Raw genomic sequence first — 230,686 nt, 5'->3', positions numbered from 1 at the left:
TCGACGAAGCGCACCGTGCCGCCTATCGCGCCTTCCTCGCCCATCACGTGCCACGGTTCGAGTGCATTGCGCAGCGTCAGTTCGATGCCATTGGTGTCGTAGGCGCCGACGAGCGGGAAACGGAATTCAAAATGCGGATCGAACCAGCTCTTCTCGAATGCGAAGCCGGCTTCGCGCAAGTCGGCCAGCACGTCCTCGAAATCCATTTCCACGAAACTGCCGAGCATGAAGCGGTCGTGCAGCTCCGTGCCCCAGCGCGTAAGGCGCGCGGTGTAGGGCTTTTCCCAGAAGCGGGCGACCAGCGCGCGCAGCAGAAGCTGCTGCACGAGGCTCATGCGCGCGTGCGGCGGCATTTCGAAGCCGCGCAGTTCGAGCAGGCCGAGGCGGCCGGTCGGACCATCGGGCGAATACAGTTTGTCGATGCAGAATTCCGCGCGGTGCGTGTTGCCGGTCACATCGATCAGGATATTGCGCAGAATGCGGTCGATGAGCCAAGGCGGCACGGTGGCGCTGTCGCGACCGCCCAGCAGATCGAGCTGGCGTTGCAGTTCCTTGAATGCAATTTCAAGCTCGTAGACCTGATCGTTGCGCGCCTCGTCGACACGCGGCGCCTGGCTCGTCGGACCGATAAAGAGACCCGAGAACAGTGTGGATAGCGACGGATGGTTGAGCCAATAGGCAATCAGGCTCGCGAGCAGATCGGGCCGTCGCAGGAACGGGCTGTCGGGCGGAGTCGCACCGCCAAGGACGAAGTGGTTGCCGCCGCCCGTGCCGGTATGACGGCCGTCGAGCATGAATTTCTCCGGGCTCAGATACGTCTCGTGCGCCGCGTTATAGAGAAATTCGGTGTGCTCGACGAGCTGTTTCCAGTTAGATGCCGGATGAATGTTCACCTCGATCACACCAGGATCGGGCGTGACTTGCAGCACCTTCAGACGCGTGTCGCGCGGCGGCGGATAGCCTTCGACGATCACCGGGATACGCAGGTCGGCGGCCGTGGCTTCGACGGCGGCGAGCAAGTCGAGATACGCGTCGAGCGAGGTCAGCGGCGGCATGAACACATGCATGAGCTTATTGCCGTTGCCGTGTTTCTTGAGCGCATCGGCTTCGGCTTTCGGACCTGCGGCGCGCGCCGGATTGCGTGCTTCGACGCACACGGCGGTACGCGCGATCCACTTCGCGGATTCGCCTCGTTCGGGCATGCGAGTGCTTGCCGAATACGCCGATGCATCGCCCAAGGCTGACGATCCGGTCAATGCTTTCCCCGGACCTGCCGCATCGCTGCCGAGAACATCTGCGCCCGGCTCGGCATTTTGCACACCGGATTCAAAATCCAGGTCGGCGGCATATTGCATACGAAATTCAGCCGCCCGCCGCAACGGCATGGACGGCGCAAACGGGTCGTGCTCGTGCTGATACGGATAGTCGCTCTTGGCCACCCACGGCAGCGAATCGAGCGGCATGCGGTAGCCCATCGGCGAATCGCCCGGAATCAGATACATGCGCTCGTCGCGGAAGAACCACGGGCCGCTCGCCCAGTGCGCCGGACGCGTGCCGTCGGCGGCTTCGCGGGCAATCGGCAGCGCGTAGCCGGTCACCGAGGGCAAGCCGGAATCGAACACACGGAAGAGCCGTGCGCGCTCCAGTTCGTCGTCGAGACGCGAGTCGAACGGGTCCACGTTGACCGGCAGGCGACGCTCGCGCCACAGGTAGTACCAACTGTCTTCGTAGCCCGCCTGAACGTATTTTGCATCCAAGGAAAGCTTGCCCGCGAGATGGCGAATGAAGCGCTCGGCATCTTCGGCGGTGTAGTTGGCGGGCTCGCGTTCGTCCGCGAAGAGCGTGGGATCGCTCCAGCACGGCTCGCCGTCCGCACGCCAGAATAGCGACAGCGCCCAGCGCGGCAACTGCTCGCCGGGATACCACTTGCCCTGGCCGATATGAAGGAAGCCGTTCACGCCGTACTCCGCGCGCAGCTTGTCCATTAGCGTGACCGCGTAGGCGCGTTTGGTCGGACCGAGGGCGTCGGTGTTCCATTCGGGCGCATCGCGGTCGCGCACGGCGACATAGGTCGGCTCGCCGCCCATCGTCAGGCGCACGTCGGAAGCATTCAATTGCGCATCGACCTGATCGCCCATGCGCAGCACGTCACTCCAGTCTTCCTCGCTGTACGGCTTCGTCACACGCGGCGTTTCCAGCACGCGCGTGATGGTCATGGTGTGAGTGAATTCGACTTCGCTCTCATCGACTGCACCTGAAACGGGCGCCGCGCTGTCCGGTTCCGGCGTGCACGCCACCGGAATGTGGCCTTCTCCCGCGAGCAGGCCCGAGGTCGGATCGAAACCGATCCAGCCCGCGCCCGGCAGAAACACTTCGCACCATGCATGCAGATCCGTGAAGTCGACTTCCGTGCCGCTCGGACCGTCGAGCGATTTCGTATCCGGCGCGAGCTGCAGCAGATAGCCCGAGACGAAGCGCGCTGCAAGTCCCAGATGGCGCAGCGTTTCGACGAGCAGCCAGCCTGAATCGCGGCACGAACCGGCAGCGCTGACGAGCGTTTCCTCCGGCGTCTGCACGCCCGGTTCCATGCGGATCAGGTAGCGAATCTCATCGGCGAGACGTTGATTCAATCCGACCATGAAGTCGATGGTCGGCGTCTCCGTACGGTCGATGCTCGCGATGAACTCCGCAAAGCGCGGCGTCAGTTCGCGCTTGATCATGTAGGGTGCGAGGTCGTGGCGCAAATCCGGCGCGTAAGCGAACGGGAATTTTTCGGCGGACGGTTCGAGAAAGAAATCGAACGGGTTATAGACCGCCATCTCGGCGACGAGATCGACCGTCACCTTGAACTCGCGCGTTTTCTCCGGGAAAACAAGGCGCGCCTGATAATTGGCGAACGCGTCCTGCTGCCAGTTGATGAAGTGTTCCTCGGGCTCGACGTTCAACGAGTACGACAGAATCGGCGTGCGGCAATGCGGCGCCGGGCGCAAGCGCACCACTTGCGGCGACAGCCCGACGAGCCGGTCATAACGGTAATGCGTGACATGGTTCAACGCGACGCGAATGGACACACCGGACTCCTTTTATTCAAATGACGCCGCACACGGACAGTGCATCGTGCGCGTCTTATCTGTTGCTTAAGCGTTGCTGTAACGCCAGGCGGGAAGAGCGCTTAACGCGGCACGATGATTGCGTGGACTGCGCGCATCCACGAACACCGCGTCGGTTCCGACGCGAACTCCACCCCTTCCGGCTATCACGATGAAGACTTTTCACTGCAACCGCTGCGATCAGCTCGTGTTCTTCGAGAACACACACTGCGAAAATTGCGGCGCGCGGCTTGGCTACGTGCCCGAACTCAATCAGATCAGCGCATTCGAGGAAACCGGCGACGGCCAATGGAAAAGCCTGCATCCCCTCGCGAAAGACATGTTGTACCGCCCGTGTCATAACTACGAGGTCGAGAACGTCTGCAACTGGGTGGTTTCCGCCGATTCGCCGGAAACGCTCTGCTGCTCCTGCAAGCTCACGAGCGTCATTCCCAACCTCGACAATCCCGACAACCGCACCTACTGGTATCGGATCGAGGCGGCCAAGCGGCGCTTGCTCTATACGCTTTCCGAGCTCGGCCTGCCGGTGATCTCGCGGCAGGAAGACCCGGAACGCGGCCTCGAATTCCGCTTTCTCGAAGGCGATTCGCAAGGCCACGGCGTGATGACGGGTCACGACAACGGCATCATCACGCTCAACATCGCGGAAGCCGACGATGCGCATCGCGAGAAAACGCGCGCCGATCTGCATGAGCCGTATCGCACCTTGCTCGGTCATTTCCGCCATGAAACAGGGCACTATTTCTTCGATCGCCTGATTGGCGACACCGCGCGAATCGCGCCATATCGCACTGCATTCGGCGACGAGCAGCAGGACTACAACGCCGCGCTTCAGCGCCATTACAACGAGGGACCGCCTCCCAATTGGGAAGAGAACTTCGTGAGCAGCTATGCCACGATGCATCCGTGGGAGGACTGGGCCGAGACCTGGGCGCATTACCTGCATATCGTCGATACGCTCGATACCGCCGTGTCCTGCGGCCTCGCGCTCGTCCCCGACAGTCCGCATGAACCGACGCTTACCGACCAGACGCCTGTCGAGGAAACCACCTTCGATAACCTGATGAAACGCTGGTTTCCGTTGACCTATGTGCTCAACAGCCTGAACCGCAGCCTGGGCATGCCCGATGGTTATCCGTTCACGCTCGCCCCGGCGGTGATCGACAAGCTGCGCTTCGTGCATCGCGTCGTCGCGGCGGCGTCGAAACGCTAGGGACGCGTTCAAGCGGAGCCTTGCGACTGGCTCTGCGACTGACCCGTCCCCTGCGTTTGCGTCTGCGTTTGCGAGGGCTCCTGAGTCGCTTCCGGCGTCTCGGGAGCGATAGGCAAGAGAAACTCGCGGCTGATACGGCCTGCAAGATCGTTCACGCGCGCGAGGAAGCTCACAAGATACGCGTGCAGCCCCGCTTGCAGAATCTCGCTGATGCGTCCCGTTCTAAGCTCGGCGCTCAACTGCGCCGCCAGGCGCGACGCCTCGGTCTCGCGACCCTTGGTGACATGACGGATGAGCAGCTCCGCTTCGGCAATACTCGCCGCAAGCGAGCGCGGCCATTCGCCATAGAGAATCAGGAGGCCGGCAACGCGCTCGGGCGTGATGACATCGCGATACACCCGGCGATACACCTCGAAGCCCGATACCGAGCCCAGCACGGCGGTCCAGTGGTGATAATCGAACGGCTGCGCGGAGGTATCGGCGCGCTGCTCCATCATCTCGAACTTCACATCGAGAATGCGAGCCGTATTATCCGCACGTTCGATGAAGGTTCCGAGACGCATGAAGTAAAACGCATCGTCCTTGACGAGCGTGCCGAGCTGAACCCCGCGCGAGAGATGCGAACGAAACTTCACCCACTCGAAGAAGGTATAGGGCTCGCGCTCGAGAATGCCATCGGCCAGCATGCGCTGACAGTCGAGCCACGTCGTATTGAGCGATTCCCACAACTCGCTGTTCGTCGAACTGCGTACAGCGCGTGCATTCTCGCGAGCAGCCCGCAGACAACTCACGATGGACGAGGGATTCGACATGTCCCGCGCCATGAAGTCGACGACCTCGTGGCTCTTCATGCCGTGGTGCGCGGCGGAATAGATGCCGCTTAGTTCGGAGATGGAAAGCATCGCGCGCCAGCCCAGTTCCGCATATTCGTCGGACTGCGGCAAGAGCGAAAGCTGATAGTTCGCGTCGAGCATGCGCGCGGTGTTTTCGGCGCGTTCGGTATAGCGCGCCATCCAGAAGAGATGATCCGCGGTACGGCTCAGCATGGGTTTTCCCGGTTGTTGATATGGAGGTTCGCGTCTCGATTCTCGAGCCGGGGCTCTTAGCGTTCAAGCACCCACGTGTCCTTGGTTCCGCCTCCTTGCGATGAATTCACGACAAGAGAACCTTCACGTAACGCGACCCGAGTGAGGCCGCCCGGCACCATGCGCACCTCGTTGCCCGACAGCACGAACGGACGCAGATCGATATGGCGAGGCGCGATGCCTGCCTCCACATACGTCGGGCATGTCGATAGCGCGAGCGTAGGCTGCGCGATGTATTTGTCCGGATGCGCTTCGAGCACCTTGCGAAACTCGGCGATCTGCGCGGTCGTCGATGCCGGGCCGACCAGCATGCCGTAGCCGCCCGCGCCATGCGTTTCCTTCACGACGAGTTCGGGCAAGTGATCGAGCACATACTTGAAGTCGTCTGGCTTGCGGCACATCCATGTCGGCACGTTGTTGAGTATCGGCTCTTCGCCGAGATAGAAGCGCACCATGTCCGGCACATACGGGTAGATCGATTTGTCGTCGGCAATGCCTGTTCCTACCGCATTGCAGAGTGACACGTTGCCCGCGCGATATGCCGAGATGAGGCCCGGAACGCCGAGCGACGAATCTTCGCGGAACACGAGCGGATCGAGGAAGTCGTCATCCACGCGGCGATAGATCACATCGACGCGCTGCGGCCCTTGCGTCGTGCGCATATACACGAAGTCGTGGTCGACGAAGAGATCCTGTCCTTCGACCAACTCGACGCCCATTTGCTGCGCGAGGAACGTGTGTTCGAAATACGCCGAGTTATACATGCCGGGCGTCATCACGACGATCGTCGGATTTTCAACGCCTGCGGGTGCCGCCGCGCGCAATGTATCGAGCAGCAAATCGGGGTAATGCGCAACCGGCGCCACGCGGTTACGCGCGAACAGATCGGGAAAGAGCCGCATCATCATCTTGCGGTTTTCAAGCATGTAGGACACGCCCGACGGCACACGCAGATTGTCTTCGAGTACGTAGAACTCGCCTTGGCCGGCACGAACGATGTCGATACCCGCGATATGCGCATAGATGTCGCGCGTCACCTTAACGCCGCGCATCTCCGGCCGATACTGCGAGTTGTTGAGAATCTGCGCCTCGGGAATGATGCCCGCGCGAATGATGTTCTGCTCGTGATAGATGTCGTGAATGAACCGATTGAGCGCATTGACGCGTTGCCGCAAACCGCGCTCCAGCGCTTTCCATTCGTCTGCGGGAAAGATGCGCGGAATGACATCGAAGGGAATGGTGCGCTCGGGAATGCTGCCGGATGTATCGCTCGTTCCATAGACTGCGAACGTAATGCCGACGCGGCGGAAGTTGAGATCGGCTTCGGCGCGCTTGATGCTGATTTGCTGTTCGCTCTGCGCGATGAGCCAGGTCATGAAATCGCGGTAATGCTTGCGCGGATCGCCCACGTCATTGAAGGCTGCCGCTGGCACACCGCGCGCCTCCAGCATGCTTTGCTCGAACATCTCGTTGAAGAATGCTTGCGTCATAACCGGTCTTCCATATGAAGTGCATGCTGGGGCGGCGCCCCTTCGCTCGTAATTCTGGTTGCACTCGCAAACGCTCGAAAGCCTGAACGACGCGGCCGACCGGACTCAACCGGTATGTCGTGTTGTTTCTTAGGCGACCTCTAAGCGCGATGCCAACGATAGCCACGATTTTCGTCTGCATCGATTGCGCGGGCAGCCCAGTGCCGTTCAATCAAAAAGCAACTTCAATGCCAATGGTACAAGCCGGAATTAAACACCTTTATATTGCGCCGATGCCAACATCCATGCACCATAAAAGCGCATCGGTCCGAACGAGTGCACAGTCTCAGGAAGCCAGACGGCCGCACGGCGGTGCGCGTACGCATGAATCGTTGCGCTCCACCGGTATCATAAGCGTCTCACCGCCAGTCTCCGAACGTTTATGAATACGCCCTCTTCTCCCGCTTCGCGCCCTGCCTTGCGCGAACTCACGCCACTCGAAGCACGCGTCCTCGGCGTGCTCGTCGAAAAGCAGCATACCGTGCCGGACACTTATCCTTTATCGCTCAACTCCCTCACCTCGGGATGCAACCAGAAGACCGCACGGGCTCCAGTCATGAACGTGAGCGAGGACGAAGTCCTCACGACCATCGACGGATTGAAGCGCCTCTCGCTCGTGATGGAAGGCAGCAGCAGCCGCGTGCCGCGTTTCGAACATAACGTCAATCGTGTGCTTGGTGTGCCGAGCCAATCGGTTGCCTTGCTCGCTACGTTGTTCTTGCGCGGCCCGCAAACCGCTGCAGAATTGCGTTCGAACAGCGCGCGTCTGCATGGCTTCGCGGACATCTCCTCCGTGGAGAGCTTTCTCGATGAGCTCGCTTCCAACGACCCGCCGCGCGTGATGAAACTGCCGCGCGTGCCGGGCGAGCGCGAAAGCCGCTGGGTGCATTTGCTATGCGGCGAAGTGAGCATGAGCGATTTCCCCGTGCGCGATGTCGCTGAACGCGAGTCTTGGTCGCCATCGGAAGTCGAATCGCTCAAGGCCGAGCAAAAGCGCCTGACACTTGAAGTCAACCAGCTAAGAGCGATGGTTCAGCGCATGGCGGCTGAATTGGGTATCGACCTCGAAGGATCGTCGGACGAAGCATGAGTGTGTCGATCGATCCCGCGGGCTTTAGCGTCGAGCGCGCAATGCTGGTCGTCTTCAAAGCGGTTCAGCTTTAGCGCATCGTGCCAAGACCAACCAAAGGCGATGGTTTAGCTAATGCTTGACGTAACCGGAAAGGAACACGTAAGCATTAAACGAAGATAGCGTGACATGCGCGCATCAATTACAAATATCTTGGATAATTCGCTCGCAGCGCCAGGCGCAGACAAAAGACGATACTGTGCCGCGCCTCGAACCCGCAACGACGTATGAGGAGAACCAGCGTTGGAACCCGACACGAGCGACCAAAACAAGAACCGTCCATGGCTCTGGGCGACTCTTTTGATTCCCTATATTGCCCTGCTCTGGCTGCCGTTTTATAACGACACGCATCCATCGTTCGCAGGCTTTCCCTTCTTCTACTGGTATCAGTTTCTTTGGGTGCCGCTCACGTCGCTTTTGCTTTATGTCGTGTATCGGGGCATCAAATGAACGATCTCAATCCAGTCAATCCGGTTGCGATGACCATCTTCATCGCGTTCTTTCTATTGGTCACCGTCGTCGGCTTCTTTGCGGCGCGCTGGAAGCGTGGCGATCTTACGCAACTCCATGAATGGGGCTTGGGCGGCCGGCAGTTCGGCGTATTGATTTCGTGGTTCCTGGTCGGTGGCGATTTCTATACCGCCTATACGGTGATCGCGGTTCCCGCACTGGTCTATTCGGTCGGCGCGTACGGCTTTTTCGCGCTGCCTTATACGATCATCGTGTACCCGTTCGTGTTCGCGGTAATGCCCAAGCTCTGGAAAATCGCGCACGCCAAGAATCACATCACCGCTGCGGACTATGTGCACGGCGAGTACGGCGGCAAGTGGTTCCCTGCTGCCATCGCGTTGACGGGCATCGTCGCGACCATGCCTTATATCGCGCTGCAACTGGTCGGCATGCAGGTGGTCATCAAGGGACTTGGCGTGACGGGCGAATTGCCATTGATCGTCGCGTTCGTGATCCTCGCGCTCTACACCTACACGAGCGGCCTGCGCGCGCCCGCGATGATCGCGTTCGTCAAGGACATCATGATCTATATCGTCGTGATCGCGGCCGTGTGGGTCATTCCGTCGAAGCTCGGTGGCTATGCGCATGTGTTCGATACCGCCGATCAGTTCTTCAAGGCCAAGGGCGGCGCAACGGGCATCACGCTCAAGCCCGCGCAATTCACGGCGTATGCTTCGCTTGCGCTTGGATCGGCGCTTGCGGCATTCATGTACCCGCATACCATGACCGCCGTGCTGTCTTCGTCGTCCGCGACCACGGTGCGCAAGAACGCAATCTTTCTGCCTGCTTATACCTTGCTGCTGGGCCTGATCGCATTGCTCGGCTATATGGCGATCGCGGCGGGCATTCATGTGAAATCGGCGTCGGATGTCGTGCCCGCGCTCTTCAACACGCTGTTTCCCTCGTGGTTCGTTGGCTTCGCGGCGGCGGCCATTGCCATTAGTGCGCTCGTGCCGGCCGCGATCATGTCGATCGGCGCGGCGAATCTTTTCACACGCAACTTGTGGGGACCGCTGATCTCGCCGGACATGACGCCCGCTTCGGAAGCCGCGACGGCCAAGGTGGTATCGCTCGTCGTGAAGTTCGGCGCGCTGCTGTTCATCGTCTTCCTGCCGACGCAATATGCCATCGACCTGCAATTGCTCGGCGGCGTGTGGATTCTGCAAATATTCCCCGCTATCGTGTTCAGTCTCTACACGCGCCGCATGACCATGCCCGGCCTCTTTCTCGGCTGGCTCGTCGGTATCGTGCTCGGCACTGGACTTGCCATCTCGCAAGGGCTCAAGCCGGTGTATGTCCTGCATGTAGGCGCGGGATCGTGGCCGCTTTATATCGGCCTGATTGCGCTGGCGGTGAATATCGTCGTGACGTTCGCGGTATCGCTCGTAACGCATCGCCGCGTGGTGCCCGCGGTTTAACGCCATGAAAAGCCCGGCGCTTGACGGCGTCGGGCTTCTTTGCCGAGTGATAGTATCGATGGAGCATGCCCTTCTCATCTTCCGTGGAGTGCCATGTCCGCCTCTTCCATCGCGAACACGCTGTTCGCACCCGGCAAGCTCTCCATCGGCCTTACGCTTCCCTTGGTAACGTCGGGCCGGACCGTAGTGGACTTTAGCGAGCAGCTAGAACTCGCGCGTCTTGCAGATCAACTCGGCTTTCGTGCGCTATGGGTGCGCGATGTCCCGCTCAATAGCATCGACTATCCCGATCCCGTCGGACACCTCGATCCGTGGGTGCTGCTCGGCGCGCTTGCATCGAATACGCAGCGTATAGCGCTTGCAAGCGGAGCAATCGTGCTCACGTTGAGACACCCGCTTCATATCGCCAAGGGCGCCGTTTCCGTCAATACGCTTTCGCGTGGACGCTTCATTCTCGGTGTCGGCTCCGGTGACAGGCCGCCCGAATATGCGGCCTTCGGGCGCGATCCTGAAGAACGCCGCGACTTATACAAACGGCATTGGGAGACGCTCGCTGCGGCCATCGAGGTGCCCTCGCGCGTCATTCCGGACCGCGAGCCCGAAGGTGCGCCCGCGTTCTTTCTGCTGCCTGAGCAGGACGCTTCGATTCCCCTGATCGCAGTCGGCTCCGGCGGTCAAAGCGTCGACTGGATTGCGCGTCACTCGCTTGGCTGGATGACTTATCACCGCGAACCGCAAGCGCAGCGCGGCCGCTATAGCATGTGGCGCGCAGCGGTCGAGCGCGTGTCGCCCGGCGAATTTCGCGCATTCGGCGTGGCCATGCGTCTCGACTTGAGCGAAGATCCCGACGAACCCGCCAGCGATATTTCTCTTGGCTATCGCACGGGTTATCGCGCGTTGATCGACCTGCTGCGCGCCATGCGGAATAACGGCACGCATCATGTCACGCTGAACGTTTCTTCTGAGCGGCGCGAGGCACGCGCGGTCATCGAGGAAGTCGCGAGATACGTGTTACCCGAATTTAATCGCTAAACGCATATGACCAGGCTTGCTTCCTTGCCCACCAACGATATCGTTGCACTCGACGCCATTGCGCTATCCCAAGCTATCCATGCACGAGAAGTATCTTGCGTCGAAGTGATGAGCGCGTATCTGGCGCAAGTGGATCGCCTCAACCCGCAAGTCAACGCGATTGTCGCGATGCAGGATCACGAGAGTCTTTTAAAGCTCGCAAGCGAGCGCGACACGCAGTTGGCGCGTAACGGAAGTCTTGGCGTGTTGCATGGTTTTCCTCAAGCGCCCAAGGACATTTTGCCCGTCGCCGGCATGGTGACGACCAAAGGCTCGCCCCTCTTCGCCAAGCAAATCACGCAAACCGATGCGTTCATTTTCGAACGCACGCGTCGCGCAGGCGCGGTCTTCATTGGCCGCACCAACTCTCCCGAGTTCGGCCTTGGCGGACATACCTATAACCCCGTTTATGGTTTGACGCGCAACGCATTCGATCCATCTCGGTCGGCTGGCGGAAGCAGTGGCGGCGCAGCCGTTGCGGTCGCGTTGCGCATGCTTCCCGTGGCCGATGGATCGGACATGATGGGCTCGCTGCGCACGCCTGCGGCATTCAACAACGTGTTCGGATTTCGCAGTACACCGGGATGCGTGCCGTATGGCCCCGCCGACGAAGTGTTCTATCAGCAATTCAGCGTCGCCGGTCCAATGGCGCGCACGGTCCCCGAACTCGGCTTCCTGCTTTCGGTGCAAGCGGGATTCGATGCGCGCGCCCCACTCTCGCGCCGCGGCGATTCACCGGCGGCATTTGCCAGTGCCTTGGAGCGCGATATGCGTGGCACGCGAATCGGCTGGCTTGGCGATCTGAACGGATATCTGCCTACCGAGACGTCCTTGCTCGATACCTGTAGCGCCGCCTTGCGTCACTTTGAAACGGCAGGTTGCACGGTTGAAGCGGCAGAGTTGAAATTCGATTTTAATCGCTTGTGGCAAGCGTGGATCGATTTACGCAGCTTCGCCATCGCGGGCGCTAATGCGCCGCTTTATCGCGATGCCGCTAAGCGCGCATTGCTAAAGCCCGAAGCCGTATGGGAAATCGAGCGCGGACTGGGTCTTTCGGGAGAAGACGTCTACCGCGCCGCACTGGACCGTTCGGCGTGGTACCAAACGCTCAACGCGCTATTCGAACGTTATGATTTTCTTGTGCTGCCTGCGGCACAAGTCTTCCCCTTCGATGCCACGCTCAACTGGCCTCATTCCATAGGCGCACGAACAATGGATACCTATCACCGATGGATGGAAACCGTGGTGCCCGCAACCATGGCGTCCTTACCCGCGTTGTCCGCGCCAGCCGGTTTCGGTCCTGCGGGTTTGCCAGCCGGAATACAAATAATCGGGCCGGCGCAAATGGATCTTGCCGTGTTGCAAGTCGGGCTTGCCTACGATCGCGCAAGCGGCTATTCCGGCATGCGCAGTCCATTGCTTGCTTAGCGGGATTAAACCGCGCTAAGCGCATTTTCAAGTACTTGCTTCTTGCACGCTTGCCGCTTTCTTTCCTGCCGGACGAGCTTTGCTCTTGGCGCCCGCTGCCTTAGACGATCCTGCCGGACTGTCACGACGCGCGCCCGTTTTGCCGTTCGATGCGCCGTCGATCAAATACACGCTACGGTCTACTACATCCTTGATCCAGGCCGGTGGACGCGCGTGCCCACTCCAAGTCAGACCGCTCGCGGGATCACGATACTTGGGCGGCATCTTCGATTTCTTGACGGCCTTCCTGGACGAAGCCACATTCTTCGACCCCACCGGACGCCCGCGCTTCTTGACGCCAGGCGAACTGTCGCTCTTGTCGAGATCCGCCGTAGTCAGGCCATATTCCTGCATCAGCGCGCGAATGTTTGCGATGACCTCGCTCGATTTACGTTCACGCAATGCATCTGCACGGCGCTGCAATTTTTGAATCTGAGTTTCCAACTGAGCCAATGTAACCATTCTTCCCCCGTTTGATATCCTGCATAGGTCTAGGGAATGAGCGTACGAGAATTGATAAAGGCTTAAACAATGAAGCATTAATCTCGACGCGCACACTCACCCGTCGAGACATCTTAAAGCGATACCATTGTTATAGCGGCAATCGCTCAAAAGATTACTTTTTATTGCTTTCGGCCTAATTGCGTTCGATGCGCTTGACGTGCTTTAACCGCGCACGGCGCAATGGCTTGATGAATATGGCGTTGGCGAAACAATCAAAAAGCGGTGTGGCGAGGCGTGCATTGCACACGCCCTCTTGACGACTTCTCAGCTTTCCTGCGCCATCTCGGCAGGCTCGTGCACATCCGTCACGAGCGCGCCCGCAAGAATCATCGCGCCGCTATTGAGCGGCACGGAACTGCCCACGCGCCTTGGCCGATACACCGGCTGCCCGCGCCTGATCACCTGCCCGCTTAGCACGCACGTTCCGCCCTTGCGCGCCGTGCAAAGCGCCCACACCTGCTCTGAATAATTGAATGAAGTGGGATCGTGCCATGAAAGCGCCAGTGTCGATTCGCTCAAGCGCTCCAACACGCGAATGTTCACGCTTTCCGCGCCCGCCGCCCGCGCTAATGCGTTCGATGGCTCGCGCGTGAAGGCACGCGGCATCAGCCCATGGGTCTCGCCAGACTGCGATCGTCGGCTTGACCGGCTATCGAGCAATGCCAGGGTACGGCTCCAGGGATCCATCGTCGATGGAAGCTTCATGTTCCGCTCCTGCTGGCGGCAACAGACGTCCGCGAAGCAAGCCGGACCGCTGCCTGGTGAACTTTCGGGAATGCACGACGCGCCATCTTTGACACCGGGGCGAGCCGCGCCAGGTCGAACCGTTATCGACTCCTGCTCTTGGTGGAGACACTGCTCTGGACATTCGATCTAGAGTAGTACACCTGAGCATGCATTGTTTTTATTTTTCTTTCCATTCTTTTGTCGAAAATGACAAGCGTCGGTAGCTCGTGCGGGCCGTCCGGCCCGCCATTTGAGACGCGGCGGGGAAAGCGAACGCGTAATGCATTAGCGAACGAACGTTCGGCAAACCCTTTAGAATACTTTAGCGGCTTCCCACGTCACCGTAATGAAGGAAGTCGTTTGCCTGCTTGCGCACGTTTGCCGAACGATGAAGCATGCGCGGAGCGGCGAATTTCTGACAAAATAAAAACCGCGAACCGGACAACCCTGTCGAATCATGACAAGCAAGATGAACGTCAATGCCAGCGTCTCGGCGGACCGCGCGTCCGTCAGTTTCGTTGCCTTCTCGCGCGAGCAGGCCATTCAGTGCAACATCACGCGCAAGGCATTGGAGCAATATTTCTGGGCGCCCGTCGGTGCTACCGACGAGCGTCTGCTCAAAGCGTTAAGCGATGGCTACGAGCGCATCAGCGCTCGCGTTCATCGTAAATTCCTTGCTCATCCGTCGAGTTCGGTCACGCTCGACGTGGTCGATTTTTCCACTTGACGCGGCTCAACGCGCCGCCTGCGTCGACTTGCGCATTTTGGTGACGTCCTCGACGTTGACGGCGGGCGTGTTGTTGTTCCATGCGCCGCGAACGAACGTTAGTACGTCCGCTATCTGCTGATCGCTCAGTACCGGCGCATAGCGAGGCATGGGATAAGGCGCCGGCACGCCTTGAATGACGAGGTCGCCAGTGCCGTTCAGCGTCACGTTAATGAGCGACGACGCATCCTTTTCCAGCACGTTGGGATTGCCCGCCAAAGGCGCGAGCATCGGCGCAAAGCCACGACCGTCCACGCCGTGGCAATGCATGCAGTACGCCGTGTAGACACGCGCGCCCGAATCCGATGCAGCTGGACGCGCCAGGGACACCTTCGTGGCCTTGGCATCATACGAATACGGCGTGTTGCCGTTACCGCCCGCTGCCGGCAGCGACTTCAGATAACTCGCCATGGCCGCCACATCGCTGTCGTTCATGGCTTGCGTGCTGTTGTTGATCACGCTCGTCATTGCGCCGAATGCGGACGCGTGCCCGTTCGCGCCGGTTTTGAGGAACGTCGCGATATCCTGCTCGCTCCATCGGCCAAGACCGGTGTTGTGTTCGGCGGTGAGGTTCGATGCAAACCAGTTGTCGAGCAAACCCCCGGTTAAATAGACGCTGCTCGTTTCGTCGAGTCCTTTTTCCTGGAACGCGATACCCCGTGGCGTATGACACGAGCCGCAATGGCCCAAGCCTTGAATGAGATAGGCGCCACGGTTCCAGGCGACATCCTTGCCGGCTTTATCGCGGTACACGCCCTTCTCGAGAAATACCATATTCCAAAGCTTGAGCGGCCAGCGCATGGTGAGCGGCCATTTGAAGTCTGGTTCGCGATTAGCCTGCTTGATCGGCGCGACGCCATGCATGAAATACGCATAAAGCGCATGCATGTCCTCATCGTTGATCTTTGCATAAGACGGATAAGGCATGGCCGGATAAAGATTATGGCCATCCTTGGCAACGCCCTCGCGCAAGGCTTTAGCAAAATCCTCTTCCGTATAGCGGCCAATGCCTGTGTCGGGGTCGGGCGTGATATTGGTCGTATAGATGGCGCCTAACGGCGTCATCATCGGCAAGCCGCCGGTCATGGGTTTGCCGCGCGGAGCGGAATGGCAGGCCACGCAATCGCCGGCTTTGGCAAGGTAAGCGCCGCGTGCGACGAGTGCATCGGCGGATGCATCCGCTGCATGCGCGAGTGTCGACGTCACGGCATACGCTGCAAAACAGGCAGCCACGAGAGGCTTGAATACGTTTTTCATGTCGGCCTCCGTCAAGCGCTTTGCAACTGGTTGCCGACTGGTAATTGCCTCAGTCGCTTGCCGGTGGCGGCATAAATCGCATTGGTGATGGCGGGGGCGAGTGCCGCCGTGCCCGGTTCGCCGATTCCTCCCGGCGCTTCGCTGCTCTTGACGATATGCACTTCCACCGGCGGCGTTTCGTGAATACGCAGTATCCGGTAGTCGGTGAAATTGCTCTGCTCGACGCGGCCGTCCTTGATCGTGATCTCGCTATAAAGCGCCGCCGTAATGCCGAATATGATGCCGCCTTGCACCTGCGCCTCGACCGTATTCGGATTGACGACCATGCCGCAATCCACCGCGCATACGATTCGACTGACCTTCACCGCGCCGGCTTTATCGACCGCGACGTCCGCCACGATTGCGAAGTAGCTGCCGAACGCATGCATGACCGACACGCCGCGCCCCTGACCTTGCGGCATGGTTTGCTTGCCCCATTCCGCCGCCTGCGTGGCGACATCGAGCACATTGCGCGCGCGCGGCGACTTGCCGAGCAGATCGCGTCGATACTGCACGGAATCGATCTTCGCCTGCGCCGCGAGTTCGTCGATGAAACTCTCCACGACGAACGTGCCACGCGTCGGTCCCACGCCGCGCCAGAATGCGGTCGGCACCTCGCGTGGCTCCTGGCGCACGTAGTCCACGAGTTGATTCGGCAGATCGTAGGGAAGATCGGCGGAGACTTCCACCGCATCCGGGTCGATGCCATTCTTCACCGCCGGCGGCGCAAAACGCGCAAGCACCGACGAACCGACGATGCGATGCGTCCACGCCACGGGCTTGCCGTTCGCATCGAGACCGGCCGACAGCGTGTCGTGATAGCAAGGACGAAACATGTCGTGCTGAATGTCTTCCTCGCGCGACCATGTGACCTTGACCGGCACGCCAAGCTGCTTGCCTATCTTGAGCGCTTGCGTGGCCATGTCGAATTCGAGCCGGCGGCCGAAGCCGCCGCCGAGCAGATGGTTATGCACGACGATCTTTTCGGGCGGCAAGCCCGTGGCTTTGACGCCTGCATCGACGACGCGCGTGGGCACTTGAGTGCCTAGCCAGACATCGCAACCATCGGCGCGCACGTGCACCGTGCAGTTGATCGGCTCCATCGTCGCGTGTGCGAGCAACGGCTGCACGTAGACGGCATCGACACGCGTCTTGGCATTGGCGAACGCCTTGTCGACATCGCCGTCCTTGCGCGCCACGGCGCCCGAGCGTCGTGATGCGCTCGCCATTTCATCGACAAGCTGTTTCGTCGATGTGTTCGCGCCCGCGCCTTCGTTCCATTCGATCACGAGCGCGGCCGCGCCACGTTTGGCGGCCCACGTATGATCGCCGATGACCGCCACGCCGTTGTCGAACTTGATGACCTGCTTCACGCCCGGGATTTTTTTGGCGTGACTGTCGTCGACTGAAACGAGCGTGCCGCCGAACACCGGGCAGTTCACGATGGCCGCATAGACCATGTCGGGCAAGCGCACGTCGAGACCGAATACCGCCGTGCCATCCACTTTTTCGGGAGAATCCAAACGCTTGGCGGGCGTGCCGATCAGCTTGAAGTCCTTGGGGTCTTTAAGCTTGATGTCTTTGGGAACCGGCAATTTGGCGGCTGCTTCGACGAGTTCGCCATAACTTGCGCTGCGCCCGCTGGATGCCTGCGTGACCTTGCCGCCTGCGGCGCTGCATGTCGATGCATCGCATTGCCATTGCTGCGCGGCAGCCGCTATGAGCGTCATGCGTGCGGCGGCGCCTGCCTTGCGCATCGGTTCCCATGCATAACGAATCGACGTTGAACCGCCGGTGAGTTGACCGCCCAGCAACGGGTCCATGAAAAGCTTTTCGTTGGGCGGCGCATGCGCAATCGCTACGCTGTCGAGCGGCACTTCCAGCTCTTCGGCGATCAACATGGGCAGCGCCGTATAAACGCCCTGTCCCATCTCGACCTTCGGCATGATGAGCGTGACCTTGCCGTTCTTGTCGATCTGCACGAAGGCGTTGGGCGCGAATACGCCGTCTTGCGGCGTTTCGACACCATCGCCGGCAATAACGGACTTGCCGCTCTTCTGATCCTGGCTCGCGGCCGGCAGACTAAAGCCGATCAATAAGCCGCCGCTGGCAGCCGCGCCTATCGTTACGCCGAACTTGAGAAACGCACGGCGCGAGAATGTCCCGCGCGACGCATGACGTCCCGCCTCGATTAAGCCTTGCGACATCTCAGGCCTCCTTCGCGGCTTGCTTGATCGCCGCGCGGATGCGGTGATACGTCCCGCAGCGGCAGATGTTGCCCGCCATCGCGGCGTCGATGTCGTCGTCGGTCGGGTTGGGAACGGTCGTGAGCAATGCGGTCGCTGACATGACTTGTCCGGACTGGCAGTAGCCGCACTGCACCACATCCAGTTGACGCCATGCGGTTTGCACCTTCTTGCCAGCGGGTGTGTCGCCGACGGCTTCGATCGTCGTCACCTTGCGCTCACCGACAGCCGCCACAGGCAGCACGCATGAACGCACGGCGACGCCGTCGAGATGAACGGTGCAGGCGCCGCATTGTGCGATGCCACAGCCGAACTTGGTGCCCGTCAGGCCCACAAGATCGCGCAGCACCCAAAGCAAGGGCATGTCGGGCGGCGCATCGACGGTATGCGTCTGGCCGTTGATGGAAAGCGTGGTCATTGGGCGGCTCCGGCTTATTAATGGTTATCGGATATCGCATGAGCTGAAGGCTTGGGGCGGCCGTCAGTCTTTGAATTCATCGCGTCTCGAATGCAAGGCGACTAAGCACGAGGCAAGCGGATTGTAGCGCCGCATTAAAAAAGGAGCATGGATGGCGACGCCTTTAGCTCAGACGGCTTTAGCACCATGTTGCTTTGCAGGCTTAAGGAATGAGGCATTTGCTTTAAGGCGTCAACATAAAGTATCGAGCGCGATCGACAGTTAGTTGCATGATAAGAGCTAAGGCGAGTTGCTTCGCGGCCCTCTCGCCTATTGGCAAGCTAGCGAATCATTTCCCAGTTTGCATAGAACACACGTCGCATGGACATGACGCCAAGACGCACCGCCGCGACCATGACGTCAAGCACGCGCGCAAAATGCGAAGGCCTCAAGACATCGAGAAAAATGCAGTAGCGCAAGCGATCCGATTCGTTGACCGACCGATGCACGAGCGTATCGTCGAAAATGAATAGCGGATCGTCGTGCCAATAATGACGACGCCCCGCTACTTCGATAAAGACATTTTCGTCGTCGATAGGACGGAGGTTGTAAAGACAACGCAAGGTAAGACGCAGCGGTCCGTAATGCACTGACGTACTCTGCCGCTCATTGAAAACCGATATGCCGATGGTCTTGACGTATTTGAAGTCGCGCGCCATTTCCGGTAGGTCAAGCGAACTATCGACAGGCATGCCGTACCAGCGCACGAAACACATGCCGCGGCGCTTGCTTGCCATTTGCCCTCCGAGGCGCGCGTTCACTAGCGGAAGATGGTCGTTGAAAGCGGCGATGATCGAGCGAATCTCGTCTTGATGCGCGGCCGGTAACTGCGAGAGATCGTAGACGCCGTGATTCCGTTCGCAGATGAGATCGACCAGCAAATTGAAGGGAGAAAGCACCCACGTAAGCAGGCCATTGCCAAGAAAATAACGCCGCCAGTTGGCTGCATCGAACTGGCGGCTGCGTTGAAAATCCGCTAAGCCGCTTGCCAGGAAAAAGAGCGCAAGGACAGGCAAGAACCTTAGAAGAGCGCCAGAATCGCAAGATAGAGCAGATCCTTTCGTCTCACATTCGGCCTCGGCGAGCGTCGTCGTTGACCGTTACATCTTAGTACGGGTTATGTCAGCGAGAAAACGCCTGCTTAAGAAAATGCGGCGCGCTTGCAACACCTGCTTCAAGCGCTCTTAGGCTTGAGCAAAACCTTGATTGAGTCGAGTGAATTGGCGGTCTTGATCGCTTCGTCCCATTCTTCCAGGGAAAAGTCGTGCGTGACGATGCCCTTGGAAGTCACGAGCCCGCGCGCCAGCAAGTCGATAGCGATGGGATAGCAATAAGGACCGAGATGCGCGCCGCGCACGTCGAGTTCTTTGCGGTCGCCGATGATCGACCAGTCGACCGTCGTATCCGCACCGAACACGGAGAACTCCACGAAGCGTCCGAGCTTGCGAATCAATTCCAGCCCTTGCGACACGCCGGCAGGCACGCCCGTGGTTTCGATATAGACATCGCAACCGTATTGGTCCGTGATCGAGCGGATGATGTCGAGCGCGTTATCGCTCTTGGGATTGATGGTGATATCCGCACCGTATTCGCGCGCGAGTTCCAGCCGCTCATCCACGAGATCGATCACGACCAGCTTCCTAGGCGTCTTGAGATGCGCGACTTGCGTCATCATCAAGCCGAGCGGTCCCGCGCCTGCGATCACGACGACATCGCTTAGCTGAATATCGCCGCGATTCACCGTATGAATGGCACACGCGAGCGGTTCGATGATCGCGGCATCTTCGAGCGAGATGCCGTCCGGAATCTTGTGAACGATGGCTGTCGGCGGGAAGCGCATGTATTCGGCCATGCCGCCATCCGCCACTTCACGCTGAAAGCCGAAGATGTTATGCACTTCGCACATCCAGTATTGCCCGGACTTGCAATAGCGGCACTTCGCGCACGGCACGATCTGTTCGGCGATCACGCGGTCACCCTCGTTCACGCCGAAGTGCTCGGCCGCCCCCTCGCCCAGTTCTTCCACGTAGCCGAAGAATTCATGGCCTGGAATGACCGGCGCCTTGACCCAAGGGTTCGGGCCGCCCCAGAACATCTTTGCGCCCGACCAGCATTTGCAGTCGCTCGCGCAGATTCCGCATGCGGCAATGCGAATGACGATCTCGTTTCTGCCCGGCGTCGGGCGCGCGACGCGCTCCACGCGATAGTCCTTCGGCGCGCGGCACACAATGGCCGTCATATCCGTCATGTTCGTGTCTCCGGTTATCGTTTTGGCGATCGTTATTCTTCGAGCACGATCTGCACTTTCACATCCGTAGGCAGGCCGCTCGATGCTTCCTCGAACGCCTTGATACCATCGGCGAAGGGGAATGTGCGCGAGATGAACGGCTTCACATCGAGCTTGCCGGATGCGATCAGCTGGATCGCACGCGGGAAAATATTCGCGTAGCGGAATACGGATTCGATGCGCGCTTCCTTGATCTGCACGGCGACCACATCAAGGGCAATGGCGCGCTGCGGCATGCCGACCAGCACGAGGCAGCCACTGGGACACAACAGATCGACAATGCCCTCGAAGGCCTTTTCATTACCGCTCGCCTCGATCACGATATCCGCGCCCCAGCCGTCGGTCAGTTCGGCGATCACGTCCTTCGCATTGCGTTCGCGGATATTCACGGCCGTCACGCCCTGCACCGCGCCAATGAGATCGAGCTTCTCCTGCACGAGATCGCAGACGATGGCGCGGCTGCATCCACCTGCGAGCGCCGCCAGCGCGCACATCATGCCGATGGTGCCCGCACCCAGCACGACGGCGACATCGCCCGGCTTGATCGCGGCTTTCTTCGCGGCCTGCAAGCCGATGGAGAGCGGCTCGACGATCGCGCCTTCGGCAAAGCTCACGTTGTCCGGCAACTTGTACGTGAAGGCCGCGGGATGCACGACGAACGGCGCGAGACAGCCATGCACGGGCGGCGTGGCCCAGAAGCGCACCTTGGGGTCCAGGTTATAAAGCCCTTCACGCGATGCACGCGACTCCATGTCCGGCACGCCGGGTTCCATGCACACGCGGTCGCCCGCCTTGAGATTGCTCACTTCATCGCCGACCTCGATGACCGTGCCCGACGCTTCATGCCCGAGCACCATTGGCTCATTGACGACGAACGGTCCTATGCGGCCATGCTGGTAATAGTGAATGTCGCTGCCGCAAATGCCCACCGTGTGAATGCGGATACGCACGTCGCGCGGTCCGACCACCTGCGGCAAGCTGAACGGCCGCAAGCTGATACGCCGTGCTTCTTCGAGAACCAGTGCTTCCATCGTCGTTCCTTCCTTGAAATGTTTATTGTTGGCTAGCCCGCCTGAAAGCCGCCGTCGATGGCGAGGCTCACGCCGCTGACCATGCTGGAATCGTCGCTTAGCAGATAGGCGATGGAGCGCGCCACTTCCACGGGCTGCACGAAGCGGTTCAGCGGAATGCGCGCGAGCATCGGGCCGGATTTGACGGGGTCGCTCCAGGCTCGCTCGGCCATGGGCGTCATCGTGACGACTGGGTTCACGGCGTTGACGCGGATGCCGTGCGGTCCGAGTTCGACGGCCATCACGCGCGTCAGTGCATCGAGTCCGCCCTTGGACGCGCAATACGCCGCATGCAACGGCAAGCCGACGGTCGCCGACAAGCTCGACACGTTGACGATGGCCCCGCCCACATTGCGCGCGATCATGCTCTTCGCGCACTCCTGCGCGACGATCATCGCGGCGCGCACGTTGACGTTCATGGTGAGATCGAACGCTTCGGCGGTCGTCTCGAGAAACGGCTGCAATTGCGCGATGCCCGCGCAGTTCACGAGCAGATCGACCGGTTGCGCGCCGCGCGCGGCTTCGCGGGTGGCATCGGCATTTGCGAGATCGACGGCAATGGTTTCGCAGCCGGTCTCTTCCTTGAGTTGCACGAGGTCGGCAGCGCTGCGGCTCAAGGCAACGACCCGCGCGCCGCGTTCGATCAGGAGATTCACGGTCGCGTGGCCGATGCCCTTGCCCGCGCCAGTGACGAGCACGGTCTTGCCTGCAAACTCGCGGTTACGGTCGATGGTGTCGGTCATGTTCTCTTCAAGGTTCGTCGCAGAGTCGCCGCGCCGTGTCTTCATCGGTCACGAGCACCGACGGATAGCGTCCGCGCAACGCCGCACGCGTGACATGAAACTTCTTCGCCCCGCCACTGACGAGAACCACGCGACGCAGCTTGCGCAAGTCTTCGAGCGTGATCGCAACGGTGCGGCGATTCAGCGGATGATCGATCAGCTCGCCGTCTTCATCCATGAAATGCCCGAGCATGTCGCCGACCGCGCCTGCTTTTTCGAGCGTGCGCAATTGCTCCGGATTGTCGATGCCATAGGTTACGACGAGAGATTCCGTCAGATCGCCGCAAGTCAGCAGGGCAAGGTCGGAGTTGCGCGCGAGTTCGTAGGTCTCGCGCACGGTGCCTTCCTGCAGGATCACATCGCGCGCCTTCTGGCTGCTGACGTAGATGGGCGCGGCGAACAGATATCCGTCCGCTCGGCAGATATCCGCGAAGTCGGAAACGATATCGAACGTGTTGATGCTCGGGCAATGCGAGAGGCCGCCTTGCAGCGACACCGCCGACACCGCGCCATAACTGCGTTGCGGCATGGCGCGCAGCACGGCGCGGATCGTGCGTCCCCAGCCAAGCCCGATAGTTTGCCCTGCAACTATCTGCCTCGAAAAGTAGCTCGCCGCGCCGATACCGAGCGCCGCGTTGTTCGCTTCGGTGTTCGCACCGGTCGGCACGACCACCGCGCATTCAAGACCGAAGCGTTTGCTGAGCGCTTCTTCCAGCGCGACGCATGGCGCTATCTTGCTGTTGATGGTGATCTGCACGAGACCCGACTCGCGGCTTGCCGCGAGCAGCCGGTTCACGCGCACGCGGTTGCTGCCTATACGTTCCGCGATCTCCTGCTGCGTCAGGTTGCCGACGTAGTAGTGCCACGCGACGCGCGCCTGCAATTCCTCTTCCGAGTCGATGGATTCGTCGGTTTCGGCGAAGGCTAGGGGTGGTACTGTCTTGCTCATATCGAGTGTCTGGTCACAATGGAAGGCCGAAGGAGTCTACTTCACCGCGCCCATCGTGAGACCTTGCACCAGCCGCCCGGACACGAGCAGCGCGAAGACGACCATCGGCAGGACGATCAGCGTACCCGTGGCCATGATCTCGCCCCAGGGCAATTCGTAACCGCTCATGTAGCTCGTCGCGGCGACCGGCGATGTAATGGCATCGGTGCGTGTCAGCACGAGCGCATAGAGCAGATCGTTCCACGAGAAGATGAAAGCGAAGATGGCGGATACGACGATGCCCGGCATCGCGAGCGGCAAGTTGATGCGCCAGAACACGCGCCACGGCGACGCGCCATCGAGCCGCGCGGCCTCGTCGAGTTCCACGGGAATATTGCGGAACTGGTCGGTGCAGATCCATACGACAATCGGCAACGAGAACGTCAGATAAAGAAGAATCAGCACGATGTGCGTATCGACGAGATCGAGCTTGGTCGCAATCAGAAAGAACGGCACCGCGAGCACCACGGGGCTCACCATGCGATTCGAGATGAACCAGAACCACAGATCTTCCTTGCCACGAAATTCGAAGCGTGCGAGCGCATAGGCAGCGGGCGCGCCGAGCAGAATGGCAAGCACCGTCGTGCTGCTCGCGATGATGAGCGAGTTGAGCAGACTGCCCGCCACGTCATGCTCGAAAAGCGCCGCCGAATAGTGATGAAACGTGGGACTGAACAGCCACTTCGGCGGATACGCGAGCGCGTCGGACTGGCTCTTCAGGCTCGTCGTCACCATCCAGTAGAACGGAAACACGGACGACAGGAAGACGATCGCCAGACCGAAAAAGTGCCATACGGTGGTGCGTTTGCGTGCGGCACGCGCACGCAAGGCACGCTTGGTCATGCCGCCATTCGCGGCTTGCAGAGTCGGAGAACTCACGCGGCCTCCCGGTACACGAAGCGGATATAAAGACGCGACAGCACGATAGTCAGGATCAAGAGAATGATGGCCTGAGCGGACGCCATACCCTGATCGAAGAGACGAAAGCCCACGCGCTGGATATAGATGCTGATGAACTCCGTCGCGGTGCCGGGGCCGCCGCGCGTCATGGTGAAGACGGCATCGAACATCTTCAGCATGTCGGCCGAGCGCAGAATGAGAATGGCCGTCAAACCCGGCAGCAGATACGGCCGCTGTAAGTGCCAAAGAATCATGCTCCACTTCGGCGTTTCGAGGCGCGCCGCTTCCTCGGCTTCCTTCGGCACCATGGAAAGCCCGGCCAGCAGAATCAGCGCGCAAAACGGCGTCCACTGCCAGATATCCATGATCATCACGGAGACGAACGCCAGCGTCGGATCGGCAAGCCAGTCTTGCGGCGGAATGCCGAAGAGGCCCGCCAGATAGTTCGCCACGCCGAACTGCCGGTTGAAGATCAGGCGGCCAATCAGGCCCACGACCGCATAAGTTGTCGCCATTGGAATGACGAGGCTCACGCGAGCGGCGGCGCGCATCCATCGCAAGTCGATACGGTGCAGCATCAACGCCGCAAAGAGCCCGAGTGCGACCTCGATCGGCAAGGTAAGACAAAGGAACAACGCAGTGCGGCCGAGCGCGCCCCAGAACGAGGGATCGGTGAGCGTCGCCACGTAATTGTCGATGCCCACGAACGGCGTGCCCGACGCGAGATCGGCGAGCTTGTACTGATGAAACGAGTTATAGAGCGCCAGCAGCAGCGGGTAAATGCCGATGACCGCCAGCGCGAATATCGCCGGAATCAGGAACCAGAAGGCAGGCGTTCGCGGCACCACGCCAAAGTAACGCGTCCGCTTTCCGAGCCTTGGAGAAGTTGCCACGCCTGCCATTCGATCGCCTCCGGTTCCTGATGTTTAGCGTTCAGCCGATTACTTGAGCAAAGGCTTCTTGCCGTCGTAATAGCCGGCTTTCTTCAGGATGTCCTCGGTCTTCTGACCGATGGTCTGCGCGCCATCCTTCACCGTCACCTGACCGAGCATGATCTTGCTGCCCCATTCGCCGATGACTTCCGACACCGCCGGCCACTCGGGGAAACGCGGACGATAATCCGGCACGCCGCCTTGCCAGGATTCGACCATCGGCTTCACGAACGGATACTTGTCCTGCACCGCCTTGTCCTGATAGACCGCCGTGCGTGCCGGCACGCCGCCCGCCTCGAGATAAGGCTTCGCCATGGCCTCGGACGTGATCCATTGGATGAAGAGCCACGATGCCGCTTGCTTCTTCGCGCTGGCCTTTGCATTCACGGCAAGCGAGAAGCCGCCGAGCGCGGGCTTGAGTCCCGCCGGCCCCTTCGGTTCGGTGGTGATCGCAAGACAGTTGCCGAGCTTCGACTTGCTCGGGTCGGTGAGCGTCGGATAGAAAGCGGACCATTCGGTGATCATCGCGACCTGCCCTTGCGCAAGCGCGTTGACGGCTTCGGCGTGATCGAAATCGACGATACCCGGCGGCATGTACTTCATCAGCTTTTGCCGGTATTCGAGGCCCGCTTGCGATTGCGGCGACATCAGGTTCGACTTGAACTTAGCATCGAGAAGCGATCCGCCATTGGGCCACAACACGCGCATGAAGCTATCCGCCGATTGCGTCTCGCCGCGCCGCGACTGCAACGCGAAAGCGAACTTGTCGCCCTTCGTGAGCTTCGGCGCGTAGGTTGTCAGCAACTCGTCCCAGGTCTTCGGCGGCTCGTCGAAACCCGCGTCCTTCAACGTGCACTTGTTGTAGAACATGAGGCCCGAGTAATTATCGAACGGCAGGCCATACGTGACCTTGTCCCATGTGCCGAACGAGTCGAGCAGGATGGGGAAGAAGCCCTTCAGATTGAGGTTCGGGTCCGCGAGCTTGGGGTCGTCCGTGAACTTCTTGATGGGCACGAGCCACTTGTTGCTCGCGAATTCGCCGATCCACACGACGTCCACGAGCACGATGTCCTGATCGCCGCCGCCCACGAAGTTGAGCACTTCCTTCTCACGCGTGTTCTCGTACGGAATCACTTCCCAGCGCACCTTGATGCCCGTCTCTTTCTCGAACTGCGGTATCAGGGTTTGTGCTGCCTTGTAACCGGGACGATCCAGAAAGATGGCCTTGATGGTGGTGCCAGAATACGGCTCCGCGGCTTCCTTGAGCGTCCACGCCTGTGCGTTCGATGCGGCGAAAGCCGCGCTGGCCGCAAGTAGCGCGACAGCCGCTACGTGCTTGACGGGACCAAGTTGTCTCACCTGGTTGAAGCGCTTCTTCATGCCTGTCTCCTTTGATTTTTTTAGAGCAGTGATGGCTTGCGGATTCGTTCGTAGCGTCTTTCGGTTCCTGCGAGTGCGAAGGGAAACGGGTGGAAAACACGGCGTATGCGGCGAAGACCGTCTGTGTCGTTTCACTTGTAATTTCCGTTTTACAATTGTATATTTTGGCCCGAACAGGTTGTCAAGAACTAAATCGACGAAGCCATTCGATGCTGCGCTGCGATGAACATACTCGTGGCTCGGCCATAGACGGAGACAGGCATGAGCGCCGTTCATCTACAGCAGATCCGCAAGTCCTTTGCAGGCACCGATGTGCTCAAGGGCGTCGACATTCAGGTGAAGGACCGCGAGTTCATGGTCTTCGTCGGACCATCGGGATGTGGCAAGTCCACCTTGCTGCGAAGCATCGCCGGGCTCGAACGCAGCGATTCAGGGCAAATACTGATAGGCGGTGAAGACGTCACCGAACTCGAACCATCGCAGCGTGGCGTGGCGATGGTGTTTCAGTCGTATGCGCTCTATCCGCACATGACGGTGTACGAGAACATCGCGTTCGGACTGCGCATGCTGAAGCTGCCCGAAGCGCAGATCAAGGAACGCGTGCAGCGCGCAGCCGAGATCCTGCAGATCGGTCAACTGCTCGAACGCCGGCCGCGCGCGTTGTCGGGCGGACAGCGTCAGCGCGTTGCCATCGGGCGATCGATCGTGCGCGAACCGCAAGTGTTTCTCTTCGACGAACCGCTCTCGAATCTCGATGCCGCCTTGCGCGTGCAGATGCGCCTCGAACTCATCAAGCTGCACAAGCAACTCAACGCGACGATGATTTACGTCACGCACGATCAGACCGAAGCGATGACCATGGCCGATCGAATCGTCGTGCTGAATCATGGGCGCGTGGAGCAGATCGGCACGCCGCTGGAGCTTTATCGCACGCCGCATAATCGCTTCGTCGCGGGCTTCATCGGCTCGCCGAAGATGAACTTCATGGACGTGCGCGTGCAACATGTCGATGCCGCCGGCGTCAGCATCGAACTGCCCGGTGGCGAGGCGCTCACGCTGCCCTTCAAGGCTTCGTCGGTAAAGGCGGGCGAGACGCTCACGCTCGGCATTCGCCCGGAACATTTCGTCGAGGAATGCGGCGGCGATATCGATAGCGGTCTTGCCGGCGAAGTGATGGTGATCGAGCATCTCGGTGGCGAGACGCTCTTGCATCTGCGATTGCCGAACGACCTCGTGATTCAAGTGAAGGGCTCGGGCGAGTCCACTGCGTTCGAAGGACAACGCCTGAACGCGGGCTTCAGCATTCGCCATGTGCATCTGTTCAACCAGGACGGCAGTGCGCTCGAACGTCTTCGGCCCGTGACGGAGACTGCTGCCGCTTGAGGCTGGGTCGCTCGATCAAGTTTCCTCAGCGGATGCCGTAAACGAAAAGAGGCGCCGAAGTAGCGGCGCTCGCGGCCGCGCCGTCGGCTGCATCCGTCACCGCTGTTCATCGTGAAATTCATGGCATCCAGCATCCGTTCGCTGACGGCATGGTCCGTCGTGGTGACGTTCGCGCTCAGCGCGGCACCTTCCGCTTTCGCAGGCACCGGCAACGCAGAGTTGCCCGTGACGCTGACCGTCTACGATATCTGTACGCTCGATACGGGCGCCACGCAGCCAAGCGTGGCCTGTTCCGCAGGCGGCCAGTACCGCATCCTCGCGGGCGAATATTTCGCGGATGTCCGCATCGCCGAGATCAAGGCCGCGCAACGACCGCAAATGCGGGTCGTCGAGATCGCGTTCTGAAACGTCGAAGCCATGGCGATGCATTGTTACAATCGCTTACGCTTTAACGTCTGAGGAATGCACATAATCAGGGCGTCACGACGCGCCAAAAATCTGAGAGAGCAGCACAAACGTTTGGCGCGCGGAAGACACTTCCAGAGAAGAGGTGAACAATGCGTCGCCGTAACCTTGCCGTTTCCGTGCTTTGCATCGCGTTGGCATCGGGGCCGCTCGTTCCGTTCGGAGCGAACGCAGCCACGCGAACCACTACCTTCACCGTATCCCTCACGCTGCAGAACGATTGCCAGATCGCGGCCAATCCGCTCAATTTCGGCAACTCGGGTGTTATCGCGGCGAACATCGATCAGACCACCACGTTGAGCGTCACCTGCTCGAACGGCGCGTCGTATAACGTCGGGCTGGATGCGGGTTCGGTGTCGGGTTCCACGGTGCCGAACCGGCTGCTCGCGGGCACGGGCACGCCTCTGCCGACGGTCGCCTATCAGCTCTATCGCGATGCCGCGCGCACGCTCGTCTGGGGCCAGACGGTCGGCACCGACACGGTCTCCGGCACCGGCACGGGCGCGGCGCAGACGGTCACGGTCTATGGCCGCGTCGCGCCGCAGACCACGCCGGCCGCGGGCACGTATTCATCCGTCGTCACGGCTACCGTCACGTTCTAGCATGCGCTCATCGCAGTGTTACCGGGCCGCGCGGCCCGGCAGGCGGGCGCTCGCGTGTGCGCTGGCGGGCTTCTCGTGGTGGTGCCTTCCGCACGCGGCGAACGTATCGGCGGCGGCCTTGCAAGTGTCGCCTATCCGGCTCGATCTCTCCGCCGAAAGGCCCGCCACCGCGCTCACGCTGCATAACGACGGCAGTGCGCCGCTCAATGCTCAGGTACGCGTGTTCGCATGGACGCAGTCGCTCGACGAAGACCATCTGGAGCGCACGGCCGCCATCGTCGCGAGTCCGCCGATCGTGCAGATCGCGCCGAAGGGCGATCAGACCATCCGCATTCTGCGAGTGGGAAGCGAGCCGCTTGCGCGCGAGGAGACGTATCGTCTGCTGATCGATGAAATTCCGAACGCACAAAGCGCACAGAACACGGGCGTGCGCATGCAGTTGCGCTATTCGGTGCCGGTCTTCGTGGGCGCGGACGAAGCGCGCTTGCCCGCGTTGAAGTTCGCGCTGGAACGCAAGAGCCAGGCAAGCAACGAAGCCGACGTCATGCTGCGCGTGTCGAACGGCGCGCAAACGCATGCGCAACTGAGCCGCGTTCATCTTGACTGGTCCGATGGTCAGAGCACGCAAGTCTCGGCGGGACTGCTCGGCTATGCGTTGCCCGGCGCCGCGCGCCGCTGGCCCGTGCAGGGCGCGCCTGCGAATGGCACGTGGGCGACCTTGCACGCCGTCATCAACGGCGAGCCCGTGACCATGCGTGTGAACGTCGAGCCGGGACCGCCGGGCTCCGACCGCTAGGCCGTGGATGCCATCGCCGCGCCCGCGTGCGAGCCGGTCACGCGCTCATGTGCTTCGTCTCGTGCCGATCATCGTGTGGTCCGCCATGCCCGCGTGGTCGCACGCGAACGACTCGACACCGGCGACAGCGCCCATGCAGATGCAAGGCGCCCTTCCCCATGAACGCGGCGAGCTATATCTCGAAGTGTCGATCAACGGAACATCGACGCAAAAGATCGCGCAATTCTTCGTGACCGACGAGACGATCTACACGACGCCCGGCGAATTGCGCGAACTCGGCTTGCGCACCGACGACCTGCAAGCGCAAGCGGACGGCCGCATCGCGCTGGGTGTCGTGCCGGGCCTGCGTTATCGATACATCGAGCAACAGCAACGCATCGACCTCGAAGCCGCCGATGCGCGCCGCGTGCCTTCCGCGCTTTCCAACATTCCGGCACGCGCGCCGGTGGCCGCAACCGGCACGGGCCTCGTCATCAACTACGAAGCGAGCGTGCAGACCAACTCGCCGGCGCAATACGGCTTCTATGGCGAGGAACGTTTCTTCTATCCGGGCGGCCTCTTCGACAACACCGGCACGGCGTACTGGTACGCGGACAGCCGCCGCTACGTGCGGCTCGATACGTCGTGGAGCCATTCGGACACCGCTTCACTCATGACCACGCGCATCGGCGACACGATTTCCTCATCGCTCACATGGACGCGCCCGGTGCGCATGGGGGGCGCGCAACTATCGCGCGATTTCGGCTTGCGGCCCGATCTCGTCACGTATCCCGTGCCCGCGCTCGGCGGTTCGGCCGCCGTGCCGAGCGCCGTCGATCTCTACGTCAACAATGTGCGCCAGTTCAGCGGCGCGGCGCCCTCGGGACCGTTCGTCATCAATGCGGTGCCGGCCATCAACGGCGCGGGCGAAGCGGTGATCGTGAGCCGCGATGTGCTCGGCCGCAGCGTGATGACGACGGTGCCGCTCTATATCGACGCGCGTCTGCTCGCAAGCGGCCTCACGGACTTCTCCGTCGAAGCGGGCTTCGTGCGCCGCGCGTATGCGCTGCGCTCGTTCGACTATGCGGGCGACCCGTCGGCATCGGCGTCGATCAGGCGCGGCATAACCGATACCATCACGCTCGAAGCACACGGCGAAGCCACGCGCGGCGTCTACAACGCGGGCGCCGGCGTATTGTTCGGCATCGGACAAGCGGGCGTCTTCAATGTGTCGCTGGCGGGCAGCGCGGGCAACGGCGGCTCGAATCCCGCGCCCCTTTATATCTATCCGGCAAGCTTCTACAACGGCTTCGATAGCAGTTCGCCGCCTTATGTTCCGCAAGCGCCGCATGGCGGCAGCGGCATGCAGGTTTCGGTGGGATGGCAATGGCGCACACCCGCGCTTTCCGTCGATCTGCAAGCGCAGAAAGCGACGCCTCACTACAGCGATCTGGCGTCCGCCGAAGGCACGCCCGTGCCGCGTTCGACGTATCGCGCGACCCTTGCCGCGCCCGTGCGCGTGCTGGGTTCTTCGAGCACGGCAAGCGCGAGTTACGTGGGTCTTGCCGATCCCTACTACGGCGACTCGCGCATCGGTTCGCTGGCGTACACGGTGACGTTGCCGCGCGGCACGTCGCTATCGGCGAGCGTGTATCACGACTTCGGCGATACGCGTAACACCGGCGTCTTCGTGGCGCTCGCCTTCGCGCTCGGCGGCGCCCTCAACGCGAGCGTCGATGCAGGCAGCGATCACGGCAAACCGCTCTTCGGCGCATCGGTGACGAAGACGGCCGACTACGGCGGCGGCTTCGGCTGGCAAGCGCAGACGGCGCATCAGAACGGCGTGCAACAGTCGCTTGCGCAAGGCGCGTATCGCACTCGCTATGGCGATTTGCTCGGCACCGTGGCGAGCGTGCAGTCGCGCGTGTATGGCGAGCTGGACGCATCGGGCTCCATCGTGATGATGGAAGGCGATGTGCTCGCGGGCCGCCGTATCGACGACGCCTTCGCGCTCGTCTCCACCGATGGCGTAGCGAACGTGCCCGTGCTGCACGAGAACCGCGAGATCGGCAAGACCAATGGCGCGGGGCATTTGCTGGTGCCGGATCTGATTGCGTATCAGGCGAATCATCTCGGCATCGACCCGCTCGATCTTCCCGCCAATACCTCCATCGCCACCACGCAGCTCAATCTCGCGCCGCAATCGCGGGCGGGCGTCGTCGCGCGTTTTCCGTTACGGGGTTTCAGCGGCGCACAACTGCAGCTCGTCGATGCCGCAAGCGCTCCCTTGCCGCCGGGCACGACGCTTACGCACCGCGAGACCGGCAAGCGCTACGTCGTCGGCTACGACGGACTCGCCTTCATCGACGATCTCGCCGCGACCAATACGCTCGACGCCACGTTATCCGGCACGCCCTGCGAAGCGCACGTTGACTTCACGGCGCAAGCACACGCCTTGCCGACGCTCGGCCCATTCACCTGCAAGAGCGCGTCGCCATGAAGCGCGCATGGTTCTTGGCTATCGCGCTGTTCGTCTTCATGACGACGCCGGTGCGTGCGCAAGTGTGCACGGCGTCGATATCGAGCATCAACTTCGGATCGATCGCGCCCGCGACGGATTCGTCCGCGAACGTCTCGGGCTCGGTGACGGTGTCTTGCACGGGCTTCGTGCTGACCTTGCCGGTGCGGGCGTGCATCAGCATCGGGACGGGCAGCGCAGGTGCGTCCTACGCGCCGCGCCTGGCGGCCAACGGCGCCAGCACGCTGCAATACAACCTCTATGCCGATTCGACCGGCGGCACGATCTGGGGCTCGCGGCGCTCCGCGAGTTACGGCGCGGTGGCGCTCGACATACCGCTTACCCTCGCGCTCGGCACGGCATCCGGCAGCCGTACCTTGCCGTTTTATGGACGCATCGCGGCGGGTCAGAACACGCTCGTCGCGGGAACGTATCTATCGACATTCTCGGGCGCGACGCAGGCCGAAATGACGTATCAGCAATACGTCGTTTCGCCGCCCAACTGCTCGACCGTGACCGCCAATTCGAACGCCCTTTCCTTTACCGTGAGCGCGACCGTCATCAACGATTGCACGCTTGCCGCGACCAACATCAATTTCGGCACGGCCGGACTACTCGATGGCGCCTTGACGGCAACGGGCACACTGAGCGTGGCATGCACCAACAACGACCCTTACTCGATAACGTTATCGGCCGGCGGCGGCAGCGGCGCAAGCGTCGCGGACCGGCGCATGACGCGCGGCGGCGGCAGCGAACAGGTGCGATATCAGCTCTATCAGAACGCGGCTTACTCGACTCCGTGGGGCGATGGCACGAATTCCGCGCCGGCTCTCGCAGGCACCGGCACCGGTTCGAGTCAGGCGATCACGGTCTATGCGCGCGTGCTGCCGCAAGCCACACCCACCGCCGGAACTTATAGCGATACCATCCTTGCGACCATCACTTACTGAGCCGCGAACGTGCGCTCTCCACTAGTCAGCATTGCAAAAGTTATTACACACAGGCTCGAAACTACAAGGCGCCGTGCACGGTGACGACGCATGCGGGCGTAACGCTTGCCTCGACGTAACGTTACCTTTGACCGATACGCTATTCCCGATCATTCCGAGGATCGCTCAACACCGGCAAAAATTCGGGTTTTCCCTTTCTGAAGTCCGCATCCGAACGCCGAACCGCCGCGTATATCCAAACTGGCACGACTCCTGCAAACCTTCTCTTGAACACTAAGGGAGGGCGGCAAAGCATGAGTACAACGACATCCCGCTCGCAGGTCGAGAACGTCGTGCGCGACTCCGGTCAGGCATTGAGGCGTCGCGTACTTCAGGGTCTCGCGGCTGGCGAGTTTTGTATCGCCTATCAGGGAATCTACCGAGTCGACAGCGGCGAGCTTGCGCGCATGGAAGCGCTCATCCGCTGGCGTCATCCAGACTACGGCGTGCTCTTGCCTGGCGCGTTCTGCGAGGCGTTGCAGGACCCGGACGTCATGGTGAAGATCACCTGGTTCGTCATGGATGCCGTCGCAGGCGATATCGCCGCGTGGCTCGCGCGCGGCGGCAAGCGTTATCCCGTCGCGGTCAACGTGCCGCCTTCGGTCGCCGCCATGCCGGGCTTCGCAAAACGCATGGAAGCGATCTGCGTGGCGCATGGCATCGCGTCGAGCTATATCGAACTCGAACTCTCGGAAAGCGAGGATCTTGCGCTCTTTCCGTCGATTCAACAGGTCGTCCAGCGCTTCCGTAATAAAGGCGTCAACATTGCGATGGATGATTTCGGTACCGGCTACGCGTGCCTCGCCGCGCTCGGGCCGATCGACTTCGGCACCGTGAAGATCGCCAAGGAGCTGCTCGCGGAAGCGCCGCGCTGCCCGAATGCGTGCATGGTGTTTTCCTCGGTGCTCGCGCTGCTCACGCGGCTCAAGGTATCGATCGTCGTCGAAGGCGTGGAGACGCCCGCGCAGGCGCAATGGCTCGCGCAGTGGCCGCATGTGCTCGCGCAAGGCTTCCTGATCGCGCGGCCCACGTTCGGCATGGACAACGTGCCGGGCGTGGATGCTCACGCGGACATGCAAGGCATGCAGGGAGCCCATGCAATCACGCGGCAAACCAGCCGGCGCTCGGCGATGCGTATCGCGGACGCGGCATGAAGGCGCGCACCGCCTGTATGGAAAGTTGAAAGGACATAAGGCCGGACCCACTGATTTCATCCGGCCGCCCAGAGCTTCTGGCAGCCCTCGAAACGCCAGAACTTCGCCGACGTAGGCATGCGTCGGCGTTTTTTTTTGGACGCCCGGAATCGATACCCGAGCGCGGCACTCAGAGCGGGCGCGTCTCCGGTTCCTCATCGAAGATCTGGAACTTGCGCATCTTCTCCCACAGCACCTTGCGGCTGATGCCCAGATGCAACGCCGTGTCCTGCCGGCGCCAGCCGTTCGCTTCGAGCGCCGCGATCACGCGATTTCGTTCGTTCATGTCCCACTTGCTGCGGTCGACGAGCAGCTCAGTGGCGTTATCCACGGGTTGCGCATTGCGCGCGAGCACGAGGAGCCGCTTGACGCGCCCTTCGTCCCACGAGCCGAGTTGCCGCACCGTCACACCCACGCGCTCCGCCAGATTGCGCAACTCGCGCACGTTGCCGGGAAAATAGACATCGGCGACGGCGTCCGCCAGCCAGTACGGTAACTCGGGCAAGGACTCGAGCTTCTCCTTGCCCACCACTTCGTTGATGAACGACTTGAAGAGCGCAATCTTGTCGGCCGCGCCGCGTTCTTCCAGCGTCGGAATCTTGAGTTCGATGACTGCGAGCCGGTAATAGAGGTCCGCGCGAAACGTGCCGTCCTTCACGAGCTGCGGCAGGCTCTTGTTGCTTGCCGCGATAAGCCGGAATTCGAGCCGCACGGGCGTCGCGGAACCGAGCCGCGTGACCGCCTGATCTTCCAGCACGCGCAGCAGCTTGACTTGCTGATAGAGCGGCAAATCGCCGATTTCATCGAGAAAAAGCGTGCCGCCGTTGGCCTGCTCGAAGTAGCCTTTATGCGCGAGCACGGCGCCCGTGAACGATCCCTTCGCATGCCCGAAGAACAGCGACTCGAAGAGACCATCGGGAATCGCGCCGCAGTTCACCGGCACGAACGGACCTTCGCCATAGCGGCGATGCTTCTCGTGCAGCAATTGCGCAATGCGCTCCTTGCCGACGCCGGTCTCGCCGTGCAGAAGCACGGGCGTATCGCAATCGGCGAAGGTATCGACTTCGTGCAAGAGCGCCTGCATGCATTCGGCATGCGCGATCAACGCATGCGACGCCTGCGCTTCCTCGCCATGCGCGCGCAATTGCTGTGCGAGTTTCGAGACCATCGCGCGCAATTCGGCGCCGGTGAAATCGAGCGGCAGGATGTGCGAATAATCGGCGGGAAACATGGACGGATCGCGTTCGCGCGGCGCCGCGCCGACCCAGACCACGGGCATCGAATGACGCGCTTCCCAGTCGCGCAGCACGAACGCGCCGCTGTCTATCACGCTTACGCTGATGATCGCGATTGCCGGGCGCGACGAATCGCGCGGCGCGCTGATGGACGTGCCGTCCGCGCGTAATACATCCACTTCGTGACTGGACATGCAGCGCACCACGCGCTCGACGATGTCGGACTTGCCCTCCCACACGTGGATGTCGAGGCCATCGATTTTGGTGATCTGTCTCATGTCGTTCAGTACGCCAGTTGCGATTCGCCGCAGGTAAGCGACAAGTCGTGAATCGTGCTCGTGCCGATCTGCGCGCCGAGGAGTTGCAGGACGGGGACGAGGACCTGGTCCAGTCCGGCGAGTATCGTGGTCAATGCGGGCGTGAGCAGGGCAAGCAGCAGCGGTGCAATGCTATTGAGCAGCGCGGACGGAAGCAGCGGCGACGCGAGTATCAAACCGCCAGGCGCCGAGAGACTCGTGTTGAGCGAGGACAACGCGTTGGCGAGCGTCTTCCCCGGCAGCGATGCAAGTGTCTGATAGTCGTCACTGTTGCCGCTCTGGCCATCGAACGTGAGCGTGCCCGATGCCGAAGGCACGGAGCCGGTGGTCACCTTGGCGGTGACCGTCAGCAGTCCGAGCACGTTGACGAGCGTCGCCGGTTGCGAGCAGGCGGCGGCGCCCGCGGGGGTGTCGCCGACACACACGTTCGCCACCGTGCTGTTAACGCCGATGACCGAGCGCCGCGCGAGCGGCGGCCCCTTGCATTGCGTCGACGCAAGGTACGCGGAGCCCGCCACGGCCTCCACGACCACGGGCAGATGCACGGTCGGCGCGATGTTGCCGAAGAGCGGACCGAGCACGAGCGACAGCGTGCCGACCGTGACATCGAGCGATGCGCGCACTTGCGCGGTCTGCGCCTGCGTGCGCCAGTTGCCGTTGGCATCCTGGCCCGCTTCGCCGATGGCGAGCACCGGCGGCTGAACGACCTGCACGGTCAGCCCGGCGGCAATCCCGAGCAGATTCAACCCGCCCGCCACGTTCACCGCCGACTTCCCGGCCTGCGCGATCTCGGCCATGACGAAGAGCGCGTCCAACGGGCTGATGGTCGCGTTGAGCGCGGATTGCGTGTTGGCGAGCGCCACCGAAAGCAGCCCCGGCGCCGTCGATGTCTTGCCGAGCGAGATCGTTTGATTGCCCGGGATATTGGCGCTCGCGATGGTCTGCATCGCGCCAAGCGCCGTCGAGAGATTGGCGTTGGCCACGCTCGTCGTTTGCAGCGCGTTCACCATCAGGCGCGCGATCTGCGCGGCCGTGAGACTCGTGGCGAGCAGTTGATCGACCGTGCCCACGCCCGCCGCCGTCACCAGATCGGCGATTTTCACGCGGGTATCGGCGAGTCCCTGATACGACGCGAGCGAGAGATTGAGGCTCGTGCCGAGCAGCGCGTTGAGCAGGCCGTTGATCGGTCCCGGGCCGATGCTCGCGAGCGTCGTGCCGATGCTGAACGCGCCGATATCCGTGACCTTGGCGACGGCCGTCGCCGTCACCGTGCGTGCCGGCCCCACGAAGAAGTACGGCACGGTGCGCGTCGCGACGACTTTCACCGCGTTGATCGGCGTGCCGCCCGCCGCGAAGTAGTCGGGCGCGGCGTTCGCTTGCGTGTCCCAGCGGCCGCACGCGGTCGTCATGCCGTTGCCCGACGCGGTGGCATCGAAGCCGTTGACCGCCGCGCTGCCCGTCGCGGCGGCGGTGGCGCGCGTGCACGCGGCATCGGCGACTTGCGAGCCTGCGGTTGCCGCTAGATCGGCCGCGCTTTGCAGGCTGCGGCGCGCGAAAAAGAAATTGCCGACGTCGATCGCGCCGAGCGCCGCCACCGCCACGATCAGCCAGATGGCCGCGAGCGTGCCCGCCACGCCGCGTTGCGCGCGCCGCGCTGGTCGATGGCGAAAAGGCCGTGTCATGGGCCGGTCAGTCCGCGTCGTGATAGTTGACATCGAGCGCCGGACGTCCCGCCTGTTCCAGCGACGAGCCGTAGCGCTCGGGAATAGCCGTCTCGAACGACTTCATGTAGCGCGCGTAGCCAAGACTCGCTTGCGCGCCGGGCATCGGGCGCGCGGGACCGGCTGCGGCATTGCTCGACTGCAACGTGAGCCAGGCTTCGGTTGCGTGACCGACTTCGCTTACTGCCGGTGCGCCTTCCTCGGCCCGCGCTGCGGATACGAGCGCCATCGCGCTCAACCAGATCGCTGCCATTGACGATGCTTTCATCGACTGCTTCCTCGCTCGATTCGATTTCAACGTGACGCGATACGGCTACCGCCGCCTTCGTCCTGCACTTGCGCGCGATACGTGCGCGCCGCCTGCTGCACGCGCTTTGCATCGCCCTGAATGGCCTGCTGCACGTCCGGCGCGAACTTCTGTTGCGTCATCAATCCCTGCGCGTTAGCGGCCTGCCCGCTCGAAAGCAGAAAGAGCGCGACGTTGCTCATGATCTTCGCGTTGTCCGGCGCGAGTTCGGCGGCCTTCATCAATGGCACGCGCGCGCCCGCTATGTCGCCTTCGCGCAGCTTCGCGTACCCAAGGTCGGACAGCGTCGCGGCATCGGTCGGCGCGCGCTGCGCGGCGGCTTCGAAGCGCATTGCCGCCAGCCGGAAGTCGCCCGCCTGGCCGGCCAGCAAACCCAGTCCACGCAGACCGCGCGCGGCGAACGGGGTATCGGCGAGACGCGCATAAGCTGCTTCGGCGGGCTGTGTCTGGCCGGTCTGACGCAGCGCATCGGCGCGCAAGAGAATGGTGTCGGGCGACTCGCCATACTGCTGCTCGTAAGCGTCGATATGCGCGAGCGACGCGAAGTACAACCCTTGCGACTGCATCCGGTCGATGAGCGCCAGATACATGCCGGGCGTGTCGGGCGCGGCATCGCGATGCATCGCCTGATCGAGCGCGGCCTGACGTTCGGCCTGAATGCCGACGCCGTAGCCGCTTTCCATCTTGCTCGCGCATCCGCCTAACAGCATGCATGCTCCGATAGCGGCAAGCGTGACGAGTCGCGTCCGGTTGATTGAAGATTGCGTCATCGATGAAGCCCCGAAAGCGAATGCAATACCGCGAGAAACCCCGGCCCCGCGGTGACGATGAGCAGCGCAGGCAACAGCGTCAGCACCATCACGCCCGTCATCTTCACGGTGACTTTGCCGATGCGCTCACGCAGCGCCGCACGTCGCGCCTCGCGCAGACGGTCGCCGAACTGCCTGAGCGGCTCCTGCACCGCGCCGCCGTATTTCTCCACCTGAATCACGAGCCGCACGACCGCCGCGAGGTCTTCGTTCTCGTAGCTGCTGGAAAGGCGCTTGAGCGACTGCTCGCGCGTGCGGCCCGTCGCAAACTGCGCCTGCGCCGCCGCCAGTTCCTTCGACAAGATCGGCAGCACCGTTTTGAAGTCGTGGATCATCACTTGCAGGCTCTGATCCAGCGATAACCCCACGCCCTGCAACAGCCGCAACAGATCGACGAACATCGGCAGCTCGTTGCCGACCGCGCGCTGACGCGCGTTCGCCCGGCTCTGCACGAACCACTTCGGCGCCATGAAGCCGCCCGACAGCGCGACGAACAGCAGCAGCATGAAGCGCGCGCCGTGCGGCGTGCCACGCGCGAGCAACATCAGCGCGACCGGCGCGAGCGCCGCGCCCGCGATGCGCGCCAGCATGAAAGCGCCGCGAGCGCGCGCGTCGAGATAGCCGCAGCGATCGAGCAGGCGGCGGTCTTCGTCGGCCACGGCGATGCGCCCGAACGAGGTATCGAGCCACGCGATGCTCGCGCGACCGATGGCGGCGAACAGGCCCGTCGGCGGCGTTTCGCCGCGCGCAGGCCCGCTATCCGTCGATACCGGCGCGCCTGCCGCGACACGTTGCGTGAGCGCACCTTCCAGCGTGCGCGCCGAGCGTTGCATGCGCGCGTAGCGGCTCAACGCGAGCGCGCCGATCAGGGCGGCGGCGCATGCGAGCGCGAGCACGGCGAACGCGGCCACGAGGTTGGGCGTCAGATGCATCGCGTCCTCTTAACGTTTACGGCGCGCGCGCTCATGTCCTGAGCCTCGCCATGCGAAACAGCAGCCACACGCCGAGCATTTGCAGGCCGAGCGCCGCGTACACGAGCCGCTGGCCGAGCGGATCGGTCCACATCGCATCGAAATATTGAGGGTTGGTGACGATCACCGCCGCGCCGAGCAGAACGGGCAGGAGACCGAGCACCCACGATGAGAGGCGCGTTTCCGTCGACAGCGCGACGAGTTCGCGGTCGGCCTGTTCCAGATCGCGCATGAGCGCCGACATGCGGTCGAGCATCACGTCCGAGCGCCCGCCGTATTTCACCGATACGCGCAGCACCGCGCCCACCAGTTCGAGCTCGCGCACGCGATACATCCGCGCCACCGCGCCGAGCGCGTGATCGATCTCCATGCCGGTACGCAGCATCGGCAACACGCGGTCGAGGCAATCGGCGAGCGGCGGCTCCGTGCTTCCGAGCGCGGTCTGAAACGCCGCCGGCACGCTATGACCGATGACGATGAGCCGCACGATGCCATCCATGAACGAGGGCAACTGCCGCACGATACGCTGACGTCTTTTCTGCGCGCGCCAAAAAAGCGCTGCCGCCGTCACGGCAAGCACGAGCGCGCCGGCCGCAAGCCCGAGCAATGCGTTCGTGCGCGCTGTCATCCAGAATGCGGCCAGCGCCGCGGCGACGAGCGTGACGAAAAAGAAAGCGCGCGGCCGTTCGATTCCCGCACGCCGCATTAGATGTCCATAAGCGGCACGCGCCCGCACGATGTCTCGCGCAATCTCGACACTCACGCCCGAGTGCGTGTTCACCGATGCCCGCGACTGCTCGGGCTGCCGTACAGTGCGCGGCCGCGGCGTTGCGTGCGACGCCATGACCTGCCGCTCAACGAAGCGCGCGGCGAGCATGCGTTCGCGCTTTTGCGCGCCGCGCCGCCACAAGGCGAGCGCGGCGGCCGCGAACAACAGCGCGAGCATCGCGACGAGCGCCGTGCCTCTAGACACGGAAGCCTCCGCCGAAGCCGCCGAAACCGCCGCCGCCGCTTTTGCCGAACCCTTCTGCAAGCGACGCGCCCAACGCCTGCCGATACTTCGCGAGCTTGGGCGAGCTCGGATGAATGCCGAGCGAGGTCCAGCGGTCGGTCTCCTCGCCGTTCGCATCGGCGACGGGGTCGTAGCGATACAACTCCTGCATCGCGATGATGTTGTCCGACAGCCCGGTGACTTCCGTCACGGAAAGAATGCGCCGCTTGCCGTTCGAGAGCCGCCCGATCTGCACGATGAAGTCGATGGCGTTCGCAATCTGCCGCCGCAAACTTGCCTCGGTGCCCTGAAAGCCCGCGAAGCCCGCGAGCATTTCCAGCCGGTAAAGGCACTCGCGCGGTGAACTCGCGTGCACGGTCCCCATCGAGCCGTCGTGGCCGGTGTTCATCGCCTGCAGCATTTCCAGCACTTCGCCACCGCGCACTTCGCCGACGATGATCCGGTCGGGCCGCATCCGCAACGTGTTGCGCAAGAGGTCGCGAATCGACACGACGCCCGCGCCGTCGAAGCCGCCCGGACGGCTTTCGAGCCGCACCACATGCGGATGATTGAGCGACAACTCGGCCGTATCCTCGATCGTCACGACGCGTTCGTGCTTCGGAATGAAGAACGCGAGCGCGTTGAGCAGCGACGTCTTGCCCGAACTCGTGCCGCCCGAGACGAGCACGTTGCAGCGCGCCTCCACCGCCGCTTCGAGCAGCGAGCTGATCTCCTGATTGAACGTGGAGTTCGCGAGCAGATCGTCGGGGCGCAGCGGATCGCGGCGAAACTTGCGGATCGACACCACCGGCCCGTCGATCGACAACGGTTCGATGACCACGTTCAGGCGGCCGCCGTCTGGCAGGCGCGCATCGACCATCGGGTTCGACTCGTCAAGCCGTCGGCCGATGGGCGCGAGAATCCGCCGCACGATGCGCAAGAGGTGCGCGTTGTCCACAAAGCGCACGGGAATCTTTTCGAGCATGCCGTGACGCGACACGTAGACATCGCTATAGCCGTTGATGAGGATGTCTTCCACGGCGGCATCGGCGAGCAAGTCCTCGATCGGACCGAAGCCCGCGAGCTCCTTCGTGAGCGCGGCCGCGACGAGGCGTACCTCGCTCTCGTTGAGCGGGATGCGTCGCAGGCGCACGAAACTGTCCATCTCCAGATCGACGAATTGCTGGATGGCCTGGCGCGACCATCGGCCGAATTCGGCGCCGAGTTCCTCGATACGCGTGAGCAGATGTTCATGCGCCGCGCTCGCCACGTCCTGGAACTGCTGCGAGTGCGCGAACGCGACGGCATCCTCGGCCAGATCGTTGGAAAACGCGATGTCCTTGCTGAAGTCCTGAACCATCGTCATGACCGCCTGAGAAAGGTGGGAAGAAGTTGCGCGAGTCCGGCGGCCGGGCTTTCAGTAGCCTTGGGCAGTGCATGGCGGCCGGCGGGCGCGGGTTCATCCGCGAGACGCGCGACGAGAGGTAAAAGCGCGCGCACGTAAGGGTCGCGCGGCGCGGTTTCCGCGAGCAAGCTTCCCTGATTCACCGCGCGCCCGAGCGCCTGCGCACGTTCCGGCAAGATGCCGATGAGCGGTAGCCCGAGCCGCGCGGCCAGTTGATCCGCGCCGAAGTTGAGCGCCGCATCGAACTTGTTGACGACCAGACCGAGCGAAATCTTCCGCGCTGCGGTTTCGGTTTGCTCGCCGCCGCGCACATGCTCGACGAGCGTGACGGCCGAGACCGCCGAGACCACGTTCGGATCGCATACGAGCCAGGTTTCGTCGGCGGCCTGCACGACTTGCGCGACAAAGTCGGGATTCGAAAAACCGCCGAGATCGACGATCTGGTGGTCGAAGTATGCGCGCAGCCGGTTGAGCGTGCTGACGGCCGTGGCAAAGGAAATCGCGCGCATTTCGGCAAGATCGGCGGGCAGCGCGGTAAGCGCGAGGCCGCTCGCATGACGCGCGAAGGCGGTGTGCACGAAGGTTTCGTCGAATCGGCGCAGGTTGCGCACGGCATCGACGAAATGCAGTTCGCTGCGCGTGTCGAGCAAAAGCGCGCTGTCGGCGGCGGGCAGGCCGAGATCGAGCAGCGCGGTGGCGCGGCGCGCGCTCTGACCGCGCCGTTGCAGACTCACGGCGAGATTGGCGGCGAGCGTGCTCACGCCCACGCCGATGCGCGCGCCGAGCAGCACCGTCAGCTTGCCGCGCTTGGGCACATGTTCGGGACGCTCGTCGATGAGCCGCCGCGCCACCGTGAGCACGCTGCCGGGATGTCCACCGGTATCGATGAAATCACGCACGCCCGCGCGCAAAGCGGCGAGCGCGGGTGCGGGCGTCGCAAGCGTGCCGAGCGCCACGACCGGCACGTTTGGAAAAGCGTCGCGGGCCGCTTCGGCGAGTGCGGCCGCGTGGTAATCGGCGCGCTCGGTGAAGTCGATGAACACGATGGCCGGCGCGCATTCCGCGATGCGCGTGACCAGCGCGACGGCATCGCACGGCGCGATTTCCACCGCGCCCGTGCTGGTCAGCGCCTGCTGCAGCCACGCTTGCCTCGACGGTTCGGGACTCGCCAGCAGAAAGCGCGCGGTGAGCGGCTCGCCCGCTGCCGCCGCCGCTGCTGCCTTGCCGGGTCCGAATCCTTGGGTGTTCATCGCGAAAATCCTGGCGCGGTGTCGGAAGAAAGCGCTCCGCCGACGAAGCTCTTCCACACTGGTCCGTCGCGCTGTTCGGACTGCTGGCCGGGCGTCATCGGCAAGGCGGCGCCCCGGGCGATAGGCGCGACCAGGTGCGGCGTCACGATGATCACCAGCTCGCGGTCCGTCTGCGAGTACTGCAAAGTCTTGAAGAACGCGCCGATGATCGGCAAGTCGCCGAGCAAGGGCACCTTGTTCACGTTCGACGCCGTTTCGCGATCCACCAGCCCGCCGATCATGAAGCTCTCGCCGTCGCCGAGTTCGACCGCCGTTTCCGCGCGGCGCGTGGTGAGCGCGGGCACCGAAACACCGTCGATGGTGATGGCGTGCGCGAAGTCGAGCTGGCTCGCTTCGGGCGCGACCTTCAGCGCAATGCGGTCGGCGCCGAGCACGGTCGGCGTGAGCGAAAGGCCTATGCCATACGGCTTATAAACGATGGTCGTGCTGCCGAGCGCCTGCGGCACCGGAATCGGAATTTCGCCGCCCGCGAGAAAGCTCGCGCTCTGGCCCGAGAGCGCGACGAGCGTCGGCTGCGCGAGCACGCGCGCGAGGTTGTTCCCTTCGAGCAGGCTCAGGTTGGCGAACAAACCGCGCGAGCCCGAGTTGAGCAGCAGGTTGAACGCGGCGCCGATTGGCGAGGTGGACGTCACCTGCAACGCGGTCGTCGCGCCGCCGGAATAGGAACCCAGCGAACTGGGCGCGAAACTGCCGAACGCGAAGCCCGCGTGATTCTGCGAGAACAGATTGAAGCCGGCTTCCTTCAGCACGGCCTTGCTGAACTCGACCACTTTCACGTCCACCTGCACGACGCTCTTGCTCTGTACCGTCGATGTATCGACGAGCGCGCCGTCCTTGCCGATAGCCGCGCGCGCCGCCGCTGCCGCGCGCTGATGCTTGGCCATCGACGGCGTGCTGCCGCTGAGCACGGCCGTCTTGCCGAGCACGCGCACTTGCGGCGCGTCGTGGTCGAGCAGCGCGGCGTTCGCACTGGCGGCGACATCGACGGTATAGGACGCCGGCGTGTCGCGGCCCTGTTCCCAGACGAGCAGATTGGTCGTGCCTGCCGACTTGCCGACCAGCAGCACGCCGCCATTCTTGAGCACGAGAACATCAGCGATGGCGGGATCGGCGACGGCCACGCGCGACACCGTGCGGCCATGCGCGAGAACCCGCTGCGCACTGGTCGCAAGCGCGATCACGGGAGCGTCTTGCGCGCTGCCCGTCGATGCACGCTCGATGTCATCCGCGTGCGGCGTCGGGACGGCATGCGCCAGGTTCACGTTGAGGCCGAGCAAAACCGCGCAGCACGCCATGAGCGCGCGCGTGTGGAACCGCAAGATCGTTGGCCGGGTTATCGTCATCGTCATGGCTTGCTTCGTTTCGAATTCATCGGGATAGCCGGCATCGGCGCGCTCAATATGCGGTTCGCTCGACACGGCCACCCCGGATCACTTCCACTTCGTTGCTACGCGGCGCACGCGTCACGCCCGCCGCACGCGGCTGCGTCACCGGTTCGCGGCCGGCGCGCGCGCCCGACAGCGCACCGAGCGATACCCCGGCGGCCGCGCGTGCGGCGCCATCCGCGTCGGCATGCAAGGCAGCGGCATGCAGGGGCAGCCATGACTGCGGCGGCGGCATTTCGGCGTCGTTGGTGTTGCGCAGCGCCAGCACGAGGCGGCCCGAGCTTTCGGCGAGCGTGAGCGCATCGACGTCGGCGGTGCGCACGGCGAGCACGGCGGTCTGTGCGTTCAAATTGCGAGTCGCCTGGTTCGTGTCGCCCCCGGCCTTGCCATCGACACCCTCCACCGACGCGCCGCCCACGCTCAGCACGCGCACTTTCGACAATAAAAGGCGCGCCTGTGTCGCCTCTACTTCGGCGCCGCTGCTGCCGCCGCCTTCGCGCTTGAGCGTGAAAAACACATCGACGAAATTGCCCGGGCGCACGAGATTGCCGACCGCATTGGTTTCGTCGACGCGCACCGCGACCGCGCGTTCGCCCGGCTCGACGACATCGGCAAGTCCGCTCGACAGCGTCTCGACCGTGAGCGGCGTGCCTTGGGGCACCGCGACGCGCGTGGTGCGGCCGGTGAGCGCGGCGGTATCGCCGAACACGCCGGACGCGGGTTCGGCCTGCATGCGCACCGTGAGCGACGCGGCATCGAGCGGCTTGCCGGGCTGCAAATCGCGTGCGGCGATCACCACCGGCGCGAGCTTGCGATCCACCGCGAGCGCGGGACCGGGCGCGCCGCCGTTGGCGCTTGCCGGCAGCGGCGCCGGGGCGCGCGCCAGCGTGAACGCGAAGATGCCCAGCGCGATGGCCAGCATGAAAAACAGGACCGCGAGCGTTCGTGTGACGTTGGCCATGTGAGATCAATCGTGAAAGTTCGGGCGGACGCTCATAACACGTTGTCCGGATTGAGTTGGACCATCGCGCGCGCCACCAGCGAATCGGGCAGCGCGAGGCCGATCAACGGCAGCGTCGGCACCAGCGGCTTTTGCGCATAGGCATAAGCGAGCGTCACCTGAATGCAGCGCAGGGTCCCGTCGTAGGTACACGGCGCGGGCGTGGCGGTGCATTGCGCGAGTCCCGCAAGCCAGTTCGACAAGCCTTGCGCGGTCTGGCAGGCGGCACTACCACGGCGCGCGAGGGCGTCGTCGATGCTCGTCGCGTTGGCCTGATAGCGCAGCGCGGCGCGTGCGCCCTCTTCCGCTGCGAGCGTCAGCGACTGCTGCGCGACGAACACGAGGCTGTAGGTGACGATGGCGTAGAAGATCAGGAAGAACAGCGGAAACACGATGGCGAACTCGACCGCCACGTTGCCGCGCTGGTTTCGTCGTGGGCGTGGCCGTTGGATTGATGGCGCGGACTTCATGCTGGCCGCCCCGTTGCGTTCAGCAGATGCAGCGCCAGCTGACCGATCCCAGCCGCCGCGAGCAATGCGCCGTAGGGCGTGCTGTTGCGCCTGCGTTCGGCCACGCTCGCATCCGCGGCAAGACTGCGCAGCGACAGCACCACGCGGTCCTCACGGCGCGCGAGCAACACGAGCGCATGCACCGCGGCCGCAAGGCTCGCCGCGACCCAGACGCCGACGAGTTCGCGCGGGCCGCACCACGCGCCGAGCACGGCGAACGCCTTGACGTCGGCGGCGCCCATCATGCCGAGCAGGTAGAACGGCAAGAGCGCGACGAAACCCGCCAACGCGCCGAGCAATGCGAAGCCGATCGCCGTCTGAAAAGGCGAAATGCCGAGCGCGGCGAACGCAAGCGCGAACACGCCTCCGGCCGCGACCAACGAATTCGGAATGGACCTGCGCTGCCAGTCAAATAAGACGACCGCCAGCGCCCAGCCGATAAATATCGCGGATTCAAAATAAATCATGGCAGCGTAAATCGGAAGGCAATAAGACAGCGCCCTCCGCAGTAATACGGAGGTTTAATCGAAACTCGAAAGATGTATTCGGTCCGCGCGCCGGATTGCTCCGGCGCGCGAATCGGCATCTCGTCAGCGAATAAAGATGGGATTAGCTCGACGTTTTAGCGAGCTCCGCCTTTATCGCGTTGAAAGTGGACGTGAGCTGAGTGGAGACGCCGCCCACGGCCGTCATGATGCCGAGCGCAAGCACGCCGGCAATCAGCCCATATTCGATGGCGGTGATCCCACGCCTGTCGCGGATGAATTGAAGCAAGGTAGATGTCATTCTTGTTGCCCTCGGATGGTGTACTGCCTGGCCGCGGATTCGCCTCTTCGTGCGAGGCTCCAGGCGGCAGACCACCACGCGAACGCGATGTCGTGACCCCGGGCCCATGCATCGGAGCGGCGCTCCAACTCTCTCGATATTTTTGGTTTTTCTTGCTGATCGCTACCCTCCCACAACGTTTGCCGAAAGAAGAGGACTGCGTTGGCGAATTTATATCGCATGCACATCTCAAAATCAATTACGTCAGAACATTTTGTATCGTGCAGTGCATCAATAGTTGCATCGGGTAAATAAACTCTGGCATATCAGTAAAATCAACTTGATGCGAACGCAGCGACTCGTATTGATTTCCTGCCCCGCTCTTTTTCATTGACTGGCTCTTTATGGCGGGCCCGCGTAACGCGTCGCGTCGTAACGCGGCTCGATGTTCGTTACGTTACGAACGTCCGCATTGCCGTTTGCCGATACGCGGTAAGACACGGCCGCAATCTCCCGCCGAACCCCGAATTCATTTGGAAAGCGTCCTTTCGCGAGCGCTTCTCGCAGGGCGAGGAACGCCTGCGAGCCCCGTCGTCCGTACGTTGGCACACCTTTCGCAGTTACTGGCCCGCGGTTCAACCAAAACAAAGTAACGAGGGCCATCATGAATACGAGGAACGTCGGACAGGAATTCTTGCGCAAGTCTATCGTCGCGGCAGCGGTCGCGAGCGTACTCACGCTGGCGGCGTGTGGCGGCTCGGGCACGATGAGCAAGTCGGCAGGCGCGAGCGGTAGCGGCTCTGGAACGATCACGACCGGCGACAGCGGCACGGGCTCGGGCAGCAGCGGCGGTACCGGAACGGGTAGCGGCGGGGGTAGTGGTAGTGGCAGCGGTAGTGGCGGGGGGACCAGCGGGGGCTCCGGTGGCAGCACGGGCGGCACAAGCGGCGGCGGCACCGGAGGCGGTAGCACGGGCGGTGGCGGTACGGGTGGTGGCAGCACCGGCGGTGGCAGCACCGGAGGCGGTAGCACGGGTGGTGGCGGTACGGGTGGTGGCAGCACCGGCGGTGGCAGCACGGGCGGTGGCAGCACGGGCGGCGGGGGCACTGGCGGTGGGGGAACCGGCGGTGGCACCACGGGCAGCACGACGCCTCAGCCTGTCGCGGCCGTCGTAGGCAAAACAGGCAACGTGGTGTCCGCGATTGGCGCGACGGTATCGGGAATCGGGTCGGCAATCGGCGCGACGACCACACCGCTCGTCAGCGCGGGCACCACGAAAGCCACGGGCGATGTCGTCACGAACGCAGGCGCGGCTGTCACGACGCTCGGCGATGGCGTGTCGGCCGGGCTCGGAACCATCGGCTCGAGCACGAATCCGGTCGGCACGACGGTGGCGAGTCTTGGCGGTGTCGTCGAAAAAACCGGCGATACGGTCAGCAGCGCCGGGACGCTCGTATCGAGCCTCGGCACCGGTACGCTTTCGCCGCTCGCACCTGTTACGACGCCGGTCGGGAGCATCGTCGGAATCGTGGGTAACGCGGTGACGCAGACGGGCGGCGTCCTCGATCAGACGCTGACCGGCGCACCGGTTCAGCAACTCACGCAGCAAGTCAGCCAGGCCATCACGCCGATCACGTCTGTCGTCAGTTCGACGACGCAGACCGTCGGCGCGGCAACGGGCCTCGGCACGCCGGTCAACAACCTCCTCACAACGCTCGGCGGCGCGCTCGGTCAGGCGGGTCAGGGCATCGCAGGCACGGGCGCCAATCCGGTCACGGCGGGCGTGGGCAATCTGGTGTCGACCACGGGAACGACGGTGGCATCCGCGGGCGGCCTCGTCAGCGGCACGCCAGCGTCCAATCCGCTCGCACCGATCACCGGAATTCTCGGCGGCGCTACCGGCGCAGGCTCGGGCGTACTTGCGCCGGTCACGGGTCTGGTCGGCGGCGTCACGGGCGCACTGACGGGCGCAACGGGCGGCACTGGAACGACGGCAGGCTTGCTTGCGCCGGTCACCGGTCTCGTCGGCGGCGTGACGGGTGCGCTCACGAGCGCGACGGGCGGCGGTACGGGCTCGACGGCGAGCTTGCTCGCACCGGTCACGGGGCTTGTCGGCGGCGTCACGGGTGCGTTGACGGGCGCAACCGGCAGCGGTACGAGCGTGCTCGCGCCGGTCACGAGCGTGGTCAGCGGCGTGACGGGTGCGTTGACAGGCGCGACGAGCGGTACAGGCGCCGGTGCGGGCGTGCTTGCTCCGGTCACGGGCGTGGTCGGCGGCGTGACCGGCGCGCTTACAGGCGCCACGGGATCGGCCGGTGGCGTGCTTGCTCCGGTGACAGGCATCGTTGGCGCGGTCACTGGTGCGCCGGGCGGCACGACCGGCTCGTCCGGTTCGGGCGGCGGCGTGCTCGGCACGGTGACCACGATCACGGGCGCGGTCGGCGTGACGGTTGCCACGACGCACGGCACGACCAGCGCAGGCGCGGGTACGGGCGTGGGTATCGCGACGACGACAGGCGGCACGGGTAGCACCGCCAGCACCGCAAACGGCTCTGGCACGGGCTTGCTCGGCGCGGTGGGTTCGATCGTCGGCGGCGTGCTCGGAGGACCGCGACGCTAACGCATGAAGCCAGGCGTCACCGTTTCCGGATCGCGGCGTATCGCGGTTCGGAAACAGCGTGACGCCAGGCGAACGTCGACGCGCATGCCAGCAACACAACCCGCGTCCGATCGAAGCCACGAATCGCATCACCAAACGACAACACACGACGAAGAACGCGGCGCTGCCCGTGCAGGATGTTGGAAGAAGCACGCACCGCACGACGTTCTCGCGACAACCTTCGAGGATTCATCGTGGAGATCCGCGACTGGAAACGGGTGCTCTTGCTCGCCGCAATCGGCGCACCATTCACGGCGCAACTCGCGCTCGCTCAAACTGCTCCGGCGGCGCCGCGCGTGAGCATCGGCGGCAATCCGCTCGATGCCCTGCCGCAAGTGAACACGCCGCCCAAGCCGGCGGTATCGGTGAACGTGCAGCCGCCCGCTCCCGCGCTCGACGCGCTCCTCGCACAGCATCTCACGCCGCGCAAATTCGAAATCGAGGGCGTCAAAGCCCTGCCCTTCGACGATGTCGCGCAACGCTTCGCGCCGCTCGTCGGCACGGACGTGACCATCGGCAAGCTGATCGAAACCGCCAACGGCATCACCGCGCTTTACAAGGAGCGCGGCTATGCGCTCTCGTTCGCCTTCATTCCGGCGCAAACGTTTCGGGAAGGCGTGGTGCGGATAACGGTGGTCGAAGGGTATATCGCGCAGGTCGTCGTGAAGGGCAACGCGGGCGCGGCCGAGAAGCGCATTCGCGCGGTGGCCGACCGCATGCGTCAGGACCGGCCGCTCACGCAAGCGAATTTCGAGCGTTATATCAACGTGCTCGGCATGATTCCGGGCGTGAAGACGCGTGCGACCGTCGCACCGCCGCAGGATACGGACGGCGCCGCCACGCTCGAACTCGATGTCGAGCGCAAGCCTTTCAACGTGAGCACGGGCATCGACTTCAATCATCCGGGCGTGCAGGGCATTCTGAGCGCGACCGAGAACGGCATGCTCGGCTTCGGCGAATCGCTGTCGGCGTCCGCTCTGTTGCCCAAGGGACGCGACGATCAAACCTATTACGCGCTCAACGGCTCGCTGCCTATCGGCACGGATGGCTTCACCGCGAAAGTCGATGCATCGCATTATCACGGGCATCCGGTCGACAATCCGGGGCTGCCGTCTTATATCGAGCGCACCGTCGTGAACGACAAGCTCGCGTTTTCCGCCGTCTATCCGTTCCTGCTGAGTAACGCGCGTAGTCTCGCCGGCACGGGAAGCGTCTATGCATCGCACGATGAAGACCGGCTGAAGAACACCATCGTCGCGGGCAATCCGCAGTTGTCGCAGCGCTCGCAGATTCGCGTCGCGCAATTGCAGCTCGATTACACCGGCATTGCGACAGGCGTCGTGCGGCGCGCGAGCGTGAACGTGGCGAAGGCGTTCGACGTGCTCGGCGCCTCGAAGAGCGCGGACACCAACATTGCCGGCTACGCGCCCGTCAATCCTGTCTCGCTCACCTTCGTGCGGACCGGCGCGAGCTACACGCAGAGCAACGAATGGCCGATGAAAATCGGCACGGCGCTTTCGCTGACGGGGCAGTATTCGCCCGACTCCCTGCCGACATCCGAGCAGGTTTCGTTCGGCGCGCAGCGTTTCGCGCTGGGCTATCAGCCGGGCGAAGTTTCGGGCGATTCGGGCTTCGGCGCGTCATTCGAAGTGAACCGGCCGCTCGATATCGGCATGACGTATCTGAAGACCTTCACGCCTTACGTCATGGTCGATGCCGCGCGCGTTTTTCTCCACGGCGGCACGGCGAGTCCACGGCGTTTGTCGTCGTTCGGGATAGGTTTTCGAGTGTCGGATTCGAAGCACTACAGCATCGATCTCTCCGTCGCCAAGGCAACGGGCGATGCACCCGTCGAGAGCGCATCGCGCAGTCCGCGTGTGAACGCTTCGTTGTCGTATCAGCTGGACTGAAGCTTCACTTAACTGAGCGTCCGGTTCACGGCGTCGAAGCGGGCGCCGGTTGTCCGGCCTTCTTTGCGTTGACCTTGGCCTGCGCGTTCTGCAGATTCTGCGGATAGTCGTTCTGCTCGCCGCCGGGGTTATAGCCGTTCTTTTCGAGCTCGCCGAGTTCGGCGTTTTTCTTTGCGCGCGCTTCCTTGCGCTGCGCTTTCTTAACCTGCTTGGGCGTGGACGCGCCGGCGTCTTGCGCGTGTGCGGGCGTCGCGGGCAGCGTGACGAGCGCCGCGACGGACAGCGCGATGACGACGAGCGGTGCGGTGCGTAGGTTAAGCATAATTCTTCTCCCCAGGAAGTGAATAAAGCGCCTGTCGCGGCAGCAAGAACCGATCCAAACCTTATCTGTCGACGATCCGGCTGAGGTTCGCCCGCACCCGCTGCAGGAGCCCGATCAACTGCTCGCTTTCCTGGCGGCTCAGGCCCGCGAGCGCCTCGGAAGTGATTTCGTCGCCGACGCGCCGCGCCCGGTCGAGCGCCTTCTCGGCTTTCGCGGTCATGCTCACTTGCCGCTCGCGGCGGTCGTCGGGATTGAGCCGTCGTTCGATCCAGCCACCCTCCTCCATGCGATCCAGCAGCCGCCCGGCGGAAATCGGCGCGACCTCGAGCAGCCCGGCGAGCCGCGCCTGATTCACCTCGCCGTAATGCGACAGATAGGCGAGCACGCGGCATTGCGCGCGGGTCAGATTCAGCGATGACTTGGCAAGCTCGTCGAAGCGGTTGCCGCACAGGCGGTCCACATCGGCGACCAGAAAGCCGAAGCGTTTGTCGAGTTGAGTTTCCATCGGGCGATTATAGGGAAGACGCCGCCCGGTGTTCCGGAGGCGACGGGCAGGCAAACCACGATGATCGTGATCTCAACGACTTCATGCTGATGTGCGTTGTCGGTGTGATGCGCCCAGCGATGAATTGAGTCGCTAATCATTCGACGCACGCCACGGCGAAAAGTCCATGCCTATTTTTGCCGAAGAGATGACTCGACTTCTTGAAGTTAATCGTTATGTTTCGGTATCCGAATATCTCTGAATGCTTTGCCGATGGCGCGGTCGATTCGAATCATGGATGTATCAGTTCGCATATTCGAATTTAGTCACGGGTCAACGTCTGCCACAACGGCCGATAAAGGCTCGACCGTACTAAATTATTTAGTCTCTGCACACAGGATGACGCGCGCGTTAGTTGGGCAGGATTTAGTTGCACAGCGCCCGGTAAATATCGTTCCAATTGCTTTATGTTTTACCGATTTACAGCCGCATGCGTGTTAAGCTTCACAGCATGCCTCCTGAAGCAAGCCACGCGGCACGCACCATTCGCCGCTTGTGAGTTGCTCCCTCCGATCGATCGTGCCCGTATCGTCCAAGGGGCTTCAACAATCCATGCTCCCTTCAACGAGAAAGCGCCCTTTTCGCACGACTCGCTTTATTAGTAATTAGCGCATTATTGATCTGACGATCCTTTTCAATACTCGCTTCGTTAGTTCTAACTTCGTGTAAGTGCAGCGACGGGTTGCACGATCTCCTCGGTTGCAGGCGCGTTCGAACGCAAGCCTTGCCCGCTTCTAATCCGCCAAGAGTCGCCATTCTCTGCGACTAATGTCTTGCGTGCGTCACGATCGCATCGGCGATCGATTCGCGAAAAATAGTCTTTGCCACCTTGGCCGGCGCGTCCAGGCCACCGACCATCAGCGTGAAATATCCAGCCGGCTGTTTTCCGGCTCAACAAGACTAAATGCCTACTACGTATGTGTAAATAGCTGGTTCAGGCCGGTCTACGGAGCAAACGGTGTTTACTACCGAGTGGTACCTGCCCATGAAAGCCGATTCCCTCCCTCATCCACGAGAACAAATACCGGAGAACCCCGGCTTCACGCCTGTCGCGCTACTGCTCCGTGCTCTCTCGATGCTTCCATATCGATGGGTTGCCAGAATTGGCAGCATACTTGGCGCGCTGCTGTACGAGATCCCGAGCCGTCGCAAGCACATCGTTCTCGTCAATCTGCGCCTTTGCTTTCCCGGCAATTCCGAAGCGCACTATCAAGAGCTTGCCAAAAAGCACTTTCGTCATGTAATCCGCAGCTATCTCGAGCGCGGTATTCAGTGGTACGGCAGCGCGAAGTCGATACGTTCGATAGTGCAGATAGACAGCGAAATCGATCTCGATGATAAAAACGCCCCGCCAACCATTTTCATGGGCTTTCACTTCGTTGCCATCGAGGTCGGCTGTCTGGTCCATTCGACGACTTCGCCGGTGGCTGCGCTCTACACCCGCATGTCGAACAAGCGCCTGTGCGCGCTCGCCAAACGGCAGCGCGGCAGGTTCGGCGCCGAGCTGATAGAGCGGTCGACGAGCGCCAGAAAGGTGGTTGCGCTGCTTCGCTCGGGCACGCCGGTGATGCTGGCGGCCGATATGGATCACGGCATCGACAATTCGGTTTTTGTGCCGTTTTTCGGCGTGCCGGCCTGCACGTTGACTGCCGTCTCTCGGCTTGCAAAGCTGGGACATGCGCGTGTGGTACCGTTCGTCACCGAAGTGTTGCCCGATTATCGAGGATACCGGCTTAAGGTCTTTAAACCCTTGATCGATTTTCCGTCCGCCAGCGACACGGTCGATGCGACCCGCATGAATGCATTTCTGGAAGAACAGATTCGCCTGATGCCCGAGCAGTATTATTGGGTGCACAGGCGCTTCAAGCATCGGCCGGACGGCTTGCCATCGGTATATTGAGGTTGAAATGGACGTTGTGTGCCCGAAAGGCAGGAAATCCGGCGTTTCGCGAACCGGAGTTTGACGCAGAAGTAATTTTGCGCACAACACCAGTTGCCTTTCAGACGTAGGCAGTTCACTATAGGCGCCTTAGCGCAATCGCGATAGGAAACCGCCGCTACGCGGCAAAATTCAGGAAGAAGATATGGCAACCGGTACGGTCAAGTGGTTCAACGATGCAAAGGGTTTTGGTTTCATCACGCCTGATGGCGGTGGCGAGGACCTGTTTGCACATTTCTCGGAAATCCGCGCTGACGGCTTCAAGAGCCTGGCGGAAGGCCAGAAAGTGAGCTACGAAGAAAAGATGGGCCCGAAGGGCAAGCAAGCTTCGAACATCAAGCCTGTGTAAGGCGAACGCGCCGCAGCAGCTTTCGGGTTTGCTGCGGCGCGTCATATTTGACCTTCTGTTTAGGCACGGCGACGCGCATCGGTTTTGCGCTGCTCGGCTGCTGCTATCTAATACCGCTTAGTCTACCTGGGGCTTGATGCGCTCGTGCTTCGGCGCAGCATGTTAAAGCCGAAGATCGCGTGGGCACGATATGTTGTGCCGATGCTTTTGTACATGGGTCGTTTAGGCGCGTCGATCTAACTCGTCTTCCAACACCGTCCTTCCCGTTTTTCCCGGTTCGCGTCCATTCGGCCTCTGGTCTTCTTTGGAGCGTCAGCAAAGAGAGCCTTTTCTCAAAGCGCGTCTGTGTAAGTTGCGCGGCTTTCGATCGTTGCCTTCCCCATGACTTTCGTCTTGCTTCACCAGGCGAGGTGTCTCTGCCGCACTGCAGCGCCGCTACAGGCCGCTTTCACCTAACGCACTACGCATGCAACCGCCGCGTGACGAAAAGCCGTCCCAAGTTTATAAGCTGCCTGGCGTCAAGCACTGGTCCATGCTGCTTGCGAACTGAAAACCTCACCTCGTGTTCGGACGCTTTCCGGCTGCGTTATCAATCCGGCGAGCAGGGATATTCAAAAGCGCATCTTCGGTTCCGCATCTGATCGACTCGCTTCAGACCCTTCTTGCAGTGATATTTTAGGCAGGCGCCAGGACGCATACGACGCCCCAGGCGCAGCAATAAGCCGGCTCACCTGCTGCCTTAAAGCAACTTCCCTCTCACCTCTCTTGGCATCTCTCAATCAAAGATTCGATTTCCTAAACATAAGCAACAATGCCAATGAAAATATAAGACCAATCTCGTTGAAGCTTAGATAAGGATACCGGATCATTCAAACACGCTTTGTAGAGAGCGACTCGGATGACTTTAGTCGCACTGACTCTGTCGTCTGATGAAGCTGACTGTCTGGACTGACGCGCACCTTTTCGGCGCCAATCCAGGCTCGACGCTTCACATACTTAGCGGCGATTTAACTTTAAAACAAACATTCGCAAATCTAACTGTCTGGAATCTCGTATGAAGACTTTTGCTATTTCGACCCTCGTTGCTGGCTTGCTTGGCTTGACTGCCGCCAGTGCATTCGCCTCGGACGGAACCATCACGTTCAACGGCGCATTGACTGCCTCGACTTGTACCATCAACGGCAACGACACGTCGTCTAAAGATTTCACCGTCAACTTGCCTAACGTTATGACCAGCCAACTCACGGCTTCAGGCCAGACAGCCGGCACGACGTCCTACCACATAGCACTGACGGCCTGCTCGCCGGTTACCGCCAGCAGCAAGGCGGCGGTGTTCTATGAAGCGGGCTCAACCGTCGACCCGAGCGATGGTCGTCTGATGGTCGCAAGCGGCGGCGCCGGAAACGTCAAGCTGCAACTGTTGAACTCCGACTCCTCGCCTATCAAGGCAGGTTTTTCGCGCGATTTGCAGAACTCCATCGCGGCCAACATCTCCTCAGGCTCGGCTTTGCTGAACTATCAAGTCCAGTACTACGCAACCGGCGCAACGTCCGCTGGCGCGGCAAACTCGTCAGTCGTGTATAGCATCGACTACCAATAAGCCGAGCTTTTGGCAGCGGTTGAGTTCGCATAAGTAAGAGGTCATGCGAGGGTGAGCGCGAGCCCACCCTCGCGTTGGGTCAAAGCATTTGGTTGAGATTTTAGTTCCCATGAGACTGGCAAGCAGGCTACTCACAATCACAGCGCTGTGCATTGGGCATCTCACGGCGGCGCCACAAGCGTACGCCTCCGTGGTGATTGCCGGCACGCGCGTCGTCTATAACCAGAGCGATTCCGAAGTCACCGTGAAGCTCACGAACAATGGAAAGCTCCCGGGGCTGACCAAGGTGTGGCTGGATAAGGGCGACCCGGACGCCAAGCCGGACAGCATCGACGTCCCGTTCACGATCACCCCTCCCATCATGCGCATCGATCCGGGCAAGTCTCAGACGTTGCGCATCATGTCGACCGGCGAGGCGCTGCCTGCCGACAAGGAATCAATTCTCTACCTGAACGTGCTGGAAGTCCCGCCAAAGCCATCCGGCGATGACGCTTCCGCCAACCAGCTGCAATTGGCGTTCCGTACACGCATCAAGTTCTTCTTCCGGCCGACTGGACTGAAAGGACAAGCATCGGACGCGCCCGGCGCTGTCGTGTGGCACATCAAGCGTGATGGCTCGACGAATGCGATCGAAGCGTCCAATAGCTCTCAGTATCACGTTTCTTTCGACCGCATCGAACTTACGGGGGACGGGCATACCGCGGCATTCGATCAAGGTGGAATGGTCGGGCCGGGAGAATCAAAATCGTTTCCGCTCAAGGGTGAAGTGCCTTCATCGGGCGGAAAGGTCAAATACACGGCCATTAACGACTACGGCGGCCCCCAGTCTGGCGAAGCGAGTCTGGCTCCCTGACTAAGAGACAACCCCGGTTCGACCGCGTGGCCAACTAACCACGAGTTTGCAAACGCGCCGGATTTCCTCCAAAAGACGCGCAGGCTGGCATGCACGCCTTTAATGGCTGCATGGCTATGCACGCCCGTAATTTTCGTATGCGTCAGGGAACATGAAATACCGCAGCATTAAGTTGGCAGGCACGCACCTGAAACCGGTAAGTATTCTGGTCATTCAAGCTATCGCGGCAGTGGGTACCAGTTGCCGTGCCTGGGCGGATGCACCGCAACACTTTGCCGCCGTCGAGTTTAACGAGCAATTCCTCGATTCCAGCGATTCCGAGAAGTTAGATGTATCTCGATTCAATAAGGGCCAAGAAGTGCTTCCGGGCACGTATCGGTCCGACATATATGTCAACGACGCCTGGAAAGGAAAGCTGAATATCGAGGTTCGAGAGCTGGGAGGGGACTCTCACGAGGTGGTCCCTTGCATGAATGCCGATCTGCTCGAACGGCTTGGCGTCGACCGGAGAAAGCTCTCGGCAGAGTCGACCGCCAAGCTCGAAACAGCAGATAAGGTCTGCCTGACTTTGCCAGATCTGATTCCGAGCGCGGTCGCGTCGTTTGACAGTGGCGAGCAACGGCTGGACGTCTCAATCCCCCAGATCGTGATGAATAGCCGTGCCCGAGGCTATGTCGATCCGAAGTACTGGGAGGATGGCGTGCCTGCGGCCATGCTGCAATACAACGCCAACGCTTATCACAGTTCATCGCCCCAATTCAATAACGACTCCCAGTATCTCGGACTGATCGGCGGGGTCAACGCGGGTGCCTGGCGCTTTCGCTATCAGGGCAACCTGACGAACACCAGTAACGGTGGTTCGCATTTCCAAAGCGTGCAGACCTATGTTCAGCGCGGGTTCAAGGGAATCAAGAGCCAGTTAACCGCCGGTGACACTTTCACCGACGGCGCGCTATTCGACAGTTATGGCGTTCGAGGCGTCACACTGGGCACCGATGACCGGATGTATCCGGAATCGCAGCGTGGCTATGCGCCGGTCATCCATGGCATAGCGAATAGCAACGCCAAGGTTCAGATCCGGCAGAACGGCAACATCATTTACGAAACGACCGTCGCACCCGGTGCTTTCGAGATCGACGACCTGTATCCGACTGGCTACGGCGGCAATCTCGATGTCATCGTCACCGAAGCAGACGGGTCTCAGCACGTCTCCACTGTGCCGTACGCCGCAGCCGTCAATGCGCTGCGTCCGGGAGTGACGCGCTATAGCGCGACGATCGGTGAGTATCGTGATGCCACGCTCAACATTCATCCCTTCGTCTCGCAGTTCACGATACAGCACGGCATAAGCAACCTGCTGACGCTCTACGGCGGGATCACCGCTGCGGATCTGTATTTCGCGGGCATGGTGGGCACGGCGCTAAACACGAGCGTTGGTGCATTCGGCGTGGACGTAACCAGCGCGACCGCGAGTTTCAAGCGACTCGGCACGCGTAACGGGGCGAGCGTACGCCTGAGTTACTCGCAGCTAATTGCACCAACCGACACGAATATCGCGATCGCAGCGTACCGCTATTCCACGAGCGGTTTCTTCAGCTTGCCTGATGCCATGACCATGCGTCAATTGAACGACGACGGTCAGCTAGCGGCCATGTCGGCGCTACAGAAATCGCGTGTTCAGTTCGTGCTGAATCAGAGCATCGGATCGAGCGGCCGTTTTGGGTCAGTGTACGCAATGGGTTCGGTCACATCCTACTGGAACCGCTCCGGTCACGACACGCAGTATCAAATTGGCTATAACAACAGTTGGAAGCGTCTGACCTATGGCGCGTCGCTTGTGCGCCAGTATCAGGTCGATGCGGACCGCTGGGACAACCGAATCATGCTGAATCTCACGGTTCCGTTGGGTTTGGGTTCGCATGCGCCGCAATCGTCAACATACTTCCAGCGCGACACGAACAATAGCAGTTCCAGTATTCAACAGTCGATCACCGGCACCTTGGGTGAGGACAACGCCATCACATATGGCCTGAATGGAAACTTCAACGACGGCGGCCACGCACGCAGTTCGTTCAATGCAGGCGCCAATGTGGGCTATATGTCGCCATTCGCGCTCCTGACGGCCAACGCCAGCACGGGACGTCAATACTCTCAGGTGGGCGCGAGCGTTTCAGGCGGTGTGGTGGCCTGGGGCGATGGCGTGGCGTTCACGCCGAACATGGGCGAAACGGTTGCCGTGGTGGAAGCCAAGGATGCGGCTGGAGCGAAGCTTGCGAACGGCTCGGGCCTTCGCGTGGATCCTTGGGGCCACGCAGTGGTGTCGGGCATACAGCCGTATTCGAATAACGACGTTGAGATCGATCCCAAGGGCTTGCCTTTGAATATCGGCCTGAAATCAACCGTTCAGCGAACAGCGCCGACGGCAGGCGCAGTCGTGAAGCTCAAGTTCGAAACCGAGGACAAGGGCAAATCCGCAGTAATGCGTGTCTTGCAGGCCAACGGCAAGCCGCTTCCGTTTGGCGCCACAGTTTCGGACGACGCACAGAACACCGTCGGTACCGTTGCTCAGGGCAGCCGCATTATCGCGGTGGGACTGAAGCTCGATAGCGGCAAATTGAATGTCAAGTGGGGCGACGCATCTGATCAAACCTGCTCCGTGCCTTATCAGTTGCCAGAAAAGACAAACTCGGTGACGCCGATCTTGCTAAAGATCGCGGACGGCGTATGCCAGTAATGCAAGGCACGAGCTAACCATTTTGGAGTTATACATGAATTACGTTAAGAGGATAGTGCTGACATTCGCGCGGCTCGCGGTGTGCTCGGTGTTAGCTGTCACTATGCTCCCTAACAATGCTAAAGCCGATGTCTCATGCCGCTCGAACTATACGAGTTTTACTATCACGATGCCGGGCACGGTTGCGGTTCCTCGCGACCTGGCCAATGGTTCCATGCTGACATCCTGGTCAATGATGCCGAACACGACCAACATGTACACATGTACATCGACTAACCTTACTTATTCAGGAATAGACTTCGAACTCGCAGGCATGAGCTCGACCATGACGAGCTATGCGGCCTCGTATAACGGCACCGCTTTCCCTGTCTATCAGACGACCCTTCCTGGCGTGGGAATCGCGATGGGAGGCAATCTGAATGCTCACGGACGCACGGCCGGTCCTGTCGGCTTTAACGGCATGGGCTTTCACTGGAACAGTAACGGCACTAATGACAATGGGGGTCAACTGATCGTTGCCTTGGTGAAGATCGGTGATATTACTCCGGGCACGCTTTCAGGTTTGATTGCGCAAGGCTTTTCATGGGAAGGCGCTGTTAGCCCACCCGCCGGAGATAATCCTGCGTCAGGAGTTATAAGCTTCAACATTTCGCCTGTCGTCGTGACCGTGTTGACTTGTCAGACACCAAACAAGACGATCCCCATGGGCATACACGGCCCAAGTGACTTACCTACTGTTGGGTCGACGTCGAGCAATCCGGCATCGTTTACGCTCGACTTGAATAACTGCCCCGGTGGTGCGCCCGTAGCAGGCCTTTCGGTTGGGCAAATTAACAGCATTCAATACCGAATCGATCCATCGAATGGAGCAGTGGCCGGCTTTACCAACGTCGCGGCGTTGAGCGGAAGCCCATCTGCCGGCGGCGTCGGAATCCAGCTCTATGACAGCACCGGTGCAGTCTTTCCGCTTAGCGTGTACAAAACTTTAAGCAACTTCAATAGCGCCACAGGTGGTAGCTACAACATTCCGCTCACGGCACGCTACTACAGAACAGGAACCCTTACTCCGGGACCGGCGAACTCGACCATGACAATGACTGTGCTGTACCAATAGAAGCGTAAAAAACGTGTTTGCACCATTCAAGTTTATAAACATTTCCGGGAAGCAAGATGAACAAACTTAAGCTCATTCTAGTAGTCTCAGCATTGGCCGCCGCGAAGTCGGTGTTTGCAGTAGACGCGACGCTCAACTTCACAGGCACAATCATTCTGCCAACCTGCACGGTCGATTCGAGTAGTGCGAACCAGACGATCTCGCTCGACACGGCGAAGACGACCGATTTCGCGGCTGTGGGGTCCACTCAAAATCCTCGACCTTTCAACGTAAAGTTGGCCGCTTGTGCTACGAATACCAACGTGACAATGACCGTGAATGGTACGAATGACACGTTGACCAGCGTGTTGAAAAACACCGGTTCGGCGGCGCAGGTGGGTGTGCAGTTGCTGAAGGCAACGAACGTTGGCGACACGACTGGATCGCCTATTACGCTTGGAAGCGCTGAATCGCTCGGTGCTGTCGATCAGACGAATGAGATGACCATCCCGATGGTTGCGCAATTCTACCGACTTGGAGCAATGACGGGTGGTACGGTGACGGCAGTAGCTACAGTCAACTTCGCTTATAATTAACTGGTCTAAGGTTCGTTTTCCGAACTAACGATATGTGAACCAATCTTAAGGATTTAGCGCGCTCTAAAGGCTCCCAGATTGACTGGTCGAATAGTCACCGCGCTATCCGTCAAACATCCGCGTGTCGTTGCATCGATACCCATACATGACGACCTCGGAAAACCCATTCTCGTCAACAGGTTCGAGAATTTTTTATCAACGCTTTTACTTTAAATAGGTTAAAAAATGAGTATGCAGAAAATCACGCGAAGCGCACTCGCACAAGTCGATATCGCGGGCGCCGGTTCGACGTCATCTTCCTCATATACGAGCGTTACAATCAACATCAACCGAGCCGATACAACTGGTGGCCTCAAGTCCGGAATCGCGATATCTGTTCAGTAAGATAATCAGCTAGCGACTATGATTCGCGGAGCCATCACCGATGGCTCCGCGTTTTCTTAAAGCAGGGCTGCGACCTCTACGCCATGTCTGTCGCATCGGCGAACTTGCGCAGGAATGTACCCAAAGAATATGCCATTCGACATGAACATTATTCGTTGATTGCCACCGCTGTCCTAATTGTGCGAGCGATAGGCGGGCCGCTACAAATGGCCCCTCATCGTTCTGAAGGACTACCGCTTTCTATTTTCCCAGAACCCACGCGTTGGCGTCAGACGTCCATACCATCTGACGATCCGCCAATGTCCCGCGACTCGCGCCCAATAAACGCCGCACCTCGGTTCCTCCTGGCCTCCAGCGCATCGGCGATAAACTCTGCCAGCCTTCCGACATCTCTCCATCGCGAAGCCCTTCGCGCCGCATCCATATCTTCGCGCCGAATGATCGCCCTAAGCGTCTCCACCGCGAGTGAACGCAGCCATATGCGCAAGCCTTCATCGCCGAGCTTGGCAAACTCCTTATGCACATCGGGCAAGGCGATTTTCGGCGAGCGCGCACGCAAAGTCGGAACCGCATCCGCATCCGCATCCGCAGCCGCAGCATAGGCAGGAACCGCAGACGCAACCTCGGCTGCAACCTGAATCGGACTTGGAACCGCCGCAGGAACCTGCACTGCAGTCGGAGCCGCAGCCGCCTCCACCTCCTGCCCTACCGAAACCAACACCGCCCCTAGTCTCACCGCAAACCCAGGATAAACCGCCTCCTCCTCCACCACCACCCGGGCAAGCCGCATCAACAACTTCCTCAATGGCATCGTGCTTCGCATAGCGCCCATATCTCCAAAGTAAGCTCGTGCAAAGCCTCATAGGCTTCGATGCCATACTTGCTTTTCAGCGTGCGCAGCCCCGCGTCCGCATCACCGCCTCGCGCGACGTCTACCGCCAGCGGAATTCTGCTCTTGAAAAAGCGCGGCTGCGGCACGCCCTCTTCCGAGAACTTGCCCAGTCGTCCATGGAACAAGTCCTCCATCACGCGCGCGTGCAGGTTGTTCCTCTGCACCTTGGTCGCGACGATCCCAAGCGGCTCGAGCACGCGCCCAAACCGCGCACCAAAGCTCCGCACGTTCTGCACGATCTGATAAATGCCCCAAGTCGAAACGATGTCCGGTATCGTCGGAATCACATAGCCCGTGGAAATGCGCAAGCCGTTCTTCGTGACGGAACCAAGACTCGGCGGACAATCGATAATCACATACTCGTAACGCTCAAGCACCGGCTCCAGCGCCTGACGCAAGACATCGAGCGGACTAATCAGAAAACCGGGGTTGTACGAGATCATCGCAATGCGCTCTTCGAAGTCGATCAACCGGATGCTCGAAGGCAAGAGATCGAGCCGCGCAATGCCGCCATCGACCGTGGAAACGCCGCGCACGATCGCTTTCTCTATATCGAATTTCGGCTTGCAATGCAGGTTGATCTTGTCTTCGAACAAATGTGCGATGGTTTGCCCTTCGCGATCGAGTTCGTCCCAGCGCTTTTTGGAGATGAGATTGATGGTTGCGTTCGTCTGCGGATCGAGGTCGATAAGCAACACGCGCTTGCGCAACTCGTGCGCAAGCATTTCGGCGACGGCCACCGCCGTCGTGGTCTTTCCCACGCCGCCCTTGAGATTGATAAAGTTCAATACATGCGGCAAATTACTTCTGTACATCGACATCTCGCTCCAGGACTAGCTTCGTTCGGGAGGGAGATTGTATGGATTGCTATGAAACGTCCGGCGCGCTTATCCCGTAATTAAGCCAGACGCCGATGCGCCACTTACCGCATCATCGGTCCTCGCGTTCGAGGGAGCCAGCAACTCGCCAAACGCATCCGCCGAAAGCGGTCGCGCCAGCAAGAAGCCTTGCATTTCATCGCACATCAAGTCTTGCAGGCGATTCAATTGCGATCCCGTCTCGACGCCTTCCGCGACCACATCCATGTCCAGCGAATGCGCGAGCGCAATGATCGCCGATACGATCGCGCGCCCTTCGTGGCCGTTCTCGTCCAGCCCGTTGGTAAAAAACCGTCGATCTTCAATTGCTTCGCGCGAAACCGCTGCAGATACGCGAGACTCGAATAACCCGTGCCGAAATCGTCGATGGCGATTTCGAAGCCATTGTCCTGAAACGCGCGAATCATCTCGATGGTGCGCGGCGCGTCCTGCATGGCGACGGTCTCGGTGATCTCGAACATGATCTGGTCGCTCGGCACGCTCTCTTCACGCACGATTCGCATCACGTTCGCCACGAGGTCCACTTCGTTCATCTGACGCGGCGACAAGTTGATGGCCACCTTCACCGCCGGCCGCCCCTCGGCACGCCAGCGCGCGATATGTCGGCAAGTCTCGCGCACGACCCAGTAGCCGATCTGCACGATCTGCCCCGAGCGCTCCGCAATCGGAATGAATTCGAGCGGCGTCAGTACGCCGATCACGGGATGATCCAGCCGGATGAGCGCTTCCGCGCCCGCCAGCGTACCGTTGGCGCCGCGAAACTTCGGCTGGAACAGCAAATAGAAGTGTCCCGCGTTCAATGCCTCGTGCAACGCCTGCTGAATCTGCAAGGTCCGCACGGCGGCTTCGTTCATGCTCGCCTCGAAGAAGCGATAGGTGCTGCGCCCGCCGCGTTTCGCTTCGTACATGGCGATATCCGCGTGCTTGAGCAAGGCATCGACCGTGTCGCCGTCCTGCGGATAAAGCGCAATGCCGATGCTCGGCATTACCTGCAAGGTATGTTTCGCGACCATCAGCCCCTGACGCATGGATTCGAGCACGCGCTCGGCCATCTTTTCGGCATCGGCGGGCTCGGGAAGATTTTCCAGCATCACGACGAATTCGTCGCCGCCGATGCGCGCCACCGTATCGCCACCACGCACGCATTGTTGCAGACGCCGCCCGAACGCCTTCAGCACTTCATCGCCGATGGAGTGGCCGAGCGAATCGTTGATCGTCTTGAAGCCGTCGAGGTCCATGAAGAGAATGGCGAAGCCGTTGCCGCCCGACTGCGCGCTCTTGATTGCGCGCTCGATGCGCTCGGTGATCGTGCTGCGATTCGGCAAATCGGTCAGCGTGTCGAAGGTCGCCATGCGCACGATCTGTCCGTTCAGCCGCGAGACGGAGCCGGCGAGGAACGCGGTGCGCGCATCGAGGCGCGACAGCACCAGCGTGATGATCAGAATGGTGAGCGTAAAGAGCACGACGGTAGTCGCGAGCCAGTGTGTATCGACATCGTTGGCCGCGCCGCAGATCGAACCCGGCGCGAATTCGGCCGCCGCGTTGCCGGTGTAATGCATGCCCGTGATGGCGATTCCCATCACCAGCGCCGCCGCCGCGCGCTTGGTCAGCACGTGCGACTTGTTCGCGTCAGACAAGGTCCGCGCAATCCACAACGCCGCGCCCGAAGCCACGATGGCGATCACGATCGACGCCGCGAACAGCGTTGGGTCGTAGACGATCGCGGGCAGCATGCGCATGGCGGCATCGCCCGTATAGTGCATGGCCGCGATGCCCGCGCCCATCATCACGCTGCTGACCACGAGCCGTCGCGCCGTGAGCTTTGCGCCGGTGATCACGTAGAGCGCGAAGAAAGACGTCAGGACGGCGATGACCAGCGATCCCGTGGTGATCCAGAAGTCGTAGCCGAGCGGAATCGGCAACTGGAACGCCAGCACGCCGATGAAATGCATCGACCAGATGCCGAGGCCCATGGACGCCGCGCCGCCTGCGAGCCAGACGTGGCGCAGGCGCGACTGCCCAAGCATGGCGAGGCGGCCCGAAATGTCGAGCGCGGTGAAGGAGGCAAGCGTCGCGACGATCAAGGATGCCGCGACCAGCCATAAGTTATAGGTGCCGTGCATGTCCGGGCCGATGTCGAAGACTCAATAGTGTGAGCGTCTTATCGGCGCGGTATCGCGCTTCTTTAGTGTGCGACTGCAATTAGTTCCGCACGCAACTTTTGTCCAGGTAAGAAGCGCTTCACAGTTGCGAATCGAGAAGCGCGGCCACGCGTTCGAGCACGCGTTCACGCAAGGACCGATGTTGCCAGTCTTCCAGCGTGATGCGTTTGGCTCGGGTCACGTCGTCGTCGAAGATAGCGGTCTGCTGGGCCGCGAAGTCGCGGTCGTAGATGTTGAGATTGGCTTCGTCGTTGAGCTTGAAAGACCGGCTGTCGAAGTTGGTCGACCCGACCGACACGAGATATTCGTCGACCACGATCAGCTTGCAGTGGAACATGGTCGGCTGATATTCGTACATCTCCACGCCCGCCGCGAGCAGGTCGCCCCAGCAGGCGCGCGAGGCTTCGCGCACCGTGTGTGTATCGATCCGCTTGCCCGGCGTGATGATACGCACGCGCACGCCGCGCTTCGCCGCTTCCACGATGGCGTTGATCGTCAGCTTGTCCGGCACGAAATACGCGCTCGACAGATGGATCGACGTCGTGGCGGCGGTGATGGCCATGAGATACATGAGTTGCATGTCGTCGCTGCCGCCCGAGGGCGATGAGCTGAACATGTGCGCGAGGCCGTCGCCCGCGGGCGCGATCTCGGGAAAGTAGTCGCCGCCGTGCAGCACGTTGCCCGTGGCCTTGACCCAATTGTCCATGAAGACCGCCTGCATCTGTCCCACCGCCGGGCCGGTTATCCTGAAGTGCGTGTCGCGCCAATGCTTCTCGTCCTGAGCGTGTCCGGTCCATTCCTCGGCAATGCCGACGCCGCCCGTGTAGCCCGTATGACCGTCGATCACGAGCAACTTGCGGTGCGTACGGTCGTTCATGCGGCCAAGACCGGTCCAGTGCGGCTTGTGATACTGAATGACCTCCGCGCCCGCGTCCTTGAGCATCTGCAAGTAGCGCTTGTCCATCTTCGAGGAGCCGACCCAGTCGAGCAGCACGTGTACCGCGACGCCGGAGCGCGCTTTCTCCGCGAGCGCGGCGGCCACCTCTTCGCCTATCTTGCCCGACCAGTAGATGAACGTTTCGAAGGTAATGGTTTTCTTCGCCCCGCGAATGCCCGCGAGCATAGACGGGAAAATCTGATCGCCGTTGACGAGCATCTCGAAGCAGTTGCCATCCACGACGGGCGGGCCGAGCAACAGTCCCATCGAGCGGAGGAATTGCGGGTCGGCGCTCGCGTAGAGCCGCTCGATCTTGTGTTCGATCTTCTTTTCGCCGCTCGTCAGATTCGCGATCAGCAGCACGATGACCACGGTCACGACGACGGTCAGGACAATCACAGCAATCAGGGCAAGCGCCGGCATGCGGGGGTCTCGGTGAAGGAACTGGCGTCCGGGACCCACAGTGTATTGGGTTTTTGTTCAACCGCTAAATGCCGTCCAGCCTGCTTCCCGGCTCACCTTGGCGATTTCCTTGGCGATGGCGTCGCCCAGGCGCTTTTCATCGGACGATACATCCGCGTGCTTCGTCTCCGATACCGCGTGCATGCCGCCCGATACCGCGAGCGAACTCGCCACATGGCCCGCCGCCGCGCCGACGCCCGCCATTTCCGCGACGCCCGGTGCGTGGCCGCTGTCGCCCTTTGCATCGAACTGTTCGATGACTTGCGGCGCGCCGTGCGCCGGCTTGAAGACAAGTTGCACGTTCGCGCCTACCTTGCTTTCGCCCGCGCCGAGTCCGATCAGGACGCGACGGCGGCGATTGCCCGCATCGATCGTGCTGAAGTCGCCGACCACGGCGAGCACGTTCTGATCGTCCGGCGGCGCGACGTCTGCGCGAATGGCGCGCAGACCCTGCGCTTGCAGCTTCGCGACGATTTCGTTGGCCACTTCCTCACGCGCGGCCGTGGCGTCCTGCGCTTGCTGTGCGGCGGAAGTATCGCCCGAGAACGCGCGGGAAAGCTTCGACGCGAGGCCATGTTGATCGAGCTTGACGTGGGACGCGTCGCTATCGAATGCGTAGACGTAGATCACGTCGGGGCGTGCGACGGTCTGCGCGTTTGCGTTCGCACAACCGGCCATGAGCGCCGCTCCGGCAAACAGGCTTGCCACCGTCACGCGGCGAGCCAGCTTCAGCAGCGAGTGGAGCGAAGGGGTCTTGATCGAGTCGAACATGATGTGCACCTTGTATGCCGGCAGCGCCGGAAAGCAAAAATTCGGGGATATCGGACCGTATAACCGCGATCCTGGCTGTGCGTGATACGGCGCTTGGGTTCACTCGTTACCGCGATGTCTGCGTCACGCTGGTCGCCACTATGGACGATGCCCGCCGCGTGCGCCATCGAGCATTTATGTCGCGAGGTTTCACGTCTTTGGCGGCCTTCGCGGCCCGCGCCGGCGCACCGCTTGTGCAGAGGTGCACCACTTCTGGTTACCATGACCGCCAGGCGTCGCGCGAAGGGGCGCGCCGCATCCACGAATCGTTTTCAAGGAGCGCATATGGACCTCAAGATCGCCGGCAAGCTGGCATTCGTATCCGGATCGACCAAGGGCATCGGGCACGCCATCGCGGTGGGACTCGCGCGCGAAGGCGTGCAGGTGATCCTCAATGGCCGCTCGCAGGCTTCCGTCGATGCCGCCCTCGCCAAGCTCAAGGAGCAGGCGCCGGGCGCACAGGCCGAGGGTTTCGCGGGCGACGTATCGGATGCCGCTCAGGTCGCGGAACTCGTGAAGCGCTTCCCGAGTGTCGATATTCTCGTGAACAACATGGGCATCTTCGATCCCAAACCCTTCGAAGAAATTTCCGATGAAGAATGGCTGCGCTTCTTCAACGCCAACGTGATGTCGGGCGTGCGGCTTTCGCGCGCCTATCTGCCGAAGATGAAGGAGAAAAACTGGGGCCGCGTGGTGTTCATCAGCAGCGAGAGCGGTATTCAGATTCCCGTCGAGATGATTCACTACGGGTTGACCAAGACCGCGCAACTGGCGCTGTCACGCGGTCTCGCCGAGACGTGTTCGGGCACGAACGTGACGGTCAATTCGGTCTTGCCCGGTCCGACGAGTTCGGAAGGCGTCACGGAATTCGCGGAGAAGCTCTCGGGCGGCAAGAGCCTGAAGGACTTCGAAAAGCAGTTCTTCGAGGAAGCCCGGCCGACCTCGATTCTCAAGCGCTTCATCACGCCCGAGGAGATTGCGAACACGGTCGTGTATGTGTGCTCGGAACTGTCTTCGGCGACCAACGGAGCGGCGGTTCGCGCGGATGGCGGCGTCGTGAAGTCGGCGTTTTAGCGCGACGCGTTCACTTCGGCGGCCTTTTCGAGCGCACTGACGATAGCCGCGACGGTTTTCTCGCGCGCGGCTTCGTCGTTCTGCCGCAGCGCATACGAAGGGTGATACGTGGCGACGATGAACTTGTCGCCATACGGCACCACACGGCCGATATGCGCCTGCAAGGTCGCCCGCTTGCCGAGCAAGGCAGTCAGCGCCGTGGCCCCGAGCGTGACGATCACGCGCGCGCCGGTCTCCTGAAGCTCCTTGTCGAGCCAGTACGAACACGCTTCGATTTCCTGCTGCCCGGGCGTCTTGTGCAAGCGCCGCTTGCCGCGCGGCTCCCATTTGAAATGCTTGACCGCATTCGTGAGATAGACCTGCTCGCGCGGAAGCTGCGCGCGGCGCATGGCGTCGTCGAGTAACTGCCCTGCCGGGCCGACGAATGGTTCGCCCTTCAAATCTTCCTGATCGCCCGGTTGCTCGCCGAGCAGCATGATGCGCGCGTCGGCCGGGCCGCTGCCGGGTACGGCTTGCGTCGCGTGCTTCCACAGCGAACAGCGGCGGCATTCATCGAGCGATGTAGGCGCGTCGCGTTCGGGTTGCGCGGCGTCGGCTTCGACCTGCACCGCCTTGCCGCCGAGTGCGCCGACGCTGCGCGCCTGGCCGACACGCCGCGCGCCGCCGCGCGCATCGCTCACGAGCTTGGGAATGAGCGCGCCTTCGGGCAAACCTTTCCAGAACCGCACCGGCATATGCTGTTCGAGCGAGTTCTCGTTCAGCCGCGCCGGGTTGAAGATGCTGCGGTAGTAGGTCATCCAGAGCGCCTCGGCGGCGTCGGCGGCGTCGTTCGCGTGATCGGCGGCGAGCGCGCGGCGGCGCTCGAGTTGCACGCGCTCGCCGTTGAAGAGCGCGGCGCCGTCGGGCGTGGTGATGAGCCATGACGAGCGTCCCATGCGCGCCGCGAAGTGTTCGGCGGCCCAAGCGAGCACGTCGTGATCCGGCTCGTACCATGCGACGTACTCGGGCGCGCCGAGCGCCTCGTCGCGCTGCCGGAAACGCACGTAGGCGATCATGTCGTGCTGCGCGCGCCGCACGGCCTTGGCCATCCTATAAAGCCGCGCGCCGTCTTCATCCGCGGGCGATGCCACCGAACGGTCGCCATGCGACCAGCGCCATAGCACGAGATAGAGGAAGCTCCAGCGGCGTTCGTCGCGAAAGCAGGCTGCGTCTTTCAGCAACGCCGCCAGTTCCTTCGAAACGCGGATCTGTGCGGGCTTCACCTCGGAGGCGGCGGCGTCTTCAACGACGTCGCCGAACAGCGCAGGCGCTTGCGCCGCGCCTTCGGCCGTGCGCCATTCGATCGATTCGGGCGCGCGCTCTTTTGCCAGCGCGATGAGCGCCGCGCTCCGCCAGGAGTCGAAGTCGTCGTCTATCTCGATGACGTGCATGATCCGCTCAGATGAGCGACAACTGCACGGGCTCGGTCGCGAGCGAACGCCGCAACTGCTCCGTCGACGCCTCGCGCAACGGCGGCCGATAATCGTCCGTCACGATGAACGGTTTCACCTTGTCCATTGCGCAACGCAGCCGCGCGACATCGTGATACCGCACGCGCCGCGAACGGCGCAACTCGACGATACGCTTGGCATTACGCATGCCGATGCCCGGCACTCGCGAGATCATGCGCACGGGCGCGGCGTTCAGATCCACCGGAAAGCGTTCGCGATGGGACAGCGCCCAGGCGAGCTTAGGATCGATATCGAGCGAGAGGTTACCGGCCGTTCCGAGCAATTCCTGCGCTTCGAAGCCGTAGCCGCGCATCAGAAAATCCGCCTGATACAGTCGATGCTCACGCAACAATGGCGGCGCCTGCGACGGCACACCCGACGGGCTGTCGGGGATAGGGCTAAAGGCCGAGTAATAGACGCGCTTGAGCTGATAAGAACCGTACAGCGTTTCCGCCGTGCCGAGGATGGTGCGGTCATCGGTCTCGTCCGCGCCAACGATCATCTGCGTGCTTTGCCCGGCGGGCGCGAAACGCGGCGCGCGCGGCTCCGCTTCCGACTCTTCGCGCGCCACGCGAATGTTGCCCATCGCGAGTTTGATGGTGCGGCCGCTCTTCTCCGGCGCAAGACGTTCGAGGCTGATTTCGGTCGGCAGCTCGATGTTGACGCTCAAGCGGTCCGCATAACGCCCCGCCAGTTCGATGAGTTCCGGGTCGGCATCCGGTATGGTCTTCAGATGGATATAGCCGCGAAAGCGATGCTTTTCACGCAGCGATCGTGCTACTTGCACGAGCTGATCCATCGTGTAGTTCGACGAACGGATCACGCCTGAACTGAGAAACAAGCCGTCGATGTAATTGCGGCGATAAAAGTCCAGCGTGAGCTTGACGACTTCGTCCGGCGTGAAGCGGGCGCGCGGCACGTTACTCGACCGGCGGTTGATGCAGTAGCGGCAATCGTAGAGACAAAAGTTGGTCAACAAAATCTTGAGCAGCGACACACAGCGGCCGTCCGGCGTGAAGCTATGGCAAATGCCTGAGCCCGTGCTCGCGCCAAGCCCGTCGATGCCGCGCGATTCCCGTTTCGGCGCGCCGCCGCTGGCGCACGACGCGTCGTACTTGGCGGCGTCAGCAAGAATTTCGAGCTTTTCGGACAGATCCATCTTGGCTTTTATACTGTATATACGTACAGTATTCTATGTGTGTGGGTAGCGGAAAGCAATCGACCGTTTTGGCGGCTTATTTGAGAGGATCATGGCCCCAGTTCATCAGCGAATAGCGCCAGTGCGAGTGCTCGACATCATTCGGTCGTTGCGCGAGGTGTCGCTTGATATAGCCGACCACTTTGCGCATATGCGCGTAGTCGTCATCGCTCAGGTCGGCCTTCTTCTTGCCAAGTATGTCGATAATGTGCCGCCCCGACTTGTGTCCCACGGACTCGCTGTTGCCGTCTTTCTGGCCAACTTCGCGGGATTGATCCGTCGCGAGCCACTTTTCTATCTGGTGCGGCGTCATGTTCACGAGGTCCTTGAAAGCCCCGTAGATTTGGGCTTCATCTTCGTCCGCAGGGTGTCCATGCTGCGCGTGTCGAGTGGTCATGAGCGTTCATCCGTTAAGTTTCTCGTCACGAAAGAGCAAGCCATGCACCCGGCAAGACGCCGCAAGCGTGCTAGCCTTTGTCCACTCACCTACGGAGAAATCAATGCGCTTTGATTACCGGTCCTTTCACATCGACTGCACCGCGCCACACGACGAAGACGGGAACTACCAGGCTCACGCGCGAATTACGCGCGCCTCGGAGGACGACACCGCGCATGTGGAAGTTTTCGATTCAGGCGATCTCGACTCCTTCCAGAGCCAGGCGGATGCGCTGCATTGCGCGCGCTCGTGGGCTATTGAGTGGTGTGACGAAGTGCTTGCCTAACCGCTAACCCGGTGTTCTTTCTTTTAGACGTCGACGGCTGAAAGCTGCTCGCTCGCAACGCGGCACGCCGATTGCGGTATGTAAGCAGCGACGTCGCTCCGGACACGAGGCGGCGCGCATCGAAATTCCACTCGGGAGGACATCATGAAGATTGCACAAAAAAGCTTGCTGGTATCGGCGCTGGTTCTGAGCTTGTCGGGCGCGGCATTCGCGCAGGGCGCGGGCGGTGGAGCAGGCGGCGGTGGCGGCACGGCAGGCGGTAACGGCGCGGGTCAAGGTGGCACGGGCATGAGCACACCGAACGCAAACGGCACGACGGGTTCGACCTCGGGCGCCACCGGTGGCGACACTTCCGGTTCGAACAGCAGCGGCTCGCACAAGATGGGCAAGATGAAAAAGGGCAGCTCGGGCATGTCGAACAACGGCATGTCGAACAACAGCACTGGCGGCCAGTCCAACTAAGTCGTCAACAGTTGAAAGCGCCCGGGCCTTGGTCCGGGCGTTTTCGTTTGTGCTTCAGCGAATCGATGAATCAGCGCACGTTGGTCGTAAGCGAAAACGATGCCGTGATCGACTCGCCCGCTTGCAGCACGCCTCCTCCCTTCAGCGCCGGCTCGACATTCAAATTGACCCAGTCCGCGACATTGCTCACCGGCTCCACGCAAAGCAGTGAAGGAAACACGGCCGGCGCGTAGATCACCATGAAGTCCAGCGGTGCATCGGCGTGCAGCGTGACCGAGCGGCCTTCGTTCGGCCAGTCGATTGTCGCCGTGTGCTTCCAACCCGTGAAGTGGTTATCCAGATCGAAGCCGTTTGCAGACATACCTTGCGTCGAAGTCAGTGCATCGACGCTAGCATGCGGACCGGCGTGCAGCGGCAGCGGATCGGGACTTGCATGCCACATCGAATCGACATTTGCGTGAACGAAAGTCGCTTCGGTGCGCGGAAAGTACGGGTGATGTCCCATGCCGAAGGGCATCGCTCTTGGCGAGAGATTGCGCATCTTGATCGTCACATTGAGCGCATGTGCGTCGAGCGTGATGCGCTGTTCGGCTTCGTAAGCGAACGGCCAGTGATGCGCGGCTTCTTGCGAAGGCTCGTGCCGCAAACTCAACGTCGCCTGCGCCTCCGATAACGCGCTCACTTGCCAGGGCAGCCGCCACGCATTGCCATGCAGCGCGTGCGCAAAACCGTTGCCGTCGCCGGACAGATCGATCTCCACGCCATCGAAGGCAAAGCGCGCATCGCGAATGCGGTTGCAATACGGCAGCAACGGAAAACTGCCCATGCCGAGCGGATTCCTTGAAGCGAGCGCATCCGGCGTGGCGGGCCGCAGCCAGTGAACCACGCCGTCATCGCGCGTTTCGAAGAACGCCGCTATCGCGCCGCCAATATGAGGAGCGAGCACAACACGCCGCGCGCCATGACGCAGTTCGACGAGCGCTTCATTCCCGCGGGCGTTGGAGTCTAGAGCGGCGTTCAATATGCAAACTGCCGGTAGCTTTCGTCGAAGGTGCGCGCCGTGCTTTCGACTTGCGGGTTGTAACGCAGCAAACGCTTCGCGCGAGCGGGCAAGCTGGCGAAGACATCGCGCGGCACGTCGATCCACACTTCGGGCCGGAAATACCACGCCCGGCTGTAGCCGACCACGACCATAGGCCGGGGCGCACCGGAAAGATTCGGTGTGCCGCGATGCAAGCCGCGTACATCGCGAATCATCACGTCGCCAACTCGCATTGGCACGCGTTCGGCGGGGAAGCGGCCATCGGCGAGACCGGCGAGCGCTTCTTCGCGCGACATGCGATGCGTGCCGCGCGTGGTTTCGAGCGGACCGTTGCTGTCGTCGACATCGACGAGCGGGAAGTTCACCGCTAGCTGGAACGAAGGCGTTTCCGGCGCGTCGTCGAAGAGCGCGGGCGTATCGCGATGCCAGTCCTGAAAGTCAGAACCGCGCACGGGCGTATCAGTTGCGAGCTGGCACATGACCGGATCGGCGCCGGCTACGCGCTCGACGATGGCCACGATGTCCTCGTCGCAAAAAATCGATGGATCGGCAAATGCGCCTTCGAAGGGCAAGGTCACGTAATAGCGGCCTGGCCCGCGATTGCCGTCCGCTGCTTCTCTATGCGGCGCGAGCAAAGGCATGAACGCATCGCGCCAAGCTTCGATGGTTGCGCGTGGAAAGTGTGCCCGCAACAAAACGAAGCCATCGCGCTCGAAGTCCTGCGCGAGCGCATCTCTTGCGCTCTCGTCGTATCGGCCCATGCGTGTCGTCTCCTTGTTATGTTTGCCGAAGTGAAACCAAGAATGGCATGGGCGTAATCCGTCCGTCAATATTATTAGTAATTTTCCACGCAAAACCAGTGAAAACCCCGAGCGGCATTTCGCGGAATCATCATTAATATTAGCGGCACGCTCACGGATGAATCGCCGCCGTTACGACGGCGCGCCAGATGAAGAAAACCACCCAACGCCGCCCGACGATGACCGACATCGCGAAACTCACCGGAGTCTCGCAATCGACGGTATCGCTCGTGCTGAACAACGCGTCCGGCGCGAAGTTTTCCGACGCCACGCGCGACAAGGTGCTGCGCGCCGCGCACGAACTCGGCTATCGCATGACGCAGCGCGAGCCGCTTTCGTTTGCGCCGCTGGATACGGCGGAGCGCAATCTGATCGTCTATCTGGCCGATGAAATCTCGACCAGTCCGCATCCGGTGGTGAGCATCGACGGCGCGCGCGATGCCGCCTTCGCCCACGGCCGCATGCTCGCGGTTTATTCGACGCACGGCAACGCGGAAATCGAGGCGCGCGTGCTCGACGCGACGCTCGGCAATCCGGACGTGCTCGGCGTGATCTACGCGACGGTCTACACGCGCCGCGTCACCGTGCCCGCCGCGCTCGAACAGGTGCCGACCGTGCTGCTCAATTGCTATGCGAGCGAAGCGAACGTGTCTTCGGTCGTGCCGGCGGAGGTCGCGGGCGGCCACACGGCGACGGATCATTTGCTGGCGTTGGGGCATCGGCGAATTGGTTATATCAACGGCGAACCGTGGCAAGACGCGGCGCGCGACCGGCTCAAGGGTTATCGCACGGCATTGGCGACGGCGGACCTGCCGTTTGCGCCGGAACTGGTCCGCGAAGGCGACTGGGGACCGGCCACTGGATTCGAGCAGACGCTTTCATTGATGCGCGAGGCGAATCCGCCGACGGCCATCTTCTGCGCCAACGACCTGATGGCGCTCGGTGCAATCGAAGCGCTCAAGCAACTCGGACTGCGCGTGCCCGACGATGTCTCCGTGCTCGGCTACGACGATCAGGAGATCGCGCGCCATACGCATCCGCCGCTGTCGAGCGTGGTCTTGCCCAACTACGACCTGGGTCGCTGGGCCGTGGAAACGCTACTGCAGGAAGAACACAATCGCGCGGCCGGCGCACCGGTGCGACGCCGCACCGTGAAGCTGGACGGCCCGCTCATCGAACGCGGTTCCGTCAGGGAAATTACCGAAGCAAAGCAACTCGCAATTAATAATATTAGCGATGACGAGTCATAAACCGACTACGCTCTCGCCGGAAATCAACTCTCGCAGCAGCAGACCGGGCAACACATAAGCATCGGCATCAATAGAAGAAGGCACCCATCCCTATCGGAGGAAGACATGCTGTCGCTAGAAAAGAACACTCGCCTGGGCTTGCGCCCGCTCGCCGCCACGCTTGCCGCCCTGACGCTCGCCATGGGTTTCAGCGCGGCCCATGCCGCCGATGACGGCTTGCCGAAGATCGCCAACAAGAAGCCGCTCAAGGTCGGTTTTGCGCAGACCGAGAGCAACAATCCGTGGCGGCTCGCGGAAACCAAGAGTTTCAAGGATGTCGCCGCGAAATGCGGCTGGCAGGTGGTCATGACCGACGCGAACAGTTCGGCCGCGAAGCAGGTATCGGACATTCAAAGCATGATCGCGCAGCACGTCGATCTGCTCGTGTTCCCGCCGCGCGAAGAGAAGCCGCTCGTGCCGGTCATCCTGCAGGCCAAGAAAGCCGGCATTCCGGTGATACTCGTCGACCGCAACGTCGATCAATCGACGGTGAAGGCCGGCCGCGACTACATCACGTTCATCGGTTCGGACTTCATCGATCAGGGTCAGCGCGCCGCCGACTGGCTCGTTAAGGCGACCAACGGCAAGGCGACGATCATCGAACTGGAAGGCTCGACGGGCGCCTCCGCTGCAAACGACCGCAAGAAAGGTTTCGACGATGTCATCGCGAAGAACTCGGGCATGAAGATCGTCGCGTCGCAAAGCGGCGATTTCGCGCGCGACAAGGGTCGTCAAGTCATGGAAACGCTGTTGCAGGCGCATCCGGACGTGACCGCCGTCTACGCGCATAACGACGAAATGGCGCTCGGCGCGATCGCGGCGATCAAGGCGGCCGGCAAGCAGCCGGGCAAGGACATCGTGCTCGTGACCATCGACGGCACCAAGGGCGGACTCGAAGCCATTCAGGCGGGCGAACTAGGCGCAAGCGTGCAGTCGAGTCCGTTCTTCGGCCCGCTCGCGTGCGACGTCGCGCAGAAGTTCGCGAAGGGCGAAACCATCCCGCCGTGGGTCAAGGTCTCGGACCGCTTCTACGACAAGAGCAACGTCAAGGAAAGCATGCAGTACGGGTATTGAGCGCAGTTGGCTGGTTCGCGGGCGTCTATCCACGGACGCCCGCTCTTTTCTCCGGACGAACACCGACGCCATGCCCAACGCTCCCCTCCTCGACATGCAGGACATCGACATCGCTTTCGGCGGTGTGCCCGCATTGAAGCGCGCCCGCCTCACCGTGACGGCGGGCGAAGTGCACGCGCTCATCGGCCAGAATGGCGCAGGAAAGTCCACGCTCATCAAGATTCTCACGGGCGCGTATAGAAAGACCGCGGGCACGATTCGCTTCGATGGCCGCGAAACCGATTTCCGCACGCCCAAGGAAGCGCGTGAAGCGGGCATCAGCACGATCTATCAGGAGATCAATCTGGTGCCGTTCCGGTCGGTGGCCGAGAACATCTTTCTCGGACGCGAACCGCGCCGCTTCGGACTCATCGACTGGAAAACCGTGCAGCGGCGCGCGCATGAATTGCTCGAATCGTTCGGCCTTCACATCGACGTCAAAAAACCCGTACGGGAATATTCCACCGCCATTCAGCAGATGGTCGCGCTGGCGCGCGCGGTATCGTCGGATGCGAAGATGGTGATCATGGACGAATCGACTTCCTCGCTCGACGAGCGCGAAGTCGAATTGCTGTTCACGGTCGTGCGCCGCTTGCGTGACGACGGCCGCGCGGTCATCTTCGTGTCGCACCGGCTGGATGAACTCTATGCACTGTGCGACCGCGTCACGGTGATGCGCGACGGCCAGACCGTCGCCGAAAGCAGCATGCAGGAGATGGACAAGCTCAAGCTCGTCACGACCATGCTCGGCCGCACGCTTGCCGCCGTCGTGCACGAAGACGATGCCGTTAAGGAAGCGAATCTCGCCAAGCGCGGCGCGGTGGCGTTGCGCGCGCAGGGTCTCGCGGCGGGCGCGAAAGTCACCGACGTCACGCTCGATGTCCACGCGGGCGAAGCCGTCGGACTCGCCGGATTGCTCGGCTCGGGCCGCACGGAAACCATGCGCCTGTTGTTTGGCGCGGACCGTCCGTCCAACGGCACGCTCGCGGTCGACGGCGCGGAGATCGCATTCAAGTCACCGAAAGACGCCATCGCGCGCGGCATCGCTTATCTCACCGAGGATCGCAAAGCCGAAGGCATCGTGCCGGAGCTTTCCGTGCGCGACAACCTCACGCTCGTGTGCCTGCCGGCGCTGACCAGACGCGGCGTGATCGACGTGGCCAAACAGCGCGAAATCGTCGATGGCTTCATCACCTCGCTCGGCATCAAGCTGCGCTCGCCGGATCAGCCGATCCGCGAGCTATCGGGCGGCAATCAGCAGAAGGTGCTGCTCGCGCGCTGGCTCGCGACCAACCCGCGTCTCTTGCTGCTCGACGAACCCACGCGCGGTATCGACGTCGGCGCGAAAGCCGATGTCGCGAAAATCGTGCGTGAGTTACGCGATGCGGGGCTTGCGGTGCTGCTGTCGGCATCGGAACTGGAAGAGTTGACGGCGGTGGCCGATCGCGCGGTCGTGATCCGCGACGGCGAAACTGTCGCGCAACTGGACGGCGCGCAGATGACCGAGACCTCGATCATGGATGCGATCGCTTACGGCACGGGCGAGGAATCGACCTTGGCTTCGGCCGCTCAAGGAACCGAGTCGTGATAGAGAAAACCGGCGCACCTATCGTCGCGGAAACCGCGCCCGCGCGGAAGAAAAAACGCGGCATGGCGATTCAACGCGAGATCGTCGTGCTCGTCGCGATGATCCTCTTCAACCTGCTCTTTACCGATCACTTCTGGTCGCTGCAGACCTTCAACGTCAACCTCACGCAGGTGGTGACGATCGTGATCGTCGGCATCGGCATGACGCTCGTGGTGGCGACAGGCGGCATCGACCTGTCCGTGGGCGCTTCGATGGCCATCTCCGGTGCGCTCGCGCCGATGCTCTTCATGAACATCGACGGGCCGGGCGGCTTGCTGCTCGCATTCACCTTGCCGATCGTGGCGGCGGCACTATGCGGCGTCTTCAACGGCTTTCTCGTGACGCGGCTGAATGTGCAGCCTATCGTCGCGACGCTCGTGCTGTTCATCGCGGGACGCGGCATTGCGCAGGTCGTCACCGATGGCAGCCTGCAGGCCTTCAACAATCCCGCGTTTCAGTGGATTGCGCTGGGCCGCGTGGCGGGCGTGCCGTTTCAGATCCTGCTCATGCTCGCGCTCGTCGCCATCTTTACGTGGATCGTGCGTAAGACGCTCTTCGGCAAATATCTGCTCGTGACGGGCGGCAACGAGGAAGCGGCGTATCTTTCCGGCATTCCGACCGCGCGCGTGAAGATGATCGCGTACACGGCGTGCGCGGCGCTCGCGGGTCTGGCCGGACTGATTTCGATCTCGGTGAATTCGTCGTCGGATGCGAACGTGGTCGGCCTCGGCGTGGAACTCGATGCCATCGCGGCCGTGGCCGTCGGCGGCACCGCGCTCACGGGCGGCAAGGCGTATATCACGGGCACGCTGATCGGCGCGCTCATCATCCAGTTGCTGCGCTATACGCTGCTTGCACACGGCATTCCGGATGCCGCCGCGCTGGTGCTGAAAGCCGCGATCATCATCGCCGCCGTGTACGTGCAGAGAAAGCGAGGCTGACGACGACATGAAGAAGAACCTCCCGATTCTCATCGCGCTCGCGGCGCTGCTCGTGCTTGGCGTCGTGCGGTACGAGCACTTTGCATCCGAATACAACGTGACGTCGTTCTGGCGCTACAACTCCATGTTCGCGCTGATTTCCATCGGCATGGCGTTCGTCATCATCACGGGCGGCATCGATTTGTCCGTGGGCGCGGTGGCCGCGCTCGCAAGCGTGGTCGCGGCGCTCGCGAGTCCGCATGGCGGCGTGGCGGCGGTGCTCGCGGGCTCGGCTGCCGGTCTCGCGGTGGGCCTGCTCAACGGGCTCGTGATCACGCATCTGCGGATACTGCCCTTCATCGTTACGCTGGCGACGAGTCTCGGCGCGCATGGCCTCGCGCTTCTGCTCGGCCATAACGATGCCGTCGCCATCTCGTCGGACACCAGCTTCGCCAACTTCGGCCAAGGCGATCTCTTCGGCTTGCCAATTCCGGGGCTCGTCGCGGCCGCGGCGGCGATTGTCGGCTGGATCGCGCTGCGCAGCTCGCGCTTCGGGCGGCATGCGCTGGCTATCGGCGGGAGCGAGGAAGCATCGCGTCTGATGGGACTGAATGTGGATCGCACGCTCGTCGCCGTGTATGCCGTGAGCGGCTTGCTCGCGGGCATCGCCGGCGCGATTCTCGCGGCGCAATTCGGCGCGGGACAGCCGAACGAAGGCATCGGCTGGGAACTGTTCGCGATCTCGGCGGTGGTGCTCGGCGGCACGCGTCTGACAGGCGGCGACGGCTCTATCGCGATGACCATTGCGGGCGTCGCACTGCTCGGCCTCGTCTTCAATCTGCTCAACTTCGAGAACGGCCTGGGCTATATCTCGTTATCGGCTTACTGGCAGTCGGTGATTCGCGGGTTGTTCCTGCTGCTCGTGATCGTGCTGCAGGCGCGGGTGCTGAACAGGAAAGCGATGGTGGCCAAGGTGGCGCGGTAGAGTTTGGATGTTGCACGAGCGTTGAAGCTTGATGAAGTCTATCGCGACGAAACGCCGCTTTAGCAAGCAGCGCCGCGCTTTGCGATCGATGCAAACGGCAAAGTGCGGACCCTTCCCCGCGAACGCGTGAAGGGTCCGGTCATGCCTGGGGCACTCTGCTCGCTGCATCGCCATGGAAAGTGGCACGGAGCAGCGAGAGGTGTTGTGGTCGGCATGCTCCTCGCAGGAACAATCGCCCGGCTTACCCAAGCGTTAGGGCGACGTCTTTTGGTTCGGCGGAGTTGCAAACAGCGTTCCCGGCACAAGCGGGGCCGGTTTGAGTTGACGCGTAAGAACGAAGTTGAGCGCATCCTTCGCGCGCATGTCGTCGGGGCGAATGGCCAGCGCCTGACGCAGCGCACCTTCCGCCTCGGCGAATCGGCCGAGATTGAGCATGGCCATGCCTAAACCGATGCTCGCCTCGAAAAACGGCTGACGCCGTGCCAAAGCTTCCTTGAAGTGCGCCTCGGCCTCGGCCGGATTGAAGCGTCGTTCCGACACATTGCCCAGACCGCAACAGGCTTCCGCCGATTTGGGATCGATGTCCAGTGCACGATGGAATGCAGTGTCGGCTTCGGTTAGACGAACGGCGGCGCAAAGGACATCACCGAGCGCAAGATAGCCGGAGACCGACTGCGGCTGCGCCTCGATGGCAGCATGCGCTGCAGCCTCGGCTTCCGGCAGACGCTGCCGACGGCGCAGCAGATCAGACAGCGCGCAATGCGCCTGAAGCATGTCCGGCTGATGATGGATAGCCTGGCGAAAAGCGTCCTCGGCTTCCGACTCGCGCTTTTCGTCGCTGAGGATGCAGCCGAGCATCCAGTGCGCGAGTGAAGAATCCGGCCTGATAGCCAGCGCTTCACGGCAAAAGGCTGCGGCGTCGGCGAAACGCTTTTGATCTGCCATGACAAGCGCCAGATTGACGACAATCTCGGCGGACGTGGGCTGCAAAGTCCGCGCCTCGTTCAACAACGTCTCTGCTTCGGCGAAGCGGCCAAGCTGGCGCAACACCAGCGCAAGATTGTTTTTTGCTGCAACCGAGGAAGGATTGGCCTCGATGTCTTGACGAAACTTCGCTTCGGCTTCAGCAAATGTCATCGTTACGTTTCGATCATTGCCTTCAAGCATGGTGATTATTTCTCTTGCGTAGGAAACCAAACTAATTCGATCTCAGGTAGATCTCTGTTATTTCGTCTTGCGGACGGGAGATGAGGCGTTCGCTTGATCCCTCTTCGCGAATCAAGTCGCGGCGTTGTTTCCACATTCGTACCGGTGCCCGCAAAAACGAAGGCCGAACGATAACGCATCGATTTCAGTATAGTGCAAAAAGTTATGACCAAATCCAACCTGGCCCAGCCATTGAACCACCAAACAAGCCGCCTATGAAACCACTCTCCTCAAGACTCGCCGCATTCGTGTTTATCGCTTTCGGCGCCATTGCCGCGCCTGTTTCCTCGCAAGCCGAGGAGCTTCATGTCATGAGTTCAGGAGGCTTCACCGCCGCCTATAAAATCCTCGGCCCGAAGTTCACGGCCGCAACCAGCAATACGCTCGATACCCAACTCGGCCCGTCGATGGGCAAGGCGCCCGAAGCCATCCCCAATCGACTCGCGCGCGGCGAACCCGCCGATGTCGTCATCATGGTGGGCTACGCGCTCGACGATCTCATCAAGGAAGGCAAGGTCATGCCGGACTCGCGTGTCGAACTCGCCGATTCGCGCATCGGCGTATCGGTGAAAGCGGGTGCGCCGAAACCCGACATCGGCAATGTCGATGCATTGAAGGAAACGCTGCTGCACGCAAAATCGATCGCGTATTCGGACAGCGCGAGCGGCGTCTATATCCAGAACGAGATGTTCAAGAAACTCGGCATCGAAGATCAGGTGAAACCCAAGGCGAAGATGATCCCGAAGATTCCCGTGGCCTCGGTCGTCGCGGACGGTCAGTACGAACTCGGCTTCCAGCAAGTGAGCGAACTGTTACCGGTACAAGGCGCGGATTTCGTCGGGAGGATTCCGGACTCCGTGCAGTCCGTCACGCGTTTCGCAGCGGGCATTCCGGTTGGCTCGAAGCACCCGGAGGAGGCGCGCGCCTTGCTTCGCTACCTCGCTTCGCCGCAGGCACAAGACACCGTGCGCGCCACCGGACTCGACCCGATCGCCGCGCATTGAAGCGCAGGCAGGTGCCACGCGCCGGTTCACCTTGCGTTTCATGCGTATTTGCGAAGCGAAAACGGCGTTCCGTGCGAAAATCGAGATGCTCGCGCAAGCGCCTCCACAGGCAGGATTGGTCCGCTCAATAGTTGAAAAGCCGTTCGCTGGGCCAAGCCGGGTTGAGCCGATCCACACGCGAAACGACACGCAAAAAAGACATGCAGCGAGGAGAACCTGCGTCAATGGAAGCTGACAAGCTGATACCGGACACGCGCACCGACGCGCCCGAGCCGAGCTTTCTGCTCGGCGGCGGCGAGATGGGCGCGCTCATCCGCGCTTTCGACTGGACGCAAACCTCGCTCGGCTCGCCCGAACAATGGCCGCAGAGTCTCAAGACGGCCGTGCGCATCATGCTCACCTCGCGGCAGCCGATCTGGGTCGGCTGGGGTCCCGACCTCCTGTTCTTCTACAACGATCCTTACAAGTCGATCATCGGCGGCAAGCATCCGCAAGCGCTCGGTCAGCCGACGTCGGTGGTGTGGCGCGAAATCTGGAACGAGATCGGCCCGCTGCTCGACACCGCGCTTGCCGGCATCGAAGGAACCTTCGTCGAGCAGAAGCTGCTCATCATGGAACGCAACGGCTTCCCGGAGGAAACGTACTACACGTTCTCCTATAGCCCGATTCCGGACGATCGCGGCGGCGCGGGCGGCATCATCTGCGCCAATAGCGACGATACCCAACGCGTGCTTGGCGAACGCCAGTTGCTCGTACTGCGCGAACTGGCTGCGTCGGCCGCGAACGCGCGTTCGTGGCGCGAGGCCTGCGAACGTTCGATGAACGTGCTCGCGAACGCCGCGCGCGACATGCCTTTCGCGTTGCTCTATACAGCCGAGCCCGGCGACGAAAGCGCCACGCTCACCGGCGCATGCGGCATCGCGCCGGGCAGTGCGGCCGCGCTGGAAGTGCTGCACGCGGCGCATGCGGGCGCGTGGCCCGTTCACGAAGTGCTGCGCGACAACCAAGCGCGGCTCGTGACCAATCTGAAGGGTTTCATCGACGGACCGCTGCCCACCGGCTCGTGGAACGCCGCGCCGACGCACGCGGTGCTGCTGCCTATCGCGCCGTCGGGCGAGACCGGGCGCGCGGGCGTGCTGATCGCCGCGCTCAATCCATACCGTCTCTTCGACGAAGGCTATCGCGCGTTCCTGAACCTCGTGGGCGGCCAGATTGGCGCGGCCATCGGCGCCGCGCATGCCTATGAAGAAGAACGCCGCCGCGCCGAGGCGCTCGCCGAAATCGACCGCGCCAAGACCACCTTCTTCTCGAATATCAGCCACGAGTTCAGAACCCCGCTCACGCTGATGCTCGGCCCGCTCGAAGACCTGCTGACGAAGCCGGAGCGCGCGGGCGACGAAGTGCGTCTGCTCGAAATCACGCATCGCAATGGCTTGCGCCTGCTCAAGCTCGTCAACGCGCTGCTCGACTTTTCGCGCATCGAGGCCGGGCGTATCGAGATTCATCGGCAGACCACCGACATCGGCGCGTTCACGGCGGAGCTGGCTTCGTTGTTTCGCTCGGCCATCGAATCGGCGGGGCTGCGCTTTTACATCGACATTCCCTCGACGCCGGTGCTCGCCGACATCGATCGCGACATGTGGGAAAAAGTCGTGATGAACCTGCTGTCGAACGCGTTCAAGTTCACGTTTCGCGGCACGATCGAAGTGACGCTGCGCACGACCGCCGCGCAGCGCGTGGAGATGAGCGTGCGCGATACCGGCATCGGCATCGCGGAGGCGGAACTGGCGCGCGTGTTCGAGCGCTTTCATCGCGTGGCGGGCGCGACCGGGCGCTCGGTGGAAGGCAGCGGTATCGGCCTTGCAATGGTTCAGGAGCTCGTCAAGCTGCACGACGGCGCCATCAGCGTGCAAAGCAGTCCCGGCGAGGGCACGTGCTTTACCGTGACGCTGCCCGCCGCGCATGAACGAGTCGACGCGCAACATGCCGATACGCCGCGCGCGCAAGCCAGCAGCGGCGCGCGCAGTTATGTCGATGCCGCCTTGCGCTGGATTCCCGACGCAAGCGAACCGGCGCTCGCCCTCGACGACGAAACGCCGCTCGGCGCGGGCGCGAACGCCAGCGCATCCGCCGATGAAATCCGCGGCCGCGTGCTGGTGGTCGACGACAACGCCGACCTGCGCGAATACATGCGTCGCATGCTGGTCGCGGCGGGCCACGAAGTGAGCGTCGCGGCCGACGGCGAGAGCGCGCTCGAAGCGGCGCGCACCGGGCATCCCGAAGTGATCGTGTCGGACGTGATGATGCCGCGCCTCGACGGCTTCGGCCTCTTGAACGCGGTGCGCGCCGACGAAGCGCTGCGCGAGACACCGGTCGTGCTGCTGTCCGCGCGCGCGGGCGAGGAAGCGCGCCTGGGCGGTCTCGAAGCCGGCGCGCACGACTATCTGACCAAGCCCTTCGCCGCGCGAGAATTGCTTGCGCGAGTCGCGAGCAATCTGCGCATCGCGCGGCTGCGGCGCGCGTCCGAGGAGAACCTGCGCGAAGAGTCGCGCATGCTGGAGATTCTGAACGACGTCGGCACCACGGTCGCGGGCGAGCTCGATCTGTCGCGCGCCGTGCAGGTCGTCGTGGATGCCGCCACCGAGCTCACCGGCGCGGCCTTCGGCTCGTTCTTCTACAACCTGCTCGACGACAAAGGCGAGAGCTACACGCTCTATTCCATCTCCGGCGTGCCGAAAGACGCGTTTTCGCGCTTTCCCATGCCGCGCAACACCGCGCTCTTCGGCCCGACTTTCGCGGGCGAAGGCGTGGTGCGTTCCGACGACATCACGAAAGACCCGCGCTACGGCCAGAGCGCGCCGCATTACGGCATGCCGGAAGGTCATCTCAGCGTATGCAGCTATCTCGCCGCGCCCGTCATCTCGCGCACGGGCGAAGTGCTGGGCGGGCTGTTCTTCGGTCATCCCGAACCGGCGATGTTCAACCTGCGCGCGGAGCGGATCGTGGTGGGGATCGCCGCGCAGGCGGCTATCGCCATCGACAACGCGCGGCTCTTTCAGGCGGCACAGGACGAGATCGCCGAGCGCACCAAGGCGCAGGCCGCGCTGCACGATCTCAACGATACGCTCGAACGCCGCGTCGCCGACGCCATCGCGGACCGCGACCGGCTGTGGGAACTGACCGAAGACCTGTTCGTCGTGACGAGCTTCGAAGGCGCGCTGTTGCGCGTGAGCCCGTCGTGGTCGACCGTGCTCGGCGTCGATCTGCAGCGCGTGCATGCGCGAACCATGCTCGACCTCGTCCATCCCGACGACGTCGAAGCGGTCGCGAGCGCGATGGAAAGTCTGCGCCAAAGCGGCGCGTCCGTGCGTTACGAGTGCCGGCACGGCTTCGTGGAAGGCGGCTGGCGCTGGATCGCGTGGACCTTGTCGATCGACCCGGCCACGCGCCGCATACACGGCGTGGGGCGCGACGTCACCGCGGACCGCGAAACCGCCGACGCGCTGCGGCACGCCGAGGAAGCGCTGCGCATGGCGCAGAAGATGGAAGCCATCGGCAAGTTGACGGGCGGCGTCGCGCACGACTTCAACAATCTGCTGCAGGTGATCGGCGGGAATCTGCAATTGCTGGCAAAGGACGTCGCGGGCCAGGAACGCCCCGAGCAGCGCGTGAAGAGCGCACTCGCGGGCGTGGCGCGCGGCGCGAACCTCGCCTCGCAGCTGCTTGCATTCGGCAGACGCCAGCCGCTCGCGCCGAAGGTCGTCAATCTGGGCCGCTTCGTGCGCGGTCTCGACGACATGTTCCGCCGCGCGCTGGGCGACGGCATCGAGATCGAGACGATCGTATCGGGCGGCTTGTGGAACACGCTCGTCGATCCGTTCCAGGTCGAAAACGCGCTGCTCAATCTGGCGATCAACGCGCGCGACGCGATGAACGCGCACGGCAAGCTGACCATCGAAGCGGGCAATGCATCGCTCGATGAAAACTACGCCAAGCGCCACGCCGACCTGTTGCCCGGCCAATACGTCATGGTCGCTGTTACCGATACCGGCTCGGGCATGTCGCCCGAAGTGCAGGAACGCGCGTTCGAACCGTTCTTCACCACCAAGCGCGAGGGCCAGGGCACGGGTCTCGGACTCTCGATGGTGTACGGCTTCGTGAAGCAGTCCGGCGGCCACGTGAAGGTGTACAGCGAGGAAGGACACGGCACGACGATACGCATTTATCTGCCGCGCGCACGCCAGGAAGAAGACCTCGAAACCACGATCGACGCCGGCCCCGCGCACGGCGGCGACGAAACCATTCTCGTGGTCGAGGACGACGAAGAAGTGCGCGCAACCGTCGTCGCCATGCTTGGCGACCTCGGTTATCGCGTGCTTCGTGCAAAGGATGCGCAAAGCGCGCTGGCTATCGTCGAGAGCGGCGTGCCCGTGGACCTGCTCTTCACCGATGTCGTGATGCCCGGTCCGCTACGCAGCCCCGAACTGGCGCGAAAGGCGCGCGAACGCGTGCCGGGTATCGCGGTGCTGTTCACGTCGGGCTACACGGACAACGCCATCGTGCATGCGGGACGGCTCGATGAAGGCATCGATCTGCTGAGCAAGCCTTATATGCATGAGGCGCTCGCCCGCAAGGTGCGTCAGGTGCTCGCGGCTAGCGGCAAGGGCGCGAGTTCCAGCGCACCGCCCGCGACGGTCACCGGCAACACGGTTTCCGATGCCGCGCCCGCCGACGCCCTCTCGCACATGCGCGTGCTGTTCGTCGAAGACAACGAACTCGTGCGCGTAAGCAGCGCCGAGTTGCTACGCACGTTCGGGCTCGATCTCGTGGAAGCCGGCAGCGTCGCCGAGGCGCTCGCCCTGCTGCGCGAAGAGCGCTTCGAACTCTTGCTGACCGATGTGGATCTGGCGGGCGAATCGGGCATCGAGCTGGCCCTTGCGGCTAGCCGTGAGGCGCCCGGAATCGGCGTGGTGTTCGTCACCGGATACGACCTCGTCCTGAGCGCCGACGAACGCAAGGCCTTGCCGCGCGCGACGCAGTTGCGCAAGCCTTACGACCCGCTGGCGTTGATCGAAGCGTTAAACGCAGCGGTGATTCGTTGATCCGCTAGCCGTCTCCGAAAGCGGAGACGGCTAGGAACGCACGCCTAGCCGCGACGGCGCTGTCTCACCGCATCGGCAAGCAGGTCGAGCACCGGCCCGGTCTGGCTCCAGCCGAGACACGCATCCGTGATCGAGACGCCGTGCTTGAGCGGCACGCCCGGCTTGAGGTCCTGCCGCCCTTCGTCCAGATGACTTTCGATCATCACGCCGGTGATGCGGCTTTCGCCCGCGATCAGTTGCCGCGCGATGTCTTCGGCCACATCCACCTGCCGCAGATGCGACTTGTTCGAGTTGGCATGCGAGCAATCGATCATCACCTGCTCGCGCTGTCCGAGCGCCGCCAACGCCGCGCAACTCGCCGCGACGCTGGCCGCATCGTAATTCGGTGCTTTTTTGCCGCCGCGCAGGATAACGTGGCAGTCGTCGTTGCCGCGCGTTTCGAAGATGGCGGCAAGGCCCATCTTCGTCATGCCCATGAAGGCATGGCTCGCGCGCGCCGCGACGATCGCGTCCGCCGCGACTTGCACGCCGCCGTCCGTGCCGTTCTTGAAGCCGATCGGGCAACTCAGCCCCGACGCCAGTTGCCGATGGCTCTGACTCTCCGTCGTGCGTGCGCCGATTGCGCCCCACGCGATCAGGTCCGCGATGTACTGCGGACTCAGCAGGTCGAGAAACTCGGTGCCCGTTGGCAGACCAAGCTCGCTGATTTCCAGCAGAAGCTCACGCGCGCGGCGCAGACCTTCGTTGATACGGAAACTGCCGTCCAAACGCGGGTCGTTGATATAGCCCTTCCAGCCGACCGTCGTGCGCGGCTTTTCGAAGTACACGCGCATGACGATCAGCAAATCGTCGCCGAGACGATCCGCGACGGTCTTCAGATGGTGCGCGTATTCGATCGCTTGGTCGTGATCGTGAATGGAACACGGTCCGACCACGACCACGAGGCGGTCATCGCGGCCATGCAGAACGTCCGCGATGCGTGCACGGCTCGTTTCCACGAGCGCCTGCACGCCGGGCGTGACCGGCAGTTCGTCGAGCAAAAGCGCTGGCGAGATCAGCGGGCGCACCGCGCCGATGCGCGTATCGTCGATACGGGTCGTGTCTTGCGTGGAGTCGGCCACGCCGGCCTCCTGATCGCGGGAGGGATTGTCGATGCGGCTCAAGGTCAGCTCCGTCGGGCGTAATGAATGCGTAAAGAGTGCATGTTGCGGCTATTCGATGCGAGAAAACCGCGCACTTTTGGCCGCGCGGTGCAAACATCGATTATCGCATTTGAAGCGCATGCGTCGCGCATTTCCGAAAGCGGACGAGGATCGTGCGTATCATGAAAGGAACCGGAACACGCCATTCATCAAGGGAGCAGACCATGCGAATCGAAACATCCTTTCTCTTCGATCTCGACGGAACGCTGGTCGACAGCGTCTATCAGCACGTGCTCGCGTGGAAAGAAGCGCTGGATAGCGAGGGCATCGAACTGTCGGTGTGGCGCATTCATCGCAAAATCGGCATGAGCGGCGGCCTCTTCACCGATCAATTGCTGCGCGAAACGCATGGGGAGATCAACGCGGATCGCGTGGAACGTCTGCGGCGCCTTCATGCCGACGCTTATCAACGTCTGCGCGCACAGGTCTGCCCATTGCCGGGCGCGCGCGAATTGCTCGACGCGCTGACCCAAGCGGGCACGCGCTGGGCGATCGCCACGAGCGGCCGCATGGAAACGGCGGCGTTCAATCTCGAAGCATTGGGCGTGGACCCAGGCAAGCAAGTGGTCGTCACGCGCGATCAGGTGAAATACGCCAAGCCCGATCCCGACTTGTTCCTTGCGGCGGCCGCGCGTCTGAACGTGCCGATCGAGCATACCGTGGTGGTTGGCGACAGCATCTGGGACATGCTCGCGGCGCGTCGCTGCCGATCGCTCGGCGTCGGCCTGCTCTCGGGCGGTTATGGCAGCGACGAACTGGAACGCTCGGGCGCGCTGCGCGTCTACGAAGACCCCGCCGACCTGCTGTTCCATCTCGACGAAGTGGCCGCGCGCCCTTGAATCATGCTAAAACGCGTGCCGCAAGCCGACAGTGACGCCGACTTGCGTACCTGTCGATGACGGCGACAACGTATTGAGCATCGCCTGCCCGAGCACGGAATCGGGCGGCGCCCCCTTTACGTGCTGATAGACGCCTTCGAGATAGACATCCGTGCGTTTCGAGAGCGAATAGTCGGTCTGCAACATGACCGTATGCCACGACGGATAAGCGATGGATGCAGCGTTGCCGTAAGCGCCGTCCGTGAACGTGTAAGCCGCCGATACGCTCAACACGGGCGTGAGCGCGTAATGCACGTTCGCTTCGTAATTGTCGAGACGCAGGGTGCCATCGAGCGGAATATAGTTGCCGAGCCCGATGGAAAGCACGCTGTTCATGTTGTCGAGTTGCGTGTGCGACCAGACGAGACCGACCGTCGCCGGCCCGAAGGTGGCGTTGGCGCCCGCGCCCCAGATGCGCTGCCGTTGCGCGACGAAGTTCGCGCTGCCATCCCCTTGCGACACCGCGCCATTCAAATTCGTCCCCGCAATGCCGCCGCCCGCGTTGTTCAATTGCAGATAGCCGCCCGCGACCGTGAACGGCCCTTGCGCATACGATGCCGAAAAGCCATACGCGCGGTTATCCGCGAAGTTTCCGGCGCTATTGCCGAAGGAATACATGCTCTCGACCGTCACGCCGCGATAAGTGGGGCTGACGTATTTGACGGTGTTGTTGATGACGACCGAGTTTGCCGCCAGATTATCGTTTTCGAACGGATGCGCCGAGATGCTGCCGCCCCACGTATTGAATTCGGCGGTGAGCGGACCGAGCAGATCGTTGAGCACGTCGTATTGACGCCCGGCCGTGAGCGTGCCGTAGTCGTCGTGTTGCAGGCCGACCCATGCTTGCGAGCCGAAGCCATCGCCCGCGAATGCATTGGTGCCGTTATTCAGATTGAAGCCTTGCTCCAGCTTGAAGATGGCCTTAAGGCCGCCGCCGAGATCCTCACTGCCTTTCAGGCCGAAGACCGTGTTCTGCGTGACGCTGCTGAGCATCTGCCAGTTGCTGTGACCGGTCTGATTGTTGGTGTAGACGATACCCGTGTCGATCAGGCCATATAGCGTGACACTGCTTTGCGCATGCACCGAAGCTGCGCATAAAGCGGCAGGCAGCGCGACCATCAACATTGACCTTTTCATTGCTGAAAGCTCCATGAACGATTGAAAGCGACGGCCTGCCCGGAGAGCGGCGACTGGCAATTGATCGTACGACGCCAAAATTGTGCGGGCGCAATATCGGCATGGCGTTGCATAAATGCTATTCCGGCGCGGTACTCAATTCTTGCGGAAGGCTTTCCTATACTGGGGTCTCACATTTCGAACAAGGGGACACCGATGTTGATGGAAGCAAAGGAATCGATCTACAGCCCGACGCAGGACGGGCTGATTTTCCCCGAAGAGCCCACGTTTTCCTCCTCGGCGGAAGAACGGCGCTATCGCAAAGAGCATCTCGCCGCCGCATGCCGGATCTTCGCGCGGCACGGATTCAGCTTCGGCTTCGGCGGCCATCTGACCGTGCGCGACCCGGAACATCCCGAACTCTTCTGGACCAATCCGATGTGCGTGCCATGGTCACGCGTGAAGACCTCGCAACTCGTGCTCGTCGATCATTCGGGCACAGTGGTCGAAGGAAAGTACGCGGTGAACCGCGCAGGCTACGTGCTGCATTCCGCGATCCACGCTGACAATCCCGACATCATCGGGTCGTGTCACGCGCATACCGTTCATGGCGATGCGTGGGCCGCAATGGGCAAGCCGCTCGACTATGTGACGCAGGACGCCTGCATGTTTTATGGCTCGCATATGGTCGTGCGCGACGGCGCGGGCAAGGTGCCGGTCGCGGATGCATCGGGTAATCCGATTGCACGCGCCTTCAACGAACACAAGGCCGTAATCCATCAGAACCATGGGCTTCTGACGGCGAGCCGCCATAGCATCGATGATGCAGTATGGACGTTCATCGCCCTCGATCACTGTTGCAAGATGCAGCTGCTCATGGACGCGACCGAATCGCGCCCGTTGCAGATCGACCCGGAGCATGCCGAGTATTCGCATCGTCATCTGGGCAACTCGTTCATCAGCTGGCTGCATTTCCAGACCATGCTGTATGAGATCGCCGAAGAGGAGCCGGAATATCTCGACTGAGCAATGACCCAGCGGCATGCGTGCCATACGAGCATGCCGTGATAAAGCGCTAAAAAATACAGGAGACAAGCATGGAAGCGCTATACGGAGATCAGGCCGTCAAGGAAACGGATGCTGGCCGCATCTATGGCAGGGCTTACTGGCGGCTCTTGCCGTTGCTCTTGATCTGCTATCTCGTGGCATATCTGGACCGTGTGAACGTTGGCTTCGCGAAGTTGCAGATGCTCGATGCACTCGGCTTCGACGACGCCATCTATGGCCTCGGCTCGGGCATCTTCTTCGCCGGCTACTTCTTCTTCGAGGTTCCGAGCAATCTCGTGATGCGCAAGGTCGGCGCGCGCCGCTGGATTGCGCGCATCATGCTCACGTGGGGTGTCATTTCTGCGGCGATGGTCCTCGTCAAGACGCCGACCATGTTCTACATTGCGCGCTTCATGCTTGGTGCCGCCGAAGCAGGCTTCGCACCGGCGATCATGTATCTGCTCACGCTGTGGTTTCCCGCGCGCTACCGCGGTCGCGCAATGTCCATCTACGTGATGGGCGCGCCGCTCGCGTTCGTCGTCGGCGGGCCGATTTCCGGCTATATCCTGCACGCGTTTTCAGGTAACGACCAGCTAGCCCCGTGGCAATGGCTTTTTCTGATCGAAGCGCTGCCCGCCATCGTGCTCGCCTTCGTCGTGTTGCGCTTTCTTGACGACGATCCCGCCAAGGCGCGCTGGCTTTCGGACGACGAACGCAATCTCGTGCTCGCCGACATTCGCGCGGAAAACGCCAGCAAGATCGACTATACGAGCGTGCGCGGCTTTCTCGGCAACAAGAAATTGTGGGCGTTCTGCGCGATCTACTTCTGCCTCATCATGGGTCTTTATGCGCTCGGTTTCTGGATGCCCTCGCTCGTCAAGCGCAGCGGTGTCGCCGACCCGTTCGCCATCGGACTCTATACGGCCGTGCCGAACATCTTTGCGGCGATAGCGCTTTATCTGTCGAACCGCAGCGCCGATCGCACCGGCGGCAGGCGCATCCACTTCGCGGCGTTCATGGTGATCGGCGCGGTTGGACTTGCCGTAAGCATGTGGTTGTCGGCGGGGCCGCTCGTGACGGTAGCTTGCCTGTCGGTCGCCGCAGCGGGCGTCTATTCGTGCATCGCGCTGTTCTGGGCCTTGCCGACAAGTCTCTTCGTGGGAGCATCGGTGGCGGCAGCGTTGGCGTTCATCAATTCAGTGGGCAATATCGCGGGCTTCATGTCGCCGTATCTCGTAGGCTTGCTCAACGTGTGGCTTGGACACGCGGAAGTCGGCATGTATGTGATCTCCGCATTCCTCGTGCTCGGCGCCTGCATGACGATGCGCTTGCCTCGAACATTGGACAAATGACGCGTTGCTTCAGGCGGCCCATGGCGGCCGCCGGAGCTTATCCGCCACGTAATCAATAAACGCACGCACGCGCGGATGCAAAGTCGAATCGCGCGGATACAGCACATAGATCGCGGTTTCGTCGCTCGATTGAAAGTCGGTGAGCAAAGGCACGAGCATGTTGCTGCGAATGGAAGGCAACACCATGTGTTCAGCCATCCGCGTAATGCCCACGCCTGCAAGACACATATAAACCGAACTCACGCCGCTGCTCGTCTGAAAGTTGCCGTTGATGAGCATGGACGTGCGCTCGCCGCCGACCATGAAAGGCCAATGGTTGAGATGGTCCATCGGCGGTTCCCACATCAGGCAGTTGTGTCGGGCGAGTTCCGCGGGTGTCGAGGGTACCCCATGTCTGGCGATATACGCAGGCGACGCCGTGACCACTCGCTGCAGATGACATAGCTTGCGGCTCACGAGATTCGAGTCCTGCAAATTGCCCATGCGGATAGCGACATCGAACCCTTCTCCGATGATATCGGCGAGCGTATCCGAAAGAGAAAGCCGCACGCGCAGGCCCGGATAACGTTCGAGAAATGCCGGAATGAGCGGCACGATCTGATCCATGCCGAACGACGTAGCCACGGTCACGCGAATATCGCCGGACATGTGCTGGCCCGCGCGCGAGAGTTGTGCTTCGCCGCTTTCGAGTTCTTCGAGAATGCGCTTGCAGAGCGCGAGATACTGCGTGCCCTCCTGCGTCATCTGAAGGCGACGCGTGGAGCGCCTCAAAAGCGATACGCCGAGCCGCTTCTCCAGCGCGGATACAGTGCGGCTGACGTAAGGCTGCTGCAAATCGAGCGCGAGCGCCGCAGCTGTGAAACCGCCCGTCTCGGCGACGGCCCTGAAGATCCTCATCTCGGTGAGGCGTTCGTCCTTCATGCTGTCACGATGCCTGGGGAAACAGGCATCGTAGCGTGCCTCGCTGGCAGGGCCTATCGGGGAAGGCACGGACATCCGGTCTGTGCCTTCCGGCTGCCTCAACTCCTCACCCCCACCCCCGCCGCCCCAACTCCACTACGCCCACGCAACACACACCCCACCGCCACCGCGCCGACCAACAAACCCGCCGCCACGACGATCAACGCCACATCCGTGCGTCCCGTCACGTCCTTGAGATAGCCGATCATATAGGGCGACACGAAGCCCGCGAGATTGCCGATGGAGTTGATCATCGCAATGCCCGCTGCCGCCGTCACGCCGGTGAGAAACGCCGTCGGCAAGCTCCAGAACAACGCGGGAATCGACAGCACGCCCATGTTGGCGATGCACAGCGCGATCACGCCCAATACCGGCTGGTTCTGCCACACGACGCACAACGCAAAGCCAAGCGCGGCCATCGAGAACGCGGCAATCAGATGCCACTTGCGTTCCTTGCGACGATCCGCCGAGAATCCGAACGCCAGCATGCTGATGATCGCGCACACGCCCGGCAACGCCGTGAGAAGCCCGATGGTGAACGGATCGGCCACGCCCATCTTCTGCACGAGCGTCGGCATCCAGAAGCTGATCGCGTACAGCCCCATGTTGTAGACGAAATAGATCAGCACCAGCGCCCAGATGCGTCCATGACCCAGCAGGCTCATGAAGCCATGCGCGATCTTGTCGCGATTCTCCGCCGCAAGCACCGCGCTCAGATGCGTCTTCTCGCCATCGGTCAGCCACGTGACGCGGCGAATATCCTCGCTCATGCGGAAGTAGATATAGATGCCGAGGAGTATCGTCGGAATGCCTTCGCACAAGATCAGCCACTGCCAGCCGCGCATGCCGCCGACGCCCGACAGAAAGCCGAGAATCGAGCCGGACACGAGTCCGCCGATGACGCCCGACGATGCCAGCGCGATATAAAACACGCCCCATGCGCGTCCGCGTCGCGCCGCCGGATACCACTGGCTCATGTAATAGATCGCGCCCGGAATGAAGCCCGCTTCGGCGAGACCCAGCAGAAAGCGCATGACATAAAACTGCGTCGGCGTGCGGATGAAAATGGTCGCGCACGAAAGCAGGCCCCACGTCACCATGATTCGCGCAATCCAGCGTCGCGCACCCACGCGATGCAAGATTACGTTGCTCGGCACTTCGAGCAGAAAGTAACCGAGAAAAAAGATGCCCGCGCCGAAGCCATACACGGCATCGCTGAAATGGAGGTCGCTCGACATCTGCAGCTTGGCGAACCCCACGTTCACGCGGTTCAAATAGGAAAAGAAAAATCCAAGCATCAGCACGGGCAGAATGCGCAGGGATATCTTTCTGAAAAGCCTGTTTTCGTCGATGGCGGGCGTCATGTCAGTCTCCTTGATTTCGTGCGGTCATGTTTTTATTCGACGCGATAGAAACGTCGCGCGGTCCCTTCGAACAACGCGCGTAAATCGGTTTCGGTGGCTTGCGGCAAGGCGCCGAGCACATCGGCGACGATCTCCGTGAAGCTCGCCGACAAGTTACCCACCGGCAGATTGCTCGCGAACATCGAACGCTCGTAGCCGAATAGATCGACGGCTTCGCGAATCACGCGGCGATTGCTCGCGCTGTCCCACGTGCCGTTCGGCAAGCCGAGTTCTGATACCTTCAGATAGACGTTCGGACACGCCGCGAGCTTCTCCATTCCACGGCGCCAGATCGCGACGCCTTCGTCCGATCGATCGAGCGGCAAGCCGAGATGGTTCGTGACGATAGGCGTCTTCGGGAATGCACGCGCCACTTCCGCCGCTTCTTCCAAGTGCCAATACGGCACGCGCAAGTCCCACGAGAAGCCGTACTTATCGAGTAAAGCGAGACCCGCAAGCCATGCTTCGTCTTGCATCGTGCCCGGTTGGCCCGCAACGGATTCATGCGGACCGCTGGAGATTTCAGGCTTCGAGCGCACACCGCGCGCGAGCGGGCTGTTTGCATGACCTGCGAGAATCGCATCGCAATCGGGCTGCACGAAGAACACATGGCCGACGATCGCGCTGGGTAATCCCGTTTTCGCGTTGAGCGCGGTGAGCCAGTCGGTTTCGCGCACTTGTTGCTTGCGCGAACGCTCCGCTTCCACATGCACGGTGCCGATCACGTTGAAGCCGGCCGTCGCCTGGCGATACTGCGGCGGCAAAAAGTCCTGACACATTCGGCGATAGTCGCCGAGGAAGAAGGCGTCGTCGTACTCGTTCGTGAGCCAGGGAAAGTCGCCGTCCGACAAGTCCCAGAAGTGATGATGCGCATCCAGTATCGGCAGGTCGAAGCCGAGCGTGTTGGTGGTCATCGCGATGTCCTTGCGTGAGTGCCGCGTGCGTTGTCGTCGAGCCCTTCCGGGCGATAGATGCGCACGGCCGTATCGTGAAAGAAAGCCTCTTGATCCGCGCGCGGCCAAGCGCGCACCAATTCGGCAAAGCCGCGTAGCAGACCGTCGAGCGAGATGAACATGCCATCCACGGGGAAGTTGCTGCCGAACATGAGACGCCCGGCGCCGAAGACTTGATGAAGCGTATCGAGCACTGGCTGGTTTGCGGCCACGCTCCACGGCTTGCCCGCCTCGCACAGCCCCGACACCTTCACGGCCACGTTCGGCAGACGCGCGAGTTCTTCCAGCGCCAGGCGCCAACCCGTAAGCGTCGCGTTCGATCTATCGCCGGGCACGCCCGCATGATTGACGATGAGCGTGGTGTGTGGAAAATCGCGGGCGAGCTGTGCCGCTTCGGACAGTTGCCGCCACGACGCCTGCAAGTCGAAGTGCAGGCCGTATCGTTCGAGCAAGGCATAGCCGCGCCGCCAGCGTTCGTCGGACATGAGCGTGCGGCCATCCTTGTCCGGTGCGCCCGGCTTGTGACGCACGCTGCGAACGCGAGCCACGCGGGCTTGCGCGGACAACACGTCGTCCACGTCGGCGCGGTCGAGCCACGCTTGCGCCACGATCGCGTTGGGGCGACCCGTCTCTTCGGCAAGCTCGCGGACATAGCGCGTTTCGCCAAGCGGATCATCCGGGTTCCACTCGGCTTCGACATACACGCTGCCGATCACGCGATGCCCCGCCGCATCGCGTAGATAGTCCGATGGCAGGTACGTCTCTTTGATCGGCGTGTAGTCGCCGTAACGATGTTCGATCAGCACGCCCGGCATGAGCCACGGATAGCGATTCGCTTCGAGGTCCCAGAAGTGCTGATGCGCGTCGATGATCGGCCCTTCGTACAACTCGTTCATGCGCGCGCTCCCGGATCGTTGCGGCCGAAATCGATAAAGAGCGAGCCGACGAGATAAGCGAACGCCGCCGCAGCGAAGAACAGGATGACCGCCGTGAAACCGCCTGTCATATCGACGATCACGCCCACGACGATAGGCACGATGATCGCGCCGCCCGTGCCCGCGAAGTTCATCACGCCGCCGACGAGGCCGACTTGCTCGCGCGGTGCGAGCATCGCGGGAATGAGCCAGTACAGGCCGCCCCACAAGTGAAAGAACACGCCGAGCGACAACACGGCGACCGCGAGCCGGATATCCGCCACGAACGGCAAAGCCAGCAGACAAAGAAGCGACATGCCGCCCGACACGCCGAAGAGGATCTTGAACGCCGTCTTGCGTGCGAAATGCCGTTGCAACCAGTCGGCTGTCACGCCCGACAGAATCTCGCCGACCGCGCCCGCGAGAAAAATGATGAAGGTCGCGAAGCCCATGCTGCGGATATCGAGCCCGCGTCCCACCGACAAATAGTTCGGCCCCCAGGTCACAAGGCCGAAGAACACCATCGCCCAACCGACACGGCCCACCACCATCGCCGAAATGATGCCGCGTGACAGCGGCGCCATCTTCGCGCTAGGGGCTTCGCCAGCAACGAGCTTCTGCTCGCGGATATACGCGACTTCCGCCTGGTCGATACCCGCGTGCCGCTCGGGCGTCTCGCGCAGCATGCGATAGACGACGAGACCGAAGACGATCGTCACCGCTCCCACGATCAGGAACGCCGAACGCCACGATCCCGAGAAGCCGATCAGCGCGCTGATGAGCAGGCCACCGAGCGCCGAGCCGAGCGGCGCGCCGCTATCGATGAGTGTCACGCCGCGCGCCCGTTCCGCGGGCGGCAGCCACGCCGCCGTGAGCTTGGTCGCGGCGGGCATGTAGGGCGCTTCGAACACGCCGAGACCGATACGCGTAAGCAACAGCGTCACGCCGTTCATGGCGAACGCGGCAAGACACTGGAAGCCGCCCCACAGCACCGCCGAGATGCCGATCATGCGGCGTGCGCCGAAGCGGTCGGCGGCCCAGCCAGCGGGAATCTGGAACGTGCTGTACGTCCAGAAGAACGCAGAGAGGATCAACCCCTGCATCGTCGCGGCGAGATGAAACTCGCGCACGATGGTCGGCATTGCAATGGACAGCGACATGCGGTCGATGCAGTTGATCGTATAGAGCACGAAGAGCAGCAGCACCATGCGCCAGCGGGTGGTGCAAAGAAGCGCGCGCAGCGAACTGCCCGAGGCGCTCGCGGATAAATTGGTTTGCATGTCTCCTCCTGTATGGGTCGAAAGCCCTCGTCGTATCTCAGGCCGTTTATAGCGACGGATTGCGCTTCCACGCTTCGTAAAGCGCCGAGCCTTGCAAGTCGAGCGCATCGAGCGGAACGAGGTCGCCCTGCTTTACATCGGCGAGAAGACGCTTGTTGGCCGCGAGATAGAACGGCGCCGCGACACCCGCCTTCGCGCGTTCGATAAGCAACGGCGTCGCGCCCTGAATGGTGTGATGATGACCGCCCATGGCAAGCGTCTCGCCCGCCTTGAAGTCGCGTTCGGCACGCGCCACCATTTGCGCGTGCGGCAACTGCTCCGCGCTGCCAGTCGGCTGATTGAGCAACACCGCCGAAAAAATGCTCATCGGCGTTTCGAGACCCATCAGGTGATACGGCAAGTAGATGCATGCATAGCGGCCGTTCTTGCCGACCACATGGCCCTTTTGCTTGAGCAACTCCCAGGTTTCCTCGTCCTTGCAGCGCACGATGACGAACACGCCGCCACCGAAGCTCAGATCGTCCGGACGACGCAGGCAGTTGAAGACATCGACCACGCCGGTGCGCTCTAGAATGCCGCCGTCTTCCTTCGGCACGAAGATATCGGCGAGTTCATTCAAGCGCGCGAGCGGATAGTTGAGCGCATCGGCAGCCGGCACGAAGCCGGTCGAATTGGCGACGACGTTCATCTCGCAGTAATCGGGCGTCGCGCTTTGCGGCAGCATCGAGAGCGCCTTGCTACGGGCGGCGAGCGTCGCGGCGATATCGTCGCCAGGCGTCCAGCATGCATCGAGCGAGACTTCGTGGCGTTGATCGAGATAGTCGATGGTATGCGCGTCCGGATCGTAGATGAAGTCGTACTCGCTCGACTTGCCAGCCACGATCACTTCGAAACCGAGCACGCGCGCCCACGTCACGAGGCCGATCAGATTGCTCGGCTGATCGCCGTCGGGCGTGGTGTACGTCACGCCGTTTTCGAGCGCGAGCCGGTTCAGATACGGGCCCACGACCGAATCGGTTTCCTTGGTCGCCATCGCCACGTGCACGCCGCGCTTCAATGCGTTCTCGGCGATCTGCACGCTCACTTCAGGATGCCCCGTCGCTTCCACGACGATATCGAGCTCCACGTTCTTCAACAGCAGATGGTCGCCCACCAGCGCGATACGGCCATCGGCGCGAGCGGCGCGCACGTCGTCGGCGTTGTTGCAGACGCGCGCAGTATCGTTCGCGAAGCCGAGCGATGCCAGGGCGGCGAGCGTGCCTTCGATATCGATATCGCACAGCGCGGCGATCTCGAGGCCCGGCAACGCGCGGCATTGCACGAGCAGCGAGCGGCCGAAGCCGCCTTTCGGACCGACGAGCGCCATGCGGATCGTGCGGCTGCCGAGCGACTTGAAGAGATGTTCGTAGTTCATGGCGATGTCTGTCCTTTAAGGCCTGATCTTGTGGGGAACGTGAACGGCACGTTTAGCCGATCACCGAGTTGATGAGGAGAATCACGCCGAGCGCGACGAGCGATTGAAACGAGACGAGCAGCGTCCAGGTCTTGAGCGTATCGGCGACCGAGAGGCGGAAATATTCCTTGAAAAGCCAGAAGCCCGAGTCGTTCAGATGCGAGAGCATCAGTCCGCCCGAGCTCACGGCGAGCACCAGCAGTTCGAGATTGACGCCGGGCGTGGCCGCCGCGATCGGCGCGACGATGCCCGCCGCCGTCACGGTTGCGACCGTCGCCGAGCCGATCGCGATACGGATCAGCGCCGCGACCGCCCAGCCGAGCACGAGCGGCGAGATCGACCAATGCGTGGCCCAATGCGCGATGGCGTGGCCGATATGCGTGGCGAGCAGCATCTCTTTCAGGCCGCCACCCGCGCCGAGGATCAGGATCACGGCGGCAGCGGGCGCCACGCTCTTGCCGAGGAGCTTCTGAATCTGCGGCAACGTGAGGCCGCTCTTGACGCCGAGCGACCAGATTGCGAACAGCACGGCAATCAGCAACGAGACGATAGGATCGCCCACGGTTTCGAGCAGTTCGCGCATCGGCGTGCCGGTCGGCGCGTAGTTGCGGCCGAACGTGCGGATCATCATCAGGACCGGTGGCAACAGGACCGTGATGAGCACGAGCGCGAGCGGCGGCGTGGCGCGGCCGGCTTTCTTGTCGTCGGCGGCAGCGGGCGAATAAAGACCCTCGCCTGGCGTAACCGGCAGAAAGCGCATGACGAAGGCCGTGAAGAGCGGGCCGGAGAGAATGGCCATCGGAACGGCGACGATCAGGCCGAAAAAGATCGTGCGGCCCGCGTCCGCATGTAACGCGGCAAGCGCGAGCGTCGGCGACGGGTGCGGCGGCAAGAGTCCGTGCGACACGTAGAGGCCGGCGGCCATCGGAATGCCGACGGCCATCAGCGGACTTTTCGTGCGATGCGCGATAGCGTAGACGAGCGGGACGAGCATCACGAAGCTCACATCGAACAGATGCGGCAAGCCGATGAGCAGCGACGCCGCGCAAATGGCCGCCGGGATCCAGCGCTTAGAACCGAGTCCGATGAACGCATTGGCGATGCGATCCGCGCCGCCCGATTCGAGCAGCAAGCCGCCAAGCATGGTGCCGAGTCCGACCACGAGCCCCACGGAACTGAGAATGCCGCCAAAGCCTTTTTCAAAGCTCTTGATGACGGCGGTAGGCGCGAGTCCGGCCGCGCAGCCGAGAAAGCCGGCCGTGAGAATGAGCGCGAGAAACGGGTGAAGCTTGACCTTCGTGATCAGCAGTACCAGCAGAAGGATCGCGATAACGGGCGCGATCAACGTATAGAGCGAAGGCGACATGAAGTAGTGCGGCTCGAAAAGCGTGGCGCCCCGCCGGTGTCGACGAGGTTTTCATTGCGGTATACCGGACGGATGCGGCGCCCGGACGATGGAGTTATTGCCGAAAACACGGACGAACTACGCGGGCATCGGCAAGAAACCCTTATTTAACGGTGTTTTCGGTCGATTGGCATGCAGGTCTCCAAGTCGCGTTCTTTTGAATTTCGCAGGCGCCGGGCGACGTTCTGCGCTCTGTTTAATTCTGGTATACCGAAATTTAGTTCTATCGTCGTGTACCGTCAAGTGCGGGATCGCACCAAGGCGGGGCGATTGTCGGCCGCAAATCTCAGGTGACGCGTTCGCTGGTAAAGTGGCATACCAGAGCGGCCGAGGATTTCACACCGCGACGAGGGAACAAGCAAATGAAGGATTTAGACGACGAGCAGGAAGGCTTCGACGGTGCCGACGAGCCGGATTCGCTGCTCTCCATGCAGATTGCGCAACGCTTGCGCACGATGATCGCGACCGACGAACTCAAGCCCGGCGAGCGCCTGCGCGAGCGCACGCTCGCCGAACGGCTGACGGTCTCGCGCACGCCGTTGCGCGAGGCGCTCAAGGAACTGGCGGGCGACGGCCTCGTCGTCGTGCTGCCTAAGCGCGGCGCGGTCGTGGCGGACCTGAGCGCGGCGGAAATCCGCGAGAAGCTCGACGTGTTGGGCGCAATCGAGGCGTTTGGCGGCGAACAGGCGTGTCGTTTAGCGACGGATGCGGAGATCGCCGAGATTCGCGCGCTCCATCACGAGATGCACGCGGCTTACGAGCGGCGCGACCGCATGAATTACTTCCGGCTCAATCAGGCGATCCACGCGAACATCATCGTGGCGGCCAAGAACGCCACGCTCACGCAAGTGCACGAGCGGCTCAACCGGCAGCTTTATCGCTATCGCTTTCAGGGTAGCGTGACGTCGGAGACGTGGCATACCGCTATCGATGAACACGAGATCATCGTGCAATTGCTCAACGCGCGCGATGGCGCGCGGCTGGGGGAATTCCTGAGGCGGCATGTGCATAGCACCTGGGAGCAGATTACGCCCGAGCGCGACCACGAAGTGAAGGAGCAGACGCTGCAACGCGTATGATCGAGGAACCCTCACCCACCACAAGAAACCATGCTGCCGTCAGGAGACACCTACGAAGCAGTCGATGCCGCCTTCACCTGGCGCATCCCCGCGCGCTATAACATCGCGCAAGACGTGTGCGACAAATGGGCGGACGGCTCGAACCGGCTCGCGCTGATCGTCGAATCGAACGATCTCTCGCAGCAACGCTATACCTTCGACGACCTGCAACGCCTCTCCAACCGCTTCGCCAACGCGCTTGCCGAACGCGGCGTGCAGCGCGGCGAGCGCGTGGCCATCTTCGTGCGGCAATCGGTCGAAGCGGCGATCGCGCATCTCGCGGCCTATCGCATGGGATGCATTGCCGTGCCGCTCTTCGCGCTCTTCGGTATCGATGCAATCGAGTTCCGGCTCGCGCATTCCGGGGCCGCCGCCGTCGTGACGGACGCCGAAGGCGCGGCGAAGATCGCGTCGATTCGCGCATCGCTGCCGGAGTTGCGCCACGTCTTCGCGACCGATGGCAGCGACGCTACGTTCTGGCCCGCGCTCGAAGCGGCATCGGAAGAAGACACTCTCGTCGATACTTCCGCGGACGATCCCGCCGTCATCATCTATACGTCTGGCACCACGGGCAAACCGAAAGGCGCATTGCACGGACATCGCGTGCTGCTTGGGCATCTGCCGGGCGTGGAGATGTCGCAGCAGTGCTTCCCGCTCGACGCGACGCTCATGTGGACGCCCGCGGACTGGGCGTGGATCGGCGGCCTCTTCGATGTGCTCTTGCCTTCGTGGCATCACGGCGTGCCGGTACTCGCGCGGCGCTTCGACAAGTTCGATGGCCACGCCGCGTTCGATCTGCTCGAACGGCATGGCGTGAGCCACACGTTCCTGCCGCCGACCGCGCTCAAGATGATGCGCGCGACGCCGCAAGCGAAAGCGCCGGCGCTCGCGTTGCGTTCGGTGGCGAGCGGCGGTGAATCGCTCGGCGAGGAGTTGCTGTCGTGGGGCCGCGCAACGCTTGGCGTCACCATCAACGAGTTCTACGGGCAGACCGAATGCAACGTGGTGCTCTCCTCGTGCGCCAGATGGTTCGAACCGCGCAACGGCGTGATCGGGCGCGCGGTGCCGGGGCACCGCGTGGCTGTCGTCGACGATTCGGGTAGGCCGCAGCCTTTGGGCACGCCCGGCAATATCGCCATTGCCGCGCCCGATCCCGTGATGTTTCTCGGCTACTGGCGCGACGAGGCCGCGACCGCGCAGAAATTTCGCGGCGACTATCTGTTGACGGGCGACCTCGGCATGCTCGACGCGGAGGGCTTCTTTCGCTTCATCGGTCGCGACGACGATGTCATCACGAGCGCGGGTTATCGTATCGGGCCGGGACCGATCGAGGACTGTCTTTTGAGGCATCCCGCCGTGCGCTTCGCGGCGGTCATCGGCGTGGCGGATGAACGGCGCACGGAGATCGTCTGCGCGGTCGTCGTGCTCAACGACGGCTTCGAACCGGGCGATGCCCTCGTGCTCGAACTGCAGCAGCACGTCCGCACGCGGCTTGCGGCACATGAATATCCGCGCGAGGTGCGCTTCGTCTCCGAATTGCCGATGACGGCGACTGGCAAGATCATCCGCAAGTCGCTGCGCTCGCAGTTCACGTCTTAGTAATCGCGCGTCATACCGAACCGGCGATGAAGTCTCGCAACCACCGATGTGCCGGATCGCGATGCACGCGCTCGTGCCAGAACATCGACATTTCATAGCCGGACACTTCGATTGGCGCATCCACCACGTGCAGCGCCGCATCGTGCTCGACTAGCCGCAATGGCAGCATGCCCACGAGATCGGTCGATGCAATCAGCGAGCGCACGAAGAGAAAATGCGGCGCGGACAGCACGACGCAACGCGCGACGCCGAGTGCCGCGAGCGCTTCATCGGTCGGACCGAAGAAGCCTCCGCCGTCCGGCGACACGATCACATGTTCGAGCGCACAGAACTGCTTGAGGCTGGGTTTCCGCTTGAGACGCGGATGCCCCTTCTTCGCCACAAGCACATAGCGTTCGGTAAAAAGCGCCTGCCGATGCAGACCCGGTGGCGCGCCTTCGGTGATATGAAACGCAAGATCGATCTCGCCGCGTTCGGCTTGTCGCGCGAGACGCGGCGGCGTGGCTTCGAGCACGGCAATGCGCGTCTGCGGTGCGGCCAGCCGCAAGCCGTTTATCGCCGGCATGAGCACGGTGGACTCGCTGTAATCGGTTGCGGCGATACGCCACGTAAGCTCCGCGCTCGCCGGCTCGAATGCCTGCTCCGGCGACACCGCGCGCGCAAGTGCTGCAAGCGCTTCGCGCAATGGCTCGCGCAAACCCTCGGCGCGCGCAGTCGGACGCATGCCGCGCGGGCCGGGCAGCAATAGCGGATCGCCGAAGATATCGCGCAGTTTCGCCAGATGCACGCTCACCGAAGGCTGCGAGAAGTTCAGCCGTTCGGCCGCGCGCGTGACGTTGTGTTCGGCGAGCAGCGCGTCGAGTGTCACGAGCAGATTGAGATCGAGTCTGCGGAGAATATTATCCATCGAAATGCCTGGCATATTGACTATTCATTTCCAATATACCTTCATCCGCACTAGTCTGGCGGTCATACGAACCCGGAGAGTTGCAGCCATGAATGTGCTGATCGTCTATGCCCACCCCGAACGCCGCTCGTTGAACGGCGCCCTCAACGACTTTACCGTGCAGCGCCTGCGCGATAACGGCCACACGGTGCAGGTGTCGAACCTGTATGAGATGAACTGGAAGACGACGCTCGACGCGAACGACGTGCGCGAGCGCAACACCGACGCGCCGTTTCATCCGAGTCTCGATTCGAAACACGCGTTCGCAAACGGCCTGCAAAGCCGCGACATCGAAATCGAACAGGACAAGCTGCGCTGGGCCGACGCATTGATCCTGCAATTCCCGATGTGGTGGTTCTCCATGCCCGCCATCATGAAAGGCTGGTTCGAGCGCGTCTATGCCTATGGCTTCGCTTACGGCGTGGGCGAACACTCGGACACGCACTGGGGCGATCGTTATGGCGAAGGCATGATGTCGGGCAAACGCGCGATGATCATCGTGACGACCGGCGGTTGGGAATCGCATTACGACGCGCGCGGCATCAACGGCCCGATGGACGATATCCTCTTCCCGATCCAGCACGGCATGCTGTTCTATCCGGGCTTCGACGTGGTGCCACCGTTCGTGGTGTATCGCACGAGCAAGATGGATGAAACGCGTTTCGGGGCCACGCGCGATGCGCTCGGAGAACGGCTAGACACCCTCTGGGACAACGCGCCGATTGCATATAGACGGCAGAATCATGGCGACTACCGCATTCCGCAATTGACCTTGCAAGACGAGCATGCTGCGGGACAGACCGGATTTGCCGCGCACGTCGAATAAAAAGAAGCGGGCTCCTTTCGCAAGAGGAGCCCGCTTTGCCTTGCACGAGGATCAGTTCGGGTCCGCGTACTTCAAGGTCCAGCTAAAGTTGCGTTGCGCGCCACCCGCAAGAGAGAACGCATTCGTCTTGCATGCGAAGTTCGAATGCAACTGGCCGACAGGCGTAGTCGACAGCGGATTGGTGACACCGTTCGCGACATCGAAATTCGACAGCGCGCAAGCATCGAAGCCGCTCGTGGCATAGCTCGTCGCGGCGCTATTGGCGTAGGTGACCGAGTTACCGTTCGCGCCCGCCGCCGTGCTTTGAAAGTCCGCGAACGAGGTAAAGTCCGTTTCCACCGCGAGCGGCGCCGCAAGGGTGGCCGAACTCAATGTGTCCGTACGCGTGATCGTGCCATGCGCGAAAGTCAGCACCGTGTGCGCTTGCAGGTCGATATCGGTCGTGTACGCCGCGTTCTTGGTCGCTTGACGGAATTTCGTTGTATCGAAGGAAACGGTCACCTGACCGTTGCTCTCCTGCACGCTCAGATTCTTGTAGTACGTCACCGGAATGTATGTCTTGCCGTTGTACGTCACTTGCGGAATCAGCAAGGCGTAACCCAGGTCGGTCGTGCCGTAGATGAGCTTGTCGGAGAACGGCACCGGATAGTACGGCGAATACGAGTTGTAGTCCGGCGCCTGACTCAGATTCAGGTTGATCACACGCTCGCCATCACGCACCGTCAGCAACGCCGCGTTATACGGATGCGCGCTGTCGCTCGGCAAGTTGTAATACGTGAGCGTGTAATGAGGCAATGCATCGCGCCATGATTTGAAATCGCTGTCGCTCATGGGGGCTTGGCCGCCGAAGCCGAGCTTGCTCCACCACGCGTTGACGTACATGTACTGATGCAGCAGGCTGAAGTTTTCGCCCATCACGCGAGGCTTGCCGCGATATGTGTCCGTGCCGCGCCCCTTCACCCACATGTTCACGGACGGCGTCGGCAGGTTCGGGTCGTACCAAAACGTGTCGAAGCGCAGCGCTGCCTTGTAGATGAACGTGTAGGCGACCTGCATCTCCTTGGCACTCAGCACGCCCGCGTTGGCTGCGGCCGTGAGAATCTCCATGAAAGCGGAATCGCCGTAAGGTCCGATCGAGCGGCCGTAGTTGAAGCCCTGCCCGTCCGGATTGATCTGCGGCAGAATCAGATCGATCGACTTGCGCAAATAGCCCTTCAATTCCGGCGTCAAATTCGCTTCGTTGCCCATCTCGAGACTGCGCTCGACCGTCTCCGCGATAAGCAGCGTGCTGTAGCGGTCGAAGCGCGCCTGATCGTAGTAGGTCGTATGCGTGTTCGATGCCTCATCCGAGAAGCCGCCCGACGAATCATTGCGGATATGCTTGGTTAGCGTGTAGAGCAGCGCATCGCGCGCGCCCATGGTCGCAACCGCCGGGTCCGAAGTGGAGACGAAGCCCGGATTGCTCCAGCCGAGCTTCTGTCTCAGCCCGGCAATGCCATATGACACCGCGTAGTAATTCTGCGCCGTGTTGAGCGAAGCCACGTCGATAGACGCGCCGCCAGCCGGGCACGTATTGTCCTTGCCGCTTGCATCGGGGCCGAACATGTCGCAGAACGTGAGGCGGCCTTGCAACGTGTTGAGCATGGCATCGCTAAAGACTTCGTTCAGCATGCCGTTCGCCTTCAAATTGTTGAGGGCGACGAGATAGTAATACTCGCCCCAGGACGTGTTCGCGTAGACGTAGTCGCCGCTCGCGGACTGCGCCATCATCGCCGTGGTTATTTTCTGATAGGTTGCGAGATAGTCGGCGTACTTGGGGTCGCCCTTCTTCTTCATGTCGATGAGGATGTAAGACAGACCGAGCGCCAGCTTGCCCGGCAGGAACTTGTCGCCCGTGTTGGTATCGAGTACATGCACGGGGCTGCCATCGCCCAGATCCATCACGACCTGAGTGAAATCCGGCGACTTGCGGATGAGGTCGAAGAGCGCGCGCATCTGGCCCATCATCGTGACGGGGACGCCGGCGCCGGCGGGCACGCTCGTGTCGTTCGCGCCGTAGACCACGGCTTGAAGCGAATTAGCCGCCACAGCGGCGGGCGGCGGCGTGGAACCATCCGATGAGTCATGGCCACCGCATGCAGCGAGGACGAGCGCCGAGAGCGTGCCGAGCGCGAACGCACGCGTGATTTGCCTGTTTCGATTCATGTTGTCTCCGTCTTTAGTTATGAATGTGGGTAGTGCGGGGGGTTTCTTTTGCGCCTCCTTTGGGCGCGTGATCGACACCGGACGTTATTTGGCCTTCCGAAGTTTTTCATCGGAATCGGTGAAGATTAAAAATGATTTGAATGAAGCCCCGAGCTTGAGTCAGCGAACTTCATCGGAAAACGTTTTCCAAATTTAGGCTTTGTAAGCCGATGCTGTCAAACGTTTTATCCAACGACCTGATAGGGGATTACCCGGCACGATCAAGGCATGGTTTTGCATGGAATCGGAGTTTCCGAAACAAAAAGGAAACCGTTTACTCATTTCTCGGCTGCGAACCAAATGTGAGCTTTCACCGCGAAGTGACGAGAAGGTCGACTTCTGCGCGAGATTGAAGAAACGCGGCATGCGGTTTCTGCCATGCCGTCTGCTTTCGCGCTGCAATAAGGGAATTTGAAACAGATAACAGCGAGACTCAATCCGCGAACGGCTCATGCGCCTCGAACGAGGCAAGCCGCTGCGGACCGATCGATAGGCTAAACGCCTAACGCACTTCCATCTTGCGCTTTACGATAAGCGCGAGCGGCACAGTGAAAAAGATATGCGACATGAATCCGCCGATGACGACAGCTGGATCATAGTAATTCGGATGATTGTCCGAAGCGATCATGATGGCGACATGCATCACTATCCACGCGAGCACGGCATAGAACAATGCGATGAACGTCGCCTCGTAGCCGCGTCGGCGAAAGTACGGCCAGACGAGTGCGAAGAGAATGCCCCAAGCAATGGCGAACACGAAGTGAATACCCGTGCCAATCACATACGCCCAAATGCCGCTCGCTTCCTGAAACGCTTTTCCGAAGACCAGCCCGGTCGCGTTACGCGGAATGCCCGCGAGGGGCATCAGATGCTGTACGCCTACCCAGATCAATGCTTCGTAGATCCAGATGACGACGGCGCCCGCCAGACCACCGGCTACACCGGCGCGTATGGCCGACGACGCGCTCGTGGGCTTGGGCGTTGCAATGCCGTTCGGAAACTGACTGCCGCTCGGATGCAGGTTGCTACTCATGGACGCTTCTCCGGAATGGTTATCAGGCGATGACGCAAGCTAGTCCCTGTGCTTGATAACGCAAAGGATGGGTAAACCACGCCCATGGGCCGGAAAATGCACGTCAGCGTGATTTGGCGCGGCGTTGCGCAGCAAGACCATGCGGTGCCCGATAAACAGATTCGATGCCTTCGAAGCGTTTTCGCATGAGTCAGGCGAAGCGTCTCGGTGAAGCCGCGTACGGCATGAAGGACGCTTTCCTTGCGTATCATTTGCCTTGCTATCTGTTTTGTTTATCGGCCACCGGAAGCGCGGTATGTCCGCTCCGCCTTGGTGCAGCATGCGGGCGCCGCAAACGTTGACGCTTTAGAGCGCCGACGAAGCAGGGTTGCCGGGTATACGCCCCCTCCCTATTGCGAAACTCTTTCGTCATCCTCCGTACTCGCTGGAAAGTGACCCGACGACCTCAGGAGACGATGATGCGATTACTCTGCAGCAACCCCGCCCTACTCAGACGATGCATCCGCACGCTTTATGCGTGGCTTGCTCTTTTGACGACATGCGTAATCATGGCGCCTCAAGCAATGGCGGCCAATTCAAGCGGTCTAGCCGACCTCCCCTCGATCCTTCCCGCGATGAACTGCGCGGCAGTCGCCACGCTCGATCTAAGCGGCGTCACCGATGGTACCGTCACCATCACCTCGGCAACGGTCCTTGCAAAAGGAACGGTCATCAGCAACCCCGGCATGCCTCCAGGCGCGACGGCTGGACCCGGACTGCCTTCCGAAGTGTGCGATATCAAGGGAACCATAGGCCCTGGCGCATCGCTCTTTGAATTGCGCTTGCCGACGCAAGGCTGGACGCAGCGCTATCTGCAAACGGGATGCGGCGGTCTATGCGGCAATCTCTCGATCAGCGCGCCGATGGCATCGACCTGCGTGCCGGTCACGAACGGCCAGATCGCCATCTCCGCCACCGACATGGGCCACGAAGGCGGCAACGATGGCGCATGGGCGCTGGATCCGAAAGCCAAGATCGATTTTGCTTATCGCGCGGAGCACGCCACGGCGCAGGTATCCAAGGCGATCATCAACAAGTTCTATGCGCGCGCTCCGAAGTACTCGTATTTCGACGGCTGCTCAGACGGCGGACGTGAGGCGCTGATGGAAGCGCAACGCTATCCCGACGACTTCGACGGCATCGTCGCGGGCGCGCCGGCCAACGATCTGATCGTGCAGAACACGTTTCACCACGGCTGGGCGGCGGCGGTCAACATCGACCAGAAGACGGGCAAGTACATTCTGCTCGCCGACAAGTTGCCGATGATCCACGCCGCCGTGCTGAAGTCGTGCGACGGTCAGGACGGCGTGACGGACGGCATCATCGACAATCCGCAGGCTTGTCATTTCGATCCCGCGAGTCTCGTGTGTGCGAAGGGGCAGCCCGACGCCACGTGTCTCACGCCCGCGCAAGCTGCGGTGGTGCGCAAGATTCACGATGGCGCGACGGATCAGTTTGGCCGTCATCTCGAACAGCCGATCGCGCGTGAATGGGGTTCGGAATTGCAATGGTCGCTCTTCGTGCCCGCGACGGACGCCGGACCTAGCGGCAGCATCAACTTCGTGATGCCGTTCCTGGCATACCTCGACTACTTCAACGACTCGCGCCCGAACGCCGCATTCAGCGATCTGAAGTTCACTGTCGAATCGTTCTGGAAGACCGTGCAGACGTCGAACTATCTCGCTGCAACCGATCCCGACCTGAGTGACTTTCATCGACGCGGCGGCAAGCTGATTCTCTGGCACGGCCTGGAAGACCAGCACATCTCGCCGCAATCGACGCTGCAGTACTACGCGAAGATGAAGGAATACATGGGCGACGAGCGCGTCGAGAAGTTCGCGAAGCTGTATCTGTTCCCGGGCGTTGCGCACTGCGGCGGCGGCGACGGTCCCAGCACCTTCGACATGCTGACGCCCGCCATGGCGTGGGTTGAAACGGGCGCCAAGCCGGGCAAGATCGTGGCATCGCTCGTCGATACGACCGGGCAGACCACGCGCACGCGTCCGGTGTTTCCGTATCCGCTGGCAGCGCGCTACACGGGCTCGGGCAGCACGGACGACGCAGCGAACTTCGTCGCGTACAACCCCGGCAACACGAACGTGAATCCGCATTGGGTCGGCGAGTTTCTCTATTCGCCGGGCTATGAAGCGTCATGCAGCGCGAACGGATCGCAACTCGTGTGCAAGGGCGGCAACCACTGGCGCGCCGCTCATACCGGTCATGACGACGACAACGGCTGGAACGACGGCCGCTGGGAGCACGATCATAGGTGATCGCACTTGATTGCGTTTGATCGCACGTGAGGAAAGCGCCGGCGCCTACTTCGAAGTCCGGCGCCTGGTCACCGCCCTCACGATCAACAAGCCGCCGACCATGACCGCCAGCGACATCAGCGTGGTCATGGTCCCGAGCGCATAGATGACCGGCGTGGTCACCGATGTCGTCAGGCCCTGCAATTCGAGCGGCAACGTATTCTGCTCGCCGATAGCCTGCGACGTCCGCGCGATTTCATCCCATGACAGCGTGAAGCCGAACATTCCCACGCCAATGACAGATGGCCCGATGATCGGCAACACTACATTCCTGAAGCTCTGCCACGGCGATGCGCCCAGATCGCGCGCCGCTTCCTCGTAAGCCGGATTGAAGCGGTTGAAGACAGCGAACATCACGAGCAAACCGAACGGCAGCGTCCACGTCAGATGTGCGCCGAGCGCGGAGGTGAAGAGGCCCATCGACGTGGTCCACGAATCCGCGAAAGAAGTAAAGCCCCACTCGTTCGCCAGATACTTGATCACGTTGTCGAGCAGACGAAACGTGAGGCCGATACCGAGCGACACGATGATCGACGGCATGATGAGACTTGCCACCGACACGTAGAACACGGCCGTATCGCCACGAAAACGCCTTCTGAAGGCGAGACCCGCCGTGACCGAGAACAGCACGGTCAGCACCGTGACCGCGAGCGCGAGCTTCACGGAGCGGCCGAACGAAGCCCAGATATCGATATCGCCCACACCCTGACGCAATTGCTCGAACCAGTGCAGCGAGACGCCGCGCATGGGAAACGTCAGACCGCCTTCGGGACCTTGAAACGAGAGAATGAAAATGGTGATGACCGGTCCATACAGGAATAGCACGAACAAGCCGAACAGCAACGCGAGCCAGTAAAAGCTGGCGGGCCGGTGCTCCCGATGTTTCTTCAATCCCGCAATGCCGCTGGCCATGTCAAAGCTCCTTCCTGATATCGACCACACGCGTGAGCGCCCACACGATCATCAGCACGACGGCCAGCAAAATGATCGCGTTGGCCGCCGCGGCGGGAAATTGCAGATAGCCCGTCTGCACCTGAATGATCTTGCCCACCGACGCAATCTGCTGTCCACCCATTACGCCCACTGTGAGAAAGTCGCCCATCACGATGGTGATGACGAAGATCGAGCCAATGACGATTCCGGTCTTCGAGAGCGGCAACACGACATCGCGGATCACCTGCCAGCCGCTCGCCCCGCCATCGCGCGCGGCTTCCAAGAGCGACTTGTCGATACGCATCATCGCGTTGAAGATCGGCACGATCATGAAGAACGTGAACAGATGCACGAACGCGAGCACCACCGAAAAGTTCGAGTACAGCAGCCATTCCAGCGGTTGATCGATGAGATGCGCGTTGATCAGCGCCTGATTCACGAGCCCGTTACGGCCGAGCAGCGGAATCCACGAGATCATGCGGATGACGTTGGACGTCCAGAACGGAATCGTGCAGAGCAAAAAGAGAATGGTCTGCATGGCCGTGGTGCGCACGTGAAACGCGAGGAAGTACGCGATGGAGAAACCGAGCACGAACGTCACGGCCCATACCATTGCGCAGAACTTGAGCGTCGACCAATATGTCTTGAAGGTCACGCAGACATCGGTGAAGGAGCTGCAACCGTCGAAGATCGCCACATAGTTCTTGAGCGTGAACGCCGGGATGATCTGATATTCGTTAAAATCCCAGAAGCTTACGATCAACGTGATCACGAGCGGCACGATGAAGAACAGCACGAAGGTGAGTGTGAGCGGCGTGGCCTGCAACCATGCGCTCACGCGCCGATGACGCTTCGGCGCTTCCTTCGCTTGCGACAGATACTCGACGGATGCCATCAGCAAATGCTCCTTGTGTGCATCATGTGAACCTCACGTGAACATCAGGCGGCGATGAACTCGTTCCACTTCTGCACCATGTAGATGTTCTCGTCCATCACCGCGTTCCAGCATGCAATGGCGCCCATGCGCTGCGTGTACGAGCCACCGTCGCGCACCGCGCCGGTCTTTTCGAGCAACTGGCCATCGGGTGCCTTGATGTCCTGCGTCGCGGGCTTGCCTTCCATCCAGTAGTCCCACTCGTAAGCCTGCATGTGCGTCTTGGCCGTCTCCGTCACGCCGGGGTAATAACCCTGGCGCATTAGATAGGCGCCCGCCCAGCCGTCCTGGAACCAGTTGACGAACTCATAGGCCGCATCGAGTTTCTTGCCTTGCAGCGAACGCGGAAAGCCGAAGCCCGACGCCCACGAGCGATAACCTTCCTTCAGCGGCTGAAACGTGCAGGCGATACCCATGGTGCGCACCTTCGTGACCGCGGGCGACCACATCGACTGAATGACCACTTCGCCCGATGCCATGAGGTTCACGCTTTCGTTGAAGTCGCGCCAGAAGGCGCGGAACTGACCTGCGCGCTTCGCTTCGATCAGCACCTTGATGGTCTGATCGATCTCGGCCTTGGTCATGTTGCCTTTGTCGCCGTACTTGACCTGACCCATTGCTTCGATGGCCATTGCCGCATCCATGATGCCGATAGCCGGAATGTTGAGCAGCGCCGCCTTGCCCTTGAATTGCGGATTCAACAAGTCGGCCCAAGTGTTGACGGGACGCTTGATGAGGTCCGGGCGAATGCCGAGCGTATCCGCGTTATACGTCGTGGGAATGAGCGTCATCCATTCGGTAGGCGTCGCGGAGAACTCCGTCGAGCGCGCGCCCTTCAAGAACATCACTTTCTTCGGGGCCGTGCCCTGATCGCCAATCTTCTTGCCATTCACTTCGCCCTTCGTGAGCACCGGCGTGATCTTGTCCGCGAGCTTGATGCGCTTCGCATCCATGCCGGCCAGCGTGCCCGCCGGAATCAGCTTCTTGAGGGAAAAGTATTCGGTATCGACGATATCGAACGAGTTGGGCTGCGTGATGATGCGCTTGGTGACGTCATCGGTCGTCACCGGAATGTATTGAATCTCGATGCCCGTGTCTTCCTTGAACTTCTTCGCAATGTCCGCGCTCTGGTTGACCGCCGTGCCGAGATAGCGCAAGGTGATCTTCTCTTGTGCATGCACGTAAGGGAACCCGGCAATGCCCGCCGTCGCCACGGCGCCCTTGATGAAAGTGCGGCGCGTGCGGCCGCGGCTTTCCAGTTCCTCTTTGGTCTCTTTGATTTCCTGAGTCGCTTGCGGACGTGCATTGTCATTGCTCATAGCCTTCCTCCTCGTTTCGGGTTTTGATGTGTTTGGCTCAAGCGCGCATCACGCCGCGAGCGGATGCGCGTTGCGTTGATCCCACCAGACGGTCACGCGCGCATCGGGGCCGAGGCGCTCGGCGTCGTAGTCGGCATCGCTGACGATAGAAACGAGTTCGGGGGAACCGTCGAGCGGCACGAGCGTCATGCGCACATGCGTGCCTTGATACTCGGCCTCGCGCACCGTGCACGCGAGTCCGCCGATACGGCTCAGTCCTCCCTCGCCCGCACTCGTGCCGGGGGTCGTGCCCTGCGGCGCGATCCGCAGATGATCCGCACGCACCGTGAAAAGCCCGCCCTTCGAACCGAGCACGTTATGGCCGCCGAGAAAGCGCGCGACGAATTCGGTGCGCGGCCGGTTGAAGACTTCGAACGGCGTGCCGCTTTGTTCGATATGACCGTGACTCATCACGACGACGAGATCGGCGAGCGCCATTGCTTCTTCCTGCGAGTGCGTGACGTGCACGAAAGTGATGCCCAGTTCTTTCTGCCAGCGCTTGAGTTCGGCGCGCATCTGCACGCGCAGGAAAGGATCGAGCGCGGAGAGCGGTTCGTCGAGCAAAAGACAGCGTGGTTCATTGAGCAAGGCGCGCGCGAGTGCCACACGCTGCTGCTGCCCGCCGGAAAGCTGCGCGGGCTTGCGGTTCGCGTAGGGCGACATGGCAACGAGTTCGAGCAGTTCGCCCGCGCGCTTTCTGCGTGCTTCCTTCGCGACGCCGCGCATCTTGAGGCTGAAGGCGACGTTATCGAGCGCGGACAGATGCGGAAAGAGCGCGTAGCTTTGAAAGACCATCGCGGTGCCGCGTGCGGCCGGCTGTTCGCGCGTGACGTTGCGCCCGCCGATCAGCACATCGCCTTCGGAAATCCACTCGTGCCCCGCGATCATGCGCAAGGTCGATGTCTTGCCGCATCCCGAAGGACCGAGCAGGCAACAGTACGCGCCGCCGGGAATGCGCAGGTCGATCGCATCGACGGCGACGGAATCCGCATAGCGCTTCGTCACGTGAACGAGTTCGATATCGGCGGCTGTCGCGTGAACCACGGTTGATGCCGGCTGAACCATGAAGGCTTGTCCTTATGAACGCGCTGACGGGAAATGGCTTGCAGCGCGAAGCCATTGCAAGACATATGCCATTTGCTGTCGTGGTTCGGCTTCATCGCATGCAACGCGTAGCGCAGCATGCGTGTCGACACGTTGGCTCGCATATTGCACACGATCGCAAGCCTCGATCGTCGGCACGTCGCGACGCGAGGCGTGTACGTTCGCGGTGCGCAACAGGTCCGCCTTGGGGCACGACGTAACCAAACCGGTTCATGCATTCATCGACAATGAGCGACTTCAATCCCGATGTACTCCGATCGCACGGCCGTTTCGACTATCAAGCGATTCATCATGGCGAGCCGTATTGCTGGCCGAACGGCGCGCGTCTCGCGGTTTATCTCGGCTTCAACCTCGAACACTTTGCGTTCGGCGAAGGACTGGGGGCCGCGCTCGGACCACTATCGCCGCAACCGGATGTTCTCAACCATAGTTGGCGCGAGTACGGGAATCGCGTGGGCGCGTGGCGTTGCATTGAATTGTTCGATGCGCTCGACATGCCCGCGGGCACGCTCATCAACACGTCGCTCTACGATCATTGCCCCGAGCTGATCGAAGCATGTGTGGCGCGGGGCGATGAACTCATCGCGCACGGTCACACGAACGCCGAGCGTCAGAGCGATTTCGACGAAGCCGGCGAGCGCGCACTGCTCGCGCACTGTCGCGAACGCATCCTTGCGGAGTCGGGCGTGATGCCGCAAGGATGGCTATCGCCGTGGATCTCGGAGACGCATCACACGCCGGACCTCCTCGCCGAAACGGGTTACGGCTACACGCTCAACTGGTGTCACGACGACCGGCCCGTGCGCATGAAAACACGTCACGGCGCGCTGTGGTCCGTGCCTTATCCGCAAGAGCTGAACGATCTGCCGATGATCATGGCGCGGCATCTCGACATGTGCGCGTTCACCGACATGATCGTCGACCAGTTCGATGAAATGGTCGAACAGACGCAACGCGCGAGCACGCCGCAGGGCCTCGTCATGGGAATTGCGCTGCATCCGTATATCGTCGGGCAACCGTATCGCTTGCGTCATTTACGGCGCGCGCTCGCGCATATCGCGGCGGCGCGCAACGACATCTGGCTCACCACGCCCGGCGCAATCGCGCGGCACATGGAACAGGCGGCGAGCACGGCCGCGCGCGCCGCATGAGCTCGCCGCGCATGCGTGATCAAGCCGATGCCGCCGATATGCGCATCTATCGAAGCATCTTCGACGGTGTGCTGAGCCGGCGTCTCGCGCCCGGCACCAAGCTGCCCGAGCCGGAACTGTGCGAGCTCTTCGGCGTGGGCCGCGCAGTGGTCCGGCGCGCGCTCGAAAAGCTCGCGTACGACGGCATCGTGGTGTTGCGGCCCAACAAGGGCGCGGTGATCGCACAGCCGACGCGCGAGGAAACGCGCGAGGTGTTCGAAGCGCGCCGCTCGGTGGAACGCGCGCTCGTCGAACTCGCGGCGGAGCGCGCGAGCAGCGCGGACATTGCCGCCTTGCGCGAGCAACTCAACCAGGAACACGAAGCGATGCACCGCTTCGATCAACCGTCATGGGCACGCCTCGCAAGCGAGTTTCATCTGCGTATCGCGGCGCTCGCGGGCAATGCCATCCTGCTGCAGTATCTGAACGAACTCGTCTCGCGCTGCTCGCTTATCGTTGGCGTCTATGAACCGGCGGGCAACGCGCCATGCGAGCACGACGAGCACACCGCCATTCTCGATTGCCTCGAACGACGCGACTCAAAAGGCGCGGCGGCGCATATGAACGCACATCTGCAGGGACTCGAAGCGCGTATAGAAACCACACGGATGCCGGGCACCAAGAGCCTTGCGCATCTGCTCGGCATTGAAAAGGTGCAATGACATGGAAATCGACTTCGAGGCCATCACCGAATACCAGCGCTACAAGCTGATGGCGAGCCTCATCGTGCCACGGCCCATTGCGCTCGTGACCACGCTCGGTGCGGATGGCACCGTGAATGCCGCGCCTTTCTCGATGTTCAACATGCTCGGCGAAGAACCGCCCATCGTGATGATCAGCATCAACCGGCTCGCGGATGGCACGCTGAAAGACACAGCCGCGAACGTGCCGCGCGAGAAGGAATTCGTCGTCCATCTCGCCGATGAAGCCATCGCCGAGCAGATGCATCGCTGCGGCGAACGCTTCGCCGCCGATGTCAGCGAACTCGACGCGGTTGGTTTCACCGCGCTGCCGTCGCTGCGCGTGAAGCCGCCGCGCATCGCCGAGGCGCCCGTCGCGTTCGAATGCGTGTTGTGGGAAACGCTGGAAACCGCGAGCCGGCACATCTTCATCGGCAAGGTATTGATGCTGCACGCACGCGACGAACTCATCGACCTCGACACCTGGCGCGTGCGCTTACAGCATTACTTTCCGGTCGGGCGCTTCGGCGCAAGCGATTACGTGACGACCCGCGACCGCTTCGAGTTGTAACATGGAGACCGTCAAGGCTCGCGACCGCCATCATGCCCTCCACCGTCCGCAATTCGCTGCTATGGGTTTTCGAGCCGCTCGAGAGCGATGACACGTTCATTCAAAAGCGCATGTTCGGTTCCGACGCCGCGTATATCGATGGACTGATGTGTCTCGTGGCCGCCGACCGCGACAAGCCATGGAATGGCGTGCTCGTATGCACCTCGCAAGAGCATCATGCAGCGCTCATCGAAGACATTCCGGCTTTGCAGCCACATCCCGTGCTCGGAAAATGGCTTTACGTGCCGCAGGACGATCCGGCGTTCGAAGACACGGCGCGTCGGCTCGCGGAACTCGTACTCGCTCGCGATCCGCGCATCGGCGTCGTGCCGGGTGCGCGCAAACGGCGCAAACCAGCGAAACGCAGCGCGCTTGCACGGACTTGAGCCTGTCCGATAACGCACGGCGAACCAGCGTACACTGAGCGACTGCGCACGATCAGGTTCCATGATCGGTCGGCGCCTTTCGCTACCCGTTCTGCCCTCGTACTCATGCCCAAATCAACGCACAGTGGCGCGGCCGTGCCCGCCACCGAAGCGGAACGTCTCTATACGCTGCGAAGCTTCGACGTACTCGATTCGTTGCCCGAACCCGCTTTCGACGACATCGCCACGCTGGCCGCGACGATCTGCCAGTCGCCTATCGCGCTCGTTTCGCTGATCGACCGCGACCGGCAATGGTTCAAGGCGTGCATCGGTCTCGGCGCACGCGAGACCCCGCGCGATCAGGCGTTCTGCGCGCATGCCATTCTGGAACCCACCTCGCTGCTGGTGATCGAGGACGCGACGCTCGATCCGCGTTTCAGGGACAACCCGCTCGTGCTCGGAGAGCCGCATATCCGCTTTTATGCGGGCGCGCCTATCGTCACGGACGACGGTCACGCGCTCGGCACCGTCTGCGTGATCGACCGCGAGCCGCGTGCCTTGAGCCAGGAACAATGCACGGCGCTCGAATCGCTCGCGCGTCAGGCTGCCATCATGCTGAAGCTGCGGCGCATGGGCATTCAGCGCGGCGAGGAAAAACGCGAGCTGCAGCGCAAGATCACCGACGCACTCGCCGATGACGACGCCGCGCACGAAACGTTCAAGCAGAATCAGCGCGTGGGTTCGGTCGGGCAGTTGACGGGCGGCATTGCGCACGACTTCAACAATCTCCTGCAGACCATCAGCACGTGTCTGCAACTCGTCGAGCATCGCGCGCACGACGCGGATCAGGTGCGCCGTTGGAGCGCCAACGGTCTGCAGGCGGTCACGCATGGCGCGGCGCTCATCAGGCAATTGCTGACGTTTTCCCGGCAGGAATCGGTCGAACTGGAGTCGCTGTGCGTCACGCGTTCGGTGCACGGCATGAAGGAACTGCTGGCGCGCGTGCTCGGGCCCGAAACCCAGCTTGCGTTTCAGCTTCGCTCCGAAGGCGTTCGCGTGCTGACCAACGCGACGCAACTCGAAGCGGCGCTGCTCAATCTCGTCATCAACGCACGGGACGCAATGCAAGGACGCGGGCGAATAGAAGTCGCCACACGTGTCTTCGAAGCCGAGGGCGACCCTGATCTCGCGAATGGCAATTACGTGGAGCTGCGCGTGTCGGATACCGGCCCCGGCATGCCGCCCGAAGTCGCCCGGCGCGCGTTCGAGCCTTTCTTCTCGACCAAGCCCGAAGGCAAGGGCACGGGGCTCGGGCTTTCGCAGGTGTATGGCGTGGCGCTCAAAGCGGGCGGGATCGCGCGTATCGGCACGGAACCGGGCGCGGGCACGACCGTCTCGCTGTATCTGCGAACGGCCGTTCAGGAAGCGGGCGACGCTGACGGCGAATGCGAATCGGCGAGCCCGGTCGCGCTGCGAAAGCGCGTGCGCATCATTCTGGTCGATGACGAAGCCAACGTGCGCGAAGCGTTATCCGAACTGCTGCGCGACGCGAACTACGATGTCGAAGCGGTGAGCGGCGGCATTGCGGCGCTGCAGGCGATCGATCGTTCGCCGCCCGATGTCGTTGTGACCGATCAGGCCATGCAGGGCTTGAACGGCGGCTTGCTCGCGCGCATTCTCGCGGAAACGCATCCGCGTCTGCCGGTGATGTTCATGACCGGCTACGACGATATCGATGCCGTCAAGGCGACGCTACCCGAGGACGCCATCGTATTGCGCAAGCCCGTCTTACTCGATGAATTCGCGCAGGGCGTGCAGACGTTGCTGGGCGACTAGCGCTGTGGCTCGTTGCGCGGCCAGCTGCAAGAAAACGACTGAGCGTTTCCGCAGTGCAGGGAAACAAGGTAAGGACTGATGGAGGGATAGTTCGCCGGTTTCCCAGTTGCTCGTCTATGGATTTTCCTGACGGTATCGATTGCAATCCACAGGTGGCTGCGCGCGCGAGCTTTCGTCGAGTTTAACGAAATACCGCTAAACGTGCGCCGGAAGCGTGCAAATTCCGTGGCAGTCCCGCAAAAAACAACGCCATTGTTGTTTTAGCGAGCGCTAATGTTTTCCCCAAGTTACACTCCGCTTCGCAGTCTCTACAGTGCTCACCGCGCATGCGGCGAAGGCCTCGCCGCCGCGCATTTCCAAGCCTTTCTTCTCTGCGAGTTCCTGATGAAAATGTCTCTCAAGAAAGCTGTTGCCCTGTTGGCGGTCGCCGCTATCTTCGCACCGAGCGTGTCGTTCGCCGAAGCGCAATATCCGAACAACAAGCCGCGGCCTGCTTACAAGAAGCACAGCCACAAGCATCACGCAAAGAAGGCCGCCGCGGCATCGCAGTAAGCAGGATCATGAATGCCGGGCGCGGCATTCATGCGGGCTTCATGCTCGCCGATTGCCGCGCTCAACCTGCATCGCCTGAACTGATCACCGTCTGCATGCTCTTCAGAAGCGTGCGCAGATATCGCAGTAACCCCACCGTATCGCCAAATTCCATGAAGCCGGGCCTTTCTCCGTCGCTGAAAAGCCGTGCGCCGTCGAGCGCTTCGTCGATGATGATTCCACCATACGCCGCGTGCGGACGATAAACGCCCGTCTCGACATGCAAGGTATTGGCATTGACGGCGGCATCGCGGACACGCATCAGAAACTGCACTTCGGGCGTGCGCGAACCGGACAGGCGATGCGCATCGAAAAAATCGGCGACGGCGAGAATCGCGTTCGTCGACGGCACGCGAAGCGCGAAAGCCATGCGATCGGCGGGATCGTCGAGAGACGGAAGCGACGGCGGCGGATCGTCCGGCGCGCGCTTGGCAGGCATGCCGTCTTCACTATGCGTGTGCGCTTCGGGATGCGCGTGGCGAATCGTCAGGAGCCGCTCCACGCCGCTGAAATCGGGTGCAGGACCGCCATTCTCGATCCATCCGCTCAATAGCGCCGCGTGGATATAGAGCGATTGCAACTGGGCGTCGATAAACGCGACACCCATGCGGCAGACATCGGGGGACTGTTTCTCGGGCATGTCGTCTCCTGTGAGGCGGAGTCAGCGCAAGCGCGCTGACTCCGGTCCTTCTTCGAATAGCACGAAAGATCGCAATATTCGCACCCGCAAGAGGCGACATCGACGGCGCGGTGCGAACGCGCCGTCATCGATAGCACTTAGAAAATATTGCGCAGCCCGACAGAAACGCCCGTTTGATTCGAGCGTCCCGGCAGTTCCACGAAGCCCGCGCCCGTTACCTTGTTGAAGTCCACCGTGCCGTAGACTTCGGTGCGCTTGGACAACGCATATTCCGCGACCGCCACGCCCGTATAGCGATTGCCGCTGCCGACTTCTCCACCGCCGATCGCCGCATTCTTCATGTGGTCGTAGTAGAACGCGCCGGTGAGCAAGAGCGCGGGCGTCACTTGATAGGTGATGCCGGCGAAGGGACCATCGTCGCGACGACCCGAGCCTTTGAGGATATCCACGCCCGATACGAGATCGCGTTGCGACAGCGTGCTATCGACGAAACCGGTGTCATCCGTCGAATGCAGATAGCCGACGTAGAGCTTTGCCTGACCGATGGTATAGACCGCGTTGGCGTTCCAGATCTTCTGCTTGTTGCTGGCGTTGTCGCTGTTCTGCTGGTAGCCGCCGCCGATGGCAAGCGGCCCCACGACATACGAAGCCGTGAAGCCGTACATGTTGCCCGCGCCCATGTGACCCGGCACCTGGCCCGAGAAGCCGCCCGCGCCCGTCGACGTGTAGTTGGTGCCGAACGAGTACATCGCCGCGACCGTCAGACCCGCGAACGTGCCGTTGTACTTCACCGCGTTATCCGCATAGAGACCGGCGCCGAGCGCGACCGGCAACCACGCATTCTCGAAGTAGTTACCGACCGTGAGCGGGTCGTAGGTATCGCCCAGCATGTCGAAAAGCGGCGTCTTCTGGCGGCCGAGCGTGAGCGTGCCATACTGGTTCGACAGACCGACATACGCCGCGCGATTGAACTCGCGCTGGCTATCCGAGTACTGGCCGTTCTGCAATTCCACGCCGCTTTCCAAACGGAAAATCGCCTTGAGACCGCCGCCGAGATCTTCAGTGCCTTTCAAGCCGATCCGGCTATTGGTGATTGCGCCGTTGGTCATGAACACCTTGCCGTCGTTGTTGGCATTGGCGTTGGTGAGATAGCGCACGCCGACATCGGCGACGCCGTACAGCGTGACCGAACTTTGCGCGAATGCGGTGTGACAGGCGAGTGCAATGGCCGTGATGCCAAGGGCGGATACGGCACGCGATGTGATCGTCTTCATGGATGTCGTGAGCTGGATGCTTTGATCGATGTTGTATGTCGCGCTTTGCCGATGGCTCTCGTGAAGCCGATCGAAAAAAGCACGCGGACTTTTATCACATCGAATATCGCAGCGGACACGATGGGGCAAGTCATCGCAAAAAGGTGTGGTGTTTTGCGCAACTGACGCGCGTTGTTTAGTCGATCACGTGACACTGGCGTTTTTGTAGAGATACGTTATATCATCTCACCGCCTGCGGTGGATGCCGTTCCTTACGCCTCCGTACGCTCATCGGATGCAACGTTATATCATTTCGACAGGAGTAGTGAATCTTGCACCACACGCCTTTCGCTCACCCAGCGCCGCGCAAACAGCGCCTCTTGCCACTCGGCATGCTGCTGGTCACCGCCGTGGCACGCGGCCAGACGGCCGCCGGCAACGTAACGGACACCGCGCTCACGCCGGTATTCGTCACGGCGAATCCGCTTGGATCGAACCAGTTGATGTCGCCATCCAGCGCGCTCGACGGCGACGCCCTCGCTCTGCGACGCGGCGATTCGCTCGGCGAGACGCTCAACGGTCTGCCCGGCGTCTCCACGACGACTTACGGTCCGATGGTCGGCCGGCCGATCATCCGTGGCATGGACGGCGACCGCATCCGCATATTGCAAAACGGCGTCGCGGCCTTCGATGCGTCGTCGCTCTCGTACGATCACGCCGTCCCGCAAGATCCGCTTTCAGTGGAGCGCGTCGAGATCGTGCGCGGACCGGCGGCGCTGCTATACGGCGGCAACGCGATAGGCGGCGTGGTGAACACCATCGACAACCGCATTCCGCGCGAGCCGATCAAAGGCGTCTCCGGTCAGGCCGATGCCAGCTATGGCGGCGCCAACGATGCGCGCGCGGGCGCGGCGCTCGTGGAAGGCGGCAACGGGCAGTTCGCGTTTCACGTCGATGCCTTCGACCGCGAAACCAGCAAGGAGCGCGTCCCCGGCTTTACGCACTCGGATCGCCAGCGCGCGCTCGACGGACCGGACGCGCAAGAGCCCTACGGCAGCATCCCGAATAGCGACGGGCGCTGGCACGGCGGCGCGGTCGGCACGTCCTACACCTGGGCCGACGGATATGCGGGTGTGAGCTACAACGGCTACGAAGCGAACTACGGATCGGTCGCCGAAGACGATGTGCGTCTGCGCATGCATCAGGATCACGTGACGGCGGCATCGGAGATACGCAATCTGCAAGGACCGTTCAGCCAGCTCAAGTTCAACTTCGGCTATACCGATTACGAACACAAGGAGATCGACGACGGCGAAACTGGCACGACCTTTCGTAACCACGGCTACGAGGCGCGCATCGAGGCGCGTCACAAGAAGATCGGTCCGTTCGATGGCGCCATCGGCGTGCAGTTGAGTCAAAACACATTTTCCGCGCTCGGCGACGAAGCGCTCGTGCCGACATCGCAGACGACGAGCGCCGCGCTCTTCGGACTCGAGGAATGGGCCGTCAACGACGCGCTCACGCTCAGCGTCGGGGCACGCTACGAGCATGTGAAGATCGACCCGACGGCGGGCGGCAACGAGAAATTCGCATCGGCGATGTCGCGTGATTTCAACGCGGGAAGCGTGTCCGCGGGCGCGTTGTTCAAGCTGAATCCGATCTGGTCGGTGGTCGGCAATCTCGCCTACACGGAGCGGGCGCCGACTTACTACGAACTCTTCGCCAACGGTCCGCACGATGCCACCGGTCAGTACCTGATCGGCAATCAGGACGCGCAGAAGGAAAAGGCCGTGTCCACCGACGTGTCCTTGCGCTTCGCGAGCGGTCCCAACAAAGGCAGCGCGGGCGTGTTCTACAGCCGCTTTCGCAACTATCTGACCGAGTTCAACACGGGCCGTCTCGTCAACGACGACGACACGCCCGTGGCGCCAGGCACCGACGACGCGCTCGACGAAGCGGTTTATCGCGGCGTGCGCGCGGAGTTTTACGGCATCGAACTGGATGGCAAATGGCGCGTGCTCGATCAAGGCGCGCATCGGCTCGATGTGGAAGTCGTCGCCGATTACACGCATGCCCGTAATGTCGATACCGGCGAAGCCTTGCCGCGCATCTCGCCGTTGCGCACGACACTCGCGCTCGACTACGGCTACGGTCCGTACGGCGCGCGCGCGGAAATGGTTCACGCGTGGGCGCAGCATCGCGTGCCGGAGAACGATCTGCCGACGGGAAGCTACACGACGCTCGGGCTCACGCTCACGTACAAGTTCCGCGTCGGACCAACGGACTGGCTCGCTTACGTGCGCGGACAGAACCTGACGAATCAGGAAGTGCGTTACGCGAGTTCGGTCGTAAGGGACATCGCGCCTGAAGGCGGTCGTAGCGTGATGATCGGATTACGCACGGCGTTTTGATGGATGCGAGGCGTGGGCGATGCTTCATTCATCCACGAACCTCGCGTCGGTCAAGCAAGATGAGCGCGCCATATACGATGCCTGCGGCAAGACTCGTGCATCCGCTAAAGCTCACGAGTCCGAGCGCCCAGCCTTCGCCACCGACGAGGTATCGAAGCGCGAGCACGAGGCCGCACCATCCGGCGGTGCGAAACGCGCGCGACTGACCGCGTGACAGCTCGCGTCCGAAGAGGGTCTCTTGATGCCGCTCCATTGCCAGCGCAAGAAACGCGAATGACACGACGCAGACCAGCAAGGCGATTCCATGCGTCACGTGCTTTCCTCCTCGGTTTCCTTCATCGTCACCTTGCGCTCGTCGACGGTTCTCGCGGGCTTCACGCGCGGCGTGTGACGTGCTATGCGTATCGCCAATGCGGCATGCAACGCGGCGAACGCCCACATCATCAGATCGAATCCGGCGAACACCCAATCGCCTTCCGGGACACTTCGCCAGAACGGCCTTTGCGTCGTGAAGGCATTGAGCACCGGCAAGAGCGCGAGCAAGGCAGCCGCAAGCCAAAGCAGTTCCATCCACGCGCGCTTCGCGGGCCGCGCGAACACCCACGGCAACGTTGCCGCCCAGATGGCGAAGAACAGGTTGATCTCCGCTTCGGCGCGGTCGTGCATCGACACGGGCAATAGTCGATTCGCCCACAGATATCCGGTCATGGCGATGGAAAGTCCCGCAATGCTCGCGATATTCAGCCGCTCGACGAGCCAGAAGCCGAAGTACGGCCGCGTCGGATCGAGCAGCTTTTGACGGCGTTTGACCGTCCACATGACGAGGCCGGTGCCGACCATCGCCGTGCCCGCGAGACTGACGATGAAATACAGCCAGCGCAGTTGCAGACCGCTGAAGCGCCCGAGATGCAACGCATAGAGCACACCGCGCGTTTCGGCGGCTGCGCCCACGCTGTCTTTCACGTCGATGAGCTTGCCCGTCACGCCATCGAAGAGAAGATACTGCGGACTCATCGATACACGCACCGCATCGCCACGCGATACGGCCACGCGTGCCGCGCCGTCGCCCGGATTCGTGATCGTCACTCGTCCCGCGTTTTCCCGGCCCCAGCGCGCTTCGGCTTCGCGCACCATCGGAGCTATGGGCGCGAGCGGAACCTTCGTTCCATCGGGCTTGCCCGGTTGAATGAATGCGCTCAGTTGCGCCGTCATCTGCTGGCGTTCCGCGGGCGTCTTGAATGCGGCCGATGCGCCGAACGGCATGTACATCGCCATCAACGTGACGAGACCGGTGTAGGTGATCATCAAGTGGAACGGCAGGCCGAACACCGACAGCGCATTGTGCGCGTCGAGCCATGAGCGTTGTCCCTTGCCCCATCGAAAAGTAAAGAAGTCGATGAAAATTTTTTTGTGCGTCATGACGCCGCTTACGATTGCGACCAGCATGAACATCGCGCAGAAGCCTGCAATCCAGCGTCCCCACAGCGCGGGCATGTAGTAAAACTGGAAATGAAAGCGGTAGAAGAAGTCACCGCCAAGCGTCTCGCGCGTAGTCACTTTCTGGCCGGTTGCAGGATCGAAGCTCGCTTCCGAAAACGTGCGCCGGCTCTGCGCCGCGCCCGGCGTGCGCCAGAACGATCCCATCACGCTGCTGCGATCGTTCGGCAAGTCGAAGCTCCATTGCGAGCTTCCCGCAGCGATGGTGCCAAGCGTCGCGGCGACGCGTTCGGCAGCGGATGCCGCGTCGGGCAAGACCTTTTGATGCGCGACTTCCGGGCGCATCCACTGCGAGATCTCGTCCTTGAAGTAACTGACCGTGCCGGTGAGAAACATGGCATAGAGAATCCACCCGACGAGCAGACCGGCCCATGTATGCAGGTCCGACATGCTCTGGCGGATGCCGCGCGGTTTGACGTCTGCCTTCATACCGACCACGCCGCGATCAGGAGCGGTATCGATACGATAAGGCATCCGAACCATGCGCGCGTTGCGCTCCGCACCGCGAAGACCCAGATCACCGCGCATACGTAGACGACGAAACTTGCCAGCATGCCGGTGAGCACCGCTTGTGGCTTGCTCATCGGCAGCGCGAGCGCGGCGACGCTCGTCAGGGCGGCAAGCGTGTAACCGCCGAACATCGCGCAGACGATGCGCGATACGAGCGGCCCCACGCGGGCAATTCGGTTCGTAATCAAACCAGTCATTGGCTGGCGAATCCTTGAGTTCATGAGTGCACTGTGTCCCGTCGCGGACACGCGCCGTGTGACCGACGCCGATGGCATCGAAACAGATGGCCGAGCAGAAGTTGCAAGCGCGATGGTCACGCAAGCCAGCGGCGTGATCGATTCAGGCTAATGATAACCATTATTAATAACAGTTGCTGAACGAGGCTGTCAAGGAAAGGTCCTATCACGCTGGAGGACCGTGAGTCTGATCTCTTCGGGAGCGAAACCTGCTCGCCGCGATACCAAGCCATCTATCACGGCATGAGTACTCAAGGAGACAAAGAAAATGTCCGCATTCGACCGTCGTAATTTCCTCAGGACCAGCGCAGCGGGTGCCTTGGCATCGGCTACCGTCAGTCCGGCCGCGTTCGCTCAATCTAACGCGGCTTCGGCTTCAACACCTGCGCCCGCAAGCGCACCCAACGCCCGCCCGCCGAAAGTCACACGCATACTTGCGGAGTTCATCTGCAAGACGAGCTATCAAGATTTGCCCGCGCCAGCACGCAAGGAAGGCGTGCGCACGCTCATGAACTGGGTCGGCGTCGCGGTCGGCGGCTCGCACGATGAAACCGTCAGTCGCGCCGTCGCCGCGCTCACGCCATTCTCGGGTCCGCCACAAGCCAATCTGCTGGGCCGCACCGAGCGCTTCGACATCATGAACGCGGCGTTTATCAATGGCGTCAGCAGTCATATCTTCGATTACGACGACACGCATCTCAAGACGATCATTCACCCGGCGGGTCCCGTGGCATCCGCGATCCTCGCGTTCTCGCAATACCAACCGGTGTCGGGCAAGGACTTCCTCAACGCACTCGTGCTGGGTGTCGAAACCGAATTGCGCATTGGCAATGCCGTGTATCCCAATCACTACGATGTCGGCTGGCACATCACCGGAACATGCGGCGTATTCGGTTCGGCCGTCGCGACCGGCAAGCTCATGGGACTGAGCGTTCAGCAAATGGTATGGGCGCTGGGACTTGCAGCGTCGCAACCGGTAGGACTGCGCGAGTCATTCGGCTCGATGAACAAGAGCTTCAATCCGGGGCGCGCCGCCGCGAACGGCATCTTCGCGGCCTTGCTGGCGGCAAGGGATTACACGAGTTCTGACGGCATGATCGAAGCCAAGCGCGGATGGGCCAACACCATCAGCACGAAGCAGGATTACCGCGAGATTACCGAAGGTCTGGGATCGCATTACGAATCGACCTTGAATACGTACAAGCCGTTTGCATGCGGCATCGTCATTCATCCGGCAATAGACGGTGCAATCCAGCTTCGCAACGAAAACAAGCTGCAAGCGGATCAAATAGAACGTATCGATCTTCGCGTGCATCCTCTCGTCATTGAGTTGACGGGGAAGAAGACGCCGCAGATCGGGCTCGAAGGCAAATTCAGCATCTATCATGCGGTAGCGATTGCGATAATCGACGGCGCGGCCGGTGAGAAGCAGTTCAGCGATGCGAAGGTGCGCGACCCGAATACCATCGCGTTGCGCGACAAGGTGAATGCGATCATCGATCCCGCGATAAAACCGGAACAGGTCGACATGACGATCGTGCTGAAGGACGGCCGCAAGCTGCACAAGTATATTCAGCATGCTATCGGCAGTACCGAAGTGCCGATGACCGATCAGCAATTGGAGAAGAAGTTCTCCGATCTCGCCGATGGGATTCTTTCGCCCGAGCAAACTCGCGCGTTGATGGATAAATGCTGGCAGGTCGAGCAATTAGGGAACGCGGGCGATATTGCGTTGGCGGCGCTTCCACGTTGAATCGTGAATATCGACTCAGCCAAGCAAATTCTCCAAACCGATCCCTCATCAACCGACCCGACGGACTGCCCTTCAGTCCACGCAGTTTCGAACTCTGTGCGTCGCATTGTCCTCGGATGGTTGCTGGCAATAGCGCACCGCTTAACGATAGGCAAGGTGGTGCCAGCACGGAGTCGTTATGTCGCGACGGGCTGTCACTGTGTGCTCGAACATCGCTCGTCGAATCCTCCGGAGCTTGCCCGGCAGATCGCGCAATGGCTCATCGACCAAATGCGAAGCGAACTGGCAAGTGCGTGGCCCTTGCTTGACTCGCTTGAGGCAATCCGTCGATGAGCCGCAGCATCAACCGCCAGGCTAAACTCAACCCGCCAACCCATGCGCCGGCTGCTTCGGCAAGCGCACGCGAAAGATCGCGAACTTGCCTTCGCGCGGGTAAGGATTGGAGAAGTTGTTCAACTCATGCAAATGCGAATCCGCGATATACAAGTAGCCGTTTTGAATAGCAAAGCCATCAGCCCATGAAAGCTGCGGATGCTTGCCTACCAGCGTCTTCTGCACGAGCCCGGGCTTGCCATTCTTCTCGACGACATCGAAGCCCACCACGGTCCTGTTCTCCAGATCGCCACCGTAAAGCACGCCAGCCGGACTCATGATGAGACCGCCGGTCAATGCGCCGTCGCCAAGAAACTGCACCTTCTTCGATAGGGCGTCAGCAGAAAGCGACGTATCGATAAGCGCCTTGGTCGGCATTCGCCAATAGTGGTGATCCGTGAGCGGCCGGTAATAAAGCCATTCGCGATCGGGCGAAAGCGCAATGCCATCGGTCTGTAAGACGAGGACGCTGCCATCGCCCTTGCGCGCAATCTGATCGCGGAACATGAGATGCTGCTGCGGGTCCGACACGCTCGACTTGTCGCCCGCGAGCACGAGACGCGACTCGCCAGTTGCAAGGTTCGTCACTGCCACGCCGCCCTGATTTGCAGCATTGCTCAAAAACACGTAGCCGTGTTTCAGATCGACGCGAATGTCGTTGAGCGAGTCCTTCGGCGTCACCACACTGCCATAGTCGAACCGACGCACGATCTTCTTCGTAGCCAGATCGAACTCGATCAGCTTCGGTGGCTGACGTGTCTGATCGACCGATGTCAGCGACGAGTCGAGCGCCCACAGATGGTCCTGTTCATCGACCCATAGCGCTTGTACCGAGATCCACTGATGCGAACCATCTTCATCCGGTTTGAAAACATTCCAGCTTTCGTCGGGAAACGGCGTGAGCGCGCCGGTCTTCGTATCGACTTCGACCATGCTGTAGCGCGATCGCTTCGCCGAAGCCGGCGCCGTGGCGAACACACGCCCCTCCTTCGATACGCCGATTCCCACGAGACGAAAATCATCGTCGAAAGTTGCCACGGTTTCCAGACGAGGCGCGTTTTTTGCACCTGCAGCAAATGCCGTCTGCGTCGCTGCACCCACACTCATCGTGCCGAGCAAACCCGCGCCGATGGAAGCAAGCACGCGTCGCCGCATGTTCGATTGTCGTGATTCATCGTTGTGCATCAAGTCTCCTTCGCATGGCTTGGACTGTTTCCGTGGCGCGTTGAAAGCGAGTAACCCGTGTTCAACACATAAACCGATGCCGCAAGTTTGGAACCAGCCCGCAGCAGCGGTGTCGCACCAGTATTCAAGCGGTTCGCGTCGTTCGGCAATCCTGCACCATTCGAGGGACGCGCGCCGTTTCATCAATCGATACGCTCATCGAAAGGAGCCCGCATGTCACGTTTGACGATCGCTTTCGCTTTTCTTTTCACGTTGCTGACAGGATGTAGCGCCATTCGAACGCATGAAGCCCGCAACACCGACGGCGCGCTCATCGGCTCCAATGTGCTCGATTTGGTGCAGTCCGTCGGCATTCCCGACAAGACCATGAAGCTCGTGGATCGCAATAGCCCAAGCGACCGTATGGAAGTGCAGTGGAATTTTTCCAACTCCGATGCGGCGCTCGACTTGAACGCGCTCGTGCTGGATTTGAAGGTGGGTGGGGCTGGCAAGTGCAGCATGACCGCGACCGTCAATCGTTGGGGCGGTCAGGTCACGGGCGTGAACTTCCCACAAGCGCATAGCGACAGTGTCGGTTCGGATTACGGCGCATGCGAACCGCTCGTGGCTGAAGCGCTCACGCACAATCCGCACACGCCTATCGATCCGACCTGGGACGCTTTCTCGCTCGTCGGCGCAGCCAAGTAAGCGTGCCCTTCGTTTCCTTACTGCGCCTCGGCGACGATCTTGCGGATGGCCTCTTCGAACGCTTCCACGGGCTGGCCACCGCTCACGAGATATTGTCGATCGAAGATGATCGCGGGCACCGAACTGATGCCGAGTCGCTGGAACTCGCGTTCCTCGTCTCGGACCTCATTCGCATACGCACCGCTCATCAACACATCACGCGCGGCGTCGCCGTCGAGCCCGACGGCCTTGGCGGCTTCGATCAATACATTTTGATTGCTCGGGTCTTTACCATCGGAATGATACGCACGCAGGAGTTCGAGCTTGAGCGGCACTTGCTTTCCTTCGATACGCGCCCAGTGCAGCAACCGATGTGCATCGAATGTGTTGTACACCCAATCGCGCTGACCAAAGGTAAAGCCGGCGCTCGCGCCACGCTCGCGGATCATCGCTTGCGCTTCCTTTATTTGCTCGGGCGTGCGGCCGTACTTTCTGCCCAGGTAATCGACAATACGCTCGCCTTCCGGACCCATGTCCGGGTTCAGTTCGAACGGATGCAGCGTGATGGTTGCATCGACGGTATCGCCTAGGCGTTCCAGCGCGCGTTGCAATGATGAAAGACCAACGGCGCACCACGGGCACGCGATGTCGGAAACGAAGTCGATTTGCAGGGGACGAGACATGATTTTGCAGCCATGAGTTGAGTCGAGACATCAAGCCTAGCTCAAAACTCGAAGGCTGGCTAACTCCGCCCCATGCACGCCGTACTCACGAAGCGCCGGTGCGCTTCAACCGCGCGCGCGGCCTTGCCTCTCGCTCCAGATAACCCAGACATAGCGACTCGAGTTGACGCGGCAGGGCCCGCAACATGGCGCGCGGTGCTCCGCCTTCGACCATCAAGCGCGTGGGTCCAACCATCGCCGCCGCGAGCATGAAGGCAGTGGTATTGAGATCGTCGAAGATGGCGTCCGACGCTGTCGCAAGCATGGCAACGAGCGTAGCGCGGCTTCGGCGTTCCGCGCCTTGCGCAAGCTCCCGCACATCGAGTTCGGCCGCGACCGCATACAGCGCGCGCGCTTCATCTATACGTGCGGTCTTTGCTCGTACGAATGCCTCCACGACTGTAGACACCATGGTCGCCAGCGACTCGCCATGCACCGACTCCGCCGCCTGCTGGAGCACGTCGCCTACTCTGCCGAGATGCCGCTCCAGCACCGCGAACAACAACGCCTGCTTGTGCGGAAAGTATTGATACAACGTGCCGATGGACACACCGGCCCTCTCGGCCACGCGAATGGTGGTGAGCCGCTGCAAACCATCGGCCAGCAAAACCTGAATAGTGGCGTCGAAGATTGCATCGACGGTGGCCTGCGAACGCGCCTGGCGCGGCAGCTTGCGGGGCTTCAACGCGGTCTTGTTGTCGCTCGACATATGCGAATGCACAATCTGAAGGATTATTCGTATTATAGACGAGCAGTTTCGAGAATCCATTTCGCATCGACGGATGCAAGGAGCATTGCAATGACCGACGCAAACCGCGCTGGCCTCTATCAACTCGGCGAATCGTCCGTGACGCGCATGGGTTACGGCGCCATGCAACTCGCAGGGCCGCATGTGTTCGGCCCGCCCAAGGACCAAGACGAAGCCATCGCCGTGCTGCGTGAAGCGATCGACAGCGGCATCACGCATCTCGACACGAGCGACTTCTACGGCCCGCACGTGACCAATCGACTGATTCGTGAAGCGCTCTTTCCGTATCGCGACGATCTCGTGATCGTCACCAAGGTGGGGGCCAAACGCGGCGACGACGCATCGTGGAATCTCGCGCGGTCTCCCGCCGAACTCGAATCTGCCGTGCACGACAATCTGCGCAATCTCGGCCTCGACGTGCTGGACGTCGTGAACATGCGCGTCATGTTCGACATAGCCGGTCCCGCTGAAGGCGATATCGAGGAACAGGTTACGACGCTTGCGGAATTGCAGCGCAAGGGCCTCATCCGGCATATCGGCCTGAGCAACGTCACGGCGAAGCAACTCGCGCAAGGACAGAGCATCACGCCCATTGTCTGCGTGCAGAACCAGTACAACCTCGCGCATCGCGGCGACGACGCCATGATCGATCATCTTGCGCAGCAAGGCATAGCGTATGTGCCGTTTTTTCCGCTCGGCGGCTTCTCGCCCTTGCAATCCGACATCTTGAATCGCGTCGCGCAACAGGTGAGCGCCACCACCATGCAAGTAGCGCTTGCATGGCTTCTGCAACGCTCGCAAAACATCCTGCTCATTCCGGGTACGTCCTCACGCGCGCATTTGCGGCAGAACATCGAAAGTGCGGGCCTCGAATTGTCGCCGGAAGTGATCGAGGAACTGAACGGCATTGGGGCTGCCGCGAAATAAGAGCCTTACGGAGTCGGATCGGAAACACGCCGGAATACGCCGAATCGTCAATGTGAAGTAAGAGGTGCGAAAGCGCTTCGACTTCGACGCGCAACACGCGAGTGTTGTAATCCGCGTCGAGGAGAAGCCTTTGCGCCTCATCAAACAAAATCACATCGACCCCCGGAGTTCCTTCATGTTTCGTCGAGCCATCATGGTCGCAACATCGGCCGCGATCGCCGCCTTCGGCCTCTACGCCTGCGGCAGCGATCACGACAACAACGCTCAACAGAGCGCGCAAAACAAGCTCGTCACCGCCACGCCCATCAAGCACGTAGTCGTGATCTTCAACGAGAACGTCTCGTTCGATCACTACTTCGCAACCTACCCGAACGCCGCCAACCCCGCGGGCGAGCCCGCCTTCACGGCGGCCGCCGGCACGCCGACGGTCAATGGCCTCACTGGCACGCTGCTCACGGCCAACCCGAACTTCGTCAACACGCTGAACGGCGCGGCTGCCGCCAACCCGTTCCGGCTCGATCGCACGCAAGCCGCGACCGCCGACCAGAACCACGCTTACACCGCGGAACAACAAGCCTATAACAACGGTGCAGCCGATCTCTTCCCGAAATACACGGGAAAGGGTTCGAGCGGCGGCGCGGGTGCATTCGGCACGGCAGGCCAAGTCATGGGCTATTACGACGGCAACACGGTCGCCGCGTTGTGGAACTACGCGCAAAACTTCGCGATGAGCGACAACGCGTACACCGACACCTACGGCCCGTCCACGCCCGGCGCGCTCGAAGTCGTCTCCGGCCAGAACAACGGCATGCAGATCGTGAAGACGAGCAAGCCCGTGTTCAACCTGACGACGGCATCGGGCTCGTACTATGTCGCCGACGGTCAAGGCGGCTTCTCGATGATCAACGACGTCGATCCCGCCAACGACGTCTGTTCGAGCACGACGGATCAGGCGTTGATGACCTCGAAGAACATCGGCGACTTGCTCAATGCGAAGAGCATCACGTGGGGCGGCTTCATGGGCGGTTTCAATCTCGCCACCGTGAACAGCGACGGCTCGACCGGTTGCAAGCGCGCGACCTTCTCGAACGTGGTCAATGCATCCACGGCCGACTACGTTGCACATCACAACTGGTTCCAGTACTACGCGTCGACGGCGAATCCGCAGCATTTGCGTCCGAGTTCGACGGCGGCCATCGGTTCGTCGCTGGAGGCGGATGGCAAGACCGCCGAGCCCGCGAATCACGAATACGATAGCGACGACTTCTTCGCTGCGGTGAAGGCCGGCAACTACCCTTCGGTGAGCTTCATCAAGGCGCCCGCGTTCCAGGACGGTCACGCGGGTTATTCCGATCCGCTCGACGAGCAGGCTTTCACGTCGAAGATCGTGAACTTCCTGCAGCAACAACCCGACTGGAACACGACGGCCGTGATCGTTGCATGGGATGACTCGGATGGCTGGTACGACCACGCTTATGCGGTACCGACTTCATCGTCGTTCGATCCGCAAGCCGACCAGTTGAACGGTGCGGGCAAATGCGGCGCGGGCGCGGCGCCCGTCGGCGTGAACGGCGGCGCGGTGAATGGCCGCTGCGGTCCGGGCACGCGCATTCCGTTTCTCGTGATCTCGCCTTGGGCGAAGGTGAATTACGTCGATCACACGGCGATCTCGCAGGCTTCGGTGGTGCGCTTCATCGAAGACAACTGGCTTGGTTCGACGCGTCTCGGCAGCGGTTCGTTCGACGCCACGGCCGGCAGCATCATGGGCATGTTCGACTTCTCGGGCAAGGGCAACAACCCGAAGGTCTTCGTCGATCAGTCGCTCGGTTCGCCGGTCGCATCGGTGCCCGCAATCTGAAGGTGACGCATGGCGCGCGCATTCAATGCGCGCCATCGCCACTCGTATCGTGTCGCCGCTCGCCGGCGACATCGCGTTTTTCCGAACTCATCCGCACATGTCCGCTACTGTCGAACCCGCCTTCGGTCGTTCCCCTCACAAGCCGCCGCTCAGGCGTCATGCGTTACGCGGCGTTGCTGCCCTCGTGATCGCCGCAGGCGCGTTCGGTGCGTTTGCGTTGATGTATCCATCGCATGTGCCTGCGGCCGTCGGCGAGATCGTGGAAAACCTGACCGGCGCGAATCCCGCGCCGGTTGTCTTGCAGCGTCCGCCGGCCGTGCAACTGAGTGCGGTCGCGCAACTCGGCAAGAACATCTTCTTCGACAAGACGCTTTCCGCATCCGGCAAGCAGTCGTGCGCGTCATGCCATGACCCGGCCCATTCGTTCGGGCCATCCAACGATTTGTCCGTGCAGGAAGGCGGACCGCATTTGAGCTTGCAGGGTTATCGGCCGCCGCCTTCGCTCATGTATCTGTATCGGCAACCGAACTTCAGCATTGGTCCCGATGCAGGCGATGCCGACGCCCCGCCCGATCTCGCGCAACTCGCCGATCAGGCCAAAAGCACGCAACGCGCCACGAAGAACGCAGGCGTGGCGCCCGCCGCACCCGCGCTGGTTCCACAAGGCGGCCTCTTTTGGGACGGCCGCGCGGATACCTTGCAGGCACAGGCATCCGGTCCCATGCTGAACCCGGTCGAGATGGCGAACACGAGTCTCGACGAAGTGTCCGGCAAGCTCGCGCATACGGCCTACAAGGGCGAATTCGAAAGGCTCTTCGGCCCGCGCATCTTCGATACGCGCGGCCTTGCCGTGTCGGAAGCCATGTTCGCGGTGGCGCGTTATCAGGTTGAGGAACAGGCGTTTCATCCTTATACGAGCAAGTACGACTACTGGCTCGAAGGCAAGACGCGCCTCACGCAAGCGGAGTTGCACGGCCTGCACCTCTTCAACGATCCCGCCAAGGCCAATTGCGCGGGATGCCATTTGTCGAAGCCTGGCGGCGATGGCCTGCCGCCCATGTTCACGGATTATCAATACGAGTCGCTTGGCGTGCCGCGCAACGACAAGCTCGCGATCAATCACGATCCGAAGTTCTTCGACATGGGCGTATGCGGACCTTTCCGTGACGATCTGCGCGACCAGACGCAGTATTGCGGCATGTTCCTCACGCCGACGCTGCGCAACGTCGCTACGCGCCACGCGTTCTTTCACAACGGCATCTATCATTCGCTCGACGACGTGATGGCCTTCTACAACGAGCGCAATACCGCGCCGCAAAAGTTCTACTCGAAAGACGCGAAGGGCGCGGTGCGTAAGTACGACGATCTGCCGCCGCGGTATCACGCGAATATCGATGACAAGGACGCGCCGTTCGACCGCAAGTTCGGCGACAAGCCCGCGATGACGGGTGCGGATATTCGCGACATCGTCGCGTTCCTGCAGACGTTGAACGACGGCTACAAGCCCTGAGCTTTGCGATGGCTTCATCGCCTCGTGATGAAGGCGATGAAGCGCGACTCGGGCTGCCGCGTCCAGAAGTTCGCGGTTCACCTTTGCGCTGAAACCCGCGCGAGCGCTGGACACTTCGCCGTGCCTCGTCCGGTGAACGGCTTCAATGCAGCTTAGAAAACCTTCCCTTCGGTCAAATGCGTGGTCACGCCGTTCAATTCGTAGTCACCGATCACGCGTGCCTTGTGCAGCAGCGGATTGTGGCTGAAGATGGTCCGCAGATTGCGCCAGTGCCGGTCGAAGTTATGCGCCCGGGAAGTCGCCGATGCACCGCCCGCCTCGAACATCCGCTCGCCTGCAAACAGCGCGAGCTTGCTGACCACGATCTGCGTGCGCGCCGTCGCAAGCGCGCCTTCGAGCACGAGCGCCTCGGCATTCGCAACGCCATTGCGAATGGCTTGTGCGGAACGCTCCAGCTCGCGCGCGTTTTCGCGCACCAGTGCATCGATGCTGTGACTATGCGCACTCAGTTCGCCGATCACCTGCTGAATGAACGCATCCTCGCGCGCGGTGGGCGCGGTGCTGTGCATCACCGGCCGGCCATGCTTCAGCACATAACGCTTTGCATCCGCGACGATATTGCGCACGATGCCCGCCGCCACCGTCACGAGATGCAACTGACGCAATGCGCCGCCATGACGTCCCGTGAGCGTCGACTGCACGCGCGGCGTGACTTCATCGGCATGCACGAGCAGATTGTCGAACTCGAGACTGCCGCTTGCCGTCATGCGCTGGCCCATGCCGTCCCAGTCGTCGATCACGCGAAAACCCTCACGTTGCACGGGCACGATGGCAACGGCCGCATCGCCGTTTTCGTCCTGCACGTTGAGGCGCGCGTAGTCCGAGAACGCCGTGCCAGTCGAGTAATATTTGCGGCCGCTCAGTCGAAAGTGCTCCCCGTCGCGCTGCAAACGGGTCGTGATCTCGCCGGGACGCGACGTGCCCGCTTCGGTCGAAGCTCCGCCGAAGATCGCGCCATCCACCACGCGCCTGATCTGCAATTCGTTGAACGGCGTGCGGGGCGAGAGCAACAGCGCTTCGGTCTGATCGAAGTGAATACGCAGCGCATGCGCGACATTGCTTTCATGCGCGGCAAGCGTGGCGATCACATGAAACACGTCTTCGAGCGACCCGCCGAGACCGCCCCATTCCACCGGCAAGCGCAGCTTGCCAAGACCCGACTGACGAAACAATGCGAAGCCCTCGAAGGGCAACTCGCGGCGCACCTCTCGTGCGGCTGCATCTTCGCCGATCGCCTCGGCGAGCGCGGGCAGCGCATCGAGCGCGGCCTGGCGCGGGTCCTGTTGTGACATACCTTCTTCCTTGTTTGAATGGTTCTGTGTCATGCGGCTTCCGCATCGAATTGCTTCACCGGAATGGCTTCGAGCAGCGTGCGCGTATAAGCATGCCGCGGCGCTCGCCATATCTCGCGATGATGTCCACTCTCCACGATGCGTCCGCCCTGCATCACATGCACGCGGTCCGCGATATAGCGCACCACCGAAAGATCGTGCGAGATGAAGAGATACGCAAGCCCGAGATCGCGCTTGAGTTCGACCAGCAGATTGAGAATCTGCGCCTGTATGGATACGTCGAGCGCGGACACGGGTTCATCGCAGATGAGAAGCGCGGGTTCGAGAATCAGCGCACGCGCAATGCCTATGCGCTGACGCTGACCGCCCGAAAATTCATGCGGATAGCGCCCGAGCGCGGCACTGGGCAAACCGACGCGATCGAGAATGGCCGCAGCGCGTGCACGCCGTGTCTTCCCATCGCCGATGCCATTTACTTCGAGCACCGCTTCGAGTATTTCACCCACGCTACGGCGCGGATTGAGCGACGCATACGGGTCCTGGAACACCATCTGCACCTGACGGCGCAGCGGGCGCAAGGCACGTTCGGAAAGCGGCGCGAGGTCGGTGCCGCGCAGTTGGATCGCGCCGGCAGTGGACGGCACGAGCCGCATGATCGCCTTCGATAGCGTGGACTTTCCGCAACCCGATTCGCCAACGAGACCGACCGTCTCACCGCGTGCGATGTCGAACGACACGCCATCGACCGCACGCAGCAAGTCCTTGCCATGACGATGCGCGTAATGCACCGATAGATCTCGCACTGAGAGCAAGGGCACATCGTCCGCCTGTGCGGTCGGCACGATCCGATGCGGCGCAAGCGGCGTAACGTCGAAGACGGGCTTACCGTCTTCGGTGACGGTGTGCCTTATCTCCGGCAGCTTCCACTCGCGATAATGCAACTCGCCGGACAGATTCAACGACGCCCCGAGCAATCCCCGAGTATAGGCATGGCTGGGCGCGGTAAAAAGCTGCTCCACGCTCGCTTCCTCGACCTTCTCGCCCGCAAGCATCACCGCCACCCGGTCCGCATGGTTCGCGACGACGCCGAGGTCGTGCGTGATGAGCAACAACGACATCGAGAGTTCACGCCGCAGCTCCGCGAGCAATTCGAGGATGCGCGCCTGAATGGTTACATCGAGCGCGGTGGTGGGTTCATCGGCGATGAGAAGACGCGGCCTGCACGCCACCGCCATGGCGATCATCACGCGCTGACGTTGCCCGCCCGAAAGCTCATGCGGATAGTCGGACACGCGCCGCTGCGGCTCGGGAATATGCACGAGGTCGAGCAATTCGATGGCACGTCTATGTGCGGCTTCCTTCGAGAGCGCCTCATGCTGCCGCAAGGTCTCGACGATCTGCGCGCCGATCGACAGCACCGGATTGAGCGATGTCATCGGCTCCTGGAAGATCATCGATATCTGTCGGCCGCGCATCGCACGCATTTCACGTGGCGCCAGCGCAAGCAGATCGCGTCCGTCGAAACGCACGCTGCCCGTCACGCGGCCGGGCTCCGGCACGAGACGCATGAGCGAAAGCGCGGTCGCGGACTTGCCGCAGCCCGATTCGCCGACGAGCGCCAGCGTCTCGCCTTCCGCGATATCGAGGTCGATGCCGCGCACCGCGTGTTGCGCGCCGAAGCTCACGCGCAGGTCGCGCACTTCGAGTAGATTGGCCACGTCGCGCCTCGTCATGGTCGTTCGCGCATGCGCGGGTTGAGTGCGTCGTTGAGACCGTCGCCGAGCAGGTTCAATGCGAGCACGGCGAGCACGATGGCCGCGCCCGGTATCGCCGTCAGATACCACGCGGTACGCAACGAATCGCGTCCCGCGCCGATCATGCCGCCCCACGTGACGACGTTCGGGTCGCCCATGCCGAGAAACGAAAGCGACGATTCGATCAGGATGGCGCTCGCCACCATCACGGATGCAGTGACGATCACCGGCGGCAACGCGTTCGGCAGAATCTCGCCGAAGATGATGCGCGCGTTGCTGAAGCCCTGGCTGCGCGCCGCAAGCACGAAGTCCGACTGACGCAAGGCGCGGAACTCGGCACGCACGATTCGCGCGACCGTGGGCCACGAAGCAATGCCGATGGCAAGCGCAATGATCGTCACGCTGGGCCGTCCTATAGCGACGATCACGATCACGAGCAGGAACGACGGCACGGTCTGAAAGAGTTCGGTGATACGCACGAGCAGATCATCGACGAGACCGCCGAAGAAGCCGCCGATAGCGCCCACGAGCGTGCCGATCAACAAGCCGATCGCAGCCGCCGATGCGCCGATCAGTAGCGACACGCGCGTGCCGTGGGCTACGCCCGCGGCGACATCTCGGCCAAGCGAATCGGTGCCGAGGCGATACATCGGATCGGCGCCAGGCCATTCGAATGGAAGCGCAACCATGTCGAGCGGATCGCCCGGAAAGAAGTGCGGCGCGCTCAACGCAAGCACGATGAACGCCGCGAGCAACACGAGTCCCGCAAGCGCCGAAGGGTTGCGCAATAACGCGTGCCATGCGCCACGCCGCGCGCGGGCCGTGGGTGCGCCTTCACCACGGCGGGTGCCGAACAACGCGCCCGCGAGCTGACGCCGCCAGGGCGAGGCATGGGATGAAACGAGTTCGGGGGAATCGGAAGCCATGCGTCCTCGAATGAATGTCAGGCGTGTCGGGCGTGTCGGGCGTATCAGGCTATACGCGGATCGAGCCATGCCTGCAACAGATCGACCACCACGTTCGCCACGATCACGAGCAGCGACGAAAGCAGCAGCACGCCGAGCAGAACGCTGAAGTCGCGCGCCATGACGGCATCGAGCGCGAGGCGGCCAAGCCCTGGCCAACTGAACACGGTCTCGGTCACGGCCGCGCCGCCGAGCAAGGTACCGAAGTGAATGCCGACCATCGTCGTGAGCGGCATCAGCGCATTGCGCAGCACATGCCGCACGGTGACGCGCAACGGATGCAATCCTTTTGCATGCGCCGTGCGCACGAAGTCCTGCCGCTGCACTTCGAGCATGGCGGCGCGCGTGAGACGCGCATAGATCGCGACGAAGAACGTGGCGAGCGTGACCGCGGGCAACAGCACGTGCTTGCCGATATCGGCCAGATAAGCGAAGCCATGCAGGTTCGCGCCAACCGTCACGTCGCCGCCGCTCGGCAGCCAGCCGAGATGCACCGAGAACAGCACGATGGCGAGAAGCCCGATCCAGAAGCCCGGCGTCGAATAGAGCAACAACGCAAGCACGGACAGCACACGGTCCGGCCACTTGCCGGCCCAATGCGCCATGACCGCGCCGAGTACGATGCCCGCCACGATTGCAATGCCAAGTGCCGCGCCCATCAGAATGAGTGTATTGGGCAACCGCGAAAGAATTAGCTGCATGACGGGCGCGTCGTAACGCGGCGAGAAACCAAGACTGCCGTGCGCGAGATGCGAGAGATACGACCACAACTGATGGAGCACCGTCTGATCGAGACCGAACTTCGCGCGCAATGCTTGCAAGCTCTCCGTCGTGGCCGAGCCGGACTCTCCCGCGATGACATCGGCGGCATCGCCCGGCATGAGCTTCAGCAGGAAGAAGTTGAGGATCACGATGGCAAGCATCGTCGGCACGGCTTGCCAGGCCGTGCGGCGAACGATGGCGGCGAGGCGCGTGCGTCGGCTCATGTGGATGCCTTCACGCGCTCAGCCAGACATCGGCGAGATTGCCTTCCAGACCTTGTGCCGACACCGTGTGGTTATGCACGCGCTTGTTGGCGACCGTGATCATGCGCGGCGCGATGAGGTTCAGAACAGGCAAGTCGCGATTCACGATCTGCTGGAACTGCTGATAAAGCGCGACCCGTTTGCCTTCATCCGTTTCCACGGATGCCGATTCGAGCAGCGTATCGACTTCCGCATTGCTGTAGTGCGGCGCATTGGAAAACGGCACGCCCGGACGAATATTCTTCGACCAATAGAGACGCTGCACGCCCACGCTCGGATCGAACAGCGTATTCACGCCTATGCTGGTGAAGTCGAACTGGCGGTCCGCATACACGCGCTTCAGGAACGAAGGCAAGTCCTGCGAGCGCACTGTCACGTCGATCCCCACGCGCGAGAGCGCCGACTTCACATAGTCCGCCTGACGCCGATGCATATCGCCATAAGGCAGGAAGTCATGCGTGAGACTGAAACGCGGCCCGCCGTTCTTGCGCGGATAACCCGCCGCATCGAGCAGCTTCTCGGCGCTCGCCGTATCGAACGCATAGGGCGTGATCTTGGCGTCGTGATAGGGCGATGCAGGCGTGATCGGTGTCGGCGAAATATCGGCGTAACCGTATGCAATCGTGCGCTGCACTATCTGCGGATTGATGGCGTGCGCAATGGCCTGACGCACGCGCAGATCCTTCAGGATCGGATGATCGAGATTGAAGTCGATCTCCGATTGCGGCTGAAGAAAACGATACCCGCGCGTTTCCGTGGCAAGCTGCGGCAGTTGCCCAAGACGCGGCAAGTCCGTGAGCGGCACCGGATTCTCGCCGCCGAGATCGAGCGCGCCGGTTTCGAACGCAGCGGAACGCGCCGCCGCGTCGGGAATGACCTTGAACACGAGCGAATCGATATACGGCTTGCCCGCATCCCAGTAGTCCGGGTTGCGCTCATAGACGATATTCGCGCCGCGTGTCCACGACTTGAAGCGGAACGGTCCCGTGCCGACTGGTGCGTTGTTGTGCGGATTCGAGAGCGGGTCGCCCGTGGCGTAGAGATGCTTCGGGACCATCGGCGATTCGCCCGCCGACAACGCCTTCAACAGATACGGTGCGGGCTTCGACAATTCGATCACGGCGGTGCGCGCATCGGGCGTCGAGACCTTCACCACGTTGGCAAACGTGCTACGCCCGCGAGGATGGATCGACTTGAGCAAATCGATGGAAAACGCGACATCGGCCGAGCTGAACGGCTGGCCGTCGTGCCACTTGACGTTCTCGCGCAGCGTGAACGTGTACTTGAGACCGTCCGGGCTTACGTTCCATGCGGTCGCCAATTGCGCTTTCGGTTTCAGATCGAAGTCGTAGGCGAGCAAGCCTTCCAGCACTTTCGAACTGGCGACGAGCGCGGGCCCCGTCGTCTGAAAGATGGATACGAGCACGGGCGGCTCGGGATTGATCAGCATGTTGAGCGTGCCGCCGCGCTTCGGACTTCCGGCGTCGCCCTGAGCGAACGCCAGTGAGGACAGGCTTGCGGACGCGAGCGCCGCGCCCGATGAAATAAGAAATCCCCGTCGATCGATGCCTGCCATGTATTGCCGTTCCTTTGTTTCGTCTGTCGTCGATGATCTTGGCGGCGTTGCTGGGCTGCTGCCGCAGCGCACACGTTAAAACGCCGTCACGCGGACGCGAACGAATCGATTTGCATATGCAAAAGCACGAACGGGTGGAAAGCTTATGACGGGATTGGGAGTGCAAGGACGACTTCGCCTAATCGTCAGACATGAATCCATGGCATTGATGCGATGAATTTCGTCGCATCTGAAGATTGTTTCGGGTTCCGATCTAATTCCATGCAAGCGATGACGCCGAGGCATCGCCCTTCGGTTTCCTTTCATATTCCCCTCTCAGGGATTTCAACGCCAACCGGCTTTTACCGTCTCGCTCGGGTCATCGTGTGGTGAAGCGAACAGATCGAAAAAGATTAGGGATACGACATTCTTCCAATCACCTAATGTCCTCTTGCAGCGAGCCAACCGTGTTCGTCCATGCAAGGAGCGGATCATGAAATCCCTCGTTCGTCGTTTCAAAAGCGCTCTGCCGATCGTGCTTCTCGCTTGTGCATTCGCGCCCGCTATGAGCTTCGCGCAGAGCACGTCGAGCACGCTGACCACACGTTCGTTCGACGATCTCAGCGACGACTCCGACACCACGGCGGACAACACAGCGGTCGCAACGCCGGGCGGGCTTGCTTCGATACTTGCGCGGCTTCAGTGCTTGCAAGGGCTGAATCCATCGGGTAATTCGGCCTCGGTCGCGCTGTCGGTGCAAAAGGGCAGCTACCGCATCTACAACCCCTCCACCAACGCCTTCGATACCGTGTCGATGCGTTCGTACAATGGCTGCCCATCCGGGCCGACCATCAGCATCAAGCCGGGCGCCACGCTCAGGCTAAAGCTCAACAACAGGTTGCAGGTGAACGATCCCGTGGACGACTGCCCGGACAATCCGGATCACTCCACGCCGCATTGCTTCAATCACACGAACATTCATACGCACGGTCTGCATGTCTCGCCTTCCGGCAAGTCGGACAACGTGCTGCTGACGGTGCTGCCTCAGCAGTCGCAGCAATACGTCTACAACATTCCGTCGACGCATCCCTCCGGCACGTTCTGGTATCACGCGCATCTGCACGGCTCGACTGCCATCGATGTCGCGAGCGGCATGGCCGGCGTGCTGATCGTGCGCGGTTCACGTCAGGCGCGCCGTGGCGTCGTCGATGGCAGCGCCGATATCGACACCATCCTGCATCGCCGCTTCCTGCTGTTGCCCTTGCCGATGCGCGAACACGTCATGCTGTTTCAGCAGATCGAATACGGCTGCTTCAGCGACGCGCAATCCACCGTGCCATTGGCCGACCCGACCACTTTCGAATGGATCTGCCCATCTGGAAAGATCGGCGAAATTCGCGGCTATACGAACCAGCTTTCCTTCGTTCAGGACCCGCGGCCCGGTCACACGGGGCAGTTCAATTCGACGTGGCAAATATCCGGCCGTTATACGCAGATCAACGGCGTGGTTCAGCCAGTCTTTCCGAGCGCCACGACCTTCGTACCCGCAGGCGAAGTGCGCCGTCTTCGCATGGTGCATGGCGGCAATCGCGACACCATCAATGTGAAGATCGTGCGTGCAAATCTCTCGGCCGTTGGCGTGGCGGATTCGCAGTCCTTGAGCGCGGCGCAGGTCAACACGGCGACGAGCGCGGCAGCCTCGGCGCTCGCGAAGGACAACACCAAGACGTCGCAGACCCTGACGCTCGATCAACTCTGCAGCGGTGAAACCGTCAAGCAACTCGAGTTCGCCGAAGACGGCATCACCATGAACGCGATGGTCGAAAAGGACGTCAATTCGATGAACCCCGGCTACCGCAGCGACGTGCTCGTTGCCTTTCCATCGCCGGGCGTGTATTGCATACTCGACGAAGCCGCCTCGGCTTCCGCGACCATCAACTTCAGAACCAATTCATCGAAGGCGAAGGACCGGCGTCTGTTGTCGCTCGCGCGTGTCGGTCCCGGCGTCAACATTCCGAACACCACGGTCGGCAATCACTCGCGCTACTGGCAATACATTCGCAATCAACTGGTCGCGGCCAATCCCACGCTCGCGGAACCCGCGAAGACGGATCTCGCATCGCTTACGTTGCGAGCGTTCGCGCCCAGTGTGCCGGTGGATGGCAAGGTGGTCAACGTCGTGCCTGCTGTGTTCGACATCAAGCCGCCCGCATTCACCATCAACGGCAAGAGCTACGATCCGAGCGTCACTGCTTACACCGGCGTGCTCGGCAACATCGATCAATGGAACGTCTCTGCCACGGCCTTCGCCACACACGTGTTTCACATTCACACGAATCCGTTCAGGATCATCGACATCAAGAACGCAGCCGGCAACTCCATTTTCAATGGCTCGGGGGGTTGCACCGACGAAGAGCTTCAAACCGGCGACACGGAGTACTGCAACCTGCAAGGCGTGGAGCGCGATACGCTTTTCATCAAGGCCGGGTATCAGCTTTCCATGCGCACGATCTATCAGGACTTCACGGGCGAATTCGTCATGCATTGCCATATCCTCGATCACGAAGATCGCGGCATGATGGAGAACGTCAGTATCGTCTCGCCGATGACAGCCTATCTGCAACGCGTGACCGCGCCGTTCGCTACTGCATCGGCAAACGCGGGCAAGTGGCTCGCGCGTCTGCGCGGCGAGGATGAAACGCAAGTCGCGCTGGCAGCCTCGCTGTGTTCGGCGAAAGACTATGCCAGGCGTTGAGATGCTTTTGTAAGTTATCCGGGTCGGGACGTTTTGATGTTTAATGAAGACATCGAATGCGTGCACACCCGGAGAATCATCTTGGCTCAGTCGAAGTTTCAGGCCGTCTACATGCGCGGCGGCACCAGCAAAGGCGTATTTTTTCGCGACGACTGGCTACCCGCCGACGCTGCCGTGCGCGACGCCGTCCTGCTACGCGTGATCGGCAGCCCCGACCCTTATGGCCAGCATATCGACGGCTTGGGCGGCGCGACCTCCAGCACGAGCAAGGTCGTGATCATCGGTCCTTCCTCGCGTGAAGATTGCGACGTGGACTATCGCTTCGGTCAGGTCGCCATCGACCGGCCGGTGGTCGACTGGTCCGGCAATTGCGGCAACTTGACTGCGGCGGTCGGTCCGTTCGCCATCGCGCAGGGTCTCGTCGATGCCCCGCGTAACGGCACGGCCACCGTGCGCATCTGGCAGGCGAATATCGGCGCGAAGATCATCGCGCATGTGCCGATAAAAGACGGCGAAGTGGTCGAAGAAGGCGACTTCGAACTCGACGGCGTGACCTTCCCCGCAGCCGAGATCAAGATCGAATTTCTCGAACCGGCCGGCGATGCAAACGAGACCATGTTCCCGACCGGCAACGCTATGGACGTGCTCGACGTGCCCGGCGTCGGCTCGGTCGAAATGACCATGATCAACGCGGGAAACCCGGCCATTTTCGTGGATGCGGCATCGCTCGACTTGAAAGGCAGTGAACTGCAGCGCGACGTGAACAGCGACAGCGCCTTGCTGCAACGAGCCGAAGCCATTCGCGCTCACGCCGCGGTGCGCATGGGTCTCGCCGCGTCAGCCGACGAAGCCACGCAATCGCGCCCGCATACCCCGAAGCTCGCCTTCGTCGCGAAGCCCGCGAGCTACGTTGCATCGAGCGGCAAGCATGTCGATGCGAGCGCGCTCGACATCAACGCGCGCATCTTTTCCATGGGCAAGCTGCATCACGCGATGACGGGCACGGGCGCCGTGGCTATCGCCGTCGCGGCGGCCATTCCGGGGACGGTCGTCAACCGGCTCGTCGCGAATGCGCACGCACCGGTGCGCTTCGGGCATCCTTCCGGCAGTCTCGAAGTGGGCGCGAAAGCCGAGCAACGCGACGGAAGCTGGACCGTGACAAAAGCCATCATGAGCCGCAGCGCGCGGCGTCTGATGGAAGGTTTCGTCTTCGTGCCGTCGTCGGTCACGACGAAGTAAGCTGGACGTGGCGTAACTTTTGATGCACCCTCGCACAGGTCATCGCCCGTGCCTCGCCTTTCATGAACGCCTCTTTCGAATCTTCCACGCGCGACGCGTCTCACGTCGGCGTCTATGTTCATCCCGCCGATGCAAACGCCGGCCAATGGACCGTCAGTCACGCGGACCGGCCGCATCTGTATCGCATCCTGCATCGTCTGAATGCGGGCGAAGTCCGTGTCGATACAGTGGTCGACCTCGACAATCTCGAAGCCAAGCTGCAAAAGTGGCGGCGTGAAGGCTTCGTGAAGCATCGGGAAGATCAGGCGTCGTCTCCAAACCGTCATGCGTTCATGCAGGACTTGAAGCGCGCGGCCGTTGCAAGCGTGGGCGTCGTGAGCATGGTGGGCAGCACGGTCATCGACTCCGTGCCCATGCCGACGGGTGCGGGCGGACCCTTCGTTCCCGCACGGAACCCGGCCTATCTCTTCGCGGCACGCTCACGCGACATCCTCTTGGACATCGTCGAGAACCGGCGCCTCTTGCTGATCGGACATACGGGAACGGGCAAGACGAGCCTCATCGAACAAGTCGCCGCGCATACGAATCAGGGCGTGCTGCGCTCGAACATGAACGGCCAGACGACAGTCGGCGACTTCGTCGGCTTCTGGACCGTCAAGGGCGGCGAGACCATCTGGATCGACGGCGTATTGCCCACCGCCATGCGCGAAGGTCTCTGGCTGATCGTCGACGAAGTGGACTTCGCCGAACCCGCGATACTCGCCGTCCTCACCGCCGTGCTGGAACCCGGCGGACGTCTCCTGCTCAAGGAGAAGGGCAACGAGATCGTGACGCCGCATCCCTCGTTTAGATTGTTCGCGACAGCCAATGCAGTCGGCGCGATGAGTCAATATCGGCACTTGTATCAGGGCGCCAACGTGATGAACGAGGCGTTCCTCGACCGCTGGCGCGTGTATCAATTCGACTACCTTTCTCCCGCCGATGAAGCCGAGGTGCTCGTGCGTACCTTCGGCGAAGGCGTGAGCGCATCCATGGCGACGACGCTTGCCTCTATCGCGGCGGACTGTCGCGCTGCCTTCGCGCGCGAAGATCTGTCGAGCGCGTTTTCCACGCGCAGGCTGCTCGACTGGACCGCGCTCATGCTGAGAAGCGGCGACCCGGAAGCCGCCGCGGGTCCGACGATCTACGCCAAGGTCAGCGCCGAGGACGCCGCGTTGATCCGCGATATCGTGCAGCATTACATCGCGAGATGAACGCATCGACGCCGATGGATGACGACAATCTCGCGAAGCTCGCGCGCACGCTGGCTCGTCGTGACGATCTGGAAATCGGCTTCTCACCGGACGGGCCCGTCGTGCGCGGCAAGCTGCTTTTGCTGCCGGATACGCTCGACCCGACGACGCAAAACGACACGGTTAAGGGCTATCTCGACTTGCTCGTCGCGCGGCATTGTCATTGCGATTCAGACGCACTCGACAAGACGGCAGCAGGTGCACGCGGTATCGCTCGCGCACTCGACGACAGACGCGCATGCGCCCTTCTGCTCGATGCTTACCCCGGTGCCGAAGCGTTATTGCGTTCGTACCGCGAGCATCGGCAGGAACTCGTGCTTGGCGGCTGGCAGAAGCTCGGTTGGCGCGAGCAACTTGCTTGGCGCGTCGAACGCGCGCTCTGGAACGAGCAAGCGACGGCCGTGGAGGACACGCCATCGTTGGGCACGGCGCTTCATGTGATGGAAGATATCCTGCGCGAAGGGCGCGCGAGCGTATCGACGGAACAAAGCGTGCGTCTTGCAATGCGCGCGCTCGAACGCATTGCAGCGCTATCGGCGGGCGACATCAACAACATGATGTTCACCGTGGACCACGAGTCGGCATCCGAGCCCGAATACGACGCAACCAGCGAAGAGTCGACGCCCGCGCATTCCAGCGCGGCGCCACTCGACGATTCCTCGCCCGATTCTCAAGGCGATGCCATCGCGCCCGAAAGCAATGCATCGCCGATCGAACGACCGACACGCTCCGTTCCCCTCACCACGGAATTCGATCGCGTGACCGATCTCACCGGCATGGGCGACCCCACCGCATGGCGCAAGCTGCGCACGCTGGCGCGCGCACAAACAGGGCCGTTGAAGGCACGTCTTGAACGCGCATTGAAGGCCGACGAACAAACGCACTGGCAGCGCGAACAGGAACGCGGCGAACTCGACCGGCCGTCGCTCGTGCGTCTTGCAACATCGCCTGGCTATCGCACGCCGTTTCGTGCGGCACGCGCGCGTCCCGGCCGCGATGCCGCCGTCACGCTGCTGATCGATCGAAGCGGCTCCATGGCTGGACGCAAGATCGAACTTGCAAGGCTATGCGCGACCGCGCTGTGCGACGCGCTCGAACAACTCGGCTTCGCGTGCGAAGTGCTGGGCTATAGCTCGATAGAAGACGCGGACATGCGCGCTTATTACGAGCGCTGGCTCTCTAGTGGACACACGCCGCCCGAAGGCTTCAATCGCTTTGTCGAAAGACTCGATTTGCAAGTCTATAAGCGCTTCGATTCGGCCAATCTCAGCGGGCTTGCGCGCATAACATGCGGCCACGAAAATCCCGATGGCGAAGCGCTGACCTGGGCCGCCGAACGATTGCTCGCGAGACGTGCGCGCCGTCGCATACTGATGGTTTTGTCGGACGGTTATCCGGCGACGGGAGAAGGTCATCCCGCGCTTTTGCGTAGCGATCTGCGCGAGCGTGTGCGCGAAGTGCTCGCGCGTAAGGTGGAACTCATCGGTATCGGCATACTCGATGACGCGGTCGAAGAGTTCTATCCCGTATGCAGCGTCGTGGAAGAGCTTCAGCAGTTGCCCGCGGCGGCCTTCGAAGTGCTGGGGCAGACACTGCTCGGGCATCGGGAATGGATGCTGGAACACATCTAAACGCGCTTCATCGCCATATAGCGGCCGGGCGTCGTGCCGAAGGTGCGGCGAAACACATCGATGAATGCGCTGATGTTTTCATAGCCGAGTTCCAGCGCGATGGTCGTCACCGGCGCGCCATCCGCCACGCGTTCCAGCGAACGCAACATGCGTGCTTGCTGACGCCACTGCGCGAAGGTCAACCCCGTATCCGCGATGAAGCGACGGCTCAACGTCCGAGCCGACACGCCTGCCCACGCGGCCCATTCTTCCAGACGGCGATTGTCCGCGAGATCGCGGCCGAGCGCATCCGTTATCTTGACGAGCGCGGCATCGGCGGGACGCGGCAGATGAAGCGGCTCTTCGTGCGCAGCCGCGAGTTCGTCGATGATGACATCCGCGATACGCGCCTGCGATGCATCGAGCGGTTCGCCCGGCCATGTCGCCGCGCGATGCACGGCCTCGCGCATGAGCGCGCTTGCGCGGATGGCTCGCGGTTCCTTCGGCAAGGCCTCGCAGCGCGCTTCGGCAATGAACACGCTCCATCCCGCGAACGGCCCGAAAGACCGCACCGAATGCGCGCGATGCGGCGGAATCCAGATCGCATGAATGGCGGGCACGACCCAGCGGTGAGATTCGAGACCTATCGAAATGAGGCCGCTCAACGCGCCCATCAACTGTCCGCGCGCGTGACTGTGCAGGGACATTTCGCGCGGCGCGGCTTGCGTGAGTTCGGCGGCAGCGAGAAAAGGCCCGCCTGGCGAAGTGACGAGGTCGGGGCGAATGAGCGGTGTAGTCATGGCCGGTTTGCCGTATCGATTGGCTTTTATACCGGAGATTGGCCGCGCTCGCATGGCTAGACTGGATGTATTCGTCACGGAGGCACTATGAAAGCCGCAATTGTCAACGCAGCAGGACAACAACCGTTCTACGGCGACTTCGCCGAACCCGTCGCAACGCCGGAACACCACATCGTTCAGGTCAGTGCCGCCGCGCTCAGTCAGCTCGCCCGCGCCAAGGCGTCGGGACAGCATTACTCGTCGGGCAAGGTGTATCCGTTCGTCGCGGGCGTGGACGGCGTCGGGCGTCTGGATGACGGCACGCGCGTCTACTTTTTCAATCCGTCTGCGCCCTTCGGCGCGATGGCGGAACGCACGCTCGTGCCGCAATTACGTAGCGCGCCGCTGCCCAATGCAATCGACGATGTGACCGCCGCTGCCATCGCCATTCCCGGCATGTCGTCGTGGGCCGCGCTTACCGAGCGTGCACGCTTCGTCGCGGGCGAGACCGTGTGGATCAACGGTGCGACGGGCACGTCCGGACAACTCGCGGTGCAGATAGCGAAGCATCTCGGTGCGGGCAAGATCATCGCGACAGGGCGCAACGCGGCGGTGCTCGACGCGCTGTGCGAAGCCGGCGCCGATGTCACGATCGCCCTTGATGAAAACGAGGATGCGATGTCGCGTGCTTTCGAAGCGCAGTTCGCGGAAGGCGTCGATATCGTGCTCGACTATCTCTGGGGTCCTGGTGCGCGTGCCTTGTTGATCGCCGCCGCGAAAGCGTTGGACGATGGCCGTGTCTTGCGCTTCGTGCAGATCGGCTCGATTGGCGGCGCCGAGATCGGCTTGCCGGGCGCCGTGTTGCGCTCCACTGCAATCACGTTGATGGGCAGCGGGATCGGCAGCGTTGCACTGCCGCGCTTGCTCGAATGCGTGAAGGCGGTACTGAACGCGGCTGCATCGGGAGCATTACGTGTCGATGCAAAAGCGGTGCCGCTCTCGCAGTTGAGCGAGCACTGGGACGGCAACGACAGCAAACAGCGCACGGTGTTCGTCATGCGTTGAAGTTTAAAGTCCCGGCGCACCGCTCTCAGCGCAAGTCCGCGCGAAGGTCTCGCACACCGCGTCCCAGGCGTTGACGCAAGAGCGTGCGCAGGGTTGCGCCATCGACATAACCGACTTCGGCCGCGATAGCTTCGAGGTCGAGACCGCTGCCATGCAAAAGCGCCTGCGCGCGTTCCACCCGCAGATCCTGAAAGTACGCGAGCGGAGACTTGCCGAGCACGTCCTGACACCGGCGTTGCAGCGAACGCGTGCTCGTCGCGAGCGCGCTGGCGGCCTCCTGAAGCGAGAAGCCTGACTTGAGGTGCTCTCGCGACCATCGCTCGAAACGCAGAATGAGCGGATCGGCTTGCGCCAGATGATTGGGGATCATGTAAGGTGCTTGGGAGGAGCGAAGGTCCGCAAGCAGATAACGCGACACCAGATTCGAGAGTTCCGGGCTTGCCTTGCGGATCAGCCACAACGCCAGATCGAGATGTCCCAGTGCCGCGCCGGCCGTCACGCCCACATCGGTCGGCACGAGCATGCGCGATTCGTCGAGCAGCACATGCGGATAGCGCTGCCGGAAAAACGGACCGAGCCACCAGGTCGTCGTCGCTTCGCGATGATCGAGCAGCCCGGTTTCCGCCAGCAGGAACGTGCCGATGCACGACGCTGCGATAAGCGCGCCCTCGTCGTGCCATTGCAGCAGTTGCGCTCTGGCCTTTCTCACATCCGGACGTTCGAGCGCGGGAACGAGCAACTCGGGCGTGCCGGTGCTCAATGCCGGCACGATTACCCAGTCGGGCTTCAGGTCGGCTGCAACCGGCCGAACCGGAATGCCGAATCCCTGCGCCGAGCAGACCTTCTTGCGCACGCCGACCAGCGAAACATCGAACCGAGGCGCACCGCCCGTGGCCTGAGCGGAGAACTTGTTGGCGAGCGTGAACGCATCGAGCAGGACCGTGAGCCCGGTATCGAACAGGCCTTCCAAAGCGACGATTGAAATTCGCATGGCGTAAATGCCCTCAAAGTTGGCATTTGCGACGATACCGGTTTTTGCGCCCTAAGACTACAGTGAGCTCCGTTGTACATCGCAACGCAGTCAAGGAAGGAGTTCACCCATGAAGGTATTCGCAGTTGGATCCATCACCAATCCGCCCACACCGGAGCAGCAGCAACGGATCATGCCGAAGGAGGTTCCGCATACGCTGCAACTTTATCTCGATGGCAAGATCGAGCAATTCTGGTTCCGTCAGGACCGTCCGGGCGTGATGTTTCTGATGGACGTCGAATCGGTCGACGCGGCCCGAGCGGAAGTCGGCGCGCTGCCGCTGACCGAAGGCGGTTTCATGACTTTCGACCTGATTCCCGTGGGTCCGCTCGCGCCGCTTGGGCGGTTGATTCAGAAGGGCTGATCAGGCGCGTCATGAAAGTCGAAGGGCGGCCATTCATCGGCCGCCCTTCGACACGCTACTTCGCAAACGTCTACTTCTTTCCGTCGATCACCGCGACGACCTCATCCCGCGTGTATTCCTTGTTAGCCAGCGCGCCCGTTGGCGTCTTGGCCAACACCGCGTCCAGTTCTTCAGGCTTCACTTCGAGCACCGGCATGCGGATATCGTGCGGAATCTTCTTCCCGGCCAGCACCTGCTGCGTGACCCAGAACGCAAACGACGAAGCCCCCGGCGGAATGGTCACCGACATGGTCTCGTAGCCGGTCTTCTTCTGCTCCGCCCACCACGCCAGTTCTTCCTGCCGGTTGCCGAGGATGATGATAGGCGTCGGCCGGCCCGCTGCCTTGATGGCCTGCGCCGTACCGAAGCCATCGCCGCCTTGCGTGACCACGCCATCGATCTGCGGCAGGGTCGGCAAGATACCCGCAACCTGCTTCTGCGCCACGGTTTGCGTCCAGTCGCCATGCACCGAACCGACGATCTTCAGGCCCGGATACTTCTTGAGCTGATCGACGATACCCTGATGAATCTCGTCATCCACGGAAACGCCCGCGAGCCCGCGAATTTCCAGCAAGTTGCCCTTGCCGTTCAGACGCTTCGCCAGATAATCCACCTGCATGCGCCCCATGCCCTGAAAATCCACGGCGATGCGATACGCGCACGGTTCGGTCGCGATGCCGTCGAACGACACGACCGTCACGCCCGCGCCGCACGCCTGCTTGATGACGCCATTGAGCGCGGAGGGCGAGACGGCATCGACGGCAATGGCCTTGAAGCCCTGCAATATGAGATTCTGAATCTGCTGGACCTGTTCGGTCGCCTGACTCTCGGCGGTCGTAAAGGTGGGTGCGGCCGCGACGACCTTTTGCTTTACAGCCGGGTCCGCCACGTTCGACCAGCTCTTCAACATCTGCTGACGCCAGCTATTGCCCGCGTAGTTGTTCGAAAGCGCGATCTTGAGCGACGAAGTATCGCCCGTCGCGACTTGCGCCGATGCGCTTGCCGACAACGCCACGAAGCAGGCGCCGGCAAGAAACGACAATACTGTTTTCACGTTGTTGTCTCCTTGTAGATGTGTCTTTATCGTCCGACGCCACGCACGCTCACGGCCACGGAATAGAGTGAAGAAGTCGCCGCGATGAACAAGCGATCGCGATTCAACCCGCCGAAGGTCAGGTTCGCCACCACTTCGGGAATGAGTATCTTGCCGAGCAACGTGCCGTCCGGCGCATAACAGTGCACGCCGTCTTCCGCGCTCGTCCAGACATTGCCATGTTCGTCCAGACGCAAGCCATCCGGCACGCCGCTTGGCATGTCCACGAACACGCGGCTATTGCGCAGCGCGCCGTCCTTCGCGACGTCGAACACGCGGATATGACGCGGCGCGGTGTCGTCGTGCGATGCCGCCGAATCGGCGATATACAGCAATGACTCGTCCGGCGAGAACGCAAGACCGTTCGGCTTGACGAAGTCATCGCAGACCAGGCGCACGTGCGTGTCGTCGGGGGAGACGCAATACACGTTGCATCGGCCGATCTCGCTTGGCGCACGATGTCCCTCGTAATCGCTCATGATCCCGTAATCGGGGTCCGTGAACCAGATCGCGCCGTGTGAATCGACCACCACGTCGTTCGGTGAATTGAGCCGCTTGCCTTCGTATTCCGATGCAATCACGACGATGCTGCCATCGTGCTCCGTGCGTGTCACGCGGCGCGCGCCATGCTCGCAACTCACGAGCCGCCCTTCGCGGTCGCGCGTATTGCCGTTGCTGTAATTCGACGGCGCGCGATACACGCCCACGCCCATGCCCGGCGCCCAGCGCAACATGCGGTTGTTGGGAATGTCGCTCCAGATGAGCATGTCCGCCGCCGGAAAATACACCGGACCCTCGGCCCACAGACAATCGCCCGTGATCTTCTGCAGTGGCGCATTGCCCTGCATCAGCCACTTGAAACGCGCGTCGTGAATCTCGAACTCTCCTGACTTCATGTGTCTCCTCCTTTTTTGAATCCGTTTCAGCGCACCACCTTGCCGCCCGCGGCCACCGTCACCGCGATGATGAGCACGCCATACACGATGGAGCGCACGCCCGCATCCGCACCTACCGCGTTGAGCACGGCATTCGTGAGAAAGAGGAACATGGATGCGCCCCACACGCCCGTGATGGTCGGCTTGCCGCCTGTCACGAGCGTGCCGCCGATCACGACCACCGCAATCGATATGAGCATGTATTCCACGCCCATGTCGAGCGATGCGCCGCCCGATACCGAAGCGAGCAGCAAGGCCGTGAGCGCGGCGATCATCGACGAAAGCACGTACGCGATGCAGCGCGTGCGATGCACGTTCACGCCCGCAAGCCATGCCGCGCGCGAGTTCTGACCGATAGCGGAAAGCTGGCGCCCATACACCGCGCGATGCAAGAGCACGCCCAGCACGAGGGATAGAACCAGCGCCACGAGCGCGATATACGGCACGTTGAGGAAGCGTCCCGTCGCAAAGGCTCCGAGCGCGGGAGGCGGCGGCGGCAGTTGCCGTCCTTGCGTGATGGCGACCGACTGAATGATGAAGCTCGACGACAGCGTGGCGATGATCGGCGGAATGCGCAGCAAGCGAATCAATGCGTAATTCACGAGGCCGATCACGATCCCAACGCCCAGCACCGCCGCAATGCCGAGTGCAATGCCGCCGTTCGTGCCGCCCATCACGTGCATGCCGACGACGCCCGCAAGCGCTATCGTCGATGGCACCGACAAGTCGATATTGCCCACGCCCGACGTGATGACGAGCATCTGCCCGAGCCCGACGAGCACCATGAAGACGCCGTAAGTGAGCGCGGTCTGCGCGACATTGCTCGCAATGCCGAAGCCGAAGATCACGACGATGGCGAACCACACCAGCACCGCGCCGACGAACGACCAGGCCCAGGGCGCCTGAATGCTCTTGAGGCGCGTCCAGGTGCTTCCATTCTTGTCCGCGAGTGTGTTCATCGGCGCTCTCCACGTTGCAGCAGCACGCGCAACGAAAGCACGACGATGAGAATCGCGCCTTGCATGCCGACCTGCCAGTCCGACGAAATGTTGAGGAACGCGAGGAACGATGCCGCGAGCGTCAGCGTGATCGCACCCAGCACCGCGCCGATCACCGACACGCGTCCACCGACGAATTCGCCGCCGCCGAGGATCACGGCCGCGATGGAAAGCAGCGTGTAACGCAGTGCAAGGTTGGCATCGGCGGAAGTGGTGAGACCGAGCAGCGACAGACCCGACAGGACGCCGAACACGCCCGCTATGCCATACAGTGTCGCCTTGCTGCGCACGAGCGACCAGCCGAAGCGGCGCATTGCGCGCGGATTGCCGCCCGCACCACGAATGCGCACGCCCGCCGACGAGCGCATGAGCAGCAAGTGACCGATGATCGCGATCAGCACCGACCACACGATAGGCGCGGCGATGAAGGGCGTCTGATAATTCATTGCGTTGCCGAGCCACGTGGGACTCGTGCCGCCAGGCGACGGCAAGAGCACGATTGCAAGGCCGCTCCACACGAACGAAAGCCCGAGCGTGACGACGATAGACGGTATCTGGCGCAACTCGATGAGCGCGCCGACAGCCGCATATGCGAGCACGCAACCGACGAGCGTCAATGCGCCGAGCCACGGCGTCTTCACGAGCAGCGTCGCGCCGATGCACGCGACGAGACTCACGAATGGCCCGATGGAAAGGTCGAGGTCGTTCACGGTGATGATCGCAAGCTGCGCAAGCGTGGCGAGCACGATCGGCACGGCGAGATTCAGCAGCAGGCTGGAACCGAAGTAACTCATCACCGTGGGCTGCATGACGAGAATCGGCACCAACACGGCGACGAGCGAGATGGCGGGAAGCAAGGCGCGCAAACGTGCTTGCGTATTCGATGCGTTGGCGCGGGTGTTACTACTGGCGGGCGTCATGCTGCTTGCTCCTCGAAACTCGCCGCGAGCAGCGCTTCTTCCGTGCATTCGTCCGCATGCAGCACACGCGTGACGCGACTCGAACGGAACACGTAAGTGCGGTCGCAGTGCGACAGTTCCTCGTTTTCGGTCGTGTACCAGATGAACGTGCGGCCTTTCGCGGCTTCCGCGTGCACGAGCTGATAGATGTCGCGTTTCGTGCCGACATCGACGCCGCGTGTGGGATCGTCCATCAGGATGAGTTCCGCATTCGATGCAAGCGCGCGGGCAAACAGCACCTTCTGCTGATTGCCGCCCGAGAGCGACAGAATGCCCGCGTTCATCGACGCACCGCGTATGCCGATCTTCGCGCGCCATGCTTCGACCACTTCACGGGCCGCCGCGAGATCGACCAGACCGCGCGCGCGTTTCATGCCGCCCGCAAGCCAGCGCAAGTCCAGATTCTGCGCAATCGACCACACCGGGAAAACGCCGTCGCGAGCGCGATCGCCCGCCACGAAAGCGACTTTCGCATTATTCGTCGCGGCTTCGTAGATGGCGAGCAACGCTTCGGTCTGCCCTTGTCCCGCAAGTCCCGCAAAGCCGACGACTTCGCCACGCGCGGCATCGACGGATGTCTCGCGTTTGGCACCCAGCGTCCAGCGAAAATGCCGCTCGTCATTGCGCGCGTTCTGTTCGCGCACCGTGCCCGGCGTCTTGTCGGCTTCGAGATGCTGCCCCATCGCCTGGATGATCGATTCGCGCTTCGCATCGTCACGGCCCAGCACGCTCACGATACCGCCATCGCGCATGACCATCACGCGGTCCGCCACGCGCTCTATTTCGCCCAACATATGCGTAATGAGCAGACACGTAATGCCGCTTTGCGCCGCCTTGCGCACGAACGCAAGCAACTGGTCGGCGGTGTGAGCATCGAGCGAAGACGTCGGTTCGTCGAGAATCACGAGGCGCACGGGCGCATCCGTCACCGTGAAGCCGCGCGCGATTTCCACCATCTGTTGCTGAGTGAGGGTGAGATCGGAAACGAGCTCATTGCCCTTCAATCCATTGCCGGGAAAAATCTCTTCGAGCTTCTCGCGCATCAACGCCGTGGCGCGACGCCGCCAGCCGCGTCCATGCAATTGCGGGTGCACGACGCACATGTTCTCGGCGACGGTCAGGTTCGCGCATAGCGACAGTTCCTGGAACACGCAGCGCACGCCTGCATCGCGTGCGGAGTTGGCGTCGTAGCCTTCGGCATGCTTGCCGTCCACTTCGATGGTGCCCTGCGTCGGTTCGTACACGCCCGCGAGCACGGCCATCAGTGTGGACTTGCCTGCGCCGTTATGCCCGGCAATACCCACGCACTCGCCTTGCAGGAAGGTGAAATCGACATCGGCCAGCGCGCGCACGCGGCCGAACGTCTTGCCGATGCCTTGGAAGCGAATCAGCGCGGCGCGCTTGCCGGCATGACCGGTGCCGCCGCTGTTACCGGTATCAAAAGTTGCACTCATTCACGTGCTCCATGTGTGGAGAAAGCGGCGCGGCCCTTGCAGGCATGCGCCGCCATGGAGATCACTTCTTGTCGAGCAGCGCGACGGTTTGCGGCAACGTGTAGGTGACATCGCTGATGCCGCCCGGCGGCGTCGCCGCGAGCTTCGCGGGCAATTCCTGTTGCGAGATTTCAAGCAGCGGCACGTTGATGGTCACTTCCTTCGGGATCTTCTTGCCTGCCAGCACTTGCTGCGCGACCCAAAAAGCAAAGCTCACCGCGCCCGGCGGATTCGACAGCGAACGCGACTGATAGCCGGTTTTCGTCTGCTCATTCCACCAGTTGAGTTCGGGATACGTGCTGCCGATAATCATCGGCGGCGTCGGGCGATTGGCTGCCTTGAACGCCTGCGCGATACCGAAGGACATTTCGCCTTCGGTCGCGACGCCATCCACTTGCGGCAGCGTCGGCAAGATACCCGCCACGGCCTTTTGCGCGACCGATTGCGTCCAGTCGCCATACACGGAGCCGACGAGCTTCATGCCCGGATGCTTCTTCATGCCTTCGAGCACGCCTTCATGCATGAGGTTGTCGACCGAGATGCCGGCCACGCCACGCACTTCGAGGATATTGCCCTTGCCGTTGAGACGCTGCGCCAGAAAATCGACGCCCTGTTCCGCCCAGCCCTTGAAGTCGAAGTTGACGCGATACGCGCAGGGTTCATCGACGATGCCGTCGAACGACACCACGACCACGCCGGCCGCGCATGCCTTCTTGATGGTGCCGTTGAGCGCGGTGGGCGAGACGGCATCGATCACGATGGCGTTATAGCCTTGCAGGATGAGGTTCTGCACCTGTTGCGCCTGCTCCGTGACCTGATTCTCCGCCGTGGTGAACGCGGGCGCGGCGGCGACCTTCTTGTCCTTGACCGCCTGCTCCGACACGGCGTTCCAGCTCTTCAGCATCGACTGCCGCCAGGCGTTGCCGCCGAAGCTGTTGGACAACGCGATCTTCTTCTGCGAGGTATCGCCGGTTGCGACTTGCGCGTGCGCACCGGTTGCGATGAGGCATGAGGCCAGCGCGAGCGCGGCCGTCTTTCCATTGCGGAACATCCTTGTGTCTCCTTTCATGTCGCCTGCTATCGTTGATTGAATTAGCGTTTTGTCAGGCCGAATGCGTATGGACGATCAGGGCGCGTTCGGCCCTCCCTCTGTGTCGAGGGATAAAGAATGGCACGACTGTTCGAGAACATTGCGGGCGTTGCGCGGGGCGAGGCCGAGGGTTTGAAACGACATCATGATCACACGCCTTTCGTAAGCGCACGGGCGCGAATGCCGGTGCGATGCTTGCCAGGAGTTGCCATTACCTTTGTCTGTCGCGGTCAGGCCAATTGCAGTGGTCAGGCCACTATACCGCCGAGGCAGTATAACGACTGCCTTTGGCTCGCGCAATTCGATTAACGGAACGGGTAAGGAGATGTCTCCGCGAGCGCGGAGCGCGGGCAACGCCGCGCCTGACGAAGATAAGCCTAGCGCGAACGCAAGCGCCGCTCGACCGCGCGGGTCGCAAGCGTCACCGGATAGCAATAAACGAAGAACAACGCGAGCGCGCTCATGTACATGAGCACGGTGAAGCTCGAATGCGCGACCGTCGTGCTGGCGATCTGCGCGGTATCGAGCACGTCGTGAATGCCGACGAGCGATGACAGCGCCGTGCCCATCGTGATGATCGCGTAGACGTTCATCCACGGCGGCAGCATGCGGCGCATGCATTGCGGCAGCACGATCAGCAAGAGAATCTGCCGGCGTGACATGGCGAGCGAACCGGCGGCATCCCATTGCGTGGAGGGAATGGACTGCACCGCGCCGCGAAATACCTCGGCGATATTCGCGCTCGCCGGCAGCGCGAGCGCCGCAACCACCTTGAGCCAGTCGGGAAACGGCACGATATGTCCGCCGAGATCGAACTCGAACGGAAACACATAGGTCGTGAAAAAAATCAGCACGAGCCACGGCGCATTGCGAAACGCCTGCACCCAAAGCCGCGCCGCCCGGCCGACGATACCGCGAGCCAGCGAGAGCGAACCGACGAACACACCCAGCACCGTGCCGAATGTCAACGCGCCGATGCTCACCGCGACATTGATTGCGAAGCCATGCAGCAACGCGGGCAGCCATCGAACGAAATCGGCAAGCAGTTGCGCGCCGGGAATATCGCGCGGCGCCATGAGCCATAGCACGAGCGCGGCCACGGCGATGGTCGCGCCCGCATAGGCGCCGGGTCTATCGCTGACCATAACCGGGCACCGCAAGCCGCCGCTCTATCCAGCGGCCCGACACGTTGACGAGCGCCGTGAGCGCGTAGAAGAACGCGAGTATCAGCAGCATCAACGCGAGTACGTTGTCGCGCTGCGTCCAGATCATGATCGATTGATACGTGATGTCTCCGACCGCGATAGCCGATGCAATCGCCGATGCCTTGACCAGTTCCACCGCATTGTTGACGAGCGCGGGCAGCGCCGCGCGTAACGCCAGCGGCAACTCCACGCGCAAGAAGCGCGTCTTGCGCGAGAAGCCGAGCGAGTCCGCGCCTTCGAGCGTTTCGCGCGGCAAGGCATCGAAACCGGCGCGCAGCGCTTCGGCATGAAACGCGCCCTTGTTGATCGAAAGCACGATCACGACCCACAGAAACGGTTTGAGCGGATTGTCCGCGCCATGCGCCTGCAGATGCTGCGTGATGAGCGTATTGAGCACGAGAAACGCGCAGTACAGTTGCACGATGGTCGGCGTATTGCGCGTGAGTTCGATCACACCGCGCGCAATGCCTTCGAGCAACGCGCTGCTCGAACGCAACGCCACGAGCAAGACCACGCCGACGATTGCGCTGCCGAGCAGCGTCGCCGCAACGATGCCGATCGATAAGCCGATGCCGCTCACGAACGACGCGCGATCGTAGCTATCGAGCAGAAAGCGGTAGTCGAGTCCCGCGTGCTGCGCGCGTGCAATCAACTCGTGCGCGAACGATGTCATTTCGACGACACCTGCGTCGTGTGCCATTGCGCGAGCGCGGGCGATGGCGGGGTGAGACCGTTCTTCGCTTCGACATCGATCAGCCAGCCTGTGCGATGCCAGTCGCGCACGAAGCTATCGATACGTGCGGCCGTGTCCTTTTCGCCCTGCCGCACCCAGATCACCGAAGGCGCGGGCGCGAGTTCGGGCTGCAAGGTTCGATACGCGCGCCACTCGGGATCGCGCTGTTGCAGCGGATAGAGCAGCGGCGCGGCATCGTGAACCGCGGCCACGCAGTTGCCGCCCTTCAGTGCGAGCAAGGACTCGGCCGCGCCGGGAAACGCGCGCGGAATCGCGCCATACTTTTCGACCACGGGTTTGATGTAGCTGCTGCCCTGCGAGATGCAAACCGGTTTGCCGCGCAGATCTTCCCACCGCATGATGCCGCTCGTATTCGCCGTGATCGCCGTGCCGCCCACTTGATAGTAAGGCGTCGCGACATGATCGAGAATCTCGCCGCGCTGCTCGGTGAATTCCATATTGGCGACGAGTATGTCCACCTTGCCCTGCTGCAAGAACTGCACGCGCGTGGAAGGCTGCACTGAAACGAGTTGCGCGTTCACGTTCAGACGCTTCGCAATGTCCTGCGCCAGATCGACATTGAAGCCGCGCAGCTTTTGCGTGGCTGGATCGATGGAACCGAATGGACCGCCTGTGATCATCACGCCCACGACGATCTCATGACGCGAGTCGATGCGATCGAGCGTGGCATCCGCGTGCGCCGTTCCTGCGCTGACGCCTGCGAGAGTCAGCGCGGCGAGGGTCGCGCGCTTGAGCGTGAAAGAAGAGAAGATTGAAGCGATACGGCAGAAGACATCGGAGCCTCGGCTTGCATGTTCGAATTGCGGGACACGCTAGCGTAGGCACAGCGCCGCGCGCTGCAAACGAATCTGATCTGCTAAGGAAAGCACGCGCCGAGAAAAGCGCCGTTACGCCGCATATAAGGTTGTGAAGATTGCTTCGTTCGGAAAGCATCGCGCCATTCCTACAATGGGCCTCTCACCCAAGAGGTAGCGCCGGAGCGCCGAATGATTCCCCTTCCTAGCCACGCATGATGTCTCTCGTCTACGGGCGCGCCGTCGCCAGACTCGATATGGAACCGCCAGCGGGCCTCGTCACAATGCGCGACGTCCATCTGTCGTATGGGACCACGCCCGTGCTGCGCGGTATCGATCTGAGCGTGAAGCGCAATCAGGCCGTATCGATCATCGGGCCTTCGGGCTCGGGCAAGTCGACGATACTGCGTTGCATCAACGGCCTCATCACGCCCGAGCGTGGCGAAGTGCGCGTAAACGGTGTGGATGTCGCGGCCTTGACGCGCGACGAGCAGAAGATCGAATTGCGCAAGCGCATTGGCTTCGTGTTTCAGCAATACAACCTCTTTCCGCATCTCACCGCGCTCGAGAACCTCACCATCGCGCCCGTCCGCGTACTCGGCACGAGCCGCGCGGAAGCCGAACACACGGCGCGCGCATTGCTTGCCAAGGTGCGTCTCGCCGATAAAGCCCACGCGTATCCCGGCGAACTCTCGGGCGGACAGCAGCAACGCGTGGCCATTGCACGCGCGCTTGCCATGCGGCCCGAACTCATTCTCTTCGACGAAGTGACCTCCGCGCTCGATCCGCAAACGGTCGGCGAAGTGCTGAACGTAATCGGCGAACTCGTGGACGAAGGCCTTACGTGTGTGCTCGTCACGCACGAGATGCGCTTTGCCGAGGACATCAGCGACCGCGTGGTCTTCACCGAAGGCGGCGTGATCGTCGAGGAAGGCACACCCGCACAACTTTTTCATGCGCCGCGCGACGAACGCACGCAGCGCTTTCTCGACAGCGCGGGCACACGCGTGCGGCGCACGCGTTCGCGCTCATCCCTCACGCTAGCATCGAATCAATCGTGACGACACCCTCCATCGCCCCTCACATCACGCAGCGCGTCGATACGCTCGTCGCTCAAACGCATGCCATTCTCGAACGCGATGGGCTCACGCGTAACGCGCTCGCCAACATCGCGGCCGCATTGCAGACACTTGCAGACCAGCCCGAGCTTTTCACGCGCGAAGCCTTTCCTCCGCCCGATCCGGCCAGTGGCGATACGTCGACGCGCTACCGTCTCAATCCGGGCAGCGATGGCATCGCGCTCTATTTGAACTCGCTGTTGCCCGGCAAGGCGACGATCCCGCATAACCACGACACGTGGGCCGTGATCGTCGCGGTGGAAGGCAGCGAGTTGAACCGCGTGTATCGCCGCACGGACGACCGCAACGACGAGGACCGCGCGAGCGTCGAGGTGGACCGCGAAGTGCTGGTCGAACCGGGCACGCCCATCGCTTTCCTGCCCGACGATATCCACAGCATCCACGTGACCGGCGAGCAGCCGACGCTGCACTTCCATCTCTACGGCAGGCCGCTCGAAACGCTCACGGGACGTCTCGGTTTCGAAAACGGCAAGATCGTTCGATACAACCAGACGCATCTGCACCATCAGACCCAGGCGGTCGGCTGATGACGGACGAGCGTACCGCGCTCGCCACGCGGCTCATGCACGCGGGTCTCGCTGGCTTCGAGAATGGCGCGGCGCCGGTGAACATGCCTGTGGTACGCACGAGCACCGTGCGCTTTGCCAGCAGCGCCGACTACGAGCGGTTGCACAAACAACGCCACGATGGCGAGGATGTCGCGACTTACGGCCGTCATGGCACGGCGACGCATCGAGCGCTCGAAGCGGTGATCGGCGAACTCGAAGGCGCGGCGCACGCGTTGCTCGCGCCATCGGGTGCATCCGCGATTACACTGGTGTTCCTGGCGTTGTTGTCGCCGGGCGATCACGTCTTAATTCAGGACAGTGTGTATGGCCCGGTGCGCGAGCGCATCGAGCCTCTGCTTGCGCGGTTCGGCATCGCAGCCACTTACTTTGCCGCGCAAGACGGGCCGCCGCGCCATGCGTTGCGCGCGACGACGCGGCTCGTCTATGTCGAGTCGCCGAGTTCGTTTCTGTATGAGGTCGTCGATCTTCCCGCGTTCGGTGCGTTCGCCCGCGAGCACGGCCTCTTGCTCGCCGCGGACAACACGTATAGCGCCGGCGTTCTGCATCGACCGCTCGAACACGGCGCGCATATCTCCATTCAGGCGACGACGAAGTACATAGGCGGACACTCGGACATCATGCAGGGTGCGGTTGCAACGAACGACCGCGCGCTTGCACTGCGTCTGCGGGATACCCACGATGCTCTCGGCCTGGCTGTCGGCGCGGACGATGCCTATCTGGCGCTGCGTGGCGCGCGCACGCTCGGCGTGCGGCTTGCGCAACATGCGCGGCATGCGCTGGCCATCGCCGAATATTTGCAGACGGAGAGCGCGGTCGCGCGTGTCTATCATCCCGCGTTGCCGGACGATCCGTCACACGCGCTTTGGCGTCGTGATTTTCAAGGCGCGAACGGTCTCGTGTCGTTCGCATTCGCACGCGGCAAGACGCCCGATGCAGCCCGCGCCTTCGTCGATGCCCTGCGTCTTTTTTCTCAAGGCGCGTCGTGGGGCGGCTTCGAAAGCCTTGCGCTCATCGCCCCTGCATCGCGGCTTCGCGTGCATGGCTATTTCACTGAAGATGCGCCGGTCGTGCGGCTGCACGCGGGTCTCGAAGACCCTGCCGATCTGATCGACGATCTTCGCCGTGCCTTCCGGCTCACCTGTACCTGATCTCCCATGCCTTCATCATTTGACGCCGTGCGCTTCATCGACGCCGAAACGCTACGCCAGTGGCTCAACGACGGCGGCGAACTCGCGTTGCTCGATGTGCGCGAACCGGGCCAGTTCGGCGAAGGCCATCCATTCTTCGCCGTACCGTTTCCCTTCAGCCGGCTCGAACTCGATGCGCCGCGCCTCCTGCCGCGTGCCGATGTGCGCATCGCGCTATGCGACGATGGCGCCAACGAAGACGCCGTGGCGCGTCGCGCGGCAGCCCGTCTGCAAGGGCTCGGCTACGGCGATATCGCGATCCTGCAAGGCGGCACGGCCGCATGGCGGCAAGCAGGCTATACGCTCTTTCGCGGCGTGAACGTGCCGTCGAAGACCTTCGGCGAACTCGTCGAACACGAATACGGCACGCCGCATGTCAGCGCCGCGCAACTGCAACGCTGGCGCGCCGAACGCGGCGGCTGTCCGATCTCGCTCATCGACTCCCGCACGCGCGACGAACATCGCAAGATGGCGATTCCGGGCGCGGTGTGCGTGCCGAACGGCGAACTGGCGGCGCATATCGACGCCTTCGCGGGCTCGCCCGATACGACCATCGTCGTGCATTGCGCGGGGCGCACGCGCAGCATCATCGGCGCGCAGACCTTGCGCAATCTCGGCATCCGTCGCGATGTCTTCGCGCTGGAAAACGGTACGCAAGGATGGGCGCTCGCCGGTCTTGCGCTGGAACACGGCAGCACGCGCAGTTATGCGGACATCATCACGAGCGCGGCAAGCGCGCACGACGAGGCCAAGGCACGCGAGCGTGCGCAAGCGCTTGCGCGACGCTTCGGCGTGATTGCGCTCGATGAGGCGAACGCGAACCAGTGGCGTCGCGATACCGCACGCACGACCTATCTGCTCGATGTCCGCACGCCCGAGGAATACGCGCGCGATGGTCTGCCCTTCGCCGCCCATGCGCCGGGCGGTCAGCTCGTGCAGGCGACGGATCAGAGCGTGGCGGTGCGTCATGCGCGTCTCTTGTTGATCGACTACGACGGCATCCGCGCGCCGGTCATCGCTCACTGGCTCGTGCAATTGGGCTACGAAGCGGCGACCGTCGACGTGGCCATCGTGTCGAAGTGGAATACGCATGCGCCCGCTGCCGCTGCGCTGGATCGAACCGATCTCCTCGAAGAAGCGCCATCCACGAACGCAATCGTGCTCGACCTGCGGTCGAGCGCGGCGCATGAGAAAGGCCGGCCGGTTGGCGCGCGCTGGACCGTTCGCCCGGGCGTCTTCGATACGTTGACCGCCTTGCATGCGCGTCTCGACACGCCGCTGGTTTTGTTTGCTGATGTAGCGTCGGAAGCATCGGCGCGTCTCGTCGCAGCCGATCTGCGCGAAGCAGGTTTCGCCGATATCGAACTCGCCGCGTTTGGGCTCGATGCGTGGGAGCAACGTGGCTTGCCCGTGGATCGCGATGCCGTGAAGTTGCCGCAAGAGACGCGCATCGACTATCTCTTCTTCGTGCATGACCGTCATCATGGCAACCTCGATTCCGCGCGCGCGTATCTCGCATGGGAGACGGGGCTGATTGCGCAATGCGAGCCGGACGAGCTCGCCGCGTTCAAGGTCGGCCGGGCGGCGGAACTCGTCTGACGCCGCTTCGCCTTACATGACGAAGCGGGTCGAGCGCGTCAGCTCGCCGGCTGTGCATCCGTTTTCTCATGGAGCCGATGCGCGTAGCGCGAGGCGTCGAAATCGGCGGGAACGTCGCCATGCATGCGCGCTTCGTGCACATCGAGGTCTTCGAGAAACAGATCTTCGCTAATGCGCCGTATCACGGCCGGTATGTCGCGCTTCATGCTCGGCACGTCGCCGACGGGCACGCCACGGCTCACGAACGCCGCCGGATTGAACACATGAATGTTCTTCAGAAACGGCGCGCTGCCCGGCGTTTTCTCGAGATATTCCAGTGCATCTCCAAGATACGGATGCGCGCCGAGGGCGTCGTCGCGTTCGTCGGCGGCAGCGTCGTATCGATCGCGCCAGAGCAGAACGTGATCGGCTATCCGCGCAAGCTCGGGCCGTGCATGCAGGTCCACCGCGTAACCCGTGCCGGCGATGACGAAATCGAACGAGAACGTTTCGTCGCCGACTTGCGCCTTCACTTGCTTGCCCGCGGCTTCGGCATGCTGCCAGGGCGCGCCGAGATGCAAATGAAAATTGTCGAAGCGCGCGACGCGATCGATCGCATCGGCGGGCGCGGTCGAACCGGCGCGTCTGAAGCGCAGGGCGAGCTTCCAGCGCGTGGCATCGGGCAGAGCGGGGAAGTTGTCGTAGGCGCCGGGGTATGCCTTCGCGCGGCTCACGGGCACCGAAGGCAGCGACGCACGCCGCACGAACAGATGCACGGTGGCCGCGCCGGATTCGAGCGCGGTCGCGGCGGCATCGAAGGCCGAAGCCGCCGAGCCGATCACCGCCACCGATTTGCCGCGCAACGCGTTGAAATCGATCGCGTCGGTGGTGTGAGCAACGTGCGTGGCGGGCAGACCGGCGAGCGGCGGCACGATATTCGGCCGGCCGTTGCCCGCGACGCCATTGCCTAAAATTACCTTGCGCGCGGTTTCCACGCGCGTCTGAGTGCCTTCGTCGGTCCGCACTGAAAGATGCAGCCGGAAATGCGTGCCCAACGGTTCGATCAGCGTCAGGGTCGTGCCGTATCGAATGGGAATGGCGAGAAAGTGCCGGTACCACGCGAGGTATTCGGCCCATTGCTCGCGTCCGATGCGCTCGATATCCGCATACGACGCTTCGCCATGCCGCGCCTCGTGCCACGCCTGAAAGCTCAAACCCGGCAAACCGGCCTCGGGTCCGGCGAGATTTTTCGGCGTGCGCAGGCGATTCATCCGCGCATAGGTTTGCCAGACGCCCGCGCGCGTATCGTCGGGCGCGGCATCGATCACGCTCACCCGCCCGATGCCCGCGCGCCGCAGCCCGAACGCGAATGCCGCGCCCGTCTGCCCGCCGCCGACGATCACGACGTTATGGTCGATGCCCTCGCGGCTCGCGACCCAGTCGTCCGGATCGGGACCGATGAGGCGCAGCGTTTCGCGTGCTTGCTGATCGAAGGCTTGGGTCATGGAGCGGGGCGTCCTGGAATTGTCGGGATACCGAGTATCGAGCCTCGGATTGGCGGTGCAAACGAAGGAATCGTGCTTTTCTAATGAGCACGCCGCGAACCGCGCCCATATCCTTATGCCAATCCGCTATTTCGCTTGCGCCCCGCGCGGTGATAGCCTCGAACGCCTGGAAAACCGAAGGAAGACCGCACGACATGAAGACCTATCCCGTTCGCACCTTCGAGGACGTGCGCGAGCGCTTGCTTGCCCGCCAGGAGATCGCGCTGCTCGACGTGCGTGAAGAAGATCCGCATGCGCAGAGCCATCCGCTTTTCGCAGCCAATTTTTCGTTGACGCGTCTCGAACTCGACGTGCATGCGCGTTTGCCGCGCCGCGATGTGCCGATCATTCTCTTCGATGCCGGCGAAGGTCTCGCCGTGCGCGCCGCCGACAAGCTCGACGCGCTCGGCTACACGAACATCGCGCTGCTCGCAGGTGGTCTCGATGGCTGGATTCGCGCGGGCGGCGAAGTCTTTCGCGATGTCAACGTGCCGAGCAAGGCCTTCGGCGAGTTCGTCGAAGCGAAGCGTCACACGCCTTCGCTTTCCGCTGAAACGCTCGACGCGCTACAGAAGAACGGCGACGATCTCGTCGTGCTCGACGCACGCCGCTTCGACGAATATCAGACCATGAACATTCCGGGCAGCGTGAGCGTGCCCGGCGCGGAACTCGTGCTGCGCGCACGCGCGCTCGCGCCCGATCCGGCTACGCGTATCGTCGTGAATTGCGCGGGGCGCACGCGCAGCATCATAGGCGCGCAATCGCTCGTGAATGCAGGGCTGCCGAACAAGGTGGCGGCGCTGCGCAATGGGACCATCGGCTGGACGCTCGCGGGGCAGACGCTGGAACACGGCAGCAAGCGCCGTTTCGAGGATGACACGGGACGCGCGCCTCGCGATCTGCAAGCGTCACGGCAGGCCGCGTTTGCCCTTGCGCAACGTGCAGGCGTTCGACGTTCCTCGCTCGATGAAGCCGCGCGCTGGGCGCGCGATACGTCGCGCACGACGTATCGTTTCGATGTACGCACGCCAACCGAATACGAAGCCGCGCACGCGCCCGGTTTTCAGAGCGCGCCGGGCGGTCAGCTCGTGCAGGAAACGGAGATGTTCGCGCCGGTGCGCGGCGCGCGCGTCGTGCTCTTCGACGATGACGGCGTGCGCGCCAACATGACCGCCTCATGGCTCGCGCAGATGAACGTCGAAGCGTATGTCGTCGATGAAGCCGGCCCCGATGCGTTGACCGAGAGCGGCCCGTGGCGTCCCGAACGGCCCGCGCCCGCTCCCGTGCCGACCATCGCGCCAAAGGAATTGTCGGCTTTACTCGACGATCCCGCGAACGGCGTCGTGTTGCTCGACGTTGCACCGAGCGCAAACTACGTGAAGGCGCATATCGTCGGCGCGCACTGGATTCTGCGTTCACGCATCACGCCCGCTCACGACGATCTGCGCGACCTTCCCGATGCGAAGCGCTACGTCGTCACATGCGGCACGAGCGCGCTTGCGCCCTACGCCGCAGCTGAAATCGCGGCGCTCACGAACAAACCCGTGCATGTGCTCGAAGGCGGCAACGCCGCGTGGGTGCGCGCCGGTTTGCAGACCGAAGGCGGGGAAGCACGGCTTGCGTCGCCACGCATCGACCGGTATCGCCGTCCGTATGAAGGCGTGGGCAATGCGCGCGAAGCCATGCAGGCTTATCTCGACTGGGAATACGGCCTCGTTGCGCAACTGGAGCGCGATGGCACGCATGGGTTCTTCGTGGTGTGATGTCGGGAGAAAGGCACGTGGTCGGTTCTCATGACGACGCGCCTTTGCGCAATGGCCGCGAGCGGCCTTTAAATCAATGGTCGGGGTTCCAGGCTGCGTTGGGTTTTGAATCGGGGGCATGCTCGTGTTCGCTCGATGAACCCGAGCCGAGGTTGGCATGACATCGTCTCGTACGTTTTCATGCGTGAGTACCGAACAGCGTACAACCCCAGCCCTCACGACCGCCGCAGAACCCGCGACAAAACCTCCTCCTCCAACTCCGCAAACCCTTCCGCCGCACGCGAGCGCGGACGCGGCAGCGCCACTTTCGTATCCAGCGTGATACGCCCTTCCTCGATCAGCACCACGCGGTCGCCAAGCGACACCGCTTCCTGCACGTCGTGCGTGACAAGCAGTGCGGTGAATCGATGCTCCCGCCACAGCCGTTCGATCAACCCGTGCATTTCGATGCGCGTCAACGCATCGAGCGCACCGAGCGGTTCATCGAGCAGCAGCAAATCCGGCCGATGCACCAGCGCCCGCGCCAGCGCCACGCGTTGCCGCTGACCGCCCGACAACTGCGAAGGCCAGTCGCGTTCGCGCTCGGAAAGGCCCACTTCGGCAAGCGTCGCGCGGGCTTCGTCACGCGCCGAACGCGGCAGACCGAGCATCACGTTGTCGAGCACGCTCTTCCACGGCAAAAGACGCGCGTCCTGAAACATGATGCGAACCTGCAACTCGGCATCCGGCGTAGCGGCCCGGCGTTGCAGCACGCCAGCCGTGGTCGCTTCGAGGCCGGCGATCAGCCGCAGCAGCGTGGACTTGCCGCAGCCGCTGCGTCCGACGATCGACACGAAACTGCCGCGCTCGATCGAAAAATCGAGCTTCGACAACACCGTGCGCTCGTCGAAACGCTTCTCCACGCCTTGCAGCGATACCGCGAGATCGCCCTCCGCCGCACGCACGACCGAGCCTGGACGAGGCGCATGACGCGCGATAACGGCTCGTTCGAGAGTGGGATTCACCGTGCTCATGTGCGCGCCTTGGTCTGGTAAGCCGGATGCCAGCGTAGCGTGACGCGCTCGATGGCCCTTGCCGCCATGTCGGCGAGCTTGCCGAGCAGCGCGTAGAGCAGAATGCCGACGAGCACCACATCGGTCTGCAAAAACTCGCGGGCGTTCATCGTCATATAGCCAATGCCCGATTGCGCCGAAATGGTCTCGGCGACGATCAGCATTACCCACATCAGCCCGAATGCGAAGCGCACGCCGACGAGTATGGAAGGCAACGCGCCCGGCAAGATCACATGCCGATACAACGCCATGCCCGACAGCCCGTAGCTGCGCGCCATCTCGATGAGATCGCGATCCACCGAACGAATGCCGTGATACGTGTTCACGTAGATGGGAAAGAACACGCCGAGCGCAACCAGCACGAGTTTCGCTTCCTCGCCAATGCCGAACCACAGGATCAGCAACGGAATCATCGCGAGTGCAGGGATGTTGCGGATCATCTGCACAGTCGAATCGAGCGCGACTTCCGCAGGCTTGAAAAGACCCGTGGCCAGGCCGAGCACGAAGCCGGTGGCGCCGCCCATCGCAAAGCCCGCGAGTGCACGCCACGCACTGACCTTCACGTTGGCCCACATGTCGCCGGACAAGATGAGCGCCCACGCCGCCTTCACCACGGCGAGCGGTTCGGGCAGCACGCGCGAAGAGAGACCGCCCGTGCGCGCCGCCGCTTCCCATGCGACGAGAATCAGCAGCGGCACGATCCAGGGCAGCGCCTTTGCACCGATGCCGCCCAAAGCCGTTCGAGCAGATTGATTTGCCATGACGATACTCAGCTTTGCGCGACCTTCGGCAGTTCGGACGTGCCGATCACTTCGCCGAACGGCCCCGAGAGCGGCCCGTTCACCGCTTCTTTTTGCTGGCGCGGCAAGAGCGGGAACACGAGTTCGGCGAACCGATACGACTCTTCCAGATGCGGATAGCCCGAGAGAATGAAGGTATCGATACCGAGTTCCGCGTACTGCTTCATGAGACCGGCGACCTGTTCCGGATTGCCGACGAGCGCCGTGCCCGCGCCGCCGCGCACGAGGCCGACGCCCGCCCACAAATGCGGATACACCTCGAGCTTATCGCGATTGCCGCCATGCAACGCGGCCATGCGGCGCTGTCCTTCTGAATCCATTTTCGCGAACGACGCTTGCGCGCGCTGAATGGTTTCATCGTCGAGCTTGCTGATGAGGCGGTCCGCGTCGGCCCAGGCTTCCTTTTCGGTTTCCCGCACGATCACATGAAGGCGAATGCCGAACTTGATGCTGCGGCCTTCGGCGGCAGCGCGCTTGCGGATGTCCGCGAGCTTTTTCTCGACTTCGGCGGGCGGCTCGCCCCACGTGAGATAAGTGTCGATATGCTTGGCCGCAATCTCGTGCGCAGCCGGCGACGACCCGCCGAACCATAGCGGCGGATGCGCCTTCTGCACCGGCGGATACAGCACCTTGCCGCCTTGCGAACGCAGATGCTTGCCGTCGAAATCGATACTGCCGTTGTCGTGAGACTTTTCGAGCAGACCGCGCCAGATGCTCAGGAACTCGTCGGTGATTTCATAGCGCGTGTCGTGGCTTTCGAAGACGCCATCGCCCGCGAGTTCGGTCGGGTCGCCGCCCGTCACCACGTTGATGAGCAAGCGCCCGTTGGAAAGCCGGTCGAACGTCGATGCCATGCGCGCCGAGAGCCCCGGCGTACTCAAGCCCGGCCGGATCGCGACGAGAAACTTGAGGCGCTTGGTGGCGGGAATCAGGCTCGAAGCCACGACCCAGGCGTCCTCGCAAGAACGGCCCGTCGGCAAGAGCACGCCTTCGTAGCCGAGCGTGTCGGCGGCGACCGCGATCTGGCGGAAGTAGTCGTAATTAGCGGCACGCGCGCCTTGCGACGTGCCGAGATAACGACTGTCGCCATGAGTTGGAATGAACCAGAAAACATTCATCGGGAGGTCTGCCTTTCGAATTCGTTGTGTCGTGAAGACGGGCATGCGGCTTTGCGAAACAGCCCGACGCTCGGGTCAGTCTAGCGACGCGGCGACGCTTGCCTAACCATCGATTCACGCTAAGAATGTGCGCGAAACTGCTAACCCGAATCTACTGAGAATTACGCGACGTCCCAGCGCGCTTCGGTGACGTCGAGCTTCTTCGGAATGAGCTTGAGGTTGCTGAAAACGTCGGCGATCTGCTGCTGATATTCGAGCGTTGCAGGCGCGACGCTCTGCACGCCGTAAGCCGTCCGTTTCAGCGCGACTTCGAGAATGCCCGCATCGAGACCGACGAGGGGCGCGAGTTGCGTGGCGACGGCAGGGATGTTGTCGCGCGCCCAGCGATCGACCAGATCCAGTTCTTCGAGCACGGCACGCACGAGTTGCGGTTGCGCGGTCGCGAACTTGCGCGTGGCGAGGTAGTACTGGATGTTGCGCACGAGGTTCGTGCCATCGGTGATTTGACGTGCGTTCGCCTGCTTCTCGGCGGCGGCGAGATACGGGTCCCAGATTGCCCATGCATCGACGCTGCCTTGCACGAAGGCGGCGCGCGCATCGGCGGGGGCAAGATAGATGGGCTGGATATCCGTGTAGGCCAAACCCGCCTTCTTGAGCGCTTCCACGAGCAGATAGTGAACGTTGGAGCCTTTGTTCAGCACGACTTTCTTGCCGCGCAGCTCGGCCACCGTTCGAATGGGCGAATCCTTCGGCACGACAATGGCTTCGGCGCGCGGCGCGGATGGCTCGTTGCCGACATAGACGAAATCGACACCCGCGGCTTGCGCGAAGATCGGCGGCGTTTCCCCGACGGTGCCGATATCCACCGCGCCCGCGTTGAGCCCTTCGAGCAATTGCGGACCAGCGGGAAATTCGAGCCATTGCACGGTGACGCCTTGCGCCGCAAGCCGCTTGTCGAGCGTGCCGCGTGCCTTCAACACCACGAAGTTGCCGTACTTCTGATAGCCGATGCGCAAGGTCTTGCCTGCATCGGCGGCAAAGAGGCGGCTCGACGCGAAGGCGCCTGCGCTGACGGCGGCCAGTTGCGCGAGCGCACGCCGGCGCGACAGCGAGAGAGAACGATCGGACATGCGGAGTTCCTTGGGATAGGGTCGTAAAGCAGAGGCAGACAGGCGCCAGAACGTCTTCAGAAAAGACGTCTATAGCCATCAATCCCTACTATGCGAGACGCGCGCCAAAAGCGGAACCAAGCAAATGTCATTTGCAAATGAATACGCCGTGACGCGGCTAAGCGCACGGCGCATATAAGGCGGTGGATGCGTGTGCGAATAAGCTTATGCGTTATTCGCGGGGAAAAAGCGATTGCCGGGTCTTGGCAAACCGAAGTGCTCGCGCAACGTGTTGCCTTCATACACGCGCCGGAAAATGCCACGCCGCTGCAATTCCGGCACCACCTTGTCGACGAAATCGTCGAGACCCGCGGGCAGATACGGGAACATCACATTGAAGCCGTCGCTGCCTTCCTCGGCGAGCCACTGCTCCATTTCATCGGCGATATCGGTTGCCGTGCCGATCATCTGCAAGCCCGAAAAGCCGCCCGCGCGTTGCGCCAGTTGCCGGATGGTCAGCCCTTCCGTGCGCGCCATTTCGACCACGCGTTCGCGCGCGCTCTTGCTCGCATTGGTCTCGGGAATTTCGGGCAAGGGACCATCGGGATCGAACGAGGAGACATCGTGACCGAGCGCAATGGAAAGCGAAGCGATACCGCTTTCGTAATGCACGAAGGTATCGAGCAATGCGCGCTTCTCGCGTGCTTCCTCGCGCGAGTCGCCCACCACGACGAACGCGCCGGGAAGAATCTTTAGGTGCTCGCGCGGGCGGCCGAGTGCATCGAGCCGGCTCTTTACATCCGCAAAAAAGCGCTTGCCCGCGGCCAGATTCGGTTGCGAGGTGAAGACCGCGTCGGCGGTTTCGGCCGCAAGCTGCTTGCCCGCTTCCGATGATCCGGCCTGCACGACGATCGGCCAGCCTTGCACCGGCCGCGCGATATTCAACGGGCCGCGCACCGACAGATATTCGCCCTTGTGACCGAGCACGTGAAGTTTGGCGGGATCGAAGAAGAGGCCGCTTTCGGTGTCGCGCACGAACGCGTCGTCGGCCCAGCTGTCCCACAGGCCCGTGACGACATCATAGAACTCGCGCGCGCGGCGATAGCGCTCGTCGTGCTCCATGTGATCCTCGCGGCCGAAGTTCAATGCGGCATCCGGGTTCGACGTGGTCACGAGGTTCCATCCGGCGCGTCCGTCGCTCAAGTGATCGAGCGAGGCAAAGCGCCGCGCGATGTGATACGGCTCGTCGAATGTCGTCGATGCCGTCGCGACCAGCCCGATCTTCTCCGTCACCGAAGCCAGCGCGGAAAGCAGCGTGAACGGCTCGAAGGATGTCGCGGTGTGGCTGCGTTTGAGCGCGTCCACGGGCATGTTGAGCACGGCGAGGTGGTCGGCCATGAAGAATGCGTCGAAACAGGCGCTCTCAAGCTTCTGCACGAACTGCTTGAGATGGCGGAAATTGAAGTTGGCATCCGCATACGCGCCGGGAAAACGCCACGCGCCGGTATGCAGGCTCACCGGCCGCATGAATGCGCCGAGATGGAGTTGTCGGGAAAGGGTCATGTGAAAATCGGTTCGAGTCCAGGTCGGCGCTTACGTTACTTCAGGCATGCAAACGTTGCTTGGATCGACGATGAACCGACGCGCCGGAATCGTGGCGCGTCGATGCGGATGCGGATTCAGTGCGGCGGAAGATCGGCGGGCGACTGAAATAGATCGACCGTATAGCCCATGTTGAAGTAGCCCGCGCGCGCATAGAGCGCGATGTGTTCGAGCCGGTCGGCGCGCGTGCTTTCGTCGTCGGGCAGCTCGATTACGCTCGTGGCATTGCAGCCGCATGCGGCGCGCGCACGTTCCAGCGACCGCAATTGCCAGCGCTCACGCATGCGTCCGGCGGGCGCGTAGATGGCTTGGAGATAGTGCGACAGGAACTGCGGCATGGCTCATCCCCTTCAAATGGTGAATGAATCAAATCTAGGCCGCCCGCAACGCTTTCACAAACAAGGTTTTCTGCAAAGCAATACACCGCCTGCATGCCTTATATAGCGCTCAAACCGCCCGTGACGGCAAACGAAAAGGCGCTATATCGATAGCGCTCGATATTATTTGTCGCGAGGCGCTGCCGCCTCTAGCATCACGTCTCTCCCAACTTATCAGCTTTTGCCCCATGAAAATAAAGTCGCCGATAAAAACCGCGCTGTTTTCCCTGCTGCTTGCATGCGGCGTGATGAGCGCCGCACCGTTGTTCGCGGCGAATCAGACGGTGCGCGTGGGCATCATGTCGGGCGAGGACGAGGATGTCTGGCGCACGGTGGCGGCCAACGCAGCCAAACAGGGCCTGACGGTGAAGGTCACCACTTTCGCGGATTACACCCAGCCGAACGAAGCGCTCGCGCAACACGATCTCGACGCCAACTCGTTCCAGCACAAGCCTTATCTCGATGCGCAGATTCAGGCGCGCCATTACGACATCGTGCCGGTCGGCTTTACTTACGTGCAGCCTATCGGCCTCTATTCGCGCAAGGTGAAGTCGGTCGCCGCGCTGCCGCAGAACGCAACCATCGCCGTGCCGAATGATCCGAGCAATGAAGGCCGTGCGCTCTTGCTGCTGCAGGCGAACGGCGTCATCAAGCTGCGCGACAACGTCGGGTTGCTGCCGACGGCGCGTGACATTGCCGACAATCCGAAGCACGTGCAGATCAAGGAACTCGATGCGGGTATCGTCGGCCGCGCGATCGGCGACGTGGACGCTGCCGTGGTGAACACCGACTGGGCCATCAAAGCGGGCATCCAGATTCCGCAGGAACGCATTGCGCAGGAGAAAGTACCGGGCAATCCGTATCGCAACTTTCTGGCGGTGAACGCGAAAGATGCACAGGCGCCGTGGGTCAAGACGCTGCAGACGAGTTATCAGCAGGCCAACGTCGCCGCGACGATCCTGAAGGTGTATCACGGTGCGACCTTGCCGGCATGGGACGGCGCGCCGCAGAAGTAATGCGAGTGTGATGTAAGCGCCGACGCCCGGCATGACCGGGCGTCGATCGTTTGAGCGCTGTTTAACTCGCCTAAACCGCCTCTTTCACTCGATACCCCGCCGGCACATCGAGCCCGAGATGCCCGCGCAAGGTAGTCCCTTCGTAAGCGCGCCGGAAGATTCCGCGCTTTTGCAGAATGGGCACGACGCCATCGACGAAGGCTTCGAGCCCGCCCGGCAACGCGTCGGGCATGAGGTTGAAGCCATCGGCGGCGCCGTTTTCGAACCAGTGCGCGATGTCCTCGGCAACCTGTTCGGGCGTCCCGACAATCACGCGATGCCCGCCGCCGCCCGCCAACGCGCGGATGAGTTCGCGCACCGTATAGCCATGCGCGCGCGCCTGCGCGATGGTCGCGTGAAAGAACGTGTGATTACCGTTGCCGTTGTTGGGCAGCGTGAGATTCTCGGGAAGATGCTCGTCGAGCGAGAGCGAATCGGCCGGAATGCCGAGCGTGCCGGCAATCCGGTTCAGGCTGTAGCGCCATGGAATGAGATCGACGAGTTCATCGCGACGGCGGATGGCTTCGGCCTGCGTCGCGCCGATGATCGTCGTGAGACCCGCGAGCACTTTCACCGCATGCGGCCCGCGTCCGTAACGCGCCGCACGCGCGTTCAGATCCTCGCGATACGCCTTCGATTCGTCGAATGATTGCGACGCCGAGAACACCGCTTCCGCATGACGCGCCGCGAGATCACGCCCGTCGCCGGATGCGCCCGCCTGCACGAGCACCGGATGCCCTTGCTTCGAGCGCGGCAGATTGAGCGCGCCTTGCACCGCGAAGAAGCGTCCGCGATGCGCGGCGGGATGCAGCTTGCCGAGATCGACGAACTGGCCGGTCCCTTTGTCGGCAACGAGCGCATCGTCCTCCCAGCTATTCCACAACGTCTTCACGAGCGTGGCGAACTCTTCCGCACGCGCATAGCGTTCGGCGTGATCCGGGACGGCTTCCAGCCCAAAGTTGCGTGCCGAAGGCAGATCGGCCGTCGTTACCATGTTCCAGCCCGCGCGGCCGCCGCTGATCAGATCGAGCGTGGCGAAGCGCCGCGCAAGGTTGAACGGCTCGTTGTAACTCGTGGATGCCGTCGCGATCAGCCCGATATGCTTCGTCGCGGCCGCGACGCTCGCGAGCAGCAGCGTGGGTTCGAGCGCCGTGATCGGGCGCATGTCGAGTTGGTCGGTGATCGCGGCGCTATCGGCGAGGAAGATCGCGTCGAGACAGCCACGCTCCGCGATCTGCGCGAGACGCACGTAATGATCGATATCGATGAAGGCGCGCGGATCGGCGTCGGCCAGACGCCATGCGGAAGGCACGAAGCCGGAATGAAGCGCGTTGATGTTCAGATGCAACTGGCGCGGGGCTTCGCCGCTCATGGGTGACACTCCGGGAAAAGTCGGACCTTCGATTGTCCGATGCGAACCGGGTGCCGCGCCACGAACGATTTCGTGGATTCATATTCGCCGGGGCGCTAAGGGACTAGCGGCATTTATCGATAGCTCGCGCCGACGTGCGGCGCTTGCAGATAGGCGCCGTTGCCAAACAGCTTCTCGCGCAGGGTGCCTTCTGCATATTCGGTCTTGTACGCACCGCGCCTTTGCAATTCGGGCACGAGATATTGGACGATATCGTGGAACGTGCGCGGCGACTCTACCCACGCGAGATTGAAGCCGTCGATATCCGTTTCTTCCACGAGCGCCTGCAATTCGTCGGCAACCTGAGCCGCATCGCCGACCACGACCGCGCCGCGTCCGCCGATCGTCACGAATTCCACCGCATCGCGCACGGTCCACACGCGTTCCGGGTCCAGCTTGCTGAACGATGCAAGTGCGGACTGGCCGGCATCGGTATCGACGTAAGCGAGGGTATCGTCGGGCCTATAGCGCGAAAGATCGATGCCCGTCCAGCCGGATAACAACGCCAGGGCACCTTCGTAACTCGCGCGCGCCTGATACGCGGCATAGCGTGCCTGCGCGCGTTCGGCGGTTTCATCGACGATCACGGTCAGCATGGCGAACAGCAATGCGCTGTCCGGTGCGCGGCCCGCTTCCGTGAGCGCGGTGCGGATGGACTGCGCCGACTTGCGCAAGCCATTGCGCGTGGGCGCGCCAAGAAAGATGCATTCCGCATGCTTGGCCGCGAATGCCGTGCCGCGCGTCGATCCGCCTGCCTGGAACAGAAGCGGCGTGCGCTGCGGCGAAGGCTCGCACTGGAAAATACCTTCGCTTTCGAAGTAGCGGCCCTTGTGTGTGATCTTGCGCACGCGCGCGGGGTCGGCGTAGATGCCGCGTTCGGCATCGCGCCGCAATGCGCCTTCTTGCCAGCTTCCTTCCCAAAGTTTGTAGCAGACTTCGAGAAACTCATCGGCGCGATCGTAGCGTTCGTCATGGGCGCGCAGTTCCGTCTGCCCGAGACTCAACGCGCCGCTTTGCAGATACGACGTCACCACATTCCATGCGACGCGTCCCCGGCTCAACTGATCGAGCGTCGTGAAGCGCCGCGCCAGCAGATACGGCGCTTCATAAGCCACCGATACCGTCACGCCGAAGCCCAGGTGCTTGGTCGCGTGCGCCATCAAGGGAATCAGCGGCACGGGGTCGTTCATCGGCACCTGGGCGGCGGTGCGCAACGCGGCGGCGGGACTGTCGCCGTAGACATCGTAGATGCCGGTGACATCGCCGAGAAAGAGGCCGTCGAAAAAGCCCTCTTCCAGCACCTTTGCAAGCTCGACCCAATAGCGGGTGTCGAGATAGCCGACTGAATCGTCTGCAGGCGCTGTCCACTGACCGGGCGCGAGATGCCCCACGCAATTCATCATGAAGGCATTGAACCGGATCTGGCGAGGCATAATCGACTTGGCTGGACGCGTGAAAACCCTCGAGTCTAGTCATTTGATTGCGCTTGGAGAAAGGCCGTATCGTCATGCGCTTATTACCGTCGGAAGAATATGCAAAGCGTGGATGCATCTATAAGCGGCATCCATGATGGCTGGCGCGCCGTCTTGCTCCGACGAACCCGCGCATTTCAGATTCGCACGCTATTTGTCTTCCCGCCCGCGCGCCAGCGGCATGTCGCCCTTTCGCTATACATACGTATAAATGCCGAAGGTGTTTGCAGAAGCCATGATGTCGTCAGATTGACACCGGCCCGTCAGGCGTTTCCAAGAAGCGAACGCCCCGGCCCGATGACGTGGCCCGTGATTCGCCATGCGCGGATCACGGTTCGATGAACCGCGCCAAGGTCCGCCGGGCTAGCGCGCAGCCTTGGTGGATGCTCCGATGAATCTCGACGCTCTCGACCTTTCGCGCCTTCAGTTCGCCTTCACGGTCTCGTTTCACATCATCTTTCCGGCATTGAGCATCGGGCTTGCGAGTTTCATCGCCGTGCTCGAAGGCTGCTATCTCAAGACCGGCAAGCCGCATTACAAGGTGCTTTGTCTCTACTGGTCGCGCATCTTTGCCGTGGGCTTCGGCATGGGCGTGGTGTCGGGCGTGGTCATGGCCTATGAGTTCGGCACTAACTGGTCGGGCTTCGCACGCTTTGCCGGACCCATCACCGGTCCCTTGCTCACCTATGAAGTCATGACCGCCTTCTTTCTCGAAGCGGGCTTTCTCGGCATCATGCTGTTCGGCTGGGAGAAGGTCGGCCCAAAGGCGCATTTCGGCGCGACGATCATGGTGGCGATCGGCACGCTGATCTCCACGTTCTGGATTCTCTCGTCCAATAGTTGGATGCAGACGCCGCAAGGCTTCAGGATCGAGAACGGACACGTGGTTCCGGTCGACTGGTTCGCCATCGTGTTCAACCCGTCGTTCCCGTATCGGCTCGCGCATATGACGCTTGCGGCGTTCATCGTCGCCGCGCTCGTGGTTCTGGCAACGGGCGCATGGCATCTGCTGCGCGGCAGGCGCGACGCGGAAACGCGAACCATGGTGTCGATGGCGCTCTGGCTGCTGCTCGTGCTCGCGCCGGTTCAGGCGCTCGTGGGCGACCAGCACGGTCTCAACACGCGGCGCTATCAGCCCGCGAAGATCGCGGCGATAGAAGGCCTTTGGCAAACCGAGAAAGGCGGCACGGCGCTCAATCTCATCGGCTTTCCCGATATGAACGCGGAAGTCACGCGTCATGCGATCCAGATCCCGCATCTCGGCAGCTTGATTCTCACGCATAGCTGGGATGGCGAGATCCGCGGGCTCAAGGACTTTCCCAAAGCGGACCGGCCGAATTCGTCGCTGATCTTCTGGACCTTCCGCGTGATGGCCGGTCTCGGCATGCTGATGATTCTCGTCGCCGTGACGGGTAATCTGCTCAGACGCGGCGGACGCTTATTCGAAGCGCGCTGGTTCCAGTGGACCGCCGTCCTGATGGGCCCGACTGGTTTCATCTCGCTGCTCGCCGGATGGATCACGACGGAAGCGGGCCGCCAGCCCTGGGTGGTCTATGGCGTGTTGCGCACCTCCGATGCAGTCTCGCCCATCACACAGGCTTCCGCCGGGCTTTCCCTGCTGCTGTTCGTGCTGGTGTATTGCCTCGTCTTCGGCATCGGGCTCTACTACATCTTCCGCATGATCGGCCAGGGGCCGCAAGGAACGCCGCCGCTGCCTGCCGACGCCACGCGCGATCCCACCGAAGCCACGGGCCGCCGCCCCTTCTCCGCCGTCTCGCGCTAACCGTGCGGCACGCCAAATCACGTGAGGTGACGACATGGATCTGACAATCGTTTGGGCTGCGATCATCGCCGCAGGCATCTTCATCTACGTGGCGCTCGATGGCTTCGACCTCGGCGTCGGCATGATCTTCCCGTTCTTTCCCGACGATGCCGAACGCGACCTGATGATGCACAGCATCGCGCCGATATGGGATGGCAACGAAACCTGGCTCGTGCTCGGCGGCGCCGCGTTGTTCGCGGCCTTTCCGCTTGCGTATTCGATCGCGCTGTCGGGGCTTTACCTGCCGATCATCTTCATGCTGGTGTGTCTGATCTTTCGGGGCGTGAGCTTCGAAGTGCGCGCCAAGGCAACGCGCACGAAAAATATCTGGAACCTGTTCTTCATCTGCGGCTCGGCTGGCGCGAGCTTTTTTCAGGGCGTGATATTGGGTGCCTATCTGCACGGCTTACCCGTGAGCCAGAACGCATTCTCGGGCGACGCGTTCTTCTGGATCGCACCTTTTCCGTTTCTCACAGGGCTTGGTCTCACATGCACTTATGCGCTGCTGGGCGCGGGTTATCTCGTCCTCAAGACGGATGGCGATCTGCAACGACGCATGCGCGCGCTCATCCTTCCGCTCACGGCCGTGCTGCTTGCGTTCATCGCGGTCATATCCGTGTGGACGCCGCTCACCGATGCGCGCATCGCCGAACGCTGGTTTCATTCGTCGTTTCATCTCTGGCTGTATCTGGTGCCGGTCGCGGTGGTGCTGACGGCGGTCGCCATGTACTTCGCGATCGAGCGCGAGTCAGAGGCCGGTCCGCTCGCTATCGCGCTGCTGCTCGTGTTCCTGGGCTATATCGGGCTGCTCTTGAGCGTGTGGCCTTATGCGTTGCCGGGCAGCGTGACCTTATGGGAGGCGGCATCGCCGGAAACGAGTCAGGCGTTCACGCTCGTGGGTGCGGTCATCATCATCCCGATCATTCTGGCTTATACGACGGTGGGCTACTGGGTGTTCCGGGGCAAAGTGAGGCCCGGCTCGGCTTATCACTAATCTCGCGCGGAGGATGACGCTTATGAAACCGAGCCCGGCACTCCGCCGCTTTCTCTGGTTCGTGCTGCTCTGGTGCGTGGGTGTGGCGGGTACCGCGCTCATTACTTACCCGTTCCACTATCTGGCCGTCAAGGCGATGGGACATTGACCGAGGCGACGTTCTCGCGCAAAGAGACTCGACAAAACGTCCACACGCAGGCGTATTCGCGTTGCCAAAGCGGCGATCCGGGTTGCGATGCACGGCGGGCGTCTGGATTGCTGGCATGAGGAGATTGCCGCCAAAATCTCCACGCCATCGCCATGACTACCTTGCGCCTGATTCTCGGCGATCAGTTGAACCCCGCGCATAGCTGGTTCGTCGAGCCCGACGCCACCGTGCATTACGTCATGATGGAGGTGCGTCAGGAGACGGATTACGTGCTGCATCACGCGCAGAAGATCATCGCCATCTTCGCGGCGATGCGCCGTTTCGCGGACGGTTTGCGTGAGGCTGGACATCGCGTTCACTATCTGAAGATCGACGATACGGCCAACGAGCACTCCGTTCCCGCGAATCTGGACGCGTTGATTGCGTCGCAGGGAATCGATCGCTTCGAGTATCAGGCACCCGACGAATGGCGGCTCGATCATCAGCTCGACGCGTATGCGAAGGCGCTGCCGATCGCCACGCAAATGGTCGACAGCGAACACTTCTTCACCGGGCGCCACGAAACGAAGCAGTTCTTCGACACCCACGGCAAGGGACAATGGCTGATGGAGCGGTTCTATCGGCATATGCGTACCCAGCATGGCGTGCTGATGGAAACGGAGCATCGGCCAGCAGGCGGCCAGTGGAATTACGATCACGACAATCGCCGCGCATGGCATGGCGAGCCGCCGCCGCCCGAAGACCCTCGGCCGGTGCATGACCATTCGAAGCTATGGCGCGATATCGTCGCCGCAGGCGTGAACAGCTTCGGCAATCCGCAGGCCGCGCGTATTCGCTGGCCGCTCGATCGTGCAGAAGCGCTCCAGCATCTCGCGCGCTTCATCGAGGAAGCCTTGCCGAACTTCGGCGCATGGCAGGACGCAATGAGCACGCACGAGCCGCGTCTCTTCCACTCGCAGCTTTCGTTCGCGCTCAACACGAAGATGCTCAACCCGCGCGAAGTGGTCGAAGCGGCTGAAGAGGCGTATCGCGCGCACCGTGCCGAATTGCCTTCGGTGGAAGGCTTCATTCGGCAGATTATCGGCTGGCGCGAATACATTCGCGGCGTGTACTGGGCGCAGATGCCGCGCTACGCAAGCAAGAACGTGTTCCGTCACAAGCGCGCGCTGCCGCAGTGGTTCTGGTCCGGCGACACTCGCATGCGTTGCCTGAAGCATGCGGTCGGCCAGTCGCTCGAAGAGGCGCACGCGCATCATATTCAACGGCTGATGATCATCGGCAATTTTGCGTTGCTCGCGGGTCTCTCCGTCCCCGAAGTCTGTGCGTGGTATCTCGGCGTTTATATCGATGCCTTCGAATGGGTCGAGTTACCCAACACGCTAGGCATGAGCCAGTTTGCCGACGGCGGCTTGATGGCGAGCAAACCTTATGTTTCGAGCGCCGCGTACATCGACCGCATGAGCGACTACTGTAAAGGCTGCGCATACGACAGAAAACGCCGCAACGGAGAAGACGCTTGTCCCTTCAACGCGCTCTACTGGGACTTTCTCGCACGCAACGAGGCGACGCTCGGGCGTAATCATCGGCTTACGATGATCTACAAGCAGTTGAGCCGGATGCCCGATGAAGAACGCGCGGCCATAGCCACGAAAGCGCGTGCGCTGAAGGCGAATCTGGATTCGCTATGATGGCCCGCACGGTGTAACGTTGGCTGGCACGCAGCGCTTGAGAACTGGACTTCACTGGAGACATGACATGAAGCACTTGCCGAGATTCCGGCCTCTGATTTGCGCGACGGCCATCCTGCTCACCGGTTGCGCCACCAGCATGCAGAACGGCACGACGCATCTTAGCCCTGCACAGTGCCGCGATCTGACCGCGCTCAAGAACAATGCGCCGATCACATCCGAGCGTAATCGCAGCGAATTGGCGGCGCTGGAAACGGCGGGCTATCACCCGTCCATGTTTTTCGATCCGTATTACCCCGACGATCTGCAAGCGGCGCAACGCCAGGTGGATCGTTGGTATCAGGTGGAATGTCAGCCGATGCCGCCAAGCTGAAGCGCCGCGTGCCGACTCGGGACGAGGGAGCGCGCCCGATATAATCAGGTTTTGACAAACGAGGATCTCGCATGAAATTCGTCATTGCTTTGCTTGCTGCTTCGACTCTTGCATCGACTGCATTCGCTGCAAACCCGGTCGACAAGTTGCCGTCGGGTGTCGTCGTCGAACACATCAAGCAAGGAACGGGACCGCAACCTACCGCCGACGACGTCGTGCGCGTGAACTATCGCGGCACGCTCGCGAACGGCACCGAATTCGACGCGTCGGACAAGCACGGCGGCCCTGCCAGCTTCCCGCTCGGTCGCGTGATTCCCTGCTGGACGCAAGGCGTGCAGAAGATGAAAGTCGGCGGCAAGGCCAAGCTGACGTGCCCGGCAGCGACCGCTTACGGCGAACGCGGTATAGGCTCGATTCCGCCGAACAGCGATCTCACGTTCGAGATCGAGTTGCTTGGCATCGGAAAGTAAGCCGTTACCAGGATCGCTCAAAGGCATGCTGCCTTGCCCGGAAGTTGTCCGGCAAGGCAGCATGCCAGGGCGCTCGCGGCACCGGTCAATCAGGCAGCCGCTTCACGCAACGGCGCCGGCGGAACAACCGTTTCGACACGACCGGTCTTTACGTCATAGACCAAACCCGACACCACTAGATCATCCGGCAACGTCGTATTGGCCTTGAGCGCCGCGACGTCCAGCGCGACTGCCTGGTTCGGCTCGGTAATGGCAAGGGCATCGAGCGCGGAAGGCTCGACGTCGAGATACTGCGCAAGCAGCGCAGGCGCATGCCGATGGCATCCGATGATTCCGCAATCCGTATGCTGAAGCAGCACGAGGTTGCGCCCGCCATTCGGGCGTCCGGCCGCACGCGCCACGACGCTCAGCACGGCCAGCGTTTCGAGCAATGATCGATTGAGACGCCCGCCCACGTTGCGGATTACCGCCGCTTCGCCTTGTTCCAGCCCAAGCACGGCGGCAGGATCGACACGCGGATCCACACAGCCAACGACAATCGTCCCCAGCGACGGCAGCATCGTCAGTTCAGGCTCGAACCGCGTTTGAACGAAGTGCGCGTTACGTTCCGCGATGAGTTGGTTGAAGTCCATGTCCTTTCTCCTGGCGATCAGGGCAAATAGCCCGATGGTTGTATTCGGTGCGCGGCGCCCGCTCGAGACAATACTTTTAGACCATGCCTTCGCGGCTTTAAAGGACCGCCACTATCTGCTCGGCTGCGGCCCGGGCGATTTGCGACGCAATGTTCGTCGTCTCACTCGATGCGAGCGGATGCGGAAATCGCTTGTACCTTAACGTTCCGCGCCGTTACGATCCAGGTCGTAGTTGCCACCATTCAGGACATCACACGGCGGGACTAACCATGCATCGGATCGGTTTCATCGTGCCGCAAAGGTTTCAGATGATGAGTCTTGCGGCCTTGACGGCGTTCGAACTGGCGAACCTTCCGCCGACCGGCCCGTACTACGACATTCGTCTGTTGTCCGAACACGGTGGCTTGATCGAGTCGTCGGGAGGCATGACGCTTTCGACCGAGGCTTTCGACGACCCCGCTTTCGACACTGTCATCGTCGGGTCGATCACCGAACTCAAAATGCCTTCATTCGATGCGAATCTGATCGCGTTCGTGCAAGCGGCGGCCAAGGCGTCGAGACGGATTGCTTCCATTTGCAGCGGCGCTTTCGTGCTCGCCGAAGCGGGACTGTTGGACGGACGGCGCGCGACCATGCACTGGGCGCATGCACCCGAATTCAGGGCGCGTTTTCCGGACGTGACGACGAACGAGGACCGGATCTTCATCAACGATGGCCCGGTCTGGACCTCGGCCGGCATGACCGCCGGCATCGATCTCATTCTGGCGCTGATCGACAATGACCTCGGCCCGGATGCCGCGAAGTTCGTCGCCCGGCTTCTCGTGATGCATCAGCGTCGGCTCGGAGGGCAGAAGCAGCATTCCGCGTTGCTCGAGATGACGCCTAGGTCCGATCGTATCGAGTTAGTCGTCGCGCACATTCGCCGCAATCTGCGCAATCCACTCACGGTCGAGGAACTCGCGGCGGTGGCGAACCTTAGCCCGAGGCAATTCAGCCGAGCGTTCATGGCCGAAACGGGTCAGTCGCCGGCCAAGGCCGTTGAACAGATTCGGCTGGAAGCCGCGAGATTCATGATCGAGCAAGGGCGTCACACGATCAACGTGGTCGCCGATGAAACCGGCTTCGCCGACCGCGAACGCATGCGTCGCGCGTTCTTGCGGACCTTTGGCGTACCCGCCGATGTGCTGCGCAGGAACGCACGCAGCGAACTGCGTTGAAAACTAGCTGATCGTCGCTTTTGAATGACCGTTCTTTTCATGCAGGCATCGCATTGCTCGACTAATAGCAGCGACATGTGCTTTTATGTTGCGTCGCAACATTTATCGGCCTATCATGGGCCTGTGCATTGCTCGCGGTTCCACTAGCCGCGCTCGCATCGTCAAGTTGCAGTCGACTATCGACAATCGTCAGTAGGCCATCCGCCTAGTTTCTACTATCAAAGGAGCGCCTACATGGCCGCATCTACGTCCGCTTCCCCCCTTCGCGACCTCTCGACCAGCTGGCTCGAAACGCTCTCCGACGCAAGCGAAATGTTCCGCGCGACCTCGCAGGTGGTGGGACATCGCACGGTCCGCATGGCAATGGCGGGACCGTTGCCGAGCGAGCGCGATCAAACCGAATTCAGCCTGATGAGCACCGAAAAGAAAGAAGCCGCGACGGAAGCGTTGCAAGCGCTCGGCTCCGGCTGTCTCAGCCTCGCCATCACGCTCGCCGCCGACACGACGCGGCTCATCTGGGAAGCCTCTTCCGCGACTATCGCGCTGGCATCCAGCCAGACTGCGTCACAATGGCTGGAGCGGCAGGCCGTTTTGCTTGGCGTCGTCAACAATGCGCCGATCAATCCGCTGCGTCTGGCCAATTCGGCCACGCACGTGATCCAGGAAACGCTTGCTCCCATTCACGACCGCGCGACAGCCAATGCCAAACGGCTAGGTGCCTTGTGAGCACCGCGACTGTCCCGCTACGGCGCCGACGTGCCGCCGCGCGCCAGTCGAAAAGCGGCGAAGCGAAGGCAGATATCGTGGTGAACCTTCAGGGCGTATCGGAAACGATGCTGTGGACGTTGTATGACCGCGCGTGCGAGGCCAGACGGCCGAACCCCGTGTTGTCCGATCCCGAGAGTTCCAGAATCTGCGCTGCGATCGATTACGACTTCGCGGGACGCTTCGGTGTCCCGGACGGCTCGTTCGCGGCACGCGCCGCCGAAATCGATCATCTGGTCTTGCGCTGGCTCGAAGATCATCCGAATGGCGTTGTCGCTTCGCTGGGCGAAGGCCTTGAAACTCAGGCACACCGTGTCGATAACGGCCGCATGAAGTGGCTCACCGTCGACCTTCCCGCTGCCATCGCGTTTCGGGAGAATTTTTTGCAGCCATCGAAGCGCTTTCGTCACATTTCGGCGAGCGCGCTCGATCCGCTGTGGGCAAAAGAGATCGATTCGGACGGCGATGTGCTGGTCGTCGCTCAAGGCTTGCTGATGTACCTCGACCCGGCGGCGGTGAAGCGCCTGTTCAACGATATCGCCGCGCGCTTTCCCAAAGCCCAGATGATCTTCGATGTCATACCGCAATGGTTTTCGTCGCTGACCATGTGGGGTGTGATGAAAACACCGTACTACCGCTTACCGCCAATGCCGTGGGGCATCGATACCAACGACATCGAAGCTTGTCTGCGCGCGTGGTCACCGGGCATCGAATCGGTGAGCTTGCTCGAATACCGCGCGCCGCGTGGCTGGCCGAGGCTCGCGGACAACTTGATCCGCATGCATCCGGGCAGCGAAAAGTATCTGCCGTGTCTGGTGCATGTGACGCTGGGTCGGTAGGATTATTTCACTTTCGCTTTGCTTCTGCGTGCAAGTCGCGGGGCGCATGACTCGACACCTGAGTCGTTTGCCAGTTCCAAACGCCTTCCCAGGCAACCATCTTCCGTCTACCGATACTTCCTGTGCGCGTCTCCACGGGTGCTGTCGCAGTCCGTGCTGGCAATCGAACGAACCTCCCCCGCTCGTCTACCGCTTGGCCTGCAAGCCACGCAAGCCCTACCGCAAGTCCTACGCGTTCCCCATCGAAACCGCCTTTTTTGACATTCGGAACGATTCATGCTGATTGTTAAGGATCACCGAGGGTCGTGGTCAGGGGATGTCTCCTGACGCGGTGATTTCGCCGGGCAGAGAGTCGACAGACCCGCCATTGCGCGCCGCCCGTGGCAGGCCCGTCGCGGGTGCTTTTTGGCTTTTGCCGAATACCTCGGGCGCCTTGCCATTGCGCTTGAAACAGACCTTCAACTGGAATCAAGGGACGACATGAACTACAAACCCATGCCTTCGGGCAATGCAGAGCAGCACCCCGCCGATAAAACCGATTCGCTGACTGACGACGAAGTCCAGGAAAAACTGGATAACGGCGACAGTGAGAAGATCGACTCGGTGCTCGACGATCTGGATGTCACGGACAGCCCGGAGGACAAGGATCAGGCAGACAAGCCGGCTATCTAAAATACGACGTGGTAGAGCACGAGAGGCGCGCATTGAAACGCGGGCGCTCGATGTCGCGAATCGCGCGGCGCTTGAGCGTTGCCGAGGGTAAAGCACGGACCAAGCCGAAAATCGAGCGCAAACCGCTTGGCGGCAGCTTTGTCTTCGTGGCGGTGAGGCTTCGATGGCGTATCGAACCATCATTCGCCCCCGGTGCTCAACCAGCTCGTGCAAATAATCACTCGCAGCCGGCGCAGAGCGCGCAAACTGCGTGTCTGCGGAAACGTTCTGCGAGCAGCGATCATGCACTCACCCATACATGGCCCACGACCTTTCGTCGAACAAAACCGGGGACTCGACCCGCGCCGGGACGATCTGTTCTTCGCGGCCGCCACCACCACGCGCACGCCCATGCTGGTGGCGGACGCGCGCCTTCCCGACTACCCGATCATTTTTGCCAACGATGCCTTTCGCAAGCTCACGGGTTACACCGACGCCGAGATCTACGGCCGCAATTGCAGGTTTCTACAAGGTCCGGACACCGACCTGACGGCGCTTGCCGATCTCCGCGTCGCGCTGAAGGAAGGCAGAGAGTTTGCCGCCGAAGTCCTGAATTATCGAAAGGACAAGACGACATTCTGGAACGAGCTTTTCATTGCGCCCATCTTCACCGAAGAGAACGAACTCGTGTACTTCTTCGCGTCCCAGGTCGATGTGAGCCGCAGGCACGAGGCCGAAGAAGGTCTGCATCAGGCGCGGAAAATGGAAGCGCTCGGTCAACTGGCCGGCGGCGTGGCGCACGATTTCAATAACCTGCTGCAAGTCATGGTCGGTTATGTCGATCTGCTCGACCTCAGCGTCAAGACCGATGCACGCGACGAAACCATCCTGAATAACATCGCCAAGATTCGCGGCGCGGTCAAAACGGCGTCGTCGCTCACGCAGCAAATGCTGTTGTTCGCGCGCAAGCAGGTGCTGGTCGGGCGCACGGTGAACCTGAACGGCATCTGCGACGACTTGCTGGAACTCGCGCGTCACACGCTCGGCGACACCATTTCAATCCGCACGGAATTTGCCAGTGACTTGCGCAATTGCCAACTGGACGTCGGGCAACTCGAAATGGCCATGCTCAATATCATCCTGAATGCGCGCGACGCATTGAGCGGCCAAACCGACGCGCAAGTGCTCCTGCGCACGGATAACTTCGAACTGACGAAGGCCAATTCAACAGGCCTCGTCGATCTACCCGAAGGACGCTACGTCACGCTATCCATCACCGACAACGGCACGGGCATGACGCCGGAAGTCGCCGGCAAGGTGCTGACGCCGTTCTTTACCACCAAGGGCCGTGGCAAGGGCACGGGGCTTGGCTTGAGCATGGTGGCTTCGTTCGCGCGTCAGACAGGCGGCGCGCTCACCATATCGTCCGATTACGGCGTCGGCTCGACGCTCACGTTCTATTTCCCCTCGGTGGATGTGGCCGAGGAGGCGTCGCAAGATACCTCGCACGTGATCAGCCAAAGGGGAACCGAGAAAGTACTGATCGTGGATGACCGGCGCGACGTGGGCGAAGTCGCGCAAGCCATGCTCGACGAAATGGGCTATTCGACGAAGCTCGCGCTCAACGCAGCGGACGCGCTCGCCATTCTCGCATCCGACGAAGCATTCGATTTGCTCTTCACGGACTTCGTGATGCCGGGTGCGTTGACCGGCGCGGGGCTCGCGCGCGAAGCCAAGCGTCTGAAGCCCGAACTGCGTGTACTGGTGGCGACGGGCTACGCCGAAACCATCGAGGATATCGCCGATGCAAATGGCGTGCGCTTCAAGGTCATCCACAAGCCTTATCGTCAGGCCGATCTTGCACGCGAAGTACGCCTGGTGCTGGACGACCCGCGCTGGCGATAACGGCGCCGTGCCTATCCGCTAAAACCGTTCGATCCTGCACGACCTCCCCCGCTTCAGATGCGACGCTCACGTCATGGCAGCAACGCTATCAACGTCCGGGAGTCGTCATGGCAGATCATCGGAAAGTGCAAGGCATCGAGCTCTACGACAGCCCGGCAGGCGGCTGGGGCGCGCTCAACGCCACCGCGCGCGCCGTGCGGCAGCAAATGGACGCCTTCAAGGCGCCGCTCACGCTCTTGCGCACCAATCAGCCCGACGGCTTCGACTGCCCCGGCTGCGCGTGGCCGGATAAAGAGCATCGCTCGACATTCCAGTTCTGCGAGAACGGCGCCAAGGCCGTGACTTGGGAAGCCACCAAGAAGCGCGTCCCGCCTGAATTCTTCGCCGGACACACCGTCACGTCTTTGCTTGAATGGTCCGACTACGACCTCGAAAACGAAGGCCGCCTGACGCATCCGATGGCCTACAACAAGATCACGGACAAATACGAGGCCATCGAATGGGACGCCGCGTTCAAGCGCATCGGCGAAGTCATGCGTTCGCTCGCCTCGCCGGATGAAGCCGAGTTCTACACGTCGGGGCGCGCATCGAACGAAGCAGCCTTCCTGTACCAGCTTTTCGCACGCGAATACGGCAGCAACAACTTCCCCGACTGCTCGAACATGTGCCACGAAGCGACGAGCGTCGGCTTGCCGCAATCGATCGGCATCGGCAAGGGAACGGTCTCGCTCGAAGACTTCGATCATTGCGAACTGCTCATCGCGATGGGACACAATCCCGGCACGAACCATCCTCGCATGATGGGCACGCTGTGGGAAATGGCGCGGCGCGGCGTGCCCATCATCGTGTTCAATCCGTTGCGCGAGCGCGCGCTGGAACGTTTCGCCGATCCCCAAGACGCCGTCGAAATGGCCACCATGCGTTCGACGGACATCGCCTCTTCGTACTATCAGGTGAAAGTGGGCGGAGATGCGGCGGCGCTCAAGGGCATTCAGAAGGCGATCATCGCGCTCGACGACGCCGTCGATGCCGATGGCACCGTCATCGACCATGAGTTCATCCGAGGCCACACGAACGGCTACGAAGCCTTCGTCGCCGATCTGCACGCCACCGAATGGGCCGATATCGAGAAAGCCAGCGGCCTCACGCGCGACGAACTCGAACTCGTCGCGCGCGCCTACGTGAAGTCGAACGCGACCATCGTCACGTATGGCATGGGGATTACGCAGCACAGCAAGGGCACGGCCAACGTGCATCAGATCGCCAATCTGCTGTTCATGCGCGGCAACTTCGGCAAGCCGGGCGCGGGCATCTGTCCGTTGCGCGGACATTCGAACGTGCAGGGCAATCGCACGGTCGGCATCACCGAAAAGCCGCCCGCCGACATGCTCACGCGCATGGAAGCGACTTACGGCTTCGTGCCGCCCAAGGCGCATGGGCACGACGCCGTGCGCGCCATTCAGGCCATTCTCGATGGCAAATCTAAGGCGCTGTTTTGTCTGGGCGGCAATTTCTCGGTCGCCCTGCCCGACTCGACCAAATGCTTCGCCGCCATGCGCAAGCTCGATCTTGCCGTGCACATCAACACCAAGCTCAATCGCAATCACCTTCTCACGGGCAAGGAATCGTTCATCTTCCCTTGTCTCGGGCGCACGGAGATGGACGAGCAGGCGAGCGGCGCGCAAGCCGTGACCGTCGAGGATTCGATGTCGATGGTGCATGCCTCGCGCGGCAAGCTGCCGCCCGCGTCGCCTTCGTTGCGCTCGGAGCCTGCGATCATCGCGGGCATTGCGCAGGCGACGCTCTTGCATAGCAAAGTGCGCTGGCTCGACATGATTGCCGACTACGACCGCATCCGCGATGGCATCGAAGCCGTATTCTCAGGCTTCGAGCGCTTCAACGAGCGGATTCGCATACCGGGCGGTTTCCGCCTGCCCTTGCCGCCGACCGAACGCGTGTGGACGACGCCATCGGGCAAAGCGGAGTTCATCACGTTTGGCGGACTGAACGAAGAGAATGCGCTCGAAGCCGACGACGTGCTCAAGCTCACGACCTTGCGCAGCCACGACCAATATAACACGACGATCTACGGACTCGACGACCGCTATCGCGGCGTGTTCGGCCGTCGCGATGTGATCTTCATGAACGAAGCGGACATGGCCGTGCAGCAGCTCGAACATGGAGATGTCGTCGATGTCGAAACGGCCCTGCCTGGCCATGCCAACGATGGCACGCAGAAGCTCGCGGGCTTCACGGTCATCGCGTACAAGATCGCTCGCGGCTCCATCGGGGCTTATTATCCCGAGGCGAACGTGCTGGTGCCGCTCGACTACATCGACAAGGAAAGCGGCACACCATCGTACAAGTCGGTGCCTGTGCGCATAGCGAAAGCAGCGGCCGCCTAATCCGATGCCTGCGTCCCGAAGCCCGCCGACAAGCCGCTCGCCCGCAGCACGCGCGCCTGCACCGCGCGCTCGACGACACTCTTGCCGCCCGCGCTCGCGATCGTGAGAAAACGCCGCGCCCGAGTAATGCCGGTATAGACCAGCTCGCGCGTCAGCACGGGGCTCAAGCGCTCGGGCAGCACGAGCGCCGCATGCGTGAACTCGGAGCCTTGCGACTTGTGCACCGTGAGCGCGAAGACGGTCTCCACGGCTTGCAGACGGCTTGGCAGCACCCAGCGAATGCGTTCGCTGCCATCGCCCGCGGCGAAGGCTACGCGCAGGCTCCAGGTGCCATCGTGCACCGGCAAGGCAAGCGTGATGCCGATATCGCCGTTCATGAGCCCAAGCTCGTAATCGTTGCGCGTCACGAGCACCGGGCGGCCAAGATACCACTCCGCGTTCGCGGCAATCAAGCCTTCCTCGTGCAGCATGTGTGCAATGCGCTTGTTCAGCCCTTCCACGCCCCACGCGCCGCGACGCAGCGCGCACAGCAACTGAAACGCGTCGTGAGCGTGGAGCACCGCGCGCGCCCATGCGTCGAAGGCGGCGGCGGCGGCGTCGTGGGCGGGCTGCCGCTCGCGCATCGTTTGCAGATAGTGACGATAACCCTGGCGCTCCGATACTTCGCTGGCGTGCCCCGCCGTGCCTTCCACGGCGAGCGCCTTCAGCACCGCGTCGCTATCCGGCGGACATTCGACGAAGGCGAGATCGTCGTGGCCATGCGACCAGACTTTCTGGACTTCGAGCGCATCGCCCTTGTTGACCGCATCGGCGAGTTGCCCGATACCGCTCGCCGCCGAGAAGCGATGACTCACCCGCAGCATCGCGATGGACTGGTCGAGCGCGCTGCCGTTCGCATCGATGTATTCGCCGTCTAAATGCTCGCCCGTCGCCGCTTCGATCCACGCTTGCGTTGCGGGCGTGTAATGCGCCTTCGATGCGCGTCTGCACAATTCGCCGAGTACCGCGCCCGCTTCGACGGACGCAAGCTGGTCCTTGTCGCCGAGCAGGATCAGGCGCGCGTCCGGCGGCAGCGCGGCGAGCACGGCGTTCATCATCTCCAGATCGACCATGGAGGCTTCGTCGATCACGAGGACATCGAGCGACAGCAAATTCTCCGCATGATGCCGAAAGCGCCGCGAATCCGGCACCGTTCCGAGCAAGCGATGCAACGTGGTCACGGCGACGGGGATCGCCGCGCGGATGTCGGCGCCGTTCGCGAAGGCATCGAGCGGCAGTCGCGCGACCGCGCCCGCGATCGATTCGTTCAGACGCGCGGCGGCCTTCCCCGTTGGTGCGGCGAGGCGAATGCGCAACGCGCGCGCGTCGCCGCCCGTGGCAAGCGCCTGTGCCTGCAATAACGCCAGTAGCTTGACGACGGTCGTGGTCTTGCCCGTGCCCGGCCCGCCCGTCACGATGCTGAAGGCGCTTTTGGCGGCGAGCGCGCAGGCGATCTTCTGCCAGTCGGTCGCCGCCGATGCGGAGGAAAACAGCGTGTCGAGCGCGGCGCGCAACGCGGCTGCATCGGGCGCGTTCGCGGAGGCATCGAGCCGTTTCCGAATGGCGCGGCACACGTCCTGTTCGTAGCGCCAGTAGCGCCGCAGATAAAGCCGCGTGCCGGTGAACACGAGCGGCGTCGCACCCGCGCCATGGCCGACGAGCGCGGCATGCGTCAGCGCTTCCTGCCAGCGCGCGAGTGTCACGCCTTCGAGCACTTTGGATGGCAGCAGGTCTTTTTCCTCGTCGTCGCTCGCGTCCGGGTCGAGATGGCCATCGGGCGGCAACGAGAGCACGAAGCCGGGATCGGCCAGCGTCGCGGCGAGATCGAGGCAGGCGTGTCCGCGTCCGAGTTGATGGCTCGCCAAAGCCGCCGCGAGGATCAGCAGACCGTGCGCGTCGGCGGCTTCGCGGGCGAGGAAACGAGCGAATGCGGCATCGACTTCACGCAGCCAACCACGCTTTACCCAGGCATCGAGCAGATGCGCGGTGTCTTCGGTCGTATCGAAGACGGATTGCGTGGGTTCGCTCTCTTCGAAGGAAAATTCGGCTTGCGTGCCGGACGGCAAAAGGCTCATTCCCACTCCGTTTCTGCGATGACAGCGCGGGCCTCGCCCATGAACAACGCGTCGAGTTGCTCGATCAGCGCGCGTGGCGGACGTTCGGCGTAGAGACCTTGAGTCGGGGCGTCGAGGCCGCGCACGAAGAGATAAACCGCGCCGCCGATATGCTCGTCGTAGTCGTAATCCGGCTGACGCGCCTTGAGCAGCCGATGCAACGCAAGCGTGTAAAGCACGAACTGCAGGTCGTACCGCGAGCGCAGCATCTGCGCGCGAATGCGCTCGGTCGTGTAGGCCGAATCGTCCGAACCGAGCCAGTTCGACTTATAGTCCGCCACGTAATAGCGCCCTTCGTGCTCGAACACGAGGTCCATGAAGCCCTTCAGCATGCCGTTGAGTTGCGCGTGTTCGAGCGTGGGCCGCGCGGCACCGCCGGCCGTATGCGCGCACACGAGCCGGTCGACGGCGGTCGTGTCGACGTGCCGCGCCTCGAACCAGAACTCCATTTCGGCGAGCGACGTGTCGAGGTCCGCCAGCGCAATGGCAGTCGCCCGCATGCCGTGCGCGGCCTTCACGACGAAACGCGTCGATATGATCTTCAGGATCCACGCGGTGAGCGGCGCGATCCAGCGCTCCCAGCCACGCACGGCGCAGCGCCGCGCGACGAGTTCGCGTAACGCGGCGGGGTCGTCGGCGGTGTGTTGGAAGCCTTGTTGCGCGGCCCATTCCAGCAAGTCGTGCAAGAAGCTGCCTTGCTCCGAGCCACGCGGAAAGTCATGCAGCGTGCGTCCAGACGATGACACCGCGCGCGGTGCATCGGCGTCTTCTTCCTGCGACGCTTCGCTTTGCGCATCGCGCGTTTCGATGAAGACGTCTTCGACCGGCGTATCCGGCGCGGCATGCGTGCCGCCCGACGTCTTGAGACTCGAATAGCTCGCTATCCACCAGGCTTCGCGCACCACGCGCACCGACTTGCGGGCGTTGCTGGCGAGCGCGGTTTCGGCACGCGCGGCAAGGCGCTCGGCGCGAGCCTCGGGTGCGGGCAAAACCGCGATATTCGCCGATGCCCCGAACACATCGCTCAGCCGGTCGAATAATTCGGCCGGGACGACAGGCTCCCGCCCGCCCGTCAAATAACCGATGGCGCTGCGTTCGAGCGCTTCGAGCGGCGCCATGCCGATCCACGTCGCATAGCGCGCGCGCGTCAGCGCCACGTAGAACTTGCGCAGGTCTTCCCCGAGGCGTTCGTCGTCGGCCTTGACGAGGATGTCTTCGTCGCCGTCGAGCGTAACGTTGAGCTCGCCGGTTTCATCGTGCCATTTCAAGGGCAGATCCTTCGGCGTCACCGCACGATGCGCGCACGCAAAAGGCAGAAACACGAGCGGATACTCCAGCCCCTTCGACTTGTGGATGGTCACCACCTTGACGAGATCGCCGTCGCTTTCCAGACGCATCTGGCGCGCATCGCCGCCGCTGCCTTCGAGCGCCGCCTCGTGTTCTTCCACCAGATGCCGGATCAACCCGTGCTCGCCTTCGATCAGCACGCTTGCCTGTTGCAGCAGTTCGGCCAGATGCAGCAGGTCGGTCAGCACGCGCTCGCCGTTGCCGGCTTGCAGTTCGAAAAGACGCGCGGGCACGTCGAAGTCGTTCAGAAGGCGCCGCAGCATCGGCAAGACGCCCTGACGCCGCCAGCTTTCGCGATAGCCGCGAAATTGCAGCACGCACGCTTCCCATTGCGTTTCGTTGCTGAAGAGCGCGTCGAGTTCGCCGAAGTCGAGTCCGAGCGTCGGCGTGGAAAGCGCGGCGCGCACGAGCCGTCCGTCTTCCGGTTCCGCGCAGGCGGCAAGCCAATGCACGAGTTCGCCCGCCTGGTCACTCGCGAATACCGAGTCTTTGTCCGACAGATACACCGAACGCACGCCGCGCGCGCGCAACTCCCGCCGGATGGCTTCGGCTTCGGTGCGGTTGTTGACGAGCACGGCGAGATCGGCGGGAGAGAGCGAACGGCGGCCACGCGATCCCTCGAAGCCCGCTTCGCCGCGCTGCCCAAGGTTGAGCAAACGCACGATTTCGCTTGCGCAGCCCGGCGCCATCCGCTGAATGTAGGCGGTCTTGCTCGTCGGCTTGCCGTCGTCGCTGGGCGGCAGGCACCAGACGGTGAGCGCGCGTGGCGTTTCGCCATCGATGACGAACGCATCGTCGCGGCCTTGCGCGCTCACGTTGATGAACGGCACCGGGTTGTCGTCGCCGCTGCGAAACAGGAACGCGCCTTCGCCGTCCGCGCGCGCTTCGGCCATGTCGAAGCAATGGTTGGCGGCATCGACCATGGCGGCCGTCGAGCGGAAGTTCTTCGCGAGCGTGAAGAGTTGCGTGCCCGGCGCGCGGCGCGCGGCGAGATACGTGTAGATGTCCGCGCCGCGGAAAGCGTAGATGGCCTGCTTCGGGTCGCCGATCATGATGAGCGCCTGTCCCGCGTCTTGCGCGTGATAGACGGCATCGAAGATACGGTACTGGACGGGATCGGTATCCTGGAACTCGTCGATCAGCGCGACCGGAAACTGATGACGAATGACTTCGGCTAGACGCGCGCCGTTCGCGCCATGCAACGCGGCATCGAGCCGCGCGAGCAGATCGTCGAAGCCCATTTGCGCGCGCCGTGCCTGTTCGCCCGCAAAGCGTTCCGCGACCCAACGCGCCGCGTGCGTGAGAATCTCGGTGCGGCTCGCTTCGAGTGCGATGAGATCGGCCTGCAAGGTCAGCATGGCTTCGAAGGCTTCATGCGACGGCGGCTCGCCTTCGCAATGCTCCGCGAGCGCGGTGGGCGTCAGCCGCGACCACGCGGTGCTCGTCAGATCGGGCATGAGCGCGTGCGGGTCGTGCGCCCATTCGACGAGCGTCCTGAGCCAGCGGTCGCAATCGCTTTTGCCGTAACTGCGCGGCTTGAACCGCTTGGCAAGCCGCGCCTGATCGATCAACTCGCCCATGATCTCGGGCCACGTCTTCCACGGCTCCTTGATCTGCGCGAGACGCAAGGCGCGCGCATCGAGCACATCGGCGGGAGCTTGCGCATCGGGCAAAAGCTCGGCTAGGTCGATGAGATTGCGCAGCGTCTTTTGCAGCTCGCGCGGACCGGATACCCACGTGGCCACCGTTTCCGCGCGGCGTTCGTCGAGCGGCGCTAAAAACGTGCGCCAGTAATCGCGTACGACTTGCGCCAGCAGATCGCTTTGATCGGTTTCGAGCGTCTGGTCGAAGAGGCTGTCGCTATCGAACGCATGCTCGCGCAGCATGCGGTTGCACCACGCGTGAATGGTCGACACCGCCGCCTCGTCCATCCATTCGGCCGCGAGTTGGAGCCGCCGCGCGCAGGCAGGCCACGCTTCGGGCTCGTATTCTTCGCGCAATGCGTGCAGCAGGTCTTCGTCGCCAAAGTCGAGCGCTTCGATCTCGTTTGCGTCTTGCTGGAAGTAGCGCGCCGCTTCGGTCAGCCGCGCGCGGATACGGTCGCGCAGTTCCTTGGTCGCGGCATCGGTGAAGGTGACGACGAGGATCTCGGGCGGCGTGAGCGGGCGCGCCGCGTCGTTGCCGGGATCGTGGCCGAGCACGAGCCGCACATACAGCATGGCGATGGTGAAAGTCTTGCCCGTGCCCGCGCTCGCCTCGATCAGACTGCGCCCCGCAAGCGGAAAACGCAGTGGATCGAGCGGCTGGACGGTCTGCGAATCGAATGCGTTCATGCCTTGGCAGCCTTCTCTTTCTTGACCACGGTGGAGACGAGCGGGTCGAGCAGATGCTCCGCCAGTTCCACGAATTCGCCGCTTGCCGCGAGCGCGGCGAAGTGGGGATACGCACGCAGCAGCGAGGCATTTTTCTGCACTTCGCCCTTGTTGTAGTCGTCGCCTTCGTACTTGCGGCGCGCGGCGCCGTGCGCTTCGGCGGGCTCGATGCGATGTTTGAAAAGCCACTCGAGCGCGGATTCCAGCGCGAACGGCAGCGGCCGCGTCATGCCGCGCTCCCAGACCTGCAGAAGCGTGGTCATATGCCGCCGCGCCACGCTCGCTTCGAGCGGCGCGAATTCGACGACGCCCTTCTTGCTGACGATCACGGTCGTTACCTCGTGTCCGTCGAGATTCGCCGCGAGGTGTTCCACCCATGCGCCCGTGAGCCTTGCATACCTATACGCCTTGCCCGAAACGAGTTCGCGCGTTTCCATGATGAGGCGTGCCTCGCGGCCATCGGCGTCGGCGCGCCAATTGCCGAGCCAATCCGCGAGCGCGAGCGTCTGCGTCGCGCCTTCGGTCGTGAAGCGCACTTCGCGATCGCGCTCCATAGCCACCGGCCAGCGCTCGACCTCCTTGCGCCACGCTTCGAAGAGCTTGTCCATCGGTTCGAGCAGCTTGCCGCTCGCGATGTCGCCGAAGCCGCCCGTCGCCAGGTCGCCACGGCGGCGGATCATCGCCATGCGGGTTTCGCGGGCTTCTTCCAGCGCGCCTTCTTGCAACGCGCCCGTTTCGTTCAATATCGATGCCTGCGCGCGGATCAGTTCGTCCTGAAGCTTCCATATGGCGAGCGCATCGAGCTCGAAAGGCTCGTCGTCCTCGCTCGCCATCTGCTCCGCTTCAAACGACACGCGCAGACGTTGCCGGAAGAACTGGCGCACCGGATTCTTCAGAAAGTCGGCGAGTTCGCGCAGCGTGAGCGGCTCTTCGCGCACAAGCGGCGCGAGCGTTGCAAGCGGCGTGTCATCGGGTTGGGTCTGCCTCGGTCGGCTCGACGCCCGCCATTCGGCCGCATAGGTAAAGAGCGGCGATGCCTCGTCGTCCGCGTTGAAGTAATCCGCGCTGAACGGTTGCAGGCGATGCTCCACGGTCAGCGCATTCACGAGCGATGCGTCTTCGTCGAAGAGACGCCAGCCTTGCGCCAGATGATCGCGCAGTTGCCCGATCAGCACCGAGGGCGGCCGCTCGCTGTTGTCGTTGATGCTGCGCCCGACCCACGAAACATACAGATGGTCGCGCGCCGACAACACCGCTTCGAGCAGCAGATAACGATCGTCCTCGCGACGCGAGCGGTCGCCCGGCCGGTAGTAGCCGCGCATCAGGTCGAAGTCCATCGGCACGCGCGCGCGCGGATAGTCGCCGTCGTTCATGCCGAGCAGGCAGACGTGACGGAACGGAATGGCGCGCATCGGCATGAGGGTCGCGAAGGTCACCGCACCCGCGAAGAAGCGCTGCGACAGCGCGCCCTGGTCGAGTTGCGAAAGCCAGTAGTCGCCGACGACGGAAAGCGGCAGTTCATCGTCGAGGCCCGCTTCGTTGCAGGTGTCGAGCCAGTCCTGCAGCACGTTGTCGAGACGCGCGAACGTGTAGGCGTCTTCGGCGTCGTCGCTCTCGAAGAACGCGACGCGCAGCGCGCGCAGGCGTTCGCACCAGACAGGCACGGTGGCCGGCTCGCGCAGACTGCGCCAGGTGTGATCGAGCGCATCCAGAAGGCGCACGAGCGGCCCGAGCAACGCGGCATCAAGGCCGCCGACTTCGCCGAACGGTTCGATGTCGTTCCACGCTTGCGCATCGCTACCGACGGCGTAGCCGAGCAGCATGCGGCGCAACCCGAACGCCCACGTATGCGGCGCGGCGCTTGCCTGATCGCGCGGCAAGCCGAGACTCGCGCGCTGTTCGGCATGCAGACCCCAGCGCACGTTGGCGCCGCGAATCCACGAACGCAGACGCGGCAAATCGCTTTCCTCCATGCCGAAGCGGCGGCGCAACGCGGGCACGTCGAGCAGATCGAGCAGATCGCTCACCGCGAAGCGCGATTGCGGCAGGCCGAGCAACGCCTCGAGCGCGCCGAGCAGCGGATCGGCGGCGCGCTGTCCGCGATCGGCCACGCTGAATGGAATGTAGCGCGGATCGCTGCGCTCGAAGAGACCGAACACCGCCTGAATATGCGGCGCGTAGGTTTCGATATCCGGCACCATCACGATGATGTCGCGCGGCCTCAATTGCGGGTCCGCATTGAACGCGGCGAGCAACTGATCGTGCAGGATCTCGACCTCGCGCTGCGGGCTATGCGCGATATGAAAGCGTATCGACGTATCGAACTCCGGGTCTACTTCGGGCCAGTGGTCGCGGCTTTCCCGCACCGGCCGAAGGTCGCGGATATCGTCCTGCAACTGCTGCAGCATGGTGTCGGCTTCGCGCTCTTCGAAGAGATCGATACGCTGCCCGATACTCGCGAATTGCGGGCTATAGCTCTCGCGCGCCTCGGCGCTGTCGAATTCGTCCAGCAAGCCGATGAAGTCGCGTCCCTGCTTGCCCCACGACGCAAGCAGCGGATGCGCATGCAGATGCAACTGTTCCGGCTGCAATTCGGCGGGCGCGCCTTCGCGACGCGTCTGCCGCGCGTGCGAGGCGCGCAGCAACTCCTTGTCGGGCACGATGTCGGCCCAGTAATGCGCGCACGGATTCGGCACGCACATGAGCACCTGCGACCAGCGCGACAACGCCGCCAGCGCTTCCAAGGACTGACGCGGCAGACTCGATATGCCGAACACCACGATGCGGCGCGGCAAGCCCGCCGGCCGCTTGCCTTCCGGCCAGCCCGCTGCGCGCTGCATGAAGGCCTCGTGGACCGCCGCGCGGCCGCCGAGCGACGAGATTTCGTTGGGATTGTCCTGCGGGCTTTGTTCGACATCGGCCAGCAGCGCGCGCCAGAGCGCCGCCTGCCAGCGCTGTTCGGCGGGTAGCGCATGCGCCTGTCCGCGCGCGTCGATCACGACATCCTCGCCCGAGGCCCACTTCGCGAGCCAGTCAGCGCGATACATCTGATACTGATCGAACAGATCGGCAATGCGCCCGGCCAGTTGAAAGCGCTTGCGGCGATCGTCGTCATGACGGATGAAGCGCCGCAGCGGTTCGAATTCCTCGCGCCCGACGAGCGCGGGCACCACGCGCATGAGCCGCCAGACGACGCGCGCCTTGTCGAACGGCGAGACTTCCGCGACCGCGTCCGCGCCCAGCACCGCGCGATACGCTTGCCAAATGAAGCGCGAAGGCAGGCTGATATCGAGCGCGGCGGCGATACCGCAACCGCCCTCGCCGCTCGCGGCATCGACATGCGCGGCGAGCGCCAACTTGAGCCACTGCGCGATACCGTTGCTTTGCACGAGGATAATCTCGTTTTCCAGCGGGGCGAGCGGATAGCGCTTCATCCACTCGACGAGCAGATCGCGCAGCCGCTCGGAGCGGTTGCCGTGGATGAGCATGAGCCCCGGCGACAGCGAATTCGGCTTCAAAAAAGGCTCCGTGAAGAGTTCGACGGCGACAAGACATCGATTCTAAGCGACGCGGCCAGCGGCCCGCGCGCATGGGCAACCTACAAACCGTCGTCACGCGGCTTGCGCCCGCACAGCGCGGGCGCGTCGCTTAACCGTTATGCTTGCAAAAAAGAACGCTGTGACAACGGAGGACGACATCTCATGCTGACGATCTGGGGCCGGGCCAACTCGGTCAACGTACACAAAGTGCTGTGGTGCTGCGACGAACTCGGGCTCGCTTACGAGCGCATCGACGCGGGGCTGCAATTCGGGCGCAACAACGAACCCGACTATCTCGCGATGAATCCGACCGGCCGCGTCCCCACGCTCGTCGACGACGACTTCGTGTTGTGGGAATCGAATTCCATCATTCGCTATCTCGCGATGCAGTACGGGCAGAATCAGGCGCTCTATCCGGCGGAACCGAAGGTGCGAGCGAGCGTGGACCGCTGGCTGGACTGGGCGCTTTCCACGCTGCAACCCGCCGAGCGGCCCGTGTTCTGGGGCTACGTGCGCACGCCCGCAGCCGAGCGCGACCCCGCTCAACTCGATACCGCCGCGCGCGAAGTCGAGAAACTCTGGCGCATGGTCGACGCGCATCTCGAAGGGCGCGAGTATTTCGAAGGCAGTACCTTCACACTCGCGGATATCGTCATCGCGGCGTATGCGCGGCGCTGGTTCGGAATCGCGGAACTTGCGCGTCCGACGCTGCCGGAGCTCGAACGCTGGTATGGACAACAGGCTTCGCGCGACGGCTTCCGGCGCCATGTCTCGGCGCCGCTGACCTGAACTTCCACCCGGCATTGAAGCATCGACATGACTATCGAACTACATACCTGGAATACGCCCAACGGACGCAAGATCAGCGTCGCGCTGGAAGAAATGCAACTGCCCTACTCCGTGAAAACGGTGAACATCTCCAAGGGCGAGCAACACGCGCCGGCTTTTTTGCGCATCAGCCCGAACAACCGGATTCCGGCGATTATCGATCCCGACGGCCCGGACGGACAGCCGATCAGCGTGTTCGAATCCGGCGCGATTCTGCTTTATCTCGGCGAGAAGACGGGCCGGTTCTTGCCCGCGAGTCTGCGCGATCGCGTACCGGTGCTCGAATGGCTCATGTGGCAAATGGGCGGCTTCGGACCCATGCCGGGACAAGTGCATCATTTTCGCGCCGTGGAAGCGGAAGCCGACCGGCGCTATGGCCTCAAACGCTATTCGGACGAAACGCGCCGGCTCTACGGCGTGCTCGACAGGCGGCTCGCGCAAGTGGAATTCGTCGCGGGCGCGTTGTCGGTGGCGGATTTCGCCATTCTTGGCTGGGCGTGGCGGCACGAGCGTCATCAGGTTTCCCTCGACGACTATCCGAACGTCAAGCGCTGGTACGACACGCTATTCGCGCGCGAAGGCGTGAAGCGCGGCTTCGAGATCAAGCTCGACGACAATTAAGGCACATGTAATATTGGGAGCCTCAAGCAGACTAAAACAGCACGCCGCCACGGAGGAGACAACCATGACAGCCGGCCAATACGACGAAGGGCTTCCCAAGACCGCCGCCAACTACGCGGTGCTCACGCCGCTGATGTTCATCGAGCGCGCCGCGACGGTGTATCCGACGCGGCCGGCCGTCGTGCATGGCGACGTGCGCCGCAACTGGAGCGAGACTTACGCGCGCACGCGGCGGCTTGCATCGGCGCTGAGTTCGCGTGGCATCGGCTTGGGCGATACGGTCGCCGCCATGCTGCCGAACACGCCCGAAATGGTCGAAGCGCACTTTGGCGTGCCAATGACGGGCGCCGTGCTCAACACGCTGAACACGCGGCTCGATGCAGCGACGCTTGCCTTCATGCTCACGCATGGCGAGGCAAAAGCAGTGATCGTCGATCGCGAGTTTTCCGGCGTGATGCGTGAGGCGCTGAAGAGCGTGCCGCAACCCGTGCTCGTCATCGACGTGAACGATCCGCAGTACACCGGCGCGGGAGAAAGCATCGGCGAGATCGATTACGAAAGCCTGCTGGCAAGCGGCGACCCCGCCTGCGAATGGTCGCCGCCATCGGACGAATGGAACGCCATCTGCCTGAATTACACCTCGGGCACGACGGGCAATCCGAAGGGCGTGGTCTATCACCATCGCGGCGCCTACACCAACGCGCTCAGCAATATACTCGAATGGGACATGCCGAAGCACGCGGTGTACTTGTGGACGCTGCCCATGTTCCATTGCAACGGCTGGTGTTTTCCGTGGACGGTCGCGGCGCGCGCGGGCGTGAACGTGTGTCTGCGCCGTATCGATGCAAAGACGGTCTTCGATCTCATTCGCCGCGAAGGCGTCACGCATTATTGCGGCGCGCCGATCGTGCAGAACCTGCTCGTGAATGCGCCCGACGAACTGAAGACGGGCATCGCGCACAAGGTCCACGCCATGGTCGCGGGGGCCGCGCCGCCCGCCGCGATGATCGAAGGCATGGAGCGCCTGGGCTTCGAACTCACGCATGTCTACGGGCTCACCGAAGTCTACGGTCCCGCGACCGTCTGCGCGCGGCAGGCCGAGTGGAGCGAACTCGACATCGGCGAGCGTGCGCGGCTCAATGCACGGCAAGGCGTGCGCTATCACTTGCAGGATGCGGTGAGCGTGCGCGATTCCCTCACCATGGAGCCCGTTCCCGCGGATGGCGAGACCATCGGCGAGATCATGTTTCGCGGCAACATCGCGATGAAGGGTTATCTCAAGAACGTGCCCGCCACCGAGGAAGCGTTTCGCGGCGGCTGGTTCCATACGGGCGATCTGGCGGTCGCTTATCCGGATGGCTACGTGCGTATCAAGGACCGCAGCAAGGACATCATCATCTCCGGCGGCGAGAACATATCGAGCATCGAAGTGGAAGACGTGTTGTACCGGCATCCGGCGGTGCTGGCGGTCGCCGTCGTTGCGAAGCCCGATGCGCGCTGGGGTGAAACGCCTTGCGCGTTCGTCGAATTGAAGGCGGGCGCCGAGGTCGGCGCGGAAGAACTGATCGCGCATTGCAGGAAGCATCTGGCGGGCTTCAAGGTGCCGCGCGCCATCGAATTCTGCGAGTTGCCGAAGACATCGACCGGCAAGATACAGAAGTTCGAGTTGCGCAAGCGCGCGGGCTCGGTTGCGGCAATCGACGTTTGATGGAGACAACGCGATGAACGAAGCGCTCGTGACGTCCGAACCCGATGCCTACGGCGTCGAAGGTGCGGTCAGGCTCACGCTGAACCGGCCCGAAGCGTTCAACGCGCTTTCCGAAGCCATGCTCGATGCACTCGAACGCGCGTTGCAGGACATCGCGCGATCGCAGGCGCGCGTGGTCGTGCTCGGCGGCGCGGGCCGTGCGTTTTGCGCCGGGCACGACTTGAAGGAGATGCGCGCGGCGCCGTCGCTCGATTACTACCGAGCGCTTTTCGAGCGCTGCTCGCGCATGATGCTGACCATTCAACAAATGCCGCAGCCGGTAATCGCGCGCGTGCACGGCATTGCAACGGCGGCGGGTTGTCAGCTCGTTGCAATGTGCGATCTCGCGGTGGCATCGAGCGAGGCGCGCTTCGCGGTATCGGGCGTGAATCTCGGGCTATTCTGCGCGACGCCGAGCGTGGCGTTGTCGCGCAACGTGTCGCGCAAGAAAGCGTTCGAAATGCTCGTGACGGGCGATTTCATCGACGCGCACACGGCTCGGGAACGCGGGCTCGTGAATCGGGTTGCTTCACCGGATGCGCTCGACGAAGCGGTAGGCGCGCTTGTAAAGAGCATCGCGAAGAAGCCACGCGCGGCGGTTGCGGCGGGCAAGCGGCTGTTTTACCGGCAGATCGAGACGAGTATCGAAGACGCGTACGCGCTTGCATCCGAGACGATGGCCTGCAACATGATGGACGGCGACGCGCTCGAAGGCACGCAGGCGTTTATCGAAAAACGTCCGGCGCGCTGGAGCAACGAGTAATACTCAGCCCGCGTGCTCCACGGGGTGCTGTTCGAGCCACGCGTTTTCCGCATCGTCGTAAAGCCGGGAGCGCGTGAGAAAGCGCAGACCCGACGGCCGTTCCAGCGAAAACATGCCGCCGTTGCCCGGCACGCAATCGATGATCAACTGGGTGTGCTGCCAGTACTCGAACTGCGATTCGCTCATGTAGAACGACACGCCGCCAATCTCGCCGAGCTTTACGTCCGAGCCGCCGACCATGAACTCGTTGGTGGGAAAGCACATCGGTGCGCTGCCGTCGCAGCATCCGCCGGACTGATGAAACAGAATCTCGCCGTGTTCCGCCTTGAGCTTGCCGATCAGTTCGATGGCCGCGGGCGTCGCGATCACGCGCTCTATTACCTGTTCGCTCATGATGTCCCCGTTATTTGTTCGAAGCGGAACCGCCGCGTGAGCGGCGGCCCCGTTTTACAGCCGATGGATCAGAAGAAGCCGAGCGGCTTGTCGCTATAGCTGACGAGCAGGTTCTTCGTCTGCTGATAGTGATCGAGCATCATCTTGTGATTCTCGCGTCCGATACCCGATTGCTTGTAGCCGCCGAACGCCGCGTGCGCCGGATACGCGTGATAGCAGTTGGTCCACACGCGTCCCGCCTGAATGCCACGGCCAAAGCGATACGCACGCGTGCCATCGCGCGTCCACACGCCCGCGCCGAGACCGTACAGCGTGTCGTTGGCGATTTCGAGCGCTTCCTCTTCGTTCTTGAAGGTCGTCACCGAGACCACCGGCCCGAAGATTTCCTCCTGGAAGATGCGCATCTTGTTATGACCACGGAACACGGTCGGCTTGATGTAGTAGCCTTTTTCGAGCTCGCCGCCCAGCGCGTTACGCTCGCCGCCAGTCAGGCATTCGGCGCCTTCCTGCTTACCCAGATCGATATACGAGAGAATCTTTTCGAGCTGTTCCTGCGATGCCTGCGCGCCGATCATCGTCTTGCTGTCGAGCGGATGGCCTTGCGTGATCGCTTCCACGCGCTTGAGGGCACGTTCGATGAAGCGGTCGTAGATCGATTCCTCGATCAACACGCGCGACGGGCACGTACACACTTCGCCCTGATTCAGCGCGAACATGGCGAAGCCTTCGAGCGCCTTGTCGAAGAAACTGTCGTCGGCGTTGAGGACATCGGCGAAGAAAATGTTCGGGCTCTTGCCGCCCAGTTCCAGCGTCACCGGAATCAGATTCTGACTCGCGTATTGCATGATGAGCCGGCCCGTGGTCGTCTCGCCCGTGAACGCAATCTTCGAGATGCGCTTGTTCGATGCGAGCGGCTTGCCCGCTTCCAGCCCGAAGCCGTTCACCACGTTGACGATGCCCGGCGGCAGCAGGTCTTCGATCAGTTCGAGCAGAACGAGGATAGATGCCGGCGTCTGCTCGGCGGGCTTGAGCACGACGCAATTGCCCGCTGCGAGCGCGGGCGCGAGCTTCCACACGGCCATCAGAATGGGGAAGTTCCACGGAATGATCTGCCCGACCACGCCTAGCGGCTCGTGGAAGTGATAGGCGACTGTGTCGTCGTCGATCTGCGAGATCGAGCCTTCCTGCGCGCGCACGGCGCTCGCGAAATAGCGGAAGTGATCGATGGCGAGCGGGATGTCGGCCGCCATGGTCTCACGCAACGGCTTGCCGTTATCGATGCTTTCCGCCACCGCGATACGCTGCAGATTCGCTTCCATGCGATCCGCGATCTTCAGGAGCAGGTTCGCGCGCTCGGTCGCCGAAGTCTTGCCCCATGCGGTCTTGGCGGCATGGGCGGCGTCGAGAGCTGCTTCGATATCGGCTTCGCGCGATCGGGGAATCGAGGTGAAGGCCTCACCCGTGATCGGCGAAATATTGTCGAAATACTCTCCCCCCGCGGGCGGCGTCCACTTGCCGCCGATGAAGTTTCCATACTGCTTCTTGTACGGGTAATCGGTACTCAGGAACTGCATCTCCGCATGGTTCATCTGTGTGCTCCTCGCATGTCGACATGGTTGGCCGGCGCAATGTCGATAGCTGTCGCCGGCGGCTTACATCTGCGAGTTCCGTGCCATTCGGGGTATACGCGGAACGACGCTTATGGCGCTTGATGAAGCGCGTGGCGGACCGCGAGGCGCGTTGTCCATTTTCGGAACACTTGTCGTGCCCTGTAGCGATGCGGCACAACCCGAGTCAGGACAAACGCTTATGGCACGGGGATTCATATTGCCAAGCGCATCGCTCTTGTCTAACGTCACGTCCATCCTTACTGAATGTTTCCATAAGGCTTGGAGCACATTTTGCGTGGGGTGAATTTAAGTAAAAGCAGAAGCGCGTACATGGCTTATCGATACGTGCAAAGGAGACCACAATGAACAGTACGATCAATCCAGGGCCTGCGCCGCACGGCCCACATGGTTTTTTTTCGAAGGAAGCGACCATCGCGCGGCCCGGCTTCTCACGCTGGATGGTGCCGCCCGCCGCGCTCGCGGTCCACTTGTGTATTGGCCAGGCTTACGCGTTCTCGGTGTTCAACGCGCCGCTCACGCGTGTGATCGGCATTACGCAGACCGCGCCCGATGACTGGTCGCTCACGACACTCGGCTGGATATTTTCACTGGCCATCGTGTTCCTGGGACTGTCGGCGGCATTCGCGGGCAAGTGGCTCGAAAAGGTCGGTCCGCGCCGCACCATGTTCACGGCCGCTTGCTGCTTCGGCGGCGGTTTTCTCGTGTCGGCGCTCGGCGTGTCGCTGCATCAGATCTGGCTGCTGTATCTCGGCTATGGCGTGATCGGCGGAATCGGGCTGGGGCTGGGTTATGTATCGCCGGTATCGACGTTGATCCGCTGGTTTCCGGACCGGCGCGGCATGGCAACGGGCATGGCGATCATGGGCTTCGGCGGCGGCGCGATGATCGCGGCGCCCGGCTCGGTCGCCTTGATGAACCACTTCAAGAGCGCGACGAGCGTCGGCGTGACCGAGACCTTCGTCGTGCTCGGCGTGCTGTATTTCATCTCGATGACCATTGGCGCGCTCGCCATTCGCGTCCCGCCGGCCGACTGGAAACCGGCAGGCTGGACCCCGGCCGCGACGTCGAACAAGATGATCACGAAGAGCCACGTGCATATCGATCAAGCGCTCAAGACGCCGCAGTTTTATCTGCTGTGGCTCGTGCTGTTCCTGAACGTGACGGCGGGCATCGGCGTGCTCGGGCAGGCTTCGGTGATGATTCAGGAAAGCTTCAAGACATCGATCACGGCGGGCGCTGCGGCGGGCTTCGTCGGCTTGCTGTCGCTCTTCAACATGGGCGGGCGTTTCGTGTGGGCGTCGGCGTCGGACTGGCTCGGGCGCAAGAACACGTACTTCGTGTTCTTCGCGCTCGGCGCCGTGCTGTACTTTCTCGTGCCGCAGTTCGCGCAGTCAGGGAACATCGCGCTTTTCGTCGCGGCTTACGGCGTGATCCTGTCGATGTACGGCGGCGGATTCGCGACCATTCCGGCGTATCTCGCGGACATGTTCGGCACGGCCTTCGTCGGCGGCATTCACGGACGGCTCTTGACCGCGTGGGCGGCGGCGGGCATCGCGGGACCGGTGCTTGTCAACTACATCCGCGCGTACGAAGTGGCGCATGGCGTCGCGAAAGCGGATGCCTACACGATGACGCTGCACATCATGGCAGTGCTGCTCGTGATCGGCTTTATCTGTAACCTGCTCGTGAAGCGGGTGGATGAAAGCCATCACATGAGAACTGCCGGCTAAGAGGAGAGAGACGATGGATGATCGACAAGCAGGTGCGCCCGCGAACAAGGGCTTGATGCTCGTGTTCTGGCTGTATGTGCTGATTCCGCTCGCGTGGGGGGTGACGAACACGTTGACGCAGGCGGGGAAGTTGTTTCATTGATTGAATTGATTGAGGCGGCGCCGGACGCTTGGTTACGTCGGGCGCGTCGCCTTTTGTCGTGGCTTCGTTCCCTCAATGCCCCCGCGCCTCAAGCCGTTTCAAACCGCGCCGCGCCAGCGTGCTCATGAACAAGCTTCCGCAAACGAGTGCGGCAACGTAAAAACCGGCCATCATCCATTCAGCTTCACTCACAGTCGTTCTCCTTGCAAAAAATCGCGGCGTTTGCAACCGCGCATTGATACGTTTGCGAACCCTTCTGGCCTGATTTACGGCACGAACGCGCAAAGGTTTAGCGTCGAGTGAATACCTGTCGTTGCGCTCGCGTTAAGAGAAAATGCAAAGAAAATGAGCCCGTGATCCGACCGGTCGTTCGAATTGCAGTCGCGTTGAAAGCTGCCTGCAACGCATTAGGGGTATCGTTCTGAAAATCCTTACGTGTGCCGCGTCCATCTCGAACAAAATGAAACTGACCCGCCGAAAATTCGTCGTGATGAGCGCTGGAGCAAGCGCCTCTCTCTGGCTCATTCGCGCCGATGCCGCAGCCGCGCATCTAAACGAGACCGATCCCGCCGCCGCGGCAGTCGGCTACAGGGAAGACGCCGCGAAAGTGGATAGGACGAAGTACCCCAACTTCGCAGCCGAGCAGTCGTGCGGCAACTGCTCGCTCTTTCAAGGCAAATCCACCGATGCATGGGGCGGCTGCACGCTCTTCGGCGACAAACTCGTGGCAGGCAAAGGCTGGTGCGCCTCCTACACGAATATGTGAGCCAGCCGCCCGGTCAACGTACCGAATACCCCGCGAAGCGCCAGCTATTGTCCGGATCGAGAATGAAAGTGACGATCTCGCGTGACGACTTCTGCGCCTGACTGAATTGCGTATCGAACGTGACGGTGATGTACGAGCCCGCAGGCATGTTGCCCGTGCCATCGAAACGAAGGTGCCTGACACCCATCGGCATACGCATGCCGGCCGCACCGAGCGCGGCGCGATCATTCGTGACCTTCTTCACGAAGTCGTCGCGCGTAATGACTTTCCGGGCCAGCGGCGAGGAAAGATCCCAGATATCGCCCGCCTTGTTTTCATCGACCATCTTCACGATAGTCGACGCCACTTGCGCGATATCCTGATCTTGCTTGTCGAGTTGCGCCTGCTGCTCGCGGGTAAGCGCGTGCGGCGCTTGAGCGGTCTGCGGTGCTTGTTGTGCCTGCTGCGCCTGGCACGCCCCGGCGAACGATATCAGCGAAACAACGAAGAGAAAAAGTTTGAAGCTTGCATTCATCGAGCGGGCCGTGGTGCGTGTTTCATGGAAGATATTGTATCGCGCGGTTTCGTCACGATAATAAGAGATACTGAGTTTCTAAATTTCAAACCCGCACGCAAACAAAAGGAGGGTGACTGAAACTCAAGTCACCCTGGATCTGCGACGACGCTGGTTACTTCACAATCTCTCCGTTGCGCGTCACGTCCAACGCAGTTGCGGCCATGTACGTGGCAAGCACGCTGTCGCCAACCTTGAGCTTGTCGAGCGAGACATCCGGCGATACCTTCATGGTCACCACCCGCTTCGGACCCGCAAGCGTGACTTCACGCGTCTGCGGATCGATCTTCTGCACCACGGCCACCACCTGCACGCCCGACGTCGATACCACCACGCCCTCCGATGCCGGCGATGTCTGGCTCGCGCTCACCCGCGAACGCACGCCTTTCGGGTCGACCTTGTCCGCGGACATCAACACCGCGCCGTGGTACTGGATGTGCAGCTCATCGCCTACCTTCAGCTTCTTCACATCCGCAATCGACGGTTCGACAGCGATGACCTCTTTGTCACCTCGCGCGCCCTGAATCTCCACGCTGTTGGTATCGGCGAAGACATGTGTGATCTTGGCCGTTGCCTCGACGACAGCCGCATCGGCAATAGCCGGGCTTGCGTTCACTGCCGCAGCCGCGCCTGACTGAGCCTTGTCGTTGGCATGAGCGAAAGGCGCGCCAAGAAGAAGCGCGCTCATCGCGATGGATGTGGAAACGAGTCGAACGAAACAAGAACTGCGTTGTTGCATGCTTTGCTCCAGACAAAAATCCAGGCCACCATGACCCGAACAAAACCGTATCGTCGTTTCCGACAAAAAGGCGCGCGCGGTTCAAGTGATCGCGCGACAAAATCGCATGCTTTGAATTTAAAGTCCTGAGGGTTGCTAAGCAAGCCGGAAACGCCTCATCTTTGAGCAGGTGTGAAACATTTGGTAGAAGTGCGTAAGAAAAGAGATCGTCGATGGTTGCCGGACCGCAAACACATCACGCAAAAAAGGATTCGACGCGCCTTCCTTTCTCAAAGCTTACGAAAACCCGTCGTAAATTATTTATTTTCTTAGTCCGTCAAGGCGTAATGTTCTGTTGTTGCAGAGGCGCGCAGGCGTTCTCCCGTGCGCACCCGAAGACCCACCATCGGAGCACACTTGATGAGTACCGCCTTTCCCGCTTCACATGCGGCCGAACAAAGCGCCACGTCCAATATGTCGGGCCGGCGCGCCATCGTCGTCTCGACCATTGGCAATGCGCTCGAATGGTTCGACTTCATGGTCTACGGCTTTTTCGCCGTCATCATCGCGAAGCTGTATTTTCCGGCAACCAATCCGACCATCTCGCTGCTTGCCACTTGGGCGACGTTCGGCGTGGGTTTTCTTACGCGGCCGCTCGGCGGCATCGTGCTTGGCGCCGTTGCCGATCGCGTCGGGCGCAAGTCCGCGCTCACGCTGACCATTTCGTTGATGGCGGTCGGTATCGCGATCATCGCCTTCGCGCCGACTTATGCGGCAATCGGCGTGGCCGCGCCCCTGCTCATGCTGCTCGGCCGCCTGATACAAGGCTTTTCCGCCGGCGGCGAAGTCGGCTGCGCGACGGCGTTTCTCGTCGAATACGCGCCCTCGAACCGGCGCGGTTATTTCGGCAGTTTCCAGATGGTCGCGCAAGCGGCTGCGAGTCTGTGCGGCTCGCTCTTCGGCGCGGTGCTTACACGCACGCTTTCGCCGGAACATCTCACTAGCTGGGGCTGGCGCGTGCCGTTCGTGCTCGGGCTGATGATCGTGCCCGTGGGGCTCTATTTGCGTTCGAAGCTCGATGAATCGCCGGTGTTCGTCGAAAAAGCGCAAAAGAACGAGCTCTCGGCGCGGCCTATCCGCGATACCGCCACCAAGCACTGGATGCCCGTGCTCGCTGGCTTCGGGCTGACGGTTTTCGGCACCATCGGCACGTACATCTTTCTGCTGTATCTGCCGACGCATGCAACGCGCGTACTGCATCTCGCGCTTACCGACGGTCTCATCAGTTCGAGCATCGGCGCGCTGGTGTATCTCGTCTGCTGCCCGGTTTCCGGCAAGCTGTCCGACCGCGTGGGCCGCAAGAAGCTGATGACGGGCGCGCTCGTGCTGTCGCTCGTCACGGCGTATCCGATCTTCGCGGTGCTGACCGCGCATCCGAGCCTGCCGATGCTGATCGCCTGCCAGGCGGTGCTCATGATGTATCTCGGCATCTACCAGGGCTGCTATCCGGCGTTCATCTCGGAGTTGCTGCCATCGAGCGTGCGTTCGACGGGCATTTCGGTGAGCTACAACGTCGCGGTAATGATCTTCGGCGGCTTTGCACCCGCCATCGTGCAATGGCTGACGATGACCACCGGCGACGCGCTCTCCATCTGCTATTACGTGATGTTCGGCAGCGCGGTCGCGCTTGCGACCATCCTGCCGCTGCGCGACCGCTACAGCGACGCGCTGCGCTAAGTGCCGGTGCTCAGTGCCAAGCGCGGCCACGAACCCGATCAGCGCCCGCTCATTTCGGGTATCTTCATGGCACGCCACGCGGACGCACTTGCCGGAGACGTCCACGCATGCGGATCGCAGCCAGACCGGCGCACGCCTCAAGCCGCTCAAGGCCGCGCGAGGCCAGTAAAGCCGCTTAAGTCAGGCTTAAGAATGCGCCCCTAAGCTCTAATCTGACCGATCCACCCCTCCTTCTGGCCGCGTAAGCGGCCAATTTTTTTGGACCGACGCAATGCAATTGATCGTGCGCCTGCTCGTGATCGTCGTACTGCTGGTTGTGTTTTGCACGGCCGGCGCATTTGGCCTCTCCGTGATCGCGCGTATCTTCATGCCTCATTGAAGGCTGGCGCGCATCGAATCGGGCAATTCCATTCGAGCCAGTTCACCGCGTTTTGCTGTCGCCGACGCCAGCCAGCGCCGGGCCTCTCGCAGAATCGTTCAACCGAATAGCACGCGTGTGCCTTCGGGCACGCTTCGTGCGGCCAACGCTTTCGAAACTCAAGCGCGGCCGGCCTTCACGTACTCCTTCTGTAATGACCGGACCGCTGCCTATACTGGCTGAGTGTCGTCCTGGCGTCATCGTTCCTGCTTCGCCGCTCGCGTACGCGCTGTTCGAACGTCCTGCCGCATCGCGCAGACCCTCGCCGCGTCGCCATCTTGCGCCGCTTTCACGAGCGCGCATCGACACACTCTCGCCGCATCCCGTTGCACTTCCAGGCACTGCTGTCATACCCAGGAGAACGCTCGATGCAACATCCAGTCCCCCAATCCACGAACGAACGAGACAGGGCCAAGCGCGCCGCGACGCGCGTCCCTGGCGCCGACGTCGCCTCGCAGCCGCAAATGCAAATGCAGGCCGCGCAAGCCACCGCCGACGTGCTCGCGCCGCCGCCAGCAAGAACCGGCGACGCTAGCGTCAGCTTCAATCTCACCGTCAACGGCCAGAGCCACGCGCTTTCGCTCGATCCGCGCACGACGCTGCTCGATGCGTTGCGCGAACATCTGCATCTCACCGGCACGAAGAAGGGCTGCGATCACGGTCAGTGCGGCGCATGCACGGTGCATGTGAACGGCCGCCGCGTGAACGCGTGCTTGTGTCTTGCCGCCGCGCACGACGGCGACGCCGTGACGACCATCGAAGGCATCGGCGAAGTCGAGGACATGCATCCGTTGCAGGCCGCGTTCGTCGAATGCGACGGCTATCAGTGCGGCTACTGTACGGCCGGTCAACTCATGTCGGCGGTGGCGCTGCTCGACGAACCCGTCGGCACGAGCGACGACGACGTGCGCGAAGCGATGAGCGGCAACCTGTGCCGCTGCGGCGCGTATCAGAACATCGTCATGGCGATCCAGTCCGTGCGCGGCAACAAGGCTTAAGGAGAGCGCCATGGAAATGTTCACGCTTTCCCGCGCGCGCGACGTGCGCGACGCGATTGCGGCGGGCGCGTCGGCGCATACCGCGCAGCAAGGCGCCGAAGTGCGCTTTCTCGCGGGCGGCACGACGCTGCTCGACCTGATGAAGCTCAATGTCGAAAAGCCCTTGCGGATTATCGATATCAGCCGTCTGCCGCTCGATCATATCGATGCCACCGATGACGGCGGCATGCGCATCGGCGCGACCGCGCGTAATTCGGACCTCGCGCACCATCCGCTCATCAAGGAGCGCTATCCGGTGTTGTCGCAGGCGGTGCTCGCGGGCGCGTCCGTCCAGTTGCGCAACATGGCGACGACGGCCGGCAATCTGCTGCAACGCACGCGCTGCGTCTATTTCCGCGATACGGCTTCGCCCTGCAACAAGCGCGAGCCTGGCAGCGGCTGTTCCGCGATTCATGGCTTCAATCGCACGCAGGCGATTCTCGGCACGAGCGACACGTGCATTGCGAGCAATCCGTCGGACATGAACGTGGCGCTCGCCGCGCTCGAAGCGACCATCCACGTCGAAGGCGCGAAGGGCCAGCGCGCGATTCCCATCGACGCGTTCTACGTCCTGCCCGGCGACACGCCCGAGCGCGAGAACGTGCTCGAAGCCGGCGATCTCGTCACGCACGTCAGCCTGCCCGCGCCGGTGGCAGGCGCGCGTTCGGTGTACCTGAAGTTGCGCGACCGGGCGTCGTATGAATTTGCGCTGGCGTCGGCGGCGATTGTCGTCGGTGTGAAGGACGGGCGTATCGCGCATGTGCGCGTGGGACTCGGCGGCGTGGCGACGAAACCGTGGCGCTCGCGCGAAGCCGAACAGGTTCTGCAAGACGCCACGCCCGACGAAGCGAGTTTTCGCCGCGCCGCCGATGCCGCCCTCGCCGATGCGAAGCCGCAAAGCGAAAACGGCTTCAAGGTGGAACTGGCGAAGCGCTGCATCGTGCAGGCGTTGAAACTTGCCACCCAGGCATCCTGACACCGACCGAGGAACCCGCCCATGTCCACCGCACCCGACACCACGTCGTCCTTCATTGGACGACCCCAGTCGCGTATAGACGGACCGCTGAAGGTTTGCGGCCGCGCGACTTACACCTCAGACGTCGATCTGCCCGGCATGCTGGTTGCCGTGCCGGTTGGCAGCACCATCGCGAGCGGCAGGATCACATCGCTCGAATTCGCGGCCGCGCAGGCCATGCCCGGCGTGAAGCTGATTCTGCATCGCGGCAATATCGGCAAGTTGTATCGCATTCCCGGCAATTCGTTCGAAGACGGTTATACCGATGAACAACGTCCGCCCTTCGAAGACGACGTGATCCGCTATTACGGCCAATACGTCGCGTGCGTGATTGCCGAAAGCTTCGAAACAGCGAGCGCGGCGGCGGCCGCGATCAAGGTGAGCTACGACGTCACGCCGCACGACGTCAGCTCGGCCCTGACCGCCGCCGAAGAGCCGAAGGTCGCGAGCGAGCGCGGCGATGCCGCGAGTGCTTTCGACGAAGCGCCCGTGAAAATCGACGAGACCTACGTGACGCCCGTCGAGACGCACAATCCGATCGAACTGCATTCGACCATCGCGCATTGGAACGGCGACAGCTACACGTTCTACGAGACGAGCCAGGCGGTGTCGAACCATCGCGGCACGCTCGTGCAGATGCTCGGCGTGCCGAAAGAGAAAGTGCGCGTGATCTCGCGCTACCTCGGCTCGGGTTTCGGCGGCAAGCTGTGGATGTGGCCGCATTCCTTGCTCGCGGCGGTCGCGACGAAGCAGACCGGGCATCCGGTCAAGCTCGTGCTGAGCCGCAAGATGATGTTCCAGAACGTGGGACATCGGCCGACGACGCAACAGCGCGTGCGGCTCGCGGCCACGCAAGACGGCAAGCTCGTGTCGCTGCGGCATGATTTTCTGAACCACGCCGCGCTCGCCGACGAATACGCCGAAGACTGCGGCGAAGCCACGCCGCAGATGTACAGCACGGCCAATCTGCGCGTGACAGGCGGCGTCGCGAAGCGCAACGTCGGTTCGCCCACGTCGATGCGCGGTCCAGGCGCGGTGCCCGGTCTCTACGCACTCGAATCGGCGATGGATGAACTCGCGGTCGCCTTGAAGATCGATCCGGTGGAATTGCGGCTGCGTAACGAACCCACCGTCGATGAAAGCAGCGGCTTGCCGTTCTCGTCGCGGCATCTCGTCGAATGTCTCAAGACTGGCGCGGAGAAATTCGGCTGGGCGAAGCGCACGCCCGAGGTCGGGTCCATGAAGCGCGATGGCTTGACGCTCGGTTGGGGCGTCGGCGCATGCAGTTGGCCTGGCTTGCGCTTCTCGGCGGAAGCGGCGGTCGATCTGCGCGCGGACGGCACGGCGCGGGTTGCGTGCGGCACGCAGGATATCGGCACCGGCACGTACACGATCCTCGCGCAGCTGGTGGCCGAGCACACCGGCATTGCGCTACGCAAGATCGAAGTCGGTCTCGGCGATACGGCCTTGCCCATCGGTCCCATTTCCGGCGGCTCGGCGGCGACGGCATCCGTGATTCCGGCGGTGTCGGATGCCGTGCGCGCGGCGGTGAAGATCGTGCTCACACGTGCATCGCAGGCGGAGGGATCGCCGTTCGCGGGCGCGAAGCCGGACGATCTCGCGTTGAGTGGCGCACGCGTGCATCGCAAGAACGAATCGGCGGAAAGCGGCGTGCCTTATACGCGGATCCTCGAGTTGTCGAACATGCATGCGGCATCGGGGAGCGGCAGCGCAAAAGGCGGCTTCGACGATCCACTCAAGAAGAAGTGGTCGATTCACTCGTACGGCGCGCATTTCGCCGAAGTGACCTGGGACGCGGCGACGGCGCGCTTGCGCGTGAGCCGCGTGGTGACGGTGATCGACGGCGGCAAGATTCTCAATCCGCGCGCGGGACGCAATCAGGTGGAAGGCGCGGTGGTGATGGGCGTCGGCATGGCGCTCTTCGAGCATACGATCTACGACGAGCGCAGCGGCGCGCCGATCAACAGCAATTTCGCGGATTACGTCGTCGCCACCAACGCGGATACGCCGAAGCTCGACGTTACCTTCCTCGATCATCCGGACACCATCTTCAACGAACTCGGCGCACGCGGGATTGCGGAGATCGGGCTTGCCGGGATCGCGGCGGCGATCACGGGCGCGGTCTATCACGCAACCGGCGTGCGGGTGAGAAAGCTGCCGGTGATGATCGAGGACTTGCTGGAAGCGGCTGTGTGAGTCGATGCACGGTGATGGCCCGGTCTTTCGAGACCGGGCCTTTTCCTTGGCCTTCGATCGGAGGAAAACAAGCAGGCCGTACAATCGATGAAGTGACTCCTGCCCGAAAACTCTAAACGTCCAATCTTCAAACGTGCCCTCGATCCGCCCCGACAATCTTTCCGACGACGAACTCAACCAACTCGACGACTTCCTCGCATCCGTTGGTCCGAACGCGATGAACGTCGAAATGGTCGATGGCTTCTTCGCTGCCCTGGCGTGTTGCCCCGACCTCATCAAGTCCAGCGAATGGTTTCCTGAAATCTGGAACACCGATTTCGAGTTCGATAGCGAACGGCAGGCAACCGAGATCACCGGATTGCTGATACGCCACTGGAATGTCGTCGTGGGCGAACTGGCGCGTACGCTCGATAGTTCGCATCATTACGAGCCTGTGCTCGAAGAAGACGAGAGCGGCGTGGCGAACGCGAACGACTGGGCGCATGGCTTCATCCGTGGCGTCGGCATGCGTGCCGAAAGCTGGAGCAGCCTGCTCAGGGACGACACGCGCGCGCGTTTGCTGGCTCCCGTGCTGGCCTTGCATCACGAACACGACGACAACCGCACCTTGCAGTCGCTTTCCATCGAAAACGAAACGCGCGATGGACTAATCGGCCAGATGTGCGAGAACCTGAGCACGATCTACCGGTTCTTCGAGCCGCAGCGAAAGGCGCGGGCAGCCGGTCTCTCTCCCATGCCATTGAAGCGGCTGGAGCCGAAAGTCGGACGCAACGACCCGTGCCCGTGCGGCAGCGGCCGCAAGTACAAGCAGTGCTGCGGCGGCAATCTTCCGACGCTGCATTGATGCGCGGGCCAATCGTCTTCCGGCGCCGTTGCGTACGCACCGGAAGGCGTTCCGTATGAAGCCCGCAGCGCCCACGCTTGCCGTTTCGAACAGCGACCCGCCGTCAATCCGCGCTACCATATTGCCCAGCCCGCCCAAAAACCCCTGAAGCATCGTTCAGCCGGAGTGCCCATGACCGACATGACCCAACAACACGGCCTCAAGGTCGCCACGAGTCTCGCCAAGTTCGTCGAAGAAGAAGCCATTCCCGGCACGGACGTCGATACTGCTTCCTTCTGGAAAGGCTTCGACGCCCTGGTGCACGATCTCGCACCGAAGAACCGCGCGTTGCTCGCCGAGCGCGACCGCCTGCAGACCGAACTCGACAACTGGCATCGCGGCAATCCTGGCCCGGTGCGCGACCTGCGCGCGTATCGCAAGTTTCTGGAAGACATTGGCTATATCGTGCCCGCGCCTGCCGGCGTGCGCGCAACGACCGCCAATGTCGATCGCGAAATCGCCGAACAGGCCGGTCCGCAACTCGTCGTGCCGCTGTCGAATCTGCGCTATGCGCTCAACGCCGCGAACGCACGCTGGGGCAGTCTGTATGACGCGCTGTATGGCACCGATGCCATCGACGAAAGCGACGGCGCCGAGCGCACGGCCGAGTTCAATCCTAAGCGCGGCGCGAAAGTAATCGCGTATGCACGCGCCTTTCTCGACGACAATGCGCCCCTCGCGCACGGCTCCCATGCCGACGCCACGAAGTACAGCATCGAACAGGGCAAGCTCGTCGTCACGCTGAAGGACGGCAAGAGCCGCCTCGCGAACCCCGAACAGTTCGCGGGCTTTCAGGGCGATGCCAGCGCGCCCCACGCCATCCTCCTCAAGCATAACGACCTGCATGTCGAGATTCAGATCGACGCCGATCATCCCATCGGCAAGACGGATGGCGCGCATGTCAAGGACCTGCTGATGGAAGCGGCGGTGAGCACGATCATCGATTGCGAAGATTCGGTGGCCGCCGTCGATGCCGCGGACAAGACCGCGCTCTATCGCAACTGGCTCGGTCTCATGCAGGGCAATCTCGCCGAGCAGGTGACGAAGAACGGCAAGAGCTTCACGCGCAGCCTGAACCCCGACCGCGAATACACCGCGCCCGACGGCTCGACGCTCAAGCTGCATGGCCGCTCGCTCCTCTTCATCCGCAACGTCGGGCATCTGATGACCAACCCCGCCGTGCTCGATCGCGACGGCAACGAGATTCCCGAAGGCATTCTCGACGCGGTGATGACCACGCTCGGCGCGCTGCACGACCTCAAGAACAAGATCAACTCGCGCACGGGCTCCATCTATATCGTCAAGCCGAAGATGCACGGTCCCGCCGAAGTGGCGTTTTCGGACGAGCTTTTCACGCGCGTCGAGGACCTGCTCGGCTTGCCGCGTCATACCATCAAGATGGGGATCATGGACGAGGAACGCCGCACCAGCGTGAACCTCAAGGCGTGTATCGCCGCGGCGGGCGCGCGCGTCGCGTTCATCAACACGGGCTTTCTGGATCGCACCGGCGACGAAATGCATTCGTCGATGGAAGCCGGCCCGATGATGCGCAAGGGCGACATGAAGTCGTCTGCATGGATTGGCGCATACGAGCGCAACAACGTGCTCGTCGGGTTGAACACCGGCTTGCGCGGCCGCGCGCAGATCGGCAAGGGCATGTGGGCGATGCCCGATCTCATGCACGCCATGCTGCAGCAGAAAATCGCGCACCCGAAGGCGGGCGCGAACACGGCGTGGGTGCCTTCGCCCACGGCGGCCACGCTGCATGCGCTGCATTATCATCAAGTCGATGTGCAGCACGTTCAGCAGGACATGGAGAGCATCGACTACGACGGCGTGAAGAACGAACTGCTGGATGGCCTGCTGACCATTCCGGTGGTCGACAAGCCGAGCTGGTCGGAAGACGACATCAAGAGCGAGATCGAGAACAACGCACAGGGCATTCTCGGTTATGTGGTGCGCTGGGTCGATCAGGGCGTGGGCTGTTCGAAGGTGCCGGACATTCACGATGTCGGCCTGATGGAAGACCGCGCCACCCTGCGCATTTCGAGCCAGCACATTGCGAATTGGCTGCGGCATGGCATCGTCACGGAAGAGCAGGTGAGACAAACGCTGGAACGCATGGCCGCCGTGGTGGACCAGCAGAACGAAGCAGACCCGCATTATCGTCCTATGGCGCCGGCATTCGACAGTTCGTATGCGTTCAAGGCGGCGTGCGCGCTGGTGTTCGAGGGTCGTACGCAGCCTAGTGGGTATACGGAACCGTTGTTGCATAAGTTCCGGCTGGCAGCCAAGCAGACGGCTTGAGTTGCTTTGGATGAAGGGCCGCTTGGCGGTCCTTCGTCGATTAGTCACTTACGCAACGAGAGTTCGGCTGAAGGTACTTAGGTTGCATTCATCGGCGTCAGACCTTGTTCAAAAGCGGTCGATGTTATCGACGCATGGCGCCCCGAAGCGCTCGCCCGCGATTTCCCCTTGAGCCCATCCGATCATGATGAACTTGATGCATTGGCGTTTGCTGGTGGCCGTGGCGGATGCGCGATCTGTCTCGAAGGCCGCCGCACAGGTCGGCGACTTCGGTGTGGCGGACGCCTACCTTTACACGATACTGTCGTGGCTGCCGCACTTCTCAATAGACATCGAGCGCTGGAAGTCGCTCGCACGCTTTGTGGGCCGGATCGGCGCACGCCCTGCGGTGAAGGCCGCGCTTGCCGCTGAAGAGGTGTCGCCCGTCGTATGATGCGCGCATCGCGCTCGGATCCGGTCAACATATTCAGCTCCGGCGATCCATCCAAAGCGGCAGACAGCCGAAACGTCAGCCACACGAACCAACAACTACTGCTCCGACCAAAGCTTCCCCGCCGTCGCCCAATTCTCGCGCTTCACATCCGTCAGAATGATATCCACGGAGCCCGGCTCGCAGCCGAGCGTCTCGCAAGTCGTACGCGTGATCGCCTCGACGAACTTGCGCTTCTCTTCCGCCGTGCGGCCTTCGAACAGTTGGATATTGAATGTCGGCATGCCGTTGATCTCCTTTGAGTTGAACCTTCATTCCCGATACGACGGGTCGATGCGCTCGAGCTTGCGCAGCAGCGCAGGCCATTCGAGCGCGCCTTCGATCGCATCGTCATCGTGCAATTGTGCGGCCGTGCGCGCGACGACATCCGGATTCGGCACGATCATCTTGCCCACGCCCGCCAGCGCGCGCAGCTGAATATCGCACGCCTTCACGAGCATATCCATCAGCACGTAAGCCTCGGCGATGGTGCGCCCAAGCGTAAGCGGCCCGTGATTGCGCAAGAGCATAGCGCGATGCGCGCCGAGACTCGCAACCAGCCGCTCGCCTTCCGCCGGCGAAAACGCGAGGCCTTCGTAATCGTGGTACGCCAGGTGCCCGTGAAAGCGCATGGCATGTTGCGAGCCGGGCAGCAAGCCGTGCGGTTGCGCGGAGACGGCGATCGCTTCGCGCACGTGAAGATGCATCACGCAAACGGCATCGGCACGGGCGGCGTGCACCGCGCCATGCAGCGCGAAGCCGGTCGCGTTCACGGGATGCGCGCTCGCGCCGATCACGTTGCCATCGATATCGATCTTGACGAGATTCGACGCCGTGACTTCGTCGAAGGAAAGCCCAAACGGGTTGATCAGGAAGCGGCCGGGCTCGCCGGGAACGCTTGCCGAGATGTGCGTATAGACGACATCGTCCCAGCCGTTGAGCGCGACGAGCCGATACGCCGCCGCCAGATCGGCGCGCGTCGCCGCTTCGGCCGCCGAACGCGGTCCGCTTTCCGCGATGCGGCGCTCAGGCGTGTGGGTGAACGACATGTGAGTCTCCTTTATCGACGAGAGCGGGCGCTGCCTGCATGCGATGCGACTTGTCCGTATGCGCCTCGAGACGGCGCGCCATGCAAAGCACCGTCCACGACGCCAGCACGAAAGGCGCGGTCAACGCGGCGACGCCCAGGCAATCGATCACGCGCTCGAACAACACCGATGCGACGATCGCCAGCAGCGCATAGCGGCCGCCGAGCGGCGCGGCGGCCAGCGCCGCGAGCGCCGCATTGAAACCGCATGCACCGGAGAGCGCGACGGCATCGCTTGCGCCGCCGAGTGCGTGCAGAAACGCGCCGAGTCCGCTGCCCGCGAGCGCCCACGCCGCACGCGACGGCCCGGCGGCAAACAGCCCGATTGCGATGAGCGCACCGGCCAGCGCGCCGGTCGCGAAGACAATCGGCGCGAGGCCCGCGAAAGCCGCTTGCAGCATGGAAACGAAGCCCGTCGCGACGGGCGGAATCGCGCCTGTATCGCCGCGCCCGGCCAGAAACGGCAGCCAGCACCAGGTCACGATGATCGCCGGGCTGGAGAAGATCGGCAAGCCAAAGCGCATGAGTTTGCCGGCGAGCGTGGGGGCGATGAGCGTCGCGGCCATCGCCGCGACAATGGCCACAGCCGCCGCCTGCGATGCATCGCCGATAAACGTGAACGCCGCGAGCGCGGCCAATGCGCCGTTGAAACCGTAGAGATCGTCGCGCATGGCGGGTGAATCCGCGTCTTGCGTGATGACGGTAATGACGTTGCCCGTCAACGCGCCGATAAGCAGACCGCACGCGAGCCGGGGATTCGCGCACAGCAGCGCGACGAAGATGCAGACGCCCGTCGCGGCATTACGCTGCAGGACGATTTGCCCGATGCTGCGGGCAAAGCTCGTGATTTGATCGCCGAAACTGGCGTTGGTTTGGATGGCGGCGGACATGCGTGGCGGCGGAAACGGCTTGAGGAGCCGCCAGCATAAGACAAGGTGCGCGCGCCGTGCGACGGCGGGCCGTATAGCGGGTATGCGACTGCCGCGCTCGAAGAAGGCGAGCGCGGCGACATGAAACTTAATTGAACGCCATGGGAACGAGCGGCGTGGCGTCGCCGCCGGGGTTCGCCAACGAGAGGTCTGAACTCATCTTGACGATTTCCGTAACGTTCTCACGGAAATTAGGATGGCTTTCCCACGTGATATAGCTCGCGTCCAGCACGGCGGACATGGTGAGTAAGGTAAAAGCGATCTTTTCTACGACAACGAAGCGGCGGCCCATGGCAAGTTCCCCAAAATTTGCCAATCATTGTAACAGAACCTAGGGTTTTCCCGTAAGGGTCGTGTTGCAATGCCGCAAATAGGCCGCCGTCGCTTGTCTTGCCTTCCGGCCCGAATTACAGGGATGCCTCGAGAATAGCCGTGTAGTCTTCCGTCGATGCCTCGCGCGGATTCGTCTTATGACTGTGGTCCTTCAGCGCGCCCGCGATGATGCGCGGGAACAATTCGCGCGTCACGCCGAGATCGGACAAACCGCGCGGCAGTCCGAGCGTCGCGGTCATCGCGCGGATGGCCTCGCCGACTTCATCGCCGGATGCGAGGCCCATTGCCTGCGCAATGCGCGAAAGCTTGCCCTCTTCCTGCATGGTCGGCGCGCTGCTGTTGAACGCGATGACCGCCGGCAAGAAAATGGCGTTTAGCGTGCCGTGATGCAGCTTCGGGTTGATGCCGCCGAGCGAGTGCGACAGGCTGTGCACACAGCCGAGACCCTTCTGGAACGCAAGCGCGCCCTGCATCGACGCGCTCATCATGTTCCAGCGCGCCACGCGGTCGGCGGGATTGCGCGTCGCGCGTTCGATATGCCGCCACGCGCGCCACAAGCCGTCGAGCGCGATGCCGTCGGCGGGTGCGTTGAACACCGGCGCCATGAAGGTTTCGAGACAGTGCGCCACGGCGTCCATGCCGGTGGCGGCGGTCATTAGCGGCGGCAGGCCGAGCGTGAGTTCGGGGTCGCAGATGGCGACTTTTGGCACGACATAAGGCGAGATCACGCCGACCTTGCGGCCATCGTCGAGAATCAGGATCGCGCCGCGACCCACTTCGCTGCCGGTGCCCGCCGTCGTCGGAATGGCGATGACCGGCGCGGTCGCCGCCGTGATGCGCGCAAGGCCGCCTTCGATCACCGCGAAACTTTGCAGCGGACCTTCGTGGGTTGCGCAAACGGCCACGCCCTTCGCCAGATCGATGGACGAACCGCCGCCTGCCGCGATCACGCCGTCGCAATCGTTCTCGCGATACATCGCCACCGCCGCGCGCACGGCCGCTTCGTTCGGATTCGGCGGCGTCGCGTCGAATACCGGCGCGGGCGTTTGCGCGCCCAGCGCATCGACGACTTTATCGAGCAGACCGGCTGCGCGAATGCCTGCATCGGACACGATCAGCGGGCGTTTGATGCCGAAGCGTTCGCACTCTCCCGCAAGCAGGCGCAACGCGCCGAAGTCGAACTGAATCTGCGTGATGTAGTTGATGAGGGACATGGTGACTGAGGAAAGGTTATATGGAGCGAAGCGCGCCGCGGTGGTGGTCGAGTATACGTCGGAGAACTTCGCGGCGATACTGACGACAATTGATACCGCTATAACTTTTACTCAACCCTCGCGGCCATGACGCCCAGCATCGACTCGATCATCTCCCGCCTGCATGTCAAACAGTTGCGGCTTCTCATCGCGCTCGAAGAACGCGGCTCGCTGCTCGGCGCGGCAAGGCAACTCGCGCTCACGCAACCGGGCGCGAGCAAGGCGCTCCATGAAATCGAAACCACCTTCGGCGCGCCGCTATTCGTGCGGACCAATCGCGGGCTCGAACCCAACGCGATCGGCCATTGCGTGATCCGCTACGCGCGGCTCATTCATACGGACCTGGCGCATTTGCGTGAAGAGATCGTCGGCATCATGCGTGGATACGGCGGGCGCGTGGCGGTCGGCGTCATCATGGGCGCGGTGCCGCTCGTGACCGATGCGATCACCGAAGTCGCCATGCGTCAGCCAGAGATGTCGGTGGAAATCGTGGAAGATACGAGCGCGACGTTGCTGAGTCTGATCGATGCCGGCCGGCTCGATCTCGCCGTGTGCCGCACGAGCGTGAGTCAGACGCCGTATCTCTACGACAGCGCGATCGTGCAGGACGAGACGCTCGCGGTCATCGCCAATACGGAGCATCCCTTGGCGAAGAGAAAGCGCGTGGCCTTGAAGGATCTGGCGAAGCACCGGTGGGTCGTGTATCGCGCGAACATGCCCATGCGCCTCTTGCTCGAACGCGAGTTTCACGATGCAGGCCTGCGTTTTCCCGCGCATCTGCTCGAAACCACGTCGGCGTTCGCGACGCTTTCTCTGCTACAGAAAAACCCGTCGCTAGTGGCGCTGGTGTCCGTGGATGTCGCGCGCTTTTGCACGGCGCATGGCATCGTCTGCACCTTGCCGCTTGCATTGTCGTCGCGTAGCGAGCCTTACGAACTGGTCACGCGGCGTGACGCGCCTCTGTCTCCCGGCGTGCGTCTTTTGATGCAGGCGATCGAAGAAGCCGGCCGCGCGTGAACAGGAATCAGACGCTGCCGAGCGACGAAAGATACGGCGGAAGATCGGGCTGCCTCAAGCGCCGGATGATCTCGAAGCGCAGCATCCACCGTGTATCCGCTTCGCCGATGTGCTCCTGTAAGGTCTGCGCCGCGCGTTCGGGCTTGCCGGCGAGAATGTCGTCGATGATGCGCAGATGCTCCGTGAAGGCATCGCTGATGAGCTGATC

Annotated in this window: 196 protein-coding genes and 1 pseudogene (2 of these 197 running past the window's edge); 92 read left to right on the top strand and 105 right to left on the bottom strand. The window is 62.1% G+C overall.

Features of this window, described 5'->3' with window-relative positions:
* Positions 1 to 3,071: the 5' portion of a transglutaminase family protein gene (locus NCT04_RS29450; protein WP_250469368.1), read on the bottom strand. 421 nt of this gene lie to the left of the window's left edge; the window shows 3,071 of its 3,492 coding nt (coding positions 1–3,071); the start codon lies at positions 3,069 to 3,071; its stop codon lies beyond the left edge, outside the window.
* 190 nt (positions 3,072 to 3,261) lie between these two features.
* Between NCT04_RS29450 and NCT04_RS29445 the strand changes: the two genes are divergently transcribed.
* Positions 3,262 to 4,323 (top strand): zinc-binding metallopeptidase family protein, encoded by a 1,062-nt coding sequence (locus NCT04_RS29445; RefSeq protein WP_250469367.1) that lies wholly within the window; start codon positions 3,262 to 3,264, stop codon positions 4,321 to 4,323.
* 8 nt (positions 4,324 to 4,331) lie between these two features.
* On the opposite strand, the gene NCT04_RS29440 is transcribed toward NCT04_RS29445, so the two are convergent.
* Together NCT04_RS29440 and NCT04_RS29435 are read right to left on the bottom strand one after the other, a co-directional pair.
* Complete coding sequence (locus tag NCT04_RS29440; RefSeq protein ID WP_250469366.1) at positions 4,332 to 5,369, bottom strand: alpha-E domain-containing protein; 1,038 nt, start codon at positions 5,367 to 5,369, stop codon at positions 4,332 to 4,334.
* Between the two features lie 56 nt (positions 5,370 to 5,425).
* Entirely contained in the window at positions 5,426 to 6,898 is a 1,473-nt protein-coding gene (locus tag NCT04_RS29435) for a circularly permuted type 2 ATP-grasp protein (protein ID WP_250469365.1), read from the bottom strand.
* 421 nt (positions 6,899 to 7,319) lie between these two features.
* On the opposite strand from NCT04_RS29435, the gene NCT04_RS29430 reads away from it, so the two are divergent.
* The 5 genes from NCT04_RS29430 (at position 7,320) to NCT04_RS29410 (ending at position 12,493) form a co-directional block, all read left to right on the top strand.
* On the top strand, positions 7,320 to 8,027 hold the full coding sequence (locus NCT04_RS29430) for a YceH family protein (protein ID WP_244830789.1): 708 nt from the start codon (positions 7,320 to 7,322) through the stop codon (positions 8,025 to 8,027).
* 282 nt (positions 8,028 to 8,309) lie between these two features.
* The gene (locus NCT04_RS29425; protein WP_370652249.1) at positions 8,310 to 8,516 is read left to right on the top strand and encodes a DUF3311 domain-containing protein; all 207 of its coding nucleotides are present in this window, start codon (positions 8,310 to 8,312) and stop codon (positions 8,514 to 8,516) included.
* Positions 8,513 to 9,994, top strand: a complete 1,482-nt coding sequence (gene mctP, locus NCT04_RS29420) for a monocarboxylate uptake permease MctP (RefSeq protein WP_250469364.1) — start codon at positions 8,513 to 8,515, stop codon at positions 9,992 to 9,994. Before NCT04_RS29425 ends, mctP begins: the two co-directional genes overlap by 4 nt.
* Before the next feature lie 93 nt (positions 9,995 to 10,087).
* Positions 10,088 to 11,026, top strand: a complete 939-nt coding sequence (locus tag NCT04_RS29415; protein ID WP_250469363.1) for an LLM class oxidoreductase — start codon at positions 10,088 to 10,090, stop codon at positions 11,024 to 11,026.
* Between the two features lie 6 nt (positions 11,027 to 11,032).
* Positions 11,033 to 12,493 (top strand): amidase, encoded by a 1,461-nt coding sequence (locus NCT04_RS29410; protein WP_250469362.1) that lies wholly within the window; start codon positions 11,033 to 11,035, stop codon positions 12,491 to 12,493.
* Between the two features lie 27 nt (positions 12,494 to 12,520).
* On the opposite strand, the gene NCT04_RS29405 is transcribed toward NCT04_RS29410, so the two are convergent.
* Positions 12,521 to 13,072: an H-NS histone family protein gene (locus NCT04_RS29405; RefSeq protein ID WP_250469361.1), complete on the bottom strand. Its 552-nt coding sequence runs from the start codon at positions 13,070 to 13,072 to the stop codon at positions 12,521 to 12,523.
* Positions 13,073 to 13,300: 228 nt separating this feature from the next.
* Positions 13,301 to 13,741: a DUF3331 domain-containing protein gene (locus NCT04_RS29400; RefSeq protein WP_250469359.1), complete on the bottom strand. Its 441-nt coding sequence runs from the start codon at positions 13,739 to 13,741 to the stop codon at positions 13,301 to 13,303.
* 490 nt (positions 13,742 to 14,231) lie between these two features.
* On the opposite strand from NCT04_RS29400, the gene NCT04_RS29395 reads away from it, so the two are divergent.
* Positions 14,232 to 14,489, top strand: coding sequence for a DUF1488 family protein (locus NCT04_RS29395; RefSeq protein WP_250469358.1), 258 nt, complete (start codon positions 14,232 to 14,234; stop codon positions 14,487 to 14,489).
* A 6-nt stretch (positions 14,490 to 14,495) separates the two neighbouring features.
* On the opposite strand, the gene NCT04_RS29390 is transcribed toward NCT04_RS29395, so the two are convergent.
* The 11 genes from NCT04_RS29390 to NCT04_RS29340 all read right to left on the bottom strand — a co-directional run bounded on the left by NCT04_RS29390 (position 14,496) and on the right by NCT04_RS29340 (position 26,866).
* Positions 14,496 to 15,785 carry a c-type cytochrome gene (locus NCT04_RS29390; RefSeq protein ID WP_250469356.1) on the bottom strand — a complete coding sequence of 430 codons (1,290 nt, stop codon included), beginning with the start codon at positions 15,783 to 15,785 and terminating at the stop codon, positions 14,496 to 14,498.
* Between the two features lie 11 nt (positions 15,786 to 15,796).
* Complete coding sequence (locus NCT04_RS29385) at positions 15,797 to 18,031, bottom strand: xanthine dehydrogenase family protein molybdopterin-binding subunit (protein WP_250469354.1); 2,235 nt, start codon at positions 18,029 to 18,031, stop codon at positions 15,797 to 15,799.
* Between the two features lies 1 nt (position 18,032).
* Complete coding sequence (locus NCT04_RS29380; protein ID WP_244830799.1) at positions 18,033 to 18,488, bottom strand: (2Fe-2S)-binding protein; 456 nt, start codon at positions 18,486 to 18,488, stop codon at positions 18,033 to 18,035.
* 320 nt (positions 18,489 to 18,808) lie between these two features.
* Positions 18,809 to 19,543: an aspartyl/asparaginyl beta-hydroxylase domain-containing protein gene (locus NCT04_RS29375; RefSeq protein WP_250469352.1), complete on the bottom strand. Its 735-nt coding sequence runs from the start codon at positions 19,541 to 19,543 to the stop codon at positions 18,809 to 18,811.
* A gap of 158 nt (positions 19,544 to 19,701) precedes the next feature.
* The gene (locus NCT04_RS29370) at positions 19,702 to 20,775 is read right to left on the bottom strand and encodes an alcohol dehydrogenase catalytic domain-containing protein (protein WP_250469351.1); all 1,074 of its coding nucleotides are present in this window, start codon (positions 20,773 to 20,775) and stop codon (positions 19,702 to 19,704) included.
* A gap of 32 nt (positions 20,776 to 20,807) precedes the next feature.
* Complete coding sequence (locus NCT04_RS29365; protein WP_250469350.1) at positions 20,808 to 21,845, bottom strand: NAD(P)-dependent alcohol dehydrogenase; 1,038 nt, start codon at positions 21,843 to 21,845, stop codon at positions 20,808 to 20,810.
* Positions 21,846 to 21,877: 32 nt separating this feature from the next.
* A complete protein-coding gene (locus NCT04_RS29360; RefSeq protein ID WP_250469349.1) occupies positions 21,878 to 22,627 on the bottom strand; it encodes an SDR family oxidoreductase in 750 nt (249 codons plus the stop codon).
* Between the two features lie 7 nt (positions 22,628 to 22,634).
* Positions 22,635 to 23,615, bottom strand: a complete 981-nt coding sequence (locus NCT04_RS29355; RefSeq protein ID WP_244830810.1) for a sugar-binding transcriptional regulator — start codon at positions 23,613 to 23,615, stop codon at positions 22,635 to 22,637.
* 36 nt (positions 23,616 to 23,651) lie between these two features.
* Positions 23,652 to 24,497 carry a carbohydrate ABC transporter permease gene (locus NCT04_RS29350; RefSeq protein ID WP_284509469.1) on the bottom strand — a complete coding sequence of 282 codons (846 nt, stop codon included), beginning with the start codon at positions 24,495 to 24,497 and terminating at the stop codon, positions 23,652 to 23,654.
* Between the two features lie 32 nt (positions 24,498 to 24,529).
* Positions 24,530 to 25,456 (bottom strand): carbohydrate ABC transporter permease, encoded by a 927-nt coding sequence (locus NCT04_RS29345; protein WP_244830813.1) that lies wholly within the window; start codon positions 25,454 to 25,456, stop codon positions 24,530 to 24,532.
* A 39-nt stretch (positions 25,457 to 25,495) separates the two neighbouring features.
* Positions 25,496 to 26,866, bottom strand: coding sequence for an ABC transporter substrate-binding protein (locus NCT04_RS29340; RefSeq protein WP_250469347.1), 1,371 nt, complete (start codon positions 26,864 to 26,866; stop codon positions 25,496 to 25,498).
* A gap of 261 nt (positions 26,867 to 27,127) precedes the next feature.
* Here NCT04_RS29340 and NCT04_RS29335 point away from each other — a divergent pair, with 261 nt between their 5' ends.
* From NCT04_RS29335 to NCT04_RS29305, 7 genes are all read left to right on the top strand, one after another.
* A complete protein-coding gene (locus tag NCT04_RS29335; protein WP_250469346.1) occupies positions 27,128 to 28,249 on the top strand; it encodes an ABC transporter ATP-binding protein in 1,122 nt (373 codons plus the stop codon).
* Between the two features lie 120 nt (positions 28,250 to 28,369).
* Positions 28,370 to 28,654 carry a hypothetical protein gene (locus NCT04_RS29330; RefSeq protein ID WP_250469345.1) on the top strand — a complete coding sequence of 95 codons (285 nt, stop codon included), beginning with the start codon at positions 28,370 to 28,372 and terminating at the stop codon, positions 28,652 to 28,654.
* Positions 28,655 to 28,806: 152 nt separating this feature from the next.
* Complete coding sequence (locus tag NCT04_RS29325) at positions 28,807 to 29,316, top strand: Csu type fimbrial protein (protein ID WP_244830818.1); 510 nt, start codon at positions 28,807 to 28,809, stop codon at positions 29,314 to 29,316.
* Position 29,317: 1 nt separating this feature from the next.
* Positions 29,318 to 30,112, top strand: a complete 795-nt coding sequence (locus tag NCT04_RS29320; RefSeq protein ID WP_250469344.1) for a fimbrial biogenesis chaperone — start codon at positions 29,318 to 29,320, stop codon at positions 30,110 to 30,112.
* A 49-nt stretch (positions 30,113 to 30,161) separates the two neighbouring features.
* Positions 30,162 to 32,591 carry a fimbria/pilus outer membrane usher protein gene (locus NCT04_RS29315; RefSeq protein WP_250469343.1) on the top strand — a complete coding sequence of 810 codons (2,430 nt, stop codon included), beginning with the start codon at positions 30,162 to 30,164 and terminating at the stop codon, positions 32,589 to 32,591.
* Positions 32,588 to 33,559 (top strand): Csu type fimbrial protein, encoded by a 972-nt coding sequence (locus tag NCT04_RS29310; protein WP_250469341.1) that lies wholly within the window; start codon positions 32,588 to 32,590, stop codon positions 33,557 to 33,559. The genes NCT04_RS29315 and NCT04_RS29310 overlap by 4 nt, the downstream gene beginning before the upstream one ends.
* A 293-nt stretch (positions 33,560 to 33,852) precedes the next feature.
* A complete protein-coding gene (locus NCT04_RS29305; RefSeq protein ID WP_250469339.1) occupies positions 33,853 to 34,752 on the top strand; it encodes an EAL domain-containing protein in 900 nt (299 codons plus the stop codon).
* A gap of 169 nt (positions 34,753 to 34,921) precedes the next feature.
* On the opposite strand, the gene NCT04_RS29300 is transcribed toward NCT04_RS29305, so the two are convergent.
* From NCT04_RS29300 to NCT04_RS29240, 13 genes are all read right to left on the bottom strand, one after another.
* The gene (locus NCT04_RS29300; RefSeq protein ID WP_244830823.1) at positions 34,922 to 36,304 is read right to left on the bottom strand and encodes a sigma 54-interacting transcriptional regulator; all 1,383 of its coding nucleotides are present in this window, start codon (positions 36,302 to 36,304) and stop codon (positions 34,922 to 34,924) included.
* A 5-nt stretch (positions 36,305 to 36,309) separates the two neighbouring features.
* Positions 36,310 to 38,025, bottom strand: a complete 1,716-nt coding sequence (locus NCT04_RS29295; RefSeq protein WP_250469334.1) for a TadG family pilus assembly protein — start codon at positions 38,023 to 38,025, stop codon at positions 36,310 to 36,312.
* 7 nt (positions 38,026 to 38,032) lie between these two features.
* Positions 38,033 to 38,332 carry a DUF3613 domain-containing protein gene (locus NCT04_RS29290; protein WP_250469332.1) on the bottom strand — a complete coding sequence of 100 codons (300 nt, stop codon included), beginning with the start codon at positions 38,330 to 38,332 and terminating at the stop codon, positions 38,033 to 38,035.
* A 26-nt stretch (positions 38,333 to 38,358) separates the two neighbouring features.
* Entirely contained in the window at positions 38,359 to 39,081 is a 723-nt protein-coding gene (locus tag NCT04_RS29285; protein ID WP_250469331.1) for a tetratricopeptide repeat protein, read from the bottom strand.
* A gap of 56 nt (positions 39,082 to 39,137) precedes the next feature.
* Positions 39,138 to 40,112, bottom strand: coding sequence for a type II secretion system F family protein (locus NCT04_RS29280; protein ID WP_244830826.1), 975 nt, complete (start codon positions 40,110 to 40,112; stop codon positions 39,138 to 39,140).
* A 31-nt stretch (positions 40,113 to 40,143) separates the two neighbouring features.
* The gene (locus NCT04_RS29275; protein ID WP_502800707.1) at positions 40,144 to 41,124 is read right to left on the bottom strand and encodes a type II secretion system F family protein; all 981 of its coding nucleotides are present in this window, start codon (positions 41,122 to 41,124) and stop codon (positions 40,144 to 40,146) included.
* A complete protein-coding gene (locus NCT04_RS29270) occupies positions 41,117 to 42,502 on the bottom strand; it encodes a TadA family conjugal transfer-associated ATPase (RefSeq protein WP_250469515.1) in 1,386 nt (461 codons plus the stop codon). Before NCT04_RS29270 ends, NCT04_RS29275 begins: the two co-directional genes overlap by 8 nt.
* A gap of 2 nt (positions 42,503 to 42,504) precedes the next feature.
* Positions 42,505 to 43,797: a P-loop NTPase family protein gene (locus NCT04_RS29265; RefSeq protein ID WP_250469330.1), complete on the bottom strand. Its 1,293-nt coding sequence runs from the start codon at positions 43,795 to 43,797 to the stop codon at positions 42,505 to 42,507.
* Positions 43,794 to 45,152, bottom strand: coding sequence for a type II and III secretion system protein family protein (locus NCT04_RS29260; RefSeq protein WP_502800711.1), 1,359 nt, complete (start codon positions 45,150 to 45,152; stop codon positions 43,794 to 43,796). Before NCT04_RS29260 ends, NCT04_RS29265 begins: the two co-directional genes overlap by 4 nt.
* A gap of 100 nt (positions 45,153 to 45,252) precedes the next feature.
* Positions 45,253 to 46,203, bottom strand: a complete 951-nt coding sequence (gene cpaB / locus NCT04_RS29255; RefSeq protein WP_250469327.1) for a Flp pilus assembly protein CpaB — start codon at positions 46,201 to 46,203, stop codon at positions 45,253 to 45,255.
* 32 nt (positions 46,204 to 46,235) lie between these two features.
* Complete coding sequence (locus NCT04_RS29250) at positions 46,236 to 46,712, bottom strand: TadE/TadG family type IV pilus assembly protein (protein WP_244830829.1); 477 nt, start codon at positions 46,710 to 46,712, stop codon at positions 46,236 to 46,238.
* Complete coding sequence (locus NCT04_RS29245; RefSeq protein WP_250469325.1) at positions 46,709 to 47,218, bottom strand: A24 family peptidase; 510 nt, start codon at positions 47,216 to 47,218, stop codon at positions 46,709 to 46,711. The genes NCT04_RS29250 and NCT04_RS29245 overlap by 4 nt, the downstream gene beginning before the upstream one ends.
* Before the next feature lie 142 nt (positions 47,219 to 47,360).
* A complete protein-coding gene (locus NCT04_RS29240) occupies positions 47,361 to 47,537 on the bottom strand; it encodes a Flp family type IVb pilin (RefSeq protein ID WP_244830831.1) in 177 nt (58 codons plus the stop codon).
* A gap of 643 nt (positions 47,538 to 48,180) precedes the next feature.
* On the opposite strand from NCT04_RS29240, the gene NCT04_RS29235 reads away from it, so the two are divergent.
* Together NCT04_RS29235 and NCT04_RS29230 are read left to right on the top strand one after the other, a co-directional pair.
* The gene (locus NCT04_RS29235) at positions 48,181 to 50,136 is read left to right on the top strand and encodes a collagen-like triple helix repeat-containing protein (RefSeq protein ID WP_250469324.1); all 1,956 of its coding nucleotides are present in this window, start codon (positions 48,181 to 48,183) and stop codon (positions 50,134 to 50,136) included.
* A 233-nt stretch (positions 50,137 to 50,369) separates the two neighbouring features.
* A complete protein-coding gene (locus tag NCT04_RS29230; RefSeq protein WP_250469322.1) occupies positions 50,370 to 52,085 on the top strand; it encodes a ShlB/FhaC/HecB family hemolysin secretion/activation protein in 1,716 nt (571 codons plus the stop codon).
* A 25-nt stretch (positions 52,086 to 52,110) separates the two neighbouring features.
* Here the strand turns inward: NCT04_RS29230 and NCT04_RS29225 are convergent, their stop codons facing one another.
* The gene (locus tag NCT04_RS29225; protein WP_250469321.1) at positions 52,111 to 52,407 is read right to left on the bottom strand and encodes a DUF4148 domain-containing protein; all 297 of its coding nucleotides are present in this window, start codon (positions 52,405 to 52,407) and stop codon (positions 52,111 to 52,113) included.
* A gap of 61 nt (positions 52,408 to 52,468) precedes the next feature.
* On the bottom strand, positions 52,469 to 52,912 hold the full coding sequence (locus NCT04_RS29220) for a MarR family winged helix-turn-helix transcriptional regulator (protein ID WP_244830835.1): 444 nt from the start codon (positions 52,910 to 52,912) through the stop codon (positions 52,469 to 52,471).
* Between the two features lie 1,024 nt (positions 52,913 to 53,936).
* On the opposite strand from NCT04_RS29220, the gene NCT04_RS29215 reads away from it, so the two are divergent.
* The 7 genes from NCT04_RS29215 (at position 53,937) to NCT04_RS29185 (ending at position 62,115) form a co-directional block, all read left to right on the top strand.
* Positions 53,937 to 54,851, top strand: coding sequence for a lipid A biosynthesis lauroyl acyltransferase (locus tag NCT04_RS29215; protein ID WP_284509451.1), 915 nt, complete (start codon positions 53,937 to 53,939; stop codon positions 54,849 to 54,851).
* 184 nt (positions 54,852 to 55,035) lie between these two features.
* Positions 55,036 to 55,239 carry a cold-shock protein gene (locus NCT04_RS29210; RefSeq protein ID WP_244830836.1) on the top strand — a complete coding sequence of 68 codons (204 nt, stop codon included), beginning with the start codon at positions 55,036 to 55,038 and terminating at the stop codon, positions 55,237 to 55,239.
* A gap of 1,054 nt (positions 55,240 to 56,293) precedes the next feature.
* Positions 56,294 to 56,839, top strand: a complete 546-nt coding sequence (locus NCT04_RS29205) for a fimbrial protein (protein ID WP_250469320.1) — start codon at positions 56,294 to 56,296, stop codon at positions 56,837 to 56,839.
* 109 nt (positions 56,840 to 56,948) lie between these two features.
* The gene (locus tag NCT04_RS29200; RefSeq protein ID WP_250469318.1) at positions 56,949 to 57,692 is read left to right on the top strand and encodes a fimbria/pilus periplasmic chaperone; all 744 of its coding nucleotides are present in this window, start codon (positions 56,949 to 56,951) and stop codon (positions 57,690 to 57,692) included.
* A 151-nt stretch (positions 57,693 to 57,843) separates the two neighbouring features.
* On the top strand, positions 57,844 to 60,426 hold the full coding sequence (locus NCT04_RS29195) for a fimbria/pilus outer membrane usher protein (RefSeq protein WP_250469316.1): 2,583 nt from the start codon (positions 57,844 to 57,846) through the stop codon (positions 60,424 to 60,426).
* 34 nt (positions 60,427 to 60,460) lie between these two features.
* A complete protein-coding gene (locus tag NCT04_RS29190; RefSeq protein ID WP_250469315.1) occupies positions 60,461 to 61,540 on the top strand; it encodes a fimbrial protein in 1,080 nt (359 codons plus the stop codon).
* A 56-nt stretch (positions 61,541 to 61,596) separates the two neighbouring features.
* The gene (locus NCT04_RS29185) at positions 61,597 to 62,115 is read left to right on the top strand and encodes a fimbrial protein (protein WP_250469313.1); all 519 of its coding nucleotides are present in this window, start codon (positions 61,597 to 61,599) and stop codon (positions 62,113 to 62,115) included.
* A 652-nt stretch (positions 62,116 to 62,767) separates the two neighbouring features.
* Here NCT04_RS29185 and NCT04_RS29180 read toward each other — a convergent pair.
* The 5 genes and pseudogenes from NCT04_RS29180 to NCT04_RS29160 all read right to left on the bottom strand — a co-directional run bounded on the left by NCT04_RS29180 (position 62,768) and on the right by NCT04_RS29160 (position 68,601).
* On the bottom strand, positions 62,768 to 63,289 hold the full coding sequence (locus NCT04_RS29180; RefSeq protein WP_250469519.1) for a hypothetical protein: 522 nt from the start codon (positions 63,287 to 63,289) through the stop codon (positions 62,768 to 62,770).
* Positions 63,290 to 63,300: 11 nt separating this feature from the next.
* Positions 63,301 to 64,206 carry a ParA family protein gene (locus tag NCT04_RS29175; RefSeq protein WP_250469312.1) on the bottom strand — a complete coding sequence of 302 codons (906 nt, stop codon included), beginning with the start codon at positions 64,204 to 64,206 and terminating at the stop codon, positions 63,301 to 63,303.
* Positions 64,207 to 64,278: 72 nt separating this feature from the next.
* A pseudogene (locus NCT04_RS29170) lies at positions 64,279 to 66,392 on the bottom strand (putative bifunctional diguanylate cyclase/phosphodiesterase).
* Positions 66,393 to 66,510: 118 nt separating this feature from the next.
* Entirely contained in the window at positions 66,511 to 67,791 is a 1,281-nt protein-coding gene (cls, locus tag NCT04_RS29165) for a cardiolipin synthase (protein ID WP_250469311.1), read from the bottom strand.
* A gap of 57 nt (positions 67,792 to 67,848) precedes the next feature.
* Positions 67,849 to 68,601 carry a DUF4410 domain-containing protein gene (locus tag NCT04_RS29160; protein ID WP_250469310.1) on the bottom strand — a complete coding sequence of 251 codons (753 nt, stop codon included), beginning with the start codon at positions 68,599 to 68,601 and terminating at the stop codon, positions 67,849 to 67,851.
* Between the two features lie 324 nt (positions 68,602 to 68,925).
* Here NCT04_RS29160 and NCT04_RS29155 point away from each other — a divergent pair, with 324 nt between their 5' ends.
* Positions 68,926 to 69,714 (top strand): SDR family NAD(P)-dependent oxidoreductase, encoded by a 789-nt coding sequence (locus NCT04_RS29155; protein ID WP_250469309.1) that lies wholly within the window; start codon positions 68,926 to 68,928, stop codon positions 69,712 to 69,714.
* Here NCT04_RS29155 and NCT04_RS29150 read toward each other — a convergent pair.
* From NCT04_RS29150 to NCT04_RS29140, 3 genes are all read right to left on the bottom strand, one after another.
* Positions 69,711 to 71,144, bottom strand: a complete 1,434-nt coding sequence (locus NCT04_RS29150) for a UdgX family uracil-DNA binding protein (protein ID WP_250469308.1) — start codon at positions 71,142 to 71,144, stop codon at positions 69,711 to 69,713. The two genes, NCT04_RS29155 and NCT04_RS29150, sit on opposite strands and share 4 nt — an antisense overlap.
* A gap of 7 nt (positions 71,145 to 71,151) precedes the next feature.
* A complete protein-coding gene (locus NCT04_RS29145; protein WP_244830846.1) occupies positions 71,152 to 72,363 on the bottom strand; it encodes a putative DNA modification/repair radical SAM protein in 1,212 nt (403 codons plus the stop codon).
* 76 nt (positions 72,364 to 72,439) lie between these two features.
* A complete protein-coding gene (locus NCT04_RS29140) occupies positions 72,440 to 72,799 on the bottom strand; it encodes a DUF3140 domain-containing protein (protein ID WP_250469307.1) in 360 nt (119 codons plus the stop codon).
* A gap of 103 nt (positions 72,800 to 72,902) precedes the next feature.
* On the opposite strand from NCT04_RS29140, the gene NCT04_RS29135 reads away from it, so the two are divergent.
* Positions 72,903 to 73,124, top strand: coding sequence for a hypothetical protein (locus NCT04_RS29135; protein WP_244830848.1), 222 nt, complete (start codon positions 72,903 to 72,905; stop codon positions 73,122 to 73,124).
* 144 nt (positions 73,125 to 73,268) lie between these two features.
* Positions 73,269 to 73,586 carry a hypothetical protein gene (locus NCT04_RS29130; RefSeq protein WP_244830849.1) on the top strand — a complete coding sequence of 106 codons (318 nt, stop codon included), beginning with the start codon at positions 73,269 to 73,271 and terminating at the stop codon, positions 73,584 to 73,586.
* A gap of 70 nt (positions 73,587 to 73,656) precedes the next feature.
* Here the strand turns inward: NCT04_RS29130 and NCT04_RS29125 are convergent, their stop codons facing one another.
* Both NCT04_RS29125 and NCT04_RS29120 read right to left on the bottom strand, forming a co-directional pair.
* On the bottom strand, positions 73,657 to 74,607 hold the full coding sequence (locus NCT04_RS29125; protein ID WP_250469306.1) for an aldose 1-epimerase: 951 nt from the start codon (positions 74,605 to 74,607) through the stop codon (positions 73,657 to 73,659).
* The gene (locus NCT04_RS29120) at positions 74,604 to 75,389 is read right to left on the bottom strand and encodes a phytanoyl-CoA dioxygenase family protein (RefSeq protein ID WP_250469304.1); all 786 of its coding nucleotides are present in this window, start codon (positions 75,387 to 75,389) and stop codon (positions 74,604 to 74,606) included. The genes NCT04_RS29125 and NCT04_RS29120 overlap by 4 nt, the downstream gene beginning before the upstream one ends.
* 188 nt (positions 75,390 to 75,577) lie before the next feature.
* Between NCT04_RS29120 and NCT04_RS29115 the strand changes: the two genes are divergently transcribed.
* The 5 genes from NCT04_RS29115 (at position 75,578) to NCT04_RS29095 (ending at position 81,362) form a co-directional block, all read left to right on the top strand.
* Positions 75,578 to 76,678, top strand: coding sequence for a LacI family DNA-binding transcriptional regulator (locus NCT04_RS29115; RefSeq protein ID WP_250469302.1), 1,101 nt, complete (start codon positions 75,578 to 75,580; stop codon positions 76,676 to 76,678).
* A 105-nt stretch (positions 76,679 to 76,783) separates the two neighbouring features.
* The gene (locus NCT04_RS29110; RefSeq protein ID WP_244830853.1) at positions 76,784 to 77,791 is read left to right on the top strand and encodes an ABC transporter substrate-binding protein; all 1,008 of its coding nucleotides are present in this window, start codon (positions 76,784 to 76,786) and stop codon (positions 77,789 to 77,791) included.
* A 70-nt stretch (positions 77,792 to 77,861) separates the two neighbouring features.
* Positions 77,862 to 79,418 carry a sugar ABC transporter ATP-binding protein gene (locus NCT04_RS29105; RefSeq protein ID WP_250469301.1) on the top strand — a complete coding sequence of 519 codons (1,557 nt, stop codon included), beginning with the start codon at positions 77,862 to 77,864 and terminating at the stop codon, positions 79,416 to 79,418.
* 62 nt (positions 79,419 to 79,480) lie between these two features.
* On the top strand, positions 79,481 to 80,398 hold the full coding sequence (locus NCT04_RS29100; RefSeq protein ID WP_244831005.1) for an ABC transporter permease: 918 nt from the start codon (positions 79,481 to 79,483) through the stop codon (positions 80,396 to 80,398).
* Positions 80,399 to 80,405: 7 nt separating this feature from the next.
* Complete coding sequence (locus tag NCT04_RS29095) at positions 80,406 to 81,362, top strand: ABC transporter permease (RefSeq protein ID WP_250469299.1); 957 nt, start codon at positions 80,406 to 80,408, stop codon at positions 81,360 to 81,362.
* Positions 81,363 to 81,614: 252 nt separating this feature from the next.
* Here the strand turns inward: NCT04_RS29095 and NCT04_RS29090 are convergent, their stop codons facing one another.
* Positions 81,615 to 82,529 (bottom strand): tetratricopeptide repeat protein, encoded by a 915-nt coding sequence (locus NCT04_RS29090; protein WP_250469298.1) that lies wholly within the window; start codon positions 82,527 to 82,529, stop codon positions 81,615 to 81,617.
* Positions 82,530 to 82,783: 254 nt separating this feature from the next.
* Here NCT04_RS29090 and NCT04_RS29085 point away from each other — a divergent pair, with 254 nt between their 5' ends.
* Together NCT04_RS29085 and NCT04_RS29080 are read left to right on the top strand one after the other, a co-directional pair.
* Positions 82,784 to 83,572, top strand: a complete 789-nt coding sequence (locus NCT04_RS29085; protein ID WP_250469296.1) for a substrate-binding domain-containing protein — start codon at positions 82,784 to 82,786, stop codon at positions 83,570 to 83,572.
* Between the two features lie 224 nt (positions 83,573 to 83,796).
* On the top strand, positions 83,797 to 88,674 hold the full coding sequence (locus tag NCT04_RS29080; RefSeq protein ID WP_250469294.1) for a response regulator: 4,878 nt from the start codon (positions 83,797 to 83,799) through the stop codon (positions 88,672 to 88,674).
* 44 nt (positions 88,675 to 88,718) lie between these two features.
* On the opposite strand, the gene NCT04_RS29075 is transcribed toward NCT04_RS29080, so the two are convergent.
* A complete protein-coding gene (locus NCT04_RS29075) occupies positions 88,719 to 89,837 on the bottom strand; it encodes a 3-deoxy-7-phosphoheptulonate synthase (RefSeq protein ID WP_284509450.1) in 1,119 nt (372 codons plus the stop codon).
* Positions 89,838 to 90,040: 203 nt separating this feature from the next.
* On the opposite strand from NCT04_RS29075, the gene NCT04_RS29070 reads away from it, so the two are divergent.
* Positions 90,041 to 90,715, top strand: coding sequence for an HAD family hydrolase (locus NCT04_RS29070; RefSeq protein WP_250469293.1), 675 nt, complete (start codon positions 90,041 to 90,043; stop codon positions 90,713 to 90,715).
* A 6-nt stretch (positions 90,716 to 90,721) separates the two neighbouring features.
* Here NCT04_RS29070 and NCT04_RS29065 read toward each other — a convergent pair whose 3' ends face one another.
* Positions 90,722 to 91,891 (bottom strand): porin, encoded by a 1,170-nt coding sequence (locus NCT04_RS29065; RefSeq protein ID WP_250469292.1) that lies wholly within the window; start codon positions 91,889 to 91,891, stop codon positions 90,722 to 90,724.
* 195 nt (positions 91,892 to 92,086) lie between these two features.
* Between NCT04_RS29065 and NCT04_RS29060 the strand changes: the two genes are divergently transcribed.
* A complete protein-coding gene (locus tag NCT04_RS29060) occupies positions 92,087 to 92,896 on the top strand; it encodes a class II aldolase/adducin family protein (RefSeq protein WP_250469291.1) in 810 nt (269 codons plus the stop codon).
* Between the two features lie 71 nt (positions 92,897 to 92,967).
* A complete protein-coding gene (locus tag NCT04_RS29055; RefSeq protein WP_250469289.1) occupies positions 92,968 to 94,269 on the top strand; it encodes an MFS transporter in 1,302 nt (433 codons plus the stop codon).
* A gap of 9 nt (positions 94,270 to 94,278) precedes the next feature.
* On the opposite strand, the gene NCT04_RS29050 is transcribed toward NCT04_RS29055, so the two are convergent.
* The 7 genes from NCT04_RS29050 to NCT04_RS29020 all read right to left on the bottom strand — a co-directional run bounded on the left by NCT04_RS29050 (position 94,279) and on the right by NCT04_RS29020 (position 102,598).
* Positions 94,279 to 95,190 (bottom strand): LysR family transcriptional regulator, encoded by a 912-nt coding sequence (locus tag NCT04_RS29050; RefSeq protein WP_250469287.1) that lies wholly within the window; start codon positions 95,188 to 95,190, stop codon positions 94,279 to 94,281.
* Between the two features lie 98 nt (positions 95,191 to 95,288).
* Positions 95,289 to 96,593 carry an MFS transporter gene (locus NCT04_RS29045; protein WP_250469286.1) on the bottom strand — a complete coding sequence of 435 codons (1,305 nt, stop codon included), beginning with the start codon at positions 96,591 to 96,593 and terminating at the stop codon, positions 95,289 to 95,291.
* A gap of 32 nt (positions 96,594 to 96,625) precedes the next feature.
* Complete coding sequence (locus NCT04_RS29040; protein ID WP_244830862.1) at positions 96,626 to 97,546, bottom strand: amidohydrolase family protein; 921 nt, start codon at positions 97,544 to 97,546, stop codon at positions 96,626 to 96,628.
* Positions 97,543 to 98,481 carry an amidohydrolase family protein gene (locus NCT04_RS29035; protein WP_250469284.1) on the bottom strand — a complete coding sequence of 313 codons (939 nt, stop codon included), beginning with the start codon at positions 98,479 to 98,481 and terminating at the stop codon, positions 97,543 to 97,545. Before NCT04_RS29035 ends, NCT04_RS29040 begins: the two co-directional genes overlap by 4 nt.
* Positions 98,478 to 99,779, bottom strand: a complete 1,302-nt coding sequence (locus tag NCT04_RS29030; RefSeq protein WP_250469282.1) for an MFS transporter — start codon at positions 99,777 to 99,779, stop codon at positions 98,478 to 98,480. Before NCT04_RS29030 ends, NCT04_RS29035 begins: the two co-directional genes overlap by 4 nt.
* Positions 99,780 to 99,825: 46 nt before the next feature.
* The gene (locus NCT04_RS29025; protein ID WP_250469280.1) at positions 99,826 to 101,193 is read right to left on the bottom strand and encodes an NAD(P)H-dependent oxidoreductase; all 1,368 of its coding nucleotides are present in this window, start codon (positions 101,191 to 101,193) and stop codon (positions 99,826 to 99,828) included.
* A gap of 52 nt (positions 101,194 to 101,245) precedes the next feature.
* Entirely contained in the window at positions 101,246 to 102,598 is a 1,353-nt protein-coding gene (locus NCT04_RS29020) for a GntT/GntP/DsdX family permease (protein WP_250469278.1), read from the bottom strand.
* A gap of 401 nt (positions 102,599 to 102,999) precedes the next feature.
* On the opposite strand from NCT04_RS29020, the gene NCT04_RS29015 reads away from it, so the two are divergent.
* Both NCT04_RS29015 and NCT04_RS29010 read left to right on the top strand, forming a co-directional pair.
* Positions 103,000 to 103,716 carry a GntR family transcriptional regulator gene (locus tag NCT04_RS29015; RefSeq protein ID WP_244830867.1) on the top strand — a complete coding sequence of 239 codons (717 nt, stop codon included), beginning with the start codon at positions 103,000 to 103,002 and terminating at the stop codon, positions 103,714 to 103,716.
* Positions 103,717 to 103,746: 30 nt separating this feature from the next.
* Positions 103,747 to 105,354: an acyl-CoA synthetase gene (locus NCT04_RS29010; RefSeq protein WP_250469276.1), complete on the top strand. Its 1,608-nt coding sequence runs from the start codon at positions 103,747 to 103,749 to the stop codon at positions 105,352 to 105,354.
* Positions 105,355 to 105,364: 10 nt separating this feature from the next.
* Here NCT04_RS29010 and NCT04_RS29005 read toward each other — a convergent pair whose 3' ends face one another.
* Positions 105,365 to 106,276 (bottom strand): LysR family transcriptional regulator, encoded by a 912-nt coding sequence (locus NCT04_RS29005; protein WP_459905181.1) that lies wholly within the window; start codon positions 106,274 to 106,276, stop codon positions 105,365 to 105,367.
* Between the two features lie 73 nt (positions 106,277 to 106,349).
* Between NCT04_RS29005 and NCT04_RS29000 the strand changes: the two genes are divergently transcribed.
* On the top strand, positions 106,350 to 107,126 hold the full coding sequence (locus tag NCT04_RS29000; RefSeq protein WP_250469274.1) for an NAD(P)H-dependent oxidoreductase: 777 nt from the start codon (positions 106,350 to 106,352) through the stop codon (positions 107,124 to 107,126).
* Between the two features lie 51 nt (positions 107,127 to 107,177).
* On the opposite strand, the gene NCT04_RS28995 is transcribed toward NCT04_RS29000, so the two are convergent.
* Both NCT04_RS28995 and NCT04_RS28990 read right to left on the bottom strand, forming a co-directional pair.
* Complete coding sequence (locus NCT04_RS28995) at positions 107,178 to 109,331, bottom strand: hypothetical protein (protein ID WP_250469273.1); 2,154 nt, start codon at positions 109,329 to 109,331, stop codon at positions 107,178 to 107,180.
* A 541-nt stretch (positions 109,332 to 109,872) separates the two neighbouring features.
* On the bottom strand, positions 109,873 to 110,403 hold the full coding sequence (locus NCT04_RS28990) for a hypothetical protein (RefSeq protein WP_250469272.1): 531 nt from the start codon (positions 110,401 to 110,403) through the stop codon (positions 109,873 to 109,875).
* 455 nt (positions 110,404 to 110,858) lie between these two features.
* Here NCT04_RS28990 and NCT04_RS28985 point away from each other — a divergent pair, with 455 nt between their 5' ends.
* Entirely contained in the window at positions 110,859 to 112,715 is a 1,857-nt protein-coding gene (locus NCT04_RS28985; protein WP_502800706.1) for a tannase/feruloyl esterase family alpha/beta hydrolase, read from the top strand.
* Between the two features lie 45 nt (positions 112,716 to 112,760).
* Here NCT04_RS28985 and NCT04_RS28980 read toward each other — a convergent pair whose 3' ends face one another.
* Genes NCT04_RS28980 through NCT04_RS28965 form a run of 4 tightly spaced genes read right to left on the bottom strand, consistent with a single transcriptional unit; the run spans position 112,761 to position 117,044 of the window.
* Complete coding sequence (locus NCT04_RS28980) at positions 112,761 to 113,666, bottom strand: ABC transporter permease (protein WP_284503468.1); 906 nt, start codon at positions 113,664 to 113,666, stop codon at positions 112,761 to 112,763.
* A 1-nt stretch (position 113,667) separates the two neighbouring features.
* Complete coding sequence (locus NCT04_RS28975; RefSeq protein ID WP_250469270.1) at positions 113,668 to 114,582, bottom strand: ABC transporter permease; 915 nt, start codon at positions 114,580 to 114,582, stop codon at positions 113,668 to 113,670.
* Positions 114,583 to 114,626: 44 nt separating this feature from the next.
* Positions 114,627 to 115,940 (bottom strand): ABC transporter substrate-binding protein, encoded by a 1,314-nt coding sequence (locus NCT04_RS28970; protein ID WP_250469269.1) that lies wholly within the window; start codon positions 115,938 to 115,940, stop codon positions 114,627 to 114,629.
* A gap of 48 nt (positions 115,941 to 115,988) precedes the next feature.
* Entirely contained in the window at positions 115,989 to 117,044 is a 1,056-nt protein-coding gene (locus NCT04_RS28965) for an ABC transporter ATP-binding protein (protein WP_244830875.1), read from the bottom strand.
* A 251-nt stretch (positions 117,045 to 117,295) separates the two neighbouring features.
* On the opposite strand from NCT04_RS28965, the gene NCT04_RS28960 reads away from it, so the two are divergent.
* The 6 genes from NCT04_RS28960 (at position 117,296) to NCT04_RS28930 (ending at position 122,316) form a co-directional block, all read left to right on the top strand.
* Positions 117,296 to 118,234 (top strand): polysaccharide deacetylase family protein, encoded by a 939-nt coding sequence (locus NCT04_RS28960; RefSeq protein WP_250469268.1) that lies wholly within the window; start codon positions 117,296 to 117,298, stop codon positions 118,232 to 118,234.
* Positions 118,235 to 118,245: 11 nt separating this feature from the next.
* On the top strand, positions 118,246 to 118,935 hold the full coding sequence (locus NCT04_RS28955) for a GntR family transcriptional regulator (protein ID WP_250469267.1): 690 nt from the start codon (positions 118,246 to 118,248) through the stop codon (positions 118,933 to 118,935).
* Between the two features lies 1 nt (position 118,936).
* Positions 118,937 to 119,524: a flavin reductase family protein gene (locus tag NCT04_RS28950; protein WP_244830878.1), complete on the top strand. Its 588-nt coding sequence runs from the start codon at positions 118,937 to 118,939 to the stop codon at positions 119,522 to 119,524.
* Between the two features lie 32 nt (positions 119,525 to 119,556).
* On the top strand, positions 119,557 to 119,949 hold the full coding sequence (locus tag NCT04_RS28945) for a hypothetical protein (RefSeq protein ID WP_250469265.1): 393 nt from the start codon (positions 119,557 to 119,559) through the stop codon (positions 119,947 to 119,949).
* Between the two features lie 105 nt (positions 119,950 to 120,054).
* Entirely contained in the window at positions 120,055 to 121,764 is a 1,710-nt protein-coding gene (locus tag NCT04_RS34530; RefSeq protein ID WP_284503467.1) for an ATP-binding protein, read from the top strand.
* A 384-nt stretch (positions 121,765 to 122,148) separates the two neighbouring features.
* Positions 122,149 to 122,316 (top strand): hypothetical protein, encoded by a 168-nt coding sequence (locus NCT04_RS28930; protein ID WP_250469264.1) that lies wholly within the window; start codon positions 122,149 to 122,151, stop codon positions 122,314 to 122,316.
* A gap of 61 nt (positions 122,317 to 122,377) precedes the next feature.
* Here the strand turns inward: NCT04_RS28930 and NCT04_RS28925 are convergent, their stop codons facing one another.
* Positions 122,378 to 122,995: a hypothetical protein gene (locus NCT04_RS28925; protein WP_250469263.1), complete on the bottom strand. Its 618-nt coding sequence runs from the start codon at positions 122,993 to 122,995 to the stop codon at positions 122,378 to 122,380.
* A 137-nt stretch (positions 122,996 to 123,132) separates the two neighbouring features.
* On the bottom strand, positions 123,133 to 124,269 hold the full coding sequence (locus tag NCT04_RS28920) for a porin (RefSeq protein WP_250469262.1): 1,137 nt from the start codon (positions 124,267 to 124,269) through the stop codon (positions 123,133 to 123,135).
* 371 nt (positions 124,270 to 124,640) lie between these two features.
* On the opposite strand from NCT04_RS28920, the gene NCT04_RS28915 reads away from it, so the two are divergent.
* Positions 124,641 to 126,659 carry a TonB-dependent receptor gene (locus NCT04_RS28915; RefSeq protein WP_250469511.1) on the top strand — a complete coding sequence of 673 codons (2,019 nt, stop codon included), beginning with the start codon at positions 124,641 to 124,643 and terminating at the stop codon, positions 126,657 to 126,659.
* A gap of 28 nt (positions 126,660 to 126,687) precedes the next feature.
* On the opposite strand, the gene NCT04_RS28910 is transcribed toward NCT04_RS28915, so the two are convergent.
* Genes NCT04_RS28910 through NCT04_RS28900 form a run of 3 tightly spaced genes read right to left on the bottom strand, consistent with a single transcriptional unit; the run spans position 126,688 to position 128,863 of the window.
* Positions 126,688 to 126,972, bottom strand: a complete 285-nt coding sequence (locus tag NCT04_RS28910) for a DUF3325 domain-containing protein (protein WP_250469261.1) — start codon at positions 126,970 to 126,972, stop codon at positions 126,688 to 126,690.
* Complete coding sequence (locus tag NCT04_RS28905; protein WP_250469260.1) at positions 126,969 to 128,585, bottom strand: PepSY-associated TM helix domain-containing protein; 1,617 nt, start codon at positions 128,583 to 128,585, stop codon at positions 126,969 to 126,971. Before NCT04_RS28905 ends, NCT04_RS28910 begins: the two co-directional genes overlap by 4 nt.
* Positions 128,582 to 128,863, bottom strand: a complete 282-nt coding sequence (locus NCT04_RS28900; RefSeq protein ID WP_250469259.1) for a DUF3649 domain-containing protein — start codon at positions 128,861 to 128,863, stop codon at positions 128,582 to 128,584. Before NCT04_RS28900 ends, NCT04_RS28905 begins: the two co-directional genes overlap by 4 nt.
* Before the next feature lie 22 nt (positions 128,864 to 128,885).
* Between NCT04_RS28900 and NCT04_RS34525 the strand changes: the two genes are divergently transcribed.
* Positions 128,886 to 129,014, top strand: a complete 129-nt coding sequence (locus NCT04_RS34525; protein WP_284503466.1) for a hypothetical protein — start codon at positions 128,886 to 128,888, stop codon at positions 129,012 to 129,014.
* Between the two features lie 156 nt (positions 129,015 to 129,170).
* The gene (locus NCT04_RS28895) at positions 129,171 to 130,655 is read left to right on the top strand and encodes an MmgE/PrpD family protein (protein WP_250469258.1); all 1,485 of its coding nucleotides are present in this window, start codon (positions 129,171 to 129,173) and stop codon (positions 130,653 to 130,655) included.
* A gap of 360 nt (positions 130,656 to 131,015) precedes the next feature.
* Here NCT04_RS28895 and NCT04_RS28890 read toward each other — a convergent pair whose 3' ends face one another.
* Positions 131,016 to 132,212, bottom strand: a complete 1,197-nt coding sequence (locus NCT04_RS28890; RefSeq protein ID WP_250469257.1) for an L-dopachrome tautomerase-related protein — start codon at positions 132,210 to 132,212, stop codon at positions 131,016 to 131,018.
* A gap of 213 nt (positions 132,213 to 132,425) precedes the next feature.
* Between NCT04_RS28890 and NCT04_RS28885 the strand changes: the two genes are divergently transcribed.
* On the top strand, positions 132,426 to 132,899 hold the full coding sequence (locus tag NCT04_RS28885) for a hypothetical protein (RefSeq protein ID WP_244830887.1): 474 nt from the start codon (positions 132,426 to 132,428) through the stop codon (positions 132,897 to 132,899).
* Positions 132,900 to 132,916: 17 nt separating this feature from the next.
* Here NCT04_RS28885 and NCT04_RS28880 read toward each other — a convergent pair whose 3' ends face one another.
* Both NCT04_RS28880 and NCT04_RS28875 read right to left on the bottom strand, forming a co-directional pair.
* Entirely contained in the window at positions 132,917 to 133,561 is a 645-nt protein-coding gene (locus tag NCT04_RS28880; RefSeq protein ID WP_250469256.1) for a DsbA family oxidoreductase, read from the bottom strand.
* Between the two features lie 85 nt (positions 133,562 to 133,646).
* The gene (locus NCT04_RS28875; RefSeq protein ID WP_250469255.1) at positions 133,647 to 134,309 is read right to left on the bottom strand and encodes a TetR/AcrR family transcriptional regulator; all 663 of its coding nucleotides are present in this window, start codon (positions 134,307 to 134,309) and stop codon (positions 133,647 to 133,649) included.
* A gap of 90 nt (positions 134,310 to 134,399) precedes the next feature.
* Here NCT04_RS28875 and NCT04_RS28870 point away from each other — a divergent pair, with 90 nt between their 5' ends.
* From NCT04_RS28870 to NCT04_RS28860, 3 genes are all read left to right on the top strand, one after another.
* Positions 134,400 to 135,275, top strand: a complete 876-nt coding sequence (locus NCT04_RS28870; RefSeq protein ID WP_250469254.1) for an aldo/keto reductase family oxidoreductase — start codon at positions 134,400 to 134,402, stop codon at positions 135,273 to 135,275.
* 175 nt (positions 135,276 to 135,450) lie between these two features.
* On the top strand, positions 135,451 to 137,133 hold the full coding sequence (locus NCT04_RS28865; protein ID WP_250469251.1) for a phospholipase C: 1,683 nt from the start codon (positions 135,451 to 135,453) through the stop codon (positions 137,131 to 137,133).
* Positions 137,134 to 137,230: 97 nt separating this feature from the next.
* Positions 137,231 to 138,643, top strand: coding sequence for a cytochrome-c peroxidase (locus NCT04_RS28860; RefSeq protein ID WP_502800710.1), 1,413 nt, complete (start codon positions 137,231 to 137,233; stop codon positions 138,641 to 138,643).
* Between the two features lie 152 nt (positions 138,644 to 138,795).
* Here the strand turns inward: NCT04_RS28860 and NCT04_RS28855 are convergent, their stop codons facing one another.
* Genes NCT04_RS28855 through NCT04_RS28835 form a run of 5 tightly spaced genes read right to left on the bottom strand, consistent with a single transcriptional unit; the run spans position 138,796 to position 145,315 of the window.
* Positions 138,796 to 139,995, bottom strand: coding sequence for an acyl-CoA dehydrogenase family protein (locus NCT04_RS28855; RefSeq protein ID WP_250469250.1), 1,200 nt, complete (start codon positions 139,993 to 139,995; stop codon positions 138,796 to 138,798).
* A gap of 29 nt (positions 139,996 to 140,024) precedes the next feature.
* The gene (locus tag NCT04_RS28850; RefSeq protein ID WP_250469248.1) at positions 140,025 to 141,713 is read right to left on the bottom strand and encodes an ABC transporter ATP-binding protein; all 1,689 of its coding nucleotides are present in this window, start codon (positions 141,711 to 141,713) and stop codon (positions 140,025 to 140,027) included.
* An 11-nt stretch (positions 141,714 to 141,724) separates the two neighbouring features.
* Positions 141,725 to 142,675 carry an ABC transporter permease gene (locus NCT04_RS28845; protein ID WP_250469247.1) on the bottom strand — a complete coding sequence of 317 codons (951 nt, stop codon included), beginning with the start codon at positions 142,673 to 142,675 and terminating at the stop codon, positions 141,725 to 141,727.
* A gap of 44 nt (positions 142,676 to 142,719) precedes the next feature.
* Positions 142,720 to 143,700 (bottom strand): ABC transporter permease, encoded by a 981-nt coding sequence (locus NCT04_RS28840; protein WP_244830895.1) that lies wholly within the window; start codon positions 143,698 to 143,700, stop codon positions 142,720 to 142,722.
* 10 nt (positions 143,701 to 143,710) lie between these two features.
* Complete coding sequence (locus NCT04_RS28835; protein ID WP_244830896.1) at positions 143,711 to 145,315, bottom strand: ABC transporter substrate-binding protein; 1,605 nt, start codon at positions 145,313 to 145,315, stop codon at positions 143,711 to 143,713.
* A 472-nt stretch (positions 145,316 to 145,787) separates the two neighbouring features.
* On the opposite strand from NCT04_RS28835, the gene NCT04_RS28830 reads away from it, so the two are divergent.
* The 4 genes from NCT04_RS28830 to NCT04_RS28815 all read left to right on the top strand — a co-directional run bounded on the left by NCT04_RS28830 (position 145,788) and on the right by NCT04_RS28815 (position 152,211).
* Complete coding sequence (locus NCT04_RS28830; RefSeq protein ID WP_250469246.1) at positions 145,788 to 148,049, top strand: multicopper oxidase family protein; 2,262 nt, start codon at positions 145,788 to 145,790, stop codon at positions 148,047 to 148,049.
* A 36-nt stretch (positions 148,050 to 148,085) separates the two neighbouring features.
* Positions 148,086 to 149,288 carry a 2-methylaconitate cis-trans isomerase PrpF gene (gene prpF / locus NCT04_RS28825; protein ID WP_502800705.1) on the top strand — a complete coding sequence of 401 codons (1,203 nt, stop codon included), beginning with the start codon at positions 148,086 to 148,088 and terminating at the stop codon, positions 149,286 to 149,288.
* Positions 149,289 to 149,350: 62 nt separating this feature from the next.
* Positions 149,351 to 150,541 (top strand): AAA family ATPase, encoded by a 1,191-nt coding sequence (locus tag NCT04_RS28820; RefSeq protein WP_250469244.1) that lies wholly within the window; start codon positions 149,351 to 149,353, stop codon positions 150,539 to 150,541.
* Complete coding sequence (locus NCT04_RS28815) at positions 150,538 to 152,211, top strand: cobaltochelatase CobT-related protein (RefSeq protein WP_250469242.1); 1,674 nt, start codon at positions 150,538 to 150,540, stop codon at positions 152,209 to 152,211. Before NCT04_RS28820 ends, NCT04_RS28815 begins: the two co-directional genes overlap by 4 nt.
* Here NCT04_RS28815 and NCT04_RS28810 read toward each other — a convergent pair.
* Positions 152,208 to 152,990, bottom strand: a complete 783-nt coding sequence (locus NCT04_RS28810; RefSeq protein WP_250469240.1) for an AraC family transcriptional regulator — start codon at positions 152,988 to 152,990, stop codon at positions 152,208 to 152,210. The two genes, NCT04_RS28815 and NCT04_RS28810, sit on opposite strands and share 4 nt — an antisense overlap.
* An 87-nt stretch (positions 152,991 to 153,077) precedes the next feature.
* Between NCT04_RS28810 and NCT04_RS28805 the strand changes: the two genes are divergently transcribed.
* The gene (locus NCT04_RS28805; RefSeq protein WP_250469239.1) at positions 153,078 to 154,034 is read left to right on the top strand and encodes a quinone oxidoreductase family protein; all 957 of its coding nucleotides are present in this window, start codon (positions 153,078 to 153,080) and stop codon (positions 154,032 to 154,034) included.
* 25 nt (positions 154,035 to 154,059) lie between these two features.
* On the opposite strand, the gene NCT04_RS28800 is transcribed toward NCT04_RS28805, so the two are convergent.
* Entirely contained in the window at positions 154,060 to 155,025 is a 966-nt protein-coding gene (locus NCT04_RS28800; protein ID WP_250469238.1) for a GlxA family transcriptional regulator, read from the bottom strand.
* Positions 155,026 to 155,134: 109 nt separating this feature from the next.
* Between NCT04_RS28800 and NCT04_RS28795 the strand changes: the two genes are divergently transcribed.
* Entirely contained in the window at positions 155,135 to 155,428 is a 294-nt protein-coding gene (locus NCT04_RS28795) for a hypothetical protein (RefSeq protein WP_250469237.1), read from the top strand.
* 70 nt (positions 155,429 to 155,498) lie between these two features.
* Here NCT04_RS28795 and NCT04_RS28790 read toward each other — a convergent pair whose 3' ends face one another.
* From NCT04_RS28790 to NCT04_RS28750, 9 genes are all read right to left on the bottom strand, one after another.
* A complete protein-coding gene (locus NCT04_RS28790; RefSeq protein ID WP_250469236.1) occupies positions 155,499 to 156,521 on the bottom strand; it encodes an ABC transporter substrate-binding protein in 1,023 nt (340 codons plus the stop codon).
* 26 nt (positions 156,522 to 156,547) lie between these two features.
* Positions 156,548 to 157,456 carry an SMP-30/gluconolactonase/LRE family protein gene (locus NCT04_RS28785; protein WP_250469235.1) on the bottom strand — a complete coding sequence of 303 codons (909 nt, stop codon included), beginning with the start codon at positions 157,454 to 157,456 and terminating at the stop codon, positions 156,548 to 156,550.
* Positions 157,457 to 157,482: 26 nt separating this feature from the next.
* Positions 157,483 to 158,454 carry an ABC transporter permease gene (locus tag NCT04_RS28780; protein ID WP_250469234.1) on the bottom strand — a complete coding sequence of 324 codons (972 nt, stop codon included), beginning with the start codon at positions 158,452 to 158,454 and terminating at the stop codon, positions 157,483 to 157,485.
* The gene (locus tag NCT04_RS28775; protein ID WP_250469233.1) at positions 158,451 to 159,413 is read right to left on the bottom strand and encodes an ABC transporter permease; all 963 of its coding nucleotides are present in this window, start codon (positions 159,411 to 159,413) and stop codon (positions 158,451 to 158,453) included. Before NCT04_RS28775 ends, NCT04_RS28780 begins: the two co-directional genes overlap by 4 nt.
* A complete protein-coding gene (locus NCT04_RS28770) occupies positions 159,410 to 160,906 on the bottom strand; it encodes a sugar ABC transporter ATP-binding protein (RefSeq protein ID WP_250469231.1) in 1,497 nt (498 codons plus the stop codon). Before NCT04_RS28770 ends, NCT04_RS28775 begins: the two co-directional genes overlap by 4 nt.
* A 61-nt stretch (positions 160,907 to 160,967) precedes the next feature.
* The gene (locus NCT04_RS28765; protein ID WP_244830909.1) at positions 160,968 to 161,996 is read right to left on the bottom strand and encodes an ABC transporter substrate-binding protein; all 1,029 of its coding nucleotides are present in this window, start codon (positions 161,994 to 161,996) and stop codon (positions 160,968 to 160,970) included.
* A gap of 416 nt (positions 161,997 to 162,412) precedes the next feature.
* Positions 162,413 to 163,180 (bottom strand): amino acid ABC transporter permease, encoded by a 768-nt coding sequence (locus NCT04_RS28760; protein ID WP_250469230.1) that lies wholly within the window; start codon positions 163,178 to 163,180, stop codon positions 162,413 to 162,415.
* Positions 163,167 to 163,940, bottom strand: coding sequence for an ABC transporter permease subunit (locus tag NCT04_RS28755; protein ID WP_404989385.1), 774 nt, complete (start codon positions 163,938 to 163,940; stop codon positions 163,167 to 163,169). The genes NCT04_RS28760 and NCT04_RS28755 overlap by 14 nt, the downstream gene beginning before the upstream one ends.
* Entirely contained in the window at positions 163,910 to 164,704 is a 795-nt protein-coding gene (locus NCT04_RS28750; RefSeq protein WP_250469508.1) for a transporter substrate-binding domain-containing protein, read from the bottom strand. The genes NCT04_RS28755 and NCT04_RS28750 overlap by 31 nt, the downstream gene beginning before the upstream one ends.
* 299 nt (positions 164,705 to 165,003) lie before the next feature.
* On the opposite strand from NCT04_RS28750, the gene NCT04_RS28745 reads away from it, so the two are divergent.
* Genes NCT04_RS28745 through NCT04_RS28730 form a run of 4 tightly spaced genes read left to right on the top strand, consistent with a single transcriptional unit; the run spans position 165,004 to position 169,282 of the window.
* Positions 165,004 to 165,849 carry an amino acid ABC transporter ATP-binding protein gene (locus NCT04_RS28745; RefSeq protein ID WP_284509448.1) on the top strand — a complete coding sequence of 282 codons (846 nt, stop codon included), beginning with the start codon at positions 165,004 to 165,006 and terminating at the stop codon, positions 165,847 to 165,849.
* The gene (locus NCT04_RS28740; RefSeq protein WP_404989404.1) at positions 165,843 to 166,454 is read left to right on the top strand and encodes a cysteine dioxygenase family protein; all 612 of its coding nucleotides are present in this window, start codon (positions 165,843 to 165,845) and stop codon (positions 166,452 to 166,454) included. The genes NCT04_RS28745 and NCT04_RS28740 overlap by 7 nt, the downstream gene beginning before the upstream one ends.
* Entirely contained in the window at positions 166,454 to 167,644 is a 1,191-nt protein-coding gene (gene metC / locus NCT04_RS28735) for a cystathionine beta-lyase (RefSeq protein WP_250469229.1), read from the top strand. Before NCT04_RS28740 ends, metC begins: the two co-directional genes overlap by 1 nt.
* Before the next feature lie 6 nt (positions 167,645 to 167,650).
* Positions 167,651 to 169,282, top strand: coding sequence for a rhodanese-like domain-containing protein (locus tag NCT04_RS28730; protein ID WP_250469228.1), 1,632 nt, complete (start codon positions 167,651 to 167,653; stop codon positions 169,280 to 169,282).
* 38 nt (positions 169,283 to 169,320) lie between these two features.
* Here the strand turns inward: NCT04_RS28730 and NCT04_RS28725 are convergent, their stop codons facing one another.
* Entirely contained in the window at positions 169,321 to 170,766 is a 1,446-nt protein-coding gene (locus tag NCT04_RS28725) for an NAD(P)-binding domain-containing protein (RefSeq protein ID WP_250469227.1), read from the bottom strand.
* Between the two features lie 194 nt (positions 170,767 to 170,960).
* Here NCT04_RS28725 and NCT04_RS28720 point away from each other — a divergent pair, with 194 nt between their 5' ends.
* Positions 170,961 to 172,568, top strand: a complete 1,608-nt coding sequence (locus NCT04_RS28720) for a rhodanese-like domain-containing protein (protein ID WP_250469226.1) — start codon at positions 170,961 to 170,963, stop codon at positions 172,566 to 172,568.
* Positions 172,569 to 172,783: 215 nt separating this feature from the next.
* Here NCT04_RS28720 and NCT04_RS28715 read toward each other — a convergent pair whose 3' ends face one another.
* The 6 genes from NCT04_RS28715 to NCT04_RS28690 form a co-directional block, all read right to left on the bottom strand.
* Entirely contained in the window at positions 172,784 to 173,581 is a 798-nt protein-coding gene (locus NCT04_RS28715; RefSeq protein ID WP_250469225.1) for an ATP-binding cassette domain-containing protein, read from the bottom strand.
* On the bottom strand, positions 173,578 to 174,381 hold the full coding sequence (gene ssuC / locus NCT04_RS28710; protein ID WP_250469224.1) for an aliphatic sulfonate ABC transporter permease SsuC: 804 nt from the start codon (positions 174,379 to 174,381) through the stop codon (positions 173,578 to 173,580). The genes NCT04_RS28715 and ssuC overlap by 4 nt, the downstream gene beginning before the upstream one ends.
* Positions 174,382 to 174,389: 8 nt before the next feature.
* The gene (gene ssuD, locus NCT04_RS28705) at positions 174,390 to 175,538 is read right to left on the bottom strand and encodes an FMNH2-dependent alkanesulfonate monooxygenase (protein WP_250469223.1); all 1,149 of its coding nucleotides are present in this window, start codon (positions 175,536 to 175,538) and stop codon (positions 174,390 to 174,392) included.
* Positions 175,539 to 175,699: 161 nt separating this feature from the next.
* Positions 175,700 to 176,668, bottom strand: a complete 969-nt coding sequence (locus NCT04_RS28700; protein ID WP_250469222.1) for a sulfonate ABC transporter substrate-binding protein — start codon at positions 176,666 to 176,668, stop codon at positions 175,700 to 175,702.
* Positions 176,669 to 176,872: 204 nt separating this feature from the next.
* The gene (locus NCT04_RS28695) at positions 176,873 to 178,210 is read right to left on the bottom strand and encodes an LLM class flavin-dependent oxidoreductase (RefSeq protein ID WP_250469221.1); all 1,338 of its coding nucleotides are present in this window, start codon (positions 178,208 to 178,210) and stop codon (positions 176,873 to 176,875) included.
* A gap of 116 nt (positions 178,211 to 178,326) precedes the next feature.
* Positions 178,327 to 178,587 carry a hypothetical protein gene (locus tag NCT04_RS28690; RefSeq protein ID WP_244830921.1) on the bottom strand — a complete coding sequence of 87 codons (261 nt, stop codon included), beginning with the start codon at positions 178,585 to 178,587 and terminating at the stop codon, positions 178,327 to 178,329.
* Positions 178,588 to 178,814: 227 nt separating this feature from the next.
* Here NCT04_RS28690 and NCT04_RS28685 point away from each other — a divergent pair, with 227 nt between their 5' ends.
* Positions 178,815 to 179,642, top strand: a complete 828-nt coding sequence (locus NCT04_RS28685) for a MetQ/NlpA family lipoprotein (protein WP_250469220.1) — start codon at positions 178,815 to 178,817, stop codon at positions 179,640 to 179,642.
* A 70-nt stretch (positions 179,643 to 179,712) separates the two neighbouring features.
* Here the strand turns inward: NCT04_RS28685 and NCT04_RS28680 are convergent, their stop codons facing one another.
* Positions 179,713 to 181,053: an LLM class flavin-dependent oxidoreductase gene (locus tag NCT04_RS28680; RefSeq protein ID WP_250469219.1), complete on the bottom strand. Its 1,341-nt coding sequence runs from the start codon at positions 181,051 to 181,053 to the stop codon at positions 179,713 to 179,715.
* A gap of 113 nt (positions 181,054 to 181,166) precedes the next feature.
* Complete coding sequence (locus NCT04_RS28675; protein ID WP_250469218.1) at positions 181,167 to 182,525, bottom strand: LLM class flavin-dependent oxidoreductase; 1,359 nt, start codon at positions 182,523 to 182,525, stop codon at positions 181,167 to 181,169.
* 430 nt (positions 182,526 to 182,955) lie between these two features.
* Here NCT04_RS28675 and NCT04_RS28670 point away from each other — a divergent pair, with 430 nt between their 5' ends.
* From NCT04_RS28670 to NCT04_RS28650, 6 genes are all read left to right on the top strand, one after another.
* Positions 182,956 to 184,347, top strand: a complete 1,392-nt coding sequence (locus NCT04_RS28670; RefSeq protein ID WP_244830925.1) for a cytochrome ubiquinol oxidase subunit I — start codon at positions 182,956 to 182,958, stop codon at positions 184,345 to 184,347.
* A gap of 34 nt (positions 184,348 to 184,381) precedes the next feature.
* On the top strand, positions 184,382 to 185,380 hold the full coding sequence (cydB, locus tag NCT04_RS28665) for a cytochrome d ubiquinol oxidase subunit II (protein ID WP_250469217.1): 999 nt from the start codon (positions 184,382 to 184,384) through the stop codon (positions 185,378 to 185,380).
* 22 nt (positions 185,381 to 185,402) lie between these two features.
* Positions 185,403 to 185,528 (top strand): hypothetical protein, encoded by a 126-nt coding sequence (locus tag NCT04_RS34520; RefSeq protein WP_255784860.1) that lies wholly within the window; start codon positions 185,403 to 185,405, stop codon positions 185,526 to 185,528.
* A gap of 152 nt (positions 185,529 to 185,680) precedes the next feature.
* A complete protein-coding gene (locus NCT04_RS28660) occupies positions 185,681 to 187,216 on the top strand; it encodes a cryptochrome/photolyase family protein (RefSeq protein ID WP_250469216.1) in 1,536 nt (511 codons plus the stop codon).
* Between the two features lie 67 nt (positions 187,217 to 187,283).
* Positions 187,284 to 187,589 carry a DUF4148 domain-containing protein gene (locus NCT04_RS28655; protein ID WP_244830928.1) on the top strand — a complete coding sequence of 102 codons (306 nt, stop codon included), beginning with the start codon at positions 187,284 to 187,286 and terminating at the stop codon, positions 187,587 to 187,589.
* 71 nt (positions 187,590 to 187,660) lie between these two features.
* Positions 187,661 to 188,059 (top strand): FKBP-type peptidyl-prolyl cis-trans isomerase, encoded by a 399-nt coding sequence (locus tag NCT04_RS28650; RefSeq protein ID WP_244830929.1) that lies wholly within the window; start codon positions 187,661 to 187,663, stop codon positions 188,057 to 188,059.
* A gap of 89 nt (positions 188,060 to 188,148) precedes the next feature.
* On the opposite strand, the gene NCT04_RS28645 is transcribed toward NCT04_RS28650, so the two are convergent.
* Entirely contained in the window at positions 188,149 to 188,691 is a 543-nt protein-coding gene (locus tag NCT04_RS28645; RefSeq protein WP_250469215.1) for a carbonic anhydrase, read from the bottom strand.
* 269 nt (positions 188,692 to 188,960) lie between these two features.
* On the opposite strand from NCT04_RS28645, the gene NCT04_RS28640 reads away from it, so the two are divergent.
* The 6 genes from NCT04_RS28640 (at position 188,961) to NCT04_RS28615 (ending at position 196,473) form a co-directional block, all read left to right on the top strand.
* A complete protein-coding gene (locus NCT04_RS28640; RefSeq protein WP_250469214.1) occupies positions 188,961 to 189,908 on the top strand; it encodes a GlxA family transcriptional regulator in 948 nt (315 codons plus the stop codon).
* Between the two features lie 234 nt (positions 189,909 to 190,142).
* A complete protein-coding gene (locus NCT04_RS28635) occupies positions 190,143 to 190,634 on the top strand; it encodes a polyhydroxyalkanoate granule-associated phasin (protein WP_250469213.1) in 492 nt (163 codons plus the stop codon).
* The gene (locus tag NCT04_RS28630; RefSeq protein ID WP_250469212.1) at positions 190,631 to 191,512 is read left to right on the top strand and encodes a class I SAM-dependent methyltransferase; all 882 of its coding nucleotides are present in this window, start codon (positions 190,631 to 190,633) and stop codon (positions 191,510 to 191,512) included. Before NCT04_RS28635 ends, NCT04_RS28630 begins: the two co-directional genes overlap by 4 nt.
* A 480-nt stretch (positions 191,513 to 191,992) precedes the next feature.
* Positions 191,993 to 192,184 (top strand): hypothetical protein, encoded by a 192-nt coding sequence (locus NCT04_RS28625; RefSeq protein WP_250469211.1) that lies wholly within the window; start codon positions 191,993 to 191,995, stop codon positions 192,182 to 192,184.
* Between the two features lie 282 nt (positions 192,185 to 192,466).
* Positions 192,467 to 194,068, top strand: a complete 1,602-nt coding sequence (locus NCT04_RS28620; RefSeq protein ID WP_250469210.1) for a histidine kinase famiy protein — start codon at positions 192,467 to 192,469, stop codon at positions 194,066 to 194,068.
* Positions 194,069 to 194,175: 107 nt separating this feature from the next.
* A complete protein-coding gene (locus NCT04_RS28615; RefSeq protein ID WP_250469209.1) occupies positions 194,176 to 196,473 on the top strand; it encodes an FdhF/YdeP family oxidoreductase in 2,298 nt (765 codons plus the stop codon).
* Here NCT04_RS28615 and recD read toward each other — a convergent pair.
* Genes recD through recC form a run of 3 tightly spaced genes read right to left on the bottom strand, consistent with a single transcriptional unit; the run spans position 196,470 to position 205,863 of the window.
* On the bottom strand, positions 196,470 to 198,587 hold the full coding sequence (gene recD / locus NCT04_RS28610) for an exodeoxyribonuclease V subunit alpha (RefSeq protein ID WP_250469208.1): 2,118 nt from the start codon (positions 198,585 to 198,587) through the stop codon (positions 196,470 to 196,472). The genes NCT04_RS28615 and recD overlap by 4 nt on opposite strands.
* Complete coding sequence (gene recB, locus NCT04_RS28605; RefSeq protein WP_250469207.1) at positions 198,584 to 202,306, bottom strand: exodeoxyribonuclease V subunit beta; 3,723 nt, start codon at positions 202,304 to 202,306, stop codon at positions 198,584 to 198,586. The genes recD and recB overlap by 4 nt, the downstream gene beginning before the upstream one ends.
* The gene (gene recC, locus NCT04_RS28600; protein WP_250469206.1) at positions 202,303 to 205,863 is read right to left on the bottom strand and encodes an exodeoxyribonuclease V subunit gamma; all 3,561 of its coding nucleotides are present in this window, start codon (positions 205,861 to 205,863) and stop codon (positions 202,303 to 202,305) included. The genes recB and recC overlap by 4 nt, the downstream gene beginning before the upstream one ends.
* Before the next feature lie 183 nt (positions 205,864 to 206,046).
* Here recC and NCT04_RS28595 point away from each other — a divergent pair, with 183 nt between their 5' ends.
* From NCT04_RS28595 to NCT04_RS28580, 4 genes are all read left to right on the top strand, one after another.
* Positions 206,047 to 206,673 carry a glutathione S-transferase family protein gene (locus NCT04_RS28595; protein ID WP_250469205.1) on the top strand — a complete coding sequence of 209 codons (627 nt, stop codon included), beginning with the start codon at positions 206,047 to 206,049 and terminating at the stop codon, positions 206,671 to 206,673.
* A 27-nt stretch (positions 206,674 to 206,700) separates the two neighbouring features.
* Positions 206,701 to 207,333, top strand: coding sequence for a glutathione S-transferase family protein (locus tag NCT04_RS28590; protein WP_250469204.1), 633 nt, complete (start codon positions 206,701 to 206,703; stop codon positions 207,331 to 207,333).
* 64 nt (positions 207,334 to 207,397) lie between these two features.
* Complete coding sequence (locus NCT04_RS28585) at positions 207,398 to 209,041, top strand: acyl-CoA synthetase (RefSeq protein WP_244830942.1); 1,644 nt, start codon at positions 207,398 to 207,400, stop codon at positions 209,039 to 209,041.
* A gap of 13 nt (positions 209,042 to 209,054) precedes the next feature.
* A complete protein-coding gene (locus tag NCT04_RS28580) occupies positions 209,055 to 209,843 on the top strand; it encodes an enoyl-CoA hydratase (RefSeq protein WP_250469203.1) in 789 nt (262 codons plus the stop codon).
* Positions 209,844 to 209,846: 3 nt separating this feature from the next.
* Here the strand turns inward: NCT04_RS28580 and NCT04_RS28575 are convergent, their stop codons facing one another.
* Positions 209,847 to 210,236: a DUF779 domain-containing protein gene (locus tag NCT04_RS28575; protein WP_250469202.1), complete on the bottom strand. Its 390-nt coding sequence runs from the start codon at positions 210,234 to 210,236 to the stop codon at positions 209,847 to 209,849.
* 68 nt (positions 210,237 to 210,304) lie between these two features.
* Entirely contained in the window at positions 210,305 to 211,825 is a 1,521-nt protein-coding gene (gene adh, locus NCT04_RS28570) for an aldehyde dehydrogenase (RefSeq protein WP_244830945.1), read from the bottom strand.
* 383 nt (positions 211,826 to 212,208) lie between these two features.
* On the opposite strand from adh, the gene NCT04_RS28565 reads away from it, so the two are divergent.
* The 3 genes from NCT04_RS28565 to NCT04_RS28555 all read left to right on the top strand — a co-directional run bounded on the left by NCT04_RS28565 (position 212,209) and on the right by NCT04_RS28555 (position 214,505).
* Complete coding sequence (locus NCT04_RS28565) at positions 212,209 to 213,597, top strand: L-lactate MFS transporter (RefSeq protein WP_250469201.1); 1,389 nt, start codon at positions 212,209 to 212,211, stop codon at positions 213,595 to 213,597.
* Between the two features lie 13 nt (positions 213,598 to 213,610).
* Positions 213,611 to 213,739, top strand: coding sequence for an MFS transporter small subunit (locus tag NCT04_RS28560; RefSeq protein ID WP_244830947.1), 129 nt, complete (start codon positions 213,611 to 213,613; stop codon positions 213,737 to 213,739).
* Between the two features lie 460 nt (positions 213,740 to 214,199).
* Positions 214,200 to 214,505, top strand: coding sequence for a high-potential iron-sulfur protein (locus NCT04_RS28555; protein ID WP_250469200.1), 306 nt, complete (start codon positions 214,200 to 214,202; stop codon positions 214,503 to 214,505).
* Between the two features lie 13 nt (positions 214,506 to 214,518).
* Here the strand turns inward: NCT04_RS28555 and NCT04_RS28550 are convergent, their stop codons facing one another.
* Positions 214,519 to 215,019: a DUF4019 domain-containing protein gene (locus tag NCT04_RS28550; RefSeq protein ID WP_250469199.1), complete on the bottom strand. Its 501-nt coding sequence runs from the start codon at positions 215,017 to 215,019 to the stop codon at positions 214,519 to 214,521.
* 154 nt (positions 215,020 to 215,173) lie between these two features.
* Positions 215,174 to 215,797, bottom strand: coding sequence for a copper-binding protein (locus NCT04_RS28545; RefSeq protein WP_250469198.1), 624 nt, complete (start codon positions 215,795 to 215,797; stop codon positions 215,174 to 215,176).
* A 399-nt stretch (positions 215,798 to 216,196) separates the two neighbouring features.
* On the opposite strand from NCT04_RS28545, the gene NCT04_RS28540 reads away from it, so the two are divergent.
* From NCT04_RS28540 to NCT04_RS28510, 7 genes are all read left to right on the top strand, one after another.
* Positions 216,197 to 217,513 (top strand): MFS transporter, encoded by a 1,317-nt coding sequence (locus NCT04_RS28540; RefSeq protein WP_250469197.1) that lies wholly within the window; start codon positions 216,197 to 216,199, stop codon positions 217,511 to 217,513.
* 786 nt (positions 217,514 to 218,299) lie between these two features.
* Positions 218,300 to 218,929 (top strand): (2Fe-2S)-binding protein, encoded by a 630-nt coding sequence (locus tag NCT04_RS28535; protein WP_409014814.1) that lies wholly within the window; start codon positions 218,300 to 218,302, stop codon positions 218,927 to 218,929.
* A 10-nt stretch (positions 218,930 to 218,939) separates the two neighbouring features.
* The gene (locus NCT04_RS28530) at positions 218,940 to 219,944 is read left to right on the top strand and encodes an FAD binding domain-containing protein (protein WP_284503463.1); all 1,005 of its coding nucleotides are present in this window, start codon (positions 218,940 to 218,942) and stop codon (positions 219,942 to 219,944) included.
* Between the two features lie 21 nt (positions 219,945 to 219,965).
* Entirely contained in the window at positions 219,966 to 222,200 is a 2,235-nt protein-coding gene (locus tag NCT04_RS28525) for a xanthine dehydrogenase family protein molybdopterin-binding subunit (protein ID WP_250469196.1), read from the top strand.
* A gap of 133 nt (positions 222,201 to 222,333) precedes the next feature.
* Positions 222,334 to 223,044, top strand: a complete 711-nt coding sequence (locus NCT04_RS28520) for a UPF0149 family protein (RefSeq protein WP_250469195.1) — start codon at positions 222,334 to 222,336, stop codon at positions 223,042 to 223,044.
* A gap of 171 nt (positions 223,045 to 223,215) precedes the next feature.
* Complete coding sequence (locus tag NCT04_RS28515) at positions 223,216 to 225,390, top strand: malate synthase G (RefSeq protein ID WP_250469194.1); 2,175 nt, start codon at positions 223,216 to 223,218, stop codon at positions 225,388 to 225,390.
* A 184-nt stretch (positions 225,391 to 225,574) separates the two neighbouring features.
* Entirely contained in the window at positions 225,575 to 225,823 is a 249-nt protein-coding gene (locus tag NCT04_RS28510) for a glutathione S-transferase family protein (protein WP_250469193.1), read from the top strand.
* Between the two features lie 95 nt (positions 225,824 to 225,918).
* Here NCT04_RS28510 and NCT04_RS28505 read toward each other — a convergent pair whose 3' ends face one another.
* The 5 genes from NCT04_RS28505 to gbd all read right to left on the bottom strand — a co-directional run bounded on the left by NCT04_RS28505 (position 225,919) and on the right by gbd (position 229,422).
* Positions 225,919 to 226,104 (bottom strand): 4-oxalocrotonate tautomerase, encoded by a 186-nt coding sequence (locus NCT04_RS28505; RefSeq protein ID WP_016347879.1) that lies wholly within the window; start codon positions 226,102 to 226,104, stop codon positions 225,919 to 225,921.
* Between the two features lie 27 nt (positions 226,105 to 226,131).
* The gene (locus tag NCT04_RS28500) at positions 226,132 to 226,908 is read right to left on the bottom strand and encodes a class II aldolase/adducin family protein (RefSeq protein ID WP_250469192.1); all 777 of its coding nucleotides are present in this window, start codon (positions 226,906 to 226,908) and stop codon (positions 226,132 to 226,134) included.
* Entirely contained in the window at positions 226,886 to 227,836 is a 951-nt protein-coding gene (locus NCT04_RS28495; protein ID WP_250469191.1) for an urea transporter, read from the bottom strand. The genes NCT04_RS28500 and NCT04_RS28495 overlap by 23 nt, the downstream gene beginning before the upstream one ends.
* A gap of 127 nt (positions 227,837 to 227,963) precedes the next feature.
* Positions 227,964 to 228,167, bottom strand: a complete 204-nt coding sequence (locus NCT04_RS28490) for a hypothetical protein (protein ID WP_244830959.1) — start codon at positions 228,165 to 228,167, stop codon at positions 227,964 to 227,966.
* Positions 228,168 to 228,282: 115 nt separating this feature from the next.
* Positions 228,283 to 229,422, bottom strand: a complete 1,140-nt coding sequence (gene gbd / locus NCT04_RS28485) for a 4-hydroxybutyrate dehydrogenase (protein WP_250469190.1) — start codon at positions 229,420 to 229,422, stop codon at positions 228,283 to 228,285.
* Positions 229,423 to 229,548: 126 nt separating this feature from the next.
* On the opposite strand from gbd, the gene NCT04_RS28480 reads away from it, so the two are divergent.
* Positions 229,549 to 230,478, top strand: coding sequence for a LysR family transcriptional regulator (locus tag NCT04_RS28480; protein WP_250469189.1), 930 nt, complete (start codon positions 229,549 to 229,551; stop codon positions 230,476 to 230,478).
* A gap of 7 nt (positions 230,479 to 230,485) precedes the next feature.
* Here the strand turns inward: NCT04_RS28480 and NCT04_RS28475 are convergent, their stop codons facing one another.
* Positions 230,486 to 230,686, bottom strand: partial view of a GntR family transcriptional regulator gene (locus NCT04_RS28475; protein ID WP_244830962.1) — the final stretch only. Its footprint extends 819 nt past the window's final position; 201 of the gene's 1,020 nt are visible here — the last part of the coding sequence; its start codon lies beyond the right edge, outside the window; the stop codon is at positions 230,486 to 230,488.

Source organism: Caballeronia sp. GAFFF2 (assembly GCF_023631485.1).
Taxonomy (GTDB): domain Bacteria; phylum Pseudomonadota; class Gammaproteobacteria; order Burkholderiales; family Burkholderiaceae; genus Caballeronia.
Note: the sequence above shows the minus strand (reverse complement) of the source record. Positions and strands in the feature narration are given on the sequence as shown.

Bases quoted from the DNA above. Each gene is read 5' to 3' on its own strand.
- NCT04_RS29445 (WP_250469367.1), top strand. From the start codon at position 3,262: ATGAAGACTTTTCACTGCAACCGCTGCGATCAGCTCGTGTTCTTCGAG.
- NCT04_RS29440 (WP_250469366.1), bottom strand. From the start codon at position 5,369: ATGCTGAGCCGTACCGCGGATCATCTCTTCTGGATGGCGCGCTATACC.
- NCT04_RS29435 (WP_250469365.1), bottom strand. From the start codon at position 6,898: ATGACGCAAGCATTCTTCAACGAGATGTTCGAGCAAAGCATGCTGGAG.
- NCT04_RS29430 (WP_244830789.1), top strand. From the start codon at position 7,320: ATGAATACGCCCTCTTCTCCCGCTTCGCGCCCTGCCTTGCGCGAACTC.
- mctP (WP_250469364.1), top strand. From the start codon at position 8,513: ATGAACGATCTCAATCCAGTCAATCCGGTTGCGATGACCATCTTCATC.
- NCT04_RS29415 (WP_250469363.1), top strand. From the start codon at position 10,088: ATGTCCGCCTCTTCCATCGCGAACACGCTGTTCGCACCCGGCAAGCTC.
- NCT04_RS29410 (WP_250469362.1), top strand. From the start codon at position 11,033: ATGACCAGGCTTGCTTCCTTGCCCACCAACGATATCGTTGCACTCGAC.
- NCT04_RS29405 (WP_250469361.1), bottom strand. From the start codon at position 13,072: ATGCTTCATTGTTTAAGCCTTTATCAATTCTCGTACGCTCATTCCCTA.
- NCT04_RS29400 (WP_250469359.1), bottom strand. From the start codon at position 13,741: ATGAAGCTTCCATCGACGATGGATCCCTGGAGCCGTACCCTGGCATTG.
- NCT04_RS29395 (WP_250469358.1), top strand. From the start codon at position 14,232: ATGAACGTCAATGCCAGCGTCTCGGCGGACCGCGCGTCCGTCAGTTTC.
- NCT04_RS29390 (WP_250469356.1), bottom strand. From the start codon at position 15,785: ATGAAAAACGTATTCAAGCCTCTCGTGGCTGCCTGTTTTGCAGCGTAT.
- NCT04_RS29385 (WP_250469354.1), bottom strand. From the start codon at position 18,031: ATGTCGCAAGGCTTAATCGAGGCGGGACGTCATGCGTCGCGCGGGACA.
- NCT04_RS29380 (WP_244830799.1), bottom strand. From the start codon at position 18,488: ATGACCACGCTTTCCATCAACGGCCAGACGCATACCGTCGATGCGCCG.
- NCT04_RS29370 (WP_250469351.1), bottom strand. From the start codon at position 20,775: ATGACGGATATGACGGCCATTGTGTGCCGCGCGCCGAAGGACTATCGC.
- NCT04_RS29365 (WP_250469350.1), bottom strand. From the start codon at position 21,845: ATGGAAGCACTGGTTCTCGAAGAAGCACGGCGTATCAGCTTGCGGCCG.
- NCT04_RS29360 (WP_250469349.1), bottom strand. From the start codon at position 22,627: ATGACCGACACCATCGACCGTAACCGCGAGTTTGCAGGCAAGACCGTG.
- NCT04_RS29355 (WP_244830810.1), bottom strand. From the start codon at position 23,615: ATGAGCAAGACAGTACCACCCCTAGCCTTCGCCGAAACCGACGAATCC.
- NCT04_RS29350 (WP_284509469.1), bottom strand. From the start codon at position 24,497: ATGACCAAGCGTGCCTTGCGTGCGCGTGCCGCACGCAAACGCACCACC.
- NCT04_RS29345 (WP_244830813.1), bottom strand. From the start codon at position 25,456: ATGGCAGGCGTGGCAACTTCTCCAAGGCTCGGAAAGCGGACGCGTTAC.
- NCT04_RS29340 (WP_250469347.1), bottom strand. From the start codon at position 26,866: ATGAAGAAGCGCTTCAACCAGGTGAGACAACTTGGTCCCGTCAAGCAC.
- NCT04_RS29335 (WP_250469346.1), top strand. From the start codon at position 27,128: ATGAGCGCCGTTCATCTACAGCAGATCCGCAAGTCCTTTGCAGGCACC.
- NCT04_RS29330 (WP_250469345.1), top strand. From the start codon at position 28,370: ATGGCATCCAGCATCCGTTCGCTGACGGCATGGTCCGTCGTGGTGACG.
- NCT04_RS29325 (WP_244830818.1), top strand. From the start codon at position 28,807: ATGCGTCGCCGTAACCTTGCCGTTTCCGTGCTTTGCATCGCGTTGGCA.
- NCT04_RS29320 (WP_250469344.1), top strand. From the start codon at position 29,318: ATGCGCTCATCGCAGTGTTACCGGGCCGCGCGGCCCGGCAGGCGGGCG.
- NCT04_RS29310 (WP_250469341.1), top strand. From the start codon at position 32,588: ATGAAGCGCGCATGGTTCTTGGCTATCGCGCTGTTCGTCTTCATGACG.
- NCT04_RS29305 (WP_250469339.1), top strand. From the start codon at position 33,853: ATGAGTACAACGACATCCCGCTCGCAGGTCGAGAACGTCGTGCGCGAC.
- NCT04_RS29300 (WP_244830823.1), bottom strand. From the start codon at position 36,304: ATGAGACAGATCACCAAAATCGATGGCCTCGACATCCACGTGTGGGAG.
- NCT04_RS29295 (WP_250469334.1), bottom strand. From the start codon at position 38,025: ATGACACGGCCTTTTCGCCATCGACCAGCGCGGCGCGCGCAACGCGGC.
- NCT04_RS29290 (WP_250469332.1), bottom strand. From the start codon at position 38,332: ATGAAAGCATCGTCAATGGCAGCGATCTGGTTGAGCGCGATGGCGCTC.
- NCT04_RS29285 (WP_250469331.1), bottom strand. From the start codon at position 39,081: ATGCTGTTAGGCGGATGCGCGAGCAAGATGGAAAGCGGCTACGGCGTC.
- NCT04_RS29280 (WP_244830826.1), bottom strand. From the start codon at position 40,112: ATGCATCTGACGCCCAACCTCGTGGCCGCGTTCGCCGTGCTCGCGCTC.
- NCT04_RS29270 (WP_250469515.1), bottom strand. From the start codon at position 42,502: ATGGTTCAGGACTTCAGCAAGGACATCGCGTTTTCCAACGATCTGGCC.
- NCT04_RS29265 (WP_250469330.1), bottom strand. From the start codon at position 43,797: ATGAACACCCAAGGATTCGGACCCGGCAAGGCAGCAGCGGCGGCGGCA.
- NCT04_RS29260 (WP_502800711.1), bottom strand. From the start codon at position 45,152: ATGGCGTGCTGCGCGGTTTTGCTCGGCCTCAACGTGAACCTGGCGCAT.
- cpaB (WP_250469327.1), bottom strand. From the start codon at position 46,203: ATGGCCAACGTCACACGAACGCTCGCGGTCCTGTTTTTCATGCTGGCC.
- NCT04_RS29250 (WP_244830829.1), bottom strand. From the start codon at position 46,712: ATGAAGTCCGCGCCATCAATCCAACGGCCACGCCCACGACGAAACCAG.
- NCT04_RS29245 (WP_250469325.1), bottom strand. From the start codon at position 47,218: ATGATTTATTTTGAATCCGCGATATTTATCGGCTGGGCGCTGGCGGTC.
- NCT04_RS29240 (WP_244830831.1), bottom strand. From the start codon at position 47,537: ATGACATCTACCTTGCTTCAATTCATCCGCGACAGGCGTGGGATCACC.
- NCT04_RS29235 (WP_250469324.1), top strand. From the start codon at position 48,181: ATGAATACGAGGAACGTCGGACAGGAATTCTTGCGCAAGTCTATCGTC.
- NCT04_RS29225 (WP_250469321.1), bottom strand. From the start codon at position 52,407: ATGCTTAACCTACGCACCGCACCGCTCGTCGTCATCGCGCTGTCCGTC.
- NCT04_RS29220 (WP_244830835.1), bottom strand. From the start codon at position 52,912: ATGGAAACTCAACTCGACAAACGCTTCGGCTTTCTGGTCGCCGATGTG.
- NCT04_RS29215 (WP_284509451.1), top strand. From the start codon at position 53,937: ATGAAAGCCGATTCCCTCCCTCATCCACGAGAACAAATACCGGAGAAC.
- NCT04_RS29210 (WP_244830836.1), top strand. From the start codon at position 55,036: ATGGCAACCGGTACGGTCAAGTGGTTCAACGATGCAAAGGGTTTTGGT.
- NCT04_RS29205 (WP_250469320.1), top strand. From the start codon at position 56,294: ATGAAGACTTTTGCTATTTCGACCCTCGTTGCTGGCTTGCTTGGCTTG.
- NCT04_RS29200 (WP_250469318.1), top strand. From the start codon at position 56,949: ATGAGACTGGCAAGCAGGCTACTCACAATCACAGCGCTGTGCATTGGG.
- NCT04_RS29195 (WP_250469316.1), top strand. From the start codon at position 57,844: ATGAAATACCGCAGCATTAAGTTGGCAGGCACGCACCTGAAACCGGTA.
- NCT04_RS29190 (WP_250469315.1), top strand. From the start codon at position 60,461: ATGAATTACGTTAAGAGGATAGTGCTGACATTCGCGCGGCTCGCGGTG.
- NCT04_RS29185 (WP_250469313.1), top strand. From the start codon at position 61,597: ATGAACAAACTTAAGCTCATTCTAGTAGTCTCAGCATTGGCCGCCGCG.
- NCT04_RS29180 (WP_250469519.1), bottom strand. From the start codon at position 63,289: ATGCGGCTTGCCCGGGTGGTGGTGGAGGAGGAGGCGGTTTATCCTGGG.
- NCT04_RS29175 (WP_250469312.1), bottom strand. From the start codon at position 64,206: ATGTACAGAAGTAATTTGCCGCATGTATTGAACTTTATCAATCTCAAG.
- cls (WP_250469311.1), bottom strand. From the start codon at position 67,791: ATGCCGGCGCTTGCCCTGATTGCTGTGATTGTCCTGACCGTCGTCGTG.
- NCT04_RS29160 (WP_250469310.1), bottom strand. From the start codon at position 68,601: ATGTTCGACTCGATCAAGACCCCTTCGCTCCACTCGCTGCTGAAGCTG.
- NCT04_RS29155 (WP_250469309.1), top strand. From the start codon at position 68,926: ATGGACCTCAAGATCGCCGGCAAGCTGGCATTCGTATCCGGATCGACC.
- NCT04_RS29150 (WP_250469308.1), bottom strand. From the start codon at position 71,144: ATGCACGTCATCGAGATAGACGACGACTTCGACTCCTGGCGGAGCGCG.
- NCT04_RS29145 (WP_244830846.1), bottom strand. From the start codon at position 72,363: ATGGATCTGTCCGAAAAGCTCGAAATTCTTGCTGACGCCGCCAAGTAC.
- NCT04_RS29140 (WP_250469307.1), bottom strand. From the start codon at position 72,799: ATGACCACTCGACACGCGCAGCATGGACACCCTGCGGACGAAGATGAA.
- NCT04_RS29135 (WP_244830848.1), top strand. From the start codon at position 72,903: ATGCGCTTTGATTACCGGTCCTTTCACATCGACTGCACCGCGCCACAC.
- NCT04_RS29130 (WP_244830849.1), top strand. From the start codon at position 73,269: ATGAAGATTGCACAAAAAAGCTTGCTGGTATCGGCGCTGGTTCTGAGC.
- NCT04_RS29120 (WP_250469304.1), bottom strand. From the start codon at position 75,389: ATGGGCCGATACGACGAGAGCGCAAGAGATGCGCTCGCGCAGGACTTC.
- NCT04_RS29115 (WP_250469302.1), top strand. From the start codon at position 75,578: ATGAAGAAAACCACCCAACGCCGCCCGACGATGACCGACATCGCGAAA.
- NCT04_RS29110 (WP_244830853.1), top strand. From the start codon at position 76,784: ATGCTGTCGCTAGAAAAGAACACTCGCCTGGGCTTGCGCCCGCTCGCC.
- NCT04_RS29105 (WP_250469301.1), top strand. From the start codon at position 77,862: ATGCCCAACGCTCCCCTCCTCGACATGCAGGACATCGACATCGCTTTC.
- NCT04_RS29100 (WP_244831005.1), top strand. From the start codon at position 79,481: ATGGCGATTCAACGCGAGATCGTCGTGCTCGTCGCGATGATCCTCTTC.
- NCT04_RS29095 (WP_250469299.1), top strand. From the start codon at position 80,406: ATGAAGAAGAACCTCCCGATTCTCATCGCGCTCGCGGCGCTGCTCGTG.
- NCT04_RS29090 (WP_250469298.1), bottom strand. From the start codon at position 82,529: ATGCTTGAAGGCAATGATCGAAACGTAACGATGACATTTGCTGAAGCC.
- NCT04_RS29085 (WP_250469296.1), top strand. From the start codon at position 82,784: ATGAAACCACTCTCCTCAAGACTCGCCGCATTCGTGTTTATCGCTTTC.
- NCT04_RS29080 (WP_250469294.1), top strand. From the start codon at position 83,797: ATGGAAGCTGACAAGCTGATACCGGACACGCGCACCGACGCGCCCGAG.
- NCT04_RS29070 (WP_250469293.1), top strand. From the start codon at position 90,041: ATGCGAATCGAAACATCCTTTCTCTTCGATCTCGACGGAACGCTGGTC.
- NCT04_RS29065 (WP_250469292.1), bottom strand. From the start codon at position 91,891: ATGAAAAGGTCAATGTTGATGGTCGCGCTGCCTGCCGCTTTATGCGCA.
- NCT04_RS29060 (WP_250469291.1), top strand. From the start codon at position 92,087: ATGTTGATGGAAGCAAAGGAATCGATCTACAGCCCGACGCAGGACGGG.
- NCT04_RS29055 (WP_250469289.1), top strand. From the start codon at position 92,968: ATGGAAGCGCTATACGGAGATCAGGCCGTCAAGGAAACGGATGCTGGC.
- NCT04_RS29050 (WP_250469287.1), bottom strand. From the start codon at position 95,190: ATGAAGGACGAACGCCTCACCGAGATGAGGATCTTCAGGGCCGTCGCC.
- NCT04_RS29045 (WP_250469286.1), bottom strand. From the start codon at position 96,593: ATGACGCCCGCCATCGACGAAAACAGGCTTTTCAGAAAGATATCCCTG.
- NCT04_RS29040 (WP_244830862.1), bottom strand. From the start codon at position 97,546: ATGACCACCAACACGCTCGGCTTCGACCTGCCGATACTGGATGCGCAT.
- NCT04_RS29035 (WP_250469284.1), bottom strand. From the start codon at position 98,481: ATGAACGAGTTGTACGAAGGGCCGATCATCGACGCGCATCAGCACTTC.
- NCT04_RS29030 (WP_250469282.1), bottom strand. From the start codon at position 99,779: ATGCAAACCAATTTATCCGCGAGCGCCTCGGGCAGTTCGCTGCGCGCG.
- NCT04_RS29025 (WP_250469280.1), bottom strand. From the start codon at position 101,193: ATGAACTACGAACATCTCTTCAAGTCGCTCGGCAGCCGCACGATCCGC.
- NCT04_RS29020 (WP_250469278.1), bottom strand. From the start codon at position 102,598: ATGTCGCCTTCGCTCTATACGTTGATCGCGCCCGTTATCGCGATCCTT.
- NCT04_RS29015 (WP_244830867.1), top strand. From the start codon at position 103,000: ATGAAGGATTTAGACGACGAGCAGGAAGGCTTCGACGGTGCCGACGAG.
- NCT04_RS29010 (WP_250469276.1), top strand. From the start codon at position 103,747: ATGCTGCCGTCAGGAGACACCTACGAAGCAGTCGATGCCGCCTTCACC.
- NCT04_RS29005 (WP_459905181.1), bottom strand. From the start codon at position 106,276: ATGCCAGGCATTTCGATGGATAATATTCTCCGCAGACTCGATCTCAAT.
- NCT04_RS29000 (WP_250469274.1), top strand. From the start codon at position 106,350: ATGAATGTGCTGATCGTCTATGCCCACCCCGAACGCCGCTCGTTGAAC.
- NCT04_RS28995 (WP_250469273.1), bottom strand. From the start codon at position 109,331: ATGAATCGAAACAGGCAAATCACGCGTGCGTTCGCGCTCGGCACGCTC.
- NCT04_RS28990 (WP_250469272.1), bottom strand. From the start codon at position 110,403: ATGAGTAGCAACCTGCATCCGAGCGGCAGTCAGTTTCCGAACGGCATT.
- NCT04_RS28985 (WP_502800706.1), top strand. From the start codon at position 110,859: ATGATGCGATTACTCTGCAGCAACCCCGCCCTACTCAGACGATGCATC.
- NCT04_RS28980 (WP_284503468.1), bottom strand. From the start codon at position 113,666: ATGGCCAGCGGCATTGCGGGATTGAAGAAACATCGGGAGCACCGGCCC.
- NCT04_RS28975 (WP_250469270.1), bottom strand. From the start codon at position 114,582: ATGGCATCCGTCGAGTATCTGTCGCAAGCGAAGGAAGCGCCGAAGCGT.
- NCT04_RS28970 (WP_250469269.1), bottom strand. From the start codon at position 115,940: ATGAGCAATGACAATGCACGTCCGCAAGCGACTCAGGAAATCAAAGAG.
- NCT04_RS28965 (WP_244830875.1), bottom strand. From the start codon at position 117,044: ATGGTTCAGCCGGCATCAACCGTGGTTCACGCGACAGCCGCCGATATC.
- NCT04_RS28960 (WP_250469268.1), top strand. From the start codon at position 117,296: ATGCATTCATCGACAATGAGCGACTTCAATCCCGATGTACTCCGATCG.
- NCT04_RS28955 (WP_250469267.1), top strand. From the start codon at position 118,246: ATGCGTGATCAAGCCGATGCCGCCGATATGCGCATCTATCGAAGCATC.
- NCT04_RS28950 (WP_244830878.1), top strand. From the start codon at position 118,937: ATGGAAATCGACTTCGAGGCCATCACCGAATACCAGCGCTACAAGCTG.
- NCT04_RS28945 (WP_250469265.1), top strand. From the start codon at position 119,557: ATGCCCTCCACCGTCCGCAATTCGCTGCTATGGGTTTTCGAGCCGCTC.
- NCT04_RS34530 (WP_284503467.1), top strand. From the start codon at position 120,055: ATGCCCAAATCAACGCACAGTGGCGCGGCCGTGCCCGCCACCGAAGCG.
- NCT04_RS28930 (WP_250469264.1), top strand. From the start codon at position 122,149: ATGAAAATGTCTCTCAAGAAAGCTGTTGCCCTGTTGGCGGTCGCCGCT.
- NCT04_RS28925 (WP_250469263.1), bottom strand. From the start codon at position 122,995: ATGCCCGAGAAACAGTCCCCCGATGTCTGCCGCATGGGTGTCGCGTTT.
- NCT04_RS28920 (WP_250469262.1), bottom strand. From the start codon at position 124,269: ATGAAGACGATCACATCGCGTGCCGTATCCGCCCTTGGCATCACGGCC.
- NCT04_RS28915 (WP_250469511.1), top strand. From the start codon at position 124,641: ATGCTGCTGGTCACCGCCGTGGCACGCGGCCAGACGGCCGCCGGCAAC.
- NCT04_RS28905 (WP_250469260.1), bottom strand. From the start codon at position 128,585: ATGAAGGCAGACGTCAAACCGCGCGGCATCCGCCAGAGCATGTCGGAC.
- NCT04_RS28900 (WP_250469259.1), bottom strand. From the start codon at position 128,863: ATGACTGGTTTGATTACGAACCGAATTGCCCGCGTGGGGCCGCTCGTA.
- NCT04_RS34525 (WP_284503466.1), top strand. From the start codon at position 128,886: ATGAGTGCACTGTGTCCCGTCGCGGACACGCGCCGTGTGACCGACGCC.
- NCT04_RS28895 (WP_250469258.1), top strand. From the start codon at position 129,171: ATGTCCGCATTCGACCGTCGTAATTTCCTCAGGACCAGCGCAGCGGGT.
- NCT04_RS28890 (WP_250469257.1), bottom strand. From the start codon at position 132,212: ATGCACAACGATGAATCACGACAATCGAACATGCGGCGACGCGTGCTT.
- NCT04_RS28885 (WP_244830887.1), top strand. From the start codon at position 132,426: ATGTCACGTTTGACGATCGCTTTCGCTTTTCTTTTCACGTTGCTGACA.
- NCT04_RS28880 (WP_250469256.1), bottom strand. From the start codon at position 133,561: ATGTCTCGTCCCCTGCAAATCGACTTCGTTTCCGACATCGCGTGCCCG.
- NCT04_RS28875 (WP_250469255.1), bottom strand. From the start codon at position 134,309: ATGTCGAGCGACAACAAGACCGCGTTGAAGCCCCGCAAGCTGCCGCGC.
- NCT04_RS28870 (WP_250469254.1), top strand. From the start codon at position 134,400: ATGACCGACGCAAACCGCGCTGGCCTCTATCAACTCGGCGAATCGTCC.
- NCT04_RS28865 (WP_250469251.1), top strand. From the start codon at position 135,451: ATGTTTCGTCGAGCCATCATGGTCGCAACATCGGCCGCGATCGCCGCC.
- NCT04_RS28860 (WP_502800710.1), top strand. From the start codon at position 137,231: ATGTCCGCTACTGTCGAACCCGCCTTCGGTCGTTCCCCTCACAAGCCG.
- NCT04_RS28855 (WP_250469250.1), bottom strand. From the start codon at position 139,995: ATGTCACAACAGGACCCGCGCCAGGCCGCGCTCGATGCGCTGCCCGCG.
- NCT04_RS28845 (WP_250469247.1), bottom strand. From the start codon at position 142,675: ATGGCTTCCGATTCCCCCGAACTCGTTTCATCCCATGCCTCGCCCTGG.
- NCT04_RS28840 (WP_244830895.1), bottom strand. From the start codon at position 143,700: ATGAGCCGACGCACGCGCCTCGCCGCCATCGTTCGCCGCACGGCCTGG.
- NCT04_RS28835 (WP_244830896.1), bottom strand. From the start codon at position 145,315: ATGGCAGGCATCGATCGACGGGGATTTCTTATTTCATCGGGCGCGGCG.
- NCT04_RS28830 (WP_250469246.1), top strand. From the start codon at position 145,788: ATGAAATCCCTCGTTCGTCGTTTCAAAAGCGCTCTGCCGATCGTGCTT.
- prpF (WP_502800705.1), top strand. From the start codon at position 148,086: ATGTTTAATGAAGACATCGAATGCGTGCACACCCGGAGAATCATCTTG.
- NCT04_RS28820 (WP_250469244.1), top strand. From the start codon at position 149,351: ATGAACGCCTCTTTCGAATCTTCCACGCGCGACGCGTCTCACGTCGGC.
- NCT04_RS28815 (WP_250469242.1), top strand. From the start codon at position 150,538: ATGAACGCATCGACGCCGATGGATGACGACAATCTCGCGAAGCTCGCG.
- NCT04_RS28810 (WP_250469240.1), bottom strand. From the start codon at position 152,990: ATGACTACACCGCTCATTCGCCCCGACCTCGTCACTTCGCCAGGCGGG.
- NCT04_RS28805 (WP_250469239.1), top strand. From the start codon at position 153,078: ATGAAAGCCGCAATTGTCAACGCAGCAGGACAACAACCGTTCTACGGC.
- NCT04_RS28800 (WP_250469238.1), bottom strand. From the start codon at position 155,025: ATGCGAATTTCAATCGTCGCTTTGGAAGGCCTGTTCGATACCGGGCTC.
- NCT04_RS28795 (WP_250469237.1), top strand. From the start codon at position 155,135: ATGAAGGTATTCGCAGTTGGATCCATCACCAATCCGCCCACACCGGAG.
- NCT04_RS28785 (WP_250469235.1), bottom strand. From the start codon at position 157,456: ATGAAGTCAGGAGAGTTCGAGATTCACGACGCGCGTTTCAAGTGGCTG.
- NCT04_RS28780 (WP_250469234.1), bottom strand. From the start codon at position 158,454: ATGAACACACTCGCGGACAAGAATGGAAGCACCTGGACGCGCCTCAAG.
- NCT04_RS28775 (WP_250469233.1), bottom strand. From the start codon at position 159,413: ATGACGCCCGCCAGTAGTAACACCCGCGCCAACGCATCGAATACGCAA.
- NCT04_RS28770 (WP_250469231.1), bottom strand. From the start codon at position 160,906: ATGAGTGCAACTTTTGATACCGGTAACAGCGGCGGCACCGGTCATGCC.
- NCT04_RS28765 (WP_244830909.1), bottom strand. From the start codon at position 161,996: ATGTTCCGCAATGGAAAGACGGCCGCGCTCGCGCTGGCCTCATGCCTC.
- NCT04_RS28760 (WP_250469230.1), bottom strand. From the start codon at position 163,180: ATGGTCAGCGATAGACCCGGCGCCTATGCGGGCGCGACCATCGCCGTG.
- NCT04_RS28755 (WP_404989385.1), bottom strand. From the start codon at position 163,940: ATGGCACACGACGCAGGTGTCGTCGAAATGACATCGTTCGCGCACGAG.
- NCT04_RS28745 (WP_284509448.1), top strand. From the start codon at position 165,004: ATGATGTCTCTCGTCTACGGGCGCGCCGTCGCCAGACTCGATATGGAA.
- metC (WP_250469229.1), top strand. From the start codon at position 166,454: ATGACGGACGAGCGTACCGCGCTCGCCACGCGGCTCATGCACGCGGGT.
- NCT04_RS28730 (WP_250469228.1), top strand. From the start codon at position 167,651: ATGCCTTCATCATTTGACGCCGTGCGCTTCATCGACGCCGAAACGCTA.
- NCT04_RS28725 (WP_250469227.1), bottom strand. From the start codon at position 170,766: ATGACCCAAGCCTTCGATCAGCAAGCACGCGAAACGCTGCGCCTCATC.
- NCT04_RS28720 (WP_250469226.1), top strand. From the start codon at position 170,961: ATGAAGACCTATCCCGTTCGCACCTTCGAGGACGTGCGCGAGCGCTTG.
- NCT04_RS28715 (WP_250469225.1), bottom strand. From the start codon at position 173,581: ATGAGCACGGTGAATCCCACTCTCGAACGAGCCGTTATCGCGCGTCAT.
- ssuC (WP_250469224.1), bottom strand. From the start codon at position 174,381: ATGGCAAATCAATCTGCTCGAACGGCTTTGGGCGGCATCGGTGCAAAG.
- ssuD (WP_250469223.1), bottom strand. From the start codon at position 175,538: ATGAATGTTTTCTGGTTCATTCCAACTCATGGCGACAGTCGTTATCTC.
- NCT04_RS28700 (WP_250469222.1), bottom strand. From the start codon at position 176,668: ATGTCCGATCGTTCTCTCTCGCTGTCGCGCCGGCGTGCGCTCGCGCAA.
- NCT04_RS28695 (WP_250469221.1), bottom strand. From the start codon at position 178,210: ATGACCCTTTCCCGACAACTCCATCTCGGCGCATTCATGCGGCCGGTG.
- NCT04_RS28690 (WP_244830921.1), bottom strand. From the start codon at position 178,587: ATGCCGCAGTTCCTGTCGCACTATCTCCAAGCCATCTACGCGCCCGCC.
- NCT04_RS28685 (WP_250469220.1), top strand. From the start codon at position 178,815: ATGAAAATAAAGTCGCCGATAAAAACCGCGCTGTTTTCCCTGCTGCTT.
- NCT04_RS28680 (WP_250469219.1), bottom strand. From the start codon at position 181,053: ATGAGCGGCGAAGCCCCGCGCCAGTTGCATCTGAACATCAACGCGCTT.
- NCT04_RS28675 (WP_250469218.1), bottom strand. From the start codon at position 182,525: ATGCCTCGCCAGATCCGGTTCAATGCCTTCATGATGAATTGCGTGGGG.
- NCT04_RS28670 (WP_244830925.1), top strand. From the start codon at position 182,956: ATGAATCTCGACGCTCTCGACCTTTCGCGCCTTCAGTTCGCCTTCACG.
- cydB (WP_250469217.1), top strand. From the start codon at position 184,382: ATGGATCTGACAATCGTTTGGGCTGCGATCATCGCCGCAGGCATCTTC.
- NCT04_RS34520 (WP_255784860.1), top strand. From the start codon at position 185,403: ATGAAACCGAGCCCGGCACTCCGCCGCTTTCTCTGGTTCGTGCTGCTC.
- NCT04_RS28660 (WP_250469216.1), top strand. From the start codon at position 185,681: ATGACTACCTTGCGCCTGATTCTCGGCGATCAGTTGAACCCCGCGCAT.
- NCT04_RS28655 (WP_244830928.1), top strand. From the start codon at position 187,284: ATGAAGCACTTGCCGAGATTCCGGCCTCTGATTTGCGCGACGGCCATC.
- NCT04_RS28650 (WP_244830929.1), top strand. From the start codon at position 187,661: ATGAAATTCGTCATTGCTTTGCTTGCTGCTTCGACTCTTGCATCGACT.
- NCT04_RS28645 (WP_250469215.1), bottom strand. From the start codon at position 188,691: ATGGACTTCAACCAACTCATCGCGGAACGTAACGCGCACTTCGTTCAA.
- NCT04_RS28640 (WP_250469214.1), top strand. From the start codon at position 188,961: ATGCATCGGATCGGTTTCATCGTGCCGCAAAGGTTTCAGATGATGAGT.
- NCT04_RS28635 (WP_250469213.1), top strand. From the start codon at position 190,143: ATGGCCGCATCTACGTCCGCTTCCCCCCTTCGCGACCTCTCGACCAGC.
- NCT04_RS28625 (WP_250469211.1), top strand. From the start codon at position 191,993: ATGAACTACAAACCCATGCCTTCGGGCAATGCAGAGCAGCACCCCGCC.
- NCT04_RS28620 (WP_250469210.1), top strand. From the start codon at position 192,467: ATGCACTCACCCATACATGGCCCACGACCTTTCGTCGAACAAAACCGG.
- NCT04_RS28615 (WP_250469209.1), top strand. From the start codon at position 194,176: ATGGCAGATCATCGGAAAGTGCAAGGCATCGAGCTCTACGACAGCCCG.
- recD (WP_250469208.1), bottom strand. From the start codon at position 198,587: ATGAGCCTTTTGCCGTCCGGCACGCAAGCCGAATTTTCCTTCGAAGAG.
- recB (WP_250469207.1), bottom strand. From the start codon at position 202,306: ATGAACGCATTCGATTCGCAGACCGTCCAGCCGCTCGATCCACTGCGT.
- NCT04_RS28595 (WP_250469205.1), top strand. From the start codon at position 206,047: ATGCTGACGATCTGGGGCCGGGCCAACTCGGTCAACGTACACAAAGTG.
- NCT04_RS28590 (WP_250469204.1), top strand. From the start codon at position 206,701: ATGACTATCGAACTACATACCTGGAATACGCCCAACGGACGCAAGATC.
- NCT04_RS28585 (WP_244830942.1), top strand. From the start codon at position 207,398: ATGACAGCCGGCCAATACGACGAAGGGCTTCCCAAGACCGCCGCCAAC.
- NCT04_RS28580 (WP_250469203.1), top strand. From the start codon at position 209,055: ATGAACGAAGCGCTCGTGACGTCCGAACCCGATGCCTACGGCGTCGAA.
- NCT04_RS28575 (WP_250469202.1), bottom strand. From the start codon at position 210,236: ATGAGCGAACAGGTAATAGAGCGCGTGATCGCGACGCCCGCGGCCATC.
- adh (WP_244830945.1), bottom strand. From the start codon at position 211,825: ATGAACCATGCGGAGATGCAGTTCCTGAGTACCGATTACCCGTACAAG.
- NCT04_RS28565 (WP_250469201.1), top strand. From the start codon at position 212,209: ATGAACAGTACGATCAATCCAGGGCCTGCGCCGCACGGCCCACATGGT.
- NCT04_RS28560 (WP_244830947.1), top strand. From the start codon at position 213,611: ATGGATGATCGACAAGCAGGTGCGCCCGCGAACAAGGGCTTGATGCTC.
- NCT04_RS28555 (WP_250469200.1), top strand. From the start codon at position 214,200: ATGAAACTGACCCGCCGAAAATTCGTCGTGATGAGCGCTGGAGCAAGC.
- NCT04_RS28550 (WP_250469199.1), bottom strand. From the start codon at position 215,019: ATGAATGCAAGCTTCAAACTTTTTCTCTTCGTTGTTTCGCTGATATCG.
- NCT04_RS28545 (WP_250469198.1), bottom strand. From the start codon at position 215,797: ATGCAACAACGCAGTTCTTGTTTCGTTCGACTCGTTTCCACATCCATC.
- NCT04_RS28540 (WP_250469197.1), top strand. From the start codon at position 216,197: ATGAGTACCGCCTTTCCCGCTTCACATGCGGCCGAACAAAGCGCCACG.
- NCT04_RS28535 (WP_409014814.1), top strand. From the start codon at position 218,300: ATGCAACATCCAGTCCCCCAATCCACGAACGAACGAGACAGGGCCAAG.
- NCT04_RS28530 (WP_284503463.1), top strand. From the start codon at position 218,940: ATGGAAATGTTCACGCTTTCCCGCGCGCGCGACGTGCGCGACGCGATT.
- NCT04_RS28525 (WP_250469196.1), top strand. From the start codon at position 219,966: ATGTCCACCGCACCCGACACCACGTCGTCCTTCATTGGACGACCCCAG.
- NCT04_RS28515 (WP_250469194.1), top strand. From the start codon at position 223,216: ATGACCGACATGACCCAACAACACGGCCTCAAGGTCGCCACGAGTCTC.
- NCT04_RS28510 (WP_250469193.1), top strand. From the start codon at position 225,575: ATGATGAACTTGATGCATTGGCGTTTGCTGGTGGCCGTGGCGGATGCG.
- NCT04_RS28505 (WP_016347879.1), bottom strand. From the start codon at position 226,104: ATGCCGACATTCAATATCCAACTGTTCGAAGGCCGCACGGCGGAAGAG.
- NCT04_RS28500 (WP_250469192.1), bottom strand. From the start codon at position 226,908: ATGTCGTTCACCCACACGCCTGAGCGCCGCATCGCGGAAAGCGGACCG.
- NCT04_RS28495 (WP_250469191.1), bottom strand. From the start codon at position 227,836: ATGTCCGCCGCCATCCAAACCAACGCCAGTTTCGGCGATCAAATCACG.
- NCT04_RS28490 (WP_244830959.1), bottom strand. From the start codon at position 228,167: ATGGGCCGCCGCTTCGTTGTCGTAGAAAAGATCGCTTTTACCTTACTC.
- gbd (WP_250469190.1), bottom strand. From the start codon at position 229,422: ATGTCCCTCATCAACTACATCACGCAGATTCAGTTCGACTTCGGCGCG.
- NCT04_RS28480 (WP_250469189.1), top strand. From the start codon at position 229,549: ATGACGCCCAGCATCGACTCGATCATCTCCCGCCTGCATGTCAAACAG.